The organism is Gardnerella sp. DNF00476, assembly GCF_049262735.1.
In the GTDB taxonomy this organism is placed as follows: Bacteria; Actinomycetota; Actinomycetes; order Actinomycetales; family Bifidobacteriaceae; genus Bifidobacterium; species Bifidobacterium vaginale.
Window position 1 is genome coordinate 922,742 of record NZ_CP058401.1, and the last position, 230,686, is coordinate 1,153,427.

The 230,686-nt window shown below is 42.8% G+C and carries 162 protein-coding genes, 5 tRNA genes, 3 rRNA genes and 3 pseudogenes (2 of these 173 cut by a window edge); 134 read left to right on the plus strand and 39 right to left on the minus strand.

Annotated features, from left to right (window positions below; all coding sequences use genetic code 11):
- Together HXT25_RS03725 and HXT25_RS03730 are read left to right on the plus strand one after the other, a co-directional pair.
- Window positions 1–560 carry the final stretch of a formate--tetrahydrofolate ligase gene (locus tag HXT25_RS03725; RefSeq protein ID WP_422118687.1) on the plus strand. 958 nt of this gene lie to the left of the window's left edge, so only the last 560 of its 1,518 coding nucleotides appear in the window; its start codon lies off the left edge, out of view; it ends in the stop codon at window positions 558–560.
- A gap of 486 nt (window positions 561–1,046) precedes the next feature.
- A complete protein-coding gene (locus HXT25_RS03730; RefSeq protein WP_422118688.1) occupies window positions 1,047–3,977 on the plus strand; it encodes an SdrD B-like domain-containing protein in 2,931 nt (976 codons plus the stop codon).
- A 554-nt stretch (window positions 3,978–4,531) separates the two neighbouring features.
- On the opposite strand, the gene HXT25_RS03735 is transcribed toward HXT25_RS03730, so the two are convergent.
- Window positions 4,532–5,377, minus strand: coding sequence for an alpha/beta hydrolase (locus tag HXT25_RS03735; protein WP_009994265.1), 846 nt, complete (start codon window positions 5,375–5,377; stop codon window positions 4,532–4,534).
- 155 nt (window positions 5,378–5,532) lie between these two features.
- On the opposite strand from HXT25_RS03735, the gene rsmI reads away from it, so the two are divergent.
- Window positions 5,533–6,426, plus strand: a complete 894-nt coding sequence (gene rsmI / locus HXT25_RS03740) for a 16S rRNA (cytidine(1402)-2'-O)-methyltransferase (RefSeq protein WP_422118689.1) — start codon at window positions 5,533–5,535, stop codon at window positions 6,424–6,426.
- Here the strand turns inward: rsmI and HXT25_RS03745 are convergent.
- The gene (locus HXT25_RS03745; protein WP_004113848.1) at window positions 6,421–6,732 is read right to left on the minus strand and encodes a hypothetical protein; all 312 of its coding nucleotides are present in this window, start codon (window positions 6,730–6,732) and stop codon (window positions 6,421–6,423) included. The genes rsmI and HXT25_RS03745 overlap by 6 nt on opposite strands.
- Window positions 6,722–7,576: a hypothetical protein gene (locus HXT25_RS03750; protein WP_032833861.1), complete on the minus strand. Its 855-nt coding sequence runs from the start codon at window positions 7,574–7,576 to the stop codon at window positions 6,722–6,724. Before HXT25_RS03750 ends, HXT25_RS03745 begins: the two co-directional genes overlap by 11 nt.
- A 209-nt stretch (window positions 7,577–7,785) precedes the next feature.
- On the opposite strand from HXT25_RS03750, the gene metG reads away from it, so the two are divergent.
- Window positions 7,786–9,651: a methionine--tRNA ligase gene (gene metG, locus HXT25_RS03755; protein WP_065189483.1), complete on the plus strand. Its 1,866-nt coding sequence runs from the start codon at window positions 7,786–7,788 to the stop codon at window positions 9,649–9,651.
- 851 nt (window positions 9,652–10,502) lie between these two features.
- Here the strand turns inward: metG and HXT25_RS03760 are convergent.
- Window positions 10,503–11,942 carry an aminopeptidase C gene (locus HXT25_RS03760; RefSeq protein WP_422118690.1) on the minus strand — a complete coding sequence of 480 codons (1,440 nt, stop codon included), beginning with the start codon at window positions 11,940–11,942 and terminating at the stop codon, window positions 10,503–10,505.
- A gap of 486 nt (window positions 11,943–12,428) precedes the next feature.
- Here HXT25_RS03760 and HXT25_RS03765 point away from each other — a divergent pair, with 486 nt between their 5' ends.
- From HXT25_RS03765 to HXT25_RS03805, 9 genes are all read left to right on the plus strand, one after another.
- A complete protein-coding gene (locus HXT25_RS03765) occupies window positions 12,429–13,412 on the plus strand; it encodes an ABC transporter permease (RefSeq protein ID WP_004138444.1) in 984 nt (327 codons plus the stop codon).
- Between the two features lie 25 nt (window positions 13,413–13,437).
- Complete coding sequence (locus HXT25_RS03770) at window positions 13,438–14,385, plus strand: ABC transporter permease (protein ID WP_004112747.1); 948 nt, start codon at window positions 13,438–13,440, stop codon at window positions 14,383–14,385.
- A gap of 20 nt (window positions 14,386–14,405) precedes the next feature.
- Window positions 14,406–16,301 (plus strand): ABC transporter ATP-binding protein, encoded by a 1,896-nt coding sequence (locus tag HXT25_RS03775; protein WP_013399425.1) that lies wholly within the window; start codon window positions 14,406–14,408, stop codon window positions 16,299–16,301.
- 325 nt (window positions 16,302–16,626) lie between these two features.
- Entirely contained in the window at window positions 16,627–18,375 is a 1,749-nt protein-coding gene (locus HXT25_RS03780; RefSeq protein ID WP_422118691.1) for an ABC transporter family substrate-binding protein, read from the plus strand.
- Between the two features lie 238 nt (window positions 18,376–18,613).
- Entirely contained in the window at window positions 18,614–20,440 is a 1,827-nt protein-coding gene (locus HXT25_RS03785; RefSeq protein ID WP_422118692.1) for an ABC transporter ATP-binding protein, read from the plus strand.
- 1 nt (window position 20,441) lies between these two features.
- Window positions 20,442–22,238, plus strand: coding sequence for an ABC transporter ATP-binding protein (locus HXT25_RS03790; protein WP_422118693.1), 1,797 nt, complete (start codon window positions 20,442–20,444; stop codon window positions 22,236–22,238).
- Between the two features lie 65 nt (window positions 22,239–22,303).
- Window positions 22,304–23,284 (plus strand): TatD family hydrolase, encoded by a 981-nt coding sequence (locus HXT25_RS03795; RefSeq protein ID WP_004118191.1) that lies wholly within the window; start codon window positions 22,304–22,306, stop codon window positions 23,282–23,284.
- 200 nt (window positions 23,285–23,484) lie between these two features.
- Window positions 23,485–25,986, plus strand: a complete 2,502-nt coding sequence (locus HXT25_RS03800) for a KUP/HAK/KT family potassium transporter (RefSeq protein ID WP_013399429.1) — start codon at window positions 23,485–23,487, stop codon at window positions 25,984–25,986.
- 69 nt (window positions 25,987–26,055) lie between these two features.
- Window positions 26,056–26,889, plus strand: a complete 834-nt coding sequence (locus HXT25_RS03805; protein WP_422118694.1) for an HD domain-containing protein — start codon at window positions 26,056–26,058, stop codon at window positions 26,887–26,889.
- Window positions 26,890–26,918: 29 nt separating this feature from the next.
- Here HXT25_RS03805 and HXT25_RS03810 read toward each other — a convergent pair whose 3' ends face one another.
- Entirely contained in the window at window positions 26,919–27,659 is a 741-nt protein-coding gene (locus HXT25_RS03810) for a FadR/GntR family transcriptional regulator (protein ID WP_101890430.1), read from the minus strand.
- 161 nt (window positions 27,660–27,820) lie between these two features.
- Between HXT25_RS03810 and HXT25_RS03815 the strand changes: the two genes are divergently transcribed.
- The 24 genes and pseudogenes from HXT25_RS03815 to HXT25_RS03930 all read left to right on the plus strand — a co-directional run bounded on the left by HXT25_RS03815 (window position 27,821) and on the right by HXT25_RS03930 (window position 60,342).
- Window positions 27,821–28,348, plus strand: coding sequence for a gluconokinase (locus HXT25_RS03815; RefSeq protein ID WP_101886699.1), 528 nt, complete (start codon window positions 27,821–27,823; stop codon window positions 28,346–28,348).
- Between the two features lie 180 nt (window positions 28,349–28,528).
- Window positions 28,529–29,869, plus strand: coding sequence for a GntP family permease (locus tag HXT25_RS03820; protein WP_004112718.1), 1,341 nt, complete (start codon window positions 28,529–28,531; stop codon window positions 29,867–29,869).
- 97 nt (window positions 29,870–29,966) lie between these two features.
- Complete coding sequence (gene gnd / locus HXT25_RS03825; RefSeq protein WP_064623022.1) at window positions 29,967–30,842, plus strand: phosphogluconate dehydrogenase (NAD(+)-dependent, decarboxylating); 876 nt, start codon at window positions 29,967–29,969, stop codon at window positions 30,840–30,842.
- A 583-nt stretch (window positions 30,843–31,425) separates the two neighbouring features.
- A 16S ribosomal RNA gene (locus HXT25_RS03830) occupies window positions 31,426–32,953 on the plus strand.
- 60 nt (window positions 32,954–33,013) lie between these two features.
- Entirely contained in the window at window positions 33,014–33,280 is a 267-nt protein-coding gene (locus HXT25_RS03835; RefSeq protein WP_101892036.1) for a hypothetical protein, read from the plus strand.
- A 47-nt stretch (window positions 33,281–33,327) separates the two neighbouring features.
- Window positions 33,328–36,386 (plus strand): 23S ribosomal RNA (locus HXT25_RS03840).
- Window positions 36,387–36,550: 164 nt separating this feature from the next.
- Window positions 36,551–36,667 (plus strand): 5S ribosomal RNA (gene rrf / locus HXT25_RS03845).
- The 16S, 23S and 5S rRNA genes sit together here, the layout of an rRNA operon.
- A 190-nt stretch (window positions 36,668–36,857) precedes the next feature.
- Window positions 36,858–37,412: a cysteine hydrolase family protein gene (locus HXT25_RS03850; protein ID WP_004125197.1), complete on the plus strand. Its 555-nt coding sequence runs from the start codon at window positions 36,858–36,860 to the stop codon at window positions 37,410–37,412.
- Window positions 37,413–37,643: 231 nt separating this feature from the next.
- Window positions 37,644–39,974 (plus strand): choice-of-anchor M domain-containing protein, encoded by a 2,331-nt coding sequence (locus tag HXT25_RS03855; RefSeq protein WP_422118695.1) that lies wholly within the window; start codon window positions 37,644–37,646, stop codon window positions 39,972–39,974.
- Between the two features lie 34 nt (window positions 39,975–40,008).
- Complete coding sequence (locus HXT25_RS03860; RefSeq protein ID WP_014554802.1) at window positions 40,009–41,208, plus strand: choice-of-anchor M domain-containing protein; 1,200 nt, start codon at window positions 40,009–40,011, stop codon at window positions 41,206–41,208.
- 13 nt (window positions 41,209–41,221) lie between these two features.
- Window positions 41,222–43,420, plus strand: a complete 2,199-nt coding sequence (locus tag HXT25_RS03865; protein WP_422118696.1) for a choice-of-anchor M domain-containing protein — start codon at window positions 41,222–41,224, stop codon at window positions 43,418–43,420.
- 51 nt (window positions 43,421–43,471) lie between these two features.
- Complete coding sequence (locus HXT25_RS03870; RefSeq protein ID WP_217431485.1) at window positions 43,472–45,268, plus strand: anchored repeat ABC transporter, substrate-binding protein; 1,797 nt, start codon at window positions 43,472–43,474, stop codon at window positions 45,266–45,268.
- Between the two features lie 16 nt (window positions 45,269–45,284).
- The gene (locus tag HXT25_RS03875) at window positions 45,285–46,106 is read left to right on the plus strand and encodes an anchored repeat-type ABC transporter ATP-binding subunit (protein WP_020759839.1); all 822 of its coding nucleotides are present in this window, start codon (window positions 45,285–45,287) and stop codon (window positions 46,104–46,106) included.
- Window positions 46,106–46,978 carry an anchored repeat-type ABC transporter permease subunit gene (locus HXT25_RS03880; protein WP_004113712.1) on the plus strand — a complete coding sequence of 291 codons (873 nt, stop codon included), beginning with the start codon at window positions 46,106–46,108 and terminating at the stop codon, window positions 46,976–46,978. The genes HXT25_RS03875 and HXT25_RS03880 overlap by 1 nt, the downstream gene beginning before the upstream one ends.
- 34 nt (window positions 46,979–47,012) lie before the next feature.
- Window positions 47,013–47,894 carry a lysophospholipid acyltransferase family protein gene (locus HXT25_RS03885; protein ID WP_004113711.1) on the plus strand — a complete coding sequence of 294 codons (882 nt, stop codon included), beginning with the start codon at window positions 47,013–47,015 and terminating at the stop codon, window positions 47,892–47,894.
- A 166-nt stretch (window positions 47,895–48,060) separates the two neighbouring features.
- On the plus strand, window positions 48,061–49,056 hold the full coding sequence (locus HXT25_RS03890; RefSeq protein ID WP_004113710.1) for an NAD(P)H-dependent glycerol-3-phosphate dehydrogenase: 996 nt from the start codon (window positions 48,061–48,063) through the stop codon (window positions 49,054–49,056).
- Window positions 49,057–49,141: 85 nt separating this feature from the next.
- Window positions 49,142–50,287 carry a D-alanine--D-alanine ligase family protein gene (locus tag HXT25_RS03895; protein WP_004113708.1) on the plus strand — a complete coding sequence of 382 codons (1,146 nt, stop codon included), beginning with the start codon at window positions 49,142–49,144 and terminating at the stop codon, window positions 50,285–50,287.
- Between the two features lie 143 nt (window positions 50,288–50,430).
- Window positions 50,431–51,423 (plus strand): CPBP family intramembrane glutamic endopeptidase, encoded by a 993-nt coding sequence (locus HXT25_RS03900; protein ID WP_421786073.1) that lies wholly within the window; start codon window positions 50,431–50,433, stop codon window positions 51,421–51,423.
- A gap of 72 nt (window positions 51,424–51,495) precedes the next feature.
- Window positions 51,496–52,884 (plus strand): homoserine dehydrogenase, encoded by a 1,389-nt coding sequence (locus HXT25_RS03905; protein WP_422118697.1) that lies wholly within the window; start codon window positions 51,496–51,498, stop codon window positions 52,882–52,884.
- Window positions 52,885–52,976: 92 nt separating this feature from the next.
- Window positions 52,977–54,008, plus strand: coding sequence for a homoserine kinase (gene thrB, locus HXT25_RS03910; protein WP_422118698.1), 1,032 nt, complete (start codon window positions 52,977–52,979; stop codon window positions 54,006–54,008).
- A gap of 33 nt (window positions 54,009–54,041) precedes the next feature.
- A complete protein-coding gene (locus tag HXT25_RS03915; RefSeq protein ID WP_422118699.1) occupies window positions 54,042–55,496 on the plus strand; it encodes a Maf family nucleotide pyrophosphatase in 1,455 nt (484 codons plus the stop codon).
- A 604-nt stretch (window positions 55,497–56,100) separates the two neighbouring features.
- Window positions 56,101–56,448, plus strand: a pseudogene (locus HXT25_RS03920) (KilA-N domain-containing protein); the annotation flags it as partial.
- 405 nt (window positions 56,449–56,853) lie between these two features.
- Window positions 56,854–58,221 carry an ATP-binding protein gene (locus HXT25_RS03925; protein ID WP_032842031.1) on the plus strand — a complete coding sequence of 456 codons (1,368 nt, stop codon included), beginning with the start codon at window positions 56,854–56,856 and terminating at the stop codon, window positions 58,219–58,221.
- A gap of 273 nt (window positions 58,222–58,494) precedes the next feature.
- The gene (locus HXT25_RS03930) at window positions 58,495–60,342 is read left to right on the plus strand and encodes a hypothetical protein (protein ID WP_422118700.1); all 1,848 of its coding nucleotides are present in this window, start codon (window positions 58,495–58,497) and stop codon (window positions 60,340–60,342) included.
- A 932-nt stretch (window positions 60,343–61,274) separates the two neighbouring features.
- On the opposite strand, the gene HXT25_RS03935 is transcribed toward HXT25_RS03930, so the two are convergent.
- From HXT25_RS03935 to HXT25_RS03945, 3 genes and pseudogenes are all read right to left on the minus strand, one after another.
- The gene (locus HXT25_RS03935) at window positions 61,275–63,122 is read right to left on the minus strand and encodes a hypothetical protein (protein WP_422118700.1); all 1,848 of its coding nucleotides are present in this window, start codon (window positions 63,120–63,122) and stop codon (window positions 61,275–61,277) included.
- A 274-nt stretch (window positions 63,123–63,396) separates the two neighbouring features.
- Complete coding sequence (locus HXT25_RS03940) at window positions 63,397–64,764, minus strand: ATP-binding protein (protein ID WP_032842031.1); 1,368 nt, start codon at window positions 64,762–64,764, stop codon at window positions 63,397–63,399.
- Between the two features lie 405 nt (window positions 64,765–65,169).
- Window positions 65,170–65,517, minus strand: a pseudogene (locus tag HXT25_RS03945) (KilA-N domain-containing protein); the annotation flags it as partial.
- A gap of 865 nt (window positions 65,518–66,382) precedes the next feature.
- On the opposite strand from HXT25_RS03945, the pseudogene HXT25_RS03950 reads away from it, so the two are divergent.
- The 4 genes and pseudogenes from HXT25_RS03950 to HXT25_RS03965 form a co-directional block, all read left to right on the plus strand.
- Window positions 66,383–66,730, plus strand: a pseudogene (locus HXT25_RS03950) (KilA-N domain-containing protein); the annotation flags it as partial.
- Window positions 66,731–67,135: 405 nt separating this feature from the next.
- Entirely contained in the window at window positions 67,136–68,503 is a 1,368-nt protein-coding gene (locus tag HXT25_RS03955; protein ID WP_032842031.1) for an ATP-binding protein, read from the plus strand.
- 273 nt (window positions 68,504–68,776) lie between these two features.
- Window positions 68,777–70,624, plus strand: a complete 1,848-nt coding sequence (locus tag HXT25_RS03960; protein ID WP_422118700.1) for a hypothetical protein — start codon at window positions 68,777–68,779, stop codon at window positions 70,622–70,624.
- A gap of 965 nt (window positions 70,625–71,589) precedes the next feature.
- Window positions 71,590–72,945: a hypothetical protein gene (locus HXT25_RS03965; RefSeq protein ID WP_422118701.1), complete on the plus strand. Its 1,356-nt coding sequence runs from the start codon at window positions 71,590–71,592 to the stop codon at window positions 72,943–72,945.
- A 311-nt stretch (window positions 72,946–73,256) separates the two neighbouring features.
- Here HXT25_RS03965 and HXT25_RS03970 read toward each other — a convergent pair whose 3' ends face one another.
- The gene (locus HXT25_RS03970; protein WP_004115958.1) at window positions 73,257–74,198 is read right to left on the minus strand and encodes an AEC family transporter; all 942 of its coding nucleotides are present in this window, start codon (window positions 74,196–74,198) and stop codon (window positions 73,257–73,259) included.
- A 324-nt stretch (window positions 74,199–74,522) separates the two neighbouring features.
- Between HXT25_RS03970 and HXT25_RS03975 the strand changes: the two genes are divergently transcribed.
- The 12 genes from HXT25_RS03975 (at window position 74,523) to HXT25_RS04030 (ending at window position 90,304) form a co-directional block, all read left to right on the plus strand.
- Entirely contained in the window at window positions 74,523–77,972 is a 3,450-nt protein-coding gene (locus tag HXT25_RS03975) for an Rne/Rng family ribonuclease (RefSeq protein WP_422118837.1), read from the plus strand.
- A 181-nt stretch (window positions 77,973–78,153) separates the two neighbouring features.
- Entirely contained in the window at window positions 78,154–78,462 is a 309-nt protein-coding gene (rplU, locus tag HXT25_RS03980; protein ID WP_004111933.1) for a 50S ribosomal protein L21, read from the plus strand.
- Between the two features lie 33 nt (window positions 78,463–78,495).
- Window positions 78,496–78,747 carry a 50S ribosomal protein L27 gene (gene rpmA / locus HXT25_RS03985; protein ID WP_004106248.1) on the plus strand — a complete coding sequence of 84 codons (252 nt, stop codon included), beginning with the start codon at window positions 78,496–78,498 and terminating at the stop codon, window positions 78,745–78,747.
- A 209-nt stretch (window positions 78,748–78,956) separates the two neighbouring features.
- Entirely contained in the window at window positions 78,957–80,621 is a 1,665-nt protein-coding gene (gene obgE / locus HXT25_RS03990) for a GTPase ObgE (RefSeq protein ID WP_004111934.1), read from the plus strand.
- Entirely contained in the window at window positions 80,622–81,767 is a 1,146-nt protein-coding gene (gene proB, locus HXT25_RS03995) for a glutamate 5-kinase (RefSeq protein WP_004575022.1), read from the plus strand.
- 425 nt (window positions 81,768–82,192) lie between these two features.
- Window positions 82,193–83,452, plus strand: a complete 1,260-nt coding sequence (locus HXT25_RS04000; protein ID WP_415699158.1) for a pyridoxal phosphate-dependent aminotransferase — start codon at window positions 82,193–82,195, stop codon at window positions 83,450–83,452.
- Window positions 83,453–83,616: 164 nt separating this feature from the next.
- Window positions 83,617–83,692: transfer RNA gene (locus HXT25_RS04005), tRNA-Trp, on the plus strand.
- A gap of 38 nt (window positions 83,693–83,730) precedes the next feature.
- Window positions 83,731–83,946, plus strand: a complete 216-nt coding sequence (gene secE, locus HXT25_RS04010; protein WP_004111941.1) for a preprotein translocase subunit SecE — start codon at window positions 83,731–83,733, stop codon at window positions 83,944–83,946.
- Between the two features lie 28 nt (window positions 83,947–83,974).
- On the plus strand, window positions 83,975–84,829 hold the full coding sequence (nusG, locus tag HXT25_RS04015; protein WP_004118345.1) for a transcription termination/antitermination protein NusG: 855 nt from the start codon (window positions 83,975–83,977) through the stop codon (window positions 84,827–84,829).
- Window positions 84,830–85,310: 481 nt separating this feature from the next.
- A complete protein-coding gene (locus HXT25_RS04020; protein ID WP_422118702.1) occupies window positions 85,311–86,720 on the plus strand; it encodes a metallophosphoesterase in 1,410 nt (469 codons plus the stop codon).
- A gap of 88 nt (window positions 86,721–86,808) precedes the next feature.
- Complete coding sequence (gene murA, locus HXT25_RS04025; protein WP_004111949.1) at window positions 86,809–88,167, plus strand: UDP-N-acetylglucosamine 1-carboxyvinyltransferase; 1,359 nt, start codon at window positions 86,809–86,811, stop codon at window positions 88,165–88,167.
- Between the two features lie 157 nt (window positions 88,168–88,324).
- Complete coding sequence (locus HXT25_RS04030; RefSeq protein WP_422118703.1) at window positions 88,325–90,304, plus strand: serine/threonine protein kinase; 1,980 nt, start codon at window positions 88,325–88,327, stop codon at window positions 90,302–90,304.
- A gap of 311 nt (window positions 90,305–90,615) precedes the next feature.
- Here HXT25_RS04030 and HXT25_RS04035 read toward each other — a convergent pair.
- Together HXT25_RS04035 and HXT25_RS04040 are read right to left on the minus strand one after the other, a co-directional pair.
- Window positions 90,616–90,688: transfer RNA gene (locus HXT25_RS04035), tRNA-Ala, on the minus strand.
- A gap of 163 nt (window positions 90,689–90,851) precedes the next feature.
- Entirely contained in the window at window positions 90,852–91,499 is a 648-nt protein-coding gene (locus HXT25_RS04040) for a hypothetical protein (RefSeq protein WP_004111953.1), read from the minus strand.
- A 377-nt stretch (window positions 91,500–91,876) separates the two neighbouring features.
- Between HXT25_RS04040 and HXT25_RS04045 the strand changes: the two genes are divergently transcribed.
- From HXT25_RS04045 to HXT25_RS04080, 8 genes are all read left to right on the plus strand, one after another.
- A complete protein-coding gene (locus tag HXT25_RS04045) occupies window positions 91,877–92,557 on the plus strand; it encodes a DedA family protein (RefSeq protein WP_009994439.1) in 681 nt (226 codons plus the stop codon).
- A 145-nt stretch (window positions 92,558–92,702) separates the two neighbouring features.
- Entirely contained in the window at window positions 92,703–92,972 is a 270-nt protein-coding gene (rpsO, locus tag HXT25_RS04050; protein WP_004111957.1) for a 30S ribosomal protein S15, read from the plus strand.
- A gap of 434 nt (window positions 92,973–93,406) precedes the next feature.
- A complete protein-coding gene (locus HXT25_RS04055) occupies window positions 93,407–96,151 on the plus strand; it encodes a polyribonucleotide nucleotidyltransferase (RefSeq protein ID WP_004115946.1) in 2,745 nt (914 codons plus the stop codon).
- A gap of 126 nt (window positions 96,152–96,277) precedes the next feature.
- Window positions 96,278–97,135, plus strand: a complete 858-nt coding sequence (locus tag HXT25_RS04060; protein WP_004115945.1) for an aldo/keto reductase — start codon at window positions 96,278–96,280, stop codon at window positions 97,133–97,135.
- A gap of 54 nt (window positions 97,136–97,189) precedes the next feature.
- Window positions 97,190–98,155 (plus strand): polyphenol oxidase family protein, encoded by a 966-nt coding sequence (locus tag HXT25_RS04065; RefSeq protein WP_422118704.1) that lies wholly within the window; start codon window positions 97,190–97,192, stop codon window positions 98,153–98,155.
- 31 nt (window positions 98,156–98,186) lie between these two features.
- Window positions 98,187–98,858, plus strand: a complete 672-nt coding sequence (locus HXT25_RS04070; RefSeq protein ID WP_004121367.1) for a pyroglutamyl-peptidase I — start codon at window positions 98,187–98,189, stop codon at window positions 98,856–98,858.
- Between the two features lie 109 nt (window positions 98,859–98,967).
- A complete protein-coding gene (locus HXT25_RS04075) occupies window positions 98,968–100,359 on the plus strand; it encodes a cell division protein (protein WP_004111967.1) in 1,392 nt (463 codons plus the stop codon).
- 175 nt (window positions 100,360–100,534) lie between these two features.
- The gene (locus HXT25_RS04080; protein WP_004118354.1) at window positions 100,535–101,869 is read left to right on the plus strand and encodes a C1 family peptidase; all 1,335 of its coding nucleotides are present in this window, start codon (window positions 100,535–100,537) and stop codon (window positions 101,867–101,869) included.
- A gap of 445 nt (window positions 101,870–102,314) precedes the next feature.
- On the opposite strand, the gene HXT25_RS04085 is transcribed toward HXT25_RS04080, so the two are convergent.
- Complete coding sequence (locus HXT25_RS04085; RefSeq protein ID WP_422118705.1) at window positions 102,315–103,268, minus strand: hypothetical protein; 954 nt, start codon at window positions 103,266–103,268, stop codon at window positions 102,315–102,317.
- 221 nt (window positions 103,269–103,489) lie between these two features.
- Here HXT25_RS04085 and nusA point away from each other — a divergent pair, with 221 nt between their 5' ends.
- The 17 genes from nusA to rplA all read left to right on the plus strand — a co-directional run bounded on the left by nusA (window position 103,490) and on the right by rplA (window position 122,846).
- A complete protein-coding gene (gene nusA, locus HXT25_RS04090) occupies window positions 103,490–104,539 on the plus strand; it encodes a transcription termination factor NusA (RefSeq protein WP_004111973.1) in 1,050 nt (349 codons plus the stop codon).
- A 254-nt stretch (window positions 104,540–104,793) separates the two neighbouring features.
- Window positions 104,794–107,727 carry a translation initiation factor IF-2 gene (infB, locus tag HXT25_RS04095; RefSeq protein ID WP_422118706.1) on the plus strand — a complete coding sequence of 978 codons (2,934 nt, stop codon included), beginning with the start codon at window positions 104,794–104,796 and terminating at the stop codon, window positions 107,725–107,727.
- Window positions 107,728–107,729: 2 nt separating this feature from the next.
- Complete coding sequence (gene rbfA / locus HXT25_RS04100; RefSeq protein ID WP_004111977.1) at window positions 107,730–108,311, plus strand: 30S ribosome-binding factor RbfA; 582 nt, start codon at window positions 107,730–107,732, stop codon at window positions 108,309–108,311.
- Window positions 108,312–108,347: 36 nt separating this feature from the next.
- On the plus strand, window positions 108,348–109,550 hold the full coding sequence (truB, locus tag HXT25_RS04105) for a tRNA pseudouridine(55) synthase TruB (protein WP_422118707.1): 1,203 nt from the start codon (window positions 108,348–108,350) through the stop codon (window positions 109,548–109,550).
- A gap of 89 nt (window positions 109,551–109,639) precedes the next feature.
- Window positions 109,640–110,977, plus strand: a complete 1,338-nt coding sequence (locus HXT25_RS04110; RefSeq protein ID WP_415706742.1) for a riboflavin kinase — start codon at window positions 109,640–109,642, stop codon at window positions 110,975–110,977.
- A gap of 113 nt (window positions 110,978–111,090) precedes the next feature.
- Window positions 111,091–112,350 carry a 3-deoxy-7-phosphoheptulonate synthase gene (locus tag HXT25_RS04115; protein WP_422118708.1) on the plus strand — a complete coding sequence of 420 codons (1,260 nt, stop codon included), beginning with the start codon at window positions 111,091–111,093 and terminating at the stop codon, window positions 112,348–112,350.
- Window positions 112,351–112,760: 410 nt separating this feature from the next.
- Entirely contained in the window at window positions 112,761–113,237 is a 477-nt protein-coding gene (locus HXT25_RS04120; protein ID WP_422118709.1) for a hypothetical protein, read from the plus strand.
- 8 nt (window positions 113,238–113,245) lie between these two features.
- Window positions 113,246–113,947 carry a 5'-methylthioadenosine/S-adenosylhomocysteine nucleosidase gene (gene mtnN / locus HXT25_RS04125; RefSeq protein WP_004111987.1) on the plus strand — a complete coding sequence of 234 codons (702 nt, stop codon included), beginning with the start codon at window positions 113,246–113,248 and terminating at the stop codon, window positions 113,945–113,947.
- Window positions 113,948–114,230: 283 nt separating this feature from the next.
- Window positions 114,231–115,412, plus strand: a complete 1,182-nt coding sequence (gene pstS / locus HXT25_RS04130; protein WP_014554778.1) for a phosphate ABC transporter substrate-binding protein PstS — start codon at window positions 114,231–114,233, stop codon at window positions 115,410–115,412.
- A gap of 82 nt (window positions 115,413–115,494) precedes the next feature.
- Window positions 115,495–116,481, plus strand: coding sequence for a phosphate ABC transporter permease subunit PstC (gene pstC, locus HXT25_RS04135; protein WP_004115907.1), 987 nt, complete (start codon window positions 115,495–115,497; stop codon window positions 116,479–116,481).
- Window positions 116,478–117,485 (plus strand): phosphate ABC transporter permease PstA, encoded by a 1,008-nt coding sequence (gene pstA / locus HXT25_RS04140; RefSeq protein WP_004111993.1) that lies wholly within the window; start codon window positions 116,478–116,480, stop codon window positions 117,483–117,485. Before pstC ends, pstA begins: the two co-directional genes overlap by 4 nt.
- 29 nt (window positions 117,486–117,514) lie before the next feature.
- Window positions 117,515–118,294: a phosphate ABC transporter ATP-binding protein PstB gene (pstB, locus tag HXT25_RS04145; RefSeq protein WP_004111995.1), complete on the plus strand. Its 780-nt coding sequence runs from the start codon at window positions 117,515–117,517 to the stop codon at window positions 118,292–118,294.
- A 293-nt stretch (window positions 118,295–118,587) separates the two neighbouring features.
- Complete coding sequence (locus tag HXT25_RS04150) at window positions 118,588–119,982, plus strand: NCS2 family permease (RefSeq protein WP_004118365.1); 1,395 nt, start codon at window positions 118,588–118,590, stop codon at window positions 119,980–119,982.
- Window positions 119,983–120,419: 437 nt separating this feature from the next.
- On the plus strand, window positions 120,420–120,941 hold the full coding sequence (rplJ, locus tag HXT25_RS04155) for a 50S ribosomal protein L10 (RefSeq protein ID WP_004112001.1): 522 nt from the start codon (window positions 120,420–120,422) through the stop codon (window positions 120,939–120,941).
- A 95-nt stretch (window positions 120,942–121,036) separates the two neighbouring features.
- On the plus strand, window positions 121,037–121,420 hold the full coding sequence (gene rplL, locus HXT25_RS04160; protein ID WP_004112006.1) for a 50S ribosomal protein L7/L12: 384 nt from the start codon (window positions 121,037–121,039) through the stop codon (window positions 121,418–121,420).
- A gap of 283 nt (window positions 121,421–121,703) precedes the next feature.
- A complete protein-coding gene (gene rplK / locus HXT25_RS04165) occupies window positions 121,704–122,135 on the plus strand; it encodes a 50S ribosomal protein L11 (RefSeq protein WP_004112010.1) in 432 nt (143 codons plus the stop codon).
- A 15-nt stretch (window positions 122,136–122,150) separates the two neighbouring features.
- Window positions 122,151–122,846, plus strand: coding sequence for a 50S ribosomal protein L1 (gene rplA, locus HXT25_RS04170; protein ID WP_004112012.1), 696 nt, complete (start codon window positions 122,151–122,153; stop codon window positions 122,844–122,846).
- 87 nt (window positions 122,847–122,933) lie between these two features.
- Here the strand turns inward: rplA and HXT25_RS04175 are convergent, their stop codons facing one another.
- Both HXT25_RS04175 and HXT25_RS04180 read right to left on the minus strand, forming a co-directional pair.
- Window positions 122,934–124,223, minus strand: a complete 1,290-nt coding sequence (locus HXT25_RS04175; RefSeq protein WP_422118710.1) for a helix-turn-helix domain-containing protein — start codon at window positions 124,221–124,223, stop codon at window positions 122,934–122,936.
- Window positions 124,220–126,358 (minus strand): DUF6020 family protein, encoded by a 2,139-nt coding sequence (locus HXT25_RS04180; RefSeq protein WP_422118711.1) that lies wholly within the window; start codon window positions 126,356–126,358, stop codon window positions 124,220–124,222. The genes HXT25_RS04175 and HXT25_RS04180 overlap by 4 nt, the downstream gene beginning before the upstream one ends.
- A 109-nt stretch (window positions 126,359–126,467) precedes the next feature.
- On the opposite strand from HXT25_RS04180, the gene HXT25_RS04185 reads away from it, so the two are divergent.
- Both HXT25_RS04185 and HXT25_RS04190 read left to right on the plus strand, forming a co-directional pair.
- Window positions 126,468–127,484 carry a biotin--[acetyl-CoA-carboxylase] ligase gene (locus HXT25_RS04185; RefSeq protein WP_422118712.1) on the plus strand — a complete coding sequence of 339 codons (1,017 nt, stop codon included), beginning with the start codon at window positions 126,468–126,470 and terminating at the stop codon, window positions 127,482–127,484.
- A 667-nt stretch (window positions 127,485–128,151) separates the two neighbouring features.
- Window positions 128,152–129,396 (plus strand): hypothetical protein, encoded by a 1,245-nt coding sequence (locus HXT25_RS04190; protein ID WP_422118713.1) that lies wholly within the window; start codon window positions 128,152–128,154, stop codon window positions 129,394–129,396.
- A gap of 344 nt (window positions 129,397–129,740) precedes the next feature.
- On the opposite strand, the gene HXT25_RS04195 is transcribed toward HXT25_RS04190, so the two are convergent.
- Both HXT25_RS04195 and HXT25_RS04200 read right to left on the minus strand, forming a co-directional pair.
- Window positions 129,741–130,580, minus strand: a complete 840-nt coding sequence (locus tag HXT25_RS04195; RefSeq protein ID WP_004112032.1) for an ATP-binding cassette domain-containing protein — start codon at window positions 130,578–130,580, stop codon at window positions 129,741–129,743.
- A 55-nt stretch (window positions 130,581–130,635) separates the two neighbouring features.
- Window positions 130,636–131,814 carry an ROK family protein gene (locus tag HXT25_RS04200; RefSeq protein WP_422118714.1) on the minus strand — a complete coding sequence of 393 codons (1,179 nt, stop codon included), beginning with the start codon at window positions 131,812–131,814 and terminating at the stop codon, window positions 130,636–130,638.
- Between the two features lie 269 nt (window positions 131,815–132,083).
- On the opposite strand from HXT25_RS04200, the gene HXT25_RS04205 reads away from it, so the two are divergent.
- From HXT25_RS04205 to HXT25_RS04240, 8 genes are all read left to right on the plus strand, one after another.
- Complete coding sequence (locus HXT25_RS04205; protein WP_004115883.1) at window positions 132,084–133,238, plus strand: sugar-binding protein; 1,155 nt, start codon at window positions 132,084–132,086, stop codon at window positions 133,236–133,238.
- Window positions 133,239–133,337: 99 nt separating this feature from the next.
- The gene (locus HXT25_RS04210; protein WP_422118838.1) at window positions 133,338–134,882 is read left to right on the plus strand and encodes an ATP-binding cassette domain-containing protein; all 1,545 of its coding nucleotides are present in this window, start codon (window positions 133,338–133,340) and stop codon (window positions 134,880–134,882) included.
- Between the two features lie 7 nt (window positions 134,883–134,889).
- Window positions 134,890–136,110: a multiple monosaccharide ABC transporter permease gene (gene mmsB / locus HXT25_RS04215; RefSeq protein ID WP_004112039.1), complete on the plus strand. Its 1,221-nt coding sequence runs from the start codon at window positions 134,890–134,892 to the stop codon at window positions 136,108–136,110.
- Window positions 136,111–136,247: 137 nt separating this feature from the next.
- Complete coding sequence (locus HXT25_RS04220) at window positions 136,248–136,478, plus strand: CDP-diacylglycerol--glycerol-3-phosphate 3-phosphatidyltransferase (protein WP_004115879.1); 231 nt, start codon at window positions 136,248–136,250, stop codon at window positions 136,476–136,478.
- A 73-nt stretch (window positions 136,479–136,551) separates the two neighbouring features.
- Window positions 136,552–138,165, plus strand: a complete 1,614-nt coding sequence (locus tag HXT25_RS04225) for a xylulokinase (protein ID WP_192382264.1) — start codon at window positions 136,552–136,554, stop codon at window positions 138,163–138,165.
- A 90-nt stretch (window positions 138,166–138,255) separates the two neighbouring features.
- Window positions 138,256–138,948, plus strand: coding sequence for an L-ribulose-5-phosphate 4-epimerase (locus tag HXT25_RS04230; protein ID WP_004112045.1), 693 nt, complete (start codon window positions 138,256–138,258; stop codon window positions 138,946–138,948).
- Between the two features lie 51 nt (window positions 138,949–138,999).
- Window positions 139,000–140,514, plus strand: coding sequence for an L-arabinose isomerase (gene araA, locus HXT25_RS04235; protein WP_410309177.1), 1,515 nt, complete (start codon window positions 139,000–139,002; stop codon window positions 140,512–140,514).
- A 93-nt stretch (window positions 140,515–140,607) separates the two neighbouring features.
- Entirely contained in the window at window positions 140,608–141,468 is an 861-nt protein-coding gene (locus tag HXT25_RS04240; protein WP_048730883.1) for an aldo/keto reductase, read from the plus strand.
- Window positions 141,469–141,919: 451 nt separating this feature from the next.
- Here HXT25_RS04240 and HXT25_RS04245 read toward each other — a convergent pair whose 3' ends face one another.
- The 3 genes from HXT25_RS04245 to HXT25_RS04255 form a co-directional block, all read right to left on the minus strand.
- Window positions 141,920–142,744 carry an amino acid ABC transporter ATP-binding protein gene (locus HXT25_RS04245; RefSeq protein ID WP_004117001.1) on the minus strand — a complete coding sequence of 275 codons (825 nt, stop codon included), beginning with the start codon at window positions 142,742–142,744 and terminating at the stop codon, window positions 141,920–141,922.
- The gene (locus tag HXT25_RS04250) at window positions 142,744–143,637 is read right to left on the minus strand and encodes an amino acid ABC transporter permease (protein WP_004112052.1); all 894 of its coding nucleotides are present in this window, start codon (window positions 143,635–143,637) and stop codon (window positions 142,744–142,746) included. Before HXT25_RS04250 ends, HXT25_RS04245 begins: the two co-directional genes overlap by 1 nt.
- Before the next feature lie 153 nt (window positions 143,638–143,790).
- Window positions 143,791–144,660 carry an ABC transporter substrate-binding protein gene (locus tag HXT25_RS04255; RefSeq protein WP_422118715.1) on the minus strand — a complete coding sequence of 290 codons (870 nt, stop codon included), beginning with the start codon at window positions 144,658–144,660 and terminating at the stop codon, window positions 143,791–143,793.
- Window positions 144,661–144,926: 266 nt separating this feature from the next.
- Here HXT25_RS04255 and HXT25_RS04260 point away from each other — a divergent pair, with 266 nt between their 5' ends.
- Window positions 144,927–145,817, plus strand: coding sequence for a 5'-methylthioadenosine/S-adenosylhomocysteine nucleosidase (locus HXT25_RS04260; protein WP_004112055.1), 891 nt, complete (start codon window positions 144,927–144,929; stop codon window positions 145,815–145,817).
- Window positions 145,818–145,829: 12 nt separating this feature from the next.
- Here the strand turns inward: HXT25_RS04260 and HXT25_RS04265 are convergent, their stop codons facing one another.
- The 4 genes from HXT25_RS04265 to radA form a co-directional block, all read right to left on the minus strand.
- Entirely contained in the window at window positions 145,830–146,378 is a 549-nt protein-coding gene (locus tag HXT25_RS04265) for a cupin domain-containing protein (protein ID WP_422118716.1), read from the minus strand.
- 77 nt (window positions 146,379–146,455) lie between these two features.
- Complete coding sequence (locus HXT25_RS04270) at window positions 146,456–147,877, minus strand: amidohydrolase family protein (RefSeq protein ID WP_410310648.1); 1,422 nt, start codon at window positions 147,875–147,877, stop codon at window positions 146,456–146,458.
- 92 nt (window positions 147,878–147,969) lie between these two features.
- Entirely contained in the window at window positions 147,970–149,484 is a 1,515-nt protein-coding gene (locus HXT25_RS04275; protein ID WP_422118717.1) for an adenosylhomocysteinase, read from the minus strand.
- Between the two features lie 34 nt (window positions 149,485–149,518).
- A complete protein-coding gene (gene radA, locus HXT25_RS04280) occupies window positions 149,519–150,964 on the minus strand; it encodes a DNA repair protein RadA (RefSeq protein WP_009994665.1) in 1,446 nt (481 codons plus the stop codon).
- A 93-nt stretch (window positions 150,965–151,057) separates the two neighbouring features.
- Between radA and HXT25_RS04285 the strand changes: the two genes are divergently transcribed.
- Both HXT25_RS04285 and HXT25_RS04290 read left to right on the plus strand, forming a co-directional pair.
- A complete protein-coding gene (locus HXT25_RS04285; RefSeq protein ID WP_285070129.1) occupies window positions 151,058–151,687 on the plus strand; it encodes a hypothetical protein in 630 nt (209 codons plus the stop codon).
- A gap of 126 nt (window positions 151,688–151,813) precedes the next feature.
- Complete coding sequence (locus HXT25_RS04290) at window positions 151,814–151,903, plus strand: 30S ribosomal protein bS22 (RefSeq protein WP_004268639.1); 90 nt, start codon at window positions 151,814–151,816, stop codon at window positions 151,901–151,903.
- A gap of 193 nt (window positions 151,904–152,096) precedes the next feature.
- On the opposite strand, the gene rpiA is transcribed toward HXT25_RS04290, so the two are convergent.
- The 4 genes from rpiA to HXT25_RS04310 form a co-directional block, all read right to left on the minus strand.
- The gene (gene rpiA, locus HXT25_RS04295) at window positions 152,097–152,795 is read right to left on the minus strand and encodes a ribose-5-phosphate isomerase RpiA (RefSeq protein WP_004112071.1); all 699 of its coding nucleotides are present in this window, start codon (window positions 152,793–152,795) and stop codon (window positions 152,097–152,099) included.
- A 116-nt stretch (window positions 152,796–152,911) separates the two neighbouring features.
- On the minus strand, window positions 152,912–153,973 hold the full coding sequence (locus HXT25_RS04300) for a ribonuclease H family protein (protein ID WP_004112073.1): 1,062 nt from the start codon (window positions 153,971–153,973) through the stop codon (window positions 152,912–152,914).
- 34 nt (window positions 153,974–154,007) lie between these two features.
- Entirely contained in the window at window positions 154,008–155,681 is a 1,674-nt protein-coding gene (gene pgm / locus HXT25_RS04305; protein WP_004112076.1) for a phosphoglucomutase (alpha-D-glucose-1,6-bisphosphate-dependent), read from the minus strand.
- A gap of 30 nt (window positions 155,682–155,711) precedes the next feature.
- A complete protein-coding gene (locus HXT25_RS04310; RefSeq protein ID WP_004112079.1) occupies window positions 155,712–156,845 on the minus strand; it encodes a diacylglycerol/lipid kinase family protein in 1,134 nt (377 codons plus the stop codon).
- A gap of 257 nt (window positions 156,846–157,102) precedes the next feature.
- On the opposite strand from HXT25_RS04310, the gene HXT25_RS04315 reads away from it, so the two are divergent.
- The 5 genes from HXT25_RS04315 to HXT25_RS04335 all read left to right on the plus strand — a co-directional run bounded on the left by HXT25_RS04315 (window position 157,103) and on the right by HXT25_RS04335 (window position 165,833).
- Entirely contained in the window at window positions 157,103–158,692 is a 1,590-nt protein-coding gene (locus tag HXT25_RS04315) for a L,D-transpeptidase (protein WP_032834287.1), read from the plus strand.
- A gap of 64 nt (window positions 158,693–158,756) precedes the next feature.
- Window positions 158,757–160,076: a phosphatase domain-containing protein gene (locus tag HXT25_RS04320; protein ID WP_004116977.1), complete on the plus strand. Its 1,320-nt coding sequence runs from the start codon at window positions 158,757–158,759 to the stop codon at window positions 160,074–160,076.
- 68 nt (window positions 160,077–160,144) lie between these two features.
- Window positions 160,145–162,646 carry a S9 family peptidase gene (locus HXT25_RS04325; RefSeq protein WP_422118718.1) on the plus strand — a complete coding sequence of 834 codons (2,502 nt, stop codon included), beginning with the start codon at window positions 160,145–160,147 and terminating at the stop codon, window positions 162,644–162,646.
- A gap of 30 nt (window positions 162,647–162,676) precedes the next feature.
- Window positions 162,677–163,396 (plus strand): Crp/Fnr family transcriptional regulator, encoded by a 720-nt coding sequence (locus HXT25_RS04330; protein ID WP_004112109.1) that lies wholly within the window; start codon window positions 162,677–162,679, stop codon window positions 163,394–163,396.
- A 52-nt stretch (window positions 163,397–163,448) separates the two neighbouring features.
- Window positions 163,449–165,833, plus strand: a complete 2,385-nt coding sequence (locus HXT25_RS04335; protein ID WP_020760970.1) for a transglycosylase domain-containing protein — start codon at window positions 163,449–163,451, stop codon at window positions 165,831–165,833.
- Window positions 165,834–165,951: 118 nt separating this feature from the next.
- Here HXT25_RS04335 and HXT25_RS04340 read toward each other — a convergent pair whose 3' ends face one another.
- Entirely contained in the window at window positions 165,952–167,106 is a 1,155-nt protein-coding gene (locus HXT25_RS04340) for a quinone-dependent dihydroorotate dehydrogenase (RefSeq protein WP_004112115.1), read from the minus strand.
- A gap of 209 nt (window positions 167,107–167,315) precedes the next feature.
- Between HXT25_RS04340 and HXT25_RS04345 the strand changes: the two genes are divergently transcribed.
- The 3 genes from HXT25_RS04345 to HXT25_RS04355 all read left to right on the plus strand — a co-directional run bounded on the left by HXT25_RS04345 (window position 167,316) and on the right by HXT25_RS04355 (window position 170,947).
- Window positions 167,316–169,349, plus strand: a complete 2,034-nt coding sequence (locus tag HXT25_RS04345; protein WP_410313937.1) for an ABC-F family ATP-binding cassette domain-containing protein — start codon at window positions 167,316–167,318, stop codon at window positions 169,347–169,349.
- An 86-nt stretch (window positions 169,350–169,435) separates the two neighbouring features.
- Window positions 169,436–170,200 (plus strand): ribonuclease PH, encoded by a 765-nt coding sequence (gene rph / locus HXT25_RS04350; protein WP_004112121.1) that lies wholly within the window; start codon window positions 169,436–169,438, stop codon window positions 170,198–170,200.
- A gap of 54 nt (window positions 170,201–170,254) precedes the next feature.
- The gene (locus HXT25_RS04355; protein WP_004137929.1) at window positions 170,255–170,947 is read left to right on the plus strand and encodes a non-canonical purine NTP pyrophosphatase; all 693 of its coding nucleotides are present in this window, start codon (window positions 170,255–170,257) and stop codon (window positions 170,945–170,947) included.
- A gap of 57 nt (window positions 170,948–171,004) precedes the next feature.
- Here HXT25_RS04355 and rfbA read toward each other — a convergent pair whose 3' ends face one another.
- The 5 genes from rfbA to HXT25_RS04380 form a co-directional block, all read right to left on the minus strand.
- Window positions 171,005–171,904, minus strand: a complete 900-nt coding sequence (gene rfbA / locus HXT25_RS04360) for a glucose-1-phosphate thymidylyltransferase RfbA (protein ID WP_004112125.1) — start codon at window positions 171,902–171,904, stop codon at window positions 171,005–171,007.
- Window positions 171,905–171,918: 14 nt separating this feature from the next.
- Entirely contained in the window at window positions 171,919–173,361 is a 1,443-nt protein-coding gene (locus HXT25_RS04365) for a sugar nucleotide-binding protein (protein WP_422118719.1), read from the minus strand.
- A 98-nt stretch (window positions 173,362–173,459) separates the two neighbouring features.
- Window positions 173,460–174,494: a dTDP-glucose 4,6-dehydratase gene (gene rfbB / locus HXT25_RS04370; RefSeq protein ID WP_004112128.1), complete on the minus strand. Its 1,035-nt coding sequence runs from the start codon at window positions 174,492–174,494 to the stop codon at window positions 173,460–173,462.
- A 57-nt stretch (window positions 174,495–174,551) separates the two neighbouring features.
- Window positions 174,552–175,223, minus strand: coding sequence for an ABC transporter ATP-binding protein (locus HXT25_RS04375; protein ID WP_373271522.1), 672 nt, complete (start codon window positions 175,221–175,223; stop codon window positions 174,552–174,554).
- Window positions 175,224–175,375: 152 nt separating this feature from the next.
- A complete protein-coding gene (locus HXT25_RS04380) occupies window positions 175,376–176,239 on the minus strand; it encodes an ABC transporter permease (protein WP_004112141.1) in 864 nt (287 codons plus the stop codon).
- 303 nt (window positions 176,240–176,542) lie between these two features.
- Here HXT25_RS04380 and HXT25_RS04385 point away from each other — a divergent pair, with 303 nt between their 5' ends.
- A complete protein-coding gene (locus tag HXT25_RS04385) occupies window positions 176,543–177,385 on the plus strand; it encodes an NAD-dependent epimerase/dehydratase family protein (protein WP_004112142.1) in 843 nt (280 codons plus the stop codon).
- A gap of 65 nt (window positions 177,386–177,450) precedes the next feature.
- On the plus strand, window positions 177,451–178,422 hold the full coding sequence (locus HXT25_RS04390) for a glycosyltransferase family 2 protein (protein WP_004112145.1): 972 nt from the start codon (window positions 177,451–177,453) through the stop codon (window positions 178,420–178,422).
- Between the two features lie 39 nt (window positions 178,423–178,461).
- Here HXT25_RS04390 and HXT25_RS04395 read toward each other — a convergent pair whose 3' ends face one another.
- Window positions 178,462–180,156: a glucosyltransferase domain-containing protein gene (locus HXT25_RS04395; RefSeq protein WP_004112148.1), complete on the minus strand. Its 1,695-nt coding sequence runs from the start codon at window positions 180,154–180,156 to the stop codon at window positions 178,462–178,464.
- 163 nt (window positions 180,157–180,319) lie between these two features.
- On the opposite strand from HXT25_RS04395, the gene HXT25_RS04400 reads away from it, so the two are divergent.
- The 6 genes from HXT25_RS04400 to glf all read left to right on the plus strand — a co-directional run bounded on the left by HXT25_RS04400 (window position 180,320) and on the right by glf (window position 187,990).
- Window positions 180,320–181,606: a glycosyltransferase family 2 protein gene (locus tag HXT25_RS04400; RefSeq protein WP_004115814.1), complete on the plus strand. Its 1,287-nt coding sequence runs from the start codon at window positions 180,320–180,322 to the stop codon at window positions 181,604–181,606.
- A gap of 88 nt (window positions 181,607–181,694) precedes the next feature.
- A complete protein-coding gene (locus HXT25_RS04405; RefSeq protein WP_004115812.1) occupies window positions 181,695–183,608 on the plus strand; it encodes a rhamnan synthesis F family protein in 1,914 nt (637 codons plus the stop codon).
- Entirely contained in the window at window positions 183,601–184,698 is a 1,098-nt protein-coding gene (locus HXT25_RS04410) for an acyltransferase family protein (protein WP_004575007.1), read from the plus strand. Before HXT25_RS04405 ends, HXT25_RS04410 begins: the two co-directional genes overlap by 8 nt.
- A gap of 1 nt (window position 184,699) precedes the next feature.
- Window positions 184,700–185,581, plus strand: a complete 882-nt coding sequence (locus HXT25_RS04415) for a glycosyltransferase (RefSeq protein ID WP_004116962.1) — start codon at window positions 184,700–184,702, stop codon at window positions 185,579–185,581.
- A 10-nt stretch (window positions 185,582–185,591) separates the two neighbouring features.
- On the plus strand, window positions 185,592–186,719 hold the full coding sequence (locus tag HXT25_RS04420) for a glycosyltransferase family 2 protein (RefSeq protein WP_004116960.1): 1,128 nt from the start codon (window positions 185,592–185,594) through the stop codon (window positions 186,717–186,719).
- Window positions 186,720–186,775: 56 nt separating this feature from the next.
- A complete protein-coding gene (gene glf, locus HXT25_RS04425) occupies window positions 186,776–187,990 on the plus strand; it encodes a UDP-galactopyranose mutase (protein WP_174191003.1) in 1,215 nt (404 codons plus the stop codon).
- A 215-nt stretch (window positions 187,991–188,205) separates the two neighbouring features.
- Here glf and serS read toward each other — a convergent pair whose 3' ends face one another.
- Entirely contained in the window at window positions 188,206–189,492 is a 1,287-nt protein-coding gene (gene serS, locus HXT25_RS04430) for a serine--tRNA ligase (protein ID WP_422118720.1), read from the minus strand.
- 78 nt (window positions 189,493–189,570) lie between these two features.
- Between serS and trxA the strand changes: the two genes are divergently transcribed.
- The 3 genes from trxA (at window position 189,571) to HXT25_RS04445 (ending at window position 192,955) form a co-directional block, all read left to right on the plus strand.
- The gene (gene trxA, locus HXT25_RS04435) at window positions 189,571–189,957 is read left to right on the plus strand and encodes a thioredoxin (protein ID WP_032836835.1); all 387 of its coding nucleotides are present in this window, start codon (window positions 189,571–189,573) and stop codon (window positions 189,955–189,957) included.
- Between the two features lie 133 nt (window positions 189,958–190,090).
- Window positions 190,091–191,095, plus strand: coding sequence for a G5 domain-containing protein (locus HXT25_RS04440; RefSeq protein ID WP_422118721.1), 1,005 nt, complete (start codon window positions 190,091–190,093; stop codon window positions 191,093–191,095).
- Window positions 191,096–191,296: 201 nt separating this feature from the next.
- The gene (locus tag HXT25_RS04445; protein WP_004116956.1) at window positions 191,297–192,955 is read left to right on the plus strand and encodes an MDR family MFS transporter; all 1,659 of its coding nucleotides are present in this window, start codon (window positions 191,297–191,299) and stop codon (window positions 192,953–192,955) included.
- Window positions 192,956–193,522: 567 nt separating this feature from the next.
- Here HXT25_RS04445 and HXT25_RS04450 read toward each other — a convergent pair.
- Window positions 193,523–193,714 carry a hypothetical protein gene (locus HXT25_RS04450; protein WP_020760219.1) on the minus strand — a complete coding sequence of 64 codons (192 nt, stop codon included), beginning with the start codon at window positions 193,712–193,714 and terminating at the stop codon, window positions 193,523–193,525.
- Window positions 193,715–193,992: 278 nt separating this feature from the next.
- Here HXT25_RS04450 and HXT25_RS04455 point away from each other — a divergent pair, with 278 nt between their 5' ends.
- Both HXT25_RS04455 and HXT25_RS04460 read left to right on the plus strand, forming a co-directional pair.
- Entirely contained in the window at window positions 193,993–194,793 is an 801-nt protein-coding gene (locus tag HXT25_RS04455; protein ID WP_004112186.1) for a DeoR/GlpR family DNA-binding transcription regulator, read from the plus strand.
- 269 nt (window positions 194,794–195,062) lie between these two features.
- Entirely contained in the window at window positions 195,063–196,886 is a 1,824-nt protein-coding gene (locus tag HXT25_RS04460) for a DEAD/DEAH box helicase (protein WP_020760623.1), read from the plus strand.
- Between the two features lie 580 nt (window positions 196,887–197,466).
- On the opposite strand, the gene HXT25_RS04465 is transcribed toward HXT25_RS04460, so the two are convergent.
- Window positions 197,467–197,889, minus strand: a complete 423-nt coding sequence (locus HXT25_RS04465) for a DUF3052 domain-containing protein (RefSeq protein WP_004112197.1) — start codon at window positions 197,887–197,889, stop codon at window positions 197,467–197,469.
- A 283-nt stretch (window positions 197,890–198,172) separates the two neighbouring features.
- Here HXT25_RS04465 and nrdD point away from each other — a divergent pair, with 283 nt between their 5' ends.
- The 10 genes from nrdD (at window position 198,173) to HXT25_RS04515 (ending at window position 210,427) form a co-directional block, all read left to right on the plus strand.
- Entirely contained in the window at window positions 198,173–200,626 is a 2,454-nt protein-coding gene (gene nrdD / locus HXT25_RS04470; protein ID WP_004112200.1) for an anaerobic ribonucleoside-triphosphate reductase, read from the plus strand.
- 194 nt (window positions 200,627–200,820) lie between these two features.
- Window positions 200,821–201,528, plus strand: a complete 708-nt coding sequence (gene nrdG, locus HXT25_RS04475) for an anaerobic ribonucleoside-triphosphate reductase activating protein (protein WP_004112206.1) — start codon at window positions 200,821–200,823, stop codon at window positions 201,526–201,528.
- Window positions 201,529–202,379: 851 nt separating this feature from the next.
- Window positions 202,380–204,230: an ABC transporter ATP-binding protein gene (locus HXT25_RS04480; RefSeq protein WP_004116953.1), complete on the plus strand. Its 1,851-nt coding sequence runs from the start codon at window positions 202,380–202,382 to the stop codon at window positions 204,228–204,230.
- Window positions 204,231–204,232: 2 nt separating this feature from the next.
- Window positions 204,233–206,284: an ABC transporter ATP-binding protein gene (locus tag HXT25_RS04485; RefSeq protein ID WP_004115774.1), complete on the plus strand. Its 2,052-nt coding sequence runs from the start codon at window positions 204,233–204,235 to the stop codon at window positions 206,282–206,284.
- 102 nt (window positions 206,285–206,386) lie between these two features.
- Window positions 206,387–206,460, plus strand: a tRNA-Asp gene (locus HXT25_RS04490).
- A gap of 43 nt (window positions 206,461–206,503) precedes the next feature.
- Window positions 206,504–206,576 (plus strand) — tRNA-Phe (locus HXT25_RS04495).
- A 166-nt stretch (window positions 206,577–206,742) separates the two neighbouring features.
- On the plus strand, window positions 206,743–207,639 hold the full coding sequence (gene trmB, locus HXT25_RS04500; RefSeq protein WP_004115772.1) for a tRNA (guanosine(46)-N7)-methyltransferase TrmB: 897 nt from the start codon (window positions 206,743–206,745) through the stop codon (window positions 207,637–207,639).
- Between the two features lie 74 nt (window positions 207,640–207,713).
- Window positions 207,714–207,785 (plus strand) — tRNA-Glu (locus HXT25_RS04505).
- A gap of 270 nt (window positions 207,786–208,055) precedes the next feature.
- Window positions 208,056–209,468: a phosphoglucosamine mutase gene (gene glmM, locus HXT25_RS04510; RefSeq protein ID WP_004112216.1), complete on the plus strand. Its 1,413-nt coding sequence runs from the start codon at window positions 208,056–208,058 to the stop codon at window positions 209,466–209,468.
- Window positions 209,469–209,773: 305 nt separating this feature from the next.
- Window positions 209,774–210,427, plus strand: a complete 654-nt coding sequence (locus HXT25_RS04515; RefSeq protein ID WP_004115770.1) for a peptide deformylase — start codon at window positions 209,774–209,776, stop codon at window positions 210,425–210,427.
- A 69-nt stretch (window positions 210,428–210,496) separates the two neighbouring features.
- On the opposite strand, the gene glnA is transcribed toward HXT25_RS04515, so the two are convergent.
- A complete protein-coding gene (glnA, locus tag HXT25_RS04520; protein ID WP_004112221.1) occupies window positions 210,497–211,933 on the minus strand; it encodes a type I glutamate--ammonia ligase in 1,437 nt (478 codons plus the stop codon).
- Window positions 211,934–212,106: 173 nt separating this feature from the next.
- Here glnA and HXT25_RS04525 point away from each other — a divergent pair, with 173 nt between their 5' ends.
- The 5 genes from HXT25_RS04525 to HXT25_RS04545 all read left to right on the plus strand — a co-directional run bounded on the left by HXT25_RS04525 (window position 212,107) and on the right by HXT25_RS04545 (window position 219,565).
- Window positions 212,107–213,699 carry an AI-2E family transporter gene (locus HXT25_RS04525; RefSeq protein WP_004116951.1) on the plus strand — a complete coding sequence of 531 codons (1,593 nt, stop codon included), beginning with the start codon at window positions 212,107–212,109 and terminating at the stop codon, window positions 213,697–213,699.
- Window positions 213,696–214,922, plus strand: coding sequence for a glycosyltransferase family 2 protein (locus tag HXT25_RS04530; protein ID WP_004115768.1), 1,227 nt, complete (start codon window positions 213,696–213,698; stop codon window positions 214,920–214,922). The genes HXT25_RS04525 and HXT25_RS04530 overlap by 4 nt, the downstream gene beginning before the upstream one ends.
- 159 nt (window positions 214,923–215,081) lie before the next feature.
- A complete protein-coding gene (locus tag HXT25_RS04535; protein WP_422118722.1) occupies window positions 215,082–215,966 on the plus strand; it encodes an ABC transporter ATP-binding protein in 885 nt (294 codons plus the stop codon).
- Between the two features lie 15 nt (window positions 215,967–215,981).
- Window positions 215,982–217,634 carry a hypothetical protein gene (locus HXT25_RS04540; RefSeq protein WP_422118723.1) on the plus strand — a complete coding sequence of 551 codons (1,653 nt, stop codon included), beginning with the start codon at window positions 215,982–215,984 and terminating at the stop codon, window positions 217,632–217,634.
- A 146-nt stretch (window positions 217,635–217,780) separates the two neighbouring features.
- Window positions 217,781–219,565: a D-alanyl-D-alanine carboxypeptidase/D-alanyl-D-alanine-endopeptidase gene (locus HXT25_RS04545; protein ID WP_422118724.1), complete on the plus strand. Its 1,785-nt coding sequence runs from the start codon at window positions 217,781–217,783 to the stop codon at window positions 219,563–219,565.
- Window positions 219,566–219,753: 188 nt separating this feature from the next.
- On the opposite strand, the gene tilS is transcribed toward HXT25_RS04545, so the two are convergent.
- The gene (gene tilS / locus HXT25_RS04550) at window positions 219,754–220,845 is read right to left on the minus strand and encodes a tRNA lysidine(34) synthetase TilS (protein WP_248903216.1); all 1,092 of its coding nucleotides are present in this window, start codon (window positions 220,843–220,845) and stop codon (window positions 219,754–219,756) included.
- A 463-nt stretch (window positions 220,846–221,308) separates the two neighbouring features.
- Here tilS and hpt point away from each other — a divergent pair, with 463 nt between their 5' ends.
- The 7 genes from hpt to HXT25_RS04585 all read left to right on the plus strand — a co-directional run.
- The gene (gene hpt / locus HXT25_RS04555; RefSeq protein WP_004112234.1) at window positions 221,309–221,863 is read left to right on the plus strand and encodes a hypoxanthine phosphoribosyltransferase; all 555 of its coding nucleotides are present in this window, start codon (window positions 221,309–221,311) and stop codon (window positions 221,861–221,863) included.
- A gap of 191 nt (window positions 221,864–222,054) precedes the next feature.
- Complete coding sequence (ftsH, locus tag HXT25_RS04560) at window positions 222,055–224,322, plus strand: ATP-dependent zinc metalloprotease FtsH (protein ID WP_410309700.1); 2,268 nt, start codon at window positions 222,055–222,057, stop codon at window positions 224,320–224,322.
- 97 nt (window positions 224,323–224,419) lie between these two features.
- A complete protein-coding gene (locus HXT25_RS04565; RefSeq protein ID WP_422118725.1) occupies window positions 224,420–225,481 on the plus strand; it encodes a dihydroneopterin aldolase in 1,062 nt (353 codons plus the stop codon).
- Window positions 225,481–225,990 (plus strand): DUF3180 domain-containing protein, encoded by a 510-nt coding sequence (locus tag HXT25_RS04570; RefSeq protein WP_004112239.1) that lies wholly within the window; start codon window positions 225,481–225,483, stop codon window positions 225,988–225,990. The genes HXT25_RS04565 and HXT25_RS04570 overlap by 1 nt, the downstream gene beginning before the upstream one ends.
- Before the next feature lie 142 nt (window positions 225,991–226,132).
- Window positions 226,133–227,809 carry an energy-dependent translational throttle protein EttA gene (gene ettA / locus HXT25_RS04575; RefSeq protein ID WP_004122991.1) on the plus strand — a complete coding sequence of 559 codons (1,677 nt, stop codon included), beginning with the start codon at window positions 226,133–226,135 and terminating at the stop codon, window positions 227,807–227,809.
- Between the two features lie 70 nt (window positions 227,810–227,879).
- A complete protein-coding gene (locus tag HXT25_RS04580; RefSeq protein ID WP_004112243.1) occupies window positions 227,880–228,878 on the plus strand; it encodes a lipid II:glycine glycyltransferase FemX in 999 nt (332 codons plus the stop codon).
- 557 nt (window positions 228,879–229,435) lie between these two features.
- Window positions 229,436–230,686, plus strand: partial view of a sugar-binding protein gene (locus HXT25_RS04585; protein ID WP_422118726.1) — the 5' portion only. 5,010 nt of this gene lie beyond the right edge of the window; only the first 1,251 of its 6,261 coding nucleotides appear in the window; it begins with the start codon at window positions 229,436–229,438; its stop codon lies off the right edge, out of view.

The window sequence follows — 230,686 nt, forward strand, 5'->3', positions numbered from 1 at the left end:
GCTACCCGTTCCACGTTTCGCGCCTTGAGTCGCTTGATATTCCTACTTTCCCTCTTATTAATTTGTGGGAAGGGGAAGATAGCCAAGTTCCAGATTTGCTTGAGCAAGCTAAGACTTTGGGATTCCGCAAGCCGATTGTTGGCAATTTATTCCGAGATGGCGGAGATGGATTGGCAGATCAGCTAGACGATTTTGTGTCTGTGATTACCGCTGATGCTGAAACGAAAGTTCCAGAAAGTAGGCGAGGAAAGTCGCTTCGCGAGCGCATTAATCTGCTTTGCTCCGAGGCGTATGGTGTGCCTGCTGAGCGCGTAATCAACAAAGCAGGTTTTGCTGATTCGTTGCAGGAAGCGCAGGATTTGTGCAATAAGGCTGGTGTTGATTTTGATAGCTTGGCTCTTGTTGCTGTAAAGTCGCCAGCAACCATGACTGATGACGATCACGCGCCTGAAGATTCTCGCACTGTAACTTTAAAGAAAGTAGAAGTTCACGCTGGAGCTGGGGTTGTTCAAGTCAACCTTACATCTTCACTAACAACGCCAATGCCAAAAATCGTGTGATTGCTTTTAAATATTAATCATTAATAGTAGATAAAAAACGTCGTCAACACATCAATCACGGTGTGAGGACGACGTTTCTGTTTTATAAACGTTGTTTATAAACGTCTTTTAATCTTTTACATAGGATCCATGTTGTATTTGTCGTAAAGATATTTGTGTATTGAACTTGTAGAATATTGTGAAATGTGAAAAACCTCACATATATCATTTAATCATCATATTGTTATAACAACAGAAAATATTACGATTTAGCTTTATTATAAGAGAGTTAACATGTATATTTTTCGTATTTTATCTTAATTAATTTAAATTTTTCTTCAGACTCGCCGAAGGTGTTTTTTTTTATTCGGCGATTCCATAAATATAAAAAGGGTTTTAGTTGTCGGAAAATTTACGACAATTTTCAGTTTGAAAAATAAATTTTTTAGTGTTTTACTCGTGGCTTGTCTCATAACTATTTTCATGAGCGAAGGGAGAAAATACTTAATGAAAATGAAAATAGTGACAGCTAGCTTATTAACAGCCACGTTATTAACAGCAAGTTTATCTTCTTCGGCATTAGCTCAGTCGAGCAATGATAATGCTTTCACTAATCGTGAGAACATTCCAACGAATAAATCCAGTATTAACAACATTGATTTAATTCCTGCTCCTACCCAGCATTTCGGCAAGCCAGATGGGAAACTTCCAGAAATAAGAACTTCAATCAGCTATGTTGATGGAGATTCTACTGACAATCATGCGGATACGAATAAAACTAATAAAATTCTGCGTCCAGGTAGCAAGCTTACGCTCCGGGCTACAGCTAAATTTATTGTTCCTGAAGCTGGCGATGTTTTTAGACCATATCTTCGACTAGCCATTCCGAAAATTCTTACAGTAAACGCAAATGATTTTGTTGTTGATGCTGGCAGTGTTGCAAATAAAGTAGTACAGATTTCAGATTCTAAGTCGTTTGGTAACCACAATCTCGGTAACTATAATCTTTTTGACGTCTACTTTAACTACAACGAGTGGTCTTCTGATTTTGCAAATGAAATGCCATACCTTGCTGCCATAAAAGGCGTGAACCACTCTGGCAATGTATTATCCAATGATGATGTAATAAAAAATAATCAAACAGTTTCCATTGAAATCCATACAGTAATCGACAGTAATGCAAAAACTTCTGATCTAGTTGATTTGCAAAATTACAAAAAAGGTGTGAAACCGTTAATCCAAGGCAGAGTTTCGTATATGCCTTTCCCAACACCTATGGAATATACGTCTACAATCGGCGGATTAAGAGATTTTCCAAACGATAGGATACTGCAAAAAAATCCATGCCTAGTGCGTTCTGATTTGGTAACTGGATGGGACGGCAGAGATAATTATGGATTCTGGTTCACTGGGTTATCTATGGAAACAAGCGGCGTCGATTATGACAGTAGAAGCACTATGGTTGAGTCGCAGAATGGTGTCTTTTTACCACAATTAATACCGGCAAATATTGAGCATAACCAATTCGTAACTATTTATCGCAATGGGAACGACAATAATCCGATTAAGTTGAGATTTAAAATTCCATTTGGTTCTAAGGACTATGCTTTAAATGGAACTAAGCAAGTTTTTAAAAATCATCATTTAACAGTTTTCCGTTCGCCTAACAACAACGATGAAGCTCGTAAAATTATGGCTAATATTGGAATAGAAAAAGTTGCTTATGGGGATACTGAAGTTTTCGGCGATATTCTGGATTCTAAATATTTCGATGGTTGGGGAACTGTTCCAAAACAAAACAGACCTTCTGAATTGCTAATATCTGGAGAATTTAACCCAGATTCAACTGTGTTTGGTCCTGATAATATTAGCAACGGTATTTGGATGAGTGGAAAAGCAAGCGCATACATAAAATCGTATTATCGTGCGTTAGATTGTAATGATAATTATCCAGATAATACTTTGAAATATCCGCCAATTATTAACAAGATTCAGGAGACTGTTGCAACGTATGCGCGCAGTAATCGCAGCAAAGTGAGCACAGTTCCTATTGAAATCGTCATTCCTGCATCTTTGAGTGGACGCGTGTGGTTTGATGCTAACCATAATGGTATTCAAGATAAGGGAGAGTCGAGCATAATTGGTGCAAAAGTACAGCTTGTTAAACAGTATGGGGATAGCACAGTAATCGACATAAATGGCAATAAGGTTAATCCTATTACCACTACTTCGCCTGATGGATCTTACGAATTTACTAATTTGCTGCCAGGAAGCTATGTTGTTAAATTCACACTTCCAGAAGGTAGTGAATATTTTGGTTTTACATACACGCGTAAAGGGTCAGATTCCTCTGTAGATTCTGACGCGATTCCTGGAGAGCCTGTAACTGATAGATCTGTTACAGAAAAAGGATCTGCAGCAACCGATAATTCGGCTTCAAAAGACTCATATGTTGGCAATATAAGTCTTTCTGCTGGCGAAGATAAGAAGCATATTGATGCGGGAGCTTTTAAGAAGGATGATCCTAAGGACCCTAAGCCAAATACTGAGCCTAAGAATCCGCAGCCTAAACATGAAGATCCTAAGGATCCTAAGCAAAATCCTAATCCGAAGGATCCTAAGAAGGATAAGCCGAAGTCTAAGGACCCTAAGCCTAAGGATCCTAATCCTGAGAAGGATAAGCCTAAGGATCCTGATAATAAGCCAAAGCAAAATCCTGAGCCGAAAAAGACTGATCCTAAGGATTACAATCCTGTAAAACCTGATACTCCTAAGTCTCCTGATCCTAAGAAGGATGATCCAAAGCCTAAGGATAAGCCTAATAATCCAAATTATCAGGATAGGGATGTACCTGATACTAAACCTGAAGATCCTAAGAAGCCTGATAATCCTACGAAACCTAAGGATGATAAGTCTGATACTCCTAAGGAACCTGAGTCGAAGGAGCCTAAGAATCCTAAGCCTAATGATGAGACTAAGAAGGATGAGCCTGAAGATCCTGATCCAAAGGATACTAATCCTAAGTCTGAAAATCCGAAGGACAATGAGAACCCTAAGAATCCTGAGTCTAAGCCTGATGATCCTAAGTCTGATACTCCTAAGGATCCTGATACTGATGACACAGAGTCTAATGATCCCCCTCAGTATGAGGATCCCCAGCCTAAGGAGGATTCTTCAGGACCTAATCACTCTGAGATTCGTGAATCAGATAATCCGATACCAAGCAGTAATAATGATTTAGATAGCAATAATAGTCAGCCGAATGAAAGTTCGTTTGACAATAATAATGCTGATTTTAAGCAAGAGCATGTAAGGGATAAGCTTGTAAACACTGGCGTAAGCACAGTTTTCACAGCTGTTGCGTCCGTTGCTATGCTCGCTCTGGGTGCTACAAATAAAATAAAGCGTTATTTCTGCAAGGGCAAGCACAGGCAATAATTGTCGAAAATTCAGGTGAATAATATAAAACGTCGCCAACACATCAATCACTGTGTGTGGGCGACGTTTTGTTTTTGCTTTGTGTTTCGTCTGTTGTTTCCGCGTTTTGTAGTTAGACACGCCGATTAGAGCTACAAAAAGCGGAAATAGCGATCGCGCAAGCAAGGTGGAGATTCGAGATTTTTCGCAGCGAAAGAGGTGTATCGCTCGCGCGTTACAGCGCGCTCACGTCTTCGCTTGCGTTGAAAGCACACTGTGCTTTCAGCTTTGAGCAAGCTCAGCGAATCGAAGTGCATTCGCGCGCTACGCTTTAAGCGCTCATGCAGATCGATTCGCAGCATGAAATGGTGATTCGCTGAAGCAGCAAGAAAAATCAAGAATCTCGGTGATAAAAGATACGCAAAAGTGTTAGATATTCAGAAGGTTTGATGTATTTCTATACGAGCAATAAAAGAGGAGCGCAGCGACGGGACTTGCGAGGAGAGAAATACTCAAACCTCGCGCAATACCAAGCAATGGAACCGCGCTACGCTCTAAGCTCGAAGACAGGTCGATTAGCACGCAAATGTGCGACGAAGCCAATCGCAAGCAAGATCAATCCACTGCTGAACCTCTGGCTGTACAAACTCAGGAATCACTGCGCCATTTTCATCGCGCTTAGCAGTTTCTTTAACAGCCAAAGCCAAGCCGTGCGGACCCTTAGGGAACAAATGTGCTTCCACGCTTACGCCAGCTTTAACACAAGCATTAATAAACATAATTGAGTTTTGAACTGGAACCGTTTGGTCTGTAATCGTTTGCCAAACGAACACAGGTGGAGTCTTAGAATCAACGTGGTTTTCAAGCGAAAGCTGTTCAACGAGTTGCGCGCGAGTGTTAGAATCTACGCTTCCAAAAAGACGGTCGAAAGTTGGCTTATGTGCGTATTCGCCAGCGGAAATCACTGGGTAAGCAAGCATAAGAGCGTTTGGACGAACATCATTTGCGTTGTATCCATTTGTTTCTTCAACATCGTCGCTAACGCTAGTCGCAAGATTTGCTGCAACATGGCCTCCTGCAGAGAATCCAATAATCGCCACTTTTTGCGCATCTACATGCCATTCTTTTGCATTATTGCGAATCAATTGCATAGCTTGTGCGGCTTCCAAAAGCTGAGTCGGGTGTGCACTAGGCACAAGCGAGTAGCGCAGAACAAATGCGTGGAATCCAGCAGCAGCAAACTTCATAGCAACAGGTTCTGCTTCGCGATTAGAAACGCGCAAGAATCCGCCGCCTGGCAAAATCAGCACTGCTGGGCGTGTTTGATCCCCTTCGCTATCTAAGTTGTCATCTAAAACATATCCAGTAAGAAGCGCGTTGCTACCGTCAATGCCTTTAATTTGGCGTTCTATAATCTTCATGGTATCTCTTTTCGTTTTGCTTATTTGCAATTCATGTTAAGCATAATTACTAAGCGCAATTACTAAGCATAATTCTAATCAAATATCTTATTTTTTAAGTGCGTTATTTTATAAATTCGTGTAGAGTCTTAAGAAGTTTCATAAGGAGATTTAAGATGCGTAATGAAGAAGATAATTTGGGTAAAGTTGTTCTTGCAGCCACTCCTATTGGCAATATGGGAGATGCTTCATCGCGCTTGATTAATCTTCTAGAAACCGCGGATATTGTTGCAGCGGAAGACACGCGCAGGCTTTACGATCTTGCAAATCGCCTTGGCGTGCATGTTTCTGGGCAAGTTATTGCATATCACGATCACAATGAGCACAATAAGGCAGATGGCTTGCTGGACAAGGTTGAGCAAGGCAATACCGTTCTTGTTGTTTCCGACGCTGGTATGCCTACGATTAACGACCCAGGGCTTGCGATCGTTCGCCGTGCAATAGAGCGCGATTTGCCTGTTACTTGCGCTCCTGGGCCGAGTGCCGTACTAGATGCTCTAGCGCTTTCTGGCTTGCCAACAGACCGTTTTTGCTACGAAGGTTTTTTGCCGCGTAAATCTGGAGACAGACAGCAGCATTTGCGCTCGCTTATTTCAGAGCGGCGAACAATCGTTTTTTATGAGGCGCCGCACAGAATTGCGGAGTCAATGGAAGATCTTCTTGCAGTTTTTGGCGCAGATCGCAAAATGGCGTTATGTCGCGAGCTTACAAAGGATTTTGAGGAAATAAGGCGAGGAACAATCTCTCAAATATGCAAAAGCGTAGAAAACGACCCTCCGCGCGGAGAAATTGTTCTTGTGATTGCGGGAGCTAGCGATGAAGAAATCAAGCAGCGAAACATTGATTTGAGCGTTGAACAGCTTGCGCAAATGTCTTACGATCTTTCGCAAAATGAGGGTTTGCGTATTAAAGATGCTATAACGCGTATTGTTTCACAAAATCCTCTTTCAGACGGTTCTTTTGCGAATCGTAAAGAAGTTTATGCTGCTTGTTTAAACATCAAGTCATGAAATCTGTTTCGCGTAATCATAGCTTTCTAAAAGTACGTCTAAGCTATGCTTAACATCTGGACCTCCTTTCTGTGAAATATACTCCAGTATTTTTGCGTCAGCGGCTGGGTTTGCTATAACCCATTTTCGTAAGTGCGGAATGTTTCTCGCTATGTGCCAAAGTATTTCTTTGTCTGTATTTTCACAGCATGCTACTTGTTCTGTGAGAATAATTGGCGGTTTTGGTGGTAGATCTTTTGTTTGTGTTTTATGGAAATTTTCTGTATTTTCTTGTACTTGATTTAAATGTTCAATATTAATATTCATAAAAAATATCTTCCTGTTCTATAACGTTTTTTAGCCAATCTTTTGCTTTTTGCGCTCCTGGAAAATGTGGGTTGCTATTTATGATTTTTTCGCATTCTTTAAAGCTTGTGCCATATTCTTGAATCAGATTGAAAATTGTGTCTTTTTTGCGTATCTCGTCGTAAATATTTTTAGATGGTGTTAATGCTATGTCGCAGATTGTTCGAGCAGGAGATGTTATGCGCAAATCTTTAATCACCTTTTGTTCTCTCTTCAACAATTTTCGTCTGAATACTCGTAATGGATGATCATGTGGTACTACGCGATAATGGCTGCCAGAGATAACGTCTAATATGTTTGGAATTGTTCCTCCAAGCCAAATCCATGATGCTGTAAACATGCATGCTGCAGAGTCTCGTGGTATTAGTTTTTTGAGTATTTTGCACCGCCCCTCAATGGACTTTGCAGTGGAATGTGCAAATCCGCTTCTTATTGACAATCGTTCAAAAGCTCCGAATTTAGATAATTTCTTCATGCACAATGGTCCTGGCAGATGCGTTGTGTCTAGCAAGGTTGGAAGATTTTTACTAATGTCAATGTGTTGATTTTTATTGTCGTAATTTTCAAGAATTATTTTTGTTTCTTGAGCTATATCTTTAGTCGTACTGTATTTATTCGCATCATAGTTTCTGCTTTTTGAAGTCTGTCTTGAAGTCTTTTTTAAATTTTTAGCGATTGGCTTGATTGTGGGTTTATCTGTTCTTTTATTTGTTCGCTTATCGGTTGTTTTGCATGTGTATTTACTTGTAGTATTAGTCGAATTGTTAATAGTTTTGTTTGCAATAATTTCTGCTTCGTTATTCATAATCCCTCCTTTCTTGTTAGACATAATGATTGGGAATAATTTTTTAGACATATGGTTTTAGACAGAATAGATACGTTTGTTCATGTTGTCCATAAGATTTTTGCGAAATGTGTAAAAGTGGATTTTTAAGCATTTTTACATTAAAAAATGTGCATATGTGTATATGTTTTTTATTAAGGTGTCCTCGCTGAACAAGATAATATTTGGCTATGAGTCATATTTTGGTGAATGTTGCATGGCCTTACGCAAATGGCCCTCGTCATATTGGTCACGTTGCAGGATTTGGTGTTCCTTCAGACGTGTATGCGCGTTATGAGCGTATGAAGGGCAATGACGTGCTTATGGTTTCTGGTACAGACGAACATGGCACGCCGATTTTAGTTGAGGCAGATAAAGAAGGCGTTAGTGCTCAGGAGCTTGCTAACCGCTATAATCGCGTGATTACTAAAGATTTGTGCGATTTGGGTTTAAGCTACGATTTGTTTACGCGCACGACTACAGCAAATCATGAGCACGTTGTTCAAGAGATGTTCCGTCAGTGCTTAAAGAACGGCTACATTTATAAGGGTACTCAAAAGGTTGCGATTTCGCCTTCTACAGGTCGTACTCTTCCAGATCGCTACATTGAGGGCACATGCCCACTTTGCGGCGCGGATGGAGCTAGAGGCGACCAGTGCGATGCTTGCGGTAATGAGCTTGATCCAGATGAGCTTATTAATCCTGTATCCAAGATTAACGGCGAAACTCCGCGATTTGAAGAAACAGAGCATTACTTCCTCGATTTGCCTGCTTTAGCTGATGCTAATTTGAATTGGTTAAATTCTCGAGATGGTTGGCGTACAAATGTTATCAACTTCTCGATTGGATTATTTAAGGAAGTTAAGCCTCGAGCTATAACTCGTGATATTGACTGGGGTATTCCTGTTCCTGTAGAAGGATGGGTTGATAACCCGAATAAGCGCCTGTACGTGTGGTTTGACGCTGTTATTGGCTACTTGTCTGCATCTATTGAATGGGCACGCCGTCAAGGTAAGCCGGATGCTTGGCGCGATTGGTGGTGTGACCCTAAGTCTCCTGGCTATTACTTTATGGGCAAAGATAACATCACCTTCCATTCTCAGATTTGGCCTTCAGAAATGCTTGCATATAATGGCGCTGGCTCTAAGGGTGGCGAGGCTGGAGTTTATGGCCCGTTGAATATGCCTGAGCAAGTTGTTGCTTCTGAGTTTATGACTATGGAAGGCAAGAAGTTCAGTTCTTCGCGTGGAATTGTGATTTACGTGAAGGATATTTTGGCGCGTTATCCTGTGGATGCTGTGCGTTACTACATTTCTATTGCTGGTCCTGAAAATTCTGATGCCGACTTTACTTGGGCAGAATTTGTTCGTCATAATAACGAAGAGCTTGCTGCCAGCTGGGGTAATTTGGTAAATCGTGTCGCTAATTTGATTCATAAGAATTTCGGAGAGATTCCTGCTCTGGATGAAAATTCAATGACAGATATGGATCGCGCTTTGCTTGATCAAACCTCTAATGCTTTTGAGATTGTTGGTGGTTTGATTGAACGTCATCATCAGAAGAATGCGCTTAACGAGGCAATGCGTGTTGTGTCGGATATCAACAAGTACATTTCTGCAACTGAGCCTTGGAAGATTAAAGATGATGAAGCACGTCTTGGTACTGTTTTGCACGTTGCAGCTCAAGCTGTCTCTGATGCTAATCATTTACTTGCTCCATTCTTGCCACATTCTGCGCAAAAAGTGTGGGAAGCTCTTGGTGGTACGGGTGTGTTCTCTCCTCTGCCAAGAATTGAAGAGGTGACTGACTTAGATAATCCAGATTTTAAGTATCCGATTATTACTGGCGACTATCGTCTTGGAGAAACTGTTCACCCGTGGGAGAGTGAGGAATTAGTGACTGGTACGCCTGTCGCTAAGCCAACTCCGATTTTTGCCAAAATTCCTAAAGAGGCTATTGATGAGGAGCTTGAGCGTTTTGAATCTGCGCTTGCCGCTCGTCGTAAAGCTGACGAAGAAAGATTGGCTGCAGCTAAAAAATCACTAGAATCTAAGTGATTAAACGAAAAATTTTAAGTTATAGTGATGCATGTAACAAAAAATAGGTTGACTATCAGGATTTAAAAAATTTTTTAAGGAAATTTTTAGGTTATATGCGTGTTTTGCGAGAAAAGTGTGGTTATAATGAGTATTGCTGATGGTTATCCATCAGTGAGGTTCGTTCGCGAACCCCATAACTGAAACCTTCTTCTCTCTTTCTCTCTGCCCCGGTGGGTCTTCTCTTTCCCACCGGGCTTCTTTTTATCTTTTTTAACTGTTCGCCGCTTACCCTACCATTTGTTCCTTTATTTCTGCCAAGTGTGGTGGAGATTCGAGATTTTTCGCAGCTAGCGAGGCGAGCCTCAGCATGAAATGGTGACTCGCCGAGAGAGCAAGAAAAATCGAGAATCTCGGTGATCAAGCAATACGCAATTGTTCAAGTACGTAAGAGGGCTGGGTGATTCTTGGTCGAACAGTATAAGAGCGGCAGCCGATACCAAATAATCCAATGATCAACCACTACAAACAAACTTCAACCCAAAAACAAAAATCAAAACCAAAACGGAACAACCGCAACACCAGACTACACGCAATAGGCGGAGCGTTGTGAGACAAGAATTAGCCAGCCCTCTAGCAACAGTAAACAGAGAATGTCGCGAGCGTTATATTTGCATCACGAGCGAGACAAATATAACGAAATTAAGTCAAAAAACGTTACAAATATCTCATCAATGATGCAAATATAACGAAAATCAGTCAAAAAACGTTACAAATGACTCACGAGCGAGACAGATGTAACGAATCTGGGTCAAAAAAACGCAGACTGCGTTGCAATCTGCGTTTGTAAATCAGCTTGTGCTAAATCAAGTTTAGCGGCAGCGCTTTGTAAGTGGAATCCACGGATCAAGCATTACAGGCTCCTGATCCAATATTGCTCGCGTTGCTTCATCAAGATACTTCTTGTTAATAATGATTTCTGTAACGTAGCGGTCAAACCACTGCGCGGATCCAACGTAGTATCCGTCTTCGCCGTTATCTTTACCCCAGCTGTTTTCAATCTTCCAGCGGTCTGGCTCACCATCTTTGTTAAGGTTTACGCCAGTAAAGGTCATTGCGTGGTTGCCTGGGCAATCCATATATTCCAAACCTTTAGCTTTGTCGAATGTAAACTCTACATCGAATAGCTCGTCTACGCGCACAACTGCAGGATCAAAGAACCCATCTTGTCTGAGTGAGAACTGAGTGCAATCGCAAGCGAACCAGATTGGATGTCCGTCTTTTAGCTGATCGACAGCGGCTTTGCGGAATACTTCTAGCGCAACGTTTGCAAACTCCATTTCCTTCGTCTCAGCAACGTTTGTGGTGTATTTAAGCTGGTAGAGCTTGTTGAACGGAGTGTGTTCCATTGGGGAGTTGCACAAGCTCACAAAGTCGTTTATGTCAATTGGAACGTATTTCTTTGCGAATTCTAGTGGTGTTATTCCATATTCGCGAATCATTGGACGATCGTCTTTGCCAGTCTTTGGCTTATCGTCCTTCTTATCGTCTTCTTTGGCTTCGTTCTTTTTGTCGTCCTTTTCGTCTTTCTTATCGTCGTCATCTTTAGTACGTGCAATAAAGTCGAAACGCTCTGGTGGCTCGCCAAGTGCGATAGCTGTCATACGGTATACGGTTTCAAGGTCGCGGATTTTCATTTCGCGCAACTCTTCTATGGAAGTACCGTTCTTGTGTGCTTCGCGCAATTCAGCCGCGAATTCACGCAACTTGGTATTTATGTATTGTACGAATGCATCTGAGTCAATAGCATTCTGTGAATCTGGGTATGCGCTTTTTGGTACGAGTCCGTACTTGTTTACCAAGTTAACGAACATTTGCCACCATCCGCCGTCGTCGATCGGACCGTAGTTAATGTTTTCAAAGACTCGACTATCTAGGGTCTCGTCTAATGTTGCCAACACGTTTTCCAAGTACGCATTTGCCTTTTCAATCTTGTCCCAGAAGAACAGGTAGCTTTCGGAAAACTCGAAGTCTTCTAAATTCCACTTGTGCATTAATTCGTAACGTAAAGTGTTAAGGGAAGCGAACATCCAGCAACGTCCAGAGTGCTGTTGGTTTGTTATTGATCCTTGTTTTAATTCTATGGAGAAGTTGCGTGGTAAAGCGCGTTGTCCTTGATAGCTTGTTGCAGCTTTAAGAACGCCGCTTGCTACAGAAGCGTTTGCGGCTACTCGATTTGCTCGCTGTTCGTTAAAATGCTTGGAATATTCGCGCACGTTGTCTATGGTAACGGCTTTTACGTTTTCAGACATATATCTCCTTTTGTTGTTAGGTTGAAAATAGGCGAATAAGCGTTATTGTAGCGTGTTCAATGCACGAGTAGCGTTTTGCGTGGTCTGTGCTTTTTTAATAGGATGCTAGTAAAACTAATTGCAATGTGTTTTGTTAGTACGAAATGTTATTGTATTTACACTTTTATTACGATTTACGAAACTAATTTTCGTAAAATTTAAATAATTCCGTTAAATATTCTGATGTTCTGTTGATTTTGTGTATTAATTTTTGTGATAATTGATATTTATTCCGTATTATTGCATGTTTATTTTAAGCAATGTACATAGGTTAGCTAAAAATATACTAATTACATGTCCCATTTATGAGGGCTTACTTAAGTGTGCCTTGAGTATGCTTTTGATTTGCTTTTGCAACTGGGTATAGCAAACGATAGCAGTGTGCAGGCTTGAGGCTTGCAGTTACCAAATGGAGGTAACAATGTTTAGACGTAGAAAAGAGTCACAATGATACGATACATCGTTAAACGATGCCTGAATTATGTTGTGATGCTGTTTGTATCCGTATCCATGACGTATTTCTTGGCAAGTGCTTTTATGGATCCGCGATCGAATTATATGTCTAGGCATCCGCATCCACCAATTCCTTCGATTAACCGTTCTTTGGATTTGGCGAACATTAACGACCAAACTCCAGTTATTACGAGATATTTGCGTTGGATTACTGGCGTTCTTACTCGTTGGGATTGGGGATTAAGCCCAGAGCAGGCTCCTGTTGGTCCTGCGATTGCGGCTCGTATTGGTGCGTCTGTCCAATTAGTTACTTGCGCAACTGTTCTTGGTATTGTTTTCGGTGTTAGTGTTGGCGTTTATACTGCTATTCGTCAATATAAGTGGCAAGACAGGGTTCTTAACTCTATTGCTACGTTCTTACTTGTTGTTCCAGCTGCTGTGTTTGGATTGCTTATTGTGTTAGCTGCAATTAGCGTTAACAATGCTGCTGGCTCTCGTTTATTCTTTGTTACGGGATTGCATTCTTATCAAGGTTCTAACCCTATTGCTTTTGTTCTTGACTTCTTACAGCATTTGATTTTGCCGACAATTGTTATGACTGTTCCTGGCATGGTTGGATACCATCTTACGCAGCGCACTTATTTGCTTGACACTATGAATGCTGATTATGTTCGCACTGCTCGTGCTAAGGGATTGCCTTTGAACATTGCTATTCGCCGCCACGCTTTGCGTACTTCGTTGATTCCTACAGCCGTAGATGTTGCCTTCTCAATTGCAGGTGTGTTTACGGGCGCCGTTATTACTGAAACCGTGTTTGCAATTAACGGTTTGGGTAGCTATTTTGTGCAGACGATTTCTAATAACGACATTAATGGTTCTGTTGCTATTGCTGCATTCGGAGCTGTGTGTACTTTGGCTGGAGCTTTGCTGGCAGATATCTTCTCTGCTTGGCTTGATCCTCGTATTCGCTTGAATTAATTGTGCAACAGTGTAGGTGATTGATATGAGTAAAAAAGATGTATCTTCAAAGTCTCAAGAGTCTGTTGCAGACAAAAAGGCAAATGCTAATTCTTGGGGTAATTTTAAGCGAACTGGCAAAATTACGCTTTATACGCGTCGCTTCTTTAGGCGACCGTCTGCCGTCGTTGGCTTGGTTTTGCTTGTGTTCTTGATTCTTCTTGCTTTGTTTGGATCTAAGATTAGTAAGTGGGGCTACGATGAGCCTGATTTTACGGCTCTTGCAACTCCTCCTAGCGCAGAGCATTGGCTTGGCACAACTCCTGGCGGATCAGACATGTATGCAATGGTTGTTCGCGGACTTGGTCGCTCACTTTCTATTGGCATTGTAAGCTCCATTTCTATTACAATTATTGCTGCTTTGGTTGGTACTGCTATTTCTTACTTTGAGGGTTGGTTTGAGCAAGTTGGCATGTGGGTTTTGGACATGCTTTTGATTGTTCCATCCTTCTTGCTTATTGCTTTGATTGTTAGCTCCGCGACTGGTGGCAATGATTGGCTTTGGCTTGCGTTTGGTATGACTTCCTTTGGTTGGATTGGTTATGCTCGTACGCTTAGAACTTTGACTTTGAGTTTGCGCGAGCGTGAATATGTGCGCGCAGCCAAGTTTGAAGGTGTTTCTTCGTTCCGCATTATTGTTCGCCACCTTGTTCCAAATCTTGGTTCTGTATTGATTATTAATACGGTTCTCGGTGTTATTGGTGCAATCAACGGCGAAACCGCATTGAGCTTCTTGGGTCTTGGTATCAAGGCTCCAGATACTTCTTTGGGTACTCTTCTTAATGTTGGTCAAAGTAGCGTTATGACCTCTCCTTGGGTTCTTTTGGTTCCTTCTGCGGTTTTGGTTATTTTGACTTTCTCTGTTCAGCTTATTGGCGATGGTCTTCGCGATGCGATTGATCCATATTCTAGGTCTGTTGGTAAGGCCGAGTAAGGCTTGTTGGAGGTTTAAACATGACTGATATGGTGAATGACGCAATTAAGGAAGATTCTGTGATGGAAAATCAGAACAACGAACCACTTCTTTCTGTACGCAATTTGCAAATTAGCTTTGCTTCGGAAGCTGGTACGGTTCATGCAGTACGCAATATGAATTTTGATTTGTACCGCGGAAAAACCATTGGTATTGTAGGTGAATCTGGATCTGGTAAGTCGGTTACTTCTCTTGCTGTTATGGGTTTGCTGGATAAGAACGCGTCTGTTAAGGGTTCTGTTGTTTATAAGGGCGAAGAGCTGTTAACGAAGTCTGATGCAGAGATGAGTAAGATTCGTGGCAAGAATATTGCTATGGTGTTCCAGGATCCTCTTTCTGCTTTAACTCCAGTGTTTTCTATTGGAGATCAGCTTAAGGAAGCTTTGGTTATTCATAATCCAAATATGACCGAAGATCAGATTCGTGAGCGCTCTATTGAATTGCTTAACTTGGTTGGTATTACTAAGCCAGCTGAGCGCTTAAAGGCTTTCCCTCACGAGTTTTCTGGCGGCATGCGTCAGCGCGTTATGATTGCAATGGCAATTGCTAACAACCCAGATATTATTATTGCTGATGAGCCTACTACCGCTTTGGATGTTACGATTCAGGCTCAGGTTTTGGATGTTTTGAAGAAAGCGCAGAAAGAAACTGGCGCCGCAATGATCTTCATTACTCACGATTTGGGTGTTATTGCTGGCGTTGCAGACGAAGTTATTGTTATGTATGCGGGTCATTTGGTTGAGCATAATAGCGTTGAAGAGATTTTTACTCACCCAACTCAGCCATACACAATCGGCTTGCTTGGCGCTGTTCCGCGCGTTGACCAAAAGCGTACTCGCCGCTTAACTCCAATCTCTAAGCCAACAATGGATATGTTGATGGCAGAAGAAAAGAGTGGAGATACTAGCGATATGATGGGTCTTGAGGCAGAAAGCGAAACCGTTCGTGCGCTGCTTCATGCAGAAACCGAAAAAACTATTAAGCCAATGTTTGAGGGCATTCCTCGCGAGGATCGCAAGGTTGTTTTGGATGTTAAGGGCTTAGTTAAGACATTCCCAATTACTGGTGGCGGTTTCTTGCGACGCAAGGTTGGCGAAGTTCGCGCTGTTGATGGCATTGACCTTGAGATTCGCGAAGGCGAAACTGTGGCCCTTGTTGGCGAATCTGGTTCTGGTAAGTCAACTACTTTGATGGAAATCATGAGTTTAAAGAAGCCAGAAGCTGGCTCTATTACAGTTTTTGGCACCGATCTTAACGATAAGTTGACTAAAGAGCAGCGTCGCGAGCTTCGTTCTAAGATCCAATACGTGTTCCAGGATCCTATGAGCTCTCTTGATCCTCGTATGCTTGTTTACGATATTTTGGCAGAGCCTCTTCATGTTCAAAAGAAGTCTAAAGAAGAGATTCGTCAGCGTATTGCGGAGCTTATGCAGCTTGTTGAGCTGAATCCAGATCAGGTTGATCGCTTCCCAACGCAGTTCTCTGGTGGCCAGCGTCAGCGTATTGCTATTGCTCGCGCTTTGGCTGTAAACCCTAAGCTGCTTCTTCTTGATGAGCCTGTTTCTGCCTTGGATGTTTCTATTCAGGCTGGAATTATTAACTTGCTTGAAGATTTGCAAGACAAGTTGGGTGTTGCTTACTTGTTTGTGGCTCACAATATGGCGGTTGTTCGTCATATTTCTAGCAGAATTGCTGTTATGTACCACGGACGCATTGTTGAATCTGGCGAAACGGATGAGGTGTTTGATAATCCTAAGCATCCGTACACTAAGGCTTTGATTAGTGCTGTGCCAATTCCAGATCCTGCGATTGAGAAGAATCGTAAGCGTATTATTCTCAATGAAGAAGATTCGTTTGATGACGTTGCAAGCGTCTGATTCTAATCTTTTGTGAATACGCCTAAACTTTTGTTTAGGGCAATTTTGATCGCGTGTGTTATGCAAGACACACGCGATTTTTTGTTACAGGCACATAAATTCTAAAAAAAGTAATATATTTTGTTTTTTAATTAAAATAAACTAAAAAATTTTCTGTTTGACTGTTTTATGTATTTAATTTTCTTTTTTATGGATTAAATCTTAAGTAACAAAAGCTTAAATTCAGTATTTGTTAAAAAAGTCGTAACACAAAATGTCAAAAGATTAGATATACTCTACACACATACCAGAAAGCGGACATCATTTCTGGGGAATGAGAGGAATCATGAAAAAAACTAATGCAGGCAAATTAACTGTATTCGCCGCAGCTGCACTTTCTGTTGCAATGCTACTCGGCGCTTGCGGTGGCACAACTGCTACTACAGCAGATAAGGCCAAGGGCGGTATGACCGAAGAGCCAGCCGCAGGTGTGGATACTTCCTACACTGGCGCTCTTCCAATGCCTAAGGTTGACAAGCGCTATGACAATCCACAGCCTCGTGACAATGTTAAGGATGGCGGTACTTACACGTTCTCGCTTTCCGACATGGGTCCAAACTGGAACTACGCTTCTAACGACGGTAACACCGCGTATATGAGCACTTTGTGGGGCTTCTACCAGCCATCGCTTCCTTATTACGATACCGTTAAGGGCGAGAAGGTTAAGTACAACCCTGATTACATTACTTCTGTTAAGAAGGTTAGCGACAAGCCACTCGTAGTTCAGTACGATTTGAACCCAAAGGCTAAGTGGAACGATGGTACAGACATCGATTACACTGCTTTCAAGGCTACTTGGGAAGTTATGAATGGCAAGAACGAAGCCTACTCTGTACCATCTCACGAGGGCTATGACTGCATTGAGTCCGTTGAGCAGGGCGCAAATCCTAAGCAAGTAATCGTTAAGTACAATAAGCCATGCGCAACTTGGGAATTGCTTTTCGCTCCATTGGTTCATCCAAAGGCAACCGATCCAGCGGTATTCAACCAGGGTTGGGTAAATAATCCTCACAACGAGTGGGGTGCAGGTCCATTCGAGATTCAGTCCGCAACCGAAGATCAGGTTGTTTTCGTGCGCAATCCAAAGTGGTGGGGCAAGAAGGCAAAGCTTGACAAGGTTGTTGTAAAGCGTATGGAAGATACCGCTGCAATGAACGCCTTCCAGAACGGCGAAATCGATTCCGTGGATTCCATCTCCACCAAGGATAAGGTTAAGGCTGCTCGTAGCGTTAAGGGCGCTCAGCTCCGTTACGGCTACAGCACCAAGATTCGTGTTATTAACTTAAACGCAAAGGCTGGCGCATTCAAAGACAAGGCCGTGCGTAAGGCCGTTGTCCAGGCATTCGACGTTGCCACCTACAACAAGATTCAGTTCCAGGGTATGAGCTGGAAGAGCGAGCAGCCAGGTTCGGAGCTTCTCTCCATGTTCCAGGCTGGCTACAAGAACAACCTCCCAGCTGATGGTAAGTTCAACGTAGAAAACGCTAAGAAGACTCTTGAGGCCGCTGGCTACAAGATGGGCAAAGACGGTTACTACGCTAAGAATGGTAAGACCGTTCAGTTCACATTCACCTTCTTCGGCGATGACTCTACTCAGGCAGCTCTTGCTAACGCATTCCAGGCCATGATGAAGAAGGCTGGCATGAAGTGCAAGACTGTAAACAAGCCTGCTTCTAAGTTCTCTAAGACTGTAACCTCCTTCGACTTCCAGGTGCTTCCAATGGCTTGGGTTTCCCAATCCCCATTGAGCTTCGTGGGATCCGCTTCCCAGGTCTACGGTTCTAAGAGCGATTCCAACTTTACTGGCACTGGCAACAAGAAGATTGATGCCCTGCTCGCCAAGGTTGGTAAGACTTACGATTACAAGGAACAGACTGCATTGGCCAACAAGGCTGAGTCCATGGCTTTCGCCGAGTATGGTACGCTTCCAGTTTCTGCTCCTCCAACCTATCAGGCATACAAGAAGGGCTTCGCTAACGGCGGTCCTGCTGGATATGCTAACGTTTTTGTTGAAAACATTGGTTGGCAGAAGTGAGTAAATTTGTAGCGATAACTCGCGCAAGTTTACTAAGCTGATTGCTTAACTTATAGCATGTGGCGTGTGGTCTTTGGCTGCACGCCACATGCTTTTGCTGTAATCGCGTGCGTAGTTACGCAGAAAATAATCGCGTAAAAAATAGTCGCGCAAAAATAAACTCAGAAAAATAGTATAAACTTAATAAAACTTAATAAAAAATAAATCGCGAAGTCAAAAATAAGGGAGAATCTAGCGCATGTATGTAAATCCAAGTAAACGCAAAGACGCGAGTAATGTGCGCTGGGTTTTGCAATATTGTAAGCCAGATATGTGGAGAGTAGGCGTATCGCTAGTTCTTTTTACTATAAACGACACAATGGCAATGACAATGCCGCTGCTTTCGGGCTTTATTGTAGACAAAGTCATTATTGGAAAACAGCATGATTTGCTTGCTTTTGTATGCGTGCTAATGGTTGCAATGATGATTATTCGCGTAGGCTCAAGATATATCTACCAGCTTCAAATGGAAAGATTTGGCCAAAACGCCGTGTATCGCCTTGTAAGCGACGAGTACGAGAAGCTGCATTCGCTTGATTTTACATACTTTAATCACACGCGCACAGGCGACATTATGAGCCGCATGACTTCGGATACGGACGCGATTCGCCACGTTTTAAGCTGGGTGTCTTATATGGCGCTGGATTGCTTAGTGATGTTTGTGTTTGCGCTAGTTATAATGTTTTCAATACAATGGCAGCTAGCTCTAGCACTTATGGCAATTACACCATTTTTATTCTGGCTTGCAAGACTTATGGGCAAGAACGCTAGGCCAAAGTTCCTTGCGATTCGCGAATCGTTTGCACGCATGAATTCAATGGTAGAAGAAAACATTGAAGGCAATCGTGTTGTAAAAGCTTTTGTGCGCGAGCCTTTTGAAACACAGAAATTCGATAAATGCAACGAAGACTACTTTAACCGCAATATTACGCTTGCAAAAAACACACAAAAATACATGCCATGGCTTGACGGCATGGGCTTTGCGTTAGAGCTTGTAACAGTAGGATTTGGTGGATGGCTTGTGCTTAATGGAAGCATGACTTTAGGTGCGTTTGTAACGTTTAACAGCTTCCTTTGGATGCTCCACATGCCAGTAAGAATGGTTGGGTGGCTTATTAACGATTGGCAGCGATTCAACGCAGGATGCGTAAATATTCGCAAGCTTCTTACGCAAGAATCGCATATTGATTTGCCATCTGCCTCCGCAAAAAACGTTAAGGTAAAGGGTCACGTAACTTTTGAACACGTTGATTTTGCATTCCCAGACGATCTTGATTCACCAATTTTAAGCGATATTGATTTAGATGTTCCAGCAGGCACAAAGCTTGGAATCTTAGGGGAAACGGGGTCTGGAAAGTCAACGCTTGTAAGTCTTATAGCGCGTTTTTATGACACTACGCGCGGCCGCGTTTTAATTGATGGAAAAGACGTGCGCGAATGGCCTCTAGAAACTGTTAGAAATCAAGTTAGCATAGTTGCGCAAGAAACATTCCTGTTTTCCGATACGATTGCAGGAAATATTGGCTTTGGTTTGCCTCAAAACGAGGAAAATTGCAAAGAATTAGATAGCACGATTAGGCGTATGGCAAGAATCGCAGATGCAGACGATTTTATTATGAATATGCCAGAAGGCTACGAAACTGTAGTAGGCGAGCGAGGAGTTGGTCTTTCGGGCGGTCAAAAGCAGCGCTTAAGTCTTGCTCGCGCGCTAGCTAATAATCCTCCAATCTTGATTATGGACGATACAACTTCTGCAGTAGACATGGAAACTGAGGAGCATATTCAAAAAGAGCTAAAAAAGTTAGATGGTTCTCGCACAGTAATCACAATTGCTCACAGAATCTCATCTGTTAAAGACGCAGACATGATTATTGTGCTAGATCACGGCAAAATCGTAGAACGCGGAACGCACGAGCATCTTGTGGCATCGCATGGAAGATATTGGGAAATCTACAAAAAGCAGCTTGGTATGCAAACGGGCAAAGCTTTGGGATTTGAAGATTCACACGAGCCTAAGGGGGAGTAGAATGGCGCAGCGCAACACTTATAGAGAAGACGAAAGCCAAGAAGAGCACGTAAATTTGCACGAGTTGATGCGCGTTCGCAAATACATAAAGCCGTACGCATGGCAGCTAGTCAAAATAGTTTTAGTTGTTATTAGCGGAAGTTGCATTATGACAATAACGCCAATGATTACAAAAACACTTATAGACGTAGTTTTGCCTAATAAAAACGTTTCTTATTTGTATGCGCTTATTGCATTGTTTGGCGTGCTTATTGTGCTATATGAGCTTGGTTTGGCATACAGAACGCTTGCTATTACGCGACTTGGTCAAATGATAATTAAAGATATGCGACGAGATATTTTTACGCACGTGCAATCGTTATCGTTTGATTACTTCGATTCGCGCCCACACGGCAAGATTTTGATTCGCATAGTAAACTACATAAACACGCTTTCCGACACGCTTTCGTCTGGTTTAATCAACGTATTTTCCGATGTTTTTGTGCTAATAATTACGCTGATTGCAATGTTTTCTATAGATTGGCGAATGGCATTGTGGAGCCTTGTATTATTCCCAGTTTTTATAATCTGGACTCGCACTTTGCAAATTTTGCAACGAAAAGCGTCTAAAAAATTGTCGAATAAGCAAAGCAATCTTAACGCATATTTGCACGAATCAATCGCAGGCGTAAAAACCACTCAAACTTTTGCGCGCGAATCAGAACAATACGCTACATTCCAAGATCAGCAGTCGGGAGTCAGAAAAGCGTGGATGCGAAACGTTAGAGTGCAAATGTTACTTTGGCCAGGAGCTTCGATTATTGAAAGCGCAGCAATTTCGCTGCTTTACTACGTTGGCATAATGAATGCAAGTAGTATGAACATAAGCACGGGTACGCTTATAGCATTTGTGTGGTATTCGAGTACTTTTTGGGAGCCAGTTGTAAACATTGGTAACTTCTACACGCAACTCGTAACATGCTCAGTGTATTTGGAGCGTATTTTTGAAACGCTAAGCATTAAGCCAAATATTGTAGATAAGTCAGATGCAAAAGAATTGCCGCAAATTAAAGGCAGGGTTGGCGTAAACGACGTTGTGTTCCGCTACGAAGAGAGCGGAAAGCCGATTTTGAATTTAATTGACTTGCACATTGAGCCTGGAACAACGGTTGCGCTTGTAGGTCCTACTGGAGCGGGTAAAACAACGCTTGTAAGCCTGCTTTCTAGATTCTACGACGTTTCCGAAGGCTCAATCACAATTGACGGCTACGATGTGCGCTCAATAACGTTAGCATCTTTGCGCAAACAAATGGGCGTTATGCTTCAAGACAGCTTTATATTTAGCGGAACTGTTAAAGAAAACATTCGCTACGGCAAGCTTGACGCAACAGACGAGGAGATTGAGTCGGCGGCTCGCGTAGTTCACGCGCACGAGTTTATTGAAGAATTGCCTAATGGCTACGATACGGAAATTGAGGAGCGAGGAGCCACTCTTTCTGCAGGACAAAGGCAGCTTATATCGTTTGCCAGAGTATTACTTGCGAATCCGCGAATTCTAATTTTAGACGAAGCAACAAGCAATATAGATACGCGTACAGAAGAGGCGTTGCAAGCAGGATTAGCTCAATTGCTTAAAAATCGCACTTCTTTTGTAATTGCACACAGGCTTTCTACAATAGAGAATGCGGATTTGATTTGCGTGATTGACCATGGGCAAATCGTGGAGCGCGGAAGCCATGAGCAACTTATGGCGCAGAAAGGTGCGTATTACAGGCTTGTGGAATCGCAATACGCTGCGATTAGTGCTGCGATCCAGTAAGCGCAAAAGTTGCGTTTTAAGTCACGTTTCAAGCTACGTTAAATATGCGACTACACTTGTAAATCATGAGTAAGCATCATCGCGAACACAATTGGGCGCCTTCTTTAACAGAGCAGTCTGAAATATGGCAGAATCTAATTAAAGAAGGCATAACAATCGCAGACGACCACACGCACATGTTAAGCGTAGTGGATTTTGCAAAAAATCTTAATCAAGAATTATCGCAAAAAGGGCGAGAACCAATTGCGGAACCAAGTGCAGATGACTTAGTAAATAGTGCAAAAGCATCAGGCGTTTCTAAAATGATTGAGGTTGGATGCGAATATCCAAATTGGCAGCCAACAATAGATTTTGCGGCAGCTCACGCGGATTGCGTGCGTGCTGCAATAGCGATTCACCCCAACGAAGCGCCTCTACACGGTCATAGGGGAGCAGAAGGACCAGACGGCTTACCGGTGGTTTATAAGCCGTATCATGATATTTCATTTGACGAAGCAATGCAACACTTGCGCTCGCTAGTCGTAGATAACGCAGAAGAAGTAGTGGCAATAGGTGAAACGGGATTAGACTATTTTCGCACAGGCGAGTCTGCAAGGATTTACCAACGCGAATCATTCCGCGCGCATATAGCACTTGCAAAAGAGCTTAATTTGCCGCTTCAAATTCACGATAGAGATGCTCATAGTGATGTTGTAGAAATTTTGCTAAAAGACGGAGCGCCAGAGCGCACAGTGTTTCACAGCTATTCTGGCGGGAAAGACTTAGCTCAAGTGCTAAAAGAAAACGGATGGTACGCAAGTTTTTCTGGAACGATTAGCTATAAAGGTAACGAAGATTTACAAGAATCTGCGCGAATCATTGGCAAAGATCACATAACTGTTGAAACAGATGCGCCGTACCTTACACCAATGCCGTATAGGGGTCGTCCGAACGCGCCTTATATGGTTCCTTATACACTTGAATCGTTAGCAACCGCGCTTGACTGTTCTTTGCTAGAAGTAGCAAAGTCAACTTTAAAAACAACGAAAGAAATCTACGGTTTTTAGATGATCTAGTCTTATATTCTTGCTTTGATTAAGCCTTATTTTTCAAGGATTCTATGCTGACTTTGCTTTATATATCTGTTATTGTATACAATATTTAGGTACAAATAAATAAAACTGTAAGCAGTAAGACCATATGCGACTTCTTATTATGGCAGATTATTGCAAAGAAGAGGTCTTACTTTTTGGAGGAAAAATCAAGCATGACTAAGTCACGCGTTTCAGCGCTATCTAACGATGACGCTAAGGATCTTCGCAACGGGGCGAAGGAGTCTGAGAAGGCTGCTAAGGGAGTAACGAACCCTAAAGAGGCGATCCTAAAAGCCGCTTCTTTTACAAAAGCGCCAAAAGTTTCTCAGAAAACCACCACTCGCGAAGAACGAGAGGCGTTGGCGTATCAGCAGGCTAAAGAAGTTAAAGAGGCTGAAAAGCTTGCGGATAGTGCGGTTAGAGGTCCACTTGGCAGATGGTGGGCAAAGATACAAACCAGCTCAGATAAATTTACTTTAGGTATGTCGATAGTGGCATTGGGCGTTGTTTATGGAGATATTGGAACTTCTCCTTTGTACACTGCTCAAACATTCTTAGCTGGTCAAGGCGGATTGCAAAACATTAGTCGCGAAGCCGTTTACGGAATGTTATCCCTAGTGTTTTGGTCAATCACGCTGATCACAACCGTAAAATACGTGTTTGTAGCTATGCGCACAGACAACAAAGGCGAAGGTGGAATTTTTGCACTCTACTCGCTTATTAGACGAAAAGGCGCGTGGCTTGCGATTCCAGCAATGATTGGCGGTGCTGCGTTCCTTGCGGATTCTGTTCTAACTCCAGCAGTTTCAATATCTTCCGCAGTTGAAGGTCTGCGAACTATATCTGCGTTTAGGCCTATTTTCTTAGAAAACGACAATCTATCTTTAATGATCACCGTGGTTATTATTGTGATTCTGTTTTCGGTTCAACAGCGAGGAACTGAAAGAATAGGCAAAGTTTTCGGCATAGTAGTTATGATATGGTTCGGATTCCTAGCGCTTGTTGGAATCATGAATATTGGAGAAGATTGGGCAATTTTTGAAGCTTTGAACCCAATTTACGGCTTGAAGTTTTTGTTTAGTTCGCACAATGTGCAAGGAATGGCGTTAATGGGCATCATATTCCTTTCCACAACAGGTGCGGAAGCCTTGTATTCTGATATGGGTCATGTTGGGCGTGGAAACGTTTACGTTACGTGGCCATTTATTAAAGTTGCTCTTGTTCTAAACTACTTTGGTCAAGGCAGCTGGATGCTACAACATCAAAACAATAAAGCATTATGGTCTATAGAAGGCTTAAATCCTTTCTTCCAGATGCTCAGCCCGAATTTACGTTATGTAGCAGTTGTGCTTTCTGTAACAGCAGGCATTATTGCATCACAGGCTTTGATTACTGGTGCATTCACTATGGTTTCAGAAGCTACAAGCCTTAATTGGATGCCTCATCTCCAGGTGCGTTACCCTGCGCGTACTCGTGGTCAGCTTTATATTCCAGTTGTTAATTTTGTGCTTTGTCTTGCAACTCTTACGGTTTTAGCTGTGTTTAAAGATTCAGAGCATATTTCGGGAGCATATGGTCTTGCACTTACGCTTACCATGATTGCTACAACAACACTTCTTACTGTTCACATGTGGTATCAAAAGAAGAAGATTGCTGCTTTAATTTTTGCCACTGTGTTCTTGATTATCGAGATTTTGTTCTTTATAGCATCTATGGCAAAATTCATGCATGGTGGTTGGTTTACCATGATTCTTGGGGCTACGATTCTTATCGTTATGCTCACTTGGAAGGATGGCACTAAGATTGAGCGTTCTCAACGCTTGCACATGAAGCCTAAGGATTTTCTGCCTGTGCTAGATAAGCTTCATCGTGATTTCCGTATTCCTTATTTTGCGGATAACATTGTTTATTTGACTTCCGATAAGGAAATGAAGCGTTTGGATACTGGAATCTTCTTCTCTATTTTTGCGGATCATCCTAAGCGTGCGCGCGCGTGGTGGGCTGTGTCAGTGGAAACGGATGATGCTCCGTTTACTCGCGAATATTGCGTGGAGAATTTTGGTACGGACTATTTGTTCCGCGTTAAGATCAAACTTGGGTTTAAGGTTTCTCCTTCGATTCCTGCGTATTTGCATCAGATTATGCACGATTTGTCGCATACTGGCGAGCTTCCGCAACAGCAATCTGTGTACCCTAAGGTTGATGCGGATCCAGATATTGGTCCAATTCGTTACGTGCTTTTACATAAGGCTTTGATGCCTGAGTCGAATATTTCTTTGCGTGGTGCGTTATCGCTAAAAATGAAGTATGCGATTCGTCATATTGCTGGTACGCCTGTTAAGTGGTTTGGATTAGCTCCGTATAATCCTGTTGTAGAAGTTCAGCCGTTGTTTGTTTCCACTCGTAGACCTCCTCGTTTAAAGAGAGAAGAAGTTGCTTCTTCTAGAGCAGTTCAGTCTTTGCAAGGTTCAGGAATTGTGTCTGATGTTGCGTCGGATGCTGAACAAACAACTATTATGAACGCTAGAGATATTGTTAATGCAAATGTTTCTAGCGATGGCAAGTCTGAGAAGTCTGAAAAGTCTGCAAATAAGGAGACTAAGGAATCTAAAATATCTAACACTGGCAAAATCGCTAGAATAGATACTGGTCAGATTAAAGCAGTTAAAAAGTGAAGTGATTTAAGCAACTAAGCAACAAGTGCTTTGTTTGTGTTGCTTTGTTTTAAGGAGCGCGGTGTAATTATGCTTGCAGATTTGCCTGATTTTAATAGGATCGAAAAGTTGCATCGCGCTACTGCGCCAAGTGAAGCTGCGTACAATTTGATTCACTGCCATTGTGTTGTTATTGCTACGATTTCTTGGATGATTGCAAGACGTCAAAATCAGTTGTTGGCTTTTAAGCAGCTTGGTAGTATTGAGGATTTTGCGGATAAGTCGCCAGCATCCGTCGAACGGATTATGCTTTGTCAAATATCTAAAATCAATAAAGACTTAAAAAATAGATGTGATTTAGCAAAGTCGTGTCTTGAAAAATTAATAAATTTAGATCCGTTATCTCTTCCTCAAATCGATGGAGGTGCGGCTCCAAGTGATTATGTAGACGAATATGCTGCATTTGCTGGAGGATTGTTGCACGATATAGGAACTTATTTTGTTTTAGCTAAAGATGGTTCGCGCGAAGAGAACGGTAAGTTGGAGTTTGACGGTCCTCATTATATTTTGCACGGCTTGCGCGGCTACAACTATTTGATTGATAACGGTTTTAGCGAAGATACTGCGCAATTTGCGCGTAATCATACTGGTGTAGGGCTGACTCGCGAGCAAGTTGTTTCTCAGAATTTACCGCTTCCAGCTGGCGACTATATTCCGCAAACTATTGAACAAGAAATTGTGATGGTTGCAGATAAATACAACAGTAAGTCGATTCCGCCGCGATTTTTAACAGTTGATACATATAGACGTAAAGCTGAACGATTTGGCGAAGAAAATGCAAAGCGATGGATGTTCTTGGTTAATAAGTATGGCAGAGTGAGTGTTTGCAAGCTTGCAGATTTCTTTGGGCTTAAGGTTGATTAGGCAAAGTTGATTAAGCTTTGCTTTTATGGCTATAAAGCCGCTAATCCAAGTGCAGTGTTTACTTCGGCTACAATATCGTGCATAGCAGCGCTTGCTGCAGCTGCGTCACCTTCCATAATTGCCTGCGTTACCTTTTTATGGTTTAATATCGCTTCTTTATTTGGTTTTTGCGGATAAAGATTTAGCTCAACTCTGCCGCGTAATACGCTTTCGACTATTGAACTAAGTTTTGCAAAAATCGGGTTACCGCTATTTGCAAGCAAAAGAGTATGGAACTGGATATCTAATTCATGAAAATCTGCCAGTCTATTTTCTTCTACCGCTTTTACCATATCGTGACCAATTACGCCCAATTTATAGCGTATTTCTACATCTCCGCGTAATGCACATCCAGCTGCTGCGGCAGGTTCTACAACAAGACGAAGTTCTGTTAATGCTCGTAGTTCATTTTCTCTGTATGGTGAATGTAGTTTCCATGTGATTACGCGTGTATTTAAGTCGTCCCAATTTTCTGGATTGCAAGCTATTACGCCTGTTCCGCGTTGAAATTGTACGCAACCCAAAGATGCTAATAGTCTTGTTGCTTCTCGAGCTACTGTTCTAGATATTCCATATTGTTTTTGAATATCTTCTAGTTTTCGATTAGTTTTTGGCTCCCATTTGTTATTTACTATTTCATATGCGAGAGAATCTGCTATAGATAGATGTAAAGGAGCGTTTTCGGTCACTAAGTCACTAGAAATTTGACTTTGTGTGGTATTAGACACCATATTTGCCTCGCAGTTTTATGTATATTTATGGTTTCATCCTAGCAAATAGAAAATGAAAATATAGTTATGCTCAAAAAATAACACATTAAAGACTCTTAATTCTTTGACAAAGAGTCTTTGTGTGGTATTCTTATAGTGTTGTCAATAACAAAGGAGCTATTATGGCGATTCACATTGTAGTGATGGGCGTTGCTGGTTGCGGCAAGTCTACTGTTTCTGAGGCAATTCGCGATCAACTTGGTTACACTCTGGCAGAAGGTGATGATTTTCATCCAAAAGCTAATATAGATAAAATGTCCGCAGGAATTGCGCTAACAGATGAAGATCGTTGGCCTTGGTTGGATCTTATTAACAAATGGATGGTTGCGCGTGAAAGTCTTGGAGAAAACACAGTTGTTTCAAGCTCTGCATTAAAACGGTCATATCGCGAAGTTCTTTCTAAAAATCTAAACGTGTACTTCTTGCATTTAAACGGAAGCCATGAGTTAATAGCGCAGAGGCTAAAAGATCGTAAAGGACACTTTATGCCACCATCTTTATTGCCAAGTCAGTTTGCAATTTTGGAGCCTCTAGGTAAAGAAGAAAACGGAACCGTTATATCGATTGAAGGTTCTGTTGAATATATGGTTCATAGAGCTATCAAAGCAGTAAAAACATATGAACAATCGCAGCTGCAAAAACAATCATAAATGCAAAACAATAGCAATTGTAAAGTGGCGCAATTGTAAAGCAGCACAAAAATATACATTCAAAAATTACTAACGCAAATAACAAAGTTGTTAGCGCATTGATCGTAAACAAAAGATCACAAGGAATTATAAATAAAGCATCACAATAATTAAAACAATTCACAAAATCATGGAGGATTTATGAGTGGGTTAATTCTTGCGGCAATATTAGGTATAGCGCTTATTGTCGTACTTATTGCAGTGGTAAAAGTACATCCCTTCCTATCGTTAATGATTGGTTCGATTGCAACTGCAATCATTGCAGGAGTTCCATATGATAAAAGTCTTACAAGCTTTACTAATGGAGTTGGTTCCACAGCATCAGGAGTTGGATTACTCATTGCTTTAGGCGGAATTATTGGAATTCTTCTTACGCGTTCTGGTGGAGCAGACGTGATTTGTGACACCATACTTAAGAAAGCTCCAGAACATAAGCTTCCATGGGCTATGGCGCTGAGCGCATTTATTGTTGGAATTCCACTGTTCTTTGAAGTTGGTGTAGTGATACTTATACCAATTATTCTTCTTGTTGCTCGTCGTACAAAAATGCCAGTAATTGCTTTAGGAATACCGGCGCTCGCAGGCTTATCGGCTTTGCATGCTTTTGTACCGCCACATCCTGGACCACTTGTTGCTATTGATGCTTTGCACGCAAACCTTGGATTGACTTTGGCTTTTGGTTTGATTATCGCCATACCAACTGTAGCAATCGCAGGACCTCTAATGGTTCATTGGATGGTAAAAATGGTTCCTATTCAAGCTAAGCAAGAAGAAGACAATAAGAAGGAAGATAAGCCACAAAATCGTCCTACATTCGCGGAAGCATCTAGCGTAATTTTACTTCCAGTAATTCTTATGCTTGCAGCCAGTGTTGTTGATATTACGGGGCAATCAAAATCTACATTTGGTAGTGTAATCGCATGGATTGGAACACCACTTGAAGCTCTTACAATCACTACTATTTTTGCGATGATATTATTTGCTATTCGCGCAAAGTGGAGTAGGGATACATTAAATTCTCTGGTAGGCCTTTCGTTCTCCTCAATTGCAAGTATCTTGTTGATAGTTGCTGCTGGGGGCGGATTTAAGCAAACTCTTGTAGATTCTGGAATTGGTAAAGTTATTGCTACGGGCATTGTTCAGGCAAATCTTAATCCTCTTCTTGCTGGATGGATTGTTGCTGTACTAATTAGATTGGCGACTGGATCTGCAACCGTTGCAACCGTAACGGCATCTGGAATTGTTGCACCTTTGGCTGCAAATCTAAATCAAGTACAATTAGCGTTACTCGTACTAGCTATTGGTGCTGGATCAATCTTCTTATCTCATGTAAATGATGCTGGATTCTGGTTGGTTAAAGAATATTTCGGTATGAGCGTAGGACAAACATTTAAAACATGGTCATTAATGGAAACAGTATTGTCTGTTGTTGGACTTGCAATTATTATGCTAGTTTCCGCTGTTGTTCCTGTGTTCATATGAAATTAAAAAGATTATCTGAATAAGTTTTGTGACAGTTTTGCAAAAGTTATTAAAAGTTATTAAAAGTTATCAAAAAATTTGAAGGAAGGAATTTATTATGCAATTAGGTGTTATCGGTTTAGGGCGCATGGGTGGAAACATGGTTAAGCGCTTGCGCGAAGGAGGTCATGAAGTTGTTGGATATGACGTTAGTGCCGAATCAAATCGAGATGTTGATTCTTTAGAAAAATTGGTACAAAGACTTTCTAGTCCGCGTATTGTATGGGTTATGGTTCCAGCTGGTTTTCCTACAGACACAACTATCGAAAAATTAAGCAATCTTCTTGAAGATAATGATCTAGTAATTGATGGAGGTAATACCAGGTATATTGATGATCAACGTCATTCTGTTGAATTAAAAGCAAAGGGAATCCATTTTATGGATGTTGGAGTTTCAGGAGGAGTTTGGGGCTCGACTCGTGGTTACGCATTGATGGCTGGCGGCTCCTATGAAGATTATCAGAGAATGCTACCAATTTTCGAGACTTTGAAGCCTGAAGGCCCTGACGGACTCGTTCACGCTGGTGCTGTTGGCGGTGGTCATTTTGCCAAGATGGTTCACAATGGAATTGAATATGGCATGATGCAGGCTTTTGGTGAAGGCTTTGCAACAATGATGCGTTCAGAATTAATAGATGATCCAGCTAAGGTTATGTCTTCATGGCGCCAAGGTTCTGTTGTTCAATCTTGGTTGCTTGACTTATTCGCGCGCGCTGCAAAAGACGATCCAACATTAGAATCTATGCCTCCTGTTGCTAATGAATCTGGTGAAGCAAAGTGGATGGTTGAAGCTGCACTTGAACTTGGTGTTCCAACCCCAGTTACCGCATGCTCATTGTGGGCTCGTCAAGTATCTCGCGGAGGTGGAGATGACACTTTGCGAGTAGTTTCATCGTTGCGCGCGCAGTTTGGTGGCCATGTCACTAAAAAATAGTCAAAGTAAGTAGAAAATATCTAAGGTAAAAATAGATAAAAGATAGATAAAGAATAGATAAAGATTGTATAGATGGGCAGTTATGCGTTAATTGCCCATCTATTTTTGTTTGTGACACTCCCGGGTTTTGTGTTTTTTATGGTTTTTTGTTTGTTTTTTGGGTTGTTTTTGGTTTTGTGTTGGTGGTTGTGGTGGTTTGTTGTGGTTTGTTGTGGTTTTTTGCGTGTTTTCGACACGCCGATGTTTTGGCTTGTTTTCAATGGTTTTGTGGTGTTTGTTTGGTGTTGGTTTGCGTTTTGGTGGGGTTTGGTGTAAGTTTATCTCTTGCTGCTCAGCGCGGCTGGTTCTCCTCGGTTGAGGTTGATGGGCCGGCTGGTGTGGTGGTGGTTTGAGAACTCAAGAGCGTGTCTGTACTACTTATTTAGTTAATTATTGCCAGTTCATTGTCAGCCTCACGGATTGTGGGGTGCCTGAGAGATGGTTAAATGATGGTGAGGTTTTTTGTTGGGATGTTCTTTCCTTAAAGAATGTCTCGTCTTTTTCTTTTATATTGGAGCCTTTTGTTGGCTCTTCATTGAAGTTTTTCGTGGAGGGTTCGATTCTGGCTCAGGATGAACGCTGGCGGCGTGCTTAACACATGCAAGTCGAACGGGATCTGACCAGCTTGCTGGTTGGTGAGAGTGGCGAACGGGTGAGTAATGCGTGACCAACCTGCCCCATGCTCCAGAATAGCTCTTGGAAACGGGTGGTAATGCTGGATGCTCCAACTTGACGCATGTCTTGTTGGGAAAGTGTTTAGTGGCATGGGATGGGGTCGCGTCCTATCAGCTTGTAGGCGGGGTAATGGCCCACCTAGGCTTCGACGGGTAGCCGGCCTGAGAGGGCGGACGGCCACATTGGGACTGAGATACGGCCCAGACTCCTACGGGAGGCAGCAGTGGGGAATATTGCGCAATGGGGGGAACCCTGACGCAGCGACGCCGCGTGCGGGATGAAGGCCTTCGGGTTGTAAACCGCTTTTGATTGGGAGCAAGCCTTTTGGGTGAGTGTACCTTTCGAATAAGCGCCGGCTAACTACGTGCCAGCAGCCGCGGTAATACGTAGGGCGCAAGCGTTATCCGGAATTATTGGGCGTAAAGAGCTTGTAGGCGGTTCGTCGCGTCTGGTGTGAAAGCCCATCGCTTAACGGTGGGTTTGCGCCGGGTACGGGCGGGCTAGAGTGCAGTAGGGGAGACTGGAATTCTCGGTGTAACGGTGGAATGTGTAGATATCGGGAAGAACACCAATGGCGAAGGCAGGTCTCTGGGCTGTTACTGACGCTGAGAAGCGAAAGCGTGGGGAGCGAACAGGATTAGATACCCTGGTAGTCCACGCCGTAAACGGTGGACGCTGGATGTGGGGCCCATTCCACGGGTTCTGTGTCGGAGCTAACGCGTTAAGCGTCCCGCCTGGGGAGTACGGCCGCAAGGCTAAAACTCAAAGAAATTGACGGGGGCCCGCACAAGCGGCGGAGCATGCGGATTAATTCGATGCAACGCGAAGAACCTTACCTGGGCTTGACATGTGCCTGACGACTGCAGAGATGTGGTTTCCTTTCGGGGCAGGTTCACAGGTGGTGCATGGTCGTCGTCAGCTCGTGTCGTGAGATGTTGGGTTAAGTCCCGCAACGAGCGCAACCCTCGCCCTGTGTTGCCAGCGGGTTATGCCGGGAACTCACGGGGGACCGCCGGGGTTAACTCGGAGGAAGGTGGGGATGACGTCAGATCATCATGCCCCTTACGTCCAGGGCTTCACGCATGCTACAATGGCCAGTACAACGGGTTGCTTCATGGTGACATGGTGCTAATCCCTTAAAACTGGTCTCAGTTCGGATCGTAGTCTGCAACTCGACTACGTGAAGGCGGAGTCGCTAGTAATCGCGAATCAGCAACGTCGCGGTGAATGCGTTCCCGGGCCTTGTACACACCGCCCGTCAAGTCATGAAAGTGGGCAGCACCCGAAGCCGGTGGCCTAACCCTTTTGGGATGGAGCCGTCTAAGGTGAGGCTCGTGATTGGGACTAAGTCGTAACAAGGTAGCCGTACCGGAAGGTGCGGCTGGATCACCTCCTTTCTACGGAGTTTTTGTGCACGCTCGGTTGAGTGTGGTTACTGGTGTGGAAAACAATAGTTAATGTTTTTAGATGAGTTTGTTGGGCATGCTTTTGGGTTCCCGGATTGCCACCCCCCTTTTTTTGGGGTTGCGGTCCTGGCCCTTGGATTACAGGTTGAGGCTTTTTGGTTTTTGGCTTGTGTTCTTGGTGTTTGGTGGTTTGAGAACTGGATAGTGGACGCGAGTAAGAATAGTGAGACTGTTTTTTGGTTTTGCTTGTTTTTACTTTTATCAATTTCAACCGGCTCCATTTTGGTGGAGTCGCTTGATCGTTTTGTGATCGTTTAGTGTGATGATTTATTGTCTAGAGAGTTAAGCGATAGGCTTTTTACTGGTGTATCACTGGTAAGGGCGTATGGTGGATGCCTTGGTAGACAGGACCGATGAAGGACGTGACGGGCTGCGATATGCCTCGGGGAGCTGCCGAGTGGGCTTTGATCCGAGGATTTCCGAATGGGGAGACCCGGCCACTGTTATGGGTGGTCACCACAGTTTTTGTGGGGGGTACGCAGGGAAGTGAAACATCTCAGTACCTGCAGGAAAGGATACTCCGTGAGTAGTGGCGAGCGAAAGCGGATCAGGCTAAACCGAGTACGTGTGATAACCGTCAGGTGTTGCGTATTCGGGGTCGTGGGATTGACTGTTCAGCCTCTGACGGGGTTGAGAAGAGTGATAAAATGTCGTGTTATGTGAATGGGATTGAATTCCCAGCCGTAGAGGGTGATGGCCCCGTAGCAGGTTGCGCGATGTCTTTTTATGTTTATTCCCAAGTAGCGCGGGCCTCGTGGAATCCCGCGTGAATCTGCCCAGACCGTTGGGTAAGCCTAAGTATTCCTGTCTGACCGATAGTGTACTAGTACCGTGAGGGAAAGGTGAAAAGCACCCCGGGAGGGGAGTGAAATAGTTCCTGAAACCGTGCGCTTACAATCCGTCGGAGCCTTCTTGTGGGGTGACGGCGTGCCTATCGAAAAATGAGTCTGCGAGTCAGTGGTATGTGGCGAGGCTAACCCGGGTGGGGGAGCCGTAGCGAAAGCGAGTTTTAAAAGGCGTTTTAGTCGCATGTCCTGGACCCGAAGCGGGATGATCTAGCCCTGAGCAGGTTGAAGCGCGGGTAAGACCGTGTGGAGGACCGAACCCACCTAGGTTGAAAACTGGGGGGATGACTTGGGGTTAGGGGTGAAAGGCCAATCAAATTCCGTGATAGCTGGTTCTCTCCGAAATGCATTTAGGTGCAGCGTCATGTTATTGCTTGCAGGGGGTAGAGCTACTGGATGCTTGCGGGCCCATACCGGGTACTAATAGCAGCCAAACTCCGAATACCTGTTAGGTTTATCATGGCAGTGAGTCGGCGGGGGATAAGCTCCGTCGTCAAAAGGGAAACAGCCCTGATCGTCGTCTAAGGTCCCGAAGCGCGTGCTAAGTGGGAAAGGATGTGGAGTCGCATAGACAGCCAGGAGGTTGGCTCAGAAGCAGCCATCCTTGAAAGAGTGCGTAACAGCTCACTGGTCTAGTGGTTCCGCGCCGACAATGTAGCGGGGCTTAAGCACGCCACCGAAGACGCGACTGCATGATTTAGTTCATGTGGGGTAGGAGAGCGTCCTGTATGGGGTGAAGCGGCAGTGTGAACTTGTCGTGGACTATACGGGAGTGAGAATGCAGACATGAGTAGCGAGAGACAGGTGTGAATCCTGTCCGCTGAATGACTAAGGGTTCCGGGGCCACGTTCGTCGTCCCCGGGTGAGTCGAGTCCTAAGGCGAGGCCGACAGGCGTAGTCGAATGGATGAACGGGTTGATATTCCCGTACCGGTGTTACACCGTTCGAACTGAATCTGAGAGTACTAACCTTCGTTATTCTGGTTGATTATCTTTCGGGGTTTTCTTCTGGTTTAGTGTTGGGACTGTATCGGTAGTAGGTTAGCGTGGGAGTGACGCGGGTAGGTAGCCGGCTGCGGAGGTGGTTTTCCGTGGCTAAGCGTGTGGGCTGTCCTCTAGGTAAATCCGGGGGATGTTAAGCTGAGGCGTGATGGGTAGGCTGTAAGGCTGATTCCGGTGATCCTGCTTGCCGAGAAAAGCTTCAACGTGAGGTGTGATTCCGCTCGTACCCTAAACCGACACTGGTGGTCTGGTAGAGTATACCAAAGCGATCGGGCGAATCCTGGCCAAGGAACTCGGCAAATTACTCCCGTGCCTTCGGCATAAGGGAGACCCCTGATGGTGATGTTTTTTACAAGCGGAGCTGTTGGGGGTGGCACAAGCTAGGGGGTAGCGACTGTTTACCAAAAACACAGGAGCGTGCGAAGGCGTAAGCCGCTGTATACGCTCTGACGCCTGCCCGGTGCCGGAAGGTTAAGAGGATCCGTTAGCTTCGGTGAAGCGGTGAATTTAAGCCCCGGTAAACGGCGGTGGTAACTATAACCATCCTAAGGTAGCGAAATTCCTTGTCGGGTAAGTTCCGACCTGCACGAATGGCGTAACGACTTCCCCACTGTCTCGGCCAGGAGCCCGGCGAAATTGCAGTACGAGTAAAGATGCTCGTTAAGCGCAGAAGGACGAAAAGACCCCGGGACCTTTACTATACCTTGGTATTGTCGTTAGGTGTGGATCGTGTAGCATAGGCGGGAGGCTGTGAAGCGTGGGCGCTAGCTTGCGTGGAGTCGATCAGTGAAATACCGCTCTTTCCATATCTGGCGTCTAACCTCGACACGTTATCCGTGTTAGGGACAGTGCCTGGCGGGTAGTTTAACTGGGGCGGTTGCCTCCTAAAGAGTAACGGAGGCGCTCAATGGTCCGCTCAGCCCGGTTGGCAATCGGGTGTTGAGTGTAATCGCACAAGCGGGCTTGACTGTGAGACTGACGGGTCGAGCAGGGACGAAAGTCGGAGATAGTGATCCGGTGCCGGCGTACGGACGTGGCATCGCTCAACGGATAAAAGGTACCCCGGGGATAACAGGCTGATCATTCCCAAGAGTCCATATCGACGGGATGGTTTGGCACCTCGATGTCGGCTCGTCGCATCCTGGGGCTGGAGCAGGTCCCAAGGGTTCGGCTGTTCGCCGATTAAAGCGGCACGCGAGCTGGGTTCAGAACGTCGTGAGACAGTTTGGTCTCTATCCTCTGCGCTCGTTGGAATGTTGAGGAGACCTGCCCATAGTACGAGAGGACCTGGGTGGACGAACCTCTGGTATGCCGGTCGTCACGCCAGTGGCGCTGCCGGTTAGCTACGTTTGGAAGGGATAACCGCTGAAAGCATCTAAGCGGGAAGCCTGCTCCAAGATTAGCATTCCTTGCACTTTGTGTGTGAGCCCCCATGTAGAACACGTGGTTGATAGGCTGGATGTGGAAGCCCTGTAAGGGGTGGAGCTGACCAGTACTAATGGGCGATTGTGATACTACTTGTATTGCTTATCGTTTAATTCTCTTAACTTTGAGGAGTGTTAGACGGTCATTTTATGGTTAAGTTGTTGATTTTGATGATTGTTTTTCTGTTGCTCGCGTTCATGTCCGGTTCCCAAACCGCCAATTTGCCGCTCGCTTATAGTGAGTGTATAATCTAGTTTTGCGGTGGTCATGGCTCAGGTGAGACGCCCGGTCCCATTCCGAACCCGGAAGCTAAGGCCTGACACGGTGAGGGTACTGCACTCGATAGGGTGTGGGAGACTAGCACGCTGCCGCATTATTCTTTCTAGCGGGGAACTTGATTGTTCCCCGCTTTTTTATTATTTAAGTTTAGGTTATCGTCGAACACGTTCATATTCTTGTAGTGCGATTGTACCAAAACATGTTAGTGTAAAGAATCTTGTTAGCGTAAAGAGTAGTGTGTAAGTGTAGCTTTAACACAATTAAACTGATTAAACGGAAGTATGTATGAAAAAGGCTCTTATTAACATTGATTATACGAATGATTTCGTTGCAAGTGATGGCTCGCTTACAGTAGGAGAGCCTGCACAAAAGCTCGAGAAGCGAATTACAGAGATATCGCAAGAATTTCTAGACGCTGGAGAATTCGTTGTTTTTGCAATCGATACGCATCATCTAAACGATCCGTATCATCCTGAAACTAAGCTTTTCCCACCTCACAATATTGCTGGAACACACGGTCAGGAGCTCTATGGCACTCTTGGTGATTTTTATGAGGCAAATAAAGATAAAAGCAACGTTTATTACATTCATAAAACTCGCTACTCGTCGTTTAATGGCACTGATTTGCTGATTAAACTTCGCGAACGTCATATTGAGGAGCTGCATTTGGTAGGCGTTTGCACAGATATTTGCGTGCTTCACACGGCTGTCGATGCGTATAATCTTGGATTCAAGATTGTGGTTCACAAAGATGCAGTCGCAAGCTTTGATCCTCAAGGTCACGAGTGGGCTTTGCGCCACTTTAAGACTTGTCTTAATGCAGATATTGTAGAAGGCTAAGATCTTTAGCTAAAAATATAAATAATTATTAAATAGTTATTGAGAATAATCGACGCTGGTTGCTTTGAGCTGCCAGCGTTTTTGTTTAATCGGAGTGTCGACTTGACTATTAATGAGAATCATTATTATTATTGATAGACGTTGTAAAGATGTCTTCGAGTAGTTATGTGTAAAAGAAGAGTACACATTGCGAAATAGAGAAGATGAAGTGTAGAGAGCGAAATAGTAATTATGACTCAGGTCATTAAGAATATGGTAAAACGCGCGTTTGCAATGTGTGGCGTTGCGGTGCTTGCGTTTGCGGTGCTGGTATCGGGGTTCAGTGCAGCTTTACCGGCAGTTGCATTAGAAAATAGTAATCCTGGCGAAAAATACAATCCTACAAAAAAGGAAGTGCTAAGTCATGGCCATACGGACGTATTTTACCCAATTCAATACAACGGTAAATTCATTATGGCTGTCGAAAAAGACGGTACCACTTTCTTAAAGCCTGAAAACACTACTTTGCGCGTAGCAAAAAGCACGTATACTACAAAATCGCAGATTCCTGCGCTTGCTACTGAATACTACTATCTTGATAGTTCCGGAAATCAAAAAGGAAATCCTCTCTTCCCAGGTTGGGATACAGGTTATGCTGCATCTTTAGTTGGCGCAAATCACGCAGATGAAGCAACAGCAGATATTGCCATTCAGCAAGTTACTGGTCCTATGAACGGGCGTATTCTGCTTTGGACTACAGAGGGCGTTGGTAAAAATTCAAAGAAATTATCATTTGAAGAGAACGATTTAGACGACGAACCTGATACTGAAGGTAGCCGATTTATGCTACCTGGTGTGATTCATCAACATACTGCTGGTCACGTGCATGCAAACTGGGGATTTACGCAACCTGGCGTGTATAAACTAAGAGTAGCAGCAACTATTACAAATAAAAACACTAAAAAGCAGATCACAACTGAGCCTGCAGAATACACTTTTGAAGTAGAAGACACATATTCAGGCGAAGTACCTGCTTCTGGAATTATGGAAACGCTTGATTTGCATCGTCGCGGTGATTTTATTAATCCTGATGATGATGAAGAAGCGCACAAAGCTTCTGAAGATCATAAGGACACGGATAAAGACGATGGTGGTGATATGCGTATCGGTAATATTCGTGATTCCGGACCTCATCCGCATTATCATTCATACGAAGGTTATGGTGGTTTAGACTTAAAAGTAGTTAACAAACCAAAGGGTGCTCGTATTGAGTGGAGATATGTGCGTGCTGACGAAGGTCCTGACGCGTATGGAACCACTCTTTTTGCTGAGAGATTGCAGCTTCCAGCTGAGCCTGCAATGAACAAGATGAAAGTGTATGCTCACGCAACTGAAGGTGAAACGCAAGTTGGCAAAGATACTGCGTCTGCAACCATCGCCGTTGAAGATCACGGTGCTGACGGACATCCTGTAGTAAAAGCAATTGCTCCTTATAAGCGTTTCAAACCAGGGGATACTTTACACGCGAAAACAGTATTGCTTAACCCTCATGTTGCAACCGACGGTGTTACCGGTGCGCCAATTGACGATCCGACAAGTCCAGTAACTTCCATTGTTAAAGATTATGTTTGGTTGATGAAAAAGGAAGGAGAAAGCGAATTTAAGCGCATTCCTGGTGCCGTGAACAGCAAGTTGGAGCTAAAACTTGATGCGTCAATGCAAGGTGCAACGATTCGTCCTTCCTTAGTTTTAAAGAACGGTGAACTTTACCGTAATAAAATGTTTGATGAGTTTTGCGATTATGTTATTGAGATGAAAGGTGTTCCTCACTCTCATAACCATGATGGCGATGATGATCAAAGTGGTTCTGATTCTGAAGATGATGAGAACTCTCACGGGAAAAAGCACCATGAGAAGCGACATAATAATCGTCATAATAAGCGCAAAAATAAGACTAAGCATTTCGCTGGTGGAAAGAACTTTTTGAAAGGCGTATTCGGTGGTGCTGCAAATTCTGGACTATTCGGATCTAGCTCTAATGGTGGATTCCAATTCGAATCTAATTTCTTTAAGAAATCTGGCAGAAAATTCAAGCGCACAAAGAAGAATCGCAATAAGACTAACCGCACTAATCGTAAGAATAATTCTAAAAATAATACGCAAAGTGGTGCTAGTTCTGGTTCTAGTTCTTTTACAAGAACAGAAAATTCAAGCGGAACATCGTTACATAATTCATCGCGACGAACTTCTGGCGGAACTCATACTAAGAACAAGAGCTCTAAGAAAAGTGGACAGACTATTCGTAATTTCGTAAGAACAGATAATAATTCTGGCAATAAGTCTAAAAATAGTTCTGTCAATAACTCTGATTTTGTTAAGAATACTGAACGTCATGCTTTGCAAGGTGCAAGGCAATACAACGAAGAATCTGATGAAGCGTATGAAGATGATTCAGATGATACAAAAGGTGATAGTTCTTCGATTAAGTGGGTTGCGGTTGCAGCTTCAGGTGCGAGCGTCGGCTTATGCACAATAACTGGCGCATGCGGAGCATTGATACGTTCTAAATTGAAATTGTTGTAAATGGTATTCGTATTATTACTAGAAAGTTTAAATAATGAATTACAAACAAAATGAAACATTGCAAGTAAAACGAAAGCATGTATATTCTACTGCGCTGCTTGCGCTCATATTTTCTTTAGTAACTTTGGTTGCATCTTTATGTGCACCAAATCCAATGCAGGAAACTGCTTATGCTAATGAAGGCAATCAGCCAGTTATGATTCAAGCAGGTCATGCTGATTTTGGACCAACGCTAATCGACGGCAAATGGAAATTGAAGATTCGCGATGATACTGGTGACGAACCAGTGTGGCGAGACCCAGAAAATGTGGTATTTAAATTAGGTGGTAATTCAATAATTCCTATGCCTGATGATGCTGCCTACAGTTTTATTGGCGAAAAGCCTGGAACCAAGCTTTACGTAATTCCACAAACTCAAAATCCTGATGTGCCGTGGCTTGGTTGGAATACGCAGGAAGGTGGCGTGCTTAACGAGCTCGATCGCGGTGCAAACCTTTCTCTTGAAGGAGTAAGCGGCCCGGGTAAACTGCATGTTTACTTAGAAAATGGCAACAACAATCCACAGCAACTTTGGGATAGTACTAAAGGATATCCGCAAAACAGCTGGATTGAAGCCAACGCTCATACTCACGTGAATTGGGTGTTTTCTAAGCCTGGAATTTATCATGTGAAGCTTACTTTTTCAGGAAAGCTTAAAAATGGACGCTCAGTAAGCGATACGCGTGTTCTTAATTTTGCGGTTGGAGATAATACCGATCCTAATGCTGCTTTAGGTGCGAGTGCTGCTGGAGCAAGTGGCAACGAGGGCGACGAAGAGGGTCAAGATGAAGAAGATAACGATGAATCCGAAAAAGATGAAGCTAATCATCATCACGAACTCCTTCACAACAAGCATAAGCATTCTCACAAAGTATCTGAAAAAAGTGACGATACAGCTTTAGTTCTTCAAATCGTAGGTATTTTCGTGGCTATTATTGCCGTAATTATTGTGATTTTTGTACTAATAGCTGTAGTTAAAAGCAAGAAAGCACGAAATCTTGCGCTTGCTAAGCAAGTTTCTGCACAAGCTAATCAACAGTATGCAAATAATGCAAATTCTGTGAATAATGCAAATGGTGACAATACCTTGTCAAATCTAGTGCGTGATCAAGAAACGACAGTAATGTCACCAATTAATAATTCTCAATATTCTCAATCAGACAATATGCAATCTGATGGTACTCAGTGGAAATAATGGTGTGACGAAAATGGTTCGTAATAGTATAAAGAAATTATCTCGCGCTTTGTTGGTGGGCGTGTGCTTGTGTGGCATGATGATGGGAACTCCCGCAGCTTTTGCTGACAATGGCAGTGACGCAACTGTTGTAAGTGGAAAGAAATCTTCTAAAGATTTTACCGCCATAAAGCAAGCCAATTTTAAAGCGTGTACGGCTGCTCGCTTAGATAAAACTGCTTCATCACAACCTGCGGCTGATAGTAAAGCTGCAATGTGTCACGCGTATAAAGGTCATGCTGATGTTTTTGCAACTTTCTTTGATAGTGCAAGCAAGCGCATAGTATTAGGCACCTTGGGTGATGCGTTTGAAAGTGAAGATCATGATGGCACTCGTTATGATACGAATCGACTTATTTTTGAAGTCGGTTCTAAAAACATCATGCAGCTTTCCAAAGATGAGAATGATCCGATAATAAAAGAAATCTACGCAACAACTCGCGAAGGTGTAGTCTGGTTCTTTGATCAATCTGGAGCTGGAAATACTGGTGCATTATGGCCTGGTTTAGATACTAGACCGTTATATGAGGGAGCTGGTTCTACAAAAGTTAACCCAACAGTCAAACTGTCATTAACTGGTATCGAAGCACCTCACAATGGCGAAGTTTTTATGTACACTCGCAGCGGTGACGATTATGAGAAAATGCTCGGCTCTGCTGAAAATTGGCCAAAAGATGTTGACATCACTGAGACTGGTGGCAAGCATTCTCACATGTATTGGTCTTTTAACCGTCCTGGTGTGTACAAGTTAAAAATGAAGGCTACTACTACCGTTGGTGACGAGGAGCAAAGTTCTGAGCAAGTCTATACATTCCACGTCACTAATCATGATGTAACAGCTGGGGATTTTGCTGATTATGATGGCGCATCTTTTGATGGTGATGAAGATGGTGAAGATGACGAAGAAGATTCAGATGATAATGACGATTCTCAAAGTGAGGATCACAGTATTAATGTGCAACAAAGTAACGGATCTTTCTTCATTAACGGTAATAACAACACTGTGTATGTGACTCCATGGCCTGGAGCAAAAATGCAACAACAAGGACTTCTTGGAAGTAATAGAGGACTTTTTGGAAGTAATAACGGTGGTCTTATTCATGGGGAACATAACGCGAAAAGCGGAAAGCAAGATTCTCAAAGTCAGCAATCTACTTCGACAAAGTTCAAAGACATCAAGGGTGACAAACTCGTTATAGACCACGGTCATGTTGATATTGCTGTATATACTGGCGATTCAAATAAAGTTGATATGGCTGTGCAAGAAGATGTGACAGGAAGCCACGTCTTTAGAGACCCGGATACAGTTGTATTCGCAGTTGGTGATGCTGGTAAAACTAACGGCGTGTATCGTATACCGCAAACACAAATTGATGGTGTGCCATGGATGGGTTGGAATAATCAGTCTATGAATCCGCATAAGCCAACTCAATTGAGCTTAACAGGAGTTGAAGGTCCTGGAAACGTACGTGTTTGGATGTTTGGCGGCTTGGGCGGTGGAGATCAAGAGATTTTCTCCACTCAAGGAGCAACAGATTATACTATACCTGCAAATACGCATGCTCATGCGAATTGGGATTTCGACAAACCGGGATATTACACATTGCAATTCCAAGCTTCTGACGGAAATTCTACAGTAACTCGCAATATTCATGTTGCTGTTGGTGTTGATCCACAAGAAACGCCAATGGGGTATGCTGACGGCGGCGGAAGCAATGAAAAAGAGGATACACAAGGCAAAAAAGTTGGTCCTTCTGCACCTCATAATCCAGTAAAACCTACTAGTTTGCCTCGTTCTGGCGGTAATAATGGCAGTGGTGGAATCGGTGCCGTTGATGGCGGAAATTCTTTTGTTGGAGGTCGTGGGTTTGGGTCAAACAATTCACGTTCTGGAAAACAATTGCCAAGAAAAGCTAAAAAGCATAAAGGTCTTGTTTCAAAAATTAGTAACAAGAGGATTGCTAAAAGTTTGTACCGACAGAAATTGAATGATAATGACGATATTGTGAAATCTGAAGCAAAGGGTGTAAAAGGATTATTCAATCGGAATCCTTCACTTGCCTATTCGCTTATTATTGGCGGAATTATTGCTGTGCTTGGCGTTTTTGGTGCCGGAATTTGGTTCCTCTACAAGCGCGGGCTTATTAACTTCAATTGGTTGTTGCGCTATTAGTAGTAGGAGTGTGTAAGGGTGATTCATAAGCCCAGAAAAGTAAAGCAAACTTTGTTTTCTTCGATTAGTGCAATTGCAGTCGTCGCGCTTATTTTGCCGCTTTCTTCTTGTGGTAGTGCTAATGGGAATCGTGCAGGACATCGTAATGGTCGCATTAACGTTGTAACAACAACGGGCGTTTTGCGAGATATGGTTGCGAATGTTGCAGGAGACGCAGCAAATGTGAGTGCGATTGTGCCAGACAACGCGGATCCGCATTCGTACGAGCCGCGTTTGCGCTCAATTAGAGACGTTGTGTACGCGGATGTTGCTTTTAGTAACTACATGATGCTTGAGGAGCACGGCGTAATTACAGCTTTGGACGCTAATTTGCGAAAAGGTGTGCCAAATGTGCAACTTGCGGAAGAAAGTGTTAAGCACGCTGCAGATATTATTCCGATGGTAGAAGACGTGTCTTTAGACACGATTTGGCTAGGTCTTGCTACAGAACGCATGGCTGCGCAACCGAGCGAGGAAGCGCATAGCGTGCAAGGCAGTGCAAATGCAAATCCGCAAAAGCGTGCGGAAGAATCGCCTTCGGCGGCGGCTGGTGAGTTAGCTTCTCTAAACAATCTCAATAAAACAAAAACAAATTCAAAACAAGCCAGCCAACTAGAAAAGTCAGGTCAATCTTTGCAATCAAATGCGCCTTCAACTGCAACAAAAGAAGGTCGCGCAACTGTAATAAAGCCGAACGCATACAACATGAAGCGCTCCGACAGAATACGCTTAACGGCAACGAAAGTAAGCGGACCAGGCGCGCTATTTGCATACTTGACTGGCACTTTTGGAAGCGTAGAAACATACTTTAACAGCGCAAACGGCATAAGCGCAGAAGACCACGTAGACTTGCCAGCAGACGCGCACACGCATTTAAGCTGGGCGTTTAGCAAGCCAGGCGAATACACGCTTGACTTGCACGCCGACATGCTAAACGCGCAAAACGAGGTAGTTTCTAGCCTTGGAAACGCTAAAATGCGATTTGCTGTAGGCATAAATGCGCAAAAAATAGCCAAAAAGCGTGGAGCTAGCGTAGTGCTGAACAAAGGTCATGCAGATTTAGCTTACGACTTAGCAAAACGTGGATTTGTGTACCGCGTAGATACTTTGCAAGAAAAACGCTCCGCTGCGCCAAAACGTGTGTATTATGCGCCGCGCGATGTTGTTGTAGAAGTGCCAACTAACGCGCTAAAAGAGATACCAGCCGAACAAGGATACAGGTTTTTGGGAGCTGCAAGGCAGAAGATTTATCAGCTGCCGCAAGCAGTTTTAGGAAAGCACGTTCACGGAGATATTGACCCGCATTTGTGGCAATCCGTAAAAAATGGCATAGCATACGTGCGCACAATCGCAGATCGCCTTTGCGAAGTGGACCCTAAAAATGCTCGTAAATATCGCGAAAATGCGGATCGATACATTAACAAGTTGTTAGACGTAGATGCGTATATGCGCAAAAAAGTGGCGTCAATACCAAAAGAGAAGCGCAATTTAGTTACAACGCACGACGCTTTTGCGTACTTAGGTAAAACTTACGGCGTGAATATTGCAGGATTTGTAACGATTAATCCTTCGAGCGAGCCGAGCGTGCAAGATAGGCGTAGATTGCAGCAGATTTTGCGCGATTTAGAGATTCCAGCTGTGTTTTTGGAGCCAAATTTAATATCGCGTTCGTCTGTGCTGAAGGAGTTGGCAGCGCAAGCGCACGTAAAAGTGTGCCCGATTTATGGAGATGCTTTCGATTCTAAAGTGCGAACTTACGCGGATATGATGCGAGCGAACGCGGATTCTTTAGCGAAGTGCTTGAAGTGAGATTGAAGTTGAATTTATGAAGATTAATAAGGGAAATATGGACGCGAATATGGACGAAAATACTGTTATAAGCGCGCAAAACTTAATCGTAAGTTACGGCAGTCGCACGATTGTAAAAGACGTTTCGTTTACGATTAAAAGCGGCGAATTTGTGGGACTTCTTGGTGCAAATGGAGCTGGAAAAACAACGCTTTTCCGCGCGATTATGGGTTTGATTCCGCATACTGGAAAACTCGAAGTGCACGCTAATAAAAGCGGTGAATCTTTGATTAATTCGCGAGTAAACAACGTTGGATACGTGCCACAACGCCACGATATTGCGTGGGATTTCCCACTTTCTGTACTAGACGTGGTAATGATGGGCCGCATTCGTCACATTGGCTACGTTCGTCGCGCAAAAAAAGAGGACTACGAGATAGCGCTCGCTTCTCTTGAGCGCACAGGAATGGCGGATTTTAGGGATCGCACAATCGGCGAGCTTTCGGGCGGGCAAAGGCAGCGCGTACTCGTTGCACGTGCTCTTGCAGGACAGCCGCGATTGTTGCTTTTAGATGAGCCATTTACAGGCTTAGACATGCCTACTCAAGAGCTGCTCACGAGTCTTTTTTTGGATTTAGCAAAGTCGGGAGAAGCGATTTTGATGAGCTCGCACGACATAATCGGATCTATAAACTCGTGTTCTAGAATCATGCTTTTCGACGGAAGCATAGTGGGCGACGGCGCTCCAGAATCGTTAAACGCAAATCAATGGGTGCAAACATTCCATGTGGATGCGCAAAATCCACTAATCAAAGCTGTAGAGCGCGTTATGGCGCATGAAAGTGTGGTAGAAAAATAATGCTATCTCCAATCGACTTTATACAAGACCTTACAAACCCAGACCTTTGGTTCTTACTCAAAGCGCTTATAGTAGCGTGCCTTTCTAGCGTAATATGCGGAGTTGTAGGATGCTATGTAGTGCTACGCGGAATGGCGTTTATTGGAGACGCAGTAGCGCACTCCGTTTTTCCAGGACTCGCAATCGCATTTGTGTTGCAAGGAAACTTGCTATTTGGTGGCGCGCTCGCAGGAGTTGCAACCGCGCTAATCGTATCAATCTTTAGCCAAAATCGTAGACTTCGCGAAGACTCGTTTATCGGCGTATTTTTTGTGTCTGCATTTGCGCTGGGAATCGTAGTAATCTCAAAGGCTTCGGGCTATGCAGGATCCTTGGAATCGTTCCTATTTGGCTCCATTACAGGAATACCAGACTCCGACATTGCTGTAGTAGCAATAACAGGGCTAATAATCGTAACGCTTCTAATGATGTTCCACAAAGAGCTAGTATGCGTTTCAATGGATCGAGAAACAAGCCGCGCAATGGGTTTGCCAGTAGCATGGTTGGATGGAATGCTATACGTTTTAGTTGCGATTGCTGTAGTAGTATCTGTGCAAATAATCGGAAACGTGCTTGTCTTAGCGCTTTTGATTACGCCTGCGGCGACTGCGCGATTGCTTACCGACAGACTTGGGAAAATGATGATTTTGGCGCCTGCTATTGGGTGCGCTTCTTCGATTCTTGGAATGTACTTGTCTTGGAGTTTAGACACTGCTACTGGCGGCACAATCGTTTTGGTTGCGACTTTTATGTTTGTTCTAGCGTGGGTGTGCTCGCCTAAACATGGGTTGGTGGCGAGGATTGTGCCGAAACTGCGATCAGTCGTTTCGTAAAATTGCGGTTTATAGTTTGCGGCACAATAGACGTATGGTATCTAAAGGAAAGCCTTCGCCTAGAAGCGCAGTTAAGCCGCTCAGTGATGAGCAAGTAGAACGCTTAGCGCGAGCACACAAGTTAGTTGATCCTACTTATTACTACCCAACTGGCGCGCGGACGCCAAATACGGCAGAAATCAACGCGCAAAATCCAAAGGCAACTGAGCGTCTCCTTGAAGGAACGTCTCGCGTGCTTAGATCTCGTTGCAAAGTGCGCGCATGGGGATTAGAGAATGTGCCAGAAGAAGACGTGTTTATAACCGCTTGCACGCACGTTACAATGTTCGACGTTTTCGTGCCAATGACGTCTCTATTCCACCAAGGCCGACGTCCGCGATACATGGCAAAAGCAGAGCTTGCGCATTGGCCAATCTTAGGAAAATGGTTCCAGCTTGTTGGCATGCAACCAGTTCCACGCAGAAGCGGAAAAGCACGTGAAATCGAAGAAGAATCGATTAAAATCCTAACAAACGGTAGGCCGCTTAGCGTATGGCCAGAAGGAACAGTTACGCGCGACCCTCAAAAATGGCCTATGAGCATGAAGCCAGGAATCGGAGTTATTGCGCTCGAAGCATCGCGTAGGCTGGGGCATCAAATTCCGCTATTTTGCGCTGTTACATGGGGTGCTGCAAGCATCAATCATTGGTGGCCGTGGCCAAAGAAGAACGTTGTAATGTGCTACGATGCGCGTCTTGATTATTCGGATCTTCTAAAAGATATGGAAAATTGGGGTGATTTGCCGCCTATGGAGTCTGCTGCCGAATTGGCTCGTCGCGTACGCGTACGCATGACGGAAATTATGGAAGAGATCCGCGGAGAAAAAGCACCAGAAGGATACTTTGACTATAGACTTATGAAGAGAGTCAAAGAATAGTGACTGTAAATTTGCGGTTCACTAAGCCGTAAAACTTTTGTGAATCATCCGTAAAGCGGGCTGTGTAGAATTATGCAATAGTTTGATTAAAAGTATGCAAACATAAAATCGTAAATACTTAAATCACAAAAGTATATAGATTAAAACCGAAAGGCTAGGCGTAAACATGAACGTTACGGTGTTGGGTGCTGGAGCTTGGGGTACGGCGTTTGGGCAAGTGCTTGCAGACGCGGGAAATCAAGTGACAATGTGGGCAATAGAGCCGCAAATTGTGGAAGGCATTCGAGATAATCACCGCAACGAAGTGAGGCTGCCAAGCGTAGAGCGTTTGCCAGAAAACATGACTGCTACTGGGGATCGCGAAGAAGCTGTAGCAAACGCAGACATTGTAGTAGTTGCGATTGCAGCACAATTTGCGCGCGTTGCACTCGAAGAATTTGCTGGCAAAATTCCGCAACATGCGATTGTTGTTTCGCTTATGAAGGGCATTGAGCGCACAACAGGCAAGCGTATGGACGAAGTTGTGTGCGAAGCTTTAAGCTTACCGCGCAACCGTTTTGCAGCATTATCGGGGCCAAACTTAAGCAAAGAAGTGGCATTAAGGCAGCATGCGGCAGCGGTTGTGGCGTGCGAGAATCGCGCAAATGCCGAAGTGGTGGCAAAAGCTTGCTCAAACAGCTACTTTAAGGCGTTTGTATCAACCGACGTAATCGGCGTAGAAATGTGTGGATCGCTTAAAAACGTGGTTGCGCTCGCAGTTGGCATGGCTCGAGGCGCAGGATACGGAGAAAATACAGCAGCTATGATTGAAACGCGTGGACTTGCAGAGTTGACGGCATTGGGCGTTGCAGAAGGCGCAGATTCGCGCACATTCGCAGGACTTGCAGGCTTTGGTGATTTAGTGGCAACTTGCGGGTCTCCGCTAAGCCGCAACTACACTTTTGGATCAAATCTTGGGAAAGGCATGAGCGTTGAAGAAGCAACTGCCGTAAGCAATGGTGTGGCTGAAGGCGTTCCAACTACTAGCGCGGTTGTTTCAATGGGTAAGCGTTTAGGAGTTGCTACTCCGCTTGCAAGTGCGATGGCTCGTGTGCTAGAAGAAGGAATATCGTGCCAAGAGATGCTTGCAATGCTTTTCGATAACGATGTTTGCGAAGAGTAGTGAAATTCCTTATAAGCCGTGCGCGTAGATAATTCAAAATAATTAAAATGATTAAGATAATTAAAATAATTTTCAAAGGAAAAAAATGACTAAAAAGCGTGTAGTGTTCTTGTATGGCGGTAAAGCAGACGAACATTCGATTTCTTGCATATCGGCTGCTGGAGTACTCAGTGCTGTAGACGAAAGTCGATTTGAAATCGTACGTATTGCAATCACAAAGCAAGGCGAGTGGATTGTTGGCGGCGAAGATCCGCGAAACTTCCGCATGGAGCAAGGCGAGTTGCCAGTAATCACAAAAACCGAGCAGACGCGCGATGTTGTGCTAGACCCAGCTAAAGGTGCCGACGGATTTTTGGTGCGAGAGGCAGATGGCACGCTTACAAGTTTGGGTCATATTGACGCTGTTTTTCCGGTTCTTCACGGCCCAAACGGTGAAGACGGAACCTTGCAAGGTTTGCTAGAAATGATGCAAGTTCCATACGTTGGTTGCGGAGTTTTGGCATCCGCCGCGTGCATGGATAAGTATTACGCTAAGCAACTTTTTAAGGCGGCTGGAATTGATGTTGCTCCAGGAATCGCGCTGGATGTGCGAAAGTTCGCTAATGATTGCGCAAATCACTTTGACGCGTACGCAAACGAAATTCTTGAGCAAGTTGAAGAAGCAAAACTCGAGTATCCACTTTTTGTAAAACCAAGCCGAGCAGGATCTAGTTTTGGAGTTACAAAAGTTGAATCGCGCGATGCTAAAGCTTTAGCAGATGCCGTTTTTGAGGCTTCGAAGCACGATTGGCGAGTATTGATAGAGCAAGGAATTGACGCGCGAGAAATTGAGTGCGCGGTTCTTGCCGCTCGCGACGGCGAAGAGCCTAAAGCGAGCTGGCCTGGAGAAGTTGTGCTTGACAAGCGCGAGGCTGGAGAAGACCAGTTCTACGATTTTGACAGCAAATACATGGATTCCGCAGCTTCACACGTGGAAGTGCCAGCAAATCTGCCAGAAGAAACTTTGCAGCGCGTTCGCAATACTGCGCTCGCAGCGTTCAAAGCAGCGGACGGTCGAGGACTTAGTCGCGTGGATTCTTTCGTTACTCCAGAAGGACATGTAATGATTAACGAGATCAACACAATGCCTGGATTTACGCCAATTTCCATGTATCCAAAAGCTTGGGAAGCAACAGGAATAAGCTACGGTGATTTAATCACAAAACTTATTGAAGGCGTGATTTTAGACTGAGACAAACTTCAAAAAATCATGGTTTTTGAGGATTAGTCGCCAGCAACCGAAGAATTTGTGCAAATTTGCGCAAATATCAAATCTTAAAGTCTGTATAAAATCAGGTTTAAGAGAAAACTTAAAACACAAACGAAGAGGTAAAAATGCGAAAAACTCAGCATAACGACATGTACCATTTAGCGCGAAAACGTCAAGGAGATGTTGGTGTATCGCTGTGCTTATTCCTATTTGTTTGGATTCTTGCAACTATTTTAATAGGTGAACTTATAGGCTTGTTCATTCCAAAAGGTGTTCTAAGTCCTTCATTAAGCTCCTTCGTTTCGTCAGACATTGCGCAATACTTAATCGCGTTGCCGATAGCGATGCTTGTTTTAAGACGAGTGCCAGCGGTAGAAACACGCAAATTCACAATGACATTCAGACAGTTTGCTGGATTTTTCGCAGTGAGCGTACCGATAATGTATGCAGGAAACTACCTAGGTTTGGCGATTTCTGCGCTTATATCTGGCGGAAAAGCTGAAAACAGGATTGTAGATATAGTGGCAGGCGGAAACGTATGGGAAACCATGATTTTCGTTGTTTTCCTTGCTCCAGTTGTGGAGGAATGGCTGTTTAGAAAGCAGATTATAGACAGGCTGCGAGTGTATGGCGAAAAGCGCGCGATTGTGTTCTCGGCTCTGGCGTTTGCGTTGTTCCATATGAACATGTTCCAGTTCTTCTACGCTTTTGGGCTGGGACTTGTGTTCGGCTACATGTATGCGCGCACATCGCAGCTTAGATACAGCGTTGCTTTGCACATGATTGTGAACTTCCAAGGAAGCGTTATAGCGATGTGGATTTCCGACAATATGATGGATTCAAACGGGAACTTAATTAAAGTTGAGAATCTTACAACGCAAGAAATCGCGGATTTGGCTCCTGGATTCATGTTTATAGGTCTTTACGCGATGTTCATGATTGTTATGTTTGTGTTCGGAATTGTGCTGTTGGCAAGGAGTAAAAAATATCTCGAATTCTACGATTCGCCGCTTGAAATTCGCGGAAGTGCTGGAATAAAGGCGCTTTACGGAACAGTCGGCATTATGGGTTTCCTTGTGGTTTCAGTGCTTATGAATATGATAATGCTTTTTGTGTGAGCGAGAACGCGTTTAGTGTGATTTCGGATTACGGGATTATTTGGGATTGATTAGTGTATTGGAGGCGATTTTATGGTTACGGTAAATGCAGAAAATGCAGAAAATAGTGATGGATTGGTTGCTGGCGACTTTTCTGCTGAGCCAATCCGCGTGGGTCTTTTAGGAGCCGGAACAGTAGGATCGCAAACAGCGCGTCTAATAGTCGAAGAAAACTCTGAACTATCGGCGAGAATCGGCGCCCCGCTAGAGCTTGCAGGAGTAGCATGCTTGCATCCAGAAGATGTGGACGCTCCATGGATTGCCAAAAATCTTCTAAGCGCAGACGCTCTAGCATTATGTGAACGCGAAGATATAGACATAATCGTTGAGCTAATTGGCGGTTTGGAACCAGCGCACACATTTGTAAAAACCGCTCTAGAATGCGGAAAGTCGGTTGTAACAGCAAACAAAGCATTGCTTGCAAAGTTTGGTCCAGAACTCTACGATTGCGCGCAAAAAAACGGAGTGGATTTAAGTTTCGAGGCGTCTGTTGCAGGTGCAATCCCAATTTTGCGTCCGCTTAGAGAGTCGCTTGTAGGTGACAAAATCACGCAAATTTTTGGAATCGTAAACGGAACTACAAACTATATTCTTGACGAGATGACGGTTCGCGGTCTTGATTTTGATTCGGCTTTACGCGCGGCTCAAGAAAAGGGGTACGCGGAGGCGGATCCTACAGGAGACGTTGAAGGATTTGATGCAGCAAACAAGGCTGCTATTCTTGCAACACTTGCATTCCAAATGCCAATAAGCATTGATGACGTTAGTGTTGAAGGAATTAGCGCGATTACGGCTGAAGACATTGCTGCGGCAAGTGCAGAAAATCGCGTGATTAAGCTGCTTGCAGCGGTTGCTTGCGATTCGAGTGGATTGGTGAGCGCAAGCGTTTACCCAGCGTTGGTTAGCAAAGAGCATCCGCTGGCCTCCGTTCATGGCAGCTTTAACGCCGTTTTTGTTAAAGCGCAAGCGGCGGATGATCTTATGTTCTACGGCCGCGGCGCTGGTGGTGCGCCAACAGCAAGCGCGGTTGTTGGAGATATTGTTGGAGCTGCTAGAAACATAGCGCGCGGTTGCAGCGATGCCAGCGTGCCAATGTATAACGCAAAATCTTTGGCTTCCACGCGCTCGATTCGTGCGGATTTTGTTGTGCGATGCAGCATGGAGGATACTTCACTTGCTCTTTGCAGCGAAGTGATGGATGTGTTTGATGCGCATGGAGTTAACGCGGAACGATTGCCTATGCTTTGCCAAACTCAATATGAGGGCGAGGGCGATTGCCCAGCTTGCGGAATCGGCGGTCCTGACGCTTTGCGTGTGCTTGTAAAAGATTGTACAGAGGCGGATTTGCGCGCAATTCTTGCTGATTTGCAAAAAGTGGATGTTGTGTGTGCAAAACCGCTTGCTTTGCGAATTATTAAGTAATTGAGTAATTAAGTAATCGCGTAATTGAGTAATTATTGAGTAATTAAGTAATTAAGTAATTAAGTAGGCTGCTCGAACGGAAAAGGTGTGAAATGAAACCAGTATGCAACAGTGTGTCAGTTTGCGTGCCAGCAACCAGCGCAAATCTTGGGTCGGGATTTGACGTTGCAGGAATTGCGCTTGATTATGCGGATTCGCTAGTTTTTACGCTTGATGATACGCTTGACGATTCGCAAGATGTTCGCGTGATTATTCACGGCGAAGGCGAAGATACGTTGCCAAAAGACGAGACGCATCTTGTTGTTCGCGCATTTCGCAAAGCGTGCGAAGCGTTTGGCTTGCCGCATTTGCGCTTTACTCTAGAAGCGCATAATCGCATTCCGCAAGCGCGAGGAATGGGATCTTCCGCCAGTGCGATTGTTTCGGGCGTGGCTGCAGCTTGGGCTTTTGCGCATAATGGAAATCTTAATAAGCAGGCGATTTTTGAGCTTGCAGCTGCGATTGAAGGACACCCAGATAATGTTGCTCCAGCGGTTTTTGGCGGATTGACAACCAGTTGGAAGAATGGCGATGAGTTCCACACAGTTCGATACAGCGTTTCTAAGCAAATTCGCGCAACGATTTTTGTGCCAAACTTTACTCTTTCAACGCAAATGGCTCGCCAAGCGCTTCCAGAAAAAGTGTCATATGCAGATGCCGTATTTAACGTTTCGCGCGCTTGCTTATTGCCGATTGCGTTTGGCGATTTTGGTGATTTTAACGCGTTTGCTGATTCTCGCGATTCTGCCAACTCTTGCGCAAAAACCACTCTTTCTAGAAACGATTTGCTTTTTACAGCTACTCAAGACGCTATTCACCAGCCATACCGAGCAAGTCTTATGCAACCAACTTGGGATTTAGTAAAAGCTTTGCGAGATAAGGGGTTTGCAGCTGCTATTTCTGGAGCTGGATCTTGCGCGGCGGTGTTCTATGAGGAAAAGTCGCCAGCAACCGTAGATGAAAATAACGCTACTAATATAAGCGAAAGAATAGAAAAAATTGCAGAACCGCTTTTAAGCGGCTGCGATTGGAAAGTTTTGCACGTGCATGTTGATTCTATTGGCGTTGCAATAACTCGCGAATAATTTGTGTGAAGTTGTAAAAAGGAAGAGTAAGGTATGACAGTTTCATTGATTTTGGCTTCTCAGTCTCCTGCAAGAAGAGCGGTGTTGGCTGCTGCAGGCGTGATTCCTGTGATTCACGTGAGCGAGGTAGATGAGCCAGCGGCGTTGCGTAATGCTGCAAATGCGCAAGGTGTTAGCGTGGAGCAGATGAGCGCCGAGGAGCGCGTTTCGATTTTGGCGCAAGCAAAAGCTCAAGCTGTGTACAATGCGTGGAAACTTGTGGCAGATACGGCTGCTTCAGCTAGTGGCGATTTGGTTGTGGGGTATCCTCTGGAGGCTGAGGTGGATGCAGCTGAGGCTGAATCTTCTAAATCTGAGTCTTTTGAAACTGCTAGTAGCGCTTTGGCAAACGATTCGCAATCGCATATAACGCATAACGTAGATACTGCACAGACTCGCGATTTTTCTGGCGTAAAAGTACCTACCAAGACTTTTGATATTCACGATTTTGCGCACGTGAATAAGTCTTCCGCTGATTCCAATAGTGTGCTTATTGTTGGCTGCGACTCCATGTTTTTGCTAGACGGCGAATGCTACGGCAAGCCGCATACTCCTGAAGTGGCATTTGAGCGGATTAAGCGAATGAGCGGAAAAACTGGAGAATTGTTTACTGGCCATTGCTTAATCGACACGAAAAGTGGCAAAACAGTGTGCAAAGTGAGCCGCGCAAGCGTGACTTTTGCGCATATGAGCGATGAGGAGATCCGCGCATACGTAGAAACTGGCGAGCCATTGGAAGTGGCGGGATCCTTTACGCTAGAAGGCTTTGGTGGGGCATTTATTGAGGGAATTCAGGGCGATCCGCATGGAGTTCTTGGGATTAGCTTGCCGCTGCTAAGGCAGATGGTTTGCGATTTTGGGTACGCTTGGCCAGATTTGTGGAATAGTCGCAAGTTAGAGGGAGAGGCGATTAAGGACGATCCTGCTTCCGCGCAAGTGCCTAAAGAAAACGTGCATCAGCCAGGAGACGGATGGGTTATGTGCGATTGCGGGCGCAAGCATTGGGGCCATAATGGCGCTGCTGGCGTGTTGCTTGCTAGGCGAGATGAGACCACTGGGCGCGTGACTCACGTTGTTATGCAACATCGCGCGCTTTGGAGCGCGGAAGGTGGCACGTGGGGGATTCCTGGCGGCGCAATATCTGATGGCGAAACTGCGATTGAGGGTGCGTTGCGCGAGTCGTTTGAAGAAGCTAACATAACGTCTCAAGACATTGATGTTGTTGGAGCGTATTGCGAAAATCACGGGAATTGGCGTTATACAACGGTTTTTGCGTTTGAAAAGCCGGGGCATAGTGTGAATCCGTGCGCGCACGACGACGAGAGTATGGAAATCAAGTGGGTGCCGATTGACGATGTTCCGAAGCTAAAGCTGCTTACGGCGATGCGCACGGATTGGCCGTCTTTCCGCGCTCGCCTTGATTCTCTTGCTGTGCGAAGACCTGCCTGAGTGCTTTGGCTGCGCGAGCGGTATTTCCGCGTCGGTTGCTTCCGCTTTTTGCGCGACGACCTGCCTTTCCTCTTAGAGCGTGCGAGCGTATTTCCTATTTTGTGTTGCGCGCTCCTTACTTGGTATTGCGCGAGGTTTGATGTATTTCTCTCCTCGCAACTCCCGTCGCTACGCTCCTCTTTTATTGCTCGTATAGAAATACATCAAACCTTCTGAATATCTAAAACTTTTTCGTATCTTTCATCACCGAGATTCTCGATTTTTCTTGCTGCTTCAGCGAATCACCATTTCATGCTGAGGTTCGCTTCATCCGCTGCGAAAAATCTCGAATCTCTACCTCACTTGGTGTAACCTATGCAACCTTGTAGTGTGTTTGTATCATAATCCGAGTTTGTTGATTCTTATCTGTGAAATCTTATAGAATTATGTTTATGCGCTGATGCATGCTAGTTTTCTGCTAGTTGTTAGATGTTTTGTGACTTGTGCTTGATTCTGTAATTTTGCTTGTGATTCATGGGTTTTGTGTTAAGTGCATAGAAATAAAGTAAACAAATCAAATAAAGCAACTATTTGCGTAGATTTGCGTAAAAATTAGGGGGAAATTATGTCTAATGCGTCAAATATTAAAAAAGATATTATTAAGGCAAAAGGCTTTACAATTCAGGTTTATACGGAAGATTTTATGAATGATTACGTTAGTTTAACCGATATTGCGAGATATAAAAACAAAGAAGAGCCTAAAGATGTTGTGAAAAACTGGCTGAGAGTGAAGAATACTATTGAATTCTTGGGATTGTGGGAGAGTATTAACAACCCGAATTTTAAAGGGGTCGAATTCGACTCCTTTAAGAATGAGGCTGGTTCTAATGCTTTTACTTTATCTCCTAAAAGATGGGTAGAATCAACAAATGCTATTGGCATAGTTTCCAAATCTGGTAAGTATGGTGGAACTTAGAAATTTGGCGCGAACGCAGATTTTATCTCTTGAGAATTTGAATAATTCTGGAATGAAGAGTTTGGATTCTGTGCTAAAAAATTGAGTTTGCTCAGGCTGAAAGCACGGTGTGCTTTCAGCACAAGCGAAGACATTAGCGCAGCTTACCTGATAGTTTAACTTAGAAGTAGACTTCCAGCTTTTGCTAGTTTTCGTTAAATGTAAAATCGCGCGATACCCTTGATTTCGTGAAGATTTAGAGAAATAGTACATCGATTTTCGTGAAAAATCGGCATATTTTTACCCTTGATTTGGTGAAAAATCAGCATATATTGACATTGGTTTTCGTGAAATATATACTATGAAACATAGTGTTTTCAACGGTTTTGTGTTAATTAAAAGTGGTATTAAAAGTGGTGTTATATGTTAAGGCGAAAATTCTATCAAAAAATGCTCGATTGGAAGAATGCTGATCGCGGTTCAACAGCACTTTTGGTAACGGGTGCTCGAAGAGTTGGGAAAAGCACTATAGTTGAAGAGTTTGCAAGAAATGAGTACAAATCTTATATTCTTATTGATTTTTCGCAAGCTTCAAAAGATGCGCTTCGGTTATTTGAAGATTATCGTTCAGACTTAAGCACTTTCTTTACGTACATATCTGCACTGTATGGTGTGAAACTTTATAATCGCGAATCGGTAATGGTTTTTGATGAAGTGCAATTTTTCCCACAGGCTAGAGAATTTATAAAACAACTAGTTGCAGATGGTAGATACGACTATATAGAGACTGGCTCGTTACTTTCGATTAAACATAATGTTGAAACAATAGTGATTCCGTCTGAAGAACAAGAAGAACGCATGTATCCTCTTGATTTTGAAGAATTTCTGTGGGCTTGTGGAGAAGAAAATCTATCGACTGTTATTAAGAGTTCATTTGATGAGTTAAATCCTTTGCCAGATGCTTTACATAAAAAAGCGATGCGACTTTTTAGAGAATATATGCTAGTTGGTGGCATGCCGCAGTCTGTAAATGAATATGTTGCTTCGCGGGATTTTGCTCGAGTAGATAGGGTTAAGCGTCGTATTCTCTCACTCTATAGGCAGGATGCTGCAAAGTTTGCAAAAGGGTATGAAATGAAAGTTATGGCTGTGTTTGATGGAATACCAGCACAGCTTTCTAGGCATGAAAAAAGGTATAGGATTACGTCTTTGGGTAAGAATGCTCGTATGCGCGATTATAAGGATGCGTTTTTTTGGCTTTCGGATGCGAGTATTACAAATAATTGCTACAAATCTACAGATCCAAATGTAGGCTTGAATCTTAATGCGGATGATGCGTTAGTAAAATGCTATATGGCTGATACTGGGTTGTTGGCTTCTATGATACTTTCAGATAGTAGTATTGCGTCTAATGATCTTTATAAAGAAATTTTATTTGGAAAAATCTCAATTAATGAAGGAATGCTAGTTGAAAACGTTGTTGCTCAACAGCTAATAGCATCTGGGCATCGCCTATTTTTCTATTCAAATAGAGATAAAGAAAATTCGGAAAATACTATGGAAATAGATTTTTTGATTTCTAAAGCTTTTCTGGATTCTGCTGGCAAAATGCGTATATCTGCGATTGAAGTTAAATCTGGAAATGTGTTCAAAACGGTTTCTCTTGATAAATTTAAGGCGAAGTTTTCAAAAAGAATTGGAACGAGTTATGTGTTTGCTCCTAAACAGCTTAGCGTTAGAAAAGATTTGAATTGCATAATATTACCACTTTATATGTGTGGATTGGTGTAGCGCTCCGAATTGTCTTTTCGCGCTACGCTCTAAGCGAAAAGGCAGGTCGGAGCGAACGGCTATTAGTAGCCGTTCGGCTGATTTGCGCAAATTTTGTGTAAAAAATGACGCGTGTTTTTGTGTGAAAATATTGATTTAGGACTACGGGGGGGGGGTATTCTAAGTGCTGATAGTCCATGTTTTTATGGATGAGATTTCGAGAATATTCAGTTGTATTCTTGCGATTGCTCTCTTCGCACGTTTATACGTGAGAAGGAAGAAGAAAGGAAGATCATGTTGAATAAGAAAGCGATTGCTGGTATAGCTGCCGCATCAATCGTGGTATCTTGCGGATTCGTCGGTAGCTTCGCCTTTGCTGACGAGGTTCCAGCTAATAATCCTGTAACAACCCCAGCTGGATACCCTGACGAAGTTCCTAACAACCCTCCAAAGCCAGCCCCAGTAACTACTCCAACCGTTAAGCCAGAAGATGATATTTATGGCTCTGGTTCGGAATGGGACCAGCTCCAGAACACTGAAAATGAGTATGAGAATTATTACGACCAAATGTATAATACTCATAAGAATTATAATGGTAGTGATAAGCCATTGCCAAAGTTCTACCCTCACATGTTTGATGAGGACCATGACCCGAACGGCAATGATACTAAGCCAGAGATTCCAGTCAACCCAGACGAACATAAGACTGACCCTCAGACTCCTCCAGCACCAGAACCAAAGGTTGACACTACTAAAGAAGATGCCGAGTTTAAGGCGGCTCAAGATTTAGCCAACCAGAAGGCTCAGAACGCGTTACTTTTGAAGCAGATGGCAGAAGGTAGTGTTAAGGCTTTGCAAGCTAAGGTTGCTAAGGCTACTGGTGCTGAAAAGACGAAGCTTCAAGAACAGTTAGAAAACGCTCAAAAGATTGCCAGTTCTTTCAGCGAATTGAACGATAAGGCTACGAGCATGGTTAAGGCCTACACTCAGGCTGCAACCATTCGTAACGATGTTAAGACTCTTGAAGGTCAGGTTGCGACCGCTCAAGCAAAGTTTGACGCGTTGGCAAAGGAACAGACTGGCCCAGCAGGCTCATCAGAGTATAATAAGGCTGCTGAGGAGCTTGGAAAGTTGCAAAAGCAGCTCCAGAGCAAGAAAAACCTTCTCAAGGCTGCTAATAAGGGCGTAACTAAGGCTGAGGAATTGCTTGTAAAGCAAGAAACTAAGGTTCAAGAAGTTCAGAATCCTAAGAAGGAAGAACCTCAAGCACCAAAGTTTAACGTTCATGATGCTCTAGCACAGGTTGACGGCGATAAGGTTGCTGACTATAAGCTTGCTCCAGCTGATGTGAGTGAGCTTGTTGGTGGTAAGAAGAATACAGATCCAGTTGTTCCAAAGCCTGTGAATCCAGTGAATCCAGATCATACGACTCCGTCTAATCCTGTGACTCCAACTCCTTCGAAGCCGTCGGATGAGACGCCATCTTTTGATGATGACAGCACTCCATCCTCGTCTTCGACTCAATCTGTAACAACTCCATCCGCATCGACTCCTGCTGCAGCTTCATCGTCTCCATCCGCTGCTTCTGCATCTGCGTCCGCTCAAACTCCTGCTTCTGCACCTGCTTCAGCACCTGTGTCTGCTCCTGTGTCTGCGCATGCTGGTGTTCCTGTTGCTCCAGCTTCTGTTGCTGACTTGTTGCCAGAATTGAAGGGCATGATTACGGTTGGCACTAATAATGTTGCTGGTGCTGGCGCTGTTAATAGAGTGACTTTGAGCATTTCTAACCAGGCGTTCCTTGATCGTTTGAATCGTGATGGTTCCGCAAAAGCTTATGCGTTCATTTACTCTAGTCCTCGTCTTCTTAAGGGTGCTGAGGGTACGGATTATGTGACTGTTCGCTTGGTTAATGGTAAGCCTCAGTTTGATGCCATGTTCCCTGCTGGTTATTCTGGCAAGCATACGGTTGTTCTTGTTGATGAGCAGGGCAATCAGCTTGGTTGGACTGATATTACTGTGAAGAATGGTACTGCTACTCAGGGTGAAGGATTGCCTAATTCTGGTGTTGGCATTGCTTTTATTGCTTTGACTGCTAGCGTTTTGGCTGGTGCTGGTGCAACCTTCCGTAAGATTCGTCGCTAAGCTACCGCTTGTGTTTAGTGCTGAATGGTGCTGAATACAGTAGGACTAATATAAAAAGGTCTTTGTGCGTAATGTGTGCAAAGACCTTTTTGTATGTATTGCGCCATTTTGCGTTATTTTGTGTTAAATATAAAATCGAGCGGTACCATTGATTTCGTGAAGATTTAGAGAAATCATACCTTGATTTTCGTGAAAATCCAGCATATTTTTACCACTGATTTTGTGAAATGTTTATGGCAAAACAGTAGTGTTTTCAACGGTTTTGTGTTAATTAATAAATGCTTTTAATATGTCGCCTGTTTTCGCCTATTTTTATCCGAGTTTGTTTCCAAAATCTCCAAATACGTAAACAATCTCGGGAAAATCGCTCGCGCGTTACAGCGCGCTCACGTCTTCGCCTCGCGTAAAGTCCACTGGACTTTACGTTTGAGCGGCTCAGCGCTCCGAATTGCCTTCGCGCTCAAAGCGTAGCGCGCGAAGGCAATTCGGAGCGCTGAGCCGCTCAAACGTAAAGTCCAGTGGACTTTACGCGAGGCGAAGACGTGAGCGCGCTGTAACGCGCGAGCGATTTTCCCGAGATTGTTTACGTATTTGGAGATTTTGGAAACAAACTCGGGATAAAAAAGGCGAAAACAGGCGACATATTAAAAGCATTTATTAATTAACACAAAACCGTTGAAAACACTACTGTTTTGCCATAAACATTTCACAAAATCAGTGGTAAAAATATGCTGGATTTTCACGAAAATCAAGGTATGATTTCTCTAAATCTTCACGAAATCAATGGTACCGCTCGATTTTATATTTAACACAAAATAACGCAAAATGGCGCAATACATACAAAAAGGTCTTTGCACACATTACGCACAAAGACCTTTTTATATTAGTCCTACTGTATTCAGCACCATTCAGCACTAAACACAAGCGGTAGCTTAGCGACGAATCTTACGGAAGGTTGCACCAGCACCAGCCAAAACGCTAGCAGTCAAAGCAATAAAAGCAATGCCAACACCAGAATTAGGCAATCCTTCACCCTGAGTAGCAGTACCATTCTTCACAGTAATATCAGTCCAACCAAGCTGATTGCCCTGCTCATCAACAAGAACAACCGTATGCTTGCCAGAATAACCAGCAGGGAACATGGCATCAAACTGAGGCTTACCATTAACCAAGCGAACAGTCACATAATCCGTACCCTCAGCACCCTTAAGAAGACGAGGACTAGAGTAAATGAACGCATAAGCTTTTGCGGAACCATCACGATTCAAACGATCAAGGAACGCCTGGTTAGAAATGCTCAAAGTCACTCTATTAACAGCGCCAGCACCAGCAACATTATTAGTGCCAACCGTAATCATGCCCTTCAATTCTGGCAACAAGTCAGCAACAGAAGCTGGAGCAACAGGAACACCAGCATGCGCAGACACAGGAGCAGACACAGGTGCTGAAGCAGGTGCAGAAGCAGGAGTTTGAGCGGACGCAGATGCAGAAGCAGCGGATGGAGACGATGAAGCTGCAGCAGGAGTCGATGCGGATGGAGTTGTTACAGATTGAGTCGAAGACGAGGATGGAGTGCTGTCATCATCAAAAGATGGCGTCTCATCCGACGGCTTCGAAGGAGTTGGAGTCACAGGATTAGACGGAGTCGTATGATCTGGATTCACTGGATTCACAGGCTTTGGAACAACTGGATCTGTATTCTTCTTACCACCAACAAGCTCACTCACATCAGCTGGAGCAAGCTTATAGTCAGCAACCTTATCGCCGTCAACCTGTGCTAGAGCATCATGAACGTTAAACTTTGGTGCTTGAGGTTCTTCCTTCTTAGGATTCTGAACTTCTTGAACCTTAGTTTCTTGCTTTACAAGCAATTCCTCAGCCTTAGTTACGCCCTTATTAGCAGCCTTGAGAAGGTTTTTCTTGCTCTGGAGCTGCTTTTGCAACTTTCCAAGCTCCTCAGCAGCCTTATTATACTCTGATGAGCCTGCTGGGCCAGTCTGTTCCTTTGCCAACGCGTCAAACTTTGCTTGAGCGGTCGCAACCTGACCTTCAAGAGTCTTAACATCGTTACGAATGGTTGCAGCCTGAGTGTAGGCCTTAACCATGCTCGTAGCCTTATCGTTCAATTCGCTGAAAGAACTGGCAATCTTTTGAGCGTTTTCTAACTGTTCTTGAAGCTTCGTCTTTTCAGCACCAGTAGCCTTAGCAACCTTAGCTTGCAAAGCCTTAACACTACCTTCTGCCATCTGCTTCAAAAGTAACGCGTTCTGAGCCTTCTGGTTGGCTAAATCTTGAGCCGCCTTAAACTCGGCATCTTCTTTAGTAGTGTCAACCTTTGGTTCTGGTGCTGGAGGAGTCTGAGGGTCAGTCTTATGTTCGTCTGGGTTGACTGGAATCTCTGGCTTAGTATCATTGCCGTTCGGGTCATGGTCCTCATCAAACATGTGAGGGTAGAACTTTGGCAATGGCTTATCACTACCATTATAATTCTTATGAGTATTATACATTTGGTCGTAATAATTCTCATACTCATTTTCAGTGTTCTGGAGCTGGTCCCATTCCGAACCAGAGCCATAAATATCATCTTCTGGCTTAACGGTTGGAGTAGTTACTGGGGCTGGCTTTGGAGGGTTGTTAGGAACTTCGTCAGGGTATCCAGCTGGGGTTGTTACAGGATTATTAGCTGGAACCTCGTCAGCAAAGGCGAAGCTACCGACGAATCCGCAAGATACCACGATTGATGCGGCAGCTATACCAGCAATCGCTTTCTTATTCAACATGATCTTCCTTTCTTCTTCCTTCTCACGTATAAACGTGCGAAGAGAGCAATCGCAAGAATACAACTGAATATTCTCGAAATCTCATCCATAAAAACATGGACTATCAGCACTTAGAATACCCCCCCCCCCGTAGTCCTAAATCAATATTTTCACACAAAAACACGCGTCATTTTTTACACAAAATTTGCGCAAATCAGCCGAACGGCTACTAATAGCCGTTCGCTCCGACCTGCCTTTTCGCTTAGAGCGTAGCGCGAAAAGACAATTCGGAGCGCTACACCAATCCACACATATAAAGTGGTAATATTATGCAATTCAAATCTTTTCTAACGCTAAGCTGTTTAGGAGCAAACACATAACTCGTTCCAATTCTTTTTGAAAACTTCGCCTTAAATTTATCAAGAGAAACCGTTTTGAACACATTTCCAGATTTAACTTCAATCGCAGATATACGCATTTTGCCAGCAGAATCCAGAAAAGCTTTAGAAATCAAAAAATCTATTTCCATAGTATTTTCCGAATTTTCTTTATCTCTATTTGAATAGAAAAATAGGCGATGCCCAGATGCTATTAGCTGTTGAGCAACAACGTTTTCAACTAGCATTCCTTCATTAATTGAGATTTTTCCAAATAAAATTTCTTTATAAAGATCATTAGACGCAATACTACTATCTGAAAGTATCATAGAAGCCAACAACCCAGTATCAGCCATATAGCATTTTACTAACGCATCATCCGCATTAAGATTCAAGCCTACATTTGGATCTGTAGATTTGTAGCAATTATTTGTAATACTCGCATCCGAAAGCCAAAAAAACGCATCCTTATAATCGCGCATACGAGCATTCTTACCCAAAGACGTAATCCTATACCTTTTTTCATGCCTAGAAAGCTGTGCTGGTATTCCATCAAACACAGCCATAACTTTCATTTCATACCCTTTTGCAAACTTTGCAGCATCCTGCCTATAGAGTGAGAGAATACGACGCTTAACCCTATCTACTCGAGCAAAATCCCGCGAAGCAACATATTCATTTACAGACTGCGGCATGCCACCAACTAGCATATATTCTCTAAAAAGTCGCATCGCTTTTTTATGTAAAGCATCTGGCAAAGGATTTAACTCATCAAATGAACTCTTAATAACAGTCGATAGATTTTCTTCTCCACAAGCCCACAGAAATTCTTCAAAATCAAGAGGATACATGCGTTCTTCTTGTTCTTCAGACGGAATCACTATTGTTTCAACATTATGTTTAATCGAAAGTAACGAGCCAGTCTCTATATAGTCGTATCTACCATCTGCAACTAGTTGTTTTATAAATTCTCTAGCCTGTGGGAAAAATTGCACTTCATCAAAAACCATTACCGATTCGCGATTATAAAGTTTCACACCATACAGTGCAGATATGTACGTAAAGAAAGTGCTTAAGTCTGAACGATAATCTTCAAATAACCGAAGCGCATCTTTTGAAGCTTGCGAAAAATCAATAAGAATATAAGATTTGTACTCATTTCTTGCAAACTCTTCAACTATAGTGCTTTTCCCAACTCTTCGAGCACCCGTTACCAAAAGTGCTGTTGAACCGCGATCAGCATTCTTCCAATCGAGCATTTTTTGATAGAATTTTCGCCTTAACATATAACACCACTTTTAATACCACTTTTAATTAACACAAAACCGTTGAAAACACTATGTTTCATAGTATATATTTCACGAAAACCAATGTCAATATATGCTGATTTTTCACCAAATCAAGGGTAAAAATATGCCGATTTTTCACGAAAATCGATGTACTATTTCTCTAAATCTTCACGAAATCAAGGGTATCGCGCGATTTTACATTTAACGAAAACTAGCAAAAGCTGGAAGTCTACTTCTAAGTTAAACTATCAGGTAAGCTGCGCTAATGTCTTCGCTTGTGCTGAAAGCACACCGTGCTTTCAGCCTGAGCAAACTCAATTTTTTAGCACAGAATCCAAACTCTTCATTCCAGAATTATTCAAATTCTCAAGAGATAAAATCTGCGTTCGCGCCAAATTTCTAAGTTCCACCATACTTACCAGATTTGGAAACTATGCCAATAGCATTTGTTGATTCTACCCATCTTTTAGGAGATAAAGTAAAAGCATTAGAACCAGCCTCATTCTTAAAGGAGTCGAATTCGACCCCTTTAAAATTCGGGTTGTTAATACTCTCCCACAATCCCAAGAATTCAATAGTATTCTTCACTCTCAGCCAGTTTTTCACAACATCTTTAGGCTCTTCTTTGTTTTTATATCTCGCAATATCGGTTAAACTAACGTAATCATTCATAAAATCTTCCGTATAAACCTGAATTGTAAAGCCTTTTGCCTTAATAATATCTTTTTTAATATTTGACGCATTAGACATAATTTCCCCCTAATTTTTACGCAAATCTACGCAAATAGTTGCTTTATTTGATTTGTTTACTTTATTTCTATGCACTTAACACAAAACCCATGAATCACAAGCAAAATTACAGAATCAAGCACAAGTCACAAAACATCTAACAACTAGCAGAAAACTAGCATGCATCAGCGCATAAACATAATTCTATAAGATTTCACAGATAAGAATCAACAAACTCGGATTATGATACAAACACACTACAAGGTTGCATAGGTTACACCAAGTGAGGTAGAGATTCGAGATTTTTCGCAGCGGATGAAGCGAACCTCAGCATGAAATGGTGATTCGCTGAAGCAGCAAGAAAAATCGAGAATCTCGGTGATGAAAGATACGAAAAAGTTTTAGATATTCAGAAGGTTTGATGTATTTCTATACGAGCAATAAAAGAGGAGCGTAGCGACGGGAGTTGCGAGGAGAGAAATACATCAAACCTTCTGAATATCTAAAACTTTTTCGTATCTTTCATCACCGAGATTCTCGATTTTTCTTGCTGCTTCAGCGAATCACCATTTCATGCTGAGGTTCGCTTCATCCGCTGCGAAAAATCTCGAATCTCTACCTCACTTGGTGTAACCTATGCAACCTTGTAGTGTGTTTGTATCATAATCCGAGTTTGTTGATTCTTATCTGTGAAATCTTATAGAATTATGTTTATGCGCTGATGCATGCTAGTTTTCTGCTAGTTGTTAGATGTTTTGTGACTTGTGCTTGATTCTGTAATTTTGCTTGTGATTCATGGGTTTTGTGTTAAGTGCATAGAAATAAAGTAAACAAATCAAATAAAGCAACTATTTGCGTAGATTTGCGTAAAAATTAGGGGGAAATTATGTCTAATGCGTCAAATATTAAAAAAGATATTATTAAGGCAAAAGGCTTTACAATTCAGGTTTATACGGAAGATTTTATGAATGATTACGTTAGTTTAACCGATATTGCGAGATATAAAAACAAAGAAGAGCCTAAAGATGTTGTGAAAAACTGGCTGAGAGTGAAGAATACTATTGAATTCTTGGGATTGTGGGAGAGTATTAACAACCCGAATTTTAAAGGGGTCGAATTCGACTCCTTTAAGAATGAGGCTGGTTCTAATGCTTTTACTTTATCTCCTAAAAGATGGGTAGAATCAACAAATGCTATTGGCATAGTTTCCAAATCTGGTAAGTATGGTGGAACTTAGAAATTTGGCGCGAACGCAGATTTTATCTCTTGAGAATTTGAATAATTCTGGAATGAAGAGTTTGGATTCTGTGCTAAAAAATTGAGTTTGCTCAGGCTGAAAGCACGGTGTGCTTTCAGCACAAGCGAAGACATTAGCGCAGCTTACCTGATAGTTTAACTTAGAAGTAGACTTCCAGCTTTTGCTAGTTTTCGTTAAATGTAAAATCGCGCGATACCCTTGATTTCGTGAAGATTTAGAGAAATAGTACATCGATTTTCGTGAAAAATCGGCATATTTTTACCCTTGATTTGGTGAAAAATCAGCATATATTGACATTGGTTTTCGTGAAATATATACTATGAAACATAGTGTTTTCAACGGTTTTGTGTTAATTAAAAGTGGTATTAAAAGTGGTGTTATATGTTAAGGCGAAAATTCTATCAAAAAATGCTCGATTGGAAGAATGCTGATCGCGGTTCAACAGCACTTTTGGTAACGGGTGCTCGAAGAGTTGGGAAAAGCACTATAGTTGAAGAGTTTGCAAGAAATGAGTACAAATCTTATATTCTTATTGATTTTTCGCAAGCTTCAAAAGATGCGCTTCGGTTATTTGAAGATTATCGTTCAGACTTAAGCACTTTCTTTACGTACATATCTGCACTGTATGGTGTGAAACTTTATAATCGCGAATCGGTAATGGTTTTTGATGAAGTGCAATTTTTCCCACAGGCTAGAGAATTTATAAAACAACTAGTTGCAGATGGTAGATACGACTATATAGAGACTGGCTCGTTACTTTCGATTAAACATAATGTTGAAACAATAGTGATTCCGTCTGAAGAACAAGAAGAACGCATGTATCCTCTTGATTTTGAAGAATTTCTGTGGGCTTGTGGAGAAGAAAATCTATCGACTGTTATTAAGAGTTCATTTGATGAGTTAAATCCTTTGCCAGATGCTTTACATAAAAAAGCGATGCGACTTTTTAGAGAATATATGCTAGTTGGTGGCATGCCGCAGTCTGTAAATGAATATGTTGCTTCGCGGGATTTTGCTCGAGTAGATAGGGTTAAGCGTCGTATTCTCTCACTCTATAGGCAGGATGCTGCAAAGTTTGCAAAAGGGTATGAAATGAAAGTTATGGCTGTGTTTGATGGAATACCAGCACAGCTTTCTAGGCATGAAAAAAGGTATAGGATTACGTCTTTGGGTAAGAATGCTCGTATGCGCGATTATAAGGATGCGTTTTTTTGGCTTTCGGATGCGAGTATTACAAATAATTGCTACAAATCTACAGATCCAAATGTAGGCTTGAATCTTAATGCGGATGATGCGTTAGTAAAATGCTATATGGCTGATACTGGGTTGTTGGCTTCTATGATACTTTCAGATAGTAGTATTGCGTCTAATGATCTTTATAAAGAAATTTTATTTGGAAAAATCTCAATTAATGAAGGAATGCTAGTTGAAAACGTTGTTGCTCAACAGCTAATAGCATCTGGGCATCGCCTATTTTTCTATTCAAATAGAGATAAAGAAAATTCGGAAAATACTATGGAAATAGATTTTTTGATTTCTAAAGCTTTTCTGGATTCTGCTGGCAAAATGCGTATATCTGCGATTGAAGTTAAATCTGGAAATGTGTTCAAAACGGTTTCTCTTGATAAATTTAAGGCGAAGTTTTCAAAAAGAATTGGAACGAGTTATGTGTTTGCTCCTAAACAGCTTAGCGTTAGAAAAGATTTGAATTGCATAATATTACCACTTTATATGTGTGGATTGGTGTAGCGCTCCGAATTGTCTTTTCGCGCTACGCTCTAAGCGAAAAGGCAGGTCGGAGCGAACGGCTATTAGTAGCCGTTCGGCTGATTTGCGCAAATTTTGTGTAAAAAATGACGCGTGTTTTTGTGTGAAAATATTGATTTAGGACTACGGGGGGGGGGTATTCTAAGTGCTGATAGTCCATGTTTTTATGGATGAGATTTCGAGAATATTCAGTTGTATTCTTGCGATTGCTCTCTTCGCACGTTTATACGTGAGAAGGAAGAAGAAAGGAAGATCATGTTGAATAAGAAAGCGATTGCTGGTATAGCTGCCGCATCAATCGTGGTATCTTGCGGATTCGTCGGTAGCTTCGCCTTTGCTGACGAGGTTCCAGCTAATAATCCTGTAACAACCCCAGCTGGATACCCTGACGAAGTTCCTAACAACCCTCCAAAGCCAGCCCCAGTAACTACTCCAACCGTTAAGCCAGAAGATGATATTTATGGCTCTGGTTCGGAATGGGACCAGCTCCAGAACACTGAAAATGAGTATGAGAATTATTACGACCAAATGTATAATACTCATAAGAATTATAATGGTAGTGATAAGCCATTGCCAAAGTTCTACCCTCACATGTTTGATGAGGACCATGACCCGAACGGCAATGATACTAAGCCAGAGATTCCAGTCAACCCAGACGAACATAAGACTGACCCTCAGACTCCTCCAGCACCAGAACCAAAGGTTGACACTACTAAAGAAGATGCCGAGTTTAAGGCGGCTCAAGATTTAGCCAACCAGAAGGCTCAGAACGCGTTACTTTTGAAGCAGATGGCAGAAGGTAGTGTTAAGGCTTTGCAAGCTAAGGTTGCTAAGGCTACTGGTGCTGAAAAGACGAAGCTTCAAGAACAGTTAGAAAACGCTCAAAAGATTGCCAGTTCTTTCAGCGAATTGAACGATAAGGCTACGAGCATGGTTAAGGCCTACACTCAGGCTGCAACCATTCGTAACGATGTTAAGACTCTTGAAGGTCAGGTTGCGACCGCTCAAGCAAAGTTTGACGCGTTGGCAAAGGAACAGACTGGCCCAGCAGGCTCATCAGAGTATAATAAGGCTGCTGAGGAGCTTGGAAAGTTGCAAAAGCAGCTCCAGAGCAAGAAAAACCTTCTCAAGGCTGCTAATAAGGGCGTAACTAAGGCTGAGGAATTGCTTGTAAAGCAAGAAACTAAGGTTCAAGAAGTTCAGAATCCTAAGAAGGAAGAACCTCAAGCACCAAAGTTTAACGTTCATGATGCTCTAGCACAGGTTGACGGCGATAAGGTTGCTGACTATAAGCTTGCTCCAGCTGATGTGAGTGAGCTTGTTGGTGGTAAGAAGAATACAGATCCAGTTGTTCCAAAGCCTGTGAATCCAGTGAATCCAGATCATACGACTCCGTCTAATCCTGTGACTCCAACTCCTTCGAAGCCGTCGGATGAGACGCCATCTTTTGATGATGACAGCACTCCATCCTCGTCTTCGACTCAATCTGTAACAACTCCATCCGCATCGACTCCTGCTGCAGCTTCATCGTCTCCATCCGCTGCTTCTGCATCTGCGTCCGCTCAAACTCCTGCTTCTGCACCTGCTTCAGCACCTGTGTCTGCTCCTGTGTCTGCGCATGCTGGTGTTCCTGTTGCTCCAGCTTCTGTTGCTGACTTGTTGCCAGAATTGAAGGGCATGATTACGGTTGGCACTAATAATGTTGCTGGTGCTGGCGCTGTTAATAGAGTGACTTTGAGCATTTCTAACCAGGCGTTCCTTGATCGTTTGAATCGTGATGGTTCCGCAAAAGCTTATGCGTTCATTTACTCTAGTCCTCGTCTTCTTAAGGGTGCTGAGGGTACGGATTATGTGACTGTTCGCTTGGTTAATGGTAAGCCTCAGTTTGATGCCATGTTCCCTGCTGGTTATTCTGGCAAGCATACGGTTGTTCTTGTTGATGAGCAGGGCAATCAGCTTGGTTGGACTGATATTACTGTGAAGAATGGTACTGCTACTCAGGGTGAAGGATTGCCTAATTCTGGTGTTGGCATTGCTTTTATTGCTTTGACTGCTAGCGTTTTGGCTGGTGCTGGTGCAACCTTCCGTAAGATTCGTCGCTAAGCTACCGCTTGTGTTTAGTGCTGAATGGTGCTGAATACAGTAGGACTAATATAAAAAGGTCTTTGTGCGTAATGTGTGCAAAGACCTTTTTGTATGTATTGCGCCATTTTGCGTTATTTTGTGTTAAATATAAAATCGAGCGGTACCATTGATTTCGTGAAGATTTAGAGAAATCATACCTTGATTTTCGTGAAAATCCAGCATATTTTTACCACTGATTTTGTGAAATGTTTATGGCAAAACAGTAGTGTTTTCAACGGTTTTGTGTTAATTAATAAATGCTTTTAATATGTCGCCTGTTTTCGCCTATTTTTATCCCGAGTTTGTTTCCAAAATCTCCAAATACGTAAACAATCTCGGGAAAATCGCTCGCGCGTTACAGCGCGCTCACGTCTTCGCCTCGCGTAAAGTCCACTGGACTTTACGTTTGAGCGGCTCAGCGCTCCGAATTGCCTTCGCGCGCTACGCTTTGAGCGCGAAGGCAGGTCGTCGCGCCCGTGTTTGTTTCTATTTTGCTAAAAAGGGGAACAAATGCGGGAGAAGAGATTGCAGAGTGAAGAGTGGTGGGGTGTCGGCGTGTTGCGTGTGTGGGTTGTGTGGAATGTTGATTTTTCAATGGTTTTATAGTGTTAGTGTTCTTGTCTGAGTAGTTTCCTGAGAAAAGTCTGGGAAAATTCTTTAAAAACCTTGAAATAATGTGTTTTTACGGTTTTATTAGTGTTAATCCGCAAATATTATGGTGAAAATAGTTTTTATTGTGGATTAGTTTGTGTGTGACATTATTTTTTTCTGTTTGTTTTATGTGGTTGCCTCTTGACTTTTTTAAACGGGGGGGGGGGTATGTTAATAACAGCTGCTAGCTAGATGCTCTAGATGGTGGTTATCCGCAATGTTTTGAATGTTGTTGGATGTTTAAGATTTTTCTTCGTGTACCTGCGCGGAGGAGAAGAAGAAAGGAAATTAAAATGATGAATAAGAAGGCTATCGCCGCTTTCGCTGCTGGCGCAACTTTGCTTGCCGGCTTCGCAATGGCAACCCCAGCAATGGCTGCAAAAGTTCCTGCTACTGATACTGAGCGTACTCAGTTAGCTCAAGAGGCAGAACAGCGTGGACTTGGTTTTGTAGCAAATAATATTCGCACCTCTAAAACAAGCTCTTACCAAGAGCTTAAAGCCATGTTGCAAAAAGCTGAGGATGAACAAGACGCTGCAGAATCTCACCGTCTTCTTGATTATCCAAACGATACATTGAATAATTCTTCTGCTGAGGGCGTTGCTGCTGAAGCTCGTAAGCGTGGTATTGCGAATCCTACGGTAGATGAGTTCCAGCCTGATTTGCTTGCTCAGTATGCTGGTACTCGTGCTGAGAAGCTTGGTAAGGCATACAATGATTTGCTTGATGGCAAGATTACTGAGGCTCAGTATCAGGCTGTGAAGAAGGCTGTGTTTGGTAGCAGCGAGTACACTGAGGATTCATTGGATTCAAAGCAGGACGACAAGCAGGCTCCTAAGAAGGATGATAAGAAGGACGATACTACCACTCCTGATCAGAAGATCAAGGATCTTGGTAAGTTGAACTTGTCTGATGCTGCTAAGAAGAAGCTTGCTGTTCATTACGTGTATAAGGCTAAGCTTGCTTTGGATGAGGCTGATAATAATCTTGCTGAGAAGAAGGCTGATTATGCTGCTAAGAGGAAGACTCTTCTTGAGACTATGACTGAGCTTGCTGCTCGTAAGGCTGCTGCTGAGAAGGCTAACCAGGATTTGACTGATTTCTTGGCTTCTGGTGAGAATAATTCTGCTAAGGAAACTGCTCTTCGTGATGCTTTGAACCGTGCTCATGCTCATGAGCAGCGTGCTTTTGATGCTGAGCAGAAGGCTGAAGCTGAGTTTAATGCTGCTCGTGATGCTGCTTTCGCTGCTGTTGCTGCTTATAACAAGGCTTTGGCTGAGTATAAGGATGCTTATAATGATGCGGTTCGTTTGGGTGTGAATCCTGCTGCTCTTCCTCCTGTTGTGACTTCTGATCCTTTGGCTGCTGATTTCCCAGCTGTTCCTGGTACGAAGCAGATTTATGCTGATGCTTTGAATGGTAAGTTTGGTCCTGCTGCTCAGGCTTCTGCTAAGAAGACTGAGGTTGCTAAGGCTCAGTCTGCTGCTGGTAAGGCTGCTGCTAAGGGTGAGCTTGCTGCTAAGGGTGGCAATGGTCATGGTAAGTCTGGCGAGAAGCTTGGTAATGCTGGTGTTGGTGTTGCTTTGACTGCTTTGGCTGCTTCTATGCTTGCTGGTATGGGTGCTGCTGTTCGCAAGATGCGTCACTAAGCATTATTTACCACCTTATTTAGGGTTTGCGCTCAACGACTGGTGTGGTGTTTTGTAGGGAAGCATCACACTGGTTTATTCCCGATTCTCTTTGGTTTTATTGTTTTAACATTGGTTTGCTATTGTTTTTCTTTTCTTCCCAGTGTTGATTCGTTTAGCTTGTTGGGTTTTGGGTGTTGAGTGTTGTTGCTTTCGGTTTTGTTTGCTACTAGGGGCTTTCAAAACCGGAAGCATTTTTTTTGTGTTTGTTTATTTTTGCCAGTGTTTGTAGTTATATTTGCTTAAATAGGGAACAAATGCGGGAGGATTAGTCACCCTAAAACTGCTGCGATTAACGCAATACAAATCGGACTCGTAACCGTAGAAAACAGGATTCCATCGCGCGCAAAACTCAAGCCAACATTGTATCTTGCAGCGTAATTGTACACGTTTTGACCAGTCGGCAGCGCCGCCAGCACAACACACGCGTAAAGAGTGGCACCTCGGAAACCCATAACAAAATAAGCCAATAAAAACGCAATAATTGGCATAATCAAGTTTTTCAGAATAGCAACAGTCGCAATAGCAGCACGATTAGAATCTTTTTGTAGCGGCTTGCTGCCGTAAAGTGACATTCCAAAAGCCATTAAAATCATAGGAACCGCTGAATCGCCAATCATTTTAATCGGGTCATAAAGAAAATTCGGAACAGGAAAATAGCCAATTTTTGCGGAAATTGCCGAAATAATAATTCCTCCAAGTGAACCAATTAAAAGTGGTTGTTTAAGCGGCTGTTGAGCAATGCGTTTAAGCGAGCACTTTCCAGTAGTTGTAACGTCTAAAACCGTTAGTCCCACAGGCGTAAAAACAGCTTGCTGCATAACTAAAATCGGTGCAACAAGCGCGGGATTTCCAAGAATATAAGTTGCAACAGGCAAGCCAATGTTGTTTGAGTTTAAGTAAAGCGAGTTAAGCGCGCCAATTGTGCAATCTGCCGCAGGAAGACGGAAAAACAGGCGATTAAGCAGAATAAATGCAACGCCAACAATCATTGCGGAGAAAAACGCAACAAAAATTGACGAGTGGAAAATCTCAAAAATTGGCTCTTTTGCAAGTATTGCAAACATTAAACAAGGACTTGAAACAAAAAAGCTTACGCGATTAAGCACCATTTGTGCTTGCGATCCGCCGATGCGAAGACGCGCGGTTACGTACCCTGCGGCAATGACGATGCCAATTACGCAAAAGCCTTGCATAGCACTGATTAAACCCATGAAAACGATTTTAGCGCTGATTTTTGGATTGTGGGTAATGCGCAATCGACTTTTATTGGCGTATGTTATTTGACGTTGCAATATGGCATACTAGAAAACGGTGGCGCTGCAAGCCGCCAGAGCATTCGACGGCGTCGATCCCCTCACGTGATTTTCACGCATGATTTTGGGCGAGGCTGGTGTCCGCTGTCGTGCAGCTAGACTTTATTGATAGCCTTAGGGGTGGCTCGCATAAGCGTGTGCATTCTTCAGGCTAAGAGCGCGAAACTATTGCAGAGCTTCGCTAGGAGCATAGTGCCCAGAGTAACACGAGAAGGCTTCACCGTGCCCGAAGCCAATAATGATAAAAATGAAGATAAAAATCTTTCATTCGTAGCAGCAAATTCAAGCGCGAACGAATCTACTAACGCAGCTGACGAGCAAAGATCAGCAGCTGCTTCAACTGTTACATCACCCGTTACAGCAGGTGTTGTCAATGTGGTTTCAGGTTCGCAAGACGCAGCGTCAAGCACAAGACGCAGGCGTGCTGGAAGACGCGTTGTAAGAGTTGCAGGAGCAGCTGGCGAATCGATGAAACTACACGTACAAGGCGGAAACGATTACGATACACGCTCTGAGGAAACTGAATCTGAAAGTGTTGTTGAGCACCAAACTCCTGTAAGGCCGATAACATCGCTACTTTTTCAGGAGCCTGTTTTACCTCATCGTTTGCCTGAAAACAATAGTCGTATGCGCGATTTAGATTACGACGATGATGCAAATGAAAGCGATAGAGAAAACAGTCGAGATGATTTAGACAAAGATAATAGTCGCAGTTCACGAAAGTTGCGTAAAACGCGTTCTGGCAGGAATGACAGGAAGAATCGCAATGAAGACGAGGATTTAAGTAGAGTACGTAGTCGCAAAAATCGCAATAATCGTAACAATTTTGACGATAACTATGATTCTGAATCTGAAGATGATACGCGTGTTATTCGTGTGCGCTCCAGAGTAAATCGTGCAGATCGTGCAGATCGTTCTGATCACGCGAATCGATCCAATCGTGCAAATCCTGAAGATTTAAACGAAAATGATAATAGAAGCGATAGCAGAATAAGTAGAAATAATCGAGATTATCTGGATAAGGATAGCTTGGATAAGTCTAACCTTGATAAAGATAATTTTGATAAAGCTAACCTTGACAAAGATAATGGTGACAAATATAGCGAGAATAACAATAATGGTCGTAAGAATCGTGACAATCAGGATAATTACGATGATCAAAATCATAGAAAGTCACGCAAGAATCGCAGACTAAACGCTGCCGAAAGACGCGCCGCCGCAGAAGTCGAGCAAATAGAAGAAGACCTTGAATACGACGACATAGTTTATTCTCCAATCGATGATGTAATTGACGAAAGAATTGAAAATAGTGTTGAGTCAGATAATGATGTAGATTCTGAATCAACCCGCAAGTATGCAAAAACTTCTGATTTAGAAAATAATGATGATGAAGACGGAGAAATGATAACCCGTCGTCGCCGTCGTCGCAGACCGTCTCGCGCAGATAAGGAAGATAGGACAGATAGGGCAGATAAGTCTGATAGATCAAGCCGTAGAACAACATCCGACCTATCTTCGGATGATTCTTCATACGCTGACGATTATGACATAAACGAAATAGAAGTTTCTCAAGAAGACCGCGATTTAATTCCAGATCCAGACGAGTTGCGATCTCAAGATGACGAGGAAGTGTACACTCGTCGTCGCCGTCGTCGCAGGTCGAAATCTTCTGACGATTCGTCTCAAAGTTCCTCAAGTTCGCAAAGTTCGCAAAATTCACAAAGCACACAATCGCGTTTTGTGTCAATAGACTCCGATTCGTCTAGTCGAAGATCTAGAAAACAGCAGTATATTGATGAGATTACGGATATTGAAGGTTCTACGCGACTTGAAGCCAAAAAGCAGCGTCGTCGTGACAATCGCAGGGAGCGTAATCGCCAAAACTTGCTTATGGAGCAAGACTTTTTGGCAAGGCGTGAAAACGTTGACCGACTTATGGTTGTGCGTGAACGCGATCGTCACACGCAAATTTCTGTAATCGAAGACAATATTCTTGTAGAACACTATGTTTCTGATATTCAAGAAGTTGCAACAGTAGGAAATATTTACCTTGGTCGTGTACAAAATGTGCTGCCAAGCATGGAGGCTGCATTCGTAGACATTGGTCAAGCCCGAAACGGCGTGCTTTACGCTGGCGAAGTCAACTGGGATACAACACGATTAGAAGGACAGCCGCGAAGAATGGAGCTTGCGTTTAAGGCAGGAGACCCTGTTTTAGTGCAGGTTACTAAGGACCCTATAGGCCATAAGGGTGCGCGACTAACATCTCAAGTAACGCTTGCTGGTAGGTTCCTTGTGCTTGTTCCGTCTGGAGCTATGACGGGCGTAAGTCGCAAGCTATCCGACCGTGAACGCAGCCGACTTCGCGCAATCGTAAGCAAAATCGCGCCTAAAGACATGGGCATAATCATTAGAACCGCCGCAGATGGTGCTAGTGAAGATGCGATTGAAAAAGACCTTGAATCGCTTGTAAAACAGTGGGAACGAATCGAAGCGAAGCGAGAAGAGTTCTTGCATGGCAAGCGGCCAAAGCTTTTGCAAGGCGAGCCAGATGTGGCTATTCGTGTTGTTCGAGACATATTTAACGATGACTTCCAAAAGATGATTGTGGAAGGCAAGGGCGCGTATGACCGCATTTGTGAATACTTGGAGATGATGGCTCCTGATTTGCGCAGCAAGATTGAGTATTGGGATCCTGCTGAGCATGAAGGTAAAGACGTGTTCGACAAGTGGCAAATCGACAGCCAGCTTAGAAAGGGCATGGAACGCCAAGTTTATCTTCCTGCAGGCGGTTCGATTGTTATTGACCGCACGGAGGCAATGACAACGATTGACGTAAACACGGGTCGTTTTATTGGTCGCGGTAAGTCTTTGGAAGAAACTGTGACTCGCTGCAATTTGGAAGCTTCCGAGGAGATTGCGCGTCAGCTGCGACTTCGCGATATTGGCGGCATGGTTATGATTGATTACGTTGACATGGTTATGCCAGCGAACCGCGATCTTGTTTTGCGCCGTCTTGTTGAGTGTCTTGCGCGCGACCGCACAAAGCATCAGGTTGCGGAGGTTACATCTCTTGGTCTCGTCCAAATGACTCGTAAGCGCGTTGGACAGGGTTTGGTCGAGGCGTTTTCGGAGGAGTGCCCGACTTGCAAGGGTCGTGGGTTTATTCTTCACGACGAGCCGACTGTGTCTTCGGAGTATGCGGATCCTTACGCGCTTAAGGGCGGTGATCCGTTTATTAAAACCAATAAGCATGGTCATGGAAGTATTGCGGACCCTATGCCTGTGGTTAAGCAGGAGTCCAGTGCGGATGTTCGCGCCAAATTAGCGCGTATTGCTGCCGCTGCAGCGTCGTCGGCTTTCTTGGAGGAGTCTTTGCGCAAAAGTGACGAAAAAGACGGTAACGATAATAAAGACGATAACAATAATGATGTGAATGCTGTAGATGCAGATGACGTTGCTAATAATGGCGATGCAGGCGATAGTGTTGTTGACGGTGTTGACAGTGTTGATGAATCTTCGGTTGCTGGCGACTTTTCTGCAGTAGATGCGAGTAATGAATCTGCAGAAAGCAGTGAAGAATCGCAGGTAGTCGGGAAAATTGAGGAATCTGATGATTCGCAAGAATCTCAAGAATCCACAGAAAGCTCTCAAGAATCTAGTGAAAACTAAAAAATAGACGCAAAGTATACGGCTCGAGTACAATAATGTCTATTGCTTATTTCGACTTTATGAATTAAGACTTGACGTTAGTACAGGGGTCGGTGTAATTTTGATAGTCGGTGTCTTGCCGCAGGTTCAACGCTGCGCGTGAGGCAATAGTAAAGCTTTCAATTTAGCTAAGGAACGAATTATGTACGCGATTGTGAAGGCCGGTGGCCATCAAGAGAAGGTTGAGGTTGGAGACGCCATCCTCGTAAACCGTCTCGATGCAAAGAAGGGCGATACCGTGGAATTCCCGGTCGCGCTCGTTGTTGACGGTGCTAAGGTGACCTTAAGCGCTAAGGATCTTGCAAAGATCACAGTTAAGGCAGAAGTTCTTAACGACGAAGCTAAGGGTCCAAAGATTAGCATTATGAAGTATAAGAACAAGACTGGCGTGGCTCGCCGCAAGGGTCATCGTCAGAAGTTGACTCTCGTCAAGATCACGGCCATCGCCTGATTGACGGTGTTATAAACCTGAAAGGACAGCAAGATGGCACATAAGAAGGGTGCGTCTAGCTCGCGCAACGGTCGCGACTCACAGGCGCAATATCTTGGCGTTAAGAAGTTCGGTGGAGAAGCTGTTGTGGCTGGAAACATTATTGTTCGCCAGCGCGGCACCAAGTTCCATGCAGGACAGAACGTTGCTTTGGGTAAGGATCACACGCTGTACGCTTTGGTGGACGGCAATGTGAAGTTCGGCATTCGTCGCGATCGCAAGGTTGTAGACGTAGTTACCGCCTGAGTAACTCATTAATCTTCTAGCCGCACCCCGTTCGGTGCGGCTTTTTTGTTTTTGCAAATCTGGCGAGTATTGACGTTTTTTGTTGTTGATTTTGGCGTTTTGAGCTACAAAATCGGGAAATGATCTTGTGTTTGTTTCCAAGATCGACCAAAACGTAAACAAACGCAGGCAAATCTGGCGAGTATTGAGCATCAAGTAAGGTAAAAGTTATGAGCGATTTTGTAGATCGAGTAACGGTACACGTTAAAGGCGGCGACGGCGGCAACGGATCCGCAGGCGTGCGCAGAGAAAAATACAAGCCACTTGCAGGTCCAAATGGCGGAAATGGCGGAAATGGCGGAAGCGTTATATTCGTAGCCGATCGCAACGCTAACAGCCTACTCGACTACCGATTCATGCCACATCGCGTAGCGCAGAGTGGCACAATGGGTTTAGGTGATACAAAGGACGGCTCCAAAGGAGAAGACCTTATGTTGCCAGTGCCAGTCGGAACCGTAATTTTTGAGGCGAAGGGTGCATCGGGCGCGCAAAAAAAGCCAGGCAACGTTTTGGCTGATTTGCAACATGTAGGCGACACATTCGTAGTCGCAGCAGGAGGTGCTGGAGGCCTTGGAAACGCCGCTCTTGCCAATAAAACTCGCCGCGCTCCAGGTTTTGCACTACTAGGCGAACCTGGCGAAGAACGAGACGTAATCCTAGAACTAAAGTCGATAGCAGACGTCGCGCTAGTGGGCTTCCCGTCTGCAGGAAAGTCAAGTCTTGTAGCTTCAATCAGCGCTGCAAAACCAAAAATCGCAGATTATCCGTTTACAACGCTTGTTCCAAACCTTGGTGTGGTCAGCTTTGGTGAATACCGCTACACAATCGCAGACGTGCCAGGATTGATCCCAGGAGCTTCCGAAGGAAAAGGGCTTGGGCTAGAATTTTTGCGCCACATTGAGCGCACGGAAATAATCGCCCACGTAATCGACTGCGCAACGCTTGAACCCAATCGCGATCCAATCAGCGATTATAAGGCTTTGGAACACGAGCTTTCGCAATACGCAAACAAGTTGGATTTGCCGCTTGGAGCAATTCCGATTCCAGAGCGTCCGCGAATTATTGTGCTAAACAAGATTGATGTGCCAGAGGCAAAAGAGTTGGCAGAATTTGTGCGAAGCGACTTTGAAAAAATGGGCTTTCCAGTTTTTGAGATTTCTACTGCGTCTCACGAAGGCTTGAAAGAGCTTGGTTTTGCGCTTGGAAAGATGGTGGCTAGTATGCGCGAAAAGCTTGCTGAGCAAGAGGCAGCGCGAGAAGAAGAGCGAGTTGTTATTCAGCCGCTTGAACAGCCAGCATTGAGACGACGCAGAGATGATGGCCGCGGAAGTGCTAGCGACTTTACAATCGAGCGCGAAGAAGACAAAAATGGCGACTTCTGGTTTACTGTTACGGGCGCTAAGCCAGAGCGTTGGGTTGTGCAAACAAACTTCGACAACGACGAGGCAGTTGGCTATTTGGCGGATCGCTTAGCAAAACTTGGTGTGGAAGACGAGTTGCGCAAGAAGGGTGCACGTCCAGGAGACGAGATTAGGATTGGTCGCGGAAACCGCATGGTTTGCTTCGACTGGGATCCAAGCATTGCAGCAGGTGCGGAAGGTTTGGACGGCGCTAGCTTGGGTGCGCGTGGAAAAGACTTGCGACTTGAAGCAAATGACCCTAGAGGTGCAAGGCGCACGAATGCGGAGCGCAGACGCGATTATCACATGATGATGGATGCAAAGAGCGCTGTGAGAGATGCGATGATGGCGGAGCGAAAGCAAGGTCATTGGGCAGATCCATCGGTAGATGACGACAAACACGATGAGCAGAGTTTATTTGGACGTGGTGAGTAAATGATTAATAAGGCAGTTGAGCCTACCGAAGATGAGATTCGGCGTTCAATTAGCAATGCGAACACAATAGTCGTAAAAGTTGGCTCTAGCTCGCTTACAGACTTATCTGGTCATTTAGACGTGCAAAAATTACGTGCTCTTGTTACGGCTATTAGCCGTGCTCAAATGTCTGGAGCTAATGTAGTTTTAGTATCTTCTGGTGCTATCGCAGCGGGATTTGGACTACTTGGTTTTAATGAACGTCCTAAAGATGTGCCTACTCAGCAAGCAACAGCATCAGTTGGACAAGGCTTGCTCATGTACCAATATGAGTCAGCATTTGCGGAATTCGGCATAAGAGTAGGGCAAATGCTACTAACGGCAGACGTTACTATAAGTCCTTCGCGTTACCGTAATGCCCAACGCACAATGCTTAGGCTGCTGGAATTAGGCGTTGTGCCAATCGTAAACGAAAACGACGCTCTGTCTAGCAACGAAATACGTTTTGGTGATAACGATAGGCTTGCGGCGCTTGTGGCGAACATTGTGCGAGCAGATGCGCTGGTTCTTTTAACAGATGTTGACGCGCTTTACACGGCTCCGCCTAGCGAACCAGATGCTAAGCGGATTAGTTTTGTTCCAGATGTTACGCGCGCGCTAGACGATGTTAAAGTTGGCTCCAGCATTTCGGGTGTAGGCACAGGCGGAATGATAACCAAAATGGATGCGGCGCACGTTGCTGCTGTTTCTGGAATCCCAACGCTTTTGACATGTGCTAGTAACGCGGAGGACGCACTATCGGGGAAAGCCGTTGGAACCGTGTTCGCGCCACTAAATTCGCGCGCGTCTTCCAGAAGACTTTGGATTGGTTTTGCGTCTAATCCGCATGGCTCGATTATTGTAGATTCTGGTGCAGCTGCAGCCGTTCGAGGAGGGAAAGCAAGCCTGTTGGCTGCTGGAATCGTAGGGGTTGCTGGCGACTTTTCTGCAAGTGATCCAGTGTGGATTGATGACGAGCATGGCAATCATTTAGCCAAAGGGCTAGTTGCATTTGATTCAGATGAGATACCGCAGGTAATGGGGCTTACAACAGATGATTTAGAGGCGACTTTGGGGCGGCAATACGCGCATCCTGTGGTGCATCGCGATAATCTTGTGCTTTTATAGCATTTGCTTGCTTTTGCGTTTTTCTTACCTACTGTTGCGAGAGGGCTGGCTAATTCTTGTCTCACAACGCTCCGCCTATTACGTGTAGTCTAGAGTTGCGGTTGTTCCGTTTTGGCTTTGATTTTGTTTTTTGGTTGAAGTTTATTTGTAGTGGTTGATCATTGGATTATTTGGTATCGGCTGCCGCTCTTATACTGTTCGACCAAGAATCACCCAGCCCTCTTACATGCTTGAGCAATTGTGTATAGCTTAATCACCGAGATTCTCGATTTTTCTTGCTCTCTCGGCGAGTCACCACCTTTCGGCGCTGAGGCTCACCTCGCTCGCGGCAAAAAATCTCGAATCTCTACATCACTTGGTGCATTTTCGGGAAATAACGTGTAATGGTTACACTGTAGAGTATGGCAGAAAATATCGCAGCAAATATGGCAGAAAACGAGTTGCAAATCGCAGCAAATGCATCAAACTCTCAATGGCGCTCTATGAGCAATCGCATTAACAAAGTGGCACCGAGTGCAACGCTTGCTGTAGATGGCAAAGCAAAAGCAATGAAAGCCGCAGGAATCGACGTTATTAGCTTCGGCGCAGGCGAACCTGATTTTCCAACGCCGCTCTACATTGTTGAAGCCGCAGCTGCCGCATGCAAAGACCCAAAAAACTACAAGTACACGGCTACGGCTGGTCTTCCAGAGCTTCGCGAGGCGATTGCGCGCAAAGTCAAGCGCGATTCTGGCTACGATGTTTCCCTAAATCAAGTTGTTGTAACGAATGGCGGCAAACAAGCTGTTTACGAAGCATGCCAGATTTTGTTAAACGATGGCGATGAAGTTATAATCCCAGCGCCATATTGGACAAGCTACCCAGAGGCAGTAAAACTTGCAGGTGGTGTGCCTGTGCCTGTTATGTCTGGCGCGGATCGCGGTTTTGAGCCAGATATTGAGGCGATTGAGGCGGCTCGTACCCCACGCACGCGTGCGATTATTGTAACTTCGCCTTCTAATCCAACAGGCGCTATTTGGAGCGCACAAACGATTCGCGCGATTGGCGAATGGGCTGTAAAACACCATATTTGGGTGCTTTCCGACGAGATTTACGAGCACTTGCATTACGACGGCGTAAAAACGTCGTATATTGGCGTAGAAGTGCCAGAAGTGCGCGACCAGCTGCTTGTTTTGAACGGTGTTGCTAAAACGTACGCAATGCCAGGTTGGCGTGTTGGCTGGATGGTTGCGCCGCTTGATGTCGCAAAAGCTGCGATTAAGCTTCAAAGCCACATGACGTCTAACGTTTCCAATATTTCACAGCGAGCAGCTCTTGCAGCGGTTGGTGGGACCTTAGATGAAGTTGCAAAAATGCGTGATTCCTTCGATGCTCGTCGCAAGGCTATTGTGCAGGCGTTAAACGATATTGATGGCGTGACTTGCCCTCTTTCGCACGGAGCTTTCTACGCGTTTGCAAACGTTGAGGCACTACTTGATCGCCCGATGGGCAAGGATTCTAAGATTCCAGGCACGTCGTCTGTGCTTGCGCAAATGCTTCTTGATGAAGCGCATGTTGCCGCTGTTCCTGGAGAGGCTTTTGGTGCGCCTGGCCACTTGCGATTCTCGTGTGCTTTAGCAGACAGTCAGCTTGCCGAAGGTATGAGGCGTATGAAGCAGTGGATTGAAGGCGGCAGCGCGTTTTAAAGGCGCCAGCGCGTTGTTTACGCGCGCAAAAGTCGCCAGCAACCGCGCGTTTAGCGACACTCGCTAATCATAATAAAACCCTTAAATCTTGCCCTTCCGCTAACATATCTATTTGGCGGTTTTGCCAAGTCAATCTTTTTAAGGTATGATTAGCAAGTTCACCTAGGGATGTGGCGCAATTGGTAGCGCAACGGTCTCCAAAACCGTAGGTTGTGGGTTCGAGTCCCGCCGTCCCTGCCAGTTTTATTGTTAACAATTTTCAAACGAAGGATTCAAGCATGGCCAAGGCAAAAGAGAAGAAGCCGAATTTGTTCATGCGTATTGGCATGTTCATTAAGCAAACTATTGATGAGACTCGCAAAGTCGTTGCTCCTCACGGCAAGGAATTGTTTGCTTGGTCAGCTTCCGTGTTTATTTTTGTTATTTTCTTGATGGTTTTCGTCACTGTTATGGACTTCGGTTTGGGTAAGTCTGTTATGTGGCTGTTTGGCTGATTTCAACGAATTTTGAGGGTGTGCGAATATGACTGACGAGTTGAATCTCGAAAATGTTGATTCTGTGAATGATCTTGCGGATTTTGACGCAGCTGATATTTCGGTTGATGCTGCAAATGTTGAGAACGCAGATGCTGCAGATACTGTTGTCGTAGAAGATGCTTCTGAAAATAGTGAAAACGTAGCTGGTGAGACCGAGTCTCCTGCTGAGCCTGCTGAAACGGTTGCTGGCGATTCTTCCGCTGCGCAAGAAGTTGATCCTACAGATGCTGGTGCTGCCGCTGTTGCGGAATTCTCTAAGACTTTGCGCACTCTTGAAGGCAAGTGGTACGTTCTCCACACCTATTCTGGCTACGAGAAGCGCGTTAAAACTAACGTTGAATCTCGTGTACAAAGCTTTGGTTTGGAAGATAAGATTTTCCAGATTGAAGTGCCAATGGAAGAGGTTGAAAAGCACACCGACAAGGGTAAGAAGGTTATTACCCGCGTTCGCGTCCCGGGATATGTGCTTATTCGTATGTGGCCAGATGAGAATGCTCGTCGTATTGTGCGCGAAACTGAAGGCGTTACTGGTTTTGTTGGCCCATCTAAGGAGCCTGCTCCTCTTAGCCGTAAGGAAGTTATCGATATGATGGCTCCTATGATTGCGTCTGAGGCTTTGAAGAAGGCTGGAGATAAGCCTGCTGCGGCTCGTAAGCGTACCGTTGAGGTGGCTTACAAGGTTGGCGATCAAGTTACAGTTACCGATGGCCCATTTGCGACTATGGCTGCCGTGGTATCGGATGTGGATCCTACAACGCAGAAGCTTACGGTTCTTGTTTCTATCTTCGGTCGCGAAACTCCTGTGGAGCTTGGATTTAACCAGGTAGAGCCTATTGTTTGATTTTTAATGCGCGTTTTGTGATTGTTGCGCGTATCTGATTTTATCAGTGCATAAGTCGGGGTGTGGTGTTTGCTGCATCCCGACTTTTGTTTTGTTTTTTTTTGGGGGGGGGGGGAATAATCCGTAATTTTGTAATGTAATTTTTTATAATTTAATCAAAAACCCCGAGCTATTAACCCGGGGTTATGAAAGAGAAGAGAAGAAGAGAGGTTCAGTTATTGGTTCTTGCAAATCATTCGTTATGTTGATTTGCTTTTTCCTTGATGTCTCTATAATAGGCATCCTTTACTTAAGACAAAGATGTTATTGCCTGTGAATTACCTGAAAATCTTGTAAAAAATCTCTACGTTTCGCCATTTTTGTGTATATTTTTTTATTTTTCTGTAGTTCGAGTGCAGTCTTAATAATTTAGCGTTAAATTCTTTGAATTTTGTTAAATCTTTTGTTGATACTGTTCTCTGATGTGCCGTATGCTTGAATCATGTCAGAAATTGCAGAATCTACGAATAGCGATGAGTTTAAAGTTTTACCCACTTCTGAATCGGCTAATTCTTCTGAATCGGCTAATTTGCCGATGTCTATTTCTGCACGATTAGGTAAATTGCAATTCCATCTTTCTGGCAAATTTCGTGTTTTGCAGTTTGCAGATGTTCAGGATGCTCCAAAAATTAGCAAAGATACAATTAGACTTATAGAGTCCGCTTGTGATGCTGTTAAGCCAGATATTGTGATTTTTACGGGTAATCAAATTGCTGGATATGTTAAAGATTTTGCGGATACATTTGTACGCAGACGCTGGTCTTCGGAGGCTTTCGACTCTTCCTCAGGACGATTTTCTGATAATTACTCACCTAAGGATGAGTCGTATGCAGAAAAACTAGATGCAACGCGAAAAAAAGTTATTGAGCACATTAAGCGTATGGTGCAGCCTTTGGAAGATCGTTCAATTCCATGGGCGCTGACTTACGGAAACCATGATTTTCAATGTGGGTTAAGCAATGAAGAATTGGATTCTTTGTATCAAGAGTTTAAGGGTTGCATGAACCGTTCTTCGCAAAACAAGTCGAATAATTATGATTCTTCTAGTTGCAATGTTGCAGCTTTGCAATCCACTAAATGCATATTGCCAAATCAAATTATTTTTCCTTGTGAAGCTGGTACGTTTGCGCTTCCAGTTATGGATGTGAATCAGGAAAATGTTATATTTTCATTAGTTTTGGTTAATTCTGGAGACTATGAGAAGAGTGGAGGTTATGGGAAACCTTCGGATAAGGCACTTGATTTTTTGAGAAATTTGCCAAAGTTATCGCCTCCAAAATTCTGTGTTTTCCAGCATTTTCCTCTTCCTCAATACTATGGTTTAATGCGTGAAGTTTCTAAAGATTATGCGTCTCAGGAACATGCGATCGAGGGGTACAGGCGTTTTGCTGGGAGATATTATGCTTTAGACGATAATCGCGTTTTGCCAGATGGTTATCTTGGAGAAGGTGTGAGTTGCCCAGATAAAGACAGTGGGGAATATGATATTTTGCAAAAGATTGGCACTTTCGCTTTCTGCGCAGGGCATGATCACAGAAACGCGTTTGCTGGACGTTGTAAAGATTCGGATATGCTACTTATGTCTACTGCAACGTGTGGTTTTGGATCTTATGGGCCAGCTGCATCTAAATGTGGTGCAAGACTTATCGAATTTGACATACGTCACCCATACGAGCCTAGAACGCAAATGCTTGAATTTGGTGATTTAGTTGGAAAACCTTCGTCTAAAAAGGCGTATACTTATGGTCTAAACGCGGATTGCGATCACGATTTGCCAGAAGTAGATTTATTGCAAAAACCTTCGCTTTTTGCAAGGCTATTGAGAAGATGGCGGTCTCGCGCAGCAAAGTAGCTTGGTTAATGCTCGAATTGGTATGTGTTATTGGCACGCATGTCGGTATTATAGTGATTAGTTTTAGTTGCAAACGAAAGAGGTAAATGTGTCTGCGCATAATACGGCTGAACAGAACGAAAGTGGCATTGACGCTGCAGACGTTTTGCATGTAGAAGGTGGCAAGCCGCTTAACGGAGCTATTAAAGTTCGTGGTGCAAAAAACTTTGTTAGTAAAGCAATGGTTGCAGCTTTGCTTGCTCCTGGGAAATCCGTGTTAAAGAATGTTCCAGAAATCAGAGATGTTCACGTTGTTTCTGATTTGCTGCGTTTGCATGGAGTAAACGTAGATGTCGATGGTGCTGCAGGCGTTGTTAGTATTGACGCAAGCAATGTTCAGCTTGCTGATGTTGCAGACGTAGATACATTATCAGGATCTTCTAGAATACCGATTCTCTTCTCTGGTCCGCTTCTTCACAGACTTGGTGAGGCTTTTATCCCAGCTTTAGGTGGGTGCAATATTGGAGGGCGTCCAATAGATTTCCATCTTGAAACTTTGCGTAAACTTGGTGCGAATGTAGATAAAGATCATGAGGATGGTATTCATATTACTGCTCCTAACGGTTTGCATGGCACTAAAATTCATCTACCTTATCCATCGGTTGGTGCCACTGAGCAAACTCTTCTTGCAGCCGTGCTTGCAGAAGGTAAAACAGAGCTTTCGGGTGCTGCAATTGAGCCAGAAATTATGGATTTGGTGGCTGTTTTGCAAAAAATGGGCGCTATTATTTCTGTAGACGTTGATCGAACATTTAGGATTGAGGGCGTTGATAAGCTTCAAGGCTATAATCATACGGCTTTAACAGATAGGATTGAGGCGGCATCTTGGGCTTCGGCGGCGCTCGCAACTCATGGTGACGTGTTTATTAAAGGGGCTACTCAGCCAGAGATGATGACCTTCTTAAACGTGTTCCGTAAAGTTGGTGGTCAGTTTGACGTTACGGATAACGGTATTCGATTCTGGCATCCGGGTGGTGATTTGCATCCTGTTGCTATTGAAACCGATGTCCATCCTGGTTTTATGACTGATTGGCAGCAGCCTCTTGTTGTTGCTTTAACTCAAGCTAAAGGTTTGAGTATTGTTCACGAAACTGTTTATGAGAATCGTTTTGGGTTTACAAAACCACTTGTTCAAATGGGCGCTATGATTCAGTTGTATCGCGAGTGCTTAGGTTCTCTTCCTTGCCGATTCCAGCAGCGAAATTACAAGCATTCTGCTGTGATTTTTGGTCCGACGCCTCTTACTGGTCAAGATATTGATGTTCCTGATTTGCGAGGCGGTTTTAGTCATCTTATTGCGGCTCTTGCAGCTAAGGGTCCATCTAACGTTAAGGGTATTTCGCTTATTGACCGTGGTTATGCAGATTTCCGCGGTAAGTTGACTGCTCTTGGCGCGGATATTGATTGAGCAATGTGAGCAATGTGGATAACTTTTCCCTTATTTTTCTAGGGTTTTGATGGCTTTGGTACACATTGTTCTATAAGTATTTTCAATACGCAAATTAGTCTATAAAGTTTGCAGCACAGGATTATTGTCATTTTGATTTTATGAAAGTGCGGCAAATATGGTTTGTGTGGGCGGAAGATATCAGATTCTCGGAAAACTTGGAGCTGGAGGAACATCTACTGTTTATCTTGCGGTAGATAATGTTCTTCATAAGCAGTGGGCTATAAAAGAAACTGCTACTGATTTTGATGACGATAAAAAAGCCTTGATTTTGCAGTCTTTGCGCGCAGAAGTTGAGGTTTTAAATCATTGCAATCATCCTTCTATACCTAGAATTGTTGATTTTTTTGAGGAGAATGGCAGAGCATACGCTGTTCGCGACTATGTTGACGGATTTTCTTTAAAATCAATGATTTTACAAGAAGGTGTTATGAGTCCTGCCGAAGTGTGTAATTTAGGTATACGATTGTGTGGCTTATTGCAATATCTTCATTCACTTAATCCTTCTATTGTTTATTGTGATTTAAAACCATCTAACATTATGCTTGGTGCGGATTCAAAAGTTTATTTAATTGACTTTGGATCTGCATTAGAAATTAAAAATAAAGATGGTGTGTTGGTGCAACCAAGCAGATTTAAACAAGATGCGCGTTTTGCTACTCGTGGATTTGCTGCTCCAGAACTTTTTAAGCCTGAATCCAAAATAGGCGTTTTTACTGATGTGTATTCTCTTGGTGCTACATTGTGGTTTGCTCTTACGGGTAAATGTTTTTCTGATAATAAGACTATAGACTCAGAAAACTCAGAGCATTATGATGCTACAAAGCACTTTACTAATTTCGACTTAGCTGATGGTGGTTTTGCTAACGATCTTCAAGCTGTTTTAATGCGAGCCATGTTAGAAAATCCTTTGGAGCGTTATGCGGATTGTAAAGAATTTGCTCAGTCGCTAGAGGATTGCTTAGAAAATTATTTAGGAGACAATTTAGATTCTGGCGTAGAGGGTATAGAAAATATCAGGTCACGTGTAAATCATTATAAGAATAATCGTCGCGATAGGCGTAAGAGTAGTCGTAGGAGTATGCGTAAAAATACTCATAAAAAGAGTGGTAGGAATAGTTATCGAAATATTGTAATCAAAATTATTTGCTGCATACTGATGGTTGTTGTTGGCTGCTTTTTGATAGGAACATCATTGCATTCTTTAACATCAAATAGTCAAATAAGTAGTCGAAAAAATGATTATGTGCAACTGACTCGTGACAATGATGAAAAAAGAAACAAGAATGCTATAGAGAAAATAAGTGATGTTGAAAAATATAAAAACTACATGAGAACAGCGGCAAAATCAATGGATTCTAAGCAGGTGATTCAAAATGTTAAGCAAGCCATGCGATTGCAAATAAAACTTTTTAATGCCAATATTCAGCCGCTTTCCATTCAACCAATACTCAGACTTTTAGTGCATCAAATTGAAGATTTTCGGTGGACTCTTGATGAAAGAGAAGATTTTACAGCATTGATCAATGAGTATAAAAACATGCTTAAAAAATCTGAAGATTGGTATGAGTTGTGCTTATCCGTGGGCAAAGCATATTGGTACTATAGCGTTGAAAACGGGGAAGAAGTTAGTGATTCAAATAGAAAAACTCGCATAACAGCAGCGTCTGAATGGTTTAAAGAAGCGTTAAAAGGTGTTAAATCAAGAGACTATGAGTTGGCATCAATGTATTATTCGATTGGAAGTGAGTATTTAGGCTTTGCATCTTATGCGGAAGGAAAATACAAGCCGCAAAATGTTGATTATATTACGAAATTGCATAATTTTATTGAAAATGCTAAGAAAAATCAGAACGAGATTGTAAAAATAGATGCGTGTGAACTTGTTTTTAATTCGCTAAAATCGTGGATTAGTTTATTTAAGTCTTATGCTGTTAGTCAAGATAGTATTGAAAATATTTTTGACGACGCGTTAGATTTAGCGCGATCTATAAAGTCGCAAAATAAAAACGTTGACAATAGAGTTAAGCAAATAATGAGCCAAGCAGATCCGTTAATTGATTCAATTGAAAATATATTTGACAATGGCGATATTTGATGTTTAAGGATTCACTAGGTGCGGTGGAGATTCGAGATTTTTTGCAGCGGATGAAGCGAACCTCAGCATGAAATGGTGATTCGCTGAAGAAGCAAGAAAAATCGAGAATCTCGGTGATGAAAGATACGCAAAAGTTTTAGATATTCAGAAGGTTTGATGTATTTCTATACGAGCAATAAAAGAGGAGCGTAGCGACGGGACTTGCGAGGAGAGAAATACTCAAACTTCGCGCAACAGCAAACAAGGAATCGCGCAATAGTAAGTAAGAAAAGAAAAAGCCCACTGCGGTGGAATGAATGCAGTGGGCTTAGTGGAGCTAATGGTAATCGAAACCACGACCTCTTCGATGCGAACGAAGCGCTCTACCAACTGAGCTATAGCCCCATTGTTCTACAACAACTCTGCACACTGTACTACAAGGTGCGTAAAAGTACAATGCTAAACCAGTATGGAGTGTTGCAAAAAACGTTTAAATGTCAATAATAATGCGCCTAATGCTTATTTGTATTTTCATATAGTGCACACATTTAGTATGCATATGTGGAAGCTACATTGCTGTCATAAATCCGCCAAAAATCACCACAAGAATCGCTAAGACTTCAATAGTATAGAACATTATAAATGATGCCCAGCTGCAAGTCAGCACATTTAAGCGTGATGTTTTAGGCACTATTACAAGTAGTCCTACGAATAAAACAGCGTATACAGCAACGCCAAATCCTGCAGATATTATTCCAAGGTTTGCTGCATTAGCTAGTCCAGCTGCAGACCCATAAACGACGTATGTTGAGTACCAAAAGCTTAGTCTTAGCAAGCATAAGCCGCTTATAAATTGTTCAATCGTTAGAAAAATAACGAATAAAAATCTCCACAGCCATTTTTTAGACTCTATTAATGCCATTGCTAGTGTTGTAGCTGTTGCAACGGTTGTAACCCATGCTATAAACACAACGCCTTGTGGTGTTAAACCAGAATAATGTTGAACAACCCATGAAGTGTGTTGTACTGCTAATGTTCTACCTATCCAATATGGAATGACTATTGCTGCTAGAAGCACTGCAAAGTAGAGTATCCAGCGTTTAGGATTAGAGTGACGTTTGGAAATATCTGCTATCGATAGCTCAGATTCCAATTCGTTAGGTGATTCAAGTGTTTTATCTGCGTTAGCATCAGTGTTTGCTTTACGCTGATCCATCTTTTGCCACTCTCCTTTAAACGCGTTAAACACTTTAAAGCTAGATCAAATTTGTAATATCAAATTCTCAATGACTACATTACCAGCAAAATAAAATATACGCGAAAAACGCCTGATTGTCTGTAAAAAATCTCGAATCGTTAGCTTGTTAATCATCTTGTTAATCAGCATGTTTAATCGTTAGTCTGTGTTGCGTGTGCACGGTAAGTGCGCTAGCGTTCTTGGTTTTGTAGTCAAATATCGGTTTTAAGGAAACAAATTCAGGATTCAAATCATAATCTCATAATCTAAAGCGTGCAATATAATTGTTAATCCGCGCAAAATGCGTGCATAAAAAGTGCAACACGGCACTACAAAACAGGATTTTAGGTATTCTTATGGGATTTATTCATTTTATTCTTAATCTTCTTAAAGACCCGCGTTCAGCTATAGCTGGTTGGATTGCTATAGGTACAGCTCCTGCTTTGGGATTGATATTCTTAATCGTTTTTATTGAAACAGGCGTTGTGTTTTTCCCATTTTTGCCTGGAGATTCTTTGCTTTTTGCAGCAGGATTCTTTGCTGCTCCAGATTCGCAAACTGGTAAAAGTTCTCTTCCGCTTATGCTTTTGCTCGCGGTTGTGTGGATAGCACCTATTGTTGGCGACCAGTGCAATTATTTCATCGGACACTTTTTCGGCAGAAGAATTGTTGAATCTGGTAAAGTTAAGGCATTGACTCCAGAACGCGTTGCTAAAACAGAGAAGATGATTGATAAATGGGGTCCTCTTGCTGTGTTTTTAGGTAGGTTTTTCCCGTTTATACGAACTTTTATGCCTTTTATTTCGGGTATTTCTGGAATGCGTTGGACTCGTTTTACTCCTTTCTCGATTCTTGGTGGAGTGGTATGGTCGTCGCTTTTTACAATGCTCGGATATTTCTTCGGCAATATTCCTTTTGTTCAGAAGAATTTTGAGCTTGTTATAGTGGCGATTCTGCTGATTTCTCTTGTACCAACGTTTATTGGACTTTATAAAGCTCATGCTGCTAACAAAGCTAAGAAATGTTTGGAGAAGTAGGGTATTAGTAGAATTACGAGTATTCAATCGAATTAATCTTGTTAACACGTTGTTGTAGAATTAACACTTGGCGTGTAACGCCCGCGGATTGAGAGCGCTGCATCATAAGGTTGCAGCACCGCGCAGTGATATTAAGGAGGACGCCGTGGCATTGACGGCTGAAGATAAGAAGAGCATCATCAACGAATACGCGACACATGAGGGTGACACGGGTTCCCCAGAGGTCCAGGTTGCTTTGTTGAGCAAGCGTATTGCTGACCTTACTGATCACTTGAAGGAGCATAAGCATGATCACCACTCTCGTCGTGGTATGATGCTCATGATTGGTGATCGTCGTCGTCTTCTTGATTATTTGAAGCGTGTAGACATCAACCGTTATCGTTCTTTGATCGATCGACTCGGATTGCGTCGATAAGTCTTTTTTGCCCGGGCATAAGCTCGGGCTTTTATATTTTCATGATGAATATTTTCATTATGTATTTATCGGGTTTATCGGTTTTAGTGGGTTTGAAGTAGAATAGAAAAGCTTGAATTAAATCTATTAGTTTTAAACAGACTTATAGTGTCTAATTTGTAGAGTTATGGAAAAACTATAGAAAATATTGTAGAGACTTATATTTTTGGATTTTAGAATTTAGGATTCATAAGATTTATAACTGAAGATTTAGAAGCATAATTGAATATGGATGATTGAAGTAGCCGAAACAAAAAACACTACGAAAAGAAACATTGGCATATGCAAATTTGCAAATTCGCGTGGATGTTAGAGGTAAACAAATAACAAAAGCGAAGTTGTCAATGTTATTACGCATGTTGGTTGATTAGGTAAGTTAAGAAAAGGAGGAACCCGTGGAGGGTCCCGAAATTAAGGCTGTAGAAGCCGTTATTGATAATGGTTCATTTGGAAAGCGTACGCTACGCTTTGAAACTGGTCGCCTTGCTCAGCAAGCAGACGGTGCTGTTGCCGCATATTTGGATGATGATTCCATGATTTTGTCGACGACGACTGCAGGATCTAGCCCAAAGGAAAATTACGATTTCTTCCCATTAACTGTTGATGTGGAAGAAAAAATGTATGCTGCTGGAAAGATTCCAGGATCTTTCTTCCGCAGAGAAGGACGCCCGTCAAATGAGGCAACACTTGCGTGCCGTATTATTGACCGCCCATTACGCCCATTGTTCCCACACACTTTGCGTAACGAAGTGCAAGTTGTTGAAACAATTTTGGCAATTAATCCAGATGATGCATACGATGTTATTGCTTTGAATGCTGCATCTGCATCTACTATGATTTCTGGATTGCCATTTGAAGGCCCAGTTTCTGGTGTGCGTTTGGCTTTGATTGATGGTCAGTGGGTTGCTTTCCCACGTTGGAGTGAGCGCGAGCGTGCAGTATTTGAGATTGTTGTTGCTGGTCGTGTTATTGAAAATGGCGATGTTGCTATTGCAATGATCGAAGCTGGCGCTGGCAAGAACGCTTGGAATTTGATCTATAACGAGGGTCAAATCAAGCCAGATGAGGAAGTTGTAGCTGGTGGTTTGGAAGCTGCAAAGCCTTTTATTAAGGTTATTTGCGACGCTCAGAATGAGTTGAAGCGTATTGCAGCTAAAGAAACCAAGGAATTCCAGCTGTTCCCAGAATACACTGACGAACTTTATGCAAGAATCGATGAGATTGCTCATGCTGATTTGAACGAGGCTCTTTCTATTGCTGAAAAGCTTCCACGCCAAGACCGTATTGCTGAAATTAAGGAAGGCGTGCGTGCTGCAATCGCAGAAGAGTTTACTGATATGGACGATGAGGAGAAGGAAAAGGAACTTGGTAACGCCTTCAAGGAGTTGCAGCGCCAGATTGTTCGTCGTCGTATTTTAACGGAAGATTACAGAATTGATGGTCGCGGTTTGCGCGATATTCGTACGCTTAGTGCCGAAGTAGATATTGTTCCTCGCGTTCACGGTTCTGCGCTATTCCAGCGTGGTGAAACCCAGATTTTGGGCGTAACTACTTTGAACATGCTTAAGATGGAGCAGCAAGTGGATGCGCTTTCTGGTCCGCAGACTAAGCGCTATATGCACAATTACGAAATGCCTCCATATTCCACTGGTGAAACTGGTCGCGTTGGATCTCCAAAGCGTCGCGAGATTGGTCATGGTGCTTTGGCTGAGAAGGCTTTGGTGCCAGTTTTGCCAAGTCGTGAAGAGTTCCCATACGCTATTCGTCAGGTGTCTGAAGCTATTGGTTCTAACGGTTCCACTTCTATGGGATCTGTTTGCGCGTCTACGCTTTCTTTGCTTGCAGCTGGTGTGCCTTTGAAGGCTCCAGTTGCTGGTATTGCTATGGGCTTGGTTTCGGGAGATGTTGATGGAAAGCATATCTTCAAGACTTTGACCGATATTCTCGGTGCAGAAGATGCTTTCGGAGATATGGACTTCAAGGTTGCTGGTACTTCCGAGTTCATCACTGCTTTGCAGCTTGACACTAAGCTTGATGGCATTCCAGCTGATATTTTGGCTGCCGCTTTGCAGCAGGCTCACGAAGCTCGTGCAACGATTCTTGAAGTTATCAACGAGTGCATTGATTGCCCAGCTGAGATGAGCCCATTTGCTCCACGCATTATCACAACTACGATTCCTGTAGATAAGATTGGTGAAGTAATCGGACCTAAGGGCAAGATGATTAACCAGATTCAAGAAGAAACTGGTGCCGAGATTGCCATTGAAGATGACGGTACTGTTTATATTTCTTCTGAAGGCGGCGAAGCTGCTCAGAAGGCGAAGGAAATCATCGACTCTATTGCAAATCCTCGTATTCCAAAAGCTGGTGAAACTTTCACTGGTAAGGTTGTTAAGACAACAAGCTTTGGTGCTTTCGTAAACTTGACTCCTGGAAGTGACGGATTGCTGCACATTTCTCAGATTCGTAACCTTGCTAATGGCGAGCGCATTGATACTGTTGAAGATGTGCTTAAGGAAGGCGATAACGTAGAAGTAATCGTACAAAGCGTGGATGAGCGCGGTAAGATTTCTTTGGCTATTCCAGGTTTTGAGAATCAGGAATCTTCTGCTCCAGCGCCTCGCGAAAACCGTGGTCGCGCTCCTCGCGAAGATCGTGATGATAGGGATGATCGCAGAAGCGATCGCCGACGCGCTCCACGTGACGATAGGGATGATAGGGGCGATAGGGATGAGCGCCCTCGCCGCCGTAATGTTCGTGATGATCGTGATTCGCGTTATGACGATAGGAATGATCGAAACGATAGAAGCGATCGTTCTGACCGTTATGAGGATCGTTCTTCCAGAAGGGATGATCGCAGGGATAATCGTTACGATAACAACGATTTTGAAGATCGTCCTCGCCGACGCGCTCCACGTGAAGATCGTTATGATGATAGGGATGATCGCAGGGATAATCGCGATGATCGCCATGAAGATAGGTCTGCTCATCGCAATGCCGATCGTCGTGGAAACGACCGTAATCCACGTTACGCAGCTGATGACGATCACTATGATGAGTATCGCGCGTCTCGCGAAGAGCGTTCTGAGCGCCCTCGTCGTAGGATCCGTCGCGATTTTGACCCATTTGACGAGGATTAATCTTAAGTCAAATAGATGAACGCACAAAAGCGTAGTCGCATAAAATAAAAATAATTCTAAATGCCTTCAAGTAGCTTTTGCACTTGGGGGCATTTTAAAACGGCTTAAAATAAGGGAAATACTATTATGGATCGCATTTTAGGGTCATTTAAAACCACTTCTATTGGTTTTGGTGAAATGCCATTGACGATTGAAAACAATCTTGGACACGATATGGGTATCGAAACTATTCATGCAGCTCTTGATGCAGGCTGCACTCATATCGATACAGCATGGGCATACTATTGTTCTGGCGGCGAGGAACAAACTGGAGAAAAGCTTGTTCGCGAAGCTTTAGAAAGTTGGAATGGCGACAAGTCCTCTATTTTAGTTGCAACAAAAGTCGGACACTTCCGCAACTTTACTGACGGACGACCAACATGGGGTAAAGATGGTAAGCCAGAGCATTTGATTGCGCACGCTAAAGAGTCAGCAATGGCTCTTGGCGTAGATACGATTGATTTGCTTTACTTCCACAGGCCAGATCCAGAAGTTCCATACAATGAGTCGATTGAAGCAATGCAACAGCTGCTCGATGAAGGAGTTGCGCGCGAAATTGGCATTTCTAACGCATCTGTTGAGCAGATTGACATTGCGCGCGGAATTCTTGGAGAAAAGCTTGTGGCTGTGCAAAACCAGTATTCTCCAGTGCATTTAGAGAATGAAGACACGTTGCAATATTGCAAGCAGCTTGGAATTGCGTTTGTTTGCTGGAGTCCTCTTGGAGGGTTCCGTCACCCATATGACGAGCATCTTTTTGACCCATTCCGCAAAGTGGCAGATGCTCATAAAGTTAGCTATCAGCAGGTTGTTTTGGCTTGGGAGCTTGCTAAGGGAAATAACGTTTTTGTTATTCCAGGCGCTCATAGACCAGCTACAATATTGGATAGTCTAAAAGCTGCGGATTTGCAGTTAAGCGATGAAGAATTAGCTTATTTGGGCTAACTTTTACGGCAAATAACTTGTTACAGCAAATAAAACAAAACGAAAGCGAATAATATGCAGGAAACTAGCGTAGCAGGAATGCCACTTGCTCATGAAGACGAGCATGGGTTGCCAATTCCAGTGACAATTCCAGTGCCATTGGGATCGCACGCTCACGCCGTTTTTACAACACGATTAGGTGGCATTTCCGAAGGTGATTTTGCGTCGCTTAACCTAGGTGGCAAAGCTGGCGACGATGCTAAAGCTGTGTTTAGCAACCGTTGTGCTTTGCAAAATACTCTTAAAGCCGACTTGTGTCTTGTTAGCCAAGTGCATGGAAATAGCGTATTTGATGCAGATTCAATAGTTGATTCGTGGAACACTCAGTACGGTTTCGATGCAACAGGTTTTGCAGATTCAAAAGTGCGAATTGAGGCTGATGCGCAAGTTTCAACAGCATGCTCACTCGCTTTAGGAATGTTTGCTGCAGATTGCCTACCAGTTTTACTTGCCGATAGTGAATCTGGAGTAATAGCTGCAGCGCATTGCGGACGAAAAGGCTTAATGGCTGGAGTACTTGATTCTACTATTGAAGCAATGTGTGAAAAAGGAGCCGAACGCTCGAATATAACAGCCGTTCTTGGACCCTGCATTTGTGGCGATTGCTACGAAGTTGGCGAAGAAATAGCTAGCGACTTTGAACGCAGATATCCACAGACTGCAACGCAAACGCGTTTTGGTGGAGTGGGAATTGATATTGCTGAAGCTGCCCGCATTGATTTAGCGCTGGCAGGAGTTGCAAACGTTGTTGACGCTTTACCGCGAGTTACAGCTGCAACTCAATATTTGGCAGAAGACGAAGAATTGAGTACAGTTTGCGATGTTGATTGCGAAGGTGGAACGCTGAAAAGTCGCCTTCAGGCGTTGCAAAACCAAATGTGCACGTTGGAAAATCCACTCTGGTATTCTCATAGACGCGCAGGTCTTGCTGGAAAATCACATGAAGGACGATTGCTTGCGCTTATAGTCAAAGATAAGTAAAAAGCAAAGCTATTCGTAGAAAGCTATTGTTATGAAGCAAATTAACGTAGTTATTTCAGGATTTGGACCATATGTTGATCTTAGCGTAAACCCGTCTTACGAAGTGCCATTGGCTTTAGAACAATATTCAAGTCAGGAGCTTGATCTTCCAGAAGATGTTAGAGTAAATATCAAGTCTGTAATGCTGCCGATTAGCTTTGCAAACGCATGGCCTCAGCTTTTAGAAATGATTAATGCGCAAGATGCGGATATTGTAATAGCAACAGGGGTAAAACATACTGCTCGCGGAGTGCAATTAGAACGGTGCGCCACAAATATTATGGATGCAACTAAACCAGACGTAGATAACCACACTCCACAAAGTGTACAAATTGTTGAAAATGGACCATCTGCATATTGGACTAGGTTGCCATTGCGAATGATTCTGAACGATTTTGCTCACGATGCAATAGCGTCAACACTAAGTTCGGATGCAGGAACATACGTTTGCAACTCACTGTTTTATAGGCTATTAAATTGGGCGTCCAATAATTCTAAAAAGCAGATAATCGCAGGATTTGTAAGTTTTCCTCCAGTAGTTGCAACTCATGATGCTAGGCATGGGCTGCCGTTAGATTCGCAAATAAAAGCTGGTCAAAACATAATTCGTGAAGCCGTAAAATACTATATGAAACCTTCATCTTTAAGCATATTGCTCGAGTAGTTCGCTCGACACGCCCGAGTGTTTTTGCGTCTAAAGTGATAGCGTTATTGCTGATGGAGTGTGCACGATAAGTTAGTGAATCGTGCGGGGGTTTGTGAAAGGAAAAACTATGGTGCCAGATCGTTTCCCAACTGCTTTGCGCGGATACGACAAAGATAAAGTCAACGAAGCCTTTTCTAACTACGAGCGCACAATATCGCGTCTGCGTGAACAAGTGCGATCTAGTGACGAATCTATTCTTCAATTGCAAGCACAATTGCAAGAAGAAAAAAATAATGTTAAACGTGCAAAAAGCGGGAATACTTTTGCATCTTTGGGTGCAAATGCGCAACAGTTACTTGCGTCGGCAGAACAGACGAGTTCGCAGCTAATTGAACGCGCAAAGCAAGACGCTGCGTCGATTAAAAAAACTGCTCAGGCGCAGGCGGGAACCTTGCTAAACAATGCAAAATTAGACGCAGAGCATTTGCTGCAAGAGGCTCAAACAAAAGCGGATACGCTGCTTTCTACAGCAAGCAACAAGGCAAGCCAGATGACGAGTGCGGCAAAAGAAGACTCGCAGCGTTTGCGTGAAACAACAAACAAAGATGTTACTGCACAAAGAGATGCTGCAACGCTGGAAATAAACAACGCTAGAGAAGAACACACGAAGCGAATGGCATCCGAAAAATCCGAGCAGGAGCGAGCAATTGCACAGCTAAAAGCGGATGCAGCGCAGAAAATCGCGGAACAGAGGTCTGCGGCAAACGCGGAAATTGCTCATGCTAAAGCAGAGACAAATGATCAGATTGAGTCGGCTTTGGCAGAAGCAAACAAGAAACTTGCAGACATGCAGGAGCGAGCAACAAAGATGATGGCGGATGCGCAGCGCAAGGCTGGAGAAATTACAGATGCTGCTGCGGCAAAAGCCCAGGAGATTGCAGACGAAGCGCAAGTTGAGCGCACGCGCACGCTAAGCCAGGTTAGTGCAGAAGTTGAGCAAATTAGAAACGATATTGCAGCTCAGCAAGAAGAAGCAACAAAAAAGGTGAACGAACTTATATCTGGATTGAAAGAGCGAGAACACGCTGCTCAAGAAGAGGCTGATGCGCTTGTTGCTAGGGCAAAAACTATTCATCAGGATGCGGATAATTATGCTGCACAGGCGCATAAGGATGCGGATGCTCAGGCTGCACAAATCGTTCGTAAAGCTATGCAAGATGCTACGGCTCAAGTGGAAGAGCGTAGGGCAGCAGCTCAGCAGGAGCTGGATGGTATGACGGCGCGCCTAACACAGCTGCAGCATAGGGAAGCGCAAATTACGCAACGTGTTACCGAGCTTAGGTCTTTGTTTGCAAACGCTTTTTCTGGATTTGATTTTGGTGATGCTGTTTCTGGACAGGGGCATTCTGGCGATTCTGCAGATGCGGATGCTTCGGATAATAGCGATGCTGATGCTCAAAAACAGGCGAGGAAAGACGCACAAGCCCAAGTTGAAGAAGCTATCGCTCAGGAATCCTGAGTGGCGAGTTGTGAGTAGCGAATTGTGCTGTGTGGTGGATTTATAGAAAACTCATAAAGAAAAGTAGTAAATAGATTCCACGGAAAAGTCGCAAGCATCCGAAGATTTGCATAAAAATCTAAAATAAACTATAAAAAATAAAGATAAAATAAGGAAAAACAAGAAAGGTTAGACAGTGACTGAGATCTCTGAATTAAGTGCCGAGGCTTTGCAAGGTTTGCGTGACGATTTTGACGCAAATCCATTGAATCGTTTAGCAATGAACGGTGTTACTGCCGCTGGAATCGACAAGGTAGCGCGCAACTATGATCGCGCGCGTTTATTGCAGCGCCGATTCTCAACGGTTGTGGATAATGGTGACGCAAGGCATCAGGATCATTCTGGTCGCTGCTGGCTATTTAGCTCTTTGAACGTTGCGCGATTTGTGGCTAAAAAAACGCTTAAAGTTAAGGATTTTGAGTTTTCGCAAAATTACGCAATGTATTTCGATAAACTTGAGCGAATCAACTATTTCTTAAAGGATGTTGCTGCTCTTGTTCGCTCTGGTGAACCAGCTGATTCTAGACTAGTACAGCATTTGTTGCACGACGTTATGGGTGACGGCGGTCAGTGGACAATGGCTATGAACGTCTATAAGAAGTATGGTGCCGTGCCTAAAGACTTGTATCCAGAAACGGAGTCGTCTAAAGATACGGACGCTATGAACACTCAGCTTCGCCGTTTGTTGCGAACGGCTGTTGCACACATGTACGCTAATGCTGCAGATATTGACGACATAATTGCGGAAACTACTGCTGCAGGTCATAGGATTCTTACAATCCACTTGGGTGAGCCGCCAAAGAGCTTCGACTGGGAATGGACGGATGAGGACGGAAAGTTCCATCGCGATGGCGAGATTACGCCAGTTGAGTTTTGGAAGAAGTATGTTACGGCTGGGCTGGAAGATTACGTTTGCTTAGTAGACGATCCGCGTGCGGAGCATCCAAAGGGCAAGAAGATTGCGATTGAGCACTTGGGTAATGTTGCTGGTGGAGACGCTACGGAATATTTGAACGTACCAAATCAGTTTATGAAGGATTGTGTGCGTAAGATCCTCGTTGAGCAGGGCATTCCAGTTTGGTTTGGTGCGGATTGCCATCCTATGATGGATCGTGTAAACGGTGCTTGGGCTACGGATTTGTTTGAGTATGATCGCGTTTATGGCGTTGATTTTGATTTAAACAAGGAGCAGCGTGTGCGTTTTGCTGATTCGGCGATGAACCATGCGATGGCGTTTGCTGGGGTTGATGTTGCGGAAGATGGCACGACTACTCGCCGTTGGCGAGTTGAGAACTCTTGGGGCGCGGATATTGCCGACAAGGGCTACTTTACTATGAGTGACGATTGGTTTACTGAGTACGTGTATGAGGTTGCTGTGCCTAAGGCGCTTTTGCCAGAGGAGTATCGTAAGGCGCTTGAAGAGCCGGCAATTGTTTTACCGGCGTGGGACCCAATGGGCGCTTTGGCTTAACGCGAAGCTGCATAATGCGCTTCGCGTTACTCCAAAGCGCCCGAGCTTGCTCAGGTTGAAAGTCCAGTGGACTTTCAACGCAAGCGAGGACGTTCGCGCGCTTAGACCGCGCGAACGAAATCGCCTAGCTTGAAATCACTAGGATTTCAAGCTACTCTAATGCGCCGCGTTCGCTATTTGCAAAAAGCACGGTGTGTTTTTTGCGCGAACGCGGCCTGCTGCGTCAATCGAGACGCAGCAGGTGTCACATTGTGTATTTATGTGGTTTTTGCGCTTCGCGTTACTCCAAAGCGCCCGAGCTGCTTAGGGCAGAAGCATTGCTTCTGCTGCAGCGAGGACATTCGCGCGCTTAGACCGCGCGAATGTTGTAGCTTAGGTTAATTTCACTAGGAAATTAGCCTACTCGAGTGCGCCTAGCTTGCTCGAAGTTGCTAGGTTAGTGCGTTTATTGTTCAAAGATTGCAGAATCGTCAGTTGGATATCCATTTGAATACGCGCTTATTATGTGTGAAACTACGATATCTGCAAGTACACCTATAAAATCTTGATTTTCGATACTTACAATCGCATCATTATTTATTTTTCCGTCTTTGTTTATGGGGAAAATCGTTTGATTTAACGCGGCTAGTTCTTCTCTTGCACAATCCATATAGGCTATTGCAACAATAGGTAGTTCTTTTCCTGTGGCGTTGTCTTTAGCGATTTCTGATTCCAGGTTTTGCTTAGGTATCTCATAGACTTTTTGACGCAAGTCACTTCCACTTGATGCAAAGTGCATAAGTGTGTTTGAAATTGTAGCCGTCATGTCGCTTTGTCGAAGTGAAACGTTTTTTGCATCTCTAGCAGCTAGTGTTTGCAATAGAAATGCGAGTTTGTCTTGTGCTACAGCTGCTTTTGCTAGCGGATCATGATTCCAGTATAGGTTTTTGTTATTGTCTGCAAAGTCTTGGATTTTTTTGTAAGAGTTTAATTCTAGTTGCTCAGCTAGCTTAATTGTTTCAGCATTTCCAGTTTGATTTAAATTGGCTAATTTCCAAATGTTTTGGGCACTGAACACAACGCCTTGAGCGAATCTACTGTTACATTGAACTGCGACTTTTTTCCATGTGTCAGAAGCATTCTTTAAGTCTTTAGATGTTAAGTTATTTATTTTTTTATCCACTTTTTCTTGGATTGATTTTGCTTTTTGCATAATTTTGTAGCAAGGTTCGTGGTTTTGCAAAGAATGCAGATTGTTGTTTTTTAATTCTTTTGTACTAGAACATGCACTGAAAAGCATCGTTATTGCCATTAATGCTGCAACTATTAAAAGATGATTTTGCGTATGCTTTTGATTGCGCTTTTGATTGTGTTTTGTGCGCTCTAATAGGCTTCTTAACAAAACAAACTGTGTCTGCATAATCTACTAAAATAGTCCGTGACTGTGACCAATGTTTGCTTGTTTTGCGTTTGGCATTGTATGCTTAACATTTTCAATTGCAGTCATAAGATTTTGTGCTTTACAACCGTTGTTAGATTTAGATTTTAACGCGTTTGTTGTGTGCTAATCGCGATAAAAGAAAAATAAGTTAATTTTATAAGTGAATTTATAAATGAATTTTCAACAGGAGGACATGCACGATGGAATTGGATTTGGCGGGAATGCATCAGCTTGCGGCGCAGCAGGGGATTAATGCCGAGGAGCTGGACGAGGCACTCGCCGAGGCCTTGCGTCTTGCATACATGAAGACTTCTCACCCAGCTAGGCATGCTCGCGTTGAATTAGATGAGCGTGCTGGCAGCTTTACAGTGTGGGCAAAAGACGAGATTCCTGGAGTTCCTACGGAAGATAATCCTCATCCAGCACCAACTCTTGGCGAAGAATACGATGATACACCTCGTGATTTTGGACGTCTTGCTGCTGCTACGGCACGTCAGGTTATTACTCAACTTTTCCGTAAAGTAGAAGATGACCGTGTATTTGGTGCTTTTTCTGGACAAAAAGGAAAGTTGATTAACGGCGTTGTGCAGCAGGATTCTAAAGATCCTTCTAATATTCATGTTGCTGTTGGAGATGTTGAGGCGATTTTACCGCGTCGTGAGCAGGTTCCAGGCGAAAGATATCGTCATGGTGAGCGTATTCGTGTTTACGTTGTGAACGTTGCTCGTGGTTTGCGTGGTCCAGAAATCGTTGTTTCTAGGTCTCATCCTGATCTTGTTCGTAGACTTTTTGAGCGCGAGGTTCCAGAACTTGTTTCTGGAGCAGTTTCGATTATGGCTATTGCTCGCGAAGCTGGCGCTCGCACTAAGATTGCTGTTCGTGCCAACACGGAAGGTGTTAATCCAAAGGGTGCTTTGATCGGTCCTGGTGGTTCTCGTGTTCGTGCTGTTATGGAGAATCTTGGTCCAGAAAAAATAGATATTGTTGATTGGTCGGAAGATCCAGCGAAGTTTGTTGCCGCTGCTCTTTCTCCAGCAACAGCAACACAGGTTCATGTTGTTAGTGAAAAGAGCCAGACGGCTGTAGCGTTTATTCATGATTCTCAGCTTTCTCTTGCTATCGGTAAGGAAGGTCAAAACGCAAGGCTTGCAGCAAAACTTACTGGTTGGAAGATTGGTATTGAGTCTGCGGAAGAACATGCTAAGAAGCAGGAAGAAATGAATGCTGATTCTAAGGTTTCAGCAGAGTAACATCCCGTGGATTAGCATTAGCGACACTCCCGAGAATCCAACGTTTCGAGTATGCTGAAAGCTGCAATTTGGGCTTATGCGCAGCTTTCTGCCTAGTGGGAACGAGGTACGGAAAATCATGGTTGAAATCATGGTCGCACGATGAGATATCGCGTTATGAGGTATCTCACTAAAGAGCATAAGAATAAGAATCTTATAAAAATATAAAGTGGCTGCGTTCGTTTTGCGCTGCCACAGACTGAGGAGAACACTGAGTGGTAAAAAAGCGCGTATACGAACTAGCTAAAGAGTTTGGTGTAGACAGCAAAACCGTGTTGGAGCGGTTGAAGAGCATGGGCGAATTTGTTAAGTCCGCGTCTTCAACAGTAGAGGCTCCTGTTGCACGTAGATTAAAAACAGAGTTTGCGTCCGCTGGATCATCTTCTGGATCGTCTGCTGCAAAGAATGATGCGAAACCTGCTGCAAATAAGAATGCTGATAATTCTTCGAATAAGACTAATCATTCTTCTAATAAATCGGAGTCGTTGGCTCAGAATAATGCTGAAAAACGAAATTTGGATAAGTCTTCAGAAAAAGCTTCGGAAAAACAGCATTCTTCGCAAAAGTCACATGATAATCATGATAATAGTGACAATAAAGAAAATCATTCATCTTCCACTCTAAATGGTGTAATTCCTAAGCCTTCTGCTGGTCACGTAAAGCCACATGCTATCGCTAACGCTGATTCTAAGCGTGGAGGCGATAAGCGTGGCGAAAATCGTAACGATGCACGAGGCGATAAGCGCGGGGAAAATCGTTCTTCTAAGTCAGATCGTTCTTCTCAGATGCCTCCACGCCCTCGTCCGCATCAGGGTGCTGGCTCTGGTTCTGCTCCTCGTCCAGGTAATAATCCGTTCAGCCGAAAGCAAGGTATGCGCGCTCCTACACCTGGTGATATTCCTCGTCCTCACCCAATGTCACGTCCAGGCGCTGCTGCAGAAAATTCTCGTGGAGCAAAGCCTGGTCAGGGCGGCGGTAATGGCAACGGCGGTGGTCGCGGTCGCGGTGGTCGCGGAGGCGCTCGTCAGGGCGGCGGTAATGGTTCGAACCGCTCTTCGCAGTGGTCTGGTTCACATCGTCAGGGTGGCGGTAGTGGCGCAAGCTCTCGTCCGTCTGCAGAATCGCGCTTTAATGCAAATCAGGCTGCAAGCTTCCAAGCTGCGGCTGCAGGCGCTCCAAATGCTGGTCCATCTCGTGGCAGTGGTCGCGGTCGCGCAGGTGCTGCAGGCGCATTTGGTCGTCAGGGTGGAAAGTCCTCTAAGGCTCGCAAGAATCGTCTTGCAAAGCGCAGAGAATACGAAGAGCTTAAAGCACCAGTGATTGGCGGCGTGCGTATTCCTTCTGGAAATGGCGCTACGATTCGACTTCGTCAAGGTGCAACGCTTTCTGATTTGGCAGAAAAGATTGATGTAAATCCAGCTGCTTTGGTAACTGTTTTGTTCCATCTTGGAGAAATGGCTACAGCTACTCAGTCTTTGGATGAAACAACATTCCAGATTCTTGGCGAAGAAATCGGTTGGAATATTAATCTCGTTTCTGCAGAAGAAGAAGATAAAGAGCTTCTTCAACAGTTCGACATTGATTTGGATGAAGAAGAACTTCAAGAAGACGATAATCTTGTAACTCGTCCTCCAGTTGTTACTGTTATGGGTCACGTTGACCATGGTAAAACTCGTTTGCTTGATACTATTCGTAAGTCGAATGTTGTAGCTCGAGAAGCTGGTGGAATTACTCAGCGTATTGGCGCTTACCAGGTTACGGTTACTTTAGATGGAGACAAGCGCAAGATTACGTTCTTGGATACCCCAGGCCACGAAGCATTTACTGCTATGCGTGCTCGTGGTGCAGAGCTTACAGACGTTGCAATTCTTGTTGTTGCAGCAGACGACGGCGTTATGCCTCAAACTGTTGAGGCAATCAACCACGCTCAGGCTGCTCACGTGCCTATTGTTGTTGCTGTAAACAAGATTGATGTTGCTGGAGCAAACCCAGATAAGGTGCGCGGTCAGCTTACAGAGTACGGTCTTGTGCCAGAAGAATACGGCGGCGACACCATGTTTGTGGATATTTCCGCAAAGCAGGGAACTAACGTAGATAAGCTTCTTGAGGCTGTTCTTTTGACAACTGACGCTGAGCTTGACCCTAAGGCAAATCCAAACATGGATGCTCGTGGTGCAACCGTTGAAGCTCGACTTGATAAGGGTCGTGGCGCTGTTGCTACTGTTCTTGTTCAGCAAGGAACGCTTAAAGTCGGAGATTCTATTGTTGCAGGTACCTCTTATGGTCGTGTTCGCGCAATGCTCGACGAAAATGGCAACCACTTGCAGGAAGCTGGTCCTTCTACGCCAGTTCAGGTGCTTGGTTTGACTTCTGTTCCAACTGCAGGAGACTTGTTCTTAGTCACATCCGACGATCGTTCCGCTCGTCAGATTGCCGAAAAGCGCCAAGCTACAGAGCGTGCAGCTCAGCTTGCTAAGCGTCGCAAGGTTGTGTCTCTTGAAAGCCTTAAGGAACAGTTTGCTAAGTCCGAAGTGGATATGCTCAACATTGTTATTAAGGGCGATTCTTCTGGTTCTGTTGAGGCTTTGGAAGATTCCTTGATGAAGATTGAGGTTTCCGACGAAGTTGGAATTCAGGTTATTCACCGCGGTGTTGGTGCAATTACTCAGAACGATGTGAACTTGGCAACAGTTGATAAGGCTGTGATTATTGGCTTCAACGTGCGTCCAAACCGTCAGGTTGCCGATTTGGCAGACCGCGAGGGCGTAGAAGTCAAGTACTACTCGGTTATTTACAAGGCTATCGAAGATATTGAAGCTGCTTTGAAGGGTATGCTTAAGCCAGAGTTTGAAGAGGTTGTTACTTCTCACTCTGAGATTCGTGAAATCTTCCGTTCTTCCAAGTTTGGCAATATTGCTGGTGTTATGGTTCAAGACGGCGAAGTTAAGCGCGGTACAAAGTGCCGTATTTTGCGTAACGGTGTTGCTACTGTTAACGATCTTGAAATCTCCAGCTTGCGTAGGTTCAAGGATGATGTTCAATCCGTTAGCGAAGGCTACGAGGCAGGCATTAACCTTGGCAGCTTTAACGACATTGAGCTTGGCGATATAATCGAAACCTTTGAAATGAAGCAGATTGAGCGCAAGTAATTATGGCAGGAACAAACCCTAGAGCCGCGCGAATTGCGGCTCTGATTCACAGAGTGATTGCGTCCAACATGGAGGCTCATTTACACGATAAGCGACTTGCTAATGTGACTATTACAGAAGTGAGAGTTACTAACGACTTGCAGATCGCTAAAGTGTATTGGACACAGCTTGGCACTGTTGGTAAAGAGCAGGGTGAGCGTCAGCGTGCAGCCCAAGCTTTGCAACAGGCTAAGGGGCGTTTGCGCACTCTAGTTGGAGCTAAGGCTGGATTGCGTTTAACTCCTCAAATCCAATTTGTTTACGATGAGGTTCCTAGTGAAGCTCATGAGATTGAAGACATTTTGGTCGCCGCGCGTAAGCGTGATGAGGAGCTAGCTAAAGCGCGAGAAAATGCTCGGTACGCTGGTGAAGAGGATCCGTATAAAAAGCCTCGTGAAGATGAGGATTTTGACGATTCCGATGATTCTGATGATTTTGATGACTCCGACGAGTATGAGGATTATGAGAACAGCGAAAACGATTTTGTAGAAGATAAGTCGCCAGCAACCGACGATTTAGATGATTCTGCTCATTTGGAATTATAGTTTTAAATCAAATAATTAATCAAATAAAATTTAGTAATGAGTAGTTCTCAAACATCATCTTCAGGCATTTTATTAGTAGATAAGCCGAAAGGCGTTACCAGCCATGACGTTGTGTCTTGTGCAAGAGGATTGTTGCACACTAAACGCGTAGGTCATGCGGGAACGCTTGACCCAATGGCTACAGGATTGCTGATTCTTGGTTTTGGTAACGCCACTCGCTTGCTTAACTATTTGCTTGGTCACGATAAGACTTATGAGGCTGTGATTCGTCTTGGCGAATCAACCAATACGGATGATGCAGATGGTGATGTCGTTTCAAGTGTTGATGATGAAAATAGCATTCTAAACTCTGCAAATACTGATGAGATTCTTAAAGAATTGCGTTGCGTAATCGCTAAGAATTTTACTGGGCATATTATGCAAACGCCAACGGCTTTTTCGGCTATTAAAATAAACGGTGTGCGTGCTTATGACTTAGCGCGTGAAGGTAAAGATGTTCATTTAGAGCCGAGAGAAGTTGTTATTCATGACTTTTCGCTACTGGATGCGCGCTTTAATGTGGGTGTAAGCGGTGTAAAAGTTGTTGATGTGCGTGCGAGTGTTTCTTGTTCTAGCGGCACGTATATTCGCGCACTTGCTCGCGACTTAGGACGTGTTCTTGGTGTAGGAGGACATTTAGTAAGTCTTAGGCGAACTCGAATTGGTGAATTTTCGGTAGAAGATGATAGGGTTCTTAAGCTTGAAACTAGGATTCGTACATTTACGGACAAGAATGGCGTGACTCAGACCCGCGCAAAGGCTGTTATAGCTGACAGACACGATAGTGTTTCTAACTATTTTTCTGACAGTGTTTCTAACAGTTCGGTTGCTTGCGACTTATCTGAAGATTCTTCTTGCAAAAAATCTGCACAAAAAAACTATGATTTACAAAATCGTGTTCTAAGTATGTTTGAATCCGCAAAATTAACCATGCAAACAGTTGAAATCAGCGAAAATCAGGCTAAAGACTTGCGTTTTGGTAGAAAAATAGTGATTCCTGCGATTAGCGAAAAAAATACTATTGCATACGTAAAAGCCGAAAAAGATGAGCAAAACGATGTTGTTGCAGTTCTGGAAACCGCTGAAAAGTCGCCAGCAACCGCAGGGGGAAGCAGAGCGTTCTCCAAGTTACAAGAAAAAAATGAAAAAAACATAAATCAAATAAAAGCTAAACCTATTGTGGTATTTGTACAAAGCTAGTTTGCTGGTAAAATAGTTAATAGTGTGAAAATAAGGGTTCGCGGCAGTAATGCTGCTTATTTCGGATAGTTGCGAATAGTAAGGATATGATGAAGGTCATCAACATTCGACCAGATGCCAACGGCATGATTAATTGGCCAACATTAAGTGCTCAGCGTAAGGCGATTGTTACGATAGGTGTGTTTGACGGCATGCACCTAGGGCATAGAAAAGTTATTGAACGTACCGTTGATCTTGCTCGCAAAAACAATGCGTTTTCTGTGGTTATAATGTTTGATCCGCGACCAAGCGTGGTTCATGAAAACCCAGATTTATTCGACGATTTTGGAGATAACGCGCAGATTCCAGTGGATTCGCAGGCGTTAACAAGTGTTCGTCAGCGTCTTAGGGTTTTGCAGCAGCTAGACGTGGATCATGTGATTATTGTTCGATATAGCTTAGCTTTTGCTGCAAAATCATACAGATTCTTCCTAGGGCAGCTTGTTGGAAAACTTGGTATGCGTGCACTTGTACTCGGGTCGGATGCAGCTCTTGGAGCGCGTAGAGCTGGGAATGTTCATGCGATTAAGGAGCTTGCGCAGGCTACGGGCGTTTTTGATTTGGTTGTGGTAGACGATTTTGGTCCAGGGGATGTTCGTGTTCCAGACCCAATTGTGCCAGAAGTTCCGTCTGAAGATGGAGAGCCAAAAGACCCTGCGGATGGTATGAACAAGGCGGAATATCGCGCTTGGAGTAAAGGTATGCCGAATAAGAAGGTTCGTGCTTGGAGCTCTACGAATGTGCGATGGATGCTCGCGAATGGTAGGGTTCGCGATGCTAGGGATGTTCTTGGTCAACCGCATAGAGTTGAGGGTATTGTGGTTCATGGTGCCGAGCGCGGTCGTGAAATCGGTTTCCCAACAGTGAATTTGGGCGAGCGTATTGATGGGTATGTGCCTGTTGATGGAGTTTACGCTGGTTGGATTGTTGATTTAGATGCGGACGAGGCTAGTGCAGATAATTTGCATTCTTCTAACATTCCGAGTGTTGGCGTTTTGCGCAAGGATGAGTTGCATCTTGGAGTTCATTCGCCATGGCGTTGGGCTGCTGCGATTTCAATTGGAACTAAGCCAACTTTTGCTGAATCGAATGAAGGTTCTTCTGTTAAGAATGTAGTTTCTGGTGATTCTGGCGATATCTTTGAATCTGATTCTATCTCTGATTTTGGCGACGATTCTGCCACGTATCCTAATGATAGTGAAAATCGCGTGGTTGAAGCTTATGCTTTAACGGATAAGTGGCAGGATTTGTATGGTCATCGCATTTGCATTGAATTTGCGCAATTCTTACGTCCTCAACATGCCTTCGATTCTGTTGAGACTCTTAAGGATGCTGTGAGACACGATATTGAGAAAGTGCGAGAAATAACTGATGCTGAAAACCGATAAGCTGGTTTAGATTAGTTTAGGCTGATTTTTCTTGATCTAGCTTGATTGGAATCTGATTTAATCAGATTATTGGCTGCAGCTGTGGTGTTTTGTGCTTAAGATTGGCGGTGATTATGGAGTTGGATATTAATATCAGCGATATTAGTGGTATTGAGTCTAGTACAAGTGATCTTAATTGTAAATCGTTTAACAGCAATGCCTTAAATCACTCGGATGCTCGTGCTGTTAAAAAAGCTGTTGAAGAAGGGAAAAATCCACTCGATTCATCTAAATTCGAGCGCTGGGAAGACCAGGTTGGAGTAGATCGTATAATCAACCGTCGCGTGTTGGAGTTGGAGCCGCTTCCCACTCCTGCACAAGTGCTTGGTGAGTTGCCACTTTCTCCGTATGCGCAAGATATTGTCGCAGAGTCACGCGATGAAATCCGCAGATGCCTTAATGGAGATGACGACCGCCTTCTTGTTATTGTTGGACCGTGTTCTGTGCATGATCCTAAGGCAGCTCTTGACTACGCGTCTCGTTTGGCTGATTTGCGCGCAAAGCTCGAAGGTGAACTTTTGATTGTTATGCGCGTTTACTTTGAAAAGCCGCGCACAACAGTTGGCTGGAAGGGCTTGATTAACGACCCCGATATTGACGGCACGCACGATATTCACAAGGGTTTGCTTTTGGCGCGTCGCACGCTTCTTGGCGTTTTGGACGCTGGTTTGGCTGCAGCAACCGAGTTTTTGGAGCCGACTAGCCCGCAGTTTATTGCGGATGCTGTTAGCTGGGGGGCGATTGGCGCGCGAAACACGGAATCGCAGATTCATCGCCAGCTTGCTAGCGGTCTTTCTATGCCAGTCGGATTTAAGAATGCAACGGATGGCTCTGTTACGGCCGCCGTCAATGGATGTTTGGCCGCTAGCCAGCATCACACTTTCTTTGGCATCGACCATCTTGGACGCGCTTGTGCTGTACAAACACTTGGAAACCCTGATTGTCATGTTGTTTTGCGCGGATCTAGCAAGGGTCCAAACTACGATGCGGCTTCTGTTGCTGCTGCTGTTGCATCGGTTCGTTTGAGGCTCGGCGCGGATTGCGTGGCGTCTAATGGCGTTGTAATCGATTGCTCGCACGGAAATTCGGGCAAAGATGAGAATCGCCAGATTCAAGTTGTGCAAGATATTGCGGACCGTTTTGCACGCGGAGAAAAAGGCATTAAAGGCGTTATGATGGAAAGCTTCTTGCAAGGCGGAAACCAAGATCCTGCGCCTTTGAGTGAGCTTGAGTACGGAAAGTCGATTACGGATCGATGCATTTCTTGGGAAGATACCGAGCGATTGCTTAACACGCTTGCGCAGTCTGTTTCTTCTCGCCGACTTAAGTCTTGATTTTGCCGAAAATGTTGTGCGATTCCTATTGGGAGTTGTATGAGGGCTGGGTGTTTCTGCGTTCGCGTGTTATAGAGCATTATTTCTTACTTGGTATTGCGCGAGGTTTGAGTATTTCTCTCCTCGCAAGTCCCGTCGCTACGCTCCTCTTTTATTGCTCGTATAGAAATACATCAAACCTTCTGAATATCTAGGACTTTTGCGTGGTTTTTATCGCCGAGATTCGAGATTTTTCTTCTTCATTCGATGAATCACCATCAAAGATGCTGAGGTTCATCTCATTCAGTGCGAAAAATCTCGAATCTCTACCCAGCTTGCGCGAACGACACGACACGCCGTGTTTTTTTTTAGTTACAAACTATTACAATAAATCCTCAAATATGCAGCATTTTTGAACAAAGGAGTGCAAAATGTGCGAATCGCCAGCCCCCGATCGTAACAATCTTCACCAAGATAAAAACGTTTCAAGCCGCGCCCTAACGATCGCGCGATACGCGATTTTTGCGCTTCTGTTTGCTGGCGCATTTCTTCTGGCGTTTGCGTGGTATCGCGGCACTCACAGCAAAGGCTACACTGTTGTTACCTGTTCCGCACTATGGCTTAGCGTTATTGTTCCGTTTATTACATTGATTGTGCTTTGCGTTTTTGTGCGCGGATGGCGTCTTGTTGTTGGCTCTACGATTTGCGTTTTGCTAATAGCGTCTTTCTTTGGGTTTATTGCGTTCCACGATTTAATCATGGGTTTTTTGAATGTTCCCTCCACAAATCCTTGGTTTGAATTTACGTGCAGCGCCTTGCTAAAAATTGCAACCGCATCTTTTGTTATTATGTGTTGTGTAAGCGTATTTTTGATTAAACGCAATTCAATGCACAAGATAAAAGGATGATTTGACGAATGCCTAAGTTTACAAAAATCGCCATTATTGGCGCTATGGAAGAAGAAGTTACTCACATTGCCGGTTCTCTTAGCAATGTTAAGCATAATAAGGCAGCCAGCTTAGATGTATCTTGTGGCGTGCTTGAATGCGAAGATGGCGGAAAAATCGAAGTTGCTGCAACAGTTGGCGGAATGGGACTTGTAAATGCCGCTGCAACTGCACAGTATTTAATTGATACGTACAAGCCGCAGGCCGTAATCTTTTCGGGAATTGCGGGAAATCTCAATAAAAATTTGCATACGAATGATGTTGTTCTTGGAAAAACATTAAAATATTTAGACACCGACATGCGCATGATTAATCAGTGGAAGCCGTTTACAAACGAATATCATTCAGACGATTATCTTCTTAAAACTGCAGACAGCGTTTTAACAAAGATGGGCATTAACCACATTTTGGGAACAATCGCCTCTGGCGGATATTTTGTAGACACGCCCGAAAAAGTGGCGGAAGTGATTGAGGCGACTCAAGCGGATGCTGTAGAAATGGAAGGCGCTGCGATTCTTCACGTTGCTGCAAGAAACGACGTTCCAGCGTTAGTTGTGCGCGCAATGAGCGATAATGCAGACACAAAATACGAGGAGTTCCACACTTTCGACATATCCGAATACGCGGATACAGCTGCAAAAATGACGGTAAATATTGTTAGGAATTTGTAGAATTCAACACGCCGATGTGGTCGCCGACGTGCTGCATCGCCAAACAAAAGGCGAGTAGCGCTAAATGCCGCCATTTTCTGAGTGCAATCAGATTTTGGCGGCAAGGTTTTTACCCCCCTCTTATGATTGGCATCGTTAATAGAAGAAAAAAGGTAATAAGAAATAAAAGATGCCAGTTTTAGACATTAGTTTAAATAGTTTAAGAGGAAAATTTGCGGTAGGTTATACGAGAAACGCAGATTGGCTGGCATGATGGCAATTCTTCTTGAAAGGAATGAAGAATATGCGTAAAAATGCAGTAAAAAATAATGCAGTAAAAAATAAATCAATCAAGTTGAACACAAATTTGAACATTCGCGCGATTGCAGCAGGATTGCTAGCGTCCGCAACTTTAGTGAGCTTTGCAGCTTGTGGAGATAATGTTCCTGCAAGTAATTCGCAATCGTCCGCAAATACTAGCGCAAAAATCGTAGGAAACTTCCAAGGTTCGGGTGCATCTTCCCAGCAGGTTGCTGTAGAAGCGTGGATTGCAGGATTCCAATCAAAAAATCCTGGCGCAAAAATCGCATATAATCCAACTGGCTCGGGTGCAGGAGTTACAACGTTTATGACGGGAGCCACAGCATGGGCTGGATCCGATAAATCGCTAAGCGACGACGAGTTAGAAAAATCAAAGTCGGTTTGTGCAAATGGCACTACAGCTTTCGACGTTCCAGTATACGTTTCTCCAATCGCAATAATCTTTAATCTAAAAGGCATTTCGGATGCTGGAAAACACATAAATATGGATGCTTCTACAATCGCAAAAATCTTCGACGGCAAGATTACGCGTTGGAATGATGATGCGATTAAATCGCAAAATCCAAAGCTAAAGCTACCAGATAAGCCGATTACAGTTGTTCACAGGTCCGATAAGTCTGGCACAACGCAGAACTTCTTAAGCTACATAAAAGACGTTGCGCCAAGCGATTGGTCCTACAATCTTAGCGAAAATTGGCCAAATAGCGTGGGTCAGGGCGCAAAAGGCACGTCTGGCGTTGTTTCCACAATACGCATGGCAGACGGAGCGATTGGATACGCGGACTTCTCGCAAGTTGGAAAGCTTGGAACTGTGGCAGTAAAAGTGGGAGATTCTTACAACGAGATTAGCCCAGAAGGTGGCTCTATAACCGTTAATGATTCAAAGGTTGACGAAGATGCTGCAGCAAAATCAAAGCACCGCGTTGTTGTTAAAATAAACCACAAAACGGAAGAAAAAGGCGCTTACCCAATTGTGCTAGTTTCTTACGATATTGTGTGCGGTGCTTACAAAGACGCTGCAACAGCACGATTTGCAAAGTCTTGGCTTAGCTACGTTACCAGCAAAGATGGTCAGGCTGCGGCTCAAGGCGCTGCTGGAACTGCGCCTTTGCCAGAAAAGCTTATGGGCAGGATTAACAAGTCGATTCAGTCGATAGGCAAGTAAAAATAGTAATTTGCCAAGATTTTAGAGTAGTCAATATATTGCTGCTGATAGCATTTATATAATGACTACAAAAGGAGCATGAGTGAGTTCTAAACAAAGAACTGAAATCAGTAAAGATGCGCACAAAAGTGGCCATTTTGCAGGTGGTTTTGCAGGTGGTTTTGCAGACCGCTTGTTCAAAAGCGTAGCGCTTTTATGCGGATTGCTGATTTTAATGGTGCTTACAGCTGTGGCGTTGTTCTTGCTGTTTCAAGCGTTGCCGATTGTAGGCGCAAACAAAAGCCAAGTAAGTCAAGTATTTTTAGACTTTACGGGAGGCAAAGCGCACGATTTCCTAAGCTACGTAGCGCCAATGGTTTTTGGAACTGTTCTTATGTCTGCGCTCGCTCTGCTCCTTGCATTCTTTGTTTCGATTGGAATCGCGCTGTTTATAAGCCACTATGCTCCGCCAAAAATGGTGCCGCTTTTAAGTGGTGTAGTCGACTTGCTTGCTGCGATTCCGTCCGTAATCTACGGTCTTTGGGGCGGATTGGTGCTAGTTCCATCCATATACCCATTCTGGAAGTTTATCTCGCACATTTTTGGCTGGATTCCGCTTTTTGCAGGTCCTGCGGCAAGTCCTTCGCGTAGTGCTGCAACCGTTAGTGTTGTTCTTGCTGTTATGATTTTGCCGATTATAACTTCTATGGCACGAGACATTTTCCAGCAAGCTCCGCGATTGCAGCAAGAAGGCGCGCTCGCTCTTGGTGCCACAAAGTGGGAGATGATAAAGCTGGCGGTTTTGCCGTTTGCAAAGTCGGGAATTGTTTCCGCGTCTATGCTTGGTCTTGGTCGCGCGCTTGGCGAGACAATGGCAGTTCTTATGATTTTGTCTCCAGGATTCACCTTTAAATTCAACATTTTGCAAGCTTCACAAAACCAGACGATTGCAGCAAACATAGCAGCGCAATACCCAGAAGCCAACGGATTGGGTGTTAGTGCGCTTATTGCTACAGGTTTGGTGCTGTTTGTTATTTCATTCGCTGTAAACCTTATTGCTCGCAAAATCACGGGAAAGGCGAGTGCATGATGCAAAATTCAGAATCGTTACAAGCTGGCTCTGTTAGCGCAAGCAGCGAATCTCCAAAAATCGACTTTAACAAGTTCCGTCCAACGCGTTCTAGAATCGCAAGTCGTAAGCGAAAAGACGCGTTTATGCGCGTGCTAATCTTCCTGTCTTTTGTAGTTGCTCTAATTCCGCTTCTTTCTTTGCTTTTTACGACTATTGTAAACGGCATTAAGCGACTAAACCTTGACTTTTTAACGCATAATATGACGTATGTGGTTGGTGGCGCTGCTACTGGCACAGGTGGTTACGGCGGTATTTTGCACGCCATTATTGGAACTTTGGAGATTACTTTTGGCGCAATGCTGATTTCGATTCCGATTGGAATTATGTGCTCCGTGTATTTGATTGAGTATGCGCGAGGAAGTCGCTTAGCTACGTTGATTAATCTTGTTGTAGACGTTATGAGCGGAATACCTTCGATTGTGGCTGGCTTGTTTGCGTTTTCTAGCTTTACGATTTTTGTGGGTCCTGGAACAATCAACGGTTTTGAAGGGTCTGTTGCGCTTTCGCTGCTTATGCTTCCGACTGTTGTTAAGTCGTGTCAAGAAATGCTAAAAATTGTGCCGAATGATTTGCGAGAAGCGGCGCTGGCTCTAGGTGTTACAAAGCAGCGCATGATTACAAAAATTGTGTTGCGAACCGCCTTGCCTGGCATTGTTTCTGGCTGCATTCTTGCGGTTGCACGCGTGGTTGGAGAGACGGCTCCGCTTTTAATGGCAGCTGGGTTTATTGCATCCACGAATTTCAATCTTTTTGATGGGCAAATGACCACTTTGCCAGTGTACGTTTACCAAGAGTATTCAAAGCTTTCGGCGAATTGCCCAGCTAACGCGCCATCTTCGTGCGTTACTACGATTCCAATGGAGCGAGCATGGGCAGCGGCTCTTGCCTTGATTGTGATTGTTTTGCTGCTGAATATTGTTGGGCGAGTTGTGGCGCGCGTGTTTTCAGTAAAAGCAAAGTAAGACGAAGGATTTTAGAAAGTGAGGCGCAAATGGGTCAGCGCATTGATGTTAAGCATTTGAACATTTACTATGGTGATTTTCTAGCAGTAGAAGACGTTAACATAAGCATTGAGCCAAACAAGGTTACGGCTTTTATTGGGCCTTCGGGATGTGGAAAATCAACGGTTTTGCGCACTTTAGACCGCATGCACGAGATTACTCCAGGCGCTCGCGTGGAAGGTCAGGTGTTGCTTGAAGGCCGTGATTTGTATGGCAAAGATGTGGATCCTGTGGCAGTTCGCCGAGATGTTGGAATGGTGTTTCAGCGTCCAAATCCTTTCCCAACAATGTCTATTCGAGAAAACGTTCTTGCAGGAGTTCGCTTAAATAATCGCCATATTTCAAAGCAAGATGCCGACGACCTAGTTGAGTGGGCTTTGCGCGGCGCGAATTTGTGGAACGAAGTTAAAGATAGACTAGATAAGCCAGGAATCGGGCTTTCTGGCGGCCAGCAGCAACGACTTTGTATTGCGCGAGCTGTGGCTGTGCATCCGCAAGTGCTTCTTATGGACGAGCCTTGTTCTGCTCTTGACCCGATTTCTACTCTTGCTGTAGAAGATTTGATTAACGAGCTTAAGCGCGATTACACGATTGTGATTGTAACGCACAACATGCAGCAGGCAGCGCGCGTTGCCGACTACACTGCGTTCTTTAACCTTAAGGCGGTTGGAAAACCAGGGCATCTTGAGTATTTTGCAGATACTACCACCATGTTCAACAATCCGCGCAATACGGAGGCGGAACGCTACATTTCTGGCCGCTTTGGGTGATTTTTGCATTCGTGCGATTCGCTACACGTTTTCTTTGCATGGTTCTTTACATGATTTTCTTTGGTCAGCACGTGCGCGTAAGGTCGAACCTGTTCGGTTGTTCAAAGTTCTATAAGTCGTTTCAAATTTCGTGAGTTTTCTAGCGTGTTTATTCGGCTTTTGCTTTGTGCGTCGAGCGAGTCGCAGTAACCTCTGCGTGAATGCCCAAATGTAATTGCGTCCGCGATTGCTCAAGTGCTCTCGCCGCGCTTTTTATGGTCTTTTGCGCTGTAAAACCAAGGAACAGAGAGTTTATGGAAAAGTTCTTCCATCTCAAAGAAAACGGCACGAATGTATCAACGGAGATCACTGCAGGTCTCACTACATTCTTTGCAATGTCGTATATTATCGTCGTAAACCCAATGATTTTAAGCCAAACTGGCATGCCTAAGGGTGGCGTTTTCCTCGCTACAATCATCGCAGCAATTATTGGCACGCTTGTTATGGGCTTGTTTGCCAATGTGCCTTACGCTCAAGCTGCTGGCATGGGTCTTAACGCATTCTTCACATACACAGTTTGCTTTGGCTTGCATTTTACGTGGCAAGAAGCCATGTGTATGGTGTTCTTGTGCGGTTTAATTAACATTATTATTACCGTTACTAAGATTCGTAAGATGATTATTCGCGCCATCCCAACTTCGTTGCAACACGCGATTGGTGGTGGCATTGGTTTATTCGTTGCATACGTAGGCATTATGAGCGTTGGCTTAATAACCTTTACTTCCAAGGATCCTGCTGCCGCTGCTAAGAGTAAGCCAACCGCTGCTATTCCAGGTCTTGCAGTTATTAACAATCCTGTTTTGTGGCTATTCCTTATTGGACTTGTTTTGGCTATTGTTCTTACTGTTCTTAAGGTTCGCGCAAGCTTGCTTATTACGATTATTGCAACCTCTTTGATTGGTATTCCGCTTAGCTTGACTTCGTTAAATAACGCTGTTTCTGTTACAGATGCTTTTGCTCAGCTTCCAACCACCTTTGGTGCTATTTTTGGTCCGCAAGGTTTCCCTGCTCTCTTCTCTAATCCAGCACGCATTCCGCTTGTTTTGGTAACTATTTTCGCCTTCTCTATGTCGGATACTTTCGACACTCTTGGCACGTTTATTGGTACTGGCCGCAGAACTGGCATTTTCTCTGAGGCAGATGAGAAGGCTTTGGAAAACGGATCTGGCTTTAGCTCCAAGATGGATCGTGCGCTGTTTGCTGATTCGATTGCAACTTCGGTTGGCGCAATTTGCGGTACTTCTAACACCACTACTTACGTTGAGTCTGCTGCTGGTATTGGTGCTGGTGGCCGCACTGGTTTGACTTCTGTAGTTGTTTCTGTGTGCTTTGCACTTTCGATTGTGCTTGCGCCTTTGGCTAGCGCTGTTCCTGCTGCTGCTACGGCTGGCGTGCTTGTAGTTGTAGGTTGCATGATGGCAAGCTCGTTGAAGGAGATTGCTTGGGATGATATTTCTGAAGCTATTCCTGCGTTCTTCGCCGCTGTGTTTATGGCGTTCTCTTACTCGATTTCTTACGGCATTGCCGCTGGATTTATCATGTATTGCTTAGTTATGACTTGCAAGAAGCGTGCTAAAGACGTTCATCCAATGCTTTGGATTGTTTCGCTTTTGTTCATTCTTGATTTTGTTGCTAACGCAGTTTTGTAAATCTGTTAGTTTGTATTAGTTAAGTTAGATATTAGTTAGATATTAATTTAATTAATTATTTTAAGAGCGTATTTGGTGCGTACGGTTGCTTTCGACTTTTCCGCGTTAGTTTGGGATAAGTCGCCAGCAACCGCGCGTGTTGAGTACGCTCTTAAATAATCTTAAATAAAAATAAATTATAAAGTTTGCGAAAAAATATTGACATTGTCGCGTGTGGGTATTAAACTTGCCCAACGTAAACCACAGACCGTTGGTGGAGTCGTAAGATTCCTGAAAATGATGTGTCATGCCAGCACAGGTTGAGCAGTGATTGTTGCAATTTATTTGCGATTTTTCACAAACTTTTTAACACTATGTGTTTTTTGGATGCTCTGCCGTGCGCAGGGCTTTTTTGATATGTTATTTCCATTCCGACGGCCAATTTAGGAAGGAACGCCATGAAGAGGCCCGAAAAGGAAGCGGTAGTTGCAGAGCTTACGGATTTGTTCCGTAACGCCGACGCTGTCTACCTTACCGAGTACCGCGGGCTTACAGTTCCGCAGATTTCTTCTCTGCGCGAAAAGCTAGGCCGCGATACTTCCTACTCTGTGGCTAAGAATACGCTTGCTCGCATTGCCGCTAAGGAAGCGGGCATTGAAGGTCTTGATGAGCTTCTTGCTGGTCCAACTGCAATCACCTTTGTAAAGGGCGATTTCATTGAGGCTGCTAAGACCTTGCGTGATTTTGCCAAAGAGAATAAGACCCTCGTCATCAAGGGCGGTTTCGCAGATGGAACCGTTTACGATGCCGAAGGCGCCAAGCAGCTGGCAGACCTCAAGTCTCGCCCAGAATTGCTTTCCGAGATGGCTGGCGCGCTCAAGGGCACCATGTCCAAGGCCGCCTACCTGTTCAACGCTTTGCCAACCAAGGCAGTGCGTACTATCGACGCTTTGCGCGAGAAGCAGGAAAAGGCCGCTTGATTCCCTTGCAGCTTGCTGCATGAGACCAAAAATAATAAAAATGTTATGGCTCTAAGGCACAAGGTGTGTCTGGCCAAGTAAGAAAGGAAGCCATTATGGCTAAGCTCACTAGCGAAGAGCTTCTTGAAGCTTTCGGTGAAATGACCCTCGTCGAGCTTTCTGAGTTCGTCAAGGCCTTTGAAGAGAAGTTCGATGTTGAGGCTGCTGCTCCTGTTGCTGCTGTTGCTGCTGCTCCAGCCGCTGCCGCTGGCGCTGCTGAGGAAGAGAAGGACGAGTTTGACGTTGTCCTCGCTTCTGCAGGTGCTCAGAAGGTTGCCGTCATCAAGGCTGTTAAGGCTTTGACTGGCCTCGGCTTGAAGGAAGCTAAGGACATTGTTGACAATGCTCCAAAGCCAGTCCTCGAGAAGGCTAAGAAGGAAGATGCCGACAAGGCTAAGGCTGCTCTCGAAGAAGCCGGCGCAACTGTTGAACTTAAGTAGTTCTAGGCTCTTTTGTTAACGCATTCGGCTGGTTGCTAGTGCATTAGTCGCGGATGCGTTTTGAATGCGGCAAGGTTTTCGTGGTTTCACGGATTCCTTGCCGTTTTTGCTTTTGTTTCCAAAATCGTCGCGGCAAAGTGGCATAATAGGAAAGCTTGTGACTGGAGGAGTAATCCGCTAGCACAGCACAGCAATATAAGTTGCGGGAGGATCCTTAAAATGGCTTAAAATCAACGTTTTAGGGCGCCGAATGAACCGCTTCAAAAGAAAGAAGAACCATATTATGGCTCCAAAAAAGAAAGTCTCTGCGCTTATTAAGCTCGAGATTCAGGCTGGTAAAGCAAATCCAGCCCCACCACTGGGTCCTGCTTTAGGCTCCCACGGCGTAAACATCATGGACTTCTGCAAGGCCTATAACGACCAGACGAAGGACAAGATGGGTCAGATCGTCCCAGTAGAGATTACTGTTTACGAAGATCGTTCCTTTACATTTATTCTTAAGACTCCACCAGCTGCTGCTTTGTTGCTTAAGGCTGCTGGCATTCCTAAGGGCACCGAGAACCCATTGACCCACAAGGTTGGCTCTGTGACTAAGGCTCAGGTGCGCGAAATCGCCGAAATCAAGATGCCAGATCTTTCTGCACGAGATGTTGAAGCTGGTATGAAGATTATCGCGGGCACTGCTCGCTCGATGGGTATTACCGTTACCGACTGAAAGTGAGTGGAAAAAATGGTGAAGCGTTCTAAGAAGTATCGTGAAGCGGCTGAGAAGATTGACCGCAACAACCTTTACACCCCAGCTGAGGCTATTGCTTTGCTTAAGAGCATGCCAAAGCACGCTTTCGACGAGTCTGCTGAGGCTGTTATGCGCCTTAATGTGGATCCTCGCAAGGCGGATCAGTTGGTTCGTGGCGTTGTGAACTTGCCTAATGGCACTGGTAAAACCGCTAAGGTTTTGGTGTTTGCTCGTGGTCCAAAGGCTACTGAGGCTCAAGAAGCTGGCGCAGACATCGTTGGTGATGACGAGCTTATCGAGAAGGTTGCCGGTGGCTTCCTTGACTTTGATGCCGTTGTTGCAACCCCAGACATGATGGGCAAGGTTGGTCGCCTTGGTCGTGTGCTTGGTCCTCGTAGCTTGATGCCAAATCCTAAGACTGGCACCGTTACAATGGATGTTGCAAAGGCTGTTGCCGATATTAAGGGTGGTAAGATTGAGTTCCGCGTTGATCGTCAGGGCAATCTTTCCTTCCTCTTTGGCAAGCTTTCCTTCGACGAGAAGGCTCTTGAAGAGAACTTCAAGGCTGTTGCCGATGAGATTCGCCGCTTGAAGCCTACTACCATCAAGGGTCGTTACATCACTAAGGTAACGATTACCTCTACGATGGCTCCTGGTGTTCCAGTGGATATTGCAAGCATTGCTGCGTGATTTTAGCCAAGCATAGCTGAGTAATTTTATTAGCGCTGAAAATAGTGTGTTCTTTTATAGAATGCGTTGTTTTCGGCGCTTTTTGCTTTAGCGCGCAGAATCGCGGATGCGCCCAATCGTAATAGCAGTTTGTAAAACGTATGCTTCTCTAGGGTCGGTGGCGTCCCAGCCTGTTGTTTGTGCAACTTTGCGCAGTCGATATCGTATTGTGTTTGGGTGCACATTAAGGTTGTGTGAAGTTTGGTCTAGTGCGCCGCCAAATCGCAAGAAAGCATCTACAGTTTGCAAAGTCGGGTCGTCTGGGTTGTATGGTGCCAAGCTCTGATACACCTTAGTATATAAGGTTTCTACGGCGGTTTCGTCGCCTATAAGTGCGCGCTCTGGCAGCACGTCGTCGCAGCGTATTATTTGTGGCAAATGTGTTACAGACGGTGCAACAGCAAGCGCTGCTAGAGTTGCTGTGATTTCTTCGCATATTTCTTGTGCGCCGACTGCAATTTCGCTTATGCAAATTGGCTTACCTGATTTTGTAAATACTTCGCAAAGTTTGTTTAGCGCGTCTTGGCTTGGGTTTTCTTTTAAAGCTAGGATGATTATGTGTGACGGGGCGGGAAATTCATCGTTTTCTTTTGCTTGAGGTTTTGCGGCTATTTTCCATGTTTTTGTTCTAGATGTAATTGCGTCTTTTTGAACGCGGTCTACTATCGCATCGTATGCTCCACATGCGCCAAGTTGCGTCCATATGGTTCGTCGTAAAGTGTCTGTGTTGTTCTGCGGCGCGTGAGTTGTTGTTTTTCGTGTTGGACTGTCTTCGTTTATGTCGAGTGTTTCGTATGTACCAGCTATTGCTAGGAGCCGCGTATTTTCTTGCCATTGTAAGAGGTGCATTAGTGCGCTTACGCGGCTGTCTGCAATGCCATTCATCAGGCACGCTCCAATTATTGTGTGTAGTCGCAGGCGTGTTGCTGAGTCGAAGATTTTTCCGTCTCGATTGTCAAATATTCCACTTGTGTCTTCGTTTTGCGGCGCGCATGGCAGTGGCGTAAATTGTGGTGTTGTGCTAGTAGCTTTTTCTGTAGTTTCGTTTGATTGTTTTCTGCGCCATAAAAGATGATGTTTTTTATGTGTTTCTATTTGGTTTTGGTCTTGAGTTTCTTCGGCTTTTTCACCGCTGGTTGCTTGCGATTTTTCCTTAGCTTCGTTTGAGTTCCTATTATAAATATTGTTTCCGTTTGGCAATATTCCTGTAAGAATTGTTAGAAAATCAACATCTTCTGTGATGTTGCTAGTAGTACTATAGTCTACGTCATAAAGCTTGCTGGTTGTGTCAGCAGTAGAGTCGCCAGCAACCGCGCTATCGTAAAGTTCGTTGTTCATTTGTCACCTCCAATCGTTTCTATATTTAATTTTGGCAATTTTGGCAACTGTGAAGTATTTTCTATTTTTGTATTTGACGTTATATCTATAATATTATCTCTGCCAAGCAATTTAGACTCTCTTAAAAATGTTAGAGCCGTAAAGAAGAATACGAACGTAATAGGGAGCATATGTCGTTCAAAATTGTTTGCAGGAGCCAGCACCATTACTCCCATTAACAGCGCAAGAGGAATATGCAAAACGAGTGTTTTCCAACGTTTAAGAACGATTTCTGCAACTCCGATAAGCAGTGTGCCAACAACATACAGGTTTCCGTGAATCAGCCAACCTAAAATCGGCGTATTACTCCACGATTCAACAGTATTTGAAACACCTGCACGCCATTCTGGTAGCCAGTAGCGTATCCACTCTGAGTTTTTTATGTTGTCAGTATTTATGTAGTATTCTGGTCCGACATAAGGGATGTCTAGAATGTCAAAATAACCGTAGGATTTGGCTAAGAATGCGTCCGTTGCAACAATTGGACTGTGTTTAACCATAAGCCACCATGCGTGGTTAAACTTTTTCATGTCGTCTTTTGTAATGTAACGCCAACGGTAGCTCACTTTTTTAGACTGTAAGCCAGAAGATTTTACAGGATCTGCGTCTTGAGGTGTGTATGCTTCAGCGGTTTGGTTGAGATTAAAAATTGGCGCAATTTCTCGTGCTGCTTTATGAGGTATGCTTTTTGGATCTAGTTTTGCGATTCTGGCTATTTGCTGAAGTTGTACTCCGCGGCTTTCAATAGGATCTCCATTTATTATGGCTCCGCTAGATATGGCTATTATTATGGCTCCGTGTATAAGAATTGTTGGGAGCAGAATGCATAAAACCCATATTTTCCAACGTTTTATGCTGTAAAACATTAGAAGTACAAATTGAATTACAAGAATATACCACGCATATTTTGCTGCGATTAGCATAATGCATACGCTTATTATCAGTTCAAGAATCGTATGTTTGCGTGAAATTTTTGTGTTTTGTATTGTGCAGTGTAGTTCGTAAGATATTCCAAACCACCATACGAATGCAAATGCGAATAATGGTGATTTTGTTAGTGCGATTGTTGAAAAAACTACAAGTGGACTGAATAAAAATATGATTATTACGGCTGCGCGGAAGAAGATTGGTGTTGGCAAAGCAGCTTGCGTTCCGCTTGTTTTAGATTTAGCCCACGGTGTGTTTAAGAATCGGTTCGCTGTGGCGGCACAACACCATGCTGCAAGAATGAATTGCATAATTGCAAGTAGTATGATTCCAGCATCGTTTGATTCGGTAAAATACCGCGATACTGCTGCTACGGCACCGTAAATTAATGTTAAAACAATGTTGTGTTGGTCGCTTAAATACGTAGGTTTTGCCGGCCAAAGATAGTGTGCTGTTGGGTAGATGTCTGCTGGAACAAAGCTAAAGAATCCAATGTATGGTTGTTTTATGCCAGTTATTTGGTTCCATGTCCAGCTGTATTCTCGGATTTGTGAGCAAATATCGGCTCCATAAGCTGCTAGAAGTGTTATTGGTGCCCACAGCCAGCCGATAATCAGTGTTAGGAAAATGTTTCGTTTTCTACAAGTTGAATGGTAAAAACACCATTTTAGAGTACGTTTTATTGAAAAAATTATCTTAGGCTTTTTAGCGGCGATGCTTCTAAATGGGTGAAAAAGTGGTTTTGTGATTTTATAAGTTGTGATTTTTAGTATTTTTAGTATTTTGTCGTTTTTGTTATTTTTCCCAAAATGAATGATGGATCTTAAAATAGCGTAATAAACGCAGAATACTGCTGCAAAAATAAGTGCGTTAACCCAATTAAAATCGGTTAAAGATCCCTGATTGCGGTAAATCACGCCTAAGCTTGTGCAAAGAGCGAGCCAGATGCAAGTAAATAGTATTAGTGCTTGAGTCGCAAGCTGACTTACGAGATTAAATATTGATGTTTTTGTCAAGCTTGTTTTTGATGTGCTTGTTTTTGGATCGATTTTCATTTCAGATTTCGTATCTGGTTTTATATCGTTTTTAGTATCTGGTTTTGCATTGCACGTATCAGTAGGTTCTGCGACTGTTTTTGCGCTCGCATAGTCATTTTTAATGAATTTCATAGTGACCCACTGATTTTTAATCCTATAAATAATGTGTGTAAAGTACTGTTGTAAATTATACCTGTTGCACAATCTTTTTAAATTATATTAAAATTTCTATAATTTCTGTATGAGTAATTTTTTTGAACGCACTAAAAATGTTGCAGACGGTTTTGCTTATTTTGACGTTATTGATTCAACACAGAATTATGCACGCAAAATTCTCACTGATGGGTGCTGTGATGAGCGCTGTGATGGGTGTACTGATGATTGCAACAATACTCATTTTGTAAAAAGACAAGACGAAATGCCTGCGATTTATGTTGTTGCTGCTTGCCATCAGACAGCTGGCAAAGGAAGATTGTGTAGAAAATGGGTTAGTAAGCCATTTGAAAGTTTACTAGCTTCTTTTGCAACGATTTTGCCAAGTAGCATTGTTAAGAATCCAAGTTACAATGGCTGGCTTCCTATAATTGCTGGTCTTGCTGCGCGAGATTCGATTATTGGCGCGCTAAAAGAGTTTGGCGCTACGCAGATTGAAAATGGGGAATTGCCAGATTATAGCGAGATCAGTCTTAAATGGCCTAATGATATTTTTATTGGTGACTGTAAAGAAGGTGGAGTTTTAACGGAGATTGTTTTGACTCCAAAAACGGTTGCTGGCGATATTGTCGATCCTAATGTTGGAGTTATTTTCGGGATTGGTTTAAATCTTTTTATGGATAAGCAGTCGCTTCCAATCGAGGAAGCAACTTCGCTTAAAATGCATTACGATAATCTGCCAGATTTTGCTGAGCTTGGGGATAATATAGCTTCGCGATTGGTGGAAAATCTTAGGATTAGGTTGGGGAAGTTTGTAAAGAATACGAATGAATACTCTTTGGATCTGCTTAAAGAAGCGAGTGAAGCATGTTGGACGTTGGGGCGCAAGGTGATTGTTCGCGCGCCGAATGATGACGGTTTGGGGATTGATGCTGGAGTTGACGATTCTAATCACGCTGATGCTTATGATGTTGGTGCAAAAAGTTTTACTAGTGTAGAAGGAGTTGCTCAAAATCTTATGCGTGATGCTTCTATTCAAGTGCGTAAGGATTCTGGGCAGATAATAACTGTTCGCACTGGCGATGTTTGTGCTGTGCGAATCTAGGTGCATTCGCGCGCTTAGACTGCGCGAAGGACATTTGCGCTTTTTGTAGTTTGACACGCCGTGAATCAGCTACAAACTCGGGAAAACTTTCCGCATTTTGTTGTTGATTTTGTGGTTTTAAGCAACATTTTCGGGAAAATCTTCCCGACTTTGTAGTTCGACACGCCATTTTGAGCAACATTTTCGGGAAAATGATTTTGCGTTTGTTTCCAAAATCGCCAAATACGTAAACATTTTCGGGATAAGAGATAGGCAGAGTGAAGAGTGGTGGGGTGTCGGCGTGTTGCGTGTGTGGGTTGTGTGGAATGTTGATTTTTCAATGGTTTTATAGTGTTAGTGTTCTTGTCTGAGTAGTTTCCTGAGAAAAGTCTGGGAAAATTCTTTAAAAACCTTGAAACAATGTGTTTTTACGGTTTTATTAGTGTTAATCCGCAAATATTATGGTGAAAATAGTTTTTATTGTGGATTAGTTTGTGTGTAACATTATTTTTTTCTGTTTGTTTTGTGGGTTGCCTCTTGACTTTTTTAAACGGGGGGGGGGTATGTTAATAACAGCTGCTAGCTAGGTGCTCTGGTTGGTGGTTATCCACAATGTTTTGAATGTTGTTGGATGTTTAAGATTTTTCTTCGTGTACCTGCACGGAGGAGAAGAAGAAAGGAAATTAAAATGATGAATAAGAAGGCTATCGCCGCTTTCGCTGCTGGCGCTACTTTGCTTGCTGGCTTCGCAATGGCAACCCCAGTATTCGCTGCTGATGGCGGTGCAAATACTCAGTCTCAGGAAGCTAAGAAGTCTAAGGCTGATTTGAAGAAGGAATTAGATACCGCTCGTGCTGCATATGAGGCTGCTGTTGCAGCTGAGAAGGCTGCTGATGAAGCTGCCACTAAGGCTGCTGCTGCTTTGACTGCTGTTGGTAATAAGCCAAATGATACTGCTAAAGTCAAGATTGAAGATGACGCTAAGGTTAATGGGCATAAAGCTGTTAAAGCTGAAGATGATGCTCCACAAAATGAGGTTCTTGCTGCTAATAAGTATGTAGCTGCTTTCAACGCTGATGCTGATGCAAAGGTAGCTAAGACTGCTGCTGAGCAGGATAAGACTGTTAAGGCTACTGCTTATATTGCTGCTGAGCAAGCTTATGCTAACGCTCCAGAACCAAAGGCTGCTCCATCTGATGATCAGAAGAAGGCTAAGGCTGTTGAGGCTGTGAAGACTGCTAAGTTGCATCTTGATGATGCTTTTGCTGCTTATACTAAGGATTATGCTGAGTATGAGAAGGCTAAGGCTACTTTGGCTGGTAAGGTAGCTGCTCAGGAAGCTGCTCAGAAGGCTTTGAAGGCTGCTCAGGATGCTTTGGAAGCTTACAAGGTTTCTGCTAAGGATGATTCTGCTTTGGCTCAGCGTCTTGCTGATGCTGTAGATCGTGCTCAGGCTAAGGTTGATTTTGCTGTTGCTGAGACTGCTAAGGCTACTAAGGATTATGATGAGGCTAAGGCTAAGGCTGTTGCTTCTACTGCTAAGTATAATGCTGCTTTGACTAAGTACAAGGCTGCTTATAATGATGCAGTTCGTTTGGGAGTGAACCCTGCTGTTCTTCCTGCTGTTGTGACTTCTGATCCTTTGGCTGCTGATTTCCCAGCTGTTCCTGGTACGAAGCAGATTTATGCTGATGCTTTGAATGGTAAGTTTGGTCCTGCTGCTCAGGCTTCTGCTAAGAAGACTGAGGTTGCTAAGGCTCAGTCTGCTGCTGGTAAGGCTGCTGCTAAGGGTGAGCTTGCTGCTAAGGGTGGCAATGGTCATGGTAAGTCTGGCGAGAAGCTTGGTAATGCTGGTGTTGGTGTTGCTTTGACTGCTTTGGCTGCTTCTATGCTTGCTGGTATGGGTGCTGCTGTTCGCAAGATGCGTCACTAAGCATTATTTACCACCTTATTTAGGGTTTGCGCTCAACGACTGGTGTGGTGTTTTGTAGGGAAGCATCACACTGGTTTATTCCCGATTCTCTTTGGTTTTATTGTTTTAACATTGGTTTGCTATTGTTTTTCTTTTCTTCCCAGTGTTGATTCGTTTAGCTTGTTGGGTTTTGGGTGTTGAGTGTTGTTGCTTTCGGTTTTGTTTGCTACTAGGGGCTTTCAAAACCGGAAGCATTTTTTTTGTTTTTGTTTATTCTCGCTCGTGTTTGTGCGTGTTTTGTAGTCAGATTTGGTGTTTTGGTAAACAAACGCGGGAATAGGCTCTTATGTTTTGACCTTGATAGCTTATTTTGCACTTCTACTAATAAGCGCATTTCTTTTATGACTTAGTTTCTGATTCTCGTTTATATTGTCTATTATTGATGAAGATATTGTATCGTCTTCCTCATCCTCTATTCCCGTCATTTCTCTGATTATTTGGACATAATTTGTTTCACTAACATCATGATTTCCAACGATTTTTCCTTGTCTTAGTACAACTATCCTAGTTGCCACTGCAAATACGTCTGGAAGATTATGGCATACCAATATAATTGTGCGACCCTGTGATCGTAGGCGTTTCATATAAGATAGGGTTTCAGCTGTTTGTGTTAAAGATAATGAAGCTGTAGGTTCGTCTAATAGTATGAGTTTTGGATCCGATAGTAGCATTCGTGCCAATGCGACAGTTTGACGTTGTCCACTTGATAGTAATCGTATTGGAGTATGTATTCTTATGGCACATGTTAGTTCTTGTAATGCCTTTCGGGCTTCACACGCCATTGCATCTTTATTGAGTGTATGACATGATTTATTTCGCATCTCTTTGCCTAAGAATAGATTTGATGTAACGTCCAAATTATCGCAAAATTCTTGTCCTTGAAAAACTGTTGCTATTCCAAGATCATTTGCTTCTCGTATGGAGTGCAAATTCACTTCTTTATCTTCAAAGATCATTCTTCCTTTTGTTGGTTGGATCAAACCAGATATTGTTTTAATAAGAGTGGATTTTCCGACGCCATTGTCTCCAACAATTGCCACTATTTCTTTGCTATAAATATCGAGTGTTATTGATTTAAGCGCTTCGGTAAAGCCAAAGTTTACGCTAATATCTTTTAGCTGTAGGAGTGGATTTTGTCCGTACATTACGTCTCCTTGTTGATATTGCTAATCATATTGCAATCGATATTACAACCTATTTCTATAGGTGTTGAGATGTTTTGTGATGTATTTTTTCTGCAGCATCAATTCCTTCTAGTGCTGCTCCTAGTGCAGAACAATTAGTAAGATTTGATGCAACCACAACTTGTATAGGAGTTAAAACATCAGGGAATAGTAAGCGGTGCAATGACTCTCTAAAAGCATCGACGAAAACTGATCCACTTTGCACTAGGAGTCCTCCTATAACTACAATTTCAGGGTCTACTGATGTGCATAGTTCTGCTGCTACTGTTCCTATTCGTATTGCAGTATCAGCTATGATACGTCTGCATCCTGGGTCTCCTTCATTTGCTAAACGTACAAGATCTTCTACAGTTAGATCTCCATGGGTAACTCTTAATAACGATGTGATTCGTTCTTCATTTATAAAAGTATTAAGGCATCCACGGTTTCCGCATGCGCAAATGCTTCCGAGTGGATCAACTTGAATATGCCCTATTTCGCCTGCCATTCCAGTTACGCCGCGCCATATTTTCCCATCTGCCATTATGGAGGCACCAGCTCCGTCATCGGTATTTATGTATATGAAATCTGTGGTTTTTGTAACAGATCCTGCTCTTGATTCCCATACTGCGCAACAGTTTGCATCGTTATCTAAAGTAACTGGAATATTAAAAATTGATTGTAAATACGAAATAATGTCGAAATTGTTCCAATGTGGCATAATGCCAGGTATTGCTATTGTTTTTGTACGTTTATCTATTGGTGCTGTTATAGATACGCCTATTGCTATTAGTTCTTTTGCAGATGCGTTTATGTTGGATAAAGTTTCATTTATGAGTAATGTTGCTCGCTCGAGAGTTACATCTGGAATATGTTGTTTTGGTAATAGTAATGTTCGTTCCGCGATTATGTTAAGTTCGTAGTCAATAAAAATTAGATCTAGAGAGTGTCTACTAATTTTTAGTCCTGCGCTTATTCCTTTTCTACGAGCTAAAGCTACGAGTGTTGCTCTTCTTCCGTTATGTATTGTGTTTTCTGTGTACAACCTCCCTTCTTTTACAAGTTGTCTTACAAGAGTTGATACGGTTGCAGTTGATAATCCTGTCGCTTCAGCAAGCTCTATTTGCGTAATTGCACCAAATCTGCGTATGTAAGAAAGTAATGCAGATCGATTAGTTTCTCGCAATGAAGTTTGGGATCCGAATAAATGCGACATAATATAAGCATATCTGTATTTTAAAGAATTGTCATTCGTTGATTTGATACTTTTGTTCTTTATTGGTTAAATTAACTGAATTTATATTAAATAATTGGTACAAGTAGTTGATTCATGTACGTTAAGAATTGTGTTAAATTTATATTAAACAAAAAAATAGAAAAATTTGATTTATGTGTTTGACAACTTAACACAATAGTTTATAATAAAAAACTAGATAGCGTTGTAGCTGTCTATATCAAATAACCTTTTGATGCAAAGGAGCGTCGATGAACATAGGTAAAAAAGCAATCGCTTTATTTGTAGGTATTGCTGTAGTTGCTGGTTTATCAGCCTGTTCAGGTTCAAGAGGTGGTGCATCCAAAAACGTAAGTCAAGGAATTGAAAAAGGTGCCACCATCGGTGTCTCTATGCCAACAAAGTCAGAGGAACGTTGGAATAAAGACGGTAATAACCTAAAGAAGAAGCTAGAAGATGCTGGATATAAAGTTATATTGAACTTTGCAGACGATAAACCAGCTCAGCAAAATGCAGATATTGAAAATATGATTAACAACGGCGCTAAGGTTGTTGTTGTTGCTGCAAAGGATGGTAGTGCTGTAGGACCTGCAGTAGAGAAGGCTCATGATGCTGGAGCTAAAGTAATTGCCTACGATAGATTGATTATGAATACAAAGGCTGTTGACTATTATGCAACATTCCAGCTTGAGCAGACTGGTATTCTTGAAGCAAATTATATTATTGATAAGTTGGGTCTTAAGAATGGTGCAAAGGGACCATTCAATATTGAGCTTTTCACTGGTTCTCCAGATGATAACAATGCTAAGTACTTCTTTAAGGGTGCATGGGATTTGCTGCAACCATACTTTAAATCTGGTGCCTTAGTTTCCCCATCTAATCATGGTGGTGGCGTGAATAAAGACTTTAAGGTTCAAGATTGGCAGAAGATTTCTGTTCAAGGGTGGAAAGCTGAACAGGCTCAAAAGGATATGGAATCAATTATTGATTCTGCATATGCTAAAGGTCAGCCACTACATGCAATATTAAGCCCTTATGATGGTATTTCGACTGGTGTTATTAACGCAATTGAATCTAAGCGTCCAGATTTAAAGCCAGGTACAGATAATTGGCCAATTATAACTGGACAGGATGCTATGGAGTCAGCTGTATCTTCAATTGCACGTGGAAAGCAGAGTCAGACAGTATTTAAGAATGTCAATAAGCTTGCTGAAGCCGTTTATCAGATGGTATTGGAAATTGCTAAAGGCAAGAAGGTGTCTGGTATTAACGGAAAGTTCAATAACAACAAGATAGACGTTCCTTCTAAATTGCTAAATCCACAAAATATTACTAAGGATAATCTTACTGACTTAGTGAAAGATGGTTATATAACACAAGAACGCTTTGATAAGTTAGTACATTAAAAATTAACTATCAATTTGAACTAATATGGGGGCACGATTAGTGCCATAGTTGTGCCTCCATTAGTTGAAACTGTGCGTTGTAATGATTGGAAGTAGATGATGTCGCATAAAGACACGATATTGAGTATGCAGCACATCACAAAAACGTTTGGTTCACTAAAAGCTCTTACTGATGTTAATCTTTCGGTTGATCGCGGTGAAATTCATGCAATTTGCGGCGAAAATGGTGCTGGTAAATCTACGTTAATGAATGTGCTATCAGGTGTTTATCCTTACGGATCTTACACGGGAAAGATTATATTTAACGGAAAAGAGTGTAAATATAGTAATATTAAAAATTCAGAACGTGATGGAATTGTTATTATTCATCAGGAGCTGACTTTAAATCCATTTCTTTCAATTTCTGAAAATATTTTCATGGGAAATGAATGCTCCAAAAATGGAGTAATTGATTGGAGTGAAACTCGCGCTAAAGCTGCAGAACTTCTTGAACGTGTTGGTTTGCCAGAAGATCCAGATACAAAGATTATGGATATTGGTGTTGGTAAACAGCAGCTTGTAGAGATTGCTAAGGCTTTGTCTAAAAATGTAAAGTTGCTGATTCTTGATGAACCAACTGCAGCATTAAATGATGAGGACTCTGCGCATTTACTACAGCTTGTTCGTCAATTAAGAGATGAACATGGCGTTACAAGCATTATAATTACGCACAAGCTTAATGAAGTTGCTGTAATAGCAGATAACGTTACTATCATTCGTGACGGATCGACAGTTGGTGAAATGTATATTACACAAGAAACGCCATTAGATTACGATGAATTAATTCGTAAAATGGTAGGTCGAGAATTAACCAATCTGTATCCTAAGCACGAAACAAATCAATCTGGTGAAGAATATCTTCGTATAACCAATTGGACAGTTCATCATCCAATGGATAATAGCCGAATAATAGTCGATAATGCTAATTTGTATGTTCGTTCTGGCGAAATTATTGGATTGGCTGGATTGATGGGTGCTGGCAGAACCGAATTGGCCATGAGTGTTTTTGGACGCTCATATGGCTCCAATATAACTGGTGATCTTTATATTAAAGGTAAAAAAGTCGAATTGCGCAATGTGCAAGAAGCAATTAATGCTGGTTTGGCTTATGCTACAGAAGATCGTAAAGGTTATGGTTTAAATCTTTTGCAGAATATTCGCGAAAATTCATCTATTGCTTCATTGTCAAAAATGAGCAAATTAGGTGTTGTTGATGGAAACATTGAGCGAAAAGAAGTTGATGCATATCGAGAGAACTTTAATATAAAATGTCAAAACATTGATGTGCAAGTTTCTACGCTTTCTGGCGGAAATCAGCAAAAGGTTGTATTGGCAAAATGGGTTCTTTCTGATCCAGACATACTCATTCTCGATGAGCCAACTCGTGGTATAGATGTTGGTGCAAAGTATGAAATTTATGAAATCATCGATAAGCTTGCCGATCAAGGTAAAGCTGTTGTAGTTATTTCTTCTGAACTACCAGAATTAATTGGTATATGCGATCGTATTTATACCGTAAGTCAAGGCATTATTACTGATGATGTTAATAAGAATGGGTTTACCCAAGAATATCTGATGAAATGCATGACTAAGGAAAGGAATTAGCGTTATCATGAGCAAAAACAGATTAGCCCAAGATACGAAGGGTGAACAAAAATCAAGTATTCTTTCGACAATTACCGATAATGCAAGACAATATGGAATCGTTGGAGCTTTAATCGTTATTGTCGTTGTGTTCCAAATACTTACAAAAGGTGTTCTTTTAACTCCTAACAGTTTTGTTTCTTTAATTCAGCAGAATGCATATGTGATTATCTTGGCAATAGGCATGGTGATGGTGATTATTGCTACACACATTGATCTTTCTGTAGGATCTTTAGTTGCATTTATTGGTGGTGTTTGTGCACTGTTGATGGAACGTTATGGTGTTAATTGGGTATTAGCGATTGCTATATCAATTGTTGTTGGTTTGCTTATTGGTTGCTGGCACGGTTTCTGGGTGGCTCGAATGGAGATTCCTGGATTCATCACCACTCTTGCAGGTATGCTGATCTTCCGCGGTTTATCTACGGTTATAGTTGGCGAATCTGTGCCTATCACTTCAGACGCGTTCCGTGGAATTGCTCGTAACTATCTTCCTAATATTCTCGGTTGGTGGGGTCCGTTTGATGGTCTTACGATTGTTCTTGGTCTTATGTGCATCGCTTTGTTTGCTTGGAGCCAAATTAATAAGCGTAAGCATGTAGAAAAAGTTGGATTAGTCCCAGAACCACTATCGATTACTGTATGCAAGATCGTATTTGCTGCTCTTGCAATCATATTTGTAACATATTTGTTAGCATCCTCTGGCAATTCCGAGATGGGTGGAACTCCAATTATGTTGGTGATTGTTGCGATTTTGGTAGTTGCATACAACTTTATTCTTACAAAGACAGTTTTTGGACGTCACATATATGCTGTTGGAGGTAACCGTAAAGCTGCAATACTTTCTGGTATTGATGTTAAGCGTGTAGATTTCTGCTTGTTTGTTCATATGGGATTCTTGTCTGCTATTGCTGCTGTGGCTATGCTTTCTCGTCTGGCATCTGCTACTGCACAAGCTGGTATGGAATTTGAAATGGATGCAATTGCATCCTGCTTCATCGGTGGCACTGCTGTAACTGGTGGTGTTGGAACTATACCTGGAGCCGTTGTTGGTGCTTTTGTTATGGGAGTAATCAATCAAGGCTTGTCTATCATGGGCGTTGACACTGCAATTGTGAAGACAATTAAGGGTCTTGTGTTACTCGCTGCAGTGGCTGTTGACATAATGAGCAAGCGTCGTAAGCGCTAAAAATGCCGTATATATTGGGCGTGCGCTTCAGATATTACACAAGCGTTGTGAACGAAAAAGTGTACGCCCAGTTTTGTTAGTTATTAACAGATATTAACAGGTGTTAATCAGAATAAAAGAACAATAAGGAGGAATATATGCCAAAAAAATATATTCAAAAGACTAGAATGTACGCGCTAACTACCTTTTTTATGTCGATTTGGTTATTCCAGTCTTTATATGGTTCTTATAAATCTGGTGATTTATTCGCTTGGTACACTCTTATTTTTTCATTGTGCTTATTAATTGTAATCGGCTATTGCGGTTACAACGCTTTTAAAGGATTCAGTCAAGAGCGTAAAGATAAGAGCGAGGATTCTAAAAAGTAATAAATGATTGGGTATTCAAGATTTTCTACATATTTGAATAAATGAATCTTATAAAAGCATGCAAAGGAGCATCATGTGTGATATTTCGAGCGTATCATCTAATAAAAAAGATATTATTAATGCAAACACATATCTTGGTATTGAGTTGGGTTCAACTAGAATTAAAGGTGCTTTAATTAATGGACAATATCAAGTTATTGCAGAAGGATCTTATAAGTGGGAAAACAAACTAGAAAATGGTTTGTGGACCTATGATCTATCTGATGCTTGGCATGGAATACAATCTGTTTTTTCTCAGATAAGTAATCAAATTAATAAAGATTACCAATTGCGTTTAAATAATATTGGCGGCATTGGTATTTCAGCAATGATGCATGGTTATTTAGCCTTTGATAATAGAAATAAGTTGCTTGTGCCATTTAGGACTTGGAGAAATACCAATACGCATGATGCTCACAGAATTCTTTCTAACGAATTAAGTCTTAATATACCAGAACGCTGGTCGATAGCTCACTTGTATCAATGTGCGCTTGACAAAGAAGAGCACGTACATAATGTAGCATTCTTTACTACGCTATCTGGCTATATTCATTGGAAGCTTACTGGCAAAAAAGTATTAGGATTGTCGGATGCTTCTGGAATGTTTCCTATGGATTCAAACATTTTAAGCTGGGATGAGAATGCGCTAAATAAAATTGAGAATCTTCCTGAAATATCTAATCAGCCTTGGAATTTGAAGGATATTTTACCTACACCTCTTTCCGCTGGAGAATTTGCTGGTCGATTGACAGTTGATGGTGCTTCTCTTCTTGACCCTAGTGGCATTTTGAATCCAGGAATACCATTTGTTCCTCCTGAAGGAGATGCGGCAACCGGTATGGTTGCAACCAATACATTAAAGCCTGGTACTGGTAATGTTTCGGCTGGTACATCTATTTTTGCAACTGTTGTTTTAAAGCGCCCTTTGTCAAAAGCTCATAAAGAGTTAGATATAGTTATGACTCCAGATGGTCATTTATCTGCAATGAGTCATGCTAATAATTTCACTACAGATTTAAATGCTTGGGTTAATTTATTTGCTCAATTTGCAGATGCAATAAGAAAACCAATATCAATGGATTTGTTATATACAAGCCTGTTTAATTCTGCTGTTGATAATGGAACTGAATTTGATGCTGGAGGAAATATTAACTACTGTTTTTCTTCTGGAGAGTTTCAAGCAGGTTTGGAAGAAGGGCGATTTGTATTTGCTCGCGGTCCGCAAGCAAAACTTTCACTCGGAAACTTTATGCGTGCTCAGCTATATGGAGCATTTTGTCCAGTGACTATTGGAATGAATGTTTTAACAAAAGAAGAGCATGTTGAAATTGATTCTTTGCTTGGTCATGGTGGTATTTTTGCCACCCCTGAAGTTTCTCAGCGTATTGCTTCGGCGGCGTTTGGTGTTCCAGTAACCACTATGCCTACGGCTTCTGAAGGCGGATCGTGGGGAATGGCGATTTTAGCATCATATATTAGGCGAAAAAATATAACATTAATAGACTTTTTGCAAAATGAAGTATTTGCCCATGTGAATTCAGTTACCGTTTTCCCTCGTAAGGATGACGTGGAAGGATTCCAGAGATATTTTGAGCAATTTATGAGGTCATTGCCAATAGAACATGCAGCAATAACTACGATGCCGTAAAAATATTGTGCAAAAGATTGCTTAAGCAAGACTAAAAATAGTGTTTTCTCATCATATTTTTAAAAAATTTATTAGAAAGAAATAGTAATTATGAAAACTTTAAAAGATTATTCACAAGAAACTCAATCTGAGGTAAAACAGGTACGCGAATTAGTATCCAATTTGCATGATCAACTTATTAAATGGAATTTAGTTGTGTGGACTGCGGGAAATGTTTCTCAACGTTTGCATACTGCTGATTTAATGGTTATTAAGCCTTCTGGAGTACGATACGAAAGACTAACTCCTGAATCAATGATTGTTTGTGATCTAGATGGGAATGTTGTTGATGGATCCTATTCTCCAAGTTCTGACACAGCTTCGCATGCTTATATTTATAGAAATATGCCTGAAGTATTTGGAGTAGTACACACTCATTCGACTTATGCTACTGCTTGGGCTGCTATTGGAGAAAATATACCGTGTGGATTAACAATGATGGGAGATGAGTTTGGCGGTCCTGTTCCAGTTGGACCATTCAGGTTGATTGGCAGTGAGGCCATTGGGCAAGGCGTTGTTGAAACATTACGTAAATATCCTAAGTCGCCAGCGGTTTTGATGCAAAATCACGGTCCATTTGTCATTGGAAAAGATGCAGAAAGTGCTGTGAAAGCTGCTTCTATGACAGAAGAAGTAGCCAAAACAATGTGGGCCGCTAGGCAAATAGGGAAAATAATCGATATAAAGCAAGAAGATATCAATTCTCTTAATAAACGATATCAAAATGTTTATGGACAAAACTAATAAAAAATAATCTAAAAACAATTACATATATAAGTCTTATAGGAGTAAATAATGGCTATGGAAAATCCTTTTGAGAACAAAGAAGTGTGGTTTGCTGTAGGTTCGCAAGAACTATATGGTCCAGAAACACTAGAACAAGTGGCAAAACAAGCTGGCGAAATCGTAGATTATTTAAATAATCAACATTCGATACCTGTGAAAATTATTTTGAAACCAACCTTAAAATCATCTGACGCTGTGCGTAATTTTATGGTTGATGCGTCTTCAAAAGAATCTTGTATAGGCGTGATCGCTTGGATGCACACGTTCTCGCCAGCAAAAATGTGGATTCGCGGATTAGAACTATTGCGTAAACCTTTGCTTCAGTTGAATACCCAGTATCATCGTGAAATACCTTGGGAAAGTATTGATATGGATTTTATGAATTTAAATCAAGCTGCTCATGGAGATAGAGAATTCGGTTATATTGTTTCTAGACTTGGTATTAGAAGAAAAATAGTTGTTGGTCATTATACGAATCCAGAAGTTTCGGATCGCATAAATACTTGGGTTCGTGCGTGTTTAGGCTGGTGGGCGTCTAACAATATGAACGTTATGCGTTGGGGAGACAATATGCGTAACGTTGCTGTTACTGAAGGAGATAAAACTGAAGCTGAGAAAATCTTTGGTGCATCTATTAATACTTGGTCTGTAAACGAATTAAATTCATATGTTAATCGTGCTACAGATAAGCAAGCTAAAGATTTGATAGAAGATTATAAAAATAAATACAATGTTGATTCGGAATTATTAAATCAAAAATATGATTCTCTGTTAATTGCAGCTAAGCAGGAAGTTGGAATGGTATCCATGATGCGTGATTATGATGCTACTGCTGCAGTAGATAATTTTGAAGATCTTGGTGGTCTTTCCCAACTTCCAGGAGTTGCTGCTCAACGTTTTCCTTCCGAATATGGATGGGGTTTCTCGGCAGAAGGGGATTGGAAAACCGCAATATTGGTTCGTTTGGGATTAGTTATGGGGTATGGTCTTGAAGGTGGAGCTTCTCTTATGGAAGATTACTCGTATCATTTTGAGCCAGATAACGAAATGATATTAGGATCACATATGTTAGAAGTTTCGCCTTCTATTGGAAGTATTCAAAAACCTCGTCTTGCTATATATCCATTGGGTATTGGAGGAAAATCAGATCCTGTTAGACTCGTGTTTACTGCTGCTCCTAAAAAGGATGCTGTTGTGGTTTCTCTTGCGGATATGTGCAGTAGATTTAGACTTTTAATGAATGTCGTCGATGTTGTAGAGCCGTCTGGAAGCCTAAAGAATTTGCCTTGCGCTCGCGCCATGTGGAAACCGCAGCCAAGTCTATCTTTGTCTGCGCAATGCTGGTTATTAGCTGGTGGATCCCATCATACTTGTATGACAACGTCAATTGGTAGAGAAGTTTGGGAAGATTTTGCGCGTATCTCTGGTGTCGAACTAGCTGTGATTGATAAAAACACTAATACCCAAGATTTTGAGCGCAATCTACAGATTTCTCAAATGTATTACAAGCTTAATGTTAAGTAATATTGGCATTATTACGTCTCTAGTGATGAGTGTTTGTTGTGTTATTATTTCCTTTGAAAATAATGGTCAATTTTATAGCGAAGGGGTGCTTTAATGAATGAAAATATGCACATTGTGCCTAACATTTTATTATCGGATGGCAATTCTATACCACAAGTTGGTTTAGGTGTACTTCGAGTTGATAAAGTAAGTATGCATGATGTTGTAGAAAGCGCTCTTTCGTTAGGATACAGACATATTGATGCTGCAGCTGGATATAACAATGAGAATGAGCTAGGTGAAGTATTGCGCGAAACTGGTTTTAATACTGGCGAATTGCGAGAAAACCTATGGGTGACTACAAAAGTTAGAGATTCACAGCAGGGGTATGACAGTACTTTGAAGGCTTTTGATTCTCAACTTGCGGATCTTTGCTTGAACTATGTGGATATGTATATGATTCATTGGCCTACACCATTTAATTGGCGTTCTGCAGAAACATGGAAAGCATTTGTTAAGTTGAAAGAGGAAGGTAGGGTACGTTCGCTTGGTGTGTGTAACTTTATGCCTTCTGATTTGCAGCGTTTATATGATGAAGTTGGTCAGTGGCCTCAAGTAAATCAGATTGAATTGCATCCGAGCTGGCAGCAGTCTAATGTAGTTGATTTTTGCAAGAAGCATAATATTGCTATTGAAGCGTATTCTCCATTGGCGCGCGGACGTGATTTGAATATCGGCGATGGTGTTTTGGAAACTATTGCTAAGAATCATGATGTTACTTGTGCTCAGGTGATTTTGCGCTGGCATATTGAGCATGGATACATTATCATACCTAAATCTGTTTCAGAAAATAGGCAACGTGAAAATATTAATGTTTTTGGATTTAGTCTTAAGGATGATGAAATACGTGCAATAGATGATTTGAACACTAATGAGCGAATGGGGCATGACCCTGCAACGTTTAGTTATGCATGATTGTGTGGCGTTTGTTTTATTTGTATTTGTGAAGGGGTTATATATGTGACTTATTGATTCCTTGTCATCGAGGCTACGAGTGATTAATGGTGGACAGTATAAGTGAACAAAAAATTTTCGTAGCTTTCTCCTATAGAGCGGCATGAAGTTTGTGTTTTACATGATCTTCATGCCGCTTTGCCCGTGTTTGTTTCCAAAATCGCCAAATACGTAAACAATCTCGGGAAAATCGCTCGCGCGTTACAGCGCACTCACGTCTTCGCCGCACGTAAAGTCCACTGGACTTTACGTTTGAGCGGCTCAGCGCTCCGAATTGCCTTCGCGCGCTATGCTTTGAGCGCGAAGGCAGGTCTCACGCCCGTGTTTGTAGTCAGATTTGCTTAAAAAGGGAACAAACGCGGGAATGGGGTTACGCTTATGTGAGCGCAATTACTGCGTAGTTCACAAAAAATCAATGTCGGAAAGACTTAAAGAAGTTTTGCGTTTCTGGGTCACTGCAAGCATCCATAACTTCGTATGGTGTGCCATTTTCTGCAACAACGCCGTTTCGCAGCAAAACCACTCTATCGGCAGCTTCGTGAGCAAAATGCATCTCGTGAGTTGCCATTAAAATCGTGGTTCCTTGCTCTTTTAGTTCCGCAACCATGTCTAGAACTTCGCCAACAAGCATTGGGTCTAGCGCGGAAGTAATCTCGTCTAAAAGCAAAAGTTGTGGGCTTGTCATAAGCGCGCGTGCAATCGCCACTCGTTGCTGCTGTCCGCCCGAAAGCTGATCCGGATAAGACTTTGCTTTATTTTCTAGCTTAATCCTAGATAGAAGCTCCATTGCGCGGCTTTCTGCGCGGTCTTTGCTCCAATGATGAACTTTTCGCGCAGCAAGAGTCACATTATCTAAAACGCTCATATGCGTAAAAAGATTGAATTGCTGGAACACAACTCCGATTTGAGACCTAATTTGATCCTGATTTATACGAGGATCTGTAATATCTGTGTTTCCAAGCCAAACTTGGCCGTCGTCTACTCGCTCAAGCAGATTAATGCACTTCATAAGAGTGGATTTTCCGCTTCCAGAAGGTCCTAAAAGAGCCACCACTTCGTGAGGTGCAATATCAAAAGAAATGCCTTTAAGAACAGGTGTTGAGTTATACGATTTGCGAATATTGCTTAAACGCAAAACTGGGGTTGAATCCGTGTAATCACTTGTATTCGTTTGATCACTTGTGTTTGTGTAATCGCTCATTTGCTGACTTACCTTCTGGTTTGTTAAGTTATTCATCACACGGTTCCTCCGTTTAGCTCGCGTTTGCGCAGCCTTGCCGTATACCAATCGTTTAGAACAATAAACGGAATGCTCAGCGCTATAAACACAACGCTTGCTACAACGTATGGAGTGAAGTTATAAGAAGTTGCAACAGATATTTGCGCGGCTCGAACAGCGTCTACAGCGCCCAAAACCGATATAAGTCCTGCATCTTTTTGCATAGATATAAAGTCGTTCATTAAAGCAGGAGCCACTTTTCTTAAGCCAAGAGGAATTACCACTAATCGCACAGTTTGACCAGATGTTAAGCCAAGTGATCTTGCGGACGCTCGCATAGACGGATGCACGTCTTCAAATCCTGCGCGCAATACCTCTCCAACGTATGCGGAGTAGCTCATAACAATGGCAATTGTACCGAGTATTGCTGGTGGGATTCGCCCAAAAAGCTGTAATCCTGGTATGCCAAAGCCGATTAAGTAAAGCACAACAAGCATTGGTATGCCGCGCATAATAGTTGTGTAGAATTGCGCTATAGCTCGCAAAGGGAAAAGCATTGGGCTTACGCTTGTACGAATAACTGCGATTAAAGTTCCAAGTATTGCTACTCCAATAACAGCGAAAACAAGCACCTGCAGATTAAGCATTAAGCCTTGCAAAACGGATGGCAAAGATAACATAAAGTACTTGCCAGAAAAGAACGTTTCGCGCACTCTTGGCCAACCAGGGCTCATTGCAAGTGCCGCAACGCACACGCCAAGTAATACTAAAGTGCTTATTATGCTTGTTAAAACTGATTTAAGATTTTGCTTTTTGCGGATTGACCTACGCTCAAGCTCGATATTGCTTAAAGCGTATTCTCCAGCGTTGTTTGATTCACTGTTTAATGCATTGCCGTTAAGTACTGTCATTGGCGGCACTCAAGCCTTTCGACATAATGAATGATACGCACTATTGTAAGCACTTTTATGTGACGATTGGGTTACAAGTTGCTTACAATAATGCGTATTGGTAATGACGTTAGTACGATTTTTATTTATTTTTATTTATTTTTGGTTTAGTTTTTACTTAAGAACTGGCAGATTAGTCGTGTACTCTGCAAGCCACTTTTCTTGGAGCTTCTTCAAAGTACCATCTTTTTCTAGCGCATTCACAGCCTTAGTGACGTCTGCAGTAAGCTTAGAGCCTTTTGGAAGTACCAATCCAGTTCCTTCCTTATCTTCCGATCCTGCAATCTGTCCAAGAACAACACCTTCTTTAACCTGCTTGCTGCGCACAATGTTTACGGAAGATGGAGTATCTATAACAAGTGCGTCAATCTGCTTAGAATCAAGAGCCTGAACCAAAGCGTCATTATCGTTAAAGGTTTGAATATCGCTCTTAATCTTGTCTTTAGCAAAGCTGTAGCTTGTTGTTCCAACCATTGCGCCAATTGTAGCGGTTTTAAGGTCTGCTAAGGTCTTTGCGTTAGCAAACTTGCTATCTTTTTTGACCACAACACCCTGAGTTGCGTTGTAGTAACTTGGCGAAAAGTCTACTGCCTTCTTGCGTTCCTCCGTAATAGAGAACTGCTGAAGGTTAAAATCAAAGTCTTTTGGTCCTGGGGTTACTGCGGAGTCGAAGGTTGTGCGAACCCACTTTACTTTGTCTTTATCGTATCCGAGTTTCTTTGCAACAGCGTATGCTACTGCAGATTCGTAGCCCTTGCCGTTTTCTGGCTTGTTATCGTACATCCAAGGTGTGTAAGTTGGCTGAGCTGTGCCGATTGTCAAAACGCCTGGAGTAATCGTCTTTTGGTTTGTATCTTGTGCGTTTTGGATGCCGCATGCTGCTGTGCTAACCATTGCTGCCATTGCTAATGCTGCTGCTGCAATTTTTGCAGCAGCGATTGCTACGCGGTTGGTGTGCAAGTTGTTGTGTACGAAAATAGCCATTTTTTCTCCTTGTTTTTGCTAAAACCTTAAGATTTTTCGCTTATTCGTTTTTTAAGCGATTTAAGTAGGTTTTGCGGCCGTACATTTGATAGTTTATAAGACGATAGACGCATTTAAGGCTTAATTGTTACAGAATTGTTATCGCGATTGTTTATAACGCGCTATATTTTGTTGATTTAATACGTAGTTTTGTGGTGATTAGACTTAAGTCGTAGTATGTTAAGTGTCAGTTACATACGGTGTGTTGATTTTTTGAGGAGTATTTCATGTTAAATAATTTTGAACATAGCGCGGCTGACGATTTTTCTGAAAGTTCTAAAGATTTTAGTCATCTTTCAAAACTTGCTGTTATAGTTGCACTTCAAAAAGAAGCTCAGCCTATTCTTCAAGCATTTTGTGGGGATTATAAAACTTGGGATTCGTATGGGGTTACTTTTATTCAGGGCAAAATCGCTTCTAATAGCAAAGGCGAAAATCCTACTCTTACAATATGTGTTGCTGGAATGGGAAAGTGCGCTGCCGCAGCTGCAGCTCAAGCGTTGATAATCGAATCCAATCCACAAGTGTTGATTTTTAGCGGAATCGCAGGTGCTTTAAATCCGCGTCTTAGTGTTGGAGATATTGTTATAGGCAAGAAACTTCACTATTTAGAAACAAATACGCAAATTATTGCAGAGTGTGCTCCGTACAAATCTGTTTTTGAATCAGATTCAAAATTATGCGATTTAGCTGTTAAAGAGGCGCAATTATTAGGATTTAGGCTTGAGAAGTCTTTGGAGGAATCCTCTTCGGTTGCTGGCGACTTATCCTCGGACTTTAAGCAAAGCGCGTCTAATGAAAATAGCGTGTCTAACGAAAATTCAAACAACGTTGCTTATTTGTGTGGAAACATAGCAACAAGCGACCAATTTAACACAGATCCTAATATTTTAGACGCTGTGCGAGCAACGGTTTTTGGCGATTGCGAAGAGATGGAAGGCGCTGCTGCTGCACATATTGCTGCTAAAAACGGTGTTCCATTCCTTGCGATTCGCTCAATGAGTAATCGTTGTGGAGAATCATACGAATCTGTGGACTCGCATAAGGATGATTTAGTTCTTGCAGCTAATCAAGCAGGATCGTTAACTTTGCGTGTTTTGAAGGCGCTTGTTAAATAACTGCAGACTAGTTTACTTATTTGAATCGTTTTGTTCTGCTAAATCAAATCCGCTGAAAGTAAACCCAGGGCTTACTACGCAAGAAACAAGAACATCGCCATCGCTTGGTATTGTTCTCTGCCATGTCCCAGCAGGAATTACAAGATGTCCGCGCGTGGATAAGCCATTGCATTCCTTAGTGTTTCCAAGAGTAAAACGCTGCAAATCTGCCTCATCACAAGGGGTTTGACCACACCCACCAAGTTCAATCGTAAGATTTGACGGTCCATGCCATAGCCAAATCTCGTCTGCATCAACTTTATGCCATGCGCTTGAATCGCCAGAAGGCAAAAGGAAGTAAATAAGAGAGGCCAATGGTCTTGGTGCGTCTGCGCCAGCGTTTTTGTCAATTTTCGTATTGTTTGTGCTCGCGTTTGAAGTATTTTCATTGTTGGTTGCGCTATATAGTTGCGCTGCTTGCCAGTCGCGGGTGTACCATCCGCCTTCTGGATGGGCTTCTAGCTGTAATTCTTTAACAAGATTTTTGGCGTAATCACTCATATTTTCTAAACTGACACTCATAATGCATGCTCCTTTTATTTTTCATATTTGCGTTAAATATTTGCGTTAAATGTGTTCTTATCTGTGCTTGCATCAGATTATTGAGCAAAAGCACCATTATTGTATACAAGATTTCCAGAAATAACTGTTGCTTTTGCACTACCTGCACCGTGACGCACAAAATTGTGCAAAGTCTCTTCAACTCCTTGTGGCGAGCTTGTGTCTGTTGGAATATCAAATAATGCAAGGTCGGCTGTTGCTCCAGCATTAATTTGACCAATTCTGTGCGGTCCTACGTGTAAGCCCATAACGCTTGCGCCGCCTAAAGTAAGCATGCGAATAATTCGATGTGTTAAATCATCTTTTCTATACCCTTGCGCTGTTGCTAAATCATAGACTTTTGCAGCGTCGTCTAAAACGTCTAAAGATGGGGAAGAAGATAGTGAATCCGTACCAATCGCAAGCAAGTTTCCTTCTTCCATGTAGTCGCGAATTGGCGCGTCTCTTTCCGTAACAGTAATGCGGTTGGATCTTGGGCACAATGCCACTCCCACTCCGCGTTGACGCAAAATTCTTCGGTCTTCGCCATCTGCCCAAACTCCGTGCGCAATATGTACGTCTGGTCCAAGGGATCCGAGCTGATCCAAAAACTGAATTGCGGAAGCTGTCATTCCATGTGCTTTAAGTTCGCTGTAGCTCGCCCAAACGTTAGCATTCCAATCTGGTGCGGAATACGTGGTGAGTGTATCGGCGTGATTTCCAGCCTCCATAGGTGTTTCTGCTAAGTGTATGTGCAAGCGCATGTTTAGCTGTCTTGCAATGTCTGGCAAATCCACAAAAGGTTCGGTTTCTAGACTGTAAGGTGCGTGTGGGCTAATTCCTATACTCGGCACTCTGCCGCTGTCCATCATGTGCCCAAGCATCTCGAGCAGCTTAGCGTAGCCTTCTTCTTTCCAGTCAACGTTTTTCCAGCCCATTACCTCCCAATAGGCTATCCCGTGCATGCCTTGGCTTGCAAGCGCTCCAACTGCTTCGATATCAGTTACAATGTCGGCAGCTGCAGTAGTGCCAGCTTCCACCATCATTCTTGCGCCTTCGTATGCAGAAGTTTTCCAAGTCATCAATGATGGGTTATGCTGTTTTTCTTCTTGTAATTTGTCATAAACAACATTGAATCCTTCTTCCCAGTCTCTAAAATTGCGGTATTCGCCGCGGCCTACGCTTGCCATATTAGTGTATTGCAAATGCGTGTGTGCGTTTATAAGACCTGGTGTCATAAGACCATGCCAATGTCGTTCGTTGTTAAACATTTTCCTATAGGAATCGTTTGACATTTCATCTTTTAGAATGTCTAGTACCCACTGTCTTGTTCCAACGTGTACAACGCGTCTATTTGATACTGCTACGGCTCCTTCGGGAATAATAGGACCTGTTACTGGAATAACCATTGCTGCACTGTATAAGGTGACTTCGCTAAGCGGCGTTGGGTGTGCAAGTGCGCGTATTGGATCTGTAAACATTGCTTTCCTTATGGAATTATCGTTTAACTAATTTTGCTTCTGTTACTCTATTATTGCTTAGATTTGTTATGATTTGGTTAATTGGATTTCATCTAAATATTTTCGTCTTCGGCAAATCTTGTTAAATCCCATCTATAACCATTATCTTTATTGGATTCGCTAGCACTATATCCGCGTTCTGCTAATGCAATACTTGCTATTTGATTATCGGAGCTTTCTGGCAATTGGTAAATTCCAGAATCAAGCCGATTTTTGTCGCCATTTTTCTTGTTTTTCCCATTGTGCTCTAGCAAATACGCTACTGCGCTTACTTGAACAGCAAAACTAAAGTCCATAATCTCAATAGGATTTCCACCGCCAGTAGTGTAATTTGTGCCGTCTCCTTCACTTATTAGTGTGATTTGCGGACCGCACGGAACTTGGATTTTTCTTTGTGAAGTTCCAACAACTGGCTTAAAATCAGGGATTTCGTCTAGTGCAATCTCGTTTGCAATTCCGCCAATAACAGCCAAAATCGCGTTTTCTTGCATGTTTTGCATGTGTTGCAATGTAATCGTGTGTCTAACGCCTGTTGCAGAAACAATCATATTGCTTTTTTTAACAACGCATTCAAGATTATGAGCTTCAAATCCATCGAAAACTGCGCGTAAGGATTGGACAGGATTTGTATCGCAAATCGTAACTTTTGCACCCAATGCGCGTATTCTTAATGCGAATCCGCGACCAACTGGACCGTATCCAACAACAGTTACTTTAGCGTTTTTAAAGCATTCGCTTCCAAGAATTTGCTGCATAGTAGTAACGCATGTTTCGCCAGTTCCATGACGATTGTCAAAATCGGTTTTTAGAGCGCTGTTATTTACTGCAATCACAGGGTAGTGCAAGTGTCCAGCTTTTTGCATTGCTTCAAAAGCGTGCACTCCACTAGTTGTTTCTTCTGCAACTCCTATTAGATTAGCTGCGATTTGCGGGCGTTCCAGGCTTGCTAGGCGCGCAAAACTTGCACCATCGTCGATTATTATGTCTGGCTGTATTTCGTCTAAGAGTTTTAGCGCACCTTCATGAGTTTGTTCAGGTGTCCAATCTCGGTTTGCTTGTACTAAAATGCCTTCTTTTTTAAGCTGATCTGCTACTCTCTGGTCAGTTTCGTCTGGACCACAAAAAACGCCAACAATCGCTCCGTGCGCGTGCAATTCTCTAAGCAATACAGCTGTTTTTGGTTCCAACACAAGACAAACAGCTATTCTAACGCCTTCTAAATTAAGACCACTTTCTTGTAAATTGTTAAGTAGCGTGCGCATTACTGGCATATGTTTTTGCGCGTAATCTATTGCGTCTTTTCCGCTTAAATTAGGCGCATTAACCATAGTGTTTTCTATATTTTCGTAAGATTTAGTGGCATCAAAATCTGCGTATTGTTTACAAGTCGTAGGAATTATTCCCCAAGATTGCGCGCTCTGTAAGAATTTTTCCACATCACTATTTTGGTCACTATTTTTAGCATTCTCATTTTGAATATTGTTATCTCCAATAAACACGCGTGCCCCAGCAAGAGATTGGTTAGTTCTCTGCGAAGTAATAGCAACCCATTCGCTAAAATCAATCATATTAAACTCCTAAAAGCTCTTATATTTATTATCCCTATAATCCAAGTGCGTTCAAAGCTTCTTTTAAATTCTCTACTTCGATTATGTCAATACCGGGAATGCTAATTTTCTTTCGCATATTACACACGATCGCACGCTTATAGCCGATCCTAGCTGCTTCTCTAATTCTAGGTTCCATTCTAGAAGCTGGACGAATTTGACCAGTAAGACTAATCTCACCAATTGCGCAAGTTAAAGGTAAGACTGCCTTATTTTTGGCTGCGCTCGCCAAACTTGCCACTATTGCTAAATCGCAAGCAGGTTCTTTCGCCTTAGCTCCAGCAATCGTAGAAACGTAAATGTCTTTAGATAAAAGATTTAATCCACCATGTCTATATAAAACAGCGGTAAGCATGGCAATTCTGTTTGTGTCTACTCCAGAAACTGCGCGTCTAGGGGCTGGCAGAACCGAATCTGTAACAAGAGCCTGAATTTCAATAGGTATGCTTCTGTGTCCTTCTAAAGTAAAAGTTACGCACGTTCCTTCATTTTTACAATCTCCATTAGAAGACAGGAAAAGCCCAGAAGGATCTGGAACCTCTTCAATACCATCGCCACTCATGTCGAAGCAGCCAACTTCGTCTGTAGGCCCAAAACGATTTTTAACAACGCGAAGCATGCGTAATGCGGTTTGACTATCTCCTTCAAATTGGCAAACAGTGTCTACAAGATGTTCAAGCGTGCGAGGACCTGCAATCGAGCCGTCTTTTGTAACGTGTCCAACAAGAAGAATTGGAATATCGCAAGTTTTAGCAACGTCTATAAGCGCGCTAGCTACTTCTCGAACTTGAGTGGAGCCTCCTGTAATTCCTTCAACATCGCTAGAAACAATAGTTTGTGCCGAATCTACAATTGCAAGAGTTGGCTTATATTTTTCGATTAGCGCTAAAGCTGTGTTTAAGTCTGTTGTAGACGCAAGAAGAAGATTTTGACTTATGGCATTTATGCGTGATGCGCGCAATTTTACTTGCGACTTTGATTCTTCGCCAGAAATGTACAGGACTAAATTTTTTGTGTATTCGGCATTGTTTTTCGCAGATCCGTTGCAATTCTTGGCAATTTTTCCTGCTGTTTCTAAAAGTAGAGTAGATTTTCCGATTCCTGGTTCGCCTGCTATAAGCGTGACTGATCCTGGAACAAGCCCTCCTCCTAAAACGCGGTCAAATTCGCTAAATCCTGTGTGGATTCGCATGCCATTATCTGCTGTAATTTCACTGATTGGCTGAGCATCTACGCTAGAATCAAGATTTGTTATTGTAGAAATGTTATTTTTTGCATTTCTAGATCTTGTGGAGGCTCGTGAAACTCCGCTTGTAGCTTTAGACTCGTGAAACTCGTTTAATGTTCCCCATTCGCCGCATTCTGGACAGCGACCATACCATTTTGAACCACTCCAACCGCATTCGGAGCATAAGTAGTAAGTAGTAGATTTTGCAGCCATGATTTGACGCTAGCTGCATTTGTAGACATTTTACCGTCATACTTTTGTGAGATAATCCAAGTATGTTGAACAGTGTTATGTGGGGTAAAAAATATGAATTCTTATGCGAATAATCCTTCTAACTCGACTTCATCTGTATCTGCGTCTCATAACAACTTACGAAAAGTTCTTATAGTTGCCGTAATAGTGGTCGTTTTAGCTATAGTTTCCGCATTCATATGGCCTGGCTGGGCGTTAAATCGCCAGCAACCGCAGTCTGCTAAAACTCAGGTGTCTTCTGCAAAAACTCCGTCAATTAAGTCTAAAGATTTGCCTAGTACATCTACTGCACTGTTAAGATCTATGCCAGATAGTGTTCTTGATTTTGCGCGTGTTGATGCTTGTCCTAGTGCTAAATGGTCTTCGGCATCTCCTTTGGAAGAATACACTGTTAGATATTCTACGGGAGAATCTGGCAGTGATGTTTCAGTCGTTGTTGCTCAATGGAGTAGTCGTGATTTAGCAAATAAGCAATATGAGCTTTTGACTGATGCATTAGCTGGAAGTGATATTGCTTCTGGAAAGATTCAGGTTGCTGGTAAGGCTACTGGAAGCTATGTTTTGAAGGCAGATGATAATAGTAAGACTAAAGCTAGTGCCATCTGGCAAAATGACACTGTTGTATTTGAAGTGACTGGTTTAAAACAGTCTGTTGAAAGATTCTATAAGCAATTCCCAATGTAACTTTCGTACTGATATAGGCTGTTTTGTACGTGTTTTTGTAAAATTTTGTTTTAAAATTTTCCAAAGTCGTCAAAACGGTGTAACATTAGGCAAGTTGCACACTTTACATATGAATGGAGGCTTCAGATGGGTTCTGTCATCAAGAAGCGCCGCAAGCGGATGAGCAAGAAGAAGCACCGCAAACTGCTGCGTAAGACTCGTCATCAGCGTAAGTAGTAGCTGTTTGGCGCGCCTGCCCGTTTGGGCACGTAACACTTTTGAAAGCGTTGGATTTTTCCAGCGCTTTTTTTTTATTGCGATTGAAGACTGCAATGATTGGAGAATGTAAAAAATTTCCCGAAAATGTACGTAAAACAGTGGATTTTACGTACATTCTCGGGAAATGATTGGTTAAATTTAGATATGCAGTTTACTTATTTGGGTTTGTAAGAGTGCGCGGACCGTTTGGATCACCAACAATCACAGTGTCAACCATATTCAAGAACAATCCGTGTTCTACAACGCCAACAGTCTCAATCAAATCCTTAGCAAGCTCTTGCGGGTGCTCAATGCGCTCCAAGTGCAAGTCAACAACAAAGTTATTTTCGTCTGTACGCACTTCCTTGCCATCTGCATCAAGACGCAAAACTGGCTTGTATCCGCGCTTTTCAAACTTGCGAATCACTTGTGCAGATCCGAATGGAATTACCTCAACAGGAAGTGGGAACTTGCCGATTGTATCAACTACCTTGCTGGCGTCCACAATCCACACAATGCGGTCGGAGTTAATTGCAACAATCTTCTCCCAGAGCAATGCTGCACCGCCGCCCTTAATACCGTTAAAGTTTTTATCGACTTCATCTGAACCATCAATAGTAACGTCAATATGGTCAACATCGTTAATGTCAAGAATCTTAATGCCGTAGCCCTCTGCCTGCTCTTGCGTGCGTCGAGAAGTTGTGACACCAGTGAAGCTCAAGCCTTCTTCTTTTACTCTGCGACCGAGTTCGTCTACAAGAAAACGAACAGTAGAGCCGGTTCCAAGTCCAACCATCATGCCATTTTGTACGATTTTTGCGGCCTCAATGCCAGCTGCCTTCTTAAGAGCATCTTGCTGTGCTTTATCCATTTGTGCCTACTTTCTTATCTTTCTTGTTGGCGTGGCTAAAATAACAGCGCGTTTATAGCGTTTTTACCAACCGCCACTTATTTCATACATACTACATATTAGTCTGCGTTCAGATTTTATTCTGTTTGGTTTGCAGCTTTTGTTTGAATATAAAACTCGGTTGGATCTAGTTTAAGAGTGCCGTCTGGCTGAACATATCCGCTTACTTGTATGTTTCCTAATACGTATCGTGGTTGACCATTAAAGCTTTGGCTCGTATTTGGAGCAGGTGTGAATTGTAATGTTCCAGATACACATAATCCTGGCACTACTTGATATTTTTGTTCTGATTTATTTTGAGATTGTTTATTTTTACGCGACTCGTCGGATGCTTTCGATTCATCCTGTGTATTACTGTTACGCGTAGTTGAATCGTTAGCAACGCTGTTATCGGCGTATTTAATGGCATCATCATCGGATGTTTCACGTTTTGTTTCACGATGAAAATCGCCTTTAAAATCAGGATTAATATCCTTACCAACGCATCTTCCTATGTGATATTCAGCATTAGAAATCTTGCCGTCTAACAGCATTTTTGCGTCTTCTGGTACATCAACACCGTCTGCATATGTAGAAGAAATCAACGATTTCCATCCTTCTAGTGGCAGGTATCCATCCTTCAATCTGCTGCGGCAATCTTCAGCATAAGTTCTAGCCAGCTCATCAACTTTTTCGTTTCCAGCGTTTCCAGCGTGTCCCTTAACCCAGACGAACTTAACGGAGCCTTCGCGTTTAGTAATCTCCGAATCGATTGCGCGAATCAAATCTGCGTTTTTTACAGGCTCTTTTTTGGAGTTCTTCCAACCGTTCTTCTTCCAACCGTGAATCCACGTGGTTGAGCAGTTTATAGCGTATTGCGAATCAGTTTCGATTGTAAGATCCTCGCTTCCAGGGTGTGCTCTCAACGCTTCTAGTACTGCGCATAACTCACCAATTTGATTCGTGCCATTTGTGGCTCCGCCTGCATCCGCGTTTCCTGCATGTTGATGCTCGTGCGTGCTTCCTGCTTCATCAGTGTGGTCTGCCCAAGCCCAACCCATTGATCCATTTGGATTTCCAAGTGCTGAACCATCGGTAGAAACAACAATCATCACAAAACCTTTCAAAAATGCGCCGGTTGCAGATTGCAACCAGCGCAATTAGTAGATTCTTTACTTACGAAAGATTATTACGTTACGCTAAAGCCTTGTCTACTACAGCAGTAGCTTCCTCAAGCACCTTGTCAAGTGCCTCTGGAGAAACGAAGGACTCAGCATAAACCTTGTAAATGTTCTCGGTACCAGATGGGCGAGCAGCGAACCAATTGTTCTTGGTCGTAACCTTCAAGCCGCCAATCTTTGCGCCGTTTCCAGGAGCTTCCGTAAGCTTTGCGGTAATATCTTCGCCAGCGAGCTTAGTTGCTTCAACATCGTTGCCACTTAGAGCAGCAAACTTCTGCTTCTGTTCAAGAGTTGTTGGAGTATCTACGCGCTTGTACCAGCTTTCTCCAAAGCGAGCAACCTGATCTTGGTGAAGCTGAGCAGGGTTCTTACCAGTCTTTGCAGTAATTTCTGCAGCGAGCAAATCAGGAATCAAACCATCCTTATCGGTGGTCCACACGCGTCCGTCTTTGCGCAAGAAGCTCATGCCAGAGCTTTCCTCACCGCCGAAAGCAACTTCGCCGCTAAAGAGTGGGTCAACGAACCACTTGAAGCCAACAGGAACTTCCACAAGCTTAGCGTTAATCGAAGCAGCTACGCGGTCAATCAAGGAAGAAGACACAAGCGTCTTGCCGATAGCAGTATTCTTTGGCCAATCCGGACGAGCGCCGCCGAACAAGTACTCCACGCACACTGCAATGTAGTGGTTCGGGTTCATAACGCCCCAATTCGGGCACACGATACCATGGCGATCGGCATCTGGATCAGTGCCTCCAACCAAATCGTACTTATCCCAAGCGCCAGCGTTAAGCTGATCAACTAAGCCCTTCATTGCGTAAGGGGAGCTTGGATCCATACGAATCTTGCCATCGTGGTCAATAGTCATGAATCGCCAAGTTGGGTCAACTTCTGGACGCACAACGCCAATGTTTAAACCGTACTTTTCGTTCATAAGTGGCCAGTAGTTTACGCTTGCGCCGCCGAGTGGGTCAATTCCCAAACGCACGCCGCTAGAGCGAATCACATCGAAATCGATTACGTTAGCCAAATCGCTAACGTAGTGCTCGCGGTAATCGAAGCCTTCAACCAAATCAGACTTGATTGCTTCCTCGAAAGGCACGCGCTTAACGGACTTGTAGTTGTCGAGCAATTCGTTTGCGCGAGCTGCAATTGCGTTAGTCACTTCTGCAGGTGCAGGACCGCCTGTTACAGGGTCGTACTTAAAACCTCCGTCGGTTGGAGGATTGTGCGAAGGAGTGACGACAATGCCATCTGCCAAGCCGTCTCCGCTAAAGCGTTGAGTGCCGTCTGCTGCGCGATTATGCGTCAAAATAGCCTGAGAAACAACAGGAGTTGGCACGAAATCGCCGCGAGAATCCACGCGAACGTGAACGCCGTTAGCGACCAAAACCTCGATAGCGGTTTTTTGAGCAGGCTCAGAAAGAGCGTGCGTATCGCGACCAATATAAAGAGGACCAGTTACGCCAGCCTTCTTGCGATATTCAGCAATAGCTTGAGTAATAGCCACAATATGAGCTTCGTTAAACGAAGTTTTTAAAGCAGAACCACGGTGACCGGACGTACCGAAAATCACGCGCTGTTCTGGAATATTGGAATTTGGAACTTCATCATAGTAAGCGCCAACCAAAGCGTCGACATCTACTAGATCTTCTGGGGTGGCGGGCATTCCCGCATTTTTTGCTACCATAATTTTTTATTTTGCCACGGCGACGGTATTTTAACGTAAGTTAGCATTATTTTGAGTCAAAGAAGATTGTAAACTCTCTGGTATGCGAACGCATAAAGCCTGTTTGTCTACGCTAAAACGCAAGTGTTTTGTGTAGCCTAAAATATCTCCATCAACTTGCACAGGAGCAGGTCGTTCTATCTTGACTTCTGCTTCAACACCTTGCGATTGGTCGATTTTAGAGTTTGTAGAAAGCGGACTTTGCTTTGCTTTTCCTGTAACGGTTTGGTGTACAACGTCTCCAAATAGGTTAGCCCATCCAATTAATCCGCCAGATGTGTCAATAATTTCGAAGTCTAATATGCCATCATCGTAAACGGCTTCTGGCATTAAAGAAAGCATTGGTATTTGTCCACAATTACCAGCCATAAGTGTGCGGAATGATATTCCTCTTGCTGTGTGATTTGTACCGTTTTCTCTAATAAAAGTAACGTCTCCGCGATATTTTGGCGCAAATAAGTGTTTAACGCCAGCAACAAAGTATGCAAGCCAGCTTATGTTCTTTTTAAGCGCAGGATTAGTGTCGTCTATCATAAGAGCGTCGAATCCAATTCCTGCAATAATCAAAAATGCGTGACCATGGTCTTCATACGGCTTGTCGAGTATAAAAACACGCCCAACGTCAACTTTTTTAGATCCGTGGCTTGTTGCAACTCTTAGTGCTGCTTGAACATCATCTACTGGAATGCCCATGTTGCGCGCAAACAAGTTCCCTGTGCCAATTGGAATTATTCCCATCGCGTGGTTCGTGCCAGAAACCGCGCTTGCAACCGTTCTAACAGTGCCATCTCCACCAACTGCCACAACAACATTTGCCCCGTTTTCTAAGGCTTCGAGTGCGCATTCTCGCCCGTCTTTATTTAATTGAGTGTCTATTATTTCGTATGTGAAATTGTGTGATTTGCAATATTCTTTAATGTCAAGTCTATATTGTTCTGCTTGAGGTTTAGACGGGTTTAGTATGAAAGCGTAATGTACACTATCTCCGTGTCGCTCTGCGAGTTTTTCTGCTAAATGATGCTTTTTCAAGGCGCGCGTAACTATCATAATGATGAATGGCGCAAGTACTAGCGCAAAAACAATCACCATTAACGCAATCGTCGCTTGAATTGGCATATCTGGCATATTTATTATTCTTGCACATATCTTTAATATATGGTGATTATTTTTAGAATATTTGCGAATATTTGATTACTTTTCACATTTTCATCACGTATTGAGCATATTTTTTATTTTTGGCTCGCATTTCTATTATTTATTTCTATTATTTCTATTATTTCTATTTATATGTTTTACATTCCTTATGTGAGTTATATGCTAAGCAAGTGCTAAACTTGCCACATGCGATTTTTGTGCCATTAATCGAGCAGGGGTTTAAGAGTATGTCCGAGTTAGAACATAATAATCCAGACGCTTTTGAGTCTGAAAATATTGATAATATTGCTAATAATATAGACGTAAACAGTGTAGATAATTACAATATTGACAATAACGATATAAATCAGACTGCTGTTTTAAAGAATCGCCATAAGTCGAACAAGTCTGCACTGGTTCTTTTATATTCTTTGGTCATATTCGTTATACTCTTAGTCTGCGCTTTTCTTGGCACACAAGCGTATTTCCATGATCGTGTTGCCCCTGGTGTACATTTTGCTGGAAGTAGTCAAATTGTTGGCGCTCAGTTGGCAGCGGTTTCTAAAAATGTAGATAATGCTGTTGATAGCACCAAAATAGAAATTAAAGATGATCGTGGTAAAACAATCAACGCGAATTTTGAAGACTTGTACGTCAAAGTAGATAAGAGCGCAACGGTTAAAAATATAATGCGATCTAAGCATGATAACGCGTTTACAATGCTTATGCCTTGGGTTCAGAAGACTGTCGCTTTGCAAGCAACTCGAAACGACATGGATATGGATGCGTATATCATCAAGAAATTTGTTAACGATAAAGATCGTGCAATGCCTTATACGGCAAAATACGATTCTGGTTCTGAATCTTATGTGGTGGAAGATGGTGTTCCAGGTCGTACAGTAATAACATTGCCTGTTCGTGAGGCTGTTAAAAAATCGCTTGAAAATCCTGGTAAAACAGTAAAAGTTACTATTGAGTCTCGTAGGATTGAAGCACCGATTAAGCGTGATGTTGCTAAGAAAACTGTGGATCAGCTTAATAATATTCTTACTAAGAAAATCACTTTAAGTAATGGCGATTCAAAAGATTTTACGATACCTAAATCTGCAATCGCTTCTTGGATTAAGGTTAATGCTGATGAACAGAGAAAGCAGATTTCGTTTACTGTAGATAGGGAAGCAGTAAATACTTGGCTTTCAAAAGAGCTTGCTAAGAATCTGAACCAGCAGAAAATAGATCAGGAAGACACTTATAGTAAGAAGGGTCAGTTCATAATGACCACTCTTAAAGGTGTTAATGGCGTAGAGGTTCGCTATTCAAAGGATGTAGCAAACAAGGTTGTGGATGCTATCGAAAAGGGTACAGACGCAAAGATTACGGTTCCAACAAATGTAGTAAAGTTTGCTGTTGAAAAGAAGATTGTTGAAATGCGTATTGTGGTTGATAAAACCACGCAGACAGTAAGCGTTTACAAAGATGATCAATTAATACGAACAATGCCAGTTTGCACGGGCTCCAATGGATATTACGAGACGCCAAATGGAACATTCCACATTTACTTACGTTATGACGTTCAAGCTATGCAAGGATTTAATAGAGACGGTTCTAGATACTATTTGCCTGGAATTACTTGGGTTAGCTACTTTAACGGTGGAATTTCATTCCATACAGCAAGGTGGAATGATGTTGGTATAGCACAAGGATACCCAGCAAAGCATGGTTCTCACGGCTGCATTAATATGTACGAGCAGGATTCTAAGTGGGTGTACGACAATTGCCCGCGTGGAACAATCGTACAAGTGGTTGGCGAGCAGCCAGATGGTCCAGTTCGTCAATAATTCATTGTAATAGTGAGTTATAGGCTTTATAAAAGTTATAAAATTCATAAAAGCGAGTAACAATTTGGCTAAATTGGATGACAATAACGCTGCAAAAGGCGGCGAACAAGCCAAGCAAGAATGTGATTCTCCAGCTGTAGCTAGAAGAATAAGCAGTACGCCTATTCAAGTGCGAGTTACAGCCACGCTTTTTGATGCTCCTTCGGATGAAGAGCGTATAGATAAAAAGCCGCCTTTTATTCGATTGGTCAGAAAACTTGTTACATCAAGCGTTGGATTTTGGATGCGTGTAAGCGGTAAGATTATGCGCCGTTTGGGTTGGTTCCCAAGCGTTGAGCCTTATATTGGTTATGGAACTGATAATTATGCTCGTCTGATTTGCCGTACGGTTCTTGCTCCTAAAGCTGGGCATCATTCTGTTTTGAAGCGCGGAATATATGCGATGCTTGTTGTTCCTGCTGTTAGGATTCGTGTTTCTTTAAGCATTGATGGTGTTCCTGTTGAATCTGCGCAAGTTGGTGATTCGTCTGTGTACGATAAGCCAGATGCTAGTTTCAACAGTGGTGCTGAATATTGTGTTTCAGACTGTTCTGGTTATCTTGATTTGATTACTGAAAGATCACTTAATGTTGGTGAACATAAAGTGTCTTACAAAGTAGATAATCGTGAGCCTGTTGATGCAAGCATGTTTGTTATTTCTGAAAAATCTACTTTGGGAATAATTTCCGACGTTGATGACACTATTATGGTCACTCAGGCTCCTTCTCCGCTAAGAGCAGCTTACAATCTGCTTATTATGAATCCAGAGCACAGGCATGCTGTTAAGGGTATGAATCATTTCTTTAATAAGATTCGTGATTTTGTTCCTAACGCCCCGTTTTTCTATCTTTCAACTTCTCCTTGGAATGTGGAAGCTTCTATACGACACTTCATTTTGCGTGAAGGTTTTCCATCTGGACCGCTTCTTCTTAGAGATTTAGATCCTAGACCTAAGACTTTTGTGCCGACTGGTCCTCAGCATAAGCTTGAGTTTGCTCAGCAGCTTATGGATGATTTTCCAGGTATGAGATTTGTGCTTATTGGTGATGATGGTCAGAAGGATCCAGCTACTTATGCGAGTATTATAAAAAAATTCCCTAATCGAGTTTTAGCGGTAGGCATAAGACAGCTTAAGGTCAATTCAACTATGACCGATTTTAGGAGAGCAATGTCTAAGGATTTTGGGGTTACTCTTGCGTCTTCTAGAATTGCAAGCGTTGGTGATGGTAATTTTGTTAATGCTAAAGGTGCTGCTGGAACTTTTGAAGGTGTCCCATTTTTTGCAGCTCCAGATGGTGAATCTTTGAAAGATATTATGATTCCATTTATTATGGATGCTGTTTAATGTTGTGTAGTTGATATTGTGTAATTGTGCAGAATTTTTATGTTTTCTATGTGTTGTAAAGGTTATAAATGCAAGATAGTTCGCTAAAAGTCGGTGAGTTTGATTCTTTAAATAAGGCTGCTGGTTGTAAGCCTATGACCGCTACAAAAATTGATTATGTTCGTGAGTTTCACAATGATGTGTTTGTAGATGAATATGCTTGGATGAAAGACAAAGAGAGCAAAAGACTTCGTGAATATATTGATTCTCAAAACAAGTACACTGAACAACGCGTTTCTAGGTTAGATTCTTTACGTAAACAACTGTTTAATGAGATGAAATCGCGTATTCAAGAAACGGATATGTCTGTTCCAACAAGAATGGACGGATATTGGTATTATGTGCGTACCGTAGAAGGTAAACAGTACGGGATTCAATGCCGAATGCCTGTTAAAAATGAGAATGATTGGGATCCGCCAGTTATAGATGAACGCGCAAATCCTGGAGAAACAGAAGGCGAAGAAGTTATTTTTGACGCCAACAAAGAGGCATCGGAATTTGGTGGAGATTTCTTCCAACTCGGAGGAATGGATATTAGTTTAGACGGCACGAGAATGTTGTTTGGTGTCGATACTAAGGGTGATGAAAGATTCGATTTTTATATTCGTGATTTTTGCAAAAGTAGCAATGATTTTATAACGCTTCGAGATTGCATAAAAGGCATATCTTCTGCGCTTTTAACACCAGACGGAAAATGGGTTTTTTATGTGACTTTAGACAGCGCATGGCGACCATACCAGGTGTTTAGACATAAAATTGGAACTTCTGTAGAAGATGATGTAAAAGTTTTTGAAGAATTGGATGCGAGATTTTTTGTTAGCGTTTACGAAAGTTTCGACGAACGTAGCATTATGATAAACAGCAGCTCAAAAACAACTTCGCGCGTATTAATGCTTCCATTAAGCACTCCAGAAGCAGATTTTAAGATGGTGTTAAAGCCTATAAAAAACGTGGAATACGATGTTTCTTTCGCATGCTTTGAGAATGCTGGAGATGATGGTAAAGATATTCCACTCATGTTTGTAAGCCACAATCTTAAAAATCCTAATTTTCAGATTGATGTTATAGATTTGCGAAAGCGATCTATGGAATCAATGCCATTTAACATTGGCGAAGGCGATTGTGTGGTTCAGGGATCTCCTTACGGCTGCAAAAATGGTGATTTATTAGAACCAGGAGCCAGTAAAAAAGCAGTTAGTGAACCGTATTATAACAGCAAAAATCCTAAGATTTTACAGGGAACTTGTGGATTGAGCATTGATGGTTTAAGCGTTTATAAGAATTATGTGGCTCTTTCTTTCCGAGCGAATGGCTTGCCTCAGCTTGCTGTTATGCCTAAAAGCAATGCTGTTGAAGATTTTAATGCTGGGCGACCTTGGCGTTTTATTAGGGTTGGAGCAGAAGGTTTTATAAAAGAAACAGCGGAAGAGTGGCAACCAACCGATGTTGTAAAAGATAATTTGTCTGATTTATCTAATTTATCTATCCAAAATCAAAATCAAAACACCGTTCGAATTGAACTATCTAAAATAACCAATGAACAAGCTAAAAATAGTCGTGTTTACCTTATTGGAGCAACTGGTAATCCTTCTTACGAAGCTCCAAGAATGCGTTATTCTTGTTCAAGCTATGCGACACTAGGGTCTTTGCGTGAAATAGATCCTATTACAGGCAAAGACGTTTTGCTTAAGCGTGGGAAAATTCTAGGCGATTTTAACGAAAATGACTACGCAGAAAAACGAGTGTGGATTACTGTCCGAGATGGAGAGCGCGTACCCGTATCCCTAGTGTGGCGTAAAAAAACTGTGGCTAAATCACAAGCAATGTTCATCACCGCTTACGGAGCTTATGAAATAAGCAGCGATCCGTATTTTTCTGTGGCGCGCCTAAGCATGCTGGATAGAGGAGTGCTGTTCGTACAAGTGCATGTGCGAGGCGGCGGAGAAATGGGTCGTGCGTGGTATGAGAATGGTAGGCGTCGCAACAAAAAACACACGTTTGAAGATTTTGTAGACGTTACGCGCGCTTTGCAACAAGCGGGTTATGCTTCGGCAAATCAGACTGTTGCAAATGGCGGTTCTGCAGGCGGTCTTCTTATGGGAGCTGTAGCAAATATGGCTCCGCAATGCTACGCAGGAATCGAAGCTGATGTTCCGTTTGTTGACGCGCTTACGTCTATGCTAGACGACTCGCTGCCGCTTACTGTTACAGAGTGGGACGAATGGGGAGACCCATTGCATAATGCGCAAGATTACGCGTATCTAAAGTCGTACACGCCTTACGAGAATGTGTCTGAACATGTTGAGCCAGGTGAGTTTCCAAAGATTCTTATAACTTCTTCGATTAACGACACTCGCGTTCTTGTTACGGAGCCTCTTAAGTGGCTTGCTCGCTTGCAGGCTGCAGGCGCGGACGCGATTGCGCGCATTGAAACAGATGGCGGTCACGGTGGAAGCTCTGGCAGGTATAAAAAGTGGGAGGAAGTTTGCTATGAAAACGCATGGTGTTTAGATGCCATGGGTATTTCGTAGAATATTTTTAAAACACATTGGAGGCTGATTGTGGTAAGAATTAAGCCAGATAAGCCCTACACGGAAGACCTTCCTTTAACGCATACAGCGTTATTTAAGCAAGTGCCACTCGATCAAGCGAGGGAGCTTCTCGAGCATTTGCATGAGTCGGTTTTTTCTAAGGGGCAGGCGATTTTTAACGAAGGAGATACTGATCGCCGCATGTATCTGCTTGAGCGTGGACGGGTTAAGCTTGTACGCCATTCAAGGGATAATCGTGTGCAATTGCTTAGTATCCACACGCACGGTGAGATTCTTGGAGAGATTCCTGTTTTTGACCCGTTCGGCGGTCCGCGTACAGCTTCTGCAATAGCAATTACAGATAGAACTCGCGTATTATGGCTAGAAAACGAAGTTCTTTTTAAGTGGCTTGGCCATCATCCTAGGGTTGCTGTAGACATGCTTCAGGTTTTAGCTGCACGTTTAAGAGCAAATAATGAACATATTTCTGATCTTGTTTTTATGGACGTTCCAGCTAGATTGGCTAAAACGCTTTTAAACCTTGCTTCTAGGTTTGGAGAACCTGTTAGGGAAGGTGTGCTTGTTCCTCACGATTTAACACAAGAAGAACTTGCTCAACTTGTTGGGTCTTCTAGAGAAACAGTTAATAAAGCGTTGATGGATTTTGCTCAGAGGGGTTGGATTAAAAGGCACGGTAGGTCAATTATTATTTACCAACCTGGAATGTTGATTCGCAGAGCAGAAAGATAAATCGCGATTTTTGCGTGCCGCAACGTAGAGGCAAACCTCTAGAATAGTTCGCATGCCTAAGAAGAAATCCCTCACAACTCGTCGCGTGTTAGCACTGTTCCTTACGTACATCACATTGTGTGTTGCAGGTGGTGTAGTATCAAGTATTTTATTTGTGCCAGGAGTGATGAGCGTAAACAGCGTGGTCAAGTCTGTTGTGCCTTCTCTTAGAGTTGATGGCATTGATTTTGACGTTACGGCTTTACCTCAAAAGTCGCGTTTATACGCTTCTGATGGCAAAACAGTTATAGCAACATTTTATGCTCAAAATCGCACTGTTGTGCCATTAAGACGCATATCGCAATACATGCAGCAGGCAATGGTTGCGCGTGAGGATCGTAGGTTCTTTGAACATTCAGGCGTTGATGTGCAAGGCGTTATGCGTGCGTTTGTGCAAACGTTTATTAAAAAGTCTGATATGCAAGGTGGATCGTCTTTAACACAGCAATACGTTAAGAATGTTCTTATGATCAAAGCTAGAGAAGACAATGATCCTATTTCGGAATATCATGCTGCAGAAAGTACTGTTGCTAGAAAATTGCGAGAAATGTTAATCGCAATCCAAATGGAGAAAAAATACTCTAAGCTAGAGATTTTACAGGGATATTTAAACGTTGCACAGTTTGGTAGTAATAATCTTTACGGTGTAGAAACTGCTGCAAAACGCTATTTTAATACCACTGCAGCCAATCTTAATCTTGTTCAAGCTGCGACTATTGCATCAATCACAAAGAATCCTTCTAGGTACGATCCTTCTATTGAAGAAAATCAGCCTGAATCGCAGAAGCAAAGAAATATAGTTCTTGATTTAATGCTTCGACAAAACTTTATAAGTCAAAAAGAACATGATGATGCGGTTACAACACCAATTAAAAGCACTCTTAATATTCAGCATGAAGTTGCTAACGTCGGTTGCCAGGCTGCTGGAGATGCAGCATTCTTCTGTGATTATGTTACTAAGAAAATCTTGAATTCTAGAGAATTTGGCAAAACAACTGTAGCAAGGCAGAAGCTGCTTAATGAAGGTGGCTTGGATATTTACACCACAATGGATATAACAGCTAACACAACCGCCATGAATACAGCTAGGGCCACTATCCCTGTTAATGATCCTAGTGGTTTTGAAGTCTCTATAGCTGCTATAAAGCCTGGTACTGGTGAAGTTCTTGGTTTTGGAAGCAATCGTATTTATGATGCGACCGATGCGGCGAGGTCTGACCCTACTCACACAGCTATTAACTACGCTGTAGATGAACAAGACGGTGGTGGCTTAGGCTGGCAGATTGGTTCTACTTGGAAGCCAATCAATCTTGTTGCATGGATGCTTGCTGGAAAATCAATTAATCAGCCTGTACGAACAAACACGTTCTATAACAATACTGAATTTTCGTGCGCAAGATATAAAGGTATAGGGCGTTGGTCTGTGAGAAATTCAGATGGTGGAACTGTTAATCCAGAAACACCGTTAATGGGTTTGGTGCATTCTCACAACACAATTCAGGCTGCTATGGGTGCTCAGCTTAAGCTGTGTGCAGTGGCAGAGGCTGCGAAAACACTTGGATATCACAATTCTCCAATAGGCCAGGAAGACGTATTTTCTAAGAATTCTCTAAATCCTCCTATGGTGATTGGTGCAGTTCAGGCTTCTCCACTAACAATGGCAAATATTTACGCAACATTGGGTGCTAATGGTGTTCAATGTGACCCTATTGCAATCAAGCGTGTTATTGATAAAAACGGTAGACGTTTGCGAGTACCAAGCGCTAATTGTCATCAGGCTATACCGAAAAAAATTGCTCAAACTGTAGCCTATGCTATAAATCAGGGTGTTGCTCAACCTAGTGGTGTTGCGCATGCTGCTCAATTAGCTGGTGGTCGTAAAACTTTTGCAAAAACTGGTACTAACGAACAGTATTACATGACTACTGCAGGATTCGTGCCAAATAAGATTAGTGCTTTTGTTGCAATTGGAAACGCTGAAGTGCAAAAGAGCTTCAACAACATGAGAATTAATGGTGTTTATCGAAGCGCTTGGTACGGTGTTTACATTGCAACTCCAGCTTGGAAAAAGTTTATGGACGATTATCTAAAAGCGGCAAACGTTCCTATCGACAATGAATATGGTAAGCCAGATTCAAAGTATATGGCTGGTGGAAAGATGCCGTCATTAACTCCGCAAATGCGTCAGGAAGATTATGCAGAGCAACAGCGTAAGCGCGATGAGGATGCTCGTAGACAGGCGGCTCAAGATCAGGCTCAGGCAAATCAGGGTGCGGCTTCGATAGATCCTGCGACTGGTGGATCGTCGGTTACTGGCGATGGAAGAACGAGTACATCTTCTGGTTCTACGTACGGTAATACAGATGGAACAGGAGACGCATCTTCTGACGATAATTAAGCTTCATCTGGTTAGTTGAAAATATTATTAAAAAATCAGCTGGCATTGAGGTATTGTGCGAATACTTCGATACCAGCTGATTTATTGTAATTTATTGTTATCTATTCTGGTTTTTTTTTTAATCTACATCAGCTGAAACTGCATCTTTAACTGTTTCAAACCCATCTTTTCTGAGTAAATCAGCAAGTCCGCGCTTTAGAACAGTTATTTGTTGAGGACCTCTATACATAAGAGAAGAAACGAACATAACTAGGTCAGCTCCACTTCTAATCTTTTCATAAGCTTGTTTTGCAGTAAATACGCCACCTATTCCAGCAATAGCAAACCTGTTGCCAAACTCTTTACGAGTATTTTTAATAAGATCATTACTCGCGGCGAATGTAGGCGCACCAGAAATTCCACCCTTCCAATCTTCTGGAATATTCAATCCTTCGCGGTTCTTTCGCAGATTTGCAATGCTCACGCCATCAACCTTATGTGCGCTTAAAACGTCTAACAAAGACTTAAATTGAGGCCATCCGCCTTCTAGATTCAAAGGCATTTTTACAAGAGTTGGCTGAGGATGATCAACTTTATCTAAAACATTAAAAAGCTTATCTAAAGCTTCTGGCTTGCTAAAAGGCTCGCCAGCCATAGTGTTTGGACAAGAAATGTTAACCTCAATCATGGAGCTTTTGCCACTTGCTCGCTCCATAGATATGCGATAATCTTCAATACCTTCGTCTAAGTCACCAACAAGATTATCATTGGTGCGCGCAATGCTCACAGAAACGCGCATGCTTTTAGCATTAGTCCACGCTTTTTCCACTCTAGGAATCACAAACTCGCTGCCATCGTTAGCAAGACCCGCATGAACAAGAAGAGAATCATATTGCGGAAGCCTATGATACCAAGGTTTAGCGTTTCCTTCGCATGGGCGGGCAGTTGTGGAGCCAACTGTTTCAAAACCAAAGCCAGCGTTGTCTAGAACTGTGCACAAATCGCAGTTTTTATCGAGTCCTGCGCTTAATCCAAATGGATTCGCAAAATCCACTCCCATAACTCGCGTTTCTAAAACTGGATCCGTGTAATTGAGCATTTGCCGCAAAAGCCACATTAATCCAGGAATGCGCTCACTCGTCTTGCAGAAAGCAATCATGCGATCGTGAGCTTCGTCTGGTGGAATGTTAAACACTAAGTGCGGCTTAATTACATGCTTATAGCTAAAGGTGAATAAGTCTGTTGCAGCTTTGTTCACAGCATTGTGTAAAGAATTTTCAGATACATAACCCATAACTCAATATTATACGACATTCAATATTATGCGACTTTCCGCTTTTTGTTGTTGATTTTGGTGTGTTGAGCTACAAAATGCGGAGTTGTTTTTCCGAGTTTGTACCAAATTTGATCTAAATCACGTACAATCTCGGGCAGGTCCTGTCGTTCGCGCGGTCTAAGCGCTTTACCGCGCGTAGTATAGTAGCACAGCTATATTTGTGAGTTATGCCTACTTATGATTTGGGACTAGAACGCGTATCGCTTGAATTTGCAACAAAAACTATTTTTAGAAATGTGACTCAAGGCGTTTTTGAGGGAGACCGTATAGGAATTGTTGGAAAAAACGGAGACGGAAAATCCACGCTTCTTAAGCTTCTTGAGGGTAGTATGGACCCAGATTCTGGCAGAGTTACGCGTAGAAGCGGATTGACATTTGGCATTTTAAGCCAGCGAGATCCACTGGACGATAATGTTACAGTTCGCCAAGCTGCATTGGAGAATCGCCAGGATTATGAGTGGGCTGCTGATTCAAAGTCTCGCGAAATTGTTGAGGCTCTTCTTGGCGGAATCAATCTTGAAGCTAAAGTTGGTACGCTTTCTGGAGGTCAGCGTAGGCGTGCGGATTTGGCTAGGTTGCTGTTGCATGATTGGGATATTTTGGCTTTGGATGAGCCTACGAATCATCTTGATGTGCTTACAATTCATTGGCTCGCAGAGCATCTTTTGCACAGGTGGCAAGACGGGCAGGGCGCGCTTTTGCTCGTTACGCACGACAGGTGGTTTTTAGACGAAGTTTGCTCTTCTATGTGGGAAGTTCACGATGGAGCAATCGACCCGTTTGAAGGCGGATACAGTGCGTACATGATGCAGCGTGTTGAGCGCGAACGTCAGGCGGATGTTCGCGAGGAGCGCAGGCGGAATTTGGCTCGTAAAGAGCTTGCGTGGCTTTCTAGGGGTGCTCGCGCTCGTTCTACAAAGCAAAAATTCCACGTTAAGCAGGCTCGCGAGCTTATAGCAGACGTTCCGCCAATGCGAGATACTCTTGAGTTGAAGAGAATGGCAACTTCTCGACTCGGCAAGCAAGTTGTTGATTTGATTGACGTTACGCAAATTTTTGAAGATTCGTCAAATCCTGCTGGAGCCGATGCAGATATTGTAAAATCGCCATTTTCCCAGCCTACACATGATGGTAGCGTTACGATTTCTGTAGACGAATCGCAAGCAGCCGCACAGTCGCAAGAATCGCAACTATCGCAAGAAGAATCGTCATTAAAAGAAACGTGTGCAGCATTACAAAAAACGATTAGCGGCCGCATGATTTTAGACAATCAAACGTGGCTAATTGGCCCTGGAGACCGATTCGGCATAGTAGGAGCTAATGGCGCTGGAAAATCAACGCTTTTAAGCATAATCGACGGCTCTTTGCGTCCAACTAAAGGGCACGTAAACATTGGTAAAACTGTAAAATTTGCTGTGCTTTCTCAACGATTAGAAGAGCTGGAAAAGCTTGGAAAATATAAAGTCAAAGAGGTTTTGAGTAGATATAAGCCAAGTTACATAATCGACGGCAAAGAAGTAACTCCTGGTCAACTTATGGAGAGGCTTGGTTTTAAGCCAGAGCAGCTTATGACACCAATTGCAGATCTTTCAGGCGGCCAGAAACGCCGCATGCAATTGCTTTTGATTCTTCTAAACGAGCCAAATGTGTTGATAATGGACGAGCCTGGAAACGATCTAGACACCGACATGCTTGCAGTTATGGAAGATTTACTAGACACATGGCCAGGCACTTTGATTGTTGTATCTCACGACAGATACTTGCTTGAGCGAGTGACTGATCAGCAATTTGCATTGATTGACGGCAAGATTCGCCATCTTCCAGGCGGAGTTGACGAGTATTTAAAGATTATGGAAGAAAACGCACGCGCAAATATGCAAGAATCTAAGGCAGATTTTGAGGCGAGTTCTAGGGCGGTTGCTGGCGATTCGTCAGATGCGGATTCTGCGGAAAAATCCAATCAAAAATATGAAGCAAAATTAAGCGGAAAAGCTTACTACGATGCTACTAGAAGAGTTTCAGCAATAGAGCGAAAACTAGAAAAGCTTGAGGAAGAAAAAAGCGAGATTGAGCAAAAAATGGCTAGCCATAATCCTAGCGATTTTGTTGGCTTGCAAGAGCTTAACGAGAAGTTACAGGCGAATCAAAGTGAGTCGAGCGCGTTAGAAGAAGAGTGGCTTGCGCTTAGTGAGCAAATTTGATGCAAAAGTCTACAGTTTTTGCATTGCGATTTTGCTCAAGATTAATGCTGCATGCTAGTTAATGCCGCGTGCTAGATTGTTGAATTATGGCTCAAATTAAGGATATGTTGGAATCTGTAAAACCTATTCGCTTTGATGGCAGAGATGTAGACGAGTTGCGACCAGTAAAAATCACGCGCAATTTTACAAACGTGCCAGAAGGCTCCGTTTTAATCGAGTGTGGTAACACGCGCGTTATGTGCACTGCCACTTTTACTATTGGAGTTCCGCGTTGGAGACGAGACACTGGTTTAGGTTGGGTTACAGCCGAATACTCAATGCTTCCAAGAGCCACTGCCGAGCGCACTGATCGCGAGTCTGTTAAGGGCAAAATCGGCGGCCGCACGCACGAGATTAGTCGCCTTATTGGTCGCTGCCTTAGAGGTGTTATAGATATGAAGGCAATGGGCGAGTGTTTGATTCAAATTGATTGCGATGTTCTTCAAGCAGATGGCGGCACGCGTACAGCTTCGATTACGGGCGCATATGTTGCTCTTGTAGATGCGCTAAATTGGGCAGAAAAGCACAAGCATATTCGTAGTGCTAAAAACGTTCTTAAAGACTCTGTTTCTGCTGTTTCTGTAGGCGTGATTAATGGCACTCCAATGCTTGATTTGCCGTATGTAGAAGATAGTCAAGCAATGACAGATATGAATGTTGCTATGACTGGTTCTGGCAATTTTATTGAGATTCAAGGCACTGCGGAACATCGCCCGTTTAATCGCGATGAGCTTAATGTTTTGCTTGATTTGGCAGCTAAAGGTAATCGTGAGCTTCAGGCTGCTCAGCGCGCTGCTTTAAGTCAAAATTAAATAAAGTTTATATCTATATCTGTTTATTCGATAAATTACTAAGGAGTGGCGAGCGTGAAACTTGTTGTGGCAACGCATAATGAGGGTAAACTCGTTGAAATTAAGCGGATTCTTAACGAAGAGTTTGCGGAAATGTCGGAGCATATTGAGCTTGTTACTGCTGGCTCTTTGGGGCTTCCAGATCCAGTAGAAACAGGCGTGACTTTTGAGCAAAATGCGTTAATCAAAGCTAGAGATGTTTCTTTAAGAACTGGTTTGCCTGCAATAGCAGATGATTCAGGTTTGATTGTAGATGTTCTCGGAGCTGCTCCAGGAATATTGTCTGCGCGTTGGAGCGGTGTTCATGGAGATGATAAGGCGAATAATGAGCTTTTGCTTAAACAGCTTGAAGACATTCCAGATCAGTGTAGAACAGCACGATTCCGCTGTGCTGCAGCTTTAGCTATTCCTAAGGGTTGTGGTGAAACAGAACTTGAAAACAGTATGTGGAAAACAAATGGTTTTGAAACTGTTCGCGTTGGAGAAATGGTTGGTAGACTGATTAGAGTTCCACGCGGAGAGAATGGTTTTGGTTACGATCCGCTTTTTGTACCAGATAATCAGCCTGTTAGAAATGGCATTCAAATGCAGGATTTGACAAGTGCTCAGCTTAGTCAAGAAGAGAAGAACGCCATTTCACACAGGGGCAGTGCGTTACGAGCGCTTTTGCCAGAGTTAAAAGCTATGTTCCTTGGGCAAACTAAGTAAATAAACTAAGCAAACCAGAAGTAAACTATCTGATTTGTAAAATTGGATTTGCGATTTTTAATCTGTGAACAAATCTTTAGATATGATAATGCGATTTTCAGCAACCTGCTTTAAATGCTTGCCATAATTGCTTTTACCATATTTTTCTGCAGACTCAAGCAAACGCTCGCGACTAATCCATTGATTCTCGTACGCAATCTCCTCAAGCACTGCGATTGGCAGTCCCTGCGCTCGCTCTATTGTGCGCACAAATTCGCCAGCTTCGTAAAGCGAGTCCATTGTGCCAGTGTCTAGCCACGCGTATCCGCGACCAAGAGTCATAACGTTTAGTGAGCCATTTTCTAAGTACATTTTGTTAAGGTCCGTAATCTCAAGCTCGCCGCGTGCGCTTGGCTTAACTTGTTTTGCAAACTCTGTAACTCTGGAATCGTAGAAGTATAATCCTGTAACAGCATAGTTCGATGCTGGGTGTTCTGGTTTTTCTACTATGCTAACGGCTTTGTGATTTTCATCAAATTCCACAACGCCGTATCTTTCTGGGTCGTCTACGTAGTAGCCGAATACTGTAGCACCGTGTTCTACGCGTGCAGCGTGCTTTAAAATAGCTCCCAGGCCATTTCCGTAGAATATATTGTCTCCAAGCACGAGCGCGCAAGAATCGCCATTTATAAACTCTTCTCCGAGTATAAATGCTTGAGCAAGACCGTCTGGCGATGGCTGAACTTTGTAAGATAAGTTGATTCCAAATTGTTCTCCGCTTCCAAGTAGCCTTTCAAAATTCGGCAAGTCTTGAGGAGTAGAAATCACAAGAATATCTCGGATTCCAGCCATCATAAGCACGCTAAGAGGGTAATACACCATTGGCTTATCGTAAACTGGCAAAAGCTGCTTAGACGTTACTGTAGTAAGTGGGTATAGGCGTGTGCCAGAACCGCCAGCAAGAATAATGCCTTTCATCTTTGAAACATCCTTTACTTGTTGTTTTGTTCAATTCTATTTACGTAAGACTCAAGCAAATCTTCCCAATCGCATGGCGTAAATCCAGCGGACTCGATTTTTTGCAAGTCAAGTGCGCACTTGTGTGGTCTAGGAGAGCCATTAGATATGCGCGTGTAATCGTCTACGCGATTTGCTTCGATTTTGCTTGTGTCTACATTAAGTTGTGTAAACACTTTTTGAGCAATATCGTGCCAAGACGCGATTTTTCCTGAACCTGTAAGATTGTATGTTCCGTATTGTGCTTGAGTGTTTAGAAGATGGAACATGCCTTTTACTAAGTCGCTTGCAAAAGTGAGTCTGCCAGTTTGATCTATTGGCGCTTGAACACTAACAGATTCGCCATTTTTTAAACGGTTTGCAAAGTCAATCATGCGCGTTACAAAGTTTCGTCCTTCTCCGACAATCCAGCTTGAGCGAATAATATAATGCTGTGGAACGTTGGCTACTAGAGAATCTGCTGCAGCTTTTGTTTCGCCGTACACGCCTAGTGGTGCAAAGTCTTCGTTTTCTTTGTGATTTTCTTGAGTGCCGTCGAAAACATAGTCGCTTGAGATGTGCACAAGAGTAATGTGGTGTTCTTGCGCTATTTTTGCAAGATTTGCTACTCCTTTAACGTTGCTATTCCACGCGGCTCTTCGCCCTTGTGGCGTTTGCGCGCCATCTACAGACGTGTATGCTGCTGTGTTAATAATCGTTCCGTACAAATCCCAGTCGTAGCGGCTGTAATCGTCTTTATTTGCTATATCGAAGCTATCTAAGTCTACGTACTCAAATCCTTCTAAATCATTCTCTTGAGCATAATTTTGTATTGCGCGACCAAGTTGACCGTTGCATCCAGTTACAAGAGTGCGTTTTGATGCCATTGGCTTTGCGTTTTTTAGCATTGGGTGGTGTAAGTCTGCTTCGCTTCGCTCGGATTCTTCTAAAGGTATTGGCCAATTAATGTGTAGATCTGGGTCTGCAAGGTTTACAAAAGTGTATGTTTTCTTTTGCTCTAGTGACCAATGTGCGTTTACTAAGTAAGTGTATGCTGTGCCATCTTGCAAAGCTTGGAAGCTGTTTCCTACGCCTCTAGGAACGTAGATTGCTTTGCTAGGGTTTAGTGTGGTTGTGTACACTTGACCGAAGCTTTTACCTGGTCTTAAATCTACCCATGCGCCAAATACTTCGCCAGTAGCAATGCTTATGTATTTATCCCATGGCTCTGCGTGGATGCCTCTGGTTACTCCGCGTTTTTCGTTGAACGAAATGTTGTTTTGTACGGGTCCAAAGTCGGGGAGACCTAGAGCCGTCATTTTTGCGCGCTGCCAGTTTTCTTTGAACCATCCGCGGTTATCTCCGTGTACTGGAAGATCAAATACGATTAAACCTGGAATATTGGTTTTTGTAACGCTTAGTTCTTTTTCAAATTCCATAGCATCCTACAAATTCTTTATTTTTGATTAGATTTATGACTATTTTTGGCTAGATTTGCATACAATTTGTATACAAGCAGACTTGACTTTTAGGCGATTCACTGCCCTTGAGCTTTGTACTTTGCTTCAGTCGCGCTTTTAGCGCCTTCCCACCATGCGCGATTTTCCGTGTACCATTTGATTGTTTGCTCTAAGCCTGTTGTAAAGTCTGTGTGCTTTGGTTTCCATCCAAGCTGTGTTTGTAGCTTTGTGCTGTCAATCGCGTAGCGGCGGTCGTGGCCTGGGCGATCTTTTACAAGGTCAAAGTCGTCTGCATCTTTGCCCATCATTTCAAGAATCATGCGCAAAACTGTTATATTGTTTTTCTCGCCATTTGCGCCAATCAAGTACGTGTTTCCAAGCTCTCCCTTTGTGAGGATTGTCCAAACAGCACTGCTGTGGTCTTCTGTGTGAATCCAATCTCGAACGTTTAAGCCTTGACCATACAACTTTGGCTTAATGCCTTCTAAAATATTTGTGATTTGGCGCGGAATAAACTTTTCAACATGCTGATATGGTCCATAGTTGTTTGAGCAATTGCTGATTGTTGTGTGCAAACCGTATGTGCGAGTCCATGCGCGTACCAACATATCGCTTGCTGCTTTTGTGGAGCTGTATGGGCTGGATGGGTGGTATGGCGTCTCTTCTGTAAATTTAGCTGGGTCGTCTAATGCCAAATCTCCGTACACTTCATCGGTAGAGATGTGGTGGTATCGAATCCCGTATTTTCTAACTGCTTCGAGTAGTCTAAAAGTTCCTTCAACATTGGTTTTAAGGAATGGTTCTGGGTTTGCAATGCTGTTGTCGTTGTGTGATTCTGCAGCGTAGTGCACAATTGCGTCGTGCCCTGGAACGAGCTTATCTAAAAGCTCTGCATCGCAAATATTGCCGTGAACAAAGTCAACTCTATCTTCTGGCAATCCTGCAATGTTTTCAATATTTCCGGCGTACGTTAACGCGTCTAGTACCGTTACGTGCGTTTCTGGGTGATTGTTCACTACGTAGTGCACAAAATTAGACCCAATAAAGCCGCATCCGCCAGTTACAATTATGTTTTTTGGCTCAAAGTTTGTTGTGTTACTCATGTTTTCCATAATATCCTCTTATATGCCTTTTGCTTTTTAGTTTTGATTATTGTTTAAGATTGTTGTTTATGCTTTATTGTTTAAGCTTTCTCGCATTGCGTTAAATGCTGGCTCGGCTTGACCGTCGTAAATCATGTGTGAATGAGACAGCACTATGCAGCGAGAACAAAGTTGCTTAATTTGATCTTCGCTGTGCGAAACAATTACCATTGTTTGCCCTCGTTTTTGCTGCTCTTTAAGCCTAGTAATGCACTTGTGTTGGAAAGCTTCATCTCCAACTGCAAGAATTTCGTCGATTAAGAATATGTCTGGATCGCTGTGCGCTGCTACAGAAAACGCCAATCGTAAGAACATTCCAGAAGAGTAGAACTTAACTTCTGTATCCATAAAAGGCTCTATTTCGCTAAAGTCTACTATTGATTGGTATTTATCGTCTATTTCTTCTTTTGTCATTCCAAGAATTGCGCCGTTAAGATACACGTTTTCGCGACCAGTTAAGTCGGCAGCAAATCCTGCTCCAACTTCGATTAGTCCTGCGATTCTTCCGCGCGCACAAACTTCGCCTTCGTCTGGTTGCATAACTCCAGAAAGCATTTTAAGCATAGTAGATTTTCCAGATCCATTCATGCCTATTAGTCCAACAGTTTCGCCGCGTTTAATAGTAAAACTAACATTGCTTAAAGCTGTAAAGTTTTGTGTCTCGTGCTTTTTAGACGGCGGTGTTAGCAAGTTTACAATCGACTCTTTAATCGAATGATTTGCTCGCAGCGAGAATCGTTTAGTAACGTTGGAAACGCTTAACACAACGTCTTCTGGAAGTGTGTTATAAGGCTTATTCATATATAACTCCTGCTGCTCTTAAAAGTAAAATCCACAAAATCTTAGTAAGCTTAAATTTCTTGAGCAAACTTGCCTTCAAGATGTCTAAATGTAACTTCGCCAATAAGTAGTACAGCAAATGCGACTACAAGGCTTTCGCAAAGTCTTAAAGACCAAGCTCCTGCAAATTGGAAAGTGCGATCTGTGGCATTTAGCCAGAATCCGCGGTGGAATGCTTCAACGCTTATTGCAATAGGATTTGCATAATACATCTCTAAAACCCATCGTGGTGCGTGGGCTGCAACCATTTGCCATGTGTAGAAGCACGGCGCAAGCCATACGGCAACCATTGCTACTAAGTCTGTAATATTTTCTGCATCTCTGTAAAAAACGTTTATTGCTCCAAAGAATAATCCAAGACCAAACGCAAACGTACACACGCTAATAAATCCGATTATTGCCACTATTACGCCTGCAAAATCTGGAATCCACCCCATGCATAAAGCTCCGATTATAAGCACGATTACTTGTGGGAAAAAGTGCACAAAAGCAACTCGTAGCGATGCAAGTGGGAATAGTTCTCTAGGAAGATAGATTTTTTGTATTAAGCCAGCATTAGAAAGTATTGATCTTGTGCAATTAGAGAATGCTTCTACAAAAAAGTTTGTTACTATAATTCCACTAAAAAGGTACAGTGGGTAGGCTTGAATTCCGCCTCCGCGGCCAAGTCCTAAGAAAATTCCCATTGCAACGTAGAACACTACAAATTGCGTTATTGGCTTTACGTACGTCCAAGCCATACCGAGCCACGAACCGCGATATCTTATTCGTACTTCTTTTTTTACAAGTAAGTCAAGCAAATAAAGGTACCTTGGAATGTCTATCAAACCTTTGCTTCTACCAGGGTGATAGATGGCGTCAGACTTTGTTGTCATCGCTGCCTTTCTTGCAAAATTTGCAGTGTGTATGCACATATAACTTTGTTAAGTTTACATTTGGGGATTGATTTGATTCAATATTTGGCTAAATATTTGGTTAAATTATGCGCAGTATTGTGAGCAGTATTATGCGAGATATTATGTTCATCATTATATGTAATAATTTTAGCTTTTAGATTAGTTGTTAATGTGATTATTTTGTGATTATTTTGTGATTTTTATGTGATTATTTTGTGCTTATATTGTTCTATTTATTTTGGCATGTTTGAAAGTTTTTATACGCTGCTAAACTGAAAAATTATGAGTAAGCGAATTCTTGTTACTGGTGCTGGTGGGTATATTGGTCGTCACGTTGTTAAAGCTCTTTTAGATGCAGGCGCTAGCGTAATTGCTTCCGACTTGCGTTTAGATGGTGTTGATGAGCGCGCAACGCGTATTGAAGCGAATATTTTTAGCGATGATGCTGATTTGTTTGCAAAGCTTGGGTCTCCAGACGTTTGCTTGCACATGGCTTGGCGCAACGGTTTTAAGCATGCTGCAGACACGCATATGGAAGATTTATCGAACCATTACCGCTTTATTCGTATTATGCTTCAAGGTGGCTTAAAGCAGATTGCTGTTATGGGTTCTATGCACGAAGTTGGCTACTGGGAGGGTGCTATTGACGAGAACACGCCTTGCAAGCCAGCTTCTATGTATGGCATTTCTAAGAATGCTTTGCGTGAAGCTACTTTGCTTTTGGGTAAAGAGTATGATGCAACTGTTCAATGGATTCGCGCATACTACATTGTTGGCGACGACGCTCGTGGAAACTCTATTTTCTCTAAGCTTCTTCAAGCTGCTCAAGAAGGAAAGAAGACTTTTCCGTTTACTACTGGCAAAAACAAATACGACTTTATTAATGTAGACGTGTTAGCTAAGCAAATTGCTGCAACCGTTTTACAAGATAAAGTAAATGGCGTAATTAATTGCTGCACGGGGGAGCCTGTTTCGCTTGCAGACCGCGTTGAACGTTACATTCGCGAGAATAATCTTGATATTTCGCTTGAGTATGGCGCATTCCCAGATAGGCCTTACGATTCTCCAGCAGTTTGGGGAGATAATAGCAAAATCCAAAAGATTATGAGTGATTTTCTAAAATAGTTATTGCAAATCGTAACTTTTCTGGATTTTTAATGCTAAATTATGGTTTTTAGAAAGGATTAACATTGCGTGAAACATTGCAAAACAGCAAGTGCCCATGCATATATTTTGTTCTTCCTTGCTACAACGAGGAGCCTGTTCTTTCGCAGACTTCTAGTATTATTTTAAGCAAAGTTACTTTTCTTATTGAAAATAAGATTATTTCGGATTATAGCCGTATTCTTTTTGTGGATGATGGTTCTAGAGATTCGACTTGGAATATTATTTGCGATTTGCACCAGTCGAATCCTTCGCTTTTTGGCGGTGTAAAGCTTGCGCATAATCGTGGTCATCAAAATGCTTTGCTTGCTGGCTTAACTACAGCATATAAATCGGGTTGCGATGCTGCAATTTCCATGGACGCCGATTTGCAAGACGATGTTGATGTTGTTGATCAATTTATTGCAAAATATGTGGAAGGCTACGAGGTTGTGTATGGCGTTCGCTCGTCTAGAGAAACAGACACGTGGTTTAAGCGCAACACTGCATTAGCTTTTTACAGTGTTTTCAGATGGATGGGCGCAGAAACAGTTCCGAATCATGCCGATTATAGACTTATGGGCAAGAATGCGTTGAAGGCTCTTTTGGAATATAAAGAAGTTAATCTTTTCTTGCGTGGTATAGTGCCATCTATTGGCTTTAAGTCAACAAAAGTTGAGTATGTGCGTGGTAAGCGCAAAGCTGGTGTGTCTAAGTATCCGCTTAAAAAGATGATTTCGTTTGCTATAGATGGCATTACATCTTTTTCTACTAAGCCTTTGAGTTTTGTAACATTTGCAGGATTCGCGTCTATTTTAGTTTCACTATGCGTATTTGTTTATGTAATAGCTTCTGTTGTGCAAGGAAAAGCAGTTGCTGGCTGGGGTTCTGTTATGTTCTCAATGTGGTTTATTGGCGGATTGATTATGCTTTCAATCGGCATTGTGGGCGAATATATTGGAAAGATTTACATGGAATCTAAGCATCGCCCACGTTACGAGATTGAAACTACTATTTAGATATTTATATATTTAGGTATCTAAATTCTTAACTACTATTTAGTGCTTATTTTGCATTGGTTCAGAGAATTTTACGACTATATACTTGTTATCTAAAACAGTAGTGCATTTATCCGAAGGCCAAGAAGGCAGATTTTGTGCGGCCTTTTCTGCGTTTATATAAACGGATTCTAATACAGGATTTTTCATTTTAAATCCAGTAGTTGAGCGTATGAAACCAGTTTTTACCCATGTGCCGTGAAGAGTTGAGAATCCAATCTCAAACATTGATCGTCCAATAAGTTCAAGCTGATTTGACTTAAATTCACTAGGATTGTAGTCTGCTATGTGATTGCCAACGAATATTACTTTAAGAGGATTTTTATGATTTGCTTGTAGTACTTCTATTCTTCTAGCAACATCTTGAGCAATGTAATAGTCTTGGTTATAAGTCATGTATTCCGTGTAATACAAGCGATTTACTGTAAACGACTGACTTAATCCAATAATTGCAAGAAGAATGCATGCAATAATCGTTGTTAAAGTCTTTTTGCTAAATTGCATAATGTAATGCAACAAATACATGCATGAAAAAGCGCCAGCAAGCGGGTATGTTAGTTCCGTTCTAGCCGTGCCTGCTGTGCCGAGTATTACGCTCATCATCATAGGGCTTGCAACTATAGCAATAGCAAAAATAATAGTAAAAGCGTTAAGCTCTTTACGAATCACTTGAACAATAGTTAATAACACTAAAGCGATTAATGCAATTGTTATAAATACGCTATGGAATATTGTTCTTCCTAGATACATGTTTTTTGCATGCAAAAATATAGTATGAATGATTTTTGCTATAGGGTCTTTACCCCAACGCATTTGTTCTTTAATGTACGGATCTGTGAAGGTGTGGTTGGTAGCGATAACAATTTTATTCAAAATCACATAGCATGCATAGCTTGCTATAAACACGCAAATATACGTAAAAACGTAGCTTACTATGTTCTTGAATTTGCATGCATAGTCGCCCTTAACTATTAGTGTAATCATGGCTGTTCCAGCAATAAAAACAGTAGTCATTGCTAAGTAGAGAGTAAAACCAAAAATCGCAAAAATAAGTGCCATTAATGCGTATGCTAAAAGAGTTTTAAGTTCTTTACGATTTTGGTACGCGTTATGCGCACACATAAGCGACATGCTAACAAACATTAGCGCACAAGCTACGTCATCTCCCATAAGCAAGAATCCAAGCATTTCTGCAAGAATAGGAGCGCTTATAAAAGGAATCATAAATAAAGCTGGGTGGAATTTTGCGCCCAAATTGTGCGCTTTGCTAAACAAGTATGCCCATGTTGTTGCGGAAGCAAAAAGCGCAAGAATCATTAAGATTCCAGCTAATGAATTGTTATACCAGTATCTTCCTGTAACGTACTTAAAAGCCAGCAAGCCGAAGCGTTCTAGGCGAATCCAAGAATTGTAAAGAGCCTTAGATCTAGAGATCATTTCTTCTGTGTCTATAGAAAAAGTGTTAGAAAAAGCTTTTTGACCGTATGCAATAATCAAAAAAATCGCGCTTATTGCAAGTTCTGCAACATTAGATTTGCAAAAATCAATGAAGTCTTTAAAGGAATACGTTTTTTCTATAATTGCTCTAGTTGTGCTAGTTGAGTTGCTTTTTTTGCCGCATTTTGCAAGTGTAGCTGAATCTTGTAGTTGATTAGTGTTTAATTCTTTAATACAACTAGAGTCTGCTTGATTCATACTACAACCCTTCTATGTGTTTGACATGCATGTGCTACTTGTCACTAAAAAATATACTATAAGATTTTAATGCGTGACAACAATCTAAAAACTGATTGTGTTTAGTAGTACAATAGATATGATTTGTGCTATTTTACCGATTAGTGTGCAATGGAGACGATTTATGAATCCTGCAATTTCCGTGGTGGTTCCTGCGTACAACAAGGAGCCGTATATTAAGCAGTGCATGGATTCACTTGTTAATCAAACTTTTAAAAACATTGAGATTATTGTTGTTGACGACGCTAGTACAGATAATACTTTGCAAATTTTGCGCGATTATGAGCATAAAGATTCTAGAGTAAAAATTATTGCTAAAGATCATAATTGCGGTAGGCATGTTGCGCGTAAAACTGGTGTTCAGTCGACTAGCGGTGATTACGTTCTTTTTGTTGACGCAGATGATGAGATTGATCTTAAAGCTTGCGAAGTTCTCTACTCATACGTTACTAATAATCCTGCAGATATATTGCATTTTGGTGTTTCTATTCACCCAGAAGGCAAATCAGATGAAGATTTTGCATACAGCTACGATCAAATGTATGCGCAAAATAATGGTGATCAAACTGGCGATAATATTATTAAATCAACGTTTTCTAGTGATTTTCCGCATTGGACACCTTGGAATGTTATAACAGCGCTTTTTAAAGGTGACTTAGTTCGAGATGCGTTTAAAAAAACAGTTTCAACACGACTTTCTAAAGCAGAAGATGCTTACGAATATTTCGCTATTGCAGCCTTTGCTCAAACTTTAAAAGACTTAACAGCGTTTCGCGCGCTTAAATACCATATTGGCAGAGGAATTTCTGGAAGATCTAAGATAAGCGTTGAAAAATTTACTGTAGAACAACGAAGTGTTAAAGATGTTGTAAGCGCTGTTTACGATTTTGCTAATGATTTTGCTAAAGAGCCTTCGATGAAAAGTCGCAAGCAAACCATTGAAGAAGCCTCACGCTGGTTTGATAATCGTGGATTAAAAATAGTAAAAGATGAGTTCTTTACAAGACTAAAAGTCGAGGATTTTCAAGAAGCCATAAACGCTGTTATTGAAACATGGGGATTAGAACGCGCGTGCTCAATTGTGCTAGAAAAGCTTGTAGACCTTATGAATCAAGTTGTAGAAAGCGATTGCATAATAAAACACGGTTCAGTGTGTGATGTTCTTCTTAACGTTTATAGAAATATTAAACCAGATAGTTTTAAAGACAAACAAAACACAACTTACGATAAGCAAGTAGACTTAATGTCTTTGCATATTATGCAGGTTCATCAGCAAAAATATGAAGAAGAACAGAAACGTTTGCAAATTGAAGCGCAAAAACGTTACGATGCAATGCCAGTGTATAAGCGTTTTGCAAAAAAGATAAAAAATATGGTTAAAAACTTAACTAAATCAAAGAATGATAAATAAAGTCTAAAAAATAAATTTGAGATTAAACAAAATACAAAATTACACAATAGAATAATCAAGGATAATTAAGGGTAAATCAGGAGATAACATGATTTTGGAAAATCCAAAGCGCTTGGGCATTTTCTTCTTCTACGATGCGCAAGGTCACGCAGACCATTATGTGTCTACGCTGCTTGACGGATTCAAACCATTCTTTAACGAGCTTGCGATTGTAGTTAATGGCAAAATCGACGAGTCAAGCAAAGCGATGCTTAAAGGTTACGCGAACAAGTTTATTTTGCGCGAAAACAAGGGTTTTGACGTGTGGGCGTACAAAACTGCAATGGACTCTTACGGTTGGGCAGAGTTGGAAAAGTTTGACGAAGTAGTGCTATTTAACGCTACGATTATGGGTCCAGTTTATCCGTTTAGCGAAATGTTTAACGCTATGAACGCAAAAGACCTTGATTTTTGGGGCATAACAAAGTTCCATAAAGTTAATGGAGATCCGTTTGGATACAGTCCGTACGGATATTTGCCAGAGCATATTCAATCGCATTTTCACGCATACAGGAAAAGCTTTGTTCAATCCAAAGATTTTCAGGATTATTGGAACAATCTTCCACCAATCAACAGCTACTTTGAGTCTGTTGGATTGCATGAATCAGTATTTACAAAGCGATTTGCAGATAAGGGATACAAGTGGTCTGTATACGTTGATACGAGTGATTTAGAAGGCTATTCTTATGGCCCAATAACGTATGCTGCAAGGCAGATTGTGGAATACAAGCGATGCCCGATTTTTAAGCGCAGGTCTTTCTTCCACGATTACTCCGACGTTTCTACGCAATCTGTTGGAAACCAAGCATTAGACTTATACGAGTATTTGAAAGACCACACAGATTACAACACGGATTTGATTTGGGAAAATGCTTTGCGAAGCATGAATATGGCAGATTTGATGAAGAATCTTCATTTGCGATACATTTTGCCGCAAAATCATGTTGTAGAAAACTCGTCAACAGCTACATCAGAATCTACGGCTAAGCCAAAAGTCGCGTTGTGTATGCACTTGTATTACATGGATTTGCTAGATAAAAGTTTGCACTATATTCAGTCTATGCCGCAAGGATGTGACGTTATTTTAACTGTAGGATCGAAAGAAAACCAGCAAATTGTGAAACAGCGTGTGGAACATCTTCCATATGACGTAGACGTGCGGTTAATTGAAAATCGCGGTAGAGACGTGAGCGCATTCTTAGTGGGCGGCGGCGCAGATCTTATGAAGTACGATTACGTATGCTTTGCTCACGATAAAAAAGTCACGCAATTATCGCCTCGAAGCATAGGCGACGGATTTGCTTACAAGTGTTTTGAAAATATTCTTGCAAGTAAAGAGTATGTGCAAAACGTTATAAATCTGTTTGAAACGCATCCGCGACTTGGAATGGCAATGCCAACGCCGCCAAATCATGCGGACTATTTCCCAGGATTTACATACACTTGGGGTCCAAACTTTGAAGGCACAAAGAAATTCCTAGAAAAAACGTTAGGAATTAGCGTTCCGTTAGACGAAAACAAAGACGCTATAGCTCCGCTTGGCACAATGTTTTGGTTCCGTACAAAAGCTATGCGTGGGCTATTGGATAGAAAGTGGACTTACGAAGATTTTCCAGCAGAACCGCTAAAAATAGACGGAACGTTGTTGCACTTTATAGAGCGAGCATACGGGTATGTGCCGCAATCCAACGGATATTATGACGCATACATATTCTCGGATCACTTTGCGCGAATAGAAATGACTAACCTAGAATTCGATGTTCGAGAACTATCAAAATCTGTGAGCACGCCATGGATTAAACGCAATTTGGAAGAAACTTGTAGAGAAGTAATGCGCGGAAAGCGATTCCGTTACGCTGCTTTAAGAGTATTAAAGAGTATTGCAAAGCGAGTTTTCTATAAAACACTGTACATAGGTCAAAGAATTGTGCACATTGGTCGTAAAGGTAAAGAAGATGAGTGATATAAGCGTAAATACAGCTGCGACAAAACTTACGCGCGCAAAAAAACCGCGACTTTTCTACTTGGATTGGATTCGCGCAATAGCTGCGATTTTGATTGTTGTAACTCATTTTAACAATCCATATTTGGAGCCAATGCGGTTCTTCGTAAATAGACCGTTTGGAATCTACATTGGTGGATTAGGAGTATCGCTATTTTTGATTATTTCTGGCGCTGCTCTTATGTACAACTATGGCGATAGAGAAAGCCTGGATTTGCGCACATTCTACACAAAGCGCGCAAAAACACTATACCCAATGTTTTGGGTAGCATTCATAGTGGCGAATATTTTATTGTTTATTCGCAATAATGGATATATTTTTGTACCAAGGCATAAAATAACAGCAATTTTTTCGCTTTTTGGAATGGATGGTTATGCTTCTGCATTCGGCGTAGGTACTTTTTATGTTCTAGGCGAATGGTTCTTAGGGTTCATAATACTGTTTTACATAGTGTTTCCACTTTTAAGAGTTGGCGTAAATAAAATGCCAATAACAACTGTGTGCGTTGTGTTGGCTCTATACGCTGCAACAGTTGTGTTCTTTACTTTTTACCAGATTCCGCGAGTACCGTCTGATATTCTTTTAACAACAAGATTGCCAGAATTAGTATTTGGCATGATTTTTGTAAAGTTTATTAAAAAAGTGCCTTGTTGGCTTGCTGCAGTATCTTTTGTGATTCTTGCATTGCAACAATTAACGCATGTTTTACAAGGAAATATTGCCGTTACGATTGTAGGAATATTAGCATTTTTGCTGCTTTCTTATATTGGTGAACTTGTTAAAAGTTTTAAGCCATTAAGCGCGTGTACAAAATTTATATCCGCATATTCGTACCCGATTTTTTTGGTACACCATGTGTTAATAATGCAAGTGTTTACAGTAATATATCCAGTGTGGCTTAATCGCTGGCAAGCATACGGATTGCTAATCGCAGAGTTTGCGGTGATTCTTGTGCTTTCTGTAATACTCAAGCGTTTTACAAACTTGATTGTTGGTTTTGTGAGCAAATGTTGGGTGAAAATCGGCAGCAAGAATCGCAGTTTGGACTAACATGCGTATTTGTTCTGGAATAATCACCTATAATCCAACTTTAACAGACGTAAGCACGTGTTTAGAAGCGCTATGCAATCAAGTAGAGCGTGTAATAATCGTAGACAATGCGTCTAAAAATGTTAAAAGTTTGCAAGAAGTTGTAAGCAAATACGCAAACGTGACTTTAGTTAAAAACAGTCAAAATATTGGTTTTGCAAAAGCATTAACGCAAGTGTTTGAATGGGCAAAATCGCAAGGTTTCAACTGGGTTCTAACGCTTAACGACGATTCTGTTGTGCCAAGCAACATGATTAGCGAATACAAGAAAATCCTGGAAAATCAGGGAAGTCTTGTAAATCAAAAAAATTCAAAAAATTCCAAAATCGCAATTGTATGCTCTTTGCTAAAAAACCGTTTAGACGGCACGATTTTACACAGCAAATGCCACGAAGACGAATGCATAACGTCTGGAAGCTTAACAAGCGTAGAAGCGTGGCAGAAAATCGGCGGATTTGACGAATGGTTGGAAATTGACGGAGTAGACTTCGACTTTTCAAGGCGACTTGCGCGCGATGGCTGGCAAATCGTAGAGTGCCAAAACGTTATAATGGAACACCAAATCGGCAAAGCGCGCTCAATAAACTTGATTATAAAACACCCAATCGTGTGGAATCACAACGCAAATCGCAAGTACTATATAGCGCGAAATATGCAAGTAGTGGATTACAAAATGGGAACATACTCGTATGCTAAGTCGTTGCGTGCAGTTGTGCGAGATATGATTTTCGTTGCGCTGTGGGAAAAGAATAAATTTGCGAAAATTCGCGCGATGATACGCGGATTTAAGGATGGGCAGCAAAAGATTCGTCAAATGCGCAAAGCAGAACAGAACGCGGTTTGAAAGGATAGCAATGGAAAATTACGCTAAAAACGAAAATCCGCTAGTTTCTATAATCGTGCCAGTCTACAATTCTGCAAAATATTTGAGCGGATGCGTGGACTCGATTCTTGCGCAAACGTACAAAAACATAGAGCTGATTTTGGTAGACGATGGATCAAAAGACGACTCGGGTAAAATTTGCGATTCGTATGCATCAAAAGATTCGCGAGTTAAAGTAATACACCAACAAAACGGCGGAATATCGCGTGCGCAAAACGCAGGGCTTGATGCAGTGAGTGGGGAATTTATAGCGTTTGCAGACAATGACGATATTCTAGATTGCAAAAATATTGAGATTTTACTAAACGCTATTTTGCAAAGCGGAGCTAGTATGAGCAAAGCAAAATGGCGTCAATTTGGGCTAAGTAGCTTAGAGCAGATTAAAAAAGAATCTGGCTTGAGTGCGCGCGGATTTGGTGCGGAAAAGTCGCAAGTAACCGCGCGTTTAGAGAACGCGACTCAAATAAAAATCGTAAAAAATCCTCTAAAAGCGTATCAAACTGTATTTTGCAAAATATTTAGAATAATCGGAAATAAGCTGGGCAAAAACAGCGAAGCGCGCTACTTTAACGAAGCGAATTGGTGCAGGCTTTACAAGCGAGAAATCTGGCAGGGAGTGCGATTCCCCGAAGGAAAGTTTGCGCAAGACACGGCGATGGCAAGCGTGCTGTACTCGCGCATGAATTGCGTGGCACATGTGGATGAAGTGCTGTATTACTGGCTGCAACGCGAGGATTCCGTAACGCATAAAATGCGAGACGCGGGCTTTTATCACGATCATATAGATGCAGTTCGAGCAAATTGGGATTTGTGCTTAAAGCACAATGTTGTGCCAGCAAGAAGCTACTACACAATGGTTGGAAACTTAAGGTATGAGCGATGCGCGCTGAAAAGCGGAGAAAATAAGCTTAATGGCGGAAAAAGTAGCGACGCAGAAATCCAAAAAATATACGAAAAAAATTATGTTAAAGACGTAGAATTTGCTAAATCAGCTGTTAAAAAGCTTACGATTTTGCAGCGCGCGCAATGTTTTACTATGGCGTGTGTGAGAAATCTTGAAAAAATAATCTACGATTACAAAATCAAAAATATGAAGTAATGCAATTAAAAATCGAAGAGTAAGTGCAAATCAGAAAGCAAGAAATGAGTGGGAAAATGAGCGAATACCCAGATTTAGTAGTTGTTGGAGCAGGATTGTTTGGCTTAACTGTAGCTCAGCAGGCTGCAGAACGCGCTGGCGCAAGCGTTGAAATTATTGACGTGCGTAGTCACATTGGCGGAAATGCTTACTCGTATTTTGACGAGCGAACGGGAATTGAAATTCACAAGTATGGCGCACATCTTTTTCACACAAGCAACAAGCACGTGTGGGATTACGTGAACCGCTTTACAACGTTTACTAACTACGTGCATCGCGTTTACGCAACTCACGACGGCGAAGTGTATTCGTTGCCAATCAACTTAGGTACAATTAACCAATTCTTCCACGCGCATTATACGCCAGAAGAAGCTAAGGCTTTGATTGCAAGCCAAGCGGGGGAGTTTGCTGGCAAAGATCCGCAGAATTTGAACGATAAAGGCATTAGTTTAATCGGGCGCCCGCTTTATGAAGCGTTTATTAAGAATTACACGGCAAAGCAGTGGCAAACGGATCCTTCTAAGCTGCCTGCTGGAATTATCAAGCGCTTGCCTGTGCGATTTAACTACAATAATCGCTACTTTAAAGACACTTGGGAAGGATTGCCAACGGACGGCTACACAGCTTGGATGCAGCGCATGATTGACGATCCGCGTATTCACGTTTCGCTTGGCGTGGACTTTTTCGACGAATCGCAGCCGTTTAATAAGCACGCGTTGGCAGAGGCTGGAGTGCCGGTTGTTTATACCGGTCCGGTTGATAGGTATTTTGACTATGCGCTCGGCGAGTTGAAGTGGCGCACTGTGGACTTTAAGGAAGTGCGTTACCAGGAGAGCGACCACTTTGGCTGCCCAGTTATGAACTATTCGGATGCAGATGTTCCGTTTACGCGCGCAATTGAGTTTAAGAACTTTAATCCAGAGCGCGAGGAGGTTGGCGGGGAAGCTAGCTGCGATGCTGATTTTGTGCCAGGCAAAAGCGTTAAAGCTGGGGAGACTGTGGTTTGGCAGGAGTATTCTCGCGCTGCAACTCGCGACGACGAGCCTTACTATCCAGTGAATACGGAGGAAGATAAGGCATTGTATGCGCGCTATGCAGAGCTTGCTGAAGCGCAGTCTAACACTGTTTTCGGTGGACGTTTGGGCACTTACAGCTATTACGATATGCACAACGTGATTGATATGGCTTTGCGTGCTTACGAATCGCAAGTAGCGCCACTTATTGCTCACTAAATGCAAAATATAAATTAATAAAAATAAATAAAAATAAAGAGCTATACATCAAAAAGTGTATGAAACTAAACTGACTAAATTCTATTTCAAGAACATACATCAGAACAGTTTTATACACTTTTTGACATATAACCCAAAAGGAGAAGATTATTTGATACTAAACTAAATGATCTCGCGTGTCAAGATACAAAATTTAGACTCAAACTATAGTAAAGTCACGCTTCCCACTTAGTAGGCTCAATAACTTCTTTGCCACCCATATAAGCCTGCATAGCTTTTGGAATATCAATCGAACCATCTTCATGCTGATGATTTTCCAAAATAGCCACAAGCCAGCGAGTGGTAGCCAAAGTGCCGTTAAGCGTGCTAACTGGGCGAGTTCCGCCATCTTCCATGCGTTCGCGAACATTCAAGCGGCGAGCCTGATACTCAGTGCAGTTAGAAGTAGAAGTAAGCTCACGGTAACGACACTGAGTTGGAACCCAAGCTTCGCAATCAAACTTACGAGCGGCAGAAGAACCAAGGTCACCAGCAGCAGTATCAATAATGCGGTAAGGCACTTCCACCTTAGCAAGCATTTCCTGCTCCATACCAAGTAACTTCTGATGCTCAGCGCGAGAATCTTCCTGCTTGCAATAAACGAACATTTCTACCTTATCGAACTGATGCACGCGAATAATACCAGAAGTATCCTTTCCAGCAGCACCAGCTTCACGACGGTAGCAGCTCGACCAACCGCAATAACGCAAAGCACCATTGCTTAGGTCAAGAATCTCATCCTCGTGCATACCGGCGAGCGCAACCTCGGATGTGCCAACCAAATACTGATCATCTGGCTCACGAAGGCGATAAATCTCGTCCGCGTGAGAATTCAAGAAGCCAGTTCCGCGCATTACTTCTGGGCGCACAAGCGTTGGCGTAATCGCAAGCGTAAAACCGTGCTCTTCGGCTTGATCTACAGCCATAGTAAGCATTGCGATTTGCAATCTAGCCACAGCACCGCGCAAGAAGTAGAAGCGAGAGCCTGCAACCTTTACGCCTCTGCGCATATCAATTCCAGCAACGCCAGTTCCAAGAGTCAAATGATCCTTTGGCTCAAAGCCTTCTGCAGTAAAGTCGCGAGGAGTGCCAACTTTCTTAACTACAACGTAGTCATCTTCTCCGCCTTCTGGCGCTTCATCTTCAACGATGTTAGAAAGCTTCCACATTGCTGTAGTGTAGTCGGCAGTAGCCTGCTCAGATTCAGCCTTGTATTCTGCAACCTTTTGAGCAAGTTCTTTAGTCTGAGCAATAAGTGTGGCTTTCTCGCTATCTTGAGCAGCTGCAACCTTTTTTCCTATTGCTTTCTGCTCTGCTCTGGCTGCTTCAAAAGCCTTTAAACTGTTGCGGCGCAAGTCGTCTGCACGAAGCACCTCATCGACGAGCTCAACGGACTCGCCACGCTTGCGCTGCGATTCCTTAACTACGTCGGCATGTTCACGAATAAATTGGATATCAAGCATGTTTTCTAGCCTAGTGCCGCAAGGCGACAGATACATATATAATGGCATGAATAAGTGATTGCACTAAAAGGGGTAAAAATGGCGGTTATTCATGCTACGCAAGATAATTTTGAGAAAATTGCTGGTACTAATGAAATAGTTGTTGTTGATTTTTGGGCAACTTGGTGCGGACCATGCCGAGCTTTTGGTCCTATTTTTGAACAAGTTAGCGAAAAGTTTGATGATGTTCCATTCGTTAAGGTAGACATAGACCAGTCTCCTGATTTGGCAAGTGCTGCGGCGATTAAAGCGGTTCCAACGGTTATGGTTATCAAACGTGGAGATGTTATTTATCGTCAAGCTGGGGCTTTGTTGCCAGCTGATTTAGAAGATTTAGTCAATCAAGCTAAGGCTTACGATCCTAGTAAAGATGCTGAAGGTAATTCTGTAAGCGAATCAAGTGAATCTGAAAATGATGGGGAATAGTAGTAAGAACCTTGATTTTAAGCCATTCTCTTTGCATGAGTCTACAATTATATATACTTTGTGCAAAAAGCTGTATGAGGATTATTTATTTTTAGATTTACGCTTTGTGCATTAACTTCTACCAAGGAGAGTTATGACAAGTCACCGAAGGAAAACTGTTACACTTACCTCATTGAGTGTTCGTCAGTGGGCAAGAATTGTAGCGATTTTTGTTGGTTTTGTGTCTGTAGTAACTCTTGGTATTGCGTCTAGGAACTTTTATTCGGCATCAAAGAATCATTCTGCGAAGCCTTACATAACTGCTTATTCTGCTACAGATTCCGCTAATCAGGTTTCGCGTGGCACGTATCGTAATTCGCTTAAAAGTGTTAAAAAAGGCGCTACTTCTTACATAACTGTGAATATCAATGGGAGTCATCGTACTGTTCTTGGCACGGATTTTACAAACGTTAAGTCTGTTCTAGAAGCTGGAGATATTACTCTTGAGCCTAATGATGTTGTAGAGCCTGCACTTGATTCCAAGGTAACTGAATCGACAGTTATCAACATTAAGCGTGCAGGCGCAAAGCTTGAAACTTCTGATGAACCGATTGCTTTTAACACGGTTAAGAAGGAAACTGCAGCTCTTCCAAAGGGCACGGAAAAGGTTAAGGATCAGGGTGCTCCTGGCGTGATGGAAACAAGTAAGATTGTTACTCGCGCAGGTGATAAAGTTGTTTCGTCTAACGTTTTTGTATCGTTTGTTAAGCAAGCTCCAAAAGATAAGGTCATTCTTGTTGGCACAGGTGGAGCTAGCGTAGATTCAGATTTTGCATCTTCTATTGGTACTACAGTTCCTGCTGGTGAAATGCAGGAGTGGGCGCATTCTTGGCTTCTTTCTAACGGTTACAGTGAAGCTGATTTTACTGCTACAGTGTTTATTATTTCACATGAATCAGGTTGGCGCGTAAACGCTATGAATCCTTCTGGTGCATATGGTTTGCCTCAGGCTTTGCCTGGAAGGAAGATGTCTTCTATGGGTGCTGACTGGGCGACTAATTATCAGACTCAGCTTCGTTGGTTCTGGAATTATTGCAATGGTCGTTACGGTTCCATTCAGGGTGCCTACAGGCATTGGTTGTCTCATAGAAGCTACTGATTTGTATTATACTTGCTACTATTATGAATTTTGCGGCAATTGTAAGTTTGTGAGGATTATAGATTTATAGACGCACAGGCTCATAGAGTAGACTTATAGATTTGTTTTGAAGCGATTATCGTAGAGTCAAGTATGTTTCTTGGTTTTACGATAATCGCTGATTATTTTATGCGTGTTGTGTGATTATGGAAGGAAATTTAAGTGACAATATTGCCTAGAAAATCATGGTTTAATAAGGGTGATGAATTTGCTAGTGAGCATGCTAGCTGCAAGTCTTTCGTGAACTTGTCTAAACTTAGTCATGCTCTTGTTGGTGAAGAAGCGTATAAAAACAATCGTCTCACGCGTGCAGCCTTGGTTTCTCTGGCGATTCTAACTTTTATAACTTTTATTGGCAATTTTGCGCAATTGCAGCTCACTGCTGCATTACCTACTATTGTGCGTGAGTTTAACATAAGTGTTACTACGGGACAGTGGCTTACGTCTATTTTTCAGCTGATTATGGCTATTATGGTGCCGCTAACAGCATTTTTGACTAGACGATTTTCTACTCGTCAAATTGTTATTACTTCCATGATTCTTTTTACTCTAGGCTCAGTTATGGCGTGGCTGAGTAATGATTTTATTATGGCGTTAGCTGGGCGAACTCTAGAGGCTATTGGCACTGGAGTTATGTGGCCTGTTCTACAGATTACTGTGTTTTCTGTATACCCAGTTACTCGTAGAGGAATGGCTATGGGTAGCGTTGGTATGGCAATGAGCATTGCTCCAGCAATTGGACCAACAGTTGGTGGTATGCAAACTGATTTTAATGGTTGGCGTTCTATATTCTTATCTCTTACAATTATCGGCGTAATTTCTATTATTCTTTCCATACTTTTCTTACATAATTTCGGTGAACATGATCGCTCTGCTAAGGCGGATTTTTTCTCCGTTGGACTTTCAATTGTTGGCTTTGGTGGAGTTATGTTTGGTTTCACAAACATTGAGTCTTATGGCATTTCAAATCCGCTTTCGTGGTCACCTATGGTTGTTGGAGCATGTGGAATAACGTGGTTTGTGATTAGACAATTGCGTGCGCGAGTTAAAGGAAAGCAGCCGTTGCTTGGAATAAGCGTGTTGAAGAATCGCTATTTTACGATTGGCACCGCTTGCGCATGTTTAACATTCTTTGCGTTTAGCTCAATTATGGTGGTTATTCCGCTGTATATTCAATCAGATCGTGGTTTTTCAGCTACTATGAGTGGTCTGGTATTGTTGCCTGGCGCGTTTGGAATGGCAATTTCGCAATATTTTGGTGGGCGTATGCTCGATCGTTTTGGTGTGCGACCTGTAGCAATGGCAGGCTCTCTTATTTTGCTTTTTGGCACAGTTATGATGAGCCTTATCGATAAAGACACATGGATTTGGTGGATTTCAATCTGGCAGTTTACGCGACAAATCGGCATGGGATTTTTGCTTATGCCTGTTACAACATGGTCTTTAAATTGCTTGCAACCTAGTGAGTTGGGCGATGGTTCTGCAGTCACTAATACAATGAGACAGCTTTGGGGTGCTATTGGTGCTCCAGTACTTGTTGTTACTATGGCTACTTTTACTCAGTGGTATCATATGCTTACTGGAGTTGGTTCTGCAGATAATTTGGCAGCCAGCATTTTTGGTGTTCAATGGACTTTGAGAATTAGCGCGATTATTACGGCTGTTATGGCTTTAATTGTGATTTTTGGGGTTAAAGGTGATGGGGCTGGTTCTGCTCATCAGCTTGCGCGTAAGGCGATTGATCGTATGCGCGTTTTGCATATTCCTCATGCGTCGGAGCATAAAGACGTTATGCACGATCACACGCATCATCAGTACTGATATATTGCACGCTCTCTGACTTGTTTGCTGTTGCGCGCTTTCTTGTTTGGTATTGTGCATCTTCCTTGTTTGTTGTTGTAGGAGGGCTGGGTGTTTCTATGCTCGCTTGTTATAGCGCATTATTCTTTACTTGGTATTGCGCGAAGTTTGAGTATTTCTCTCCTCGCAGGCGCGACGACCTGACTTTTCGCTCAAAGCGTAGCGCGAAAAGGCAATTCGGAGCGCTGAGCTTGCTCAGGTTGAAAGCACGGTGTGCTTTCAACGCAAGCGAAGACGTGAGCGCGCTGTAACGCGAGAACGACATTCTCTGTTTACTGTTGCTAGAGGGCTGGCTAATTCTTGTCTCACAACGCTCTGCCTCTTGCGTGTTGGTTGTTGTTGCGGTTGTTCCGTTTTGTCTTTGATTTTGTTTTTTGGTTGAAGTTTGTTTGTAGTGGTTGATCATTTGGATTATTTGGTATCGGCTGCCGCTCTTATATTGTTCGACCAAGAATCACCCAGCCCTATTACATGCTAGAACAATTGCGTATATCTTAATCACCGAGATTCTCGATTTTTCTTGCTACTTCAGCGAATCACCATTTCATGCTGCGAATCGACTTGCATGAGCGCTTTGACTGAGCTTGAAATTGCATAACGCATTTCAAGCTCCTTCAAAGCGTGATTTGGCTTAATGCATAAAGTCCAGTGGACTTTATGCGCCAAATCAGCCGAACGGCTACTAATAGCCGTGAGGAATAGCGTAGCGCGCGAATGCACTTCGATTCGCTGAGCTTGCTCAAAGTTGAAAGCACAGTGTGCTTTCAACGCAAGCGAAGACGTGAGCGCGCTGTAACGCGCGAGCGATACATCTCATTCGCTGCGAAAAATCAAGAATCTCTACCTAACTTGGTATTGGTAAATTTTGCATAATCATTTGTTCGTTTTGTTGAATTTTGCAAAATTTTCTTATGAATTTTGTTAACTACCTAACGTTTTTCACATAGAAACGCTCATTTGAGTTTGTTTTTTGCGTTTAGTTGTGCGATAATGTTCACATGATTTCTTCTCAGCGTCAGCAGTTGATTTTAAGCCGTCTTCGCACTAGAGGGGCTGTGCGTATTACTGCTCTTTCTAAAGAGCTAAGTGTTTCGGCAATGACTATTCGTAGGGATATCGCCGAGCTTTCAGACAAAGGTCTTTTAAAAAGAGTTCATGGTGGTGCTGTTACAACTAACACTCTTCTTTCTGAGCCTCTGTTTTCGGTAAAGTCGCAGATGGATATGGGCTTAAAGGACGCAATCGCCAGCAAAGCTGTGGATTATGTTCAGCCTGGAGATGTTATAGCTATTGGTGGTGGCACCACTGCTTATGTATTTGCTCAGCATCTACTTGAGTCTCGCAGAGCTTCTGGTATTACGATTTTAACCAATTCGATTCCTGTTGCAGAGCTTGTTCAGGCGCTTGAGTCTAAAGATATTGAGGTTATTGTTACTGGCGGAGTTATTACTAGATCTAATTCTCTGGTTGGTCCTATTGCGGATAAGGTTGTTTCGTCTTTGCGCGTAAACACCGTGTTTTTGGGCACTCATTCCGTGAGCCTACCTCGTGGATTCCTAATGCCTAATTCTCTTGAAGCTGCTACAGATATGGCTTTGATGGATATTGCGGATCGTACGATTATTTTAACAGATCACACTAAATGGACTTGCACATCGCTTTCACTGTTTGCTCGCTTCGACCAAGTGGATACTGTTATTACAGATGATTGTCTGGATGCGGATTCTCAGCTTCGTACGCGTGAGCTTGTTAAAAATTTGGTTCTTGCTCCTACAATAGATTCTTTGGAAGAAGAGTAGCTTGTAGATCAGTATTGCATTACTTATTGCGTATTGTGTGGGGCTTGTGTTAGGCTCAGTTAGTTCATGACTTTGTAGTGATTACACATTAAAGTTGCGCGGCTTATGCTTGCGATTCACGGTTTGCTTGTTTTGCGCACTTTTGCTGCTTTGCAGTCTGTAGATTAATTTTGTGCAATTACATTTGTAATTGCGCCTTTGAATGTTCGTAATTACGCATTGTCAACATTATATGTCAACTATGTTGAAGTAATTTACGAAAGGCTATTGTGCCACATACTCATTATGCTGCGTCTGCTAAAACGCAAGGTGCTAAGAAATCTATTGGTAAAAAATCTGCTGGTAAAAAATCTGCTGTAAGTCAGGGAGCTAATAAGAATTTTTCTAAAAAAGGCTATAAGTCTAATAGAAACCCATTTGAATATCAGGGAAATCGTAAGAATAACGAATTTAATGCGCGTAAAGCACGTAATCGCAAGGCAGACAAAGCTAGAAGTCGTGCTCGTGAAAAGGCTTTGCAATATGAAGAGATTGCAATTCAAGAAGCTGAACAAGATTTTGGCAAACGCGATTTAAAAAAGCGCGATTTTGATTTTGACAATCGCAATATGAAGAAGAGTAGAGATAGTCGCCACAATAGACACCAGACAAGTCGCCAGCAACCGACGACTATTGATACTGAGTCTTCAATAAAGAAAAATCTAGAAATTACAAAAAATTCCGTAATGATTCCAGATACAGCTGTGGAATCTCGAGAAAACTATAGTGATGATGTTACTTTTGCACAGCTTGGCGTTCCAGAACCATTGGTTAACGTTTTGCGTGCAGACGGTAAAAACACAGCTTTTCCAATTCAGCAGGCCACTCTGCCAGACTCTTTACAGGGTGCAAACATACTTGGTAGAGGGCGTACAGGAAGTGGTAAAACTTTAGCATTCTCGATTCCTCTTGTAGCAAGATTAGCTGAAAACTTTGTTGATTTAATAAATTCTGGTCGTACTTCTAGAAAAAACAAAAATCGCGAAGATAGTAATATTCCAGCACCTCATGCGATGATTTTGGCTCCGACGCGAGAACTTGTGCATCAGATTGATGAGGTGATTGCTCCTCTTGCAGCAGCATATGGGATGCATACTGTTACTATTTACGGCGGAGTAAGATATCAGAGACAAATTGCTCCGTTAAAGCAAGGTGCTCAGATTATAGTAGCGTGCCCAGGGCGATTAGAAGATTTACTAAAACAAGGCGCATTAACGCTTGAAAACATAGAAGTCAGTGTTTTAGATGAGGCTGACGAAATGGCTGATATGGGGTTCTTGCCAGCTGTAACAAGGCTTTTAGAGCAGACAAATCCTAATGGTCAAAGAATGCTGTTTTCTGCAACTTTGGATAAGCAAGTTGCTGCTATAGTAAATCGCTTCTTGCCAAATGCTGTTGTGCACGCTGTGGATGATGCGGATTCTCAGGTAGATACAATGACTCATCATGTGTTTGGAGTGTCTGCAGGAGATAAGTATGAGGTTCTACGTAAATTAGCGTCTGGTAAAAAACGCTCTATATTCTTTACTCGCACAAAATACCAAGCTAAGAACATGGCTAAAAAGTTCATTAGTCAGGGTATTCCAGCCGTCGATTTGCAAGGAAATTTGTCTCAGAATCAGAGAGATAGGCACTTGGCTGTGTTTTCTGATGGGCTAGTGCGCGTTCTAGTTGCTACAGATGTTGCGGCTCGAGGCATTGATATTAGCGATGTGGCGCTTGTGGTGCAAACCGAGCCTCCAGAGGATCCAAAATCGTTCTTGCATAGATCTGGGCGTACTGCGCGCGCTGGGGAGTCTGGCGATGTTGTAACTCTTGTGTTGCCGAATCAAAAGCGCATGGCGAACACTATGCTTCGACGCGCTGGAATTCATGCTAAGGCAGAAGACGTTAAGCCAGATTCGCCTGTTTTGCAAGAAATTGTTGGGGATTTGGCGGATTTGCAAGAGGGCTGGAGTATGCCAGAGCCAGAGCAGCCAAAGCGCAGAGGCAGAGGAAGAAGCCGCAGGCGCGACGACCTACCTTCGCGCTTTAAGCGTAGCGCGCGAAGGTAATTCGGAGCGCTGAGCTTGCTCAAAGTTGAAAGCACGGTGTGCTTTCAACGCAAGCGAAGACGTGAGCGCGCTGTAACGCGCGAGCGGTTTTCTTTGTTTACTGTTGCGCGAGGGCTGGGTGATTCTTGTCTCACAACGCTCCGCCTATTACGTGTTGTCTTGTGTTGCGGTTGTTCCGATTTGGCTTTGATTTTGTTTTTTGTGTTGATGTTTGTTTGTAGTGGTTGATCATTTGGATTATTTGGTATCGGCTGCCGCTCTTATACTGTTCGACCAAGAATCACCCAGCCCTCTTACGAGTCTGAACAATTGCGTAGCTTTCATCTCTGAGATTCTCGATTTTTCTTCTTCATTCGACGAATCACCATTTCATGCTGAGGTTCATCTCATTCAGTGCGAAAAATCTCGAATCTCTACTTCATTTGGTGTATTCCTGTAGTGCGTTTGTACCTGATTTACGGCGTGTCGCTATACAATCGCACTACATAAATATTAAGTCAATAATGTGCTATGAATCGCTGAAGCGCTGAAGCACTACAAAAAGCTCGTAGGCTAACTAACTAAGCGACGACTATTTGCGCTATTTGCTCTGACCCTTGCCGAATGCGCGCAAGCGGATTCCGTTCCAATCTTCGCTTACGGTTAAAGGAGTTGCAGCATTCATGCCAGCTGTTTTAGCAGCGGATTGCACTGTGCTGGAGCTTGGAGAGCCTTCGCGACCAGGCTTAGGCGTTAGAACCCACATTGGAGCTTCATCGTCTAACATGTTTGTGGCATCCATAATCGTGTCTGCCAACTCATCCTCATCGTCGCCATCGCGCCACCAAATAATGACGCCGTCAACAGATGAGTCGTAATCTTCATCTACCAGATCTTCTCCAGTAAGATTCTCGATATTGTCGCAGATTGCATCGTCAACGTCATCGTCCCACAGCCACTGCTGTACGATATCTCCAGGTTGGAAGCCAAATTCTTCTGCATGTTGAAAAGCTGTCTGTTCCACGTGACTCAATATATCAAAGTGCCACGAATTTGTGCGATTTTTAAGTTTAGTGCGTGTTTCTTGATAACGGAATGCATATATATTCCGGTTGCATCGAGACACGCCTCAAAAATCGCGAAAATATCCAAAATCACTATATATAGTTTGTTTTTTGAATAAAGTTCCCTAGATATTGTGCAGAGGTTGGGTTATAGTTGAGCAAGTTGTTTTGAATAATGGTCATTATTCAAAACAGGATGGATAACAGGATAAATAAACTGTAAATGTAAGAAAGGTCTGTAGGATGCAGGTCTCTGGTACGACTTTAGAAGACATGACTTTAGAATCGCAGCTAAGCGATGTTGATGTAGAAATGGCTGATTCTATCTCGGATAGTGATTCTTCTAAGAAGTCTCGTGTGCAGGTCGAAAAGCGTGATGGTCGCGTTGTCGATTTTGATCAAATGAACATTATTATGGCAATTAAAGCCGCTTTTAAGGACTTGCGCAAAGAAGTCGGTCCTCAAGAAGAGCAGATGATTCGCGATATTACGGACCATATAGAAGCTGAAATTCAGGATCGTTACAATGGACCTGCAAAGATTGAAGATATTCAGACTCTTGTCGAGCATGGTCTTATTGAAAATCACCTTTACGAAGTTGCGCGTTGCTACACAAGCTATCGTCTAAACCGAGATATTGACCGTGCTAAGGCAACCGATATTAACGAAGCAGTAAATCGTCTTGTAAACCGAGATGAATCGCTTGTTCGCGAAAACGCCAACAAGGATTCCAACGTTTACGCCACTCAGCGCGATCTTCTTGCAGGCGCTGTTTCCAAGGCTTCCGCGTTTTCTATGCTTCCTCATGCAGTTTCTAACGCGCATATGAAGGGTGATATTCACTTCCATGATGCCGATTATTCGCCATTTACGTGCATGAGCAACTGCTCGCTTCCAGACTTTGGCGACATGCTCGCTAAAGGATTTGCTCTTGGAAACGCAATGATGGATAGCCCAAAGTCTATTGGCACTGCTGCAACTCAGGTTACGCAGATTATTAAGGATATTGCAGGCGCACAGTACGGCGGTCAAACAGTTAATCGTGCAGACGAGATGCTTGAGCCTTATGCTAAGTGCGATTATGATAAGAATCTTGCTATGGCTCATGCCATGATTCCTGATTCTACGCCGATCGAAGTTGCCAAAGATATGATTGACGGTTTGAAAGCTCAGGAGCCTAAGAATCTTCATTGTTCGGATAGGGATCCGCTTCCTGCTGATACTCCTTTTGATGAAAACTTGAGTGAGCTTGATCAGATTCGTGAAATTTACGCAAAGATTATGACGCGCAAGGCGATTTACGATGCTATGCAAACAATGGAATATCAGATTAATTCCAACCGCGTTTCTAACGGTCAGACTCCGTTCGTAACTGTTGGATTTGGTTTGGGTACTTCTTGGTTTGCTCGCGAAATTCAGCGCGCTATCTTACTTAACCGTATTCGTGGACTCGGCAAAGATCGTCATACTGCAATCTTCCCTAAGCTTGTGTTTACTATTAAGCATGGTGTAAACGCAGATGCTGGCGATCCGAACTACGATTTGAAGCAGCTTGCGCTTGAGTGCTCTACTAAGCGCATGTATCCAGATGTTGTGTTCTACGAGAATATTATTAAGATTACTGGCTCCTTTAAGGCTCCTATGGGCTGCCGATCCTTCCTTCAGGGTTGGATTGATCCAAAGACTGGCAAAGACGTGGAAGACGGTCGTATGAATCTTGGCGTTGTGACAGTTAACGTGCCGCGTATTGCGCTGGAGTCTCATGGAGACGTGAACCGATTCTGGAAGCTTTTTAACGAGCGTATGGAAGTGGCTCATCAGGCTCTGCGATTCCGCATTATGCGTTGCAAGCAGGCAACCCCTGTGAATGCTCCAACGCTGTTCCGCTACGGTGCTTTTGGTCGTTTGGAAGCTAACGAAAGCGTGGATCAGCTGTTCCGCAACGAGCGTGCAACGGTGTCTTTGGGCTACATTGGCTTGTATGAGGCTACATCCGTGTTCTTTGGCAAGGATTGGATGCAAGATCACAGTTGGAACGAAGATGGCAAGCAATTTGCGCTTTCTATGGTTCGCCGAATGAATCAGCTTTGCCAGCAGTGGTCAAAGGCTGAAGGCTACCATTATTCCGTTTACTCAACTCCTGCTGAGTCTTTGACGGATCGCTTTAACCGCATGGATCGCCAGAAGTTTGGTCGTATTGAAGGCGTTACCGATCACGACTTCTACACCAATTCCTTCCACTATCCGGTTTGGCTGCAGCCAACTCCTATGGAGAAGCTCCGCTACGAGGTTGACTTCCCGTATCTTGCTTCTGGCGGCTTTATTAACTATTGCGAGTTCCCATGCTTGCAGGCAAATCCTAAAGCTTTGGAGGCTGTTTGGGATTATGCTTACAAGATTGGTATTGGCTACTTGGGTACGAACACTCCGATTGACCATTGCTTCGTTTGCGGATTCCAGGGCGATTTTGAACCGACTAAAGAAGGCTTCCGCTGCCCAGAGTGCGGAAACAGTGACCCAGATAAGTGCAATGTTACTAAGCGCACTTGTGGCTACTTGGGTAATCCTGTTCAGCGTCCAATGGTTCACGGACGTCACGAGGAAATTGCTCATCGCGTTAAGCACATGTCTGGAGAAACTGGTCATGTTGTTCTTAACAACGGTGAGTCTCGTGAATGGTACGAGGAGACCAAGTAGTAGCGGAATAGCGTGAAATAACGTTTTAGTTTGTGTTTATTATTTGGTGATATGTAATATATCTAGCCGTTAGAAAATGTTGATCGCATTTTTTGACGGCTGGATTTTATTTTATTTAACAAAAGTTAATACAATCTAACAAAAGTTTATTTAAGATTATTTAATAAAATATTTAAAGCTAGAGGAGGTTGACTATGGCTCGCATAAGTTTACATGATTTTGCTCCATCAGATGTTAACCGTGGACCGTGGATTCCAACCTCTCTTTCTAACAATCCTCGCGCAGGGCAGTGGTCCAGTGAGCGCATGAGCAAGGGAATGGTGGCTGATTATAAGCGATTTCTTATGACAGACGGCGAGGGAATTCGCTGCTCGCTTTACGTTTCTGGCTGCCCATTCCATTGCGTTGAATGCTATAACGAGTCAATTTGGGATTTTCGCGCTGGTCACCCTTATACTCAAAAGCTCGAAGACCAAATTATGGAAGATTTAGCGCAACCATATGTACAAGGATTGACGCTTCTTGGCGGTGAGCCGCTGCTTAACACTGGCATATTGATTCCACTATGTGAGCGTATTAGAAGCGAATTTGGCAATACAAAAGATATTTGGAGTTGGACTGGTTACACCTGGGAAGAGCTTATGCGACCGGGCGAGACTCCTGACAAGCTTGAGTTATTGCGATACATTGACATTCTTGTTGACGGGCGATATATGAAGAATCTTCACGATTCGCTATTGCAATTCCGTGGGTCTAGTAATCAGCGAATTATCGACGTGCCAAAGTCGCTGGAAAATCCACAAAATCCGCCTGTAATCTGGGAAAAGCTTCACGATCAAGAGCGTTTTATTCCATCAATCTACGGCAAGGATCGTGCGCAAGGCGAAGGTGACGCTTCGTAATCCTATTGAATGCGCCACTCATACGATATATTTAACAATGTTTGCGGACGATTATAAGAATGCATACATATACACATGTTAAGCTAAATATAATTAACCTAGTAACATCTGTATTGCAAACTGTCAAAAGAATTATACTAAATATGCTAATAAATACTGTAAGTAAACGATATACAGTTGGGTATGTTTTTTCTTTGCATAAATATAAAAGATAGATTATTAATATTAATAGGACGAATGCTTGAATGATAAGACTAACAGTATTAACACAAGTGTTATCGTCTTTTAAGTCCTTTAATTGTTTAAAGAAATAAATAGCTGACGAAATATAACAAAGCAGCGTTATTGGCAGTAGAACTACGTGTTTGCTGTTCATATTGTTCCTCACATAATTGTTGATATTAATGTGGAAATTCTCACTGCAAGTCGACACGAATGCCTTTCTGCTGTGCTACAGCGCCAACTATCTTTGTGTTACTCATAAGTTTCTTCTTGGGTGTTGGCTTGAACTTGCAATGGTAGTAAAAAAGACATGGATAATGCTACTGAGCAAGTAAGTATTCTATTAATAGATTTTTATATTCATGACAGTACCTCTTTATACATGCGAATATACATTCTTTCATTATATAATTTTTTATAAGATGAAATCAATCGTTGTTTATAATTTGAATGTGTAGAAGCACTTTTTCGTATGTGATTTGTCTGTATACTACTATGTCAAAGATTCATCTATTTATGCATTTGGTAATGAAGTAACTCAATACGGAAATGCGCCATGCGCAATAGTTAAAATTTGAGAAGTGATATTATTAAACCTACACATTACGTTATATATGGGGAGGAGCACAATGGCGGGGAATTTGAAGGACAATTCGCGAAAAATTAAAAATAATCCTCCTTGTGCATTGCGTACGATTCTATCATCTTTAAAAAAGTACCGTTTTCTTGGCGTTTTAACAGCTGTTACTATTCTCGTTGAAGCTGCTATGCAAATTGAGATCCCTACAGTAATGTCAAATCTTATTGATTTTGGTATTATGTCACGTTCTCAAGAAGCTGTGCAATATTATGGTTTGCAATTGCTTATTTTTGCTGCAATTGCAATGATTGCAGGCGTTGTTTCTGGTATTTGTTGTGCTCATTCTAGTGCTGGTTTTGGTAAAAATTTACGTCACAACATGTTTTCACGCTTACAAAGTTTAAGTTTTTCTGATTTAGATAAGTTTTCTAGCGGTACTGTTGTTACGCGTATGACTAGTGATGTGTCAAATGTGCAATTTGCTTACCAAATGATTATTCGCTCTGGTATTCGCAGCGTTATGATTATCATCACTGCTTGGTGGTTTACTTTTTCAATTAGCCCTGCTATCTCGTGGGTTTTTCTTTCATTTGTGCCTATTATTGGTGCAATTGGCGCTGTTGGAGCTAGTATAGTTGCTCCAGCATTTTCTCGAATTTATCGAATGATTGACGAGATGAATAATAGAGTTGGCGAGAATTTGCATAATATTCGCGTCGTAAAGTCTTATGTGCGTTCTGATTATGAAATAAGTCGTTTTACGCGTATTTCACATAAAATCTATGATTATTTTATTAAAGCTGAGTATGTGTTAAATTGTAGTATTCCTTTGTTTAACTTATGTTTTTATTCTGGCATGCTACTTATTGCGTGGTTGGCTTCGCACGAAATTGTGGCTTCAGGAAATAATCCTGCTTTTGGTTTAACAACGGGAAATCTTGCTGCATTAGTAGTGTATGCTTTGCAAATTTTGTTTGCTTTAGCGAATTTAGTTGCAGTGTTTGTAATGTCGTTAACAGCTCGAGCTTCGATGCATCGTATTTCACATGTTTTGCAATCTCGAAATACTGAAGTTGTTTCCAAGCATCCACTTACAAAGCTTTCTGACGCTTCTGTGCGTTTTGAAAATGTTTCGTTACGCTATCCTCAATCAGATAATACAGATGAATCCACTCCAGCAGAACAGGAAATTTTACATGATATAAATATATCTATTCCTTCTGGAGCAACTGTTGGAGTTGTTGGTGCAACGGGATCTGGAAAATCAAGTTTAGTGCAATTAATTGCAAGACTTTATGACGTAACTTCTGGTGCTCTTTTTGTAGGCGGAAAAGATATTCGCGATTATGATTCTTCTAGTTTGCGTGAAGAAGTTGGTGTTGTTCTACAAAAAAATATTTTGTTTAGTGGTACAATTGCAGAAAATCTTCGCTGGGGTAGGGCGGAAGCAAGCGATAATGATTTGCGTCAAGCTTGCGAAATTGCTTGTGCTGATGAGTTTATTAAAGATTTACCAGACGGCTACAATACGCATATTGACCAGGGTGGTAAGAATGTTTCCGGTGGTCAGCGACAGCGTTTGTGCATTGCGCGCGCACTTTTGAGGAAGCCGAAAATTTTAATCCTCGACGACTCGATGAGTGCGGTTGATATGAAAACGGATAGTAAAATTCGCGATGGCTTGAAAAAGTTTATGCCTGATTCTACGCAAATTATCGTTGCTCAGCGCATATCTTCAATCGAACATGCGGATATTATTGTTGTTCTTAAAGATGGTCGTGTTGTTGCTAACGGTTCGCATGATGAATTATTTAAATCTTGTGAAATTTACAGAAATATGGCGGTTTCTCAAGAAAAAAGTCGAATAACTAGCGCAACTAAAGAAGAAGGAGCTAAATAACAATGGCTAATAATAAAACGGCTCACTCTTCTAAAAATGATTCAGCTATTAGTTGGAAAACTCTTAGCAGACTTGCCTCTTATGTGCTTGTGTATCGAGTTAAAATTTGCGTAATTATTGCATCAATAATAGTTAGCGCAATCGTGCAAGCTGCAAGCGCAATGTTTTTGCAATCTCTTGTTGACTCGTATATTCTTCCGCTTGTCGGTAAGCATAATCAGGATTGGACGCCTCTTGTTCGCATGATTATTCTGATGGCAAGTGTTTACGCTGTTGGTGTGTTTTGTTCTTGGCTTTGGAGCAGGCTTGTTGCGAATATATCTGAAAGTGTTATGCGTGATTTGCGAGATTCTATGTTTAAGCATCAGCAGAAGCTTTCATTGCGTTACTTAGATTCTCAAGGTTACGGCGATATTATGAGCCGTTACACAAACGATACTGAGGTTCTTCGTGAGGCAATTTCGTGGGCATTTCCGGACTCTTTTTCTGCACTAATGTCGATTTTGGCAGCGTTTATATCTATTATGTGCCTATCGCTTCCGGTTGCAGTTTTTGTAGCTATATTTACTGCAATGTTGCTTTATTTAGTGCGTTTTATGCTAAAGAAATCTGGCAGTTTATTTGAGCAATTCCAGCATGCATTAGGCGAGTTAAATGAGTTTGTTGAAGAATCTGCAACAGGCAGCAAAGTGATTAAAATTTTTAATCATGAGACAGATTCTATTGAAAAATTAGATAATTGCATAGAAAAAGTGCAAAAAATTTCTGCAAGTGCCAATTCTTATGCGAATAATGTAATGCCTGTTATTAGTAATGCAAGCTATTTGCTTTATGTATTAATTGCTTTACTTGGTGCGTGGGCTGCTTCAGCTGGTTTGCCAACGCTGGGATTATCTGGATCTAGTACTCTTACATTAGGTACGCTTATATCTTTGCTGGCACTTTCGCGCGCATTTATTAACCCTATTGGCGAAATTACAATGCAAGCTAACGCACTTATGATGGCTCTTGCAGGAGCTTCTCGTATTTTTGAGTTACTTGATGAAAAGCCAGAACTTGATTCTGGCAGTGTGCAATTAGTTAAAGTGCGTGTACTTCAGTCTGCTGAAGATCTTGGAGAAAAATCAGCATTTGATGTGCTTGAAGAAGTAGACGAACAATCTGAAGGAAACAATATTTATTGGGCTTGGAAAAGGTCAAAGCAAGATAATGGCACTAAAGCTAAAAAGTGCGCTCAAAACTTAAGTGAAATGGCTCAAGAGATTGTGTGCCATGCAAAGCGAGATGCTCGCACTTCTAAGGATGGCCGCTATACTTTGCTTCGAGGCGACGTGCGTTTTACGGATGTTGTGTTTGGCTACAAAGAAGATCATCCAGTTTTGCACGATATTACGTGGTTTGCAAAACCTGGTCAAAAAGTTGCTCTTGTTGGAGCTACAGGTGCTGGAAAAACTACTATTGCTAACCTTCTTACGCGTTTTTACGACATTGATGATGGGCAAATTTTGTATGATGGCATTGACGTGCGCGATATTTGCAAAACGGATTTGCGTCACGCTATTGGCACTGTTTTGCAAGATGTGAATTTATTTACTGGCACAATAATGGACAATATTCGTTATGGAAATCTTGATGCTAGCGACGAAGATTGTATTCAAGCTGCAAAATTGGCTCATGCTGACGCGTTTATTTCTCATCTTCCTGACGGATACAATACGCAGCTTAACAATGGCGGTGAAGGGCTTTCTCAAGGTCAGAAGCAGCTTATTTCTATTGCTCGTGCTGCAGTAGAAAATCCGCCTGTGTTGATTCTCGATGAAGCAACTTCATCGATTGACACGCATACTGAAGAATTAGTTCAGCGTGGAATGGATTCTTTGATGGAAGGGCGCACTGTATTTGTAATCGCTCACAGACTGTCCACAGTGCGCAATTCTGATGTGATTATGGTGCTGGATCACGGTCGCATTATTGAACGCGGTTCGCATGAGGAATTATTGGCAAAACGTGGGGAGTATTATCAGCTTTGCACTGGAGCTGCTGAGCTTGAATAATAGCTTGATTTTGTGCTGCAACACGCCGAACACGCGCGGCACTTGCATTTTGCTAAGGATTCTGTAAGATAGTGACTCGGCTGTTCGAGAGAACAAAGCCACGGCCCCGTAGCTCAGTTGGTTAGAGCGCCGCCCTGTCACGGCGGAGGTCACCGGTTCAAGTCCGGCCGGGGTCGCGATTAATAGAATACCCGGTTCGCCGGGTTTTTTATTCATCATGGCTCTGTAGCTCAGTTGGTAGAGCGAACGACTGAAAATCGTTAGGTCAGCGGATCGATCCCGCTCGGAGCCACTGTCAAAATAAGCGTTAGAAGTGTTTGATTGCTTCTAGCGCTTTTTGTTTTTGCGTCTTACCTACATTATCCATCCTCACCCTGTTTTGCTGCTTTGATACCATACGATGAGTTGATATTATGAGTCGTAGTTGAACAATTTTATGTGAATAGAAGTGGAATAAAGTGGAAGAATCTCAAATAGTAAATTTGCAATCTGACGAATTAGAATCCAATATTTTGGAATCTGATGAATTGAATTGTATGAATAAGCATAAAAACAATAAAGATGATAAAGACAGTTCTGCTAGAGTAATTCTTTCTTTTGTAAGAAGGTCTGCTCGTTTGGACGCGCGTCTTGAGCGAGCAAAAGAGCGATATTCAAGCCAATATTTATTAAATGTTGAAGATAGTTTAGGGTCTTTACGTGTAAAAAGCGATTTGCTGGTAGACTCCAACTGGGTTGCTAAAAATTGGGGTAATTCGAATCCTCTTATTGTAGAAATAGGATCTGGTCAGGGCGAAAATATTGTAGCCGCAGCCGAATCAAATCCAAATATTAATTTTCTTGCACTAGAAGTTTATGATCCAGGAGTGGCACACACAATGCTATTAGCTGGAAAACAGGGTGTAGAAAATCTTAGAATAGCGCAAGTTAATGCACCTGATTTTCTAGCTTCATGCTCTAATGGTGTTTTGAAAGAAGTTTGGACTTTCTTCCCAGATCCATGGCCTAAAATGAGACATCACAAGCGTAGGATTGTGCAGCCGTCTTTGGCAGATGCGGTGCATAACGCACTTATTGATAAAGGTGTTTGGAGAATTGCTACGGATATTGAGGATTATGCACTACATGTTCATGAAGTTATGGATGAACGAGAAGATTTTGAAAATACTGGAAAGTTACAAGTAAGTTTGCCGATTGAGCATGTTGGTAAGGGCAATGCTCAAGATGCTAAAGATTTACCTCATGCTGATTTCGCGGAATCTGTAAGATTTGAAGGTAGGGTTTTGACGAATTTTGAGCGTAAAGGATTAGAAGCAGGTAGAAAAATTCACGATTTGACTTATGTTGCTAAATGAGTGACGAAATGATTCAACACGCCGTAATTTGCTATGTGAGTTTATGAGTGTTAATATCATATGGTTTGGTTAAAGCCCCCTTCGTCTAACGGTTAGGACACCAGACTTTCAATCTGACAACAAGAGTTCGACTCTCTTAGGGGGTACAAATTCTAAGCCACTTAGTTTGCTAAGTGGCTTTTTGATTATCAATCTCTTGTTGCAAGTAGTGATTTCAGGGTAGCGATTACCCCGATTACCCGTAATTCAACCAAAGTTAATTGCAAATAAGAAATAAGATTATGTCAGTGGTCAGTGGCGCGTTTAGTGGCATGCAGGGTAAAATAATGAACAGCGTGTGTTTACAAGATTATTTGTAGATAATATACAAAATGTGTAAATAGCAATGACTATTAGTTAGACGAAAGAGGCTGGTTATGCCAAATATGTTCGGAACAGATGGTGTTAGGGGATTAGCCAATCGAGATTTAACCGCGCAGCTTGCGTTGGATTTAGGAGATGCTGCAGTACGTGTTTTAGGTGAAGCAACGCATAGTAGCGAGTCGCATAACGAAGATGCAGGGAAGAAAATGCATGCTCGACGCAGAGCGTTGGTTGGGCGAGATACTAGAGTTTCTGGAGACTTTTTAGCATCGGCTTTGGCTGCTGGAATGAGTGCGGGCGGTTTTGATGTGATCGATGCTGGCATAATACCAACTCCTGGCGTGGCTTTTCTAACTTCTGTGCTCAATGTAGAAATGGGAGCTGTGATCTCTGCTTCGCATAACCCAATGCCAGATAACGGCATTAAGTTCTTTGCACGCGGAGGCTTCAAACTTCCAGATAGCAAAGAAGACGAGATTGAGGCTGTTTTAGGCAAAGAATGGCAGCGTCCTACAGGCAGCGGCGTTGGACGAATCAGCCATGACACTATTACCGCAACAAACCTTTACATCGATCACCTCGTTTCTTCTGTTGCTCCATTAAACAGCGAAACATCAACACGTCCAAAACCTCTTTCGGGATTAAGAGTTGTGGCAGACTGCGCAAATGGTGCAACGTCTGTAGTAGCACCAGAAGCATTGCGCAGAGCAGGCGCAGAAGTAATAGTAATTAACGCTTCTCCAGATGGATACAATATTAACGATCACGCAGGTTCCACACATCCAGAACAATTGCAAGCTATGGTTAAGGCGTCTAACGCCGATTTAGGAGTAGCTTTCGATGGTGATGCAGACCGTTGCCTAGCTGTAGACGAAAAAGGAAACATGGTTAATGGCGACCAAATTATGGGCATTCTTGCGCGTTCTAAGAAAGCCGAAGGAAAGCTGAATCACAATACTCTTGTTGTTACAGTAATGAGCAATCTTGGATTAAAGCTTGCGCTAAAAGACATGGGTATTTCCACTGTTCAAACAAGCGTCGGAGACCGCTACGTTCTAGAAGAGATGCTTAGAGGCGATTATTCTCTTGGCGGTGAACAGTCGGGTCATGTGATTAATCGCGAGTTTGCAACCACGGGAGATGGCACACTTACAGCACTTACGCTGTGTCGCGAGGTTGTGCGCGAAGGCAAGAAGCTTTCGCAAATGGCTGCCGACTTCCCTCAGCTTCCGCAATGCTTAGTCAATGTGCCGAATGTAGATAAGATGGCAGCTAAAACTAATGCTGCTGTTCTTAAAGCGGTAGAAAAAGAAAGCGCGCTTTTGGGAGATACGGGGCGCGTTCTTCTTCGACCAAGCGGAACAGAACCACTTGTGCGCGTTATGTGTGAAGCTGCAACGCAAGAGCAAGCAGATGAGGTTTGTGCACGACTTGCGCAAGTTGTAACTGATAATCTTAAGCTGTAGCGCTCGCGCGACGACCTACCTTTTCGCTTAGAGCGTAGCGCGAAAAGGTAATTCGGAGCGCTGAGCCGCTTAGATCAGAAGCACTGCTTCTGCGCGGCGAAGACGTGAGCGCGCTGTAACGCGCGAGCGATTTCCTGAGAATGTTGTTAGACACGCCGTTTACAGCTACAAAAAACAGATAACCTTGATATACTAATCCTTTTGGTATTGTTGTTTGAGCGTATGTGATTTAGCAACAATAATCAAAGTTGGCTTTGTAAATTACTTTAGAAGTTTTGTAGAATTAGCCTTGGTAAAGGAGCCCTATGTTTACGCATCACGCAAGTGTTGATACTAAGCTTAGCCGCGCGGTGGAGCGCCTTTTAGATTCCGCTACAGACGATGGCGTGCTATCTATAGTTCAAGCAGGAGAGCCTGTGTTAAGACAACGAACAGTGGCTTACGATGGTCAGCTAACGCGTGCTACTCTTAATAAGCTTATTTCGCTTATGCACAGCACTATGTTAGATGCACCAGGAGTTGGCTTAGCTGCTCCGCAAATTGGTTTAGGTCTTGCAATTGCTGTTGTAGAAGACCATGTTCGAGACGATGCAGATGATCCTAGGGATATTGCAGAATTGCCATTTAGGGCGATCATAAATCCCCACTATGAACCAATTGGAACACAAACACGCAGTTTTTACGAAGGATGCTTGAGTGTTGCAGGATATCAGGCGGTTCGTCAGCGTTGGTTAGATATTCAAGCTACATGGCAAGATGAAGATGGTAAGCAGCATTCTGAACGTTTACATGGTTGGCCAGCGCGAATCTTCCAGCATGAAACAGATCATTTACGCGGAGAGCTTTATATTGATCGTGCTGAGATGCGCTCGCTTTCTACAGATGAAAATCTTGAGGATTATTGGTCTGATGAGGCTGTTCCTGTAACTGCTGCTAGAACACTCGGTTTTGCGATTTAAAATAAAAGACGAATGCAAAATAAAATCCCCCACAAGTTTTCTTGCGGGGGATTTTATTAATCACAAATATCAGATATGGAAGTAAAGCTCATACTCGAGTGGCGTTGGAGCCAAACGAGCCATATCCATCTCTTCATGCTTTAGATTAAGCCAAGTTTCAATCAAGTCGCTAGTAAACACATCTCCTTGCATAAGGAAGTCGTGATCTTCTTCCAAAGCTTGCAAAGCTTCACCAAGCGAAGAAGGAACTTGCTTAATGCCGTCATGCTCTTCTGGAGGAAGCTCGTAGAGATCTTTATCAACAGGAGCAGGAGGCTCAATGTGGTTCATAATGCCGTCTAAGCCAGCCATAAGCTGAGCAGAGAACGCTAAGAATGGATTGCAGGAAGGATCCGGAGCGCGGAACTCAATACGCTTAGCAGAAGGAGCCTCACCAGCAAGAGGAATACGAATAGCTGCAGAACGGTTACGAGCAGAGTAAACCAAGTTGACTGGGGCTTCGTATCCTGGAACAAGGCGGTGGTAAGAGTTAAGTGAAGGATTTGTAAAAGCGAGCACAGAAGACGCGTGCTTAATTAAGCCGCCAATGTACCAACGCGCAATATCGGAAAGCTGAGCATAACCAGTTTCCGCATAGAACAATGGCTTACCATCCTTCCAAAGCGACTGATGGCAGTGCATGCCAGTGCCGTTATCTCCAGCAATTGGCTTTGGCATAAATGTTGCAGCCTTACCAGCCAAAGCAGCAGTCTCGTGAACAACGTACTTGTATTTCATTAAGTCGTCGCCAGCATGAACAAGCGTATTGTAACGGTAGTTGATTTCCTGCTGACCTGCGCCGCCAACCTCATGGTGAGAACGCTCAAGAATCAAGCCAACCTTTTGAAGGTTGTAAACCATGTCGTCGCGCAAGTCTTGATTATGATCAACAGGTGGAACAGGGAAGTAGCCGTGCTTTACGCGATTCTTAAAACCAATGTTGTTGCTGCCATCATCTTCAGTATCAATGCCAGAATTCCATGGAGCTTCGTTGGAATCCACCTCGTAGAAGGAGCGTTGCATGTCGTTTGCAAAACGCACCTTGTCAAAAATGAAGAACTCGGCTTCTGGAGCAAAGCTTGCGGTATCGGCAATGCCAGTTGCCTTTAAGTAGGCTTCGGCTTTAATTGCCACTTGGCGAGGGTCCCTAGAATAAGGCTCGTCTGTTACAGGATCCACAATCGAAAAAGCAACATTCAAAGTCTTATGCTTGCGGAATGGGTCAATGTATGCGGTGTCTACGTCTGGAATCAGCTTCATATCGGACTCGTTAATAGCTTGGAATCCTTGCATAGAAGAGCCGTCGAAAGCCATCCCATCTGTAAAAGCGCTGTTTAAGAACTCGCTTGCAGGCACAGTAAAATGCTGCTGAACGCCAATCAAATCGGTAAATCGAACTGATACGTATTCAATGCCTTCTTGCTTAATCAAAGCTTCGGCATCTTCTTTAGTTTGTAAAGTGGTCATGCACAATCCTTTCGTAAAAATCTCAGTAAATAGTTTAGATTGTTGCATAAGATTTTGGATTTCAGCGACTCGACTATCTGGTTACGATTGTGTTACACGCTACTTATTTGTGTTTATATGCACAAAACATGCAAGCGGCTCGTGCTCCCACGTTATAAAGTACAATGTATTTTATGAATAATAAAGAACAACATGAAGGCAGTATAGATAATCACAGCACAAGTGCAAAGCTTGATTTATCCGCGATTTTCCCAGCCAAAGGGGATGATAGGCGCCCGCCAGATTGGCTTAGCCGCGCGCTTATGTATGCTGTTATTGCAGCGTTCGTAGCGATTTTTGTATGGTTTGCTTGGGGAAATATCGCCTTTATAGTCTTCGATGTTGTAGTATCCATTTTTATAGCGTTGGCAATTGAACCTCTTGTTGTGCGGCTCATAAAACACGGGTGGAGTAGAGCTTTTGCATCTTTGGCAAGCTTGTTTGGGCTGCTTGTAATAGTTATTTTGCTTCTTGTGCTTTTTGGTAATCTTTTTGTGCAACAAGCAGTTTCCATGGTTTTAGGTCTACCTGATTTATACAACCAGTTTGCCCATTTTGTACTAAATTCCACTGGTTTCAAAATGCCAAACATTGAGCAACTCGGCATGGAAATTCTTAAACACGTTCAAACCTCTTGGGTTGTAGATTTCGCTGGACAAGCAATTAATACAACGTGGGGATTATTGGCGGTTTTGCTTGATTTACTCACTATTCTTATGGTGACCTATTACATTTCTGCAGCTGGTCCTTCTATGCGCAGAAGTGTGTGTAGGCTGTTGAATCCTAAATCTCAGAGGCGATTTTTATTTATCTGGTCCGTTGTACAGGAGCAGATATCAAGCTTCCTATTTTCGCGCACAATTTTGGCAGCTATTAACGCAACGGGTACTGCGATTTTCCTAATATTCATGAATGTTCCATATTGGCTTCCGCTTTCACTGTTTTGTGGAATCGTTTCGCAATTTGTTCCGACAATAGGAACATATTTAGGTGGAGCACTGCCAATTTTATTTGCGTGGGGATCTAATGGTTTTGGATCAGCTATAGCAGTTTTGATTTTTGTGACAATTTATCAGCAGATTGAAAACATGGTGATTTCCCCTAAGATTTCCGAAAAAACCATGGACTTAAATCCTGCAGTAGCCTTTTTATCGGTGTTGATTATGGGTGCTGTGTTTGGTGCTCTCGGTGCATTCTTAGCACTTCCAGTAACCGCTAGTTTGCAGGCAATTCTCAAAGTTTGTACAAAACAATACAATCTAGTTTCTTCACCTTTAATGGACGATCCAAAGCCTAATCGTAAATCAATTATGGTTACGAGTGTTGAAACTATAAGAAACAGTTTTGTTAAACCTGTTAAAGATAGTGTGCTTAGAGTTATGAAAGGATCTTCATCTCGAGTATCTATTAACGAAGACATTATGTATTGGTATAAGCAAGCCTATAATTCTTCAGACGAAACTATTGAAAATGAAAATTCAGTTGACGATTCTGGGTATGTTGAAACTATGGCAATTTCACGCGATATTTTAGACGCTGTAAATAAGGATATTGCTAAAAAGCGCGCAGAAAATTCAGATTCGGATAAGTCGCAAGCAACCGATCAAGATAAGGAAGAACTAAAGTCAAAAACAAATAAATTTGGTACAATTCCAAACGAAAATAAAAAAGAAAATAAAAAAGCAACAAACTCAAATAGTAATCCACGAAGTGGGTGGAATAAATGATTCTTTTGTCTATTTTCGACGTTTTAGTAATCATAATTGGCGTAAGTAGCGTTGTATATCAAGGTGTTTGCGCAGTCGCATCGCTTGTAGCAAAGCCTATTGTGTTTCCGCAAGCACCAATGGACAAGCATTACGCCGTTCTAATATCCGCGCGCAATGAGGAAGCTGTAATAGGAAACCTCATAAAATGCATACAATCCCAAACTTACGATCAAAAATTAATCGACATTTGGCTAGTCGCCGACAATTGCACCGACAGCACGGCGCAAGTTGGAAGAGAGTACGGGTGCAATGTTATAGAGCGATTCGACAAGCAGCATATTGGCAAAGGCTACGCTTTAAGCTACCTGCTGGATCACATAATGGAGCTTGGAAAAGACAAAGATTACGACGCGTACTTTGTTTTCGATGCCGATAATAAGCTGGATTTGCACTATTTTGAAGAGATGAACAAAGGATTCCATGCAGGATACCAGATTCTAACAAGCTACCGAAACTCAGTGAATTTATCGGATAATTGGGTGTCTTCTGGGTCGGCATTGTGGTTTATACGCGAATCGCGATTTACCAACAATTCGCGCATGCTTTTTGGGTCTAGCTGCCATGCAGGCGGAACAGGATTCATGTTTTCGCGCGAAATCATGCACAGAAATCGCGGGTGGAAATTCCATCTGCTTACAGAAGACCTTGAGTTTACAATGGACTCGATTTTGCACGGCGACAAAGTGGGTTATTGCGGATCGGCGGTTCTCTACGACGAGCAGCCAGTATCGTTTAGGCAAAGCTGGAGACAGAGGTTGCGCTGGAGTAAAGGCTTCTTGCAAGTGTTCCGCTATTACGGAGCAGCTCTTATACGTCACGGAATCCGCGAGCGCGATTTTTCGTCAGTTGACTTTACGCTTATGCTATGCCCGTTTATGGTGCTTGCGATTGTGCGACTCATACTCGGATTTATTTTTGCCGCGTTTGGATTCGTCACTTGGACAAGCCAGATTGACTCGACGCTTAACTTTATAACCACTACTGTCACAAGCGTTTTAGGTATGATGGTGTTTGTTTCGCTTACCATTCTTGTAGAACACGATAAGCTTGGAGCCACTAACAAAGAGCTTTTTGCGTACGCACTAAGCTTCCCTATTTTTATGCTTTCGTACGTGCCGATTGCGTTCCAAGCTGTGTTCTCTAAGAGCGAGTGGAAGCCGATTCACCACACGGGTCGGTAGCGCTTCGACCTGCCTTTTCGCTTAGAGCGTGCGAACGACGACCTGCATCGTAGTGTGTTTATACGCAATATATGAGATAATAGAGGCCTTGGTGTAAACGTGCGATTGTGCAATAATGTAGCGCAATACGTGCGTTTATCTGTATGTTGCGAGGTTCTTATGGTAGATTCTGTTCCTTCTGCAAATATGTCTGGCAGTGTTCCAGTTTTTGGCGTAAACACTTATTCAAGTGATAGTAGCAATGCAGATGTTCCTGCGGTTTCTATTCGCGGATTTGTTAAGACTTTTGGCAAAAAAGTTGCTGTAGATAATCTTTCTTTAGACATTCCAGCAGGCTCTTTCTACGGATTGGTAGGTCCGAACGGTGCTGGCAAAACCACTACGATTAAAATGCTTACGGGCTTGCTTATGCCAGATGCTGGCTCGGCTTCGATTTTTGGCAACGACGTTTGGAGCGACGTAAATCGTGCTAAGCGCGCAATCGGTTTAATGCCACAAGCAGATGAGATTTTTAAGACGATTACTGGCCTTCAGCTTTTAACATACGCTGGCATGCTTCGCGATATGAGCCGTGCGGAATCCGTAAAGCGTGCAAACGACTTGCTTTCTGCTTTCGACTTAACAGAAGCTGCAAATACTATTGTTTCTGACTATTCAACTGGTATGACGAAGAAGATTTGCCTTGCAACAGCTATGATTCACAGCCCGCGCGTGCTTGTGTTGGACGAGCCTTTTGAGGCAGTTGACCCTGTTTCTAGCGCAAATTTGAAGGATATTCTTGCCGAGTATGTTTCTACTGGCGGAACGGTGATTATTTCTTCGCACGTTATGGAATTGGTTGAAAAAATGTGCTCGCACGTGGCGATTATTAACGAAGGTCATGTTGCAGCTTCTGGCACTCTTGAAGAAGTTGCTCAGGGCAAAGATCTTGAAGATCGCTTTATGGAGCTTGTTGGCGGACGTCACGCGGCTGCGCGCATCGACTGGCTTAACGGTGGTAAGTCTGACAACGCTCCTGCATCTTCCACCGATCTCAACGCTTAAAAAAGGAGAGCCGTAATGTCTATGATTTTCACAATGGTTCGCCTTCGCTGGGCGCTTACTTTTTCTGTTATGCGAAAGTCGATTTGGCAAAAAATCGGCTTTGGTATAGTCATTGTTTTTGGACTTGCGATTATATGCGCTCTTGGTTTTGCTGGTTTTCAAGCGGGAAAGTATCTTGATCCAGGAATGCTTGCAGATACTAAAAATTGGCAGGAATTCCAAGTTGTTCCAATAATGATTGCGTCGATTGCATCAATTTTTACGCTGTTTATAAACCTGTTTATGCTCGGCAGCGACACAACACTAAAATCGCGCAGTTTTGCGCTTTATGGCATTCCTCACGTAAAGCAGCAAGCTGGTATGCTTCTTGGCTCTCTTTTTGGAGCGTTTTCAATAAGCTGTACAATCGCGCTTGCTTTGTGGTCTTTAGCGTACAGAAACTTTGGAATTTTACCAGTTTTAGTAAGCGTAATTGCAGCTCCGCTTTATGTTGCAACAATCGTGTCTTTAAGCAAAATGCTTATTGAGCTTTTGGATACTATTTTAATAAACAAGCGTTCAAGAAACATTTTTTACTTTGTTATTTTCGTAGCGTACATGCTTTTTGTTGCGTCAATGAACAGGCATAGCAGTACGCCAAATGGAATTGTGTTTGGCTCAAGTTTCTGCGCTGTTTCCGCTTTTACACCATTAAGTGCTGCTATGGCTTTGCCTCTTGACGCCATTAATGGCAATTGGCTTGCGCTTGTTATTCGCTTCTTTATTTGCGTTGTAACGATTGCTGTTTGCTTTGCAATATCCGTATTTTGCGCAAAATTAGAGCCGAAGCTACTTCGCGGCGAGCAAAAAACAGTTGTTAAAACTAAAGGAATCGGCTTATTTGCAGCAGTTCCAGACAACACAGTTGGTGCGATTATTGCGCGAATTATTAGCGTTATGAGAAGAGACATGCGTCAACTGTTTTTGCTTCTTACGCCGCTTTTTATGCTGATAGTTGCAGGAGGAGCTACTTTCAAAACTAAAGGATTTGCTTCTATGGCACAGGACTTAGGTGTTTCTTGCTGGCTTATCTATGCTGCTTCGCTTATGGGCATGGTTGTTGGAAACAATATTGCATACGATGGCACAGCTTTTACTATGCACGCGATTATTGGTGTAAAAGGCTTGCACGATCGCTTAGCGCACGCAATAGTTTGGTCCGCCATTTGCGCTGTGTATTTTGCGATTCTTGGAGTAGGAGTTTACGTTTTTCTTTTCTTCGTATTAAATGTTCATCAAAGTGTAAATGCAATTCTGTTCCAAACTCTTTCACCAATCGGAATAGCTTTTGCTACCATAGGAATCGGCTTAATCTCTTCGTGCATTGCAATGTACCCTGTATCATCAATCGAAAAGCCATTTTCTAGGCCGCAAGGCTCTGCTGGCGCTAGATCTTTTGCTCCAATAGGTTTTATGCTGCTATCTTTCGTATGCATGATTCCGTCTATTGCTTTGGCTATTGTGTTTGTGGCTATTAACATGAATCTTTTGTGGATTGCAAGCATACTGTTTGTAATAAACGGTGCAATCGTTCTGGTTGTTGGCGTTATTTTGGGCGGTAAAGTGATGGATAAGCGCATAATTCGCATTGTAGAAAACTTGCGCAGATTCGCATCGATTACTGCTTGAGTATTACTGCGCACGCCTTTAAAAATTATGCGCACAAACTTACTCTCGGCATATGCAAGTGTATAGTTTGTATAGTTGTAAAGAATTGCAATTAACTTAAGTACATACACATACAACTTAAGTACATACACATAGGCGGCGTGCGCATGCAAGACGATGAAGACCTTAAGAATCTAGATAACATAGTCGAGATTCCAGAAGATGCTTTCACGTCGAAAGAGGCTAGGGAAAAAGCTGGTTTTAAGTCCAGTTTGCAAACAGTATCGCAAAAAGTATCCTCGCCAACAGTATCGCAAAAAAAGCAAGCCGAAACATTGGATGAATCGCCAGCAACCGAACTTAGTGTAGAAAACCACGCCAATGGCTCTAGGCTAAAAAACCGTTTTCTAGTCTGCTTAATATCGGTAATTGGCGTAATTTCTTTAATGGGTGGCTATATTCTGTTTGATTGCCAAGATATTTTGCAAAATCGTTTTATTAATCAGTTTGAAATTGCTGCGCGTGATCATAAGATTTTTCAAAAGTTAACTAGCCCCAAACCTAAGAGATTAGCTAAATATGCTAGCTTGATTAAGCAGGTGGATAAGAATAAGCCTGTTGACAAGTCATCTGCGGAAAAGATTTTGAAGGAATTTTTTGAATATCCAGGTCTTGGTCCTAATGCTTCAGCTGTTATTGCTGATGCAAACGGAAAGATTATAGCTGCTAAAAATGAAAATCTTGCTTTGCAGCCGGCGTCTACTATGAAAACGCTTACGGCTCTAGCTGCCTCGCATGTTCTAGACATGGGATCGACTCTTTCTACAACAGTTTACGCAAACTATGTTGGAAGCTCTAGAAATGCTGATTCTGCTGTATCTGGAGTGAAAAATGGTTTTGCTAGGCTCGTTCTTCATGGCGGCGGCGATATGCTGATGGGTGCTGCAACCAATGATCCAAATCATGTAAATGGTAGAGCTGGTCTTGAAACCCTTGCTAGCAATACTGTGAATTCGCTTAAAAAACAAGGTGTAAAAGTTGTTGAGCTTGCTGTTGATGATTCCTTGTTTGGAGAGAAACGCTATCCTGATTTGATTCATGAAAATGATGAAGAAGGACGTTTTTATGCGCCAACATCGTCTTTAGCTGTTGATGAAGGCAGAGATCGTAATTTTGCAGCATGGGTGGCTGCTGGCAATGATGCTGATGACCCAGATGATTATCCACTTTTAGATCGGCATCCAGCTGTAAGTACGGGATTAATTTTTGCGAATCTACTCAAAAAATTTGGTATTGACGTGAGAACTTGGAGCACTGATTCTGCAAAAATTGGCAAAACTTCCAAGATTGATGGATTATCATCCATATATGTTAGCTCTAGAAAACCGATGATTTCCTCTGATTTTAAGCAAATAGCCCGCGTTTCTTCTGCTCCACTTAACGAAATTATGGCATATATGCTAAGGCATTCGGACAATTCTATTGCGGAAGAATTTGGTCGTCTTACTGCGCTCGCTATGCGTAAAAGTAATTCTCCAGAAGGTGCCACAGACGCTGTACGCGACGTTTTGCGCGATTTAGGCGTTGATATAAACGGATTGCACATGTCTGATTGTTCTGGGCTTTCGCCTAAATCCGCTATTCGCGCTGTGACTCTTGTGCAAGTTCAGGCTCAGAATCTTAAAATCGGTAAAGGTGCTGCAGCAGCAGAAGGCTTAGCTTTACCTGGTGTATGGTGCACTTCGGCACGCCATCGTTTGTCAGATCCTTCGGCAGCTGGCTTACTGCGTGTTAAAACTGGTTTTCTGGGTGATGTGTCATCTATGGTTGGCAACGTTTCTAGAAAGTCGGGAGGCGCGCTAACCTTTGCGGTTGTTGTTAATCCTCCTGGAGATGTTAACTACACTTATGTTGGCATTAATAAGATGATGGCCGAGCTAACTAATCTTTAGTGCGCGCCAACCTGCCGGAGCGCTTAAAGCGTAGCGCGCGAAGGCAATTTGGCGCGCTGAGCTTGCTTAAGGTTGAAAGCACGGTGTGCTTTCAACGCAAGCGAAGTCGTTCGCGCGCTGTAACGCGCGAGCGACTTACCGAGAATGTTGTTCAAAATGGAAAAATCAGCAACAAAATCGGGAAATCGCTAGCGTTCGCAAATAGTTATAGTCTGTGATTTTCTGCTTGCCGCATATCCGCCAGGCAGCGCTACAGGTTTTTGACCGTGCCAGTTTGTAATTAGCTCGTCGATTGATTCTATATGATTTGACGAAAAACGTATTCCAGCGGCGGTTAGAGCGCGGGCGATTATTCTGCGTCTTATCGAAGTGTGTTGTTTTGTTAAAGGTGATATTGCTATTTTTACTTCGTGTGCGCAAGAATCATAATTTTGCTTTAAAATCGTCTCTTTTTCTATTATGTCAACTTGAGAATTAATGTAATCTAAATCGTCTTGTGCAAATTTGGCACCTTTGGCAAGTAGTAAAGTCATGTCTGTAGCAAAAAACCGTGAAATATAAGGCATTAGAGTATGTCTTATTCTTGAGCGAAGAGGGTATGACTTTGGTAGTTCAACATCGCTTTGTGTTAAATCGCCGTTTGTTGGATCATCCCACCACTCAATGCCCAAATCTTTGCAAATATTGGTTGTTTCAAGTCTTCTAAGGTTAATTAGCGGTCTAGCAAAACGTATTCCACTTCGAACCGTAATATTTTTCATTCCAGCTACAGCTTCAAGACCTGCAGAGTCTCGTAAACCTATAATCACTGTTTCTGCTTGATCGTCAGCTGTGTGCGCTAAAAGAACTGCGGATGCACCCAAATCCTTAGCCGCGTCAATAATAGCAGCGTATCTAGCGTCTCTTGCTGCAGATTCTTCTCCTTTTTCGCCATCTTTAACTTGCACGGACTCAACGAATATAAGTGATTTGTCTACTCCTAAACTTGCAACAGTATTAGCAGCGTTTTGTGCAACTTTTGCGGATCCTTCTTGCATGTTGTGGTTCACTATAATCGCTGCACATCGAATACCTCTGCTTGCGCACACTTTGACTGCCAGTGCTGTTAATGCTAGCGAATCGCGTCCTCCAGAGCATGCTACCAGCACGATTGGTGCGTTTGGTAAAGCCAAATGTTGCCCGTGCTGCAAGAATTGTGGACCTTGCACTTCTAGCCCAAGATTATCGAAGCAGCGTTTTACTTCGCCAATTCCTTTACGCCAACTAGGTGAGTAAACCATGCTTATAGTCTAAATCATAATGTGTAAGTTGCGTAAATGTATACCATGTTGAAGCTTGTTGAACTTCCTTGTTTGGTGTTGTGTGAGGGCTGGGTGTTTCTTGTCTCACAACGCTCTGCCTCTTACGTGTTGTCCGGTGTTGCGGTTGTTCCGATTTGGTTTTGATTTTGTTTTTTGGTTGATGTTTGTTTGTAGTGGTTGATCATTGGATTATTTGGTATCGGCTGCCGCTCTTATATTGTTCGACCAAGAATCACCCAGCCCTCTTACGTACTAAAACAATTGCGTATAGCTTAATCACCGAGATTCTCGATTTTTCTTGCTACTTCAGCGAATCACCATTTCATGCTGAGGTTCGCTTCATTCGCTGCAAAAAATCTCGAATCTCCACAGCGCTTGGCATCTAAATCATAATGCGTAAGTTGTAACACGTCCGTCATTCGTTTATGCAATCATAGTTAGCATGCAGATTGCTGATATAAGAGATGATATTGATTACGAATTGATCAGTCACGAAGAACTTATGAAGCGTATTCGTGAGGTTGCGGCTCAAGTTAGTAAAGACTACGAGAACCGCGATATTTTGCTTGTTGCAGCTCTTAAGGGTGCTGTTAACACGCTTGCTGTTTTCTCGCAGGAGCTTAGTCTTAATGCTCCTATGGATTTCATGAGTCTTTCCAGTTATGGCAGTGGCACTAAAAGCAGCGGTCAGATTACGGTTCGTGAGGACTTGACTACTGATGTTCGCGGACGAAACGTGCTTATTGTTGAAGATATTGTTGATTCTGGCAAGACTTTGGATTGGCTCGTTAAAGAGCTTAAGAGCAGAGGCGCTGCGAGTGTGAAGGTGTTTGCGCTTCTAACTAAACCTGCTCGTCGCGAAGTTGAAGTTGATATTACTTACGTTGGATTCGAGATTCCAGATGCTTTTGTAGTTGGTTTTGGAATGGATTACGACGAAAAGTATAGGAATCTTGATTCTATCGCGGTTCTTAAGCCATCTGTGTATGAATCTTAAGTATTCTTTATTGATTTTGAGTAGTAATCTTAAGAAACTTTGGTTAGTCTTAAAAAATCTTGATTAATTTTAGGTAATCTTGAATAATTAAGTACTGGATAATAGAAACCAAATAGTAGGATTTAATCCTAATTTTAAGCATATTTCTATGTAAGGAGCCTTCAGAAGGATCCTGAAAGGAGCCTGATTATATGGGCGCTTCTCCAATGTCGCCTCGCGGACCTATGGGTGGACCTATGAAAAGTCCTTTGGGAGGTAACGGTAATAATCCGTTCCTTCCGCCTAATTTTGGAAAAAATCCAGATAGGAATAGTGGGAATAATAAGAACAATAAAAACAAGAACGGCAATAAGAATCAGAATGGTAATGATTCGCAGAATGATAATAATCCTGATTCTCGTCGTAAGTTCTTTAAATCTCCTTGGACTTGGATTGTTCTTCTTGTGATATTGTCTGTAGCAGGATTCCAGATGTTTGTGCATAACGGTACACAGACAATTGATACGCAAGATGGCTTGGAGTTGCTTCATAAGCGTAGTGCAAATTATGTGGAGGTTATTGACAACAAACAGCTTGTAAAGCTTACGCTTGACAAGAAGTATGTTAAGCTCGATAAGCGCGATAAGCAGAAGCACGATTATGGAAAAGACGTGCAATTCTACTATACGATTGCTCAGAGTAAGACTGTTGTTCAGGATATCGAAAAAGCTAAGCCAGTTAATGGTTGGACTGTTAGCATGCAGTCTTCTAGCATAATTTCTTATCTGATCACATCTATGCTGCCGATTTTGATTCTGCTTGGGCTTGTTTGGTTCATGTTTGGCAGAATGGCAAGCGCTGGCGGCGGAATGCTTGGAATGGGTGGCGGCCGTGGACGCGGAAAGCTTTTGGAAGGTCAAACACCTAAGACTAAGTTTGCGGATGTTGCAGGTGAACAGTCTGCTGTAGAAGAAGTTGAGGAAATTAAGGAATTCCTTAAGGATCCTTCTCGCTACAAGGCTTTGGGCGCGCGTATTCCGCGCGGTGTGCTGCTTTATGGCCCTCCAGGAACAGGTAAGACTCTTCTTGCGCGTGCTATTGCAGGCGAAGCTGGTGTGCCGTTCTATGCTATGGCTGGTTCGGACTTTGTTGAGATGTTTGTTGGTCTTGGTGCTTCTCGCGTGCGCGAGCTATTCGATGAGGCTAAGAAGAACGCTCCAGCAATCATCTTTATTGATGAGATTGATGCAGTTGGACGACGCCGCGGTAGCGGTATGACAGGCGGCCACGATGAGCGCGAGCAAACGCTTAATCAGCTGCTTGTGGAGATGGATGGCTTCGATAACGACACTAATTTGATTATTATCGCTGCTACGAACCGCCCAGATGTGCTTGATTCTGCGCTTTTGCGACCAGGACGATTTGATCGTCAGGTTGCTGTGGAAGCTCCAGATTTGGAAGGTCGCGAGGCGATTCTTAAGGTTCACGCTAAAGGCAAGCCTTTTGTTCCAGACGTTGATCTTCATATGGTTGCTGTTCGAACTCCTGGTTTTACGGGCGCGGATTTGGCTAATGTGCTTAATGAGGCGGCTTTGCTTTGCGCTCGTTCTGGCGCTCAGCTTATTGACAATCGCGCTATTGACGAGGCGATTGATCGCGTTCAGGCTGGTCCTAGAAAGAAGTCTAAAGGCATGGCTTTGGATGAGTTGCGTAACACTGCGTATCACGAAGGTGGTCACGCGCTCGTTGCTGCTGCCTTGCATCATACGGATCCTGTTACTAAGGTTACAATTTTGCCTCGTGGACGCGCTCTTGGATACACGGCTGTTATGCCAACTAGCGACCGCTATTCTCAGTCTCGAAATCAGTTGCTTGATCAAATGGCGTATGCTATGGGCGGCCGTACTGCGGAAGAGGTTGTGTTCCACGATCCAACTACTGGCGCTTCTAACGATATTGAAAAAGCTACAGCAATCGCTCGTAAGATGGTTGTTGAATATGGTTTCTCCTCTAAGCTTGGTGCCGTAAAGTGGATGGACGCTGATCAGGATTCTTCTGGTTCTTTGGATTCTTTGCAATCGCGTAAGTTCTCTAATAAAACTGCCGAAGTGATTGATGAAGAAGTTCACAAGTTGATTGAAACGGCTCACACTGAGGCGTGGGAGATTATTAATAATAATCGTGATGTTTTGGATGAGTTGGTTCGTCAGCTTCTTGTTAAGGAAACGCTTAACGAGAAAGAGCTTGAGCAAATCTTCTCTAAGATTCGTAAGGCTCCAGAGCGCGATTTGTGGCTTTCTAATTCGGATCGTCCAGATTCGCCTCTTCCTCCTGTAGAGATTCCAGAAAGCTTGAAGCGAAATATTGGTGTTATTAAGGATGATGCCTCTGAGGGTGATTCTTCTAAGGATAATACTGAGGATAATGCTGAGGATAAGTCGCCAGCTGATTCTACAGATGAAGATAAAAGTCTAAAATAATAATTTAATTTAAATAATAATTTAATTTAACAATTTTACGCGCGGTGTTTAGCGATTATGCAAAGCATCGCGCGTATAATATTTTTGGGAGGCGATTATGGACACAATTAAGTTAAGTGGTATTAAACCTAGTGATACTGATGCTTTTATTGGCTTATATACTCGCCTTAGTGTTGATGCTGTTTTGAGTTTAGATTTGAGGGCAGCGGTTGCTGGCGACTCTACCCAAACGGTTGATATTGCCCAGATTTCTAAAAGACTTAGCCGCGTTTTGGACTCGTGTGTTCAAGATGATGATATTGCTAAGAATTCTTCGATTTGTTTGGAGCTTACGGCTGGAAGGCTACTGGATTCAGCTATGAAATCTTGGCTTGTTAAACAGGCAGAGATTACTGTTAATGCGCAGTTTAAAGCTGATTTTAACGATGCTTCTTATGATTTACCTAATGCAGATGGCGTGTCTATTACGATTCGTAGGGTTGCAGACGATGTGGAAACATCGCAGATTTTTGGATTGGCGAATCCTACGGACGCGTCGCTTTTTGCGGCTGAGCAGAAGGAAAAATTACAAGATGAGACTTCGAAAGATGAGTCTAAAGATAAGTCGCAAGCAACCAGCGATTCTAATTCTTCTTTAGATTCTGTCTATAGCCAATCTTGCTATAATCCAATTATCACAACTGCAGTAGTGTCAATGCAGGGAGAAAAATCAGAGTCAACAAAATTCGCCATGCTAGATATAATCACGAGTTTGGAGCAATCGAAAGAACCTATTTCAACTCAATTAGACGGCGTTTCGGCGTTATATCAGGTAAGCTCTGATAAAGGCGAAGAATATTCTGCAATAATAGTGGTATCTAGTACAATGGTAGAAGATGATCTAGCGCTTAAGATCAAAGAAATGCAAATTTCTCAAGAACAAAATTTGCGATTGAGAATTTTAGGCACGAGGCAATACGGATCTGATAGTTCAAACACAAAGACTATGGATTCAGATAGGCTTGATTCACAGCTAAATGCTGCACAATTGGAGCCATGGATGCAAATTGAGCCAGATGCTTCAATTGACGGAGAACCACTTGCGTACAAACTTGCGTTTGCACCAGATGCAGCGCGAGTCGGTATTTATTCAGAACGTTGGATTATGGGAGAGTGTTGATGAAAGCTTACCGCACGCCTTGGTGGTACTTTGTACTCGGGGTGCTATTTGGATTTGTATTCGGCGCATTCCTGGTGTCTATTACGGAATCAAGCGCAATATCGCTTTCTGGTGCGCCGTGGGTTGTTCTTGCGTTTATGACAATTGGTGGAATAGTTACCTTTATTCTTACTTGGCAGACGCATCAGTATGTTACTGCAAAGCCAGAGGAGCATAAGCATTTAAATATGCAGCTTGCTGTTGCAGCTCTTATGCTTGCAAAAGCGCTTGGAATGGCTGGAGCGATTCTAACTGGCTGGTATGCTGGGCAACTATTCATGTGTTGGCCGCATGCAAATATTCCGCTCTATTCCAACATTATTCGTGAATGCATTATAGCTGGAATAGTATGTCTTGTAGACATGATTATTGGTATTGTGGGTGAGTGGATGTGCCAACTTCCTCCAGAAGATGGTGCGGATGCATCAAGTGGTACTTCCGACAGGGCACAGTCAGCTGCTGCGATTTAAAATTATTTAAAATATAAAATTTAAAAATATAAGTATAAAACCGAAATACAAAACATAAACACAAACCTAAAATTTAAAAATCTGCTGTAATAATTTAATTTTAATTCAATTTAAATTCAATTTTTAAGGATGGTATATTACTTTGGCTGAATTTATTTACCAAATGATTAAGGCACGCAAGTCTTACGGGGATCGCGTGATTCTAGACGACGTTACCTTAAGCTTCCTACCAGGCGCAAAGATTGGCGTTGTAGGGCCTAACGGCATGGGTAAATCAACGTTGCTGAAGATTATGGCTGGTTTGGAGAATGTATCAAACGGCGAGGCTTCGATTACGCCAGGTTATACCGTTGGAATTTTGCAGCAGGAGCCACCTCTAGATGAAACGAAGACGGTTGGCGAAAACATTAAGATGGCATTTGGTGAGATTGCGCAAAAAGTAGCGCGTTTTAACCAAATCGGCGAAGAGATGGCAAATCCAGATGCTGACTTTGATGCATTGATGGAAGAAATGGGTAAGTTGCAAACAGAGATTGATGCTGCAAATGGTTGGGATTTGGATTCTCAGCTTGAGCAGGCGATGGATGCTTTGCAATGCCCAGACCCAGATTCGCCTGTTTCTGTGTGCTCTGGTGGAGAAAGGCGTAGAGTGGCGCTGTGCAAGCTTCTTCTTGAAGCCCCAGATTTGCTGCTGCTTGACGAGCCTACAAACCATTTGGACGCTGAGTCTATTCTTTGGTTGGAACAGTTCTTACACAAGTACGAAGGCGCTGTTATTGCTGTAACCCACGATCGCTACTTTATGGATAACGTAGCAGAGTGGATCTGCGAGGTGGATCGTGGTCAGCTTTACCCATACAAGGGCAATTACACCACTTACTTGGAAACCAAGGCTAAGCGTATGGAAATCCAGGGTGCTAAGGATGCCAAGCTTGCTAAGCGCTTAAAGAATGAGCTTGATTGGGTGCGTAGCTCGCCGAAGGCACGTCAGGCCAAGAATAAGGCTCGTTTGGAGCGTTACGACCAAATGGAGCAAGAGGCACGCAATTCCAAGAAGCTTGATTTTTCGGAGATTCAAATTCCTGCAGGTCCACGCTTGGGATCGCAAGTTTTGGAAGCGAAGCATATTCACAAGGCTTTTGGAGATCGCGTGTTAATCGACGATTTGTCGTTTACTTTGCCGCGTAACGGCATTGTTGGCGTGATTGGTCCGAACGGCGTTGGTAAGTCTACGCTTTTCAAGACGATTGTTGGCTTGGAGCCACTTTCTGGTGGAGAGCTTACAGTTGGAGATACTGTGAAGATTTCTTACGTGGATCAGAATCGTGCAGGATTGGATCCTAATAAGAACTTGTGGGAAGCTGTTTCAGGCGGACTTGATTTTATTGAAGTTGCAGGCGTTGAAATCCCTACTCGCGCATATGTTGCAAGCTTTGGATTTAAAGGTTCGGATCAGCAGAAGCTTACGGGCGTGCTTTCTGGCGGCGAGCGTAATCGCTTGAATTTGGCTTTAACTCTTAAGCAGGGCGGCAACTTGCTGCTGCTTGATGAGCCTACTAACGATTTAGATGTTGAGACTCTTGAAAGCTTAGAGAACGCTTTGCTTGACTTCCCAGGTTGCGCTGTAGTGGTGAGCCACGATCGTTGGTTCCTTGACCGCGTTGCCACGCATATTCTTGCGTGGGAAGGCGACGATGAGAATCCTGCAAAATGGTACTGGTTCGAAGGTAACTTCCAAGCTTACGAAGAAAATAAGATCGCACGCCTTGGTGAAGAAGCTGCTCGTCCTCATCGCTTGCATCGTAAGCTTACTCGCTAAATCGCGTATAACTCGTGCTATCAGAGTAAAACTGAATTAAAATCACGTATTGAGCTAAAAAGGAGAACAAATGCCGATACTTGATAAAAATGATTCTTCTAAAGTCCAAGAGTATGAGGAATTCATAAAACATTCGCCTTATGGAAACGCTATGCAAGATATGCGTTGGGCAGATGTGAAAAGCAACTGGATTAGTGAATACGTTTATCTAGAAGAAAACGGTAAGATTACAGCAGCAATGTCTGTTCTCGGCATAAAAGCTGTTGATGATAAAATGTTCCTCTATGCTCCTCATGGACCAGTAAGTGATTTTTATGATATAGAAACCACTAAGAAGCTGATTGAAGAAGCTAAGCCTCTTATTGAAAAGTACAATGCATTTTTGCTACGAATGGATCCTTGCGTTAAAAACGATCAAGATCTTGTTAAGAAGTATAGAGAGCAAGGTTTTACTTTTAGGAGCGATGGGGAAAAACTTCACTCTTTCTCCAATCCTCGATATGAGATGATGCTAGACCTTGAGGGTAAGTCTACGGATGATCTTCTTGCTGGGTTTAGTGCGATGACAAGAAGGCACATAAGGGCTTCTTTAAAAGCTGGCGTTACATCTAGGTGGAGTCGTTCTCAGGAAGATATTGACAAGTTCTATGAGCTTACTGAGATTATGGCAAAAAGACACGGTATTACATACAGACCTAAAGAGTATTTTGAGAGATTGCTTGCAGCTTATCCAGAAATGAGAATTTATAGCACGGACTATGAGGGTAAGACTATTGCGTGCATGATTGGTTTGCCTTATAACGGTGAATTATGGTACATGTATGGTGCTACTGCGACCATGCAGGGCAAGGTGAGCCCAGGGTATTTGTCTATATGGGATTTGATTCAGTGGGCGCATGAGCTTGGAATGAAGTACTTTAACATGGGTGGTGTGTTCTCACTTGATGTTAGCGATGGTCTTTATTTCTTTAAGTATGGTTTTTGCAAGGCTACTGATCCGTTTATTTGGATTGGTGAGCTTGATGTCGTTGCAGATGAGGATGCATACAGCAAGTTTGTTAATAGGTGATCTCCTGAAAATTTGCTATTTCTAGAGTGCTATAGTGCGCGAGTTGGGGTGAATCTGGTGCAAAGTACATCATGTCGTTCGCGCGCTACGCTTTAAGAGCTCATGCAGGTCGCGTCTCCCGTGTTTGTTTCTATTTTGCTCAAAAAGGGAACAAATGCGGGAATATTCTTACGTGATTTTGATTATCTTGTAGTGTTTTTCTTATCCCGCGTTAGTTTACTTGTATTCGAGTGTAACGGCATGTCGTGTATAGCTTATGCTTATCAATATCATTAATAAAAAATATATAGCGAAAATTTGTGTAAACCTTATTTTGTTAATGTTTAGTAAGGAAAATCAGTAATTTTTTAAAAAATAATATAAATCTGTGATTAAAATCACTCAACAAATTCTCTCAAAATTATTGAATTTTTCCACGGGGGGGGGGGTAGATTACTCTAATTGGCAATTTGCTATCTCTGTGCTTTGTTTTGTTAGTTATTCTACATTTTATGAACAAATATTTGCCTGTGATGCAAAAAGTCGAAAAGTATAGACGTCCTAAAAGGGTGAAGTATATGACGAGTAAACAAAATAGCGCGAAACACATATCCATATCTAAAAAGTGCACAAAATCTTCGTACCTAGATAATTCTGTTATCGATTCAATGGCGAAATCGATTACGTCTACAAACTTTGAGGCAACTTCTTCTAGAAGGGTCTCTGTACTTCCTAAAATTGCTTTAACAGCAGTGCTAGCAAGTTTGCTTGCATGTGGAGCAGGATTGCCATCTAACCATGCATGGGCTAATGGCGTGAATATGCCTGACGGCAGCTATAGGTATGCGAATCGTGATTCTTCTACAAAGGCGCAGAGGTATGTTGATATTAAAGCACTTCCTTGCGATAAGAATCAGGTAACTGATAAGAATAAGGCTGATAGAGAAACTTACGGACAGTATTACAAGGTCGAATACCAGTTTAATTCTCAGGGTGAATGGTGGGGTGGTCGACCATTCTGGTGGGCGAGCGTGCCTAAGGATGTTGACATTGTAGATAATAAAGTTACTTTGCATAAAGATGAACAGTTGACTGGTGATGGCGGTTCCAAACAAACAGGTGCAACATATGGAAAGGATGCTTGGAATCAGTCTGCAAGCCGTTTCTGGTTTAGTAAGAATACGGAGAAAACTGAGTTTGAGAATAACTGGAAGAGGATGACTGGCGAAGACAGTGGTTATAACAACTCAGGTGATACTTACAATACTTCTACAGCATATATGAACGATACGAGTGCACTAATTATTAACTGGGAGAGTAGAGGCAATAGAAAATCTAAGATTAGCTTTGTTATCAAACTGAAAGATAAAACGGAGCCTTTAAAGTTTGCTGCAGGTGTGTACCAGGTGATGGGCAACTGGCATTACACTGTTGGCAAAGTTGAGATTGCTCCAACGTTACCAAAGTATGCTCAGGAGTTAGAGCTTAATTATCCAAATGATAAGGTAGAGGTTGATTCTGCGAAATATGGCAAGAGTCTTACGAAAGACGAAAAGGATAATGTTCTTACAAAGCTGTGGGATGCTAATAAGAGTAATACCGATGTGCTGAAAAAGCTTAAAGGTATGGAACAGACTCAAACTGAAGCGGATTTCAAAAAGGCTGTAAAAGTTAATAATGATGGTAGCGCGACTATTACGTACAAAGATGACTCTAAGGATACTATTTCTAAGGAGAATCTAACTAAGCGCTACGTGCCATTGTCAGAGCGCACAAAAATTACGTATCCAGCTTTGACTCCTGTGAAGAATGCGTCTTCTCTTGATTCA

Bases quoted from the DNA above. Each gene is read 5' to 3' on its own strand.
- HXT25_RS04345 (WP_410313937.1), top strand. From the start codon at position 167,316: ATGCCTACTTATGATTTGGGACTAGAACGCGTATCGCTTGAATTTGCA.
- HXT25_RS03960 (WP_422118700.1), top strand. From the start codon at position 68,777: ATGTTGAATAAGAAAGCGATTGCTGGTATAGCTGCCGCATCAATCGTG.
- HXT25_RS04535 (WP_422118722.1), top strand. From the start codon at position 215,082: ATGGTAGATTCTGTTCCTTCTGCAAATATGTCTGGCAGTGTTCCAGTT.
- HXT25_RS04045 (WP_009994439.1), top strand. From the start codon at position 91,877: ATGGGATTTATTCATTTTATTCTTAATCTTCTTAAAGACCCGCGTTCA.
- HXT25_RS03880 (WP_004113712.1), top strand. From the start codon at position 46,106: ATGCTATCTCCAATCGACTTTATACAAGACCTTACAAACCCAGACCTT.
- HXT25_RS04580 (WP_004112243.1), top strand. From the start codon at position 227,880: ATGCCGATACTTGATAAAAATGATTCTTCTAAAGTCCAAGAGTATGAG.
- HXT25_RS04480 (WP_004116953.1), top strand. From the start codon at position 202,380: ATGGCGGGGAATTTGAAGGACAATTCGCGAAAAATTAAAAATAATCCT.
- pstA (WP_004111993.1), top strand. From the start codon at position 116,478: ATGATGCAAAATTCAGAATCGTTACAAGCTGGCTCTGTTAGCGCAAGC.
- HXT25_RS04515 (WP_004115770.1), top strand. From the start codon at position 209,774: ATGTTTACGCATCACGCAAGTGTTGATACTAAGCTTAGCCGCGCGGTG.
- HXT25_RS03785 (WP_422118692.1), top strand. From the start codon at position 18,614: ATGTATGTAAATCCAAGTAAACGCAAAGACGCGAGTAATGTGCGCTGG.
- rph (WP_004112121.1), top strand. From the start codon at position 169,436: ATGGCTCAAATTAAGGATATGTTGGAATCTGTAAAACCTATTCGCTTT.
- truB (WP_422118707.1), top strand. From the start codon at position 108,348: ATGAGTAGTTCTCAAACATCATCTTCAGGCATTTTATTAGTAGATAAG.
- HXT25_RS03895 (WP_004113708.1), top strand. From the start codon at position 49,142: ATGACTAAAAAGCGTGTAGTGTTCTTGTATGGCGGTAAAGCAGACGAA.
- rfbA (WP_004112125.1), bottom strand. From the start codon at position 171,904: ATGAAAGGCATTATTCTTGCTGGCGGTTCTGGCACACGCCTATACCCA.
- HXT25_RS04290 (WP_004268639.1), top strand. From the start codon at position 151,814: ATGGGTTCTGTCATCAAGAAGCGCCGCAAGCGGATGAGCAAGAAGAAG.
- HXT25_RS04030 (WP_422118703.1), top strand. From the start codon at position 88,325: ATGGTTTGTGTGGGCGGAAGATATCAGATTCTCGGAAAACTTGGAGCT.
- HXT25_RS03730 (WP_422118688.1), top strand. From the start codon at position 1,047: ATGAAAATGAAAATAGTGACAGCTAGCTTATTAACAGCCACGTTATTA.
- rplU (WP_004111933.1), top strand. From the start codon at position 78,154: ATGTACGCGATTGTGAAGGCCGGTGGCCATCAAGAGAAGGTTGAGGTT.
- HXT25_RS03965 (WP_422118701.1), top strand. From the start codon at position 71,590: ATGATGAATAAGAAGGCTATCGCCGCTTTCGCTGCTGGCGCAACTTTG.
- rpiA (WP_004112071.1), bottom strand. From the start codon at position 152,795: ATGGATAAAGCACAGCAAGATGCTCTTAAGAAGGCAGCTGGCATTGAG.
- HXT25_RS04530 (WP_004115768.1), top strand. From the start codon at position 213,696: ATGATTCTTTTGTCTATTTTCGACGTTTTAGTAATCATAATTGGCGTA.
- glmM (WP_004112216.1), top strand. From the start codon at position 208,056: ATGCCAAATATGTTCGGAACAGATGGTGTTAGGGGATTAGCCAATCGA.
- HXT25_RS03955 (WP_032842031.1), top strand. From the start codon at position 67,136: ATGTTAAGGCGAAAATTCTATCAAAAAATGCTCGATTGGAAGAATGCT.
- HXT25_RS03820 (WP_004112718.1), top strand. From the start codon at position 28,529: ATGAGTGGGTTAATTCTTGCGGCAATATTAGGTATAGCGCTTATTGTC.
- HXT25_RS04285 (WP_285070129.1), top strand. From the start codon at position 151,058: ATGAATTCTTATGCGAATAATCCTTCTAACTCGACTTCATCTGTATCT.
- HXT25_RS04335 (WP_020760970.1), top strand. From the start codon at position 163,449: ATGCCTAAGAAGAAATCCCTCACAACTCGTCGCGTGTTAGCACTGTTC.
- metG (WP_065189483.1), top strand. From the start codon at position 7,786: ATGAGTCATATTTTGGTGAATGTTGCATGGCCTTACGCAAATGGCCCT.
- HXT25_RS03745 (WP_004113848.1), bottom strand. From the start codon at position 6,732: ATGAATATTAATATTGAACATTTAAATCAAGTACAAGAAAATACAGAA.
- HXT25_RS03940 (WP_032842031.1), bottom strand. From the start codon at position 64,764: ATGTTAAGGCGAAAATTCTATCAAAAAATGCTCGATTGGAAGAATGCT.
- HXT25_RS04415 (WP_004116962.1), top strand. From the start codon at position 184,700: ATGCGTATTTGTTCTGGAATAATCACCTATAATCCAACTTTAACAGAC.
- proB (WP_004575022.1), top strand. From the start codon at position 80,622: ATGATTAATAAGGCAGTTGAGCCTACCGAAGATGAGATTCGGCGTTCA.
- HXT25_RS03735 (WP_009994265.1), bottom strand. From the start codon at position 5,377: ATGAAGATTATAGAACGCCAAATTAAAGGCATTGACGGTAGCAACGCG.
- hpt (WP_004112234.1), top strand. From the start codon at position 221,309: ATGCAGATTGCTGATATAAGAGATGATATTGATTACGAATTGATCAGT.
- HXT25_RS03855 (WP_422118695.1), top strand. From the start codon at position 37,644: ATGACTCAGGTCATTAAGAATATGGTAAAACGCGCGTTTGCAATGTGT.
- HXT25_RS03750 (WP_032833861.1), bottom strand. From the start codon at position 7,576: ATGAATAACGAAGCAGAAATTATTGCAAACAAAACTATTAACAATTCG.
- pstS (WP_014554778.1), top strand. From the start codon at position 114,231: ATGCGTAAAAATGCAGTAAAAAATAATGCAGTAAAAAATAAATCAATC.
- HXT25_RS03800 (WP_013399429.1), top strand. From the start codon at position 23,485: ATGACTAAGTCACGCGTTTCAGCGCTATCTAACGATGACGCTAAGGAT.
- HXT25_RS04190 (WP_422118713.1), top strand. From the start codon at position 128,152: ATGATGAATAAGAAGGCTATCGCCGCTTTCGCTGCTGGCGCTACTTTG.
- HXT25_RS04225 (WP_192382264.1), top strand. From the start codon at position 136,552: ATGTGTGATATTTCGAGCGTATCATCTAATAAAAAAGATATTATTAAT.
- HXT25_RS04240 (WP_048730883.1), top strand. From the start codon at position 140,608: ATGAATGAAAATATGCACATTGTGCCTAACATTTTATTATCGGATGGC.
- HXT25_RS04570 (WP_004112239.1), top strand. From the start codon at position 225,481: ATGAAAGCTTACCGCACGCCTTGGTGGTACTTTGTACTCGGGGTGCTA.
- HXT25_RS03775 (WP_013399425.1), top strand. From the start codon at position 14,406: ATGACTGATATGGTGAATGACGCAATTAAGGAAGATTCTGTGATGGAA.
- HXT25_RS04385 (WP_004112142.1), top strand. From the start codon at position 176,543: ATGAGTAAGCGAATTCTTGTTACTGGTGCTGGTGGGTATATTGGTCGT.
- HXT25_RS03815 (WP_101886699.1), top strand. From the start codon at position 27,821: ATGGCGATTCACATTGTAGTGATGGGCGTTGCTGGTTGCGGCAAGTCT.
- araA (WP_410309177.1), top strand. From the start codon at position 139,000: ATGGCTATGGAAAATCCTTTTGAGAACAAAGAAGTGTGGTTTGCTGTA.
- nusG (WP_004118345.1), top strand. From the start codon at position 83,975: ATGACTGACGAGTTGAATCTCGAAAATGTTGATTCTGTGAATGATCTT.
- HXT25_RS04440 (WP_422118721.1), top strand. From the start codon at position 190,091: ATGACAAGTCACCGAAGGAAAACTGTTACACTTACCTCATTGAGTGTT.
- HXT25_RS04485 (WP_004115774.1), top strand. From the start codon at position 204,233: ATGGCTAATAATAAAACGGCTCACTCTTCTAAAAATGATTCAGCTATT.
- HXT25_RS03925 (WP_032842031.1), top strand. From the start codon at position 56,854: ATGTTAAGGCGAAAATTCTATCAAAAAATGCTCGATTGGAAGAATGCT.
- glf (WP_174191003.1), top strand. From the start codon at position 186,776: ATGAGCGAATACCCAGATTTAGTAGTTGTTGGAGCAGGATTGTTTGGC.
- HXT25_RS04210 (WP_422118838.1), top strand. From the start codon at position 133,338: ATGTCGCATAAAGACACGATATTGAGTATGCAGCACATCACAAAAACG.
- obgE (WP_004111934.1), top strand. From the start codon at position 78,957: ATGAGCGATTTTGTAGATCGAGTAACGGTACACGTTAAAGGCGGCGAC.
- mtnN (WP_004111987.1), top strand. From the start codon at position 113,246: ATGCCTAAGTTTACAAAAATCGCCATTATTGGCGCTATGGAAGAAGAA.
- HXT25_RS04405 (WP_004115812.1), top strand. From the start codon at position 181,695: ATGATTTTGGAAAATCCAAAGCGCTTGGGCATTTTCTTCTTCTACGAT.
- HXT25_RS04115 (WP_422118708.1), top strand. From the start codon at position 111,091: ATGGAGTTGGATATTAATATCAGCGATATTAGTGGTATTGAGTCTAGT.
- nrdG (WP_004112206.1), top strand. From the start codon at position 200,821: ATGGCTCGCATAAGTTTACATGATTTTGCTCCATCAGATGTTAACCGT.
- pstB (WP_004111995.1), top strand. From the start codon at position 117,515: ATGGGTCAGCGCATTGATGTTAAGCATTTGAACATTTACTATGGTGAT.
- HXT25_RS03805 (WP_422118694.1), top strand. From the start codon at position 26,056: ATGCTTGCAGATTTGCCTGATTTTAATAGGATCGAAAAGTTGCATCGC.
- HXT25_RS03970 (WP_004115958.1), bottom strand. From the start codon at position 74,198: ATGGGTTTAATCAGTGCTATGCAAGGCTTTTGCGTAATTGGCATCGTC.
- HXT25_RS03875 (WP_020759839.1), top strand. From the start codon at position 45,285: ATGAAGATTAATAAGGGAAATATGGACGCGAATATGGACGAAAATACT.
- HXT25_RS04260 (WP_004112055.1), top strand. From the start codon at position 144,927: ATGTTAAATAATTTTGAACATAGCGCGGCTGACGATTTTTCTGAAAGT.
- HXT25_RS03790 (WP_422118693.1), top strand. From the start codon at position 20,442: ATGGCGCAGCGCAACACTTATAGAGAAGACGAAAGCCAAGAAGAGCAC.
- HXT25_RS04365 (WP_422118719.1), bottom strand. From the start codon at position 173,361: ATGGAATTTGAAAAAGAACTAAGCGTTACAAAAACCAATATTCCAGGT.
- rplA (WP_004112012.1), top strand. From the start codon at position 122,151: ATGGTGAAGCGTTCTAAGAAGTATCGTGAAGCGGCTGAGAAGATTGAC.
- HXT25_RS04255 (WP_422118715.1), bottom strand. From the start codon at position 144,660: ATGGCTATTTTCGTACACAACAACTTGCACACCAACCGCGTAGCAATC.
- trxA (WP_032836835.1), top strand. From the start codon at position 189,571: ATGGCGGTTATTCATGCTACGCAAGATAATTTTGAGAAAATTGCTGGT.
- ftsH (WP_410309700.1), top strand. From the start codon at position 222,055: ATGGGCGCTTCTCCAATGTCGCCTCGCGGACCTATGGGTGGACCTATG.
- HXT25_RS04220 (WP_004115879.1), top strand. From the start codon at position 136,248: ATGCCAAAAAAATATATTCAAAAGACTAGAATGTACGCGCTAACTACC.
- HXT25_RS04000 (WP_415699158.1), top strand. From the start codon at position 82,193: ATGGCAGAAAACGAGTTGCAAATCGCAGCAAATGCATCAAACTCTCAA.
- HXT25_RS04275 (WP_422118717.1), bottom strand. From the start codon at position 149,484: ATGATTGATTTTAGCGAATGGGTTGCTATTACTTCGCAGAGAACTAAC.
- HXT25_RS04175 (WP_422118710.1), bottom strand. From the start codon at position 124,223: ATGAACAACGAACTTTACGATAGCGCGGTTGCTGGCGACTCTACTGCT.
- mmsB (WP_004112039.1), top strand. From the start codon at position 134,890: ATGAGCAAAAACAGATTAGCCCAAGATACGAAGGGTGAACAAAAATCA.
- HXT25_RS04195 (WP_004112032.1), bottom strand. From the start codon at position 130,580: ATGTACGGACAAAATCCACTCCTACAGCTAAAAGATATTAGCGTAAAC.
- HXT25_RS03930 (WP_422118700.1), top strand. From the start codon at position 58,495: ATGTTGAATAAGAAAGCGATTGCTGGTATAGCTGCCGCATCAATCGTG.
- HXT25_RS03865 (WP_422118696.1), top strand. From the start codon at position 41,222: ATGGTTCGTAATAGTATAAAGAAATTATCTCGCGCTTTGTTGGTGGGC.
- thrB (WP_422118698.1), top strand. From the start codon at position 52,977: ATGAAACCAGTATGCAACAGTGTGTCAGTTTGCGTGCCAGCAACCAGC.
- HXT25_RS03890 (WP_004113710.1), top strand. From the start codon at position 48,061: ATGAACGTTACGGTGTTGGGTGCTGGAGCTTGGGGTACGGCGTTTGGG.
- HXT25_RS03850 (WP_004125197.1), top strand. From the start codon at position 36,858: ATGAAAAAGGCTCTTATTAACATTGATTATACGAATGATTTCGTTGCA.
- HXT25_RS04245 (WP_004117001.1), bottom strand. From the start codon at position 142,744: ATGAATAACTTAACAAACCAGAAGGTAAGTCAGCAAATGAGCGATTAC.
- nrdD (WP_004112200.1), top strand. From the start codon at position 198,173: ATGCAGGTCTCTGGTACGACTTTAGAAGACATGACTTTAGAATCGCAG.
- HXT25_RS03810 (WP_101890430.1), bottom strand. From the start codon at position 27,659: ATGGTGTCTAATACCACACAAAGTCAAATTTCTAGTGACTTAGTGACC.
- HXT25_RS04565 (WP_422118725.1), top strand. From the start codon at position 224,420: ATGGACACAATTAAGTTAAGTGGTATTAAACCTAGTGATACTGATGCT.
- rplL (WP_004112006.1), top strand. From the start codon at position 121,037: ATGGCTAAGCTCACTAGCGAAGAGCTTCTTGAAGCTTTCGGTGAAATG.
- HXT25_RS04075 (WP_004111967.1), top strand. From the start codon at position 98,968: ATGGTGCCAGATCGTTTCCCAACTGCTTTGCGCGGATACGACAAAGAT.
- HXT25_RS04525 (WP_004116951.1), top strand. From the start codon at position 212,107: ATGAATAATAAAGAACAACATGAAGGCAGTATAGATAATCACAGCACA.
- HXT25_RS04410 (WP_004575007.1), top strand. From the start codon at position 183,601: ATGAGTGATATAAGCGTAAATACAGCTGCGACAAAACTTACGCGCGCA.
- HXT25_RS04380 (WP_004112141.1), bottom strand. From the start codon at position 176,239: ATGACAACAAAGTCTGACGCCATCTATCACCCTGGTAGAAGCAAAGGT.
- glnA (WP_004112221.1), bottom strand. From the start codon at position 211,933: ATGACCACTTTACAAACTAAAGAAGATGCCGAAGCTTTGATTAAGCAA.
- HXT25_RS04340 (WP_004112115.1), bottom strand. From the start codon at position 167,106: ATGGGTTATGTATCTGAAAATTCTTTACACAATGCTGTGAACAAAGCT.
- HXT25_RS04400 (WP_004115814.1), top strand. From the start codon at position 180,320: ATGAATCCTGCAATTTCCGTGGTGGTTCCTGCGTACAACAAGGAGCCG.
- HXT25_RS04250 (WP_004112052.1), bottom strand. From the start codon at position 143,637: ATGACAGTACTTAACGGCAATGCATTAAACAGTGAATCAAACAACGCT.
- HXT25_RS03935 (WP_422118700.1), bottom strand. From the start codon at position 63,122: ATGTTGAATAAGAAAGCGATTGCTGGTATAGCTGCCGCATCAATCGTG.
- HXT25_RS04315 (WP_032834287.1), top strand. From the start codon at position 157,103: ATGTCCGAGTTAGAACATAATAATCCAGACGCTTTTGAGTCTGAAAAT.
- HXT25_RS03760 (WP_422118690.1), bottom strand. From the start codon at position 11,942: ATGTCTGAAAACGTAAAAGCCGTTACCATAGACAACGTGCGCGAATAT.
- HXT25_RS03780 (WP_422118691.1), top strand. From the start codon at position 16,627: ATGAAAAAAACTAATGCAGGCAAATTAACTGTATTCGCCGCAGCTGCA.
- HXT25_RS04455 (WP_004112186.1), top strand. From the start codon at position 193,993: ATGATTTCTTCTCAGCGTCAGCAGTTGATTTTAAGCCGTCTTCGCACT.
- nusA (WP_004111973.1), top strand. From the start codon at position 103,490: ATGGAATTGGATTTGGCGGGAATGCATCAGCTTGCGGCGCAGCAGGGG.
- HXT25_RS03835 (WP_101892036.1), top strand. From the start codon at position 33,014: ATGTTTTTAGATGAGTTTGTTGGGCATGCTTTTGGGTTCCCGGATTGC.
- HXT25_RS04085 (WP_422118705.1), bottom strand. From the start codon at position 103,268: ATGCAGACACAGTTTGTTTTGTTAAGAAGCCTATTAGAGCGCACAAAA.
- HXT25_RS04325 (WP_422118718.1), top strand. From the start codon at position 160,145: ATGCAAGATAGTTCGCTAAAAGTCGGTGAGTTTGATTCTTTAAATAAG.
- HXT25_RS04540 (WP_422118723.1), top strand. From the start codon at position 215,982: ATGTCTATGATTTTCACAATGGTTCGCCTTCGCTGGGCGCTTACTTTT.
- tilS (WP_248903216.1), bottom strand. From the start codon at position 220,845: ATGGTTTACTCACCTAGTTGGCGTAAAGGAATTGGCGAAGTAAAACGC.
- HXT25_RS04310 (WP_004112079.1), bottom strand. From the start codon at position 156,845: ATGCCAGATATGCCAATTCAAGCGACGATTGCGTTAATGGTGATTGTT.
- gnd (WP_064623022.1), top strand. From the start codon at position 29,967: ATGCAATTAGGTGTTATCGGTTTAGGGCGCATGGGTGGAAACATGGTT.
- rfbB (WP_004112128.1), bottom strand. From the start codon at position 174,494: ATGGAAAACATGAGTAACACAACAAACTTTGAGCCAAAAAACATAATT.
- HXT25_RS04150 (WP_004118365.1), top strand. From the start codon at position 118,588: ATGGAAAAGTTCTTCCATCTCAAAGAAAACGGCACGAATGTATCAACG.
- HXT25_RS04070 (WP_004121367.1), top strand. From the start codon at position 98,187: ATGAAGCAAATTAACGTAGTTATTTCAGGATTTGGACCATATGTTGAT.
- serS (WP_422118720.1), bottom strand. From the start codon at position 189,492: ATGCTTGATATCCAATTTATTCGTGAACATGCCGACGTAGTTAAGGAA.
- HXT25_RS04060 (WP_004115945.1), top strand. From the start codon at position 96,278: ATGGATCGCATTTTAGGGTCATTTAAAACCACTTCTATTGGTTTTGGT.
- HXT25_RS04020 (WP_422118702.1), top strand. From the start codon at position 85,311: ATGTCAGAAATTGCAGAATCTACGAATAGCGATGAGTTTAAAGTTTTA.
- HXT25_RS04040 (WP_004111953.1), bottom strand. From the start codon at position 91,499: ATGGATCAGCGTAAAGCAAACACTGATGCTAACGCAGATAAAACACTT.
- HXT25_RS04185 (WP_422118712.1), top strand. From the start codon at position 126,468: ATGAGTAATTTTTTTGAACGCACTAAAAATGTTGCAGACGGTTTTGCT.
- HXT25_RS04110 (WP_415706742.1), top strand. From the start codon at position 109,640: ATGAAGGTCATCAACATTCGACCAGATGCCAACGGCATGATTAATTGG.
- rpmA (WP_004106248.1), top strand. From the start codon at position 78,496: ATGGCACATAAGAAGGGTGCGTCTAGCTCGCGCAACGGTCGCGACTCA.
- rsmI (WP_422118689.1), top strand. From the start codon at position 5,533: ATGCGTAATGAAGAAGATAATTTGGGTAAAGTTGTTCTTGCAGCCACT.
- HXT25_RS04120 (WP_422118709.1), top strand. From the start codon at position 112,761: ATGTGCGAATCGCCAGCCCCCGATCGTAACAATCTTCACCAAGATAAA.
- HXT25_RS04200 (WP_422118714.1), bottom strand. From the start codon at position 131,814: ATGTCGCATTTATTCGGATCCCAAACTTCATTGCGAGAAACTAATCGA.
- rplK (WP_004112010.1), top strand. From the start codon at position 121,704: ATGGCTCCAAAAAAGAAAGTCTCTGCGCTTATTAAGCTCGAGATTCAG.
- HXT25_RS03765 (WP_004138444.1), top strand. From the start codon at position 12,429: ATGATACGATACATCGTTAAACGATGCCTGAATTATGTTGTGATGCTG.
- pgm (WP_004112076.1), bottom strand. From the start codon at position 155,681: ATGGTAGCAAAAAATGCGGGAATGCCCGCCACCCCAGAAGATCTAGTA.
- HXT25_RS03860 (WP_014554802.1), top strand. From the start codon at position 40,009: ATGAATTACAAACAAAATGAAACATTGCAAGTAAAACGAAAGCATGTA.
- HXT25_RS03905 (WP_422118697.1), top strand. From the start codon at position 51,496: ATGGTTACGGTAAATGCAGAAAATGCAGAAAATAGTGATGGATTGGTT.
- HXT25_RS04545 (WP_422118724.1), top strand. From the start codon at position 217,781: ATGCAAGACGATGAAGACCTTAAGAATCTAGATAACATAGTCGAGATT.
- HXT25_RS04065 (WP_422118704.1), top strand. From the start codon at position 97,190: ATGCAGGAAACTAGCGTAGCAGGAATGCCACTTGCTCATGAAGACGAG.
- HXT25_RS04420 (WP_004116960.1), top strand. From the start codon at position 185,592: ATGGAAAATTACGCTAAAAACGAAAATCCGCTAGTTTCTATAATCGTG.
- HXT25_RS03770 (WP_004112747.1), top strand. From the start codon at position 13,438: ATGAGTAAAAAAGATGTATCTTCAAAGTCTCAAGAGTCTGTTGCAGAC.
- HXT25_RS03915 (WP_422118699.1), top strand. From the start codon at position 54,042: ATGACAGTTTCATTGATTTTGGCTTCTCAGTCTCCTGCAAGAAGAGCG.
- HXT25_RS04205 (WP_004115883.1), top strand. From the start codon at position 132,084: ATGAACATAGGTAAAAAAGCAATCGCTTTATTTGTAGGTATTGCTGTA.
- HXT25_RS04230 (WP_004112045.1), top strand. From the start codon at position 138,256: ATGAAAACTTTAAAAGATTATTCACAAGAAACTCAATCTGAGGTAAAA.
- secE (WP_004111941.1), top strand. From the start codon at position 83,731: ATGGCCAAGGCAAAAGAGAAGAAGCCGAATTTGTTCATGCGTATTGGC.
- radA (WP_009994665.1), bottom strand. From the start codon at position 150,964: ATGGCTGCAAAATCTACTACTTACTACTTATGCTCCGAATGCGGTTGG.
- HXT25_RS04180 (WP_422118711.1), bottom strand. From the start codon at position 126,358: ATGAAATTCATTAAAAATGACTATGCGAGCGCAAAAACAGTCGCAGAA.
- rplJ (WP_004112001.1), top strand. From the start codon at position 120,420: ATGAAGAGGCCCGAAAAGGAAGCGGTAGTTGCAGAGCTTACGGATTTG.
- HXT25_RS04265 (WP_422118716.1), bottom strand. From the start codon at position 146,378: ATGAGTGTCAGTTTAGAAAATATGAGTGATTACGCCAAAAATCTTGTT.
- rbfA (WP_004111977.1), top strand. From the start codon at position 107,730: ATGGCAGGAACAAACCCTAGAGCCGCGCGAATTGCGGCTCTGATTCAC.
- HXT25_RS03885 (WP_004113711.1), top strand. From the start codon at position 47,013: ATGGTATCTAAAGGAAAGCCTTCGCCTAGAAGCGCAGTTAAGCCGCTC.
- HXT25_RS04270 (WP_410310648.1), bottom strand. From the start codon at position 147,877: ATGTTTACAGATCCAATACGCGCACTTGCACACCCAACGCCGCTTAGC.
- HXT25_RS03795 (WP_004118191.1), top strand. From the start codon at position 22,304: ATGAGTAAGCATCATCGCGAACACAATTGGGCGCCTTCTTTAACAGAG.
- HXT25_RS03900 (WP_421786073.1), top strand. From the start codon at position 50,431: ATGCGAAAAACTCAGCATAACGACATGTACCATTTAGCGCGAAAACGT.
- HXT25_RS04395 (WP_004112148.1), bottom strand. From the start codon at position 180,156: ATGAATCAAGCAGACTCTAGTTGTATTAAAGAATTAAACACTAATCAA.